211 protein-coding genes, 4 pseudogenes and 3 riboswitches (1 of these 218 cut by a window edge) are annotated in these 230686 nt (G+C 59.5%); of the genes and pseudogenes, 156 read left to right on the top strand and 59 right to left on the bottom strand.

From position 1 onward, the window contains the following. From CVV65_RS12950 to CVV65_RS12930, 5 genes are all read left to right on the top strand, one after another. Positions 1-973 carry the 3' portion of a histidine kinase N-terminal domain-containing protein gene (locus CVV65_RS12950; protein ID WP_100668479.1) on the top strand. Its footprint begins 2 nt before the window's first position, so 973 of the gene's 975 nt are visible here — the last part of the coding sequence; only part of the start codon is in view: it crosses the left edge, with 1 base visible at position 1; its stop codon occupies positions 971-973. Positions 974-1128: 155 nt separating this feature from the next. Then, complete coding sequence (locus CVV65_RS12945) at positions 1129-1839, top strand: MFS transporter (protein ID WP_100668478.1); 711 nt, start codon at positions 1129-1131, stop codon at positions 1837-1839. A 214-nt stretch (positions 1840-2053) separates the two neighbouring features. Beyond that, positions 2054-3253 carry an RNA-guided endonuclease InsQ/TnpB family protein gene (locus tag CVV65_RS12940; RefSeq protein ID WP_100668477.1) on the top strand — a complete coding sequence of 400 codons (1200 nt, stop codon included), beginning with the start codon at positions 2054-2056 and terminating at the stop codon, positions 3251-3253. Positions 3254-3451: 198 nt separating this feature from the next. Beyond that, a complete protein-coding gene (locus tag CVV65_RS12935) occupies positions 3452-4027 on the top strand; it encodes a manganese efflux pump MntP (RefSeq protein WP_157935517.1) in 576 nt (191 codons plus the stop codon). A 192-nt stretch (positions 4028-4219) separates the two neighbouring features. Beyond that, on the top strand, positions 4220-5419 hold the full coding sequence (locus CVV65_RS12930; RefSeq protein ID WP_100668475.1) for an MFS transporter: 1200 nt from the start codon (positions 4220-4222) through the stop codon (positions 5417-5419). Positions 5420-5452: 33 nt separating this feature from the next. On the opposite strand, the gene CVV65_RS12925 is transcribed toward CVV65_RS12930, so the two are convergent. Further along, the gene (locus tag CVV65_RS12925; protein WP_100668474.1) at positions 5453-6454 is read right to left on the bottom strand and encodes a hypothetical protein; all 1002 of its coding nucleotides are present in this window, start codon (positions 6452-6454) and stop codon (positions 5453-5455) included. A 294-nt stretch (positions 6455-6748) separates the two neighbouring features. Next, a complete protein-coding gene (locus tag CVV65_RS12920) occupies positions 6749-7324 on the bottom strand; it encodes an RsfA family transcriptional regulator (RefSeq protein ID WP_100668473.1) in 576 nt (191 codons plus the stop codon). 242 nt (positions 7325-7566) lie between these two features. Here CVV65_RS12920 and bioA point away from each other — a divergent pair, with 242 nt between their 5' ends. The 7 genes from bioA to CVV65_RS12885 all read left to right on the top strand — a co-directional run bounded on the left by bioA (position 7567) and on the right by CVV65_RS12885 (position 14945). Then, positions 7567-8919 carry an adenosylmethionine--8-amino-7-oxononanoate transaminase gene (gene bioA / locus CVV65_RS12915; RefSeq protein ID WP_100668472.1) on the top strand — a complete coding sequence of 451 codons (1353 nt, stop codon included), beginning with the start codon at positions 7567-7569 and terminating at the stop codon, positions 8917-8919. Further along, the gene (gene bioF / locus CVV65_RS12910) at positions 8919-10076 is read left to right on the top strand and encodes an 8-amino-7-oxononanoate synthase (RefSeq protein ID WP_041306022.1); all 1158 of its coding nucleotides are present in this window, start codon (positions 8919-8921) and stop codon (positions 10074-10076) included. Before bioA ends, bioF begins: the two co-directional genes overlap by 1 nt. 3 nt (positions 10077-10079) lie before the next feature. Beyond that, entirely contained in the window at positions 10080-10790 is a 711-nt protein-coding gene (gene bioD, locus CVV65_RS12905) for a dethiobiotin synthase (protein WP_100668471.1), read from the top strand. Then, the gene (gene bioB, locus CVV65_RS12900; protein ID WP_100668470.1) at positions 10787-11815 is read left to right on the top strand and encodes a biotin synthase BioB; all 1029 of its coding nucleotides are present in this window, start codon (positions 10787-10789) and stop codon (positions 11813-11815) included. The genes bioD and bioB overlap by 4 nt, the downstream gene beginning before the upstream one ends. A gap of 355 nt (positions 11816-12170) precedes the next feature. Then, positions 12171-14345, top strand: coding sequence for a heavy metal translocating P-type ATPase (locus CVV65_RS12895; RefSeq protein ID WP_100668469.1), 2175 nt, complete (start codon positions 12171-12173; stop codon positions 14343-14345). Positions 14346-14479: 134 nt separating this feature from the next. Then, positions 14480-14704: a hypothetical protein gene (locus CVV65_RS12890; protein ID WP_100669514.1), complete on the top strand. Its 225-nt coding sequence runs from the start codon at positions 14480-14482 to the stop codon at positions 14702-14704. Next, a complete protein-coding gene (locus CVV65_RS12885; protein ID WP_198592027.1) occupies positions 14688-14945 on the top strand; it encodes a type II toxin-antitoxin system RelE family toxin in 258 nt (85 codons plus the stop codon). The genes CVV65_RS12890 and CVV65_RS12885 overlap by 17 nt, the downstream gene beginning before the upstream one ends. 24 nt (positions 14946-14969) lie before the next feature. Here the strand turns inward: CVV65_RS12885 and CVV65_RS12880 are convergent, their stop codons facing one another. Together CVV65_RS12880 and CVV65_RS12875 are read right to left on the bottom strand one after the other, a co-directional pair. After that, positions 14970-16028 carry a peptidase MA family metallohydrolase gene (locus tag CVV65_RS12880; protein WP_133121301.1) on the bottom strand — a complete coding sequence of 353 codons (1059 nt, stop codon included), beginning with the start codon at positions 16026-16028 and terminating at the stop codon, positions 14970-14972. Positions 16029-16181: 153 nt separating this feature from the next. Then, positions 16182-16685 carry a low molecular weight protein-tyrosine-phosphatase gene (locus CVV65_RS12875; protein WP_100668467.1) on the bottom strand — a complete coding sequence of 168 codons (504 nt, stop codon included), beginning with the start codon at positions 16683-16685 and terminating at the stop codon, positions 16182-16184. 170 nt (positions 16686-16855) lie between these two features. On the opposite strand from CVV65_RS12875, the gene CVV65_RS12870 reads away from it, so the two are divergent. The 3 genes from CVV65_RS12870 (at position 16856) to CVV65_RS12860 (ending at position 19187) form a co-directional block, all read left to right on the top strand. Further along, complete coding sequence (locus CVV65_RS12870) at positions 16856-17848, top strand: D-2-hydroxyacid dehydrogenase (RefSeq protein WP_100668466.1); 993 nt, start codon at positions 16856-16858, stop codon at positions 17846-17848. A 65-nt stretch (positions 17849-17913) separates the two neighbouring features. Next, positions 17914-18585 carry a DUF1054 domain-containing protein gene (locus tag CVV65_RS12865; RefSeq protein ID WP_157935516.1) on the top strand — a complete coding sequence of 224 codons (672 nt, stop codon included), beginning with the start codon at positions 17914-17916 and terminating at the stop codon, positions 18583-18585. Between the two features lie 14 nt (positions 18586-18599). Continuing rightward, positions 18600-19187, top strand: a complete 588-nt coding sequence (locus CVV65_RS12860) for an HD domain-containing protein (RefSeq protein WP_100668464.1) — start codon at positions 18600-18602, stop codon at positions 19185-19187. 131 nt (positions 19188-19318) lie between these two features. Here the strand turns inward: CVV65_RS12860 and CVV65_RS12855 are convergent, their stop codons facing one another. The 5 genes from CVV65_RS12855 to CVV65_RS12835 all read right to left on the bottom strand — a co-directional run bounded on the left by CVV65_RS12855 (position 19319) and on the right by CVV65_RS12835 (position 23587). Beyond that, positions 19319-20023: an SCO family protein gene (locus tag CVV65_RS12855; protein ID WP_157935515.1), complete on the bottom strand. Its 705-nt coding sequence runs from the start codon at positions 20021-20023 to the stop codon at positions 19319-19321. A 97-nt stretch (positions 20024-20120) separates the two neighbouring features. Next, a complete protein-coding gene (locus tag CVV65_RS12850; protein WP_269148847.1) occupies positions 20121-20801 on the bottom strand; it encodes a response regulator transcription factor in 681 nt (226 codons plus the stop codon). 231 nt (positions 20802-21032) lie between these two features. After that, complete coding sequence (locus CVV65_RS12845) at positions 21033-22529, bottom strand: transposase (RefSeq protein WP_232796616.1); 1497 nt, start codon at positions 22527-22529, stop codon at positions 21033-21035. Next, a complete protein-coding gene (locus tag CVV65_RS12840) occupies positions 22462-23148 on the bottom strand; it encodes an IS607 family transposase (protein ID WP_100668461.1) in 687 nt (228 codons plus the stop codon). Before CVV65_RS12840 ends, CVV65_RS12845 begins: the two co-directional genes overlap by 68 nt. A gap of 223 nt (positions 23149-23371) precedes the next feature. After that, positions 23372-23587, bottom strand: a complete 216-nt coding sequence (locus CVV65_RS12835) for a hypothetical protein (RefSeq protein ID WP_100668460.1) — start codon at positions 23585-23587, stop codon at positions 23372-23374. A 238-nt stretch (positions 23588-23825) separates the two neighbouring features. Here CVV65_RS12835 and CVV65_RS12830 point away from each other — a divergent pair, with 238 nt between their 5' ends. Both CVV65_RS12830 and CVV65_RS12825 read left to right on the top strand, forming a co-directional pair. Next, the gene (locus CVV65_RS12830) at positions 23826-25310 is read left to right on the top strand and encodes a glycosyltransferase family 2 protein (RefSeq protein WP_100668459.1); all 1485 of its coding nucleotides are present in this window, start codon (positions 23826-23828) and stop codon (positions 25308-25310) included. 140 nt (positions 25311-25450) lie between these two features. Then, entirely contained in the window at positions 25451-25762 is a 312-nt protein-coding gene (locus CVV65_RS12825) for a cupin domain-containing protein (RefSeq protein ID WP_100668458.1), read from the top strand. Between the two features lie 27 nt (positions 25763-25789). Here CVV65_RS12825 and CVV65_RS12820 read toward each other — a convergent pair whose 3' ends face one another. The 4 genes from CVV65_RS12820 to CVV65_RS16570 form a co-directional block, all read right to left on the bottom strand. Then, complete coding sequence (locus tag CVV65_RS12820; RefSeq protein WP_100668457.1) at positions 25790-26002, bottom strand: FeoB-associated Cys-rich membrane protein; 213 nt, start codon at positions 26000-26002, stop codon at positions 25790-25792. A gap of 75 nt (positions 26003-26077) precedes the next feature. Further along, entirely contained in the window at positions 26078-28114 is a 2037-nt protein-coding gene (gene feoB / locus CVV65_RS12815) for a ferrous iron transport protein B (protein ID WP_232796615.1), read from the bottom strand. After that, positions 28111-28347: a FeoA family protein gene (locus tag CVV65_RS12810; protein WP_013076518.1), complete on the bottom strand. Its 237-nt coding sequence runs from the start codon at positions 28345-28347 to the stop codon at positions 28111-28113. The genes feoB and CVV65_RS12810 overlap by 4 nt, the downstream gene beginning before the upstream one ends. Positions 28348-28585: 238 nt before the next feature. Next, positions 28586-28777 carry a hypothetical protein gene (locus CVV65_RS16570; RefSeq protein WP_331250437.1) on the bottom strand — a complete coding sequence of 64 codons (192 nt, stop codon included), beginning with the start codon at positions 28775-28777 and terminating at the stop codon, positions 28586-28588. Between the two features lie 464 nt (positions 28778-29241). Between CVV65_RS16570 and CVV65_RS12805 the strand changes: the two genes are divergently transcribed. The 5 genes from CVV65_RS12805 to CVV65_RS12785 all read left to right on the top strand — a co-directional run bounded on the left by CVV65_RS12805 (position 29242) and on the right by CVV65_RS12785 (position 33662). Next, positions 29242-30411, top strand: coding sequence for a mechanosensitive ion channel family protein (locus tag CVV65_RS12805; RefSeq protein ID WP_232796614.1), 1170 nt, complete (start codon positions 29242-29244; stop codon positions 30409-30411). 221 nt (positions 30412-30632) lie between these two features. Beyond that, the gene (locus CVV65_RS12800) at positions 30633-31487 is read left to right on the top strand and encodes a substrate-binding periplasmic protein (protein WP_232796613.1); all 855 of its coding nucleotides are present in this window, start codon (positions 30633-30635) and stop codon (positions 31485-31487) included. Between the two features lie 63 nt (positions 31488-31550). Beyond that, positions 31551-32210, top strand: coding sequence for an amino acid ABC transporter permease (locus tag CVV65_RS12795; RefSeq protein ID WP_100668454.1), 660 nt, complete (start codon positions 31551-31553; stop codon positions 32208-32210). After that, positions 32188-33012: an amino acid ABC transporter ATP-binding protein gene (locus CVV65_RS12790; protein ID WP_100668453.1), complete on the top strand. Its 825-nt coding sequence runs from the start codon at positions 32188-32190 to the stop codon at positions 33010-33012. The genes CVV65_RS12795 and CVV65_RS12790 overlap by 23 nt, the downstream gene beginning before the upstream one ends. Before the next feature lie 5 nt (positions 33013-33017). After that, positions 33018-33662, top strand: coding sequence for an amino acid ABC transporter permease (locus tag CVV65_RS12785; protein ID WP_157935513.1), 645 nt, complete (start codon positions 33018-33020; stop codon positions 33660-33662). 52 nt (positions 33663-33714) lie between these two features. Here CVV65_RS12785 and CVV65_RS12780 read toward each other — a convergent pair whose 3' ends face one another. Continuing rightward, positions 33715-34422, bottom strand: a complete 708-nt coding sequence (locus CVV65_RS12780; protein WP_133121299.1) for a Crp/Fnr family transcriptional regulator — start codon at positions 34420-34422, stop codon at positions 33715-33717. Positions 34423-35142: 720 nt separating this feature from the next. Here CVV65_RS12780 and ltrA point away from each other — a divergent pair. The 5 genes from ltrA (at position 35143) to CVV65_RS12750 (ending at position 41185) form a co-directional block, all read left to right on the top strand. After that, a complete protein-coding gene (gene ltrA, locus CVV65_RS12770) occupies positions 35143-36555 on the top strand; it encodes a group II intron reverse transcriptase/maturase (RefSeq protein ID WP_198592026.1) in 1413 nt (470 codons plus the stop codon). A 108-nt stretch (positions 36556-36663) separates the two neighbouring features. Continuing rightward, positions 36664-37992 carry a hypothetical protein gene (locus tag CVV65_RS12765; RefSeq protein ID WP_100668449.1) on the top strand — a complete coding sequence of 443 codons (1329 nt, stop codon included), beginning with the start codon at positions 36664-36666 and terminating at the stop codon, positions 37990-37992. Between the two features lie 176 nt (positions 37993-38168). Next, positions 38169-39359: a radical SAM/SPASM domain-containing protein gene (locus CVV65_RS12760; protein WP_100668448.1), complete on the top strand. Its 1191-nt coding sequence runs from the start codon at positions 38169-38171 to the stop codon at positions 39357-39359. Then, entirely contained in the window at positions 39356-40591 is a 1236-nt protein-coding gene (locus tag CVV65_RS12755; RefSeq protein WP_232796612.1) for a TIGR04053 family radical SAM/SPASM domain-containing protein, read from the top strand. The genes CVV65_RS12760 and CVV65_RS12755 overlap by 4 nt, the downstream gene beginning before the upstream one ends. Before the next feature lie 87 nt (positions 40592-40678). Beyond that, entirely contained in the window at positions 40679-41185 is a 507-nt protein-coding gene (locus CVV65_RS12750) for a hemerythrin domain-containing protein (RefSeq protein WP_100668447.1), read from the top strand. Between the two features lie 65 nt (positions 41186-41250). On the opposite strand, the gene CVV65_RS12745 is transcribed toward CVV65_RS12750, so the two are convergent. After that, a complete protein-coding gene (locus tag CVV65_RS12745; protein WP_100668446.1) occupies positions 41251-42558 on the bottom strand; it encodes an acetamidase/formamidase family protein in 1308 nt (435 codons plus the stop codon). A 160-nt stretch (positions 42559-42718) separates the two neighbouring features. On the opposite strand from CVV65_RS12745, the gene CVV65_RS12740 reads away from it, so the two are divergent. From CVV65_RS12740 to CVV65_RS12725, 4 genes and pseudogenes are all read left to right on the top strand, one after another. Continuing rightward, on the top strand, positions 42719-43258 hold the full coding sequence (locus CVV65_RS12740; RefSeq protein WP_100668445.1) for a nitroreductase family protein: 540 nt from the start codon (positions 42719-42721) through the stop codon (positions 43256-43258). 33 nt (positions 43259-43291) lie between these two features. Next, positions 43292-43650 (top strand): annotated as a pseudogene (locus CVV65_RS12735) (DUF488 domain-containing protein). A gap of 135 nt (positions 43651-43785) precedes the next feature. Then, the gene (locus tag CVV65_RS12730; RefSeq protein WP_100668444.1) at positions 43786-44565 is read left to right on the top strand and encodes an SDR family oxidoreductase; all 780 of its coding nucleotides are present in this window, start codon (positions 43786-43788) and stop codon (positions 44563-44565) included. Positions 44566-44700: 135 nt separating this feature from the next. Continuing rightward, positions 44701-45567 (top strand): 3-hydroxyacyl-CoA dehydrogenase family protein, encoded by an 867-nt coding sequence (locus tag CVV65_RS12725; protein WP_100668443.1) that lies wholly within the window; start codon positions 44701-44703, stop codon positions 45565-45567. A 214-nt stretch (positions 45568-45781) separates the two neighbouring features. Here CVV65_RS12725 and CVV65_RS12720 read toward each other — a convergent pair whose 3' ends face one another. Further along, a complete protein-coding gene (locus CVV65_RS12720) occupies positions 45782-46993 on the bottom strand; it encodes a DDE-type integrase/transposase/recombinase (protein ID WP_198592025.1) in 1212 nt (403 codons plus the stop codon). Between the two features lie 118 nt (positions 46994-47111). Then, a riboswitch (Fluoride riboswitch) is annotated at positions 47112-47174 on the top strand. A 71-nt stretch (positions 47175-47245) separates the two neighbouring features. Here CVV65_RS12720 and CVV65_RS12715 point away from each other — a divergent pair. From CVV65_RS12715 to CVV65_RS16805, 9 genes are all read left to right on the top strand, one after another. Beyond that, positions 47246-47629 carry a fluoride efflux transporter FluC gene (locus CVV65_RS12715; protein ID WP_100668442.1) on the top strand — a complete coding sequence of 128 codons (384 nt, stop codon included), beginning with the start codon at positions 47246-47248 and terminating at the stop codon, positions 47627-47629. Beyond that, complete coding sequence (gene crcB / locus CVV65_RS12710) at positions 47626-47997, top strand: fluoride efflux transporter CrcB (RefSeq protein ID WP_100668441.1); 372 nt, start codon at positions 47626-47628, stop codon at positions 47995-47997. Before CVV65_RS12715 ends, crcB begins: the two co-directional genes overlap by 4 nt. Before the next feature lie 110 nt (positions 47998-48107). Next, a complete protein-coding gene (locus tag CVV65_RS12705) occupies positions 48108-48548 on the top strand; it encodes a MarR family winged helix-turn-helix transcriptional regulator (RefSeq protein WP_100669506.1) in 441 nt (146 codons plus the stop codon). 2 nt (positions 48549-48550) lie between these two features. Next, positions 48551-49372 carry an ABC transporter ATP-binding protein gene (locus CVV65_RS12700; RefSeq protein ID WP_100668440.1) on the top strand — a complete coding sequence of 274 codons (822 nt, stop codon included), beginning with the start codon at positions 48551-48553 and terminating at the stop codon, positions 49370-49372. Continuing rightward, positions 49332-50150 (top strand): ABC transporter permease, encoded by an 819-nt coding sequence (locus CVV65_RS12695; protein ID WP_100668439.1) that lies wholly within the window; start codon positions 49332-49334, stop codon positions 50148-50150. Before CVV65_RS12700 ends, CVV65_RS12695 begins: the two co-directional genes overlap by 41 nt. Before the next feature lie 13 nt (positions 50151-50163). Continuing rightward, positions 50164-51666, top strand: coding sequence for an MFS transporter (locus CVV65_RS12690; RefSeq protein WP_232796611.1), 1503 nt, complete (start codon positions 50164-50166; stop codon positions 51664-51666). Further along, on the top strand, positions 51563-52048 hold the full coding sequence (locus CVV65_RS12685; RefSeq protein ID WP_133121298.1) for an NAD-dependent epimerase/dehydratase family protein: 486 nt from the start codon (positions 51563-51565) through the stop codon (positions 52046-52048). The genes CVV65_RS12690 and CVV65_RS12685 overlap by 104 nt, the downstream gene beginning before the upstream one ends. Positions 52049-52075: 27 nt before the next feature. Beyond that, a complete protein-coding gene (gene nth / locus CVV65_RS12680; protein ID WP_232796609.1) occupies positions 52076-52777 on the top strand; it encodes an endonuclease III in 702 nt (233 codons plus the stop codon). A gap of 484 nt (positions 52778-53261) precedes the next feature. Further along, positions 53262-54044, top strand: a complete 783-nt coding sequence (locus CVV65_RS16805) for a hypothetical protein (protein WP_157935512.1) — start codon at positions 53262-53264, stop codon at positions 54042-54044. A gap of 412 nt (positions 54045-54456) precedes the next feature. On the opposite strand, the gene CVV65_RS12665 is transcribed toward CVV65_RS16805, so the two are convergent. The 3 genes from CVV65_RS12665 to CVV65_RS12655 form a co-directional block, all read right to left on the bottom strand. Further along, on the bottom strand, positions 54457-54762 hold the full coding sequence (locus CVV65_RS12665; protein WP_232059724.1) for a YgzB family protein: 306 nt from the start codon (positions 54760-54762) through the stop codon (positions 54457-54459). Between the two features lie 116 nt (positions 54763-54878). Then, positions 54879-55472 (bottom strand): hypothetical protein, encoded by a 594-nt coding sequence (locus CVV65_RS12660; RefSeq protein WP_100668435.1) that lies wholly within the window; start codon positions 55470-55472, stop codon positions 54879-54881. Between the two features lie 121 nt (positions 55473-55593). After that, a complete protein-coding gene (locus CVV65_RS12655; RefSeq protein WP_100668434.1) occupies positions 55594-56850 on the bottom strand; it encodes an aminotransferase class I/II-fold pyridoxal phosphate-dependent enzyme in 1257 nt (418 codons plus the stop codon). A gap of 123 nt (positions 56851-56973) precedes the next feature. Here CVV65_RS12655 and rnhA point away from each other — a divergent pair, with 123 nt between their 5' ends. Both rnhA and CVV65_RS12645 read left to right on the top strand, forming a co-directional pair. Next, positions 56974-57444, top strand: a complete 471-nt coding sequence (rnhA, locus tag CVV65_RS12650; protein ID WP_100668433.1) for a ribonuclease HI — start codon at positions 56974-56976, stop codon at positions 57442-57444. A gap of 71 nt (positions 57445-57515) precedes the next feature. After that, positions 57516-58718: an epoxyqueuosine reductase gene (locus tag CVV65_RS12645; RefSeq protein WP_198592024.1), complete on the top strand. Its 1203-nt coding sequence runs from the start codon at positions 57516-57518 to the stop codon at positions 58716-58718. Here the strand turns inward: CVV65_RS12645 and CVV65_RS12640 are convergent. The 3 genes from CVV65_RS12640 to CVV65_RS12630 all read right to left on the bottom strand — a co-directional run bounded on the left by CVV65_RS12640 (position 58686) and on the right by CVV65_RS12630 (position 62124). Further along, on the bottom strand, positions 58686-60134 hold the full coding sequence (locus CVV65_RS12640; protein WP_100668431.1) for a phosphotransferase: 1449 nt from the start codon (positions 60132-60134) through the stop codon (positions 58686-58688). The two genes, CVV65_RS12645 and CVV65_RS12640, sit on opposite strands and share 33 nt — an antisense overlap. Before the next feature lie 74 nt (positions 60135-60208). Continuing rightward, positions 60209-61324, bottom strand: a complete 1116-nt coding sequence (locus CVV65_RS12635; RefSeq protein ID WP_407635219.1) for an isocitrate/isopropylmalate family dehydrogenase — start codon at positions 61322-61324, stop codon at positions 60209-60211. Positions 61325-61368: 44 nt separating this feature from the next. Then, positions 61369-62124, bottom strand: coding sequence for an IclR family transcriptional regulator (locus CVV65_RS12630; RefSeq protein WP_100668430.1), 756 nt, complete (start codon positions 62122-62124; stop codon positions 61369-61371). 147 nt (positions 62125-62271) lie between these two features. Between CVV65_RS12630 and CVV65_RS12625 the strand changes: the two genes are divergently transcribed. Further along, a complete protein-coding gene (locus tag CVV65_RS12625; protein ID WP_100668429.1) occupies positions 62272-63306 on the top strand; it encodes an amidase domain-containing protein in 1035 nt (344 codons plus the stop codon). 45 nt (positions 63307-63351) lie between these two features. On the opposite strand, the gene CVV65_RS12620 is transcribed toward CVV65_RS12625, so the two are convergent. After that, positions 63352-63975, bottom strand: coding sequence for an NUDIX hydrolase (locus tag CVV65_RS12620; RefSeq protein WP_100668428.1), 624 nt, complete (start codon positions 63973-63975; stop codon positions 63352-63354). A gap of 299 nt (positions 63976-64274) precedes the next feature. On the opposite strand from CVV65_RS12620, the gene acnA reads away from it, so the two are divergent. After that, the gene (gene acnA / locus CVV65_RS12615) at positions 64275-66986 is read left to right on the top strand and encodes an aconitate hydratase AcnA (RefSeq protein WP_100668427.1); all 2712 of its coding nucleotides are present in this window, start codon (positions 64275-64277) and stop codon (positions 66984-66986) included. 369 nt (positions 66987-67355) lie between these two features. Here the strand turns inward: acnA and CVV65_RS12605 are convergent, their stop codons facing one another. Then, on the bottom strand, positions 67356-68363 hold the full coding sequence (locus tag CVV65_RS12605) for a mechanosensitive ion channel family protein (RefSeq protein ID WP_100668425.1): 1008 nt from the start codon (positions 68361-68363) through the stop codon (positions 67356-67358). Between the two features lie 307 nt (positions 68364-68670). Between CVV65_RS12605 and pstS the strand changes: the two genes are divergently transcribed. After that, positions 68671-69771, top strand: coding sequence for a phosphate ABC transporter substrate-binding protein PstS (pstS, locus tag CVV65_RS12600; RefSeq protein WP_100668424.1), 1101 nt, complete (start codon positions 68671-68673; stop codon positions 69769-69771). Between the two features lie 176 nt (positions 69772-69947). Further along, complete coding sequence (locus CVV65_RS12595) at positions 69948-72269, top strand: methyl-accepting chemotaxis protein (RefSeq protein ID WP_198592023.1); 2322 nt, start codon at positions 69948-69950, stop codon at positions 72267-72269. 48 nt (positions 72270-72317) lie between these two features. On the opposite strand, the gene CVV65_RS12590 is transcribed toward CVV65_RS12595, so the two are convergent. Then, entirely contained in the window at positions 72318-73052 is a 735-nt protein-coding gene (locus CVV65_RS12590) for a response regulator transcription factor (RefSeq protein WP_100668422.1), read from the bottom strand. Between the two features lie 211 nt (positions 73053-73263). Here CVV65_RS12590 and pstB point away from each other — a divergent pair, with 211 nt between their 5' ends. The 12 genes and pseudogenes from pstB to CVV65_RS12530 all read left to right on the top strand — a co-directional run bounded on the left by pstB (position 73264) and on the right by CVV65_RS12530 (position 83825). Continuing rightward, the gene (gene pstB / locus CVV65_RS12585) at positions 73264-74040 is read left to right on the top strand and encodes a phosphate ABC transporter ATP-binding protein PstB (RefSeq protein ID WP_100668421.1); all 777 of its coding nucleotides are present in this window, start codon (positions 73264-73266) and stop codon (positions 74038-74040) included. A gap of 14 nt (positions 74041-74054) precedes the next feature. Further along, positions 74055-74714 carry a phosphate signaling complex protein PhoU gene (phoU, locus tag CVV65_RS12580; protein ID WP_100669500.1) on the top strand — a complete coding sequence of 220 codons (660 nt, stop codon included), beginning with the start codon at positions 74055-74057 and terminating at the stop codon, positions 74712-74714. A 29-nt stretch (positions 74715-74743) separates the two neighbouring features. Beyond that, positions 74744-75679: a phosphate ABC transporter permease subunit PstC gene (pstC, locus tag CVV65_RS12575; RefSeq protein ID WP_100668420.1), complete on the top strand. Its 936-nt coding sequence runs from the start codon at positions 74744-74746 to the stop codon at positions 75677-75679. Positions 75680-75681: 2 nt separating this feature from the next. Then, positions 75682-76527 carry a phosphate ABC transporter permease PstA gene (gene pstA, locus CVV65_RS12570; RefSeq protein WP_100668419.1) on the top strand — a complete coding sequence of 282 codons (846 nt, stop codon included), beginning with the start codon at positions 75682-75684 and terminating at the stop codon, positions 76525-76527. 74 nt (positions 76528-76601) lie between these two features. Next, complete coding sequence (locus CVV65_RS12565) at positions 76602-77315, top strand: response regulator transcription factor (RefSeq protein WP_100668418.1); 714 nt, start codon at positions 76602-76604, stop codon at positions 77313-77315. Then, the gene (locus CVV65_RS12560; RefSeq protein WP_100668417.1) at positions 77300-79168 is read left to right on the top strand and encodes a HAMP domain-containing sensor histidine kinase; all 1869 of its coding nucleotides are present in this window, start codon (positions 77300-77302) and stop codon (positions 79166-79168) included. The genes CVV65_RS12565 and CVV65_RS12560 overlap by 16 nt, the downstream gene beginning before the upstream one ends. A 2-nt stretch (positions 79169-79170) precedes the next feature. Then, positions 79171-79458 (top strand): annotated as a pseudogene (locus CVV65_RS12555) (recombinase family protein); the annotation flags it as partial. A gap of 38 nt (positions 79459-79496) precedes the next feature. Continuing rightward, the gene (locus CVV65_RS12550) at positions 79497-80888 is read left to right on the top strand and encodes an RNA-guided endonuclease InsQ/TnpB family protein (RefSeq protein WP_100668416.1); all 1392 of its coding nucleotides are present in this window, start codon (positions 79497-79499) and stop codon (positions 80886-80888) included. Between the two features lie 88 nt (positions 80889-80976). After that, the gene (gene trmL, locus CVV65_RS12545) at positions 80977-81450 is read left to right on the top strand and encodes a tRNA (uridine(34)/cytosine(34)/5-carboxymethylaminomethyluridine(34)-2'-O)-methyltransferase TrmL (RefSeq protein ID WP_100668415.1); all 474 of its coding nucleotides are present in this window, start codon (positions 80977-80979) and stop codon (positions 81448-81450) included. Positions 81451-81486: 36 nt separating this feature from the next. Then, positions 81487-82332 carry an MTAP family purine nucleoside phosphorylase gene (locus tag CVV65_RS12540; protein ID WP_100668414.1) on the top strand — a complete coding sequence of 282 codons (846 nt, stop codon included), beginning with the start codon at positions 81487-81489 and terminating at the stop codon, positions 82330-82332. 3 nt (positions 82333-82335) lie between these two features. Beyond that, positions 82336-83049 carry an HAD family hydrolase gene (locus CVV65_RS12535; RefSeq protein ID WP_100668413.1) on the top strand — a complete coding sequence of 238 codons (714 nt, stop codon included), beginning with the start codon at positions 82336-82338 and terminating at the stop codon, positions 83047-83049. 17 nt (positions 83050-83066) lie between these two features. Beyond that, complete coding sequence (locus CVV65_RS12530; RefSeq protein ID WP_100668412.1) at positions 83067-83825, top strand: L,D-transpeptidase; 759 nt, start codon at positions 83067-83069, stop codon at positions 83823-83825. A 43-nt stretch (positions 83826-83868) separates the two neighbouring features. On the opposite strand, the gene CVV65_RS12525 is transcribed toward CVV65_RS12530, so the two are convergent. Both CVV65_RS12525 and CVV65_RS12520 read right to left on the bottom strand, forming a co-directional pair. Continuing rightward, positions 83869-84156 (bottom strand): hypothetical protein, encoded by a 288-nt coding sequence (locus CVV65_RS12525; RefSeq protein WP_100668411.1) that lies wholly within the window; start codon positions 84154-84156, stop codon positions 83869-83871. Continuing rightward, a complete protein-coding gene (locus CVV65_RS12520; RefSeq protein WP_157935511.1) occupies positions 84143-85291 on the bottom strand; it encodes a transglutaminase domain-containing protein in 1149 nt (382 codons plus the stop codon). The genes CVV65_RS12525 and CVV65_RS12520 overlap by 14 nt, the downstream gene beginning before the upstream one ends. Positions 85292-85488: 197 nt before the next feature. Here CVV65_RS12520 and CVV65_RS12515 point away from each other — a divergent pair, with 197 nt between their 5' ends. The 29 genes from CVV65_RS12515 to CVV65_RS12380 all read left to right on the top strand — a co-directional run bounded on the left by CVV65_RS12515 (position 85489) and on the right by CVV65_RS12380 (position 114257). Further along, on the top strand, positions 85489-87387 hold the full coding sequence (locus CVV65_RS12515; RefSeq protein ID WP_100668409.1) for a PrkA family serine protein kinase: 1899 nt from the start codon (positions 85489-85491) through the stop codon (positions 87385-87387). A 20-nt stretch (positions 87388-87407) separates the two neighbouring features. Beyond that, positions 87408-88565, top strand: coding sequence for a sporulation protein YhbH (yhbH, locus tag CVV65_RS12510; protein WP_100668408.1), 1158 nt, complete (start codon positions 87408-87410; stop codon positions 88563-88565). Positions 88566-88578: 13 nt separating this feature from the next. Beyond that, a complete protein-coding gene (locus CVV65_RS12505) occupies positions 88579-90003 on the top strand; it encodes a SpoVR family protein (protein ID WP_100668407.1) in 1425 nt (474 codons plus the stop codon). Between the two features lie 821 nt (positions 90004-90824). Then, positions 90825-91601: a 4Fe-4S dicluster domain-containing protein gene (locus CVV65_RS12500; RefSeq protein ID WP_232796607.1), complete on the top strand. Its 777-nt coding sequence runs from the start codon at positions 90825-90827 to the stop codon at positions 91599-91601. Between the two features lie 53 nt (positions 91602-91654). Further along, positions 91655-92857: a heterodisulfide reductase-related iron-sulfur binding cluster gene (locus CVV65_RS12495; protein ID WP_100668406.1), complete on the top strand. Its 1203-nt coding sequence runs from the start codon at positions 91655-91657 to the stop codon at positions 92855-92857. A 41-nt stretch (positions 92858-92898) separates the two neighbouring features. Beyond that, entirely contained in the window at positions 92899-93966 is a 1068-nt protein-coding gene (locus CVV65_RS12490; protein ID WP_100668405.1) for a CoB--CoM heterodisulfide reductase iron-sulfur subunit A family protein, read from the top strand. An 8-nt stretch (positions 93967-93974) separates the two neighbouring features. Then, positions 93975-94712, top strand: a complete 738-nt coding sequence (locus CVV65_RS12485) for a hypothetical protein (protein ID WP_100668404.1) — start codon at positions 93975-93977, stop codon at positions 94710-94712. Continuing rightward, complete coding sequence (locus CVV65_RS12480) at positions 94684-95976, top strand: (Fe-S)-binding protein (protein WP_100668403.1); 1293 nt, start codon at positions 94684-94686, stop codon at positions 95974-95976. Before CVV65_RS12485 ends, CVV65_RS12480 begins: the two co-directional genes overlap by 29 nt. 31 nt (positions 95977-96007) lie before the next feature. After that, positions 96008-96775: an electron transfer flavoprotein subunit beta/FixA family protein gene (locus tag CVV65_RS12475; protein ID WP_100668402.1), complete on the top strand. Its 768-nt coding sequence runs from the start codon at positions 96008-96010 to the stop codon at positions 96773-96775. Positions 96776-96806: 31 nt separating this feature from the next. Further along, positions 96807-97751, top strand: a complete 945-nt coding sequence (locus tag CVV65_RS12470; protein ID WP_198592022.1) for an electron transfer flavoprotein subunit alpha/FixB family protein — start codon at positions 96807-96809, stop codon at positions 97749-97751. Positions 97752-97776: 25 nt separating this feature from the next. Then, the gene (locus CVV65_RS12465) at positions 97777-99918 is read left to right on the top strand and encodes a heterodisulfide reductase-related iron-sulfur binding cluster (RefSeq protein ID WP_100668400.1); all 2142 of its coding nucleotides are present in this window, start codon (positions 97777-97779) and stop codon (positions 99916-99918) included. Next, positions 99915-100349, top strand: coding sequence for a glycine cleavage system protein H (locus tag CVV65_RS12460; RefSeq protein ID WP_100668399.1), 435 nt, complete (start codon positions 99915-99917; stop codon positions 100347-100349). The genes CVV65_RS12465 and CVV65_RS12460 overlap by 4 nt, the downstream gene beginning before the upstream one ends. A gap of 21 nt (positions 100350-100370) precedes the next feature. Then, positions 100371-100844, top strand: a complete 474-nt coding sequence (locus tag CVV65_RS12455) for a biotin/lipoyl attachment domain-containing protein (protein ID WP_013076432.1) — start codon at positions 100371-100373, stop codon at positions 100842-100844. A 51-nt stretch (positions 100845-100895) separates the two neighbouring features. After that, entirely contained in the window at positions 100896-101945 is a 1050-nt protein-coding gene (locus tag CVV65_RS12450) for a lipoate--protein ligase family protein (RefSeq protein ID WP_100668398.1), read from the top strand. 31 nt (positions 101946-101976) lie between these two features. After that, positions 101977-102213, top strand: a complete 237-nt coding sequence (locus CVV65_RS12445; protein ID WP_100668397.1) for a sulfurtransferase TusA family protein — start codon at positions 101977-101979, stop codon at positions 102211-102213. A gap of 12 nt (positions 102214-102225) precedes the next feature. Then, the gene (locus CVV65_RS12440; RefSeq protein WP_013076429.1) at positions 102226-102606 is read left to right on the top strand and encodes a DsrE family protein; all 381 of its coding nucleotides are present in this window, start codon (positions 102226-102228) and stop codon (positions 102604-102606) included. Further along, complete coding sequence (locus tag CVV65_RS12435; protein ID WP_100668396.1) at positions 102606-103148, top strand: GAF domain-containing protein; 543 nt, start codon at positions 102606-102608, stop codon at positions 103146-103148. Before CVV65_RS12440 ends, CVV65_RS12435 begins: the two co-directional genes overlap by 1 nt. Continuing rightward, on the top strand, positions 103132-103536 hold the full coding sequence (locus CVV65_RS12430) for a hypothetical protein (protein WP_133121297.1): 405 nt from the start codon (positions 103132-103134) through the stop codon (positions 103534-103536). Before CVV65_RS12435 ends, CVV65_RS12430 begins: the two co-directional genes overlap by 17 nt. 41 nt (positions 103537-103577) lie before the next feature. Next, positions 103578-103967, top strand: coding sequence for a DsrE/DsrF/DrsH-like family protein (locus tag CVV65_RS12425; RefSeq protein ID WP_100668394.1), 390 nt, complete (start codon positions 103578-103580; stop codon positions 103965-103967). A 9-nt stretch (positions 103968-103976) separates the two neighbouring features. Then, the gene (locus CVV65_RS12420; protein ID WP_100668393.1) at positions 103977-104876 is read left to right on the top strand and encodes a lipoate--protein ligase family protein; all 900 of its coding nucleotides are present in this window, start codon (positions 103977-103979) and stop codon (positions 104874-104876) included. Beyond that, on the top strand, positions 104866-105291 hold the full coding sequence (gene gcvH / locus CVV65_RS12415) for a glycine cleavage system protein GcvH (RefSeq protein ID WP_013076424.1): 426 nt from the start codon (positions 104866-104868) through the stop codon (positions 105289-105291). Before CVV65_RS12420 ends, gcvH begins: the two co-directional genes overlap by 11 nt. Continuing rightward, positions 105291-105698 carry a lipoate--protein ligase family protein gene (locus CVV65_RS16970; protein ID WP_198592021.1) on the top strand — a complete coding sequence of 136 codons (408 nt, stop codon included), beginning with the start codon at positions 105291-105293 and terminating at the stop codon, positions 105696-105698. Before gcvH ends, CVV65_RS16970 begins: the two co-directional genes overlap by 1 nt. Then, positions 105664-106359, top strand: coding sequence for a lipoate--protein ligase family protein (locus CVV65_RS12410; RefSeq protein WP_198592020.1), 696 nt, complete (start codon positions 105664-105666; stop codon positions 106357-106359). Before CVV65_RS16970 ends, CVV65_RS12410 begins: the two co-directional genes overlap by 35 nt. A 40-nt stretch (positions 106360-106399) precedes the next feature. Further along, positions 106400-107578, top strand: a complete 1179-nt coding sequence (locus CVV65_RS12405) for a radical SAM protein (protein WP_100668392.1) — start codon at positions 106400-106402, stop codon at positions 107576-107578. Then, positions 107547-108518: a radical SAM protein gene (locus CVV65_RS12400; RefSeq protein ID WP_100668391.1), complete on the top strand. Its 972-nt coding sequence runs from the start codon at positions 107547-107549 to the stop codon at positions 108516-108518. The genes CVV65_RS12405 and CVV65_RS12400 overlap by 32 nt, the downstream gene beginning before the upstream one ends. A gap of 100 nt (positions 108519-108618) precedes the next feature. After that, positions 108619-109581, top strand: coding sequence for a helix-turn-helix transcriptional regulator (locus CVV65_RS12395; RefSeq protein WP_157935510.1), 963 nt, complete (start codon positions 108619-108621; stop codon positions 109579-109581). Positions 109582-109707: 126 nt separating this feature from the next. Further along, positions 109708-111591, top strand: coding sequence for an outer membrane protein assembly factor BamB family protein (locus tag CVV65_RS12390; RefSeq protein WP_100668389.1), 1884 nt, complete (start codon positions 109708-109710; stop codon positions 111589-111591). 36 nt (positions 111592-111627) lie between these two features. Next, the gene (locus CVV65_RS12385; RefSeq protein WP_198592019.1) at positions 111628-113301 is read left to right on the top strand and encodes a bifunctional metallophosphatase/5'-nucleotidase; all 1674 of its coding nucleotides are present in this window, start codon (positions 111628-111630) and stop codon (positions 113299-113301) included. A gap of 173 nt (positions 113302-113474) precedes the next feature. Then, the gene (locus CVV65_RS12380; RefSeq protein WP_100669496.1) at positions 113475-114257 is read left to right on the top strand and encodes a sulfite exporter TauE/SafE family protein; all 783 of its coding nucleotides are present in this window, start codon (positions 113475-113477) and stop codon (positions 114255-114257) included. Positions 114258-114375: 118 nt separating this feature from the next. On the opposite strand, the gene CVV65_RS12375 is transcribed toward CVV65_RS12380, so the two are convergent. Together CVV65_RS12375 and CVV65_RS12370 are read right to left on the bottom strand one after the other, a co-directional pair. After that, entirely contained in the window at positions 114376-117360 is a 2985-nt protein-coding gene (locus CVV65_RS12375) for a molybdopterin-dependent oxidoreductase (RefSeq protein WP_100668387.1), read from the bottom strand. Between the two features lie 16 nt (positions 117361-117376). Then, positions 117377-118936: a 4Fe-4S dicluster domain-containing protein gene (locus CVV65_RS12370; protein WP_100668386.1), complete on the bottom strand. Its 1560-nt coding sequence runs from the start codon at positions 118934-118936 to the stop codon at positions 117377-117379. A gap of 444 nt (positions 118937-119380) precedes the next feature. Here CVV65_RS12370 and CVV65_RS12365 point away from each other — a divergent pair, with 444 nt between their 5' ends. Beyond that, positions 119381-120256 (top strand): SDR family oxidoreductase, encoded by an 876-nt coding sequence (locus tag CVV65_RS12365; RefSeq protein ID WP_232070110.1) that lies wholly within the window; start codon positions 119381-119383, stop codon positions 120254-120256. 243 nt (positions 120257-120499) lie between these two features. Further along, positions 120500-121798, top strand: a complete 1299-nt coding sequence (locus tag CVV65_RS12360; RefSeq protein ID WP_170100094.1) for an Nramp family divalent metal transporter — start codon at positions 120500-120502, stop codon at positions 121796-121798. A gap of 80 nt (positions 121799-121878) precedes the next feature. Here CVV65_RS12360 and CVV65_RS12355 read toward each other — a convergent pair whose 3' ends face one another. Next, positions 121879-124005: a sigma-54-dependent Fis family transcriptional regulator gene (locus CVV65_RS12355; RefSeq protein WP_232796606.1), complete on the bottom strand. Its 2127-nt coding sequence runs from the start codon at positions 124003-124005 to the stop codon at positions 121879-121881. 452 nt (positions 124006-124457) lie between these two features. Between CVV65_RS12355 and CVV65_RS12350 the strand changes: the two genes are divergently transcribed. From CVV65_RS12350 to CVV65_RS12335, 4 genes are all read left to right on the top strand, one after another. After that, complete coding sequence (locus CVV65_RS12350) at positions 124458-126593, top strand: hydantoinase/oxoprolinase family protein (protein ID WP_100668385.1); 2136 nt, start codon at positions 124458-124460, stop codon at positions 126591-126593. 31 nt (positions 126594-126624) lie between these two features. Then, entirely contained in the window at positions 126625-128940 is a 2316-nt protein-coding gene (locus CVV65_RS12345; protein ID WP_198592018.1) for a hydantoinase B/oxoprolinase family protein, read from the top strand. Between the two features lie 33 nt (positions 128941-128973). Then, positions 128974-129474 (top strand): acetone carboxylase subunit gamma, encoded by a 501-nt coding sequence (locus tag CVV65_RS12340; RefSeq protein ID WP_100668383.1) that lies wholly within the window; start codon positions 128974-128976, stop codon positions 129472-129474. 102 nt (positions 129475-129576) lie between these two features. Continuing rightward, positions 129577-131559 (top strand): AMP-binding protein, encoded by a 1983-nt coding sequence (locus tag CVV65_RS12335; RefSeq protein WP_232796605.1) that lies wholly within the window; start codon positions 129577-129579, stop codon positions 131557-131559. Positions 131560-131887: 328 nt separating this feature from the next. Here CVV65_RS12335 and CVV65_RS17295 read toward each other — a convergent pair. Continuing rightward, positions 131888-132061: pseudogene (locus tag CVV65_RS17295) on the bottom strand (transposase); the annotation flags it as partial. A 311-nt stretch (positions 132062-132372) separates the two neighbouring features. On the opposite strand from CVV65_RS17295, the gene CVV65_RS12325 reads away from it, so the two are divergent. Together CVV65_RS12325 and CVV65_RS12320 are read left to right on the top strand one after the other, a co-directional pair. After that, positions 132373-132864: a methylated-DNA--[protein]-cysteine S-methyltransferase gene (locus CVV65_RS12325; RefSeq protein WP_100668381.1), complete on the top strand. Its 492-nt coding sequence runs from the start codon at positions 132373-132375 to the stop codon at positions 132862-132864. Further along, entirely contained in the window at positions 132861-133334 is a 474-nt protein-coding gene (locus tag CVV65_RS12320; protein WP_100668380.1) for a 2-thiouracil desulfurase family protein, read from the top strand. The genes CVV65_RS12325 and CVV65_RS12320 overlap by 4 nt, the downstream gene beginning before the upstream one ends. A gap of 13 nt (positions 133335-133347) precedes the next feature. On the opposite strand, the pseudogene CVV65_RS17455 reads toward CVV65_RS12320, so the two are convergent. Beyond that, a pseudogene (locus CVV65_RS17455) lies at positions 133348-133425 on the bottom strand (Ada metal-binding domain-containing protein); the annotation flags it as partial. Then, a complete protein-coding gene (locus tag CVV65_RS12310) occupies positions 133422-133745 on the bottom strand; it encodes a YfhH family protein (protein ID WP_157935509.1) in 324 nt (107 codons plus the stop codon). The pseudogene CVV65_RS17455 and the gene CVV65_RS12310, both read right to left, overlap by 4 nt. Before the next feature lie 479 nt (positions 133746-134224). Here CVV65_RS12310 and CVV65_RS12300 point away from each other — a divergent pair, with 479 nt between their 5' ends. After that, positions 134225-135007 (top strand): NlpC/P60 family protein, encoded by a 783-nt coding sequence (locus CVV65_RS12300; RefSeq protein WP_198592017.1) that lies wholly within the window; start codon positions 134225-134227, stop codon positions 135005-135007. Here the strand turns inward: CVV65_RS12300 and CVV65_RS12295 are convergent. The 3 genes from CVV65_RS12295 to CVV65_RS12285 form a co-directional block, all read right to left on the bottom strand. Further along, positions 134973-135683 (bottom strand): isoprenylcysteine carboxyl methyltransferase family protein, encoded by a 711-nt coding sequence (locus CVV65_RS12295; RefSeq protein WP_100668376.1) that lies wholly within the window; start codon positions 135681-135683, stop codon positions 134973-134975. The two genes, CVV65_RS12300 and CVV65_RS12295, sit on opposite strands and share 35 nt — an antisense overlap. Continuing rightward, on the bottom strand, positions 135674-136747 hold the full coding sequence (locus CVV65_RS12290; protein WP_232796604.1) for a type III polyketide synthase: 1074 nt from the start codon (positions 136745-136747) through the stop codon (positions 135674-135676). The genes CVV65_RS12295 and CVV65_RS12290 overlap by 10 nt, the downstream gene beginning before the upstream one ends. Before the next feature lie 107 nt (positions 136748-136854). Further along, a complete protein-coding gene (locus CVV65_RS12285; RefSeq protein WP_013076403.1) occupies positions 136855-137277 on the bottom strand; it encodes a hypothetical protein in 423 nt (140 codons plus the stop codon). 112 nt (positions 137278-137389) lie between these two features. Here CVV65_RS12285 and CVV65_RS12280 point away from each other — a divergent pair, with 112 nt between their 5' ends. The 5 genes from CVV65_RS12280 to recD2 all read left to right on the top strand — a co-directional run bounded on the left by CVV65_RS12280 (position 137390) and on the right by recD2 (position 147042). Further along, positions 137390-141154 carry a dynamin family protein gene (locus CVV65_RS12280; protein WP_100668375.1) on the top strand — a complete coding sequence of 1255 codons (3765 nt, stop codon included), beginning with the start codon at positions 137390-137392 and terminating at the stop codon, positions 141152-141154. A 16-nt stretch (positions 141155-141170) separates the two neighbouring features. Further along, positions 141171-142034, top strand: coding sequence for a sulfurtransferase (locus CVV65_RS12275; protein ID WP_100668374.1), 864 nt, complete (start codon positions 141171-141173; stop codon positions 142032-142034). Positions 142035-142122: 88 nt separating this feature from the next. Beyond that, positions 142123-143925 carry an oligoendopeptidase F gene (gene pepF, locus CVV65_RS12270; protein WP_100668373.1) on the top strand — a complete coding sequence of 601 codons (1803 nt, stop codon included), beginning with the start codon at positions 142123-142125 and terminating at the stop codon, positions 143923-143925. A 79-nt stretch (positions 143926-144004) separates the two neighbouring features. Further along, positions 144005-144820, top strand: a complete 816-nt coding sequence (locus CVV65_RS12265) for an alpha-galactosidase (protein WP_100668372.1) — start codon at positions 144005-144007, stop codon at positions 144818-144820. After that, complete coding sequence (gene recD2 / locus CVV65_RS12260) at positions 144817-147042, top strand: SF1B family DNA helicase RecD2 (protein ID WP_157935508.1); 2226 nt, start codon at positions 144817-144819, stop codon at positions 147040-147042. The genes CVV65_RS12265 and recD2 overlap by 4 nt, the downstream gene beginning before the upstream one ends. Positions 147043-147083: 41 nt before the next feature. On the opposite strand, the gene CVV65_RS12255 is transcribed toward recD2, so the two are convergent. Next, complete coding sequence (locus CVV65_RS12255; RefSeq protein ID WP_100668370.1) at positions 147084-148229, bottom strand: acyl-CoA dehydrogenase family protein; 1146 nt, start codon at positions 148227-148229, stop codon at positions 147084-147086. 149 nt (positions 148230-148378) lie between these two features. Continuing rightward, a riboswitch (cobalamin riboswitch) is annotated at positions 148379-148558 on the top strand. Between the two features lie 219 nt (positions 148559-148777). Between CVV65_RS12255 and CVV65_RS12250 the strand changes: the two genes are divergently transcribed. The 4 genes from CVV65_RS12250 (at position 148778) to CVV65_RS12235 (ending at position 151970) form a co-directional block, all read left to right on the top strand. Beyond that, the gene (locus CVV65_RS12250; protein ID WP_198592016.1) at positions 148778-149749 is read left to right on the top strand and encodes an ABC transporter substrate-binding protein; all 972 of its coding nucleotides are present in this window, start codon (positions 148778-148780) and stop codon (positions 149747-149749) included. A gap of 9 nt (positions 149750-149758) precedes the next feature. Next, positions 149759-150787 (top strand): FecCD family ABC transporter permease, encoded by a 1029-nt coding sequence (locus tag CVV65_RS12245; protein ID WP_100668369.1) that lies wholly within the window; start codon positions 149759-149761, stop codon positions 150785-150787. A 50-nt stretch (positions 150788-150837) separates the two neighbouring features. Then, positions 150838-151683 (top strand): ABC transporter ATP-binding protein, encoded by an 846-nt coding sequence (locus CVV65_RS12240; protein ID WP_100668368.1) that lies wholly within the window; start codon positions 150838-150840, stop codon positions 151681-151683. A 65-nt stretch (positions 151684-151748) separates the two neighbouring features. Next, on the top strand, positions 151749-151970 hold the full coding sequence (locus CVV65_RS12235; RefSeq protein WP_100668367.1) for a hypothetical protein: 222 nt from the start codon (positions 151749-151751) through the stop codon (positions 151968-151970). A 287-nt stretch (positions 151971-152257) separates the two neighbouring features. On the opposite strand, the gene pckA is transcribed toward CVV65_RS12235, so the two are convergent. Continuing rightward, the gene (gene pckA / locus CVV65_RS12230; protein WP_100668366.1) at positions 152258-153841 is read right to left on the bottom strand and encodes a phosphoenolpyruvate carboxykinase (ATP); all 1584 of its coding nucleotides are present in this window, start codon (positions 153839-153841) and stop codon (positions 152258-152260) included. Between the two features lie 138 nt (positions 153842-153979). Here pckA and gluQRS point away from each other — a divergent pair, with 138 nt between their 5' ends. Further along, on the top strand, positions 153980-154957 hold the full coding sequence (gene gluQRS / locus CVV65_RS12225; RefSeq protein ID WP_232796603.1) for a tRNA glutamyl-Q(34) synthetase GluQRS: 978 nt from the start codon (positions 153980-153982) through the stop codon (positions 154955-154957). A 28-nt stretch (positions 154958-154985) separates the two neighbouring features. Further along, entirely contained in the window at positions 154986-156710 is a 1725-nt protein-coding gene (locus tag CVV65_RS12220) for a thiamine pyrophosphate-binding protein (RefSeq protein ID WP_100668365.1), read from the top strand. Between the two features lie 76 nt (positions 156711-156786). On the opposite strand, the gene menB is transcribed toward CVV65_RS12220, so the two are convergent. After that, positions 156787-157584: a 1,4-dihydroxy-2-naphthoyl-CoA synthase gene (menB, locus tag CVV65_RS12215; RefSeq protein WP_100668364.1), complete on the bottom strand. Its 798-nt coding sequence runs from the start codon at positions 157582-157584 to the stop codon at positions 156787-156789. Between the two features lie 147 nt (positions 157585-157731). On the opposite strand from menB, the gene CVV65_RS12210 reads away from it, so the two are divergent. The 4 genes from CVV65_RS12210 to CVV65_RS12195 are packed head-to-tail and all read left to right on the top strand — an operon-like array spanning position 157732 to position 162154. After that, complete coding sequence (locus tag CVV65_RS12210; RefSeq protein ID WP_100668363.1) at positions 157732-158586, top strand: IclR family transcriptional regulator; 855 nt, start codon at positions 157732-157734, stop codon at positions 158584-158586. After that, positions 158583-159338, top strand: a complete 756-nt coding sequence (locus CVV65_RS12205; RefSeq protein WP_100668362.1) for an SDR family NAD(P)-dependent oxidoreductase — start codon at positions 158583-158585, stop codon at positions 159336-159338. Before CVV65_RS12210 ends, CVV65_RS12205 begins: the two co-directional genes overlap by 4 nt. Positions 159339-159350: 12 nt before the next feature. Further along, entirely contained in the window at positions 159351-161000 is a 1650-nt protein-coding gene (locus CVV65_RS12200; RefSeq protein WP_100668361.1) for an AMP-binding protein, read from the top strand. After that, complete coding sequence (locus tag CVV65_RS12195; RefSeq protein ID WP_100668360.1) at positions 161000-162154, top strand: acyl-CoA dehydrogenase family protein; 1155 nt, start codon at positions 161000-161002, stop codon at positions 162152-162154. Before CVV65_RS12200 ends, CVV65_RS12195 begins: the two co-directional genes overlap by 1 nt. 70 nt (positions 162155-162224) lie before the next feature. Here the strand turns inward: CVV65_RS12195 and CVV65_RS12190 are convergent, their stop codons facing one another. Continuing rightward, entirely contained in the window at positions 162225-162779 is a 555-nt protein-coding gene (locus tag CVV65_RS12190) for a DUF1003 domain-containing protein (RefSeq protein ID WP_100669480.1), read from the bottom strand. A gap of 99 nt (positions 162780-162878) precedes the next feature. On the opposite strand from CVV65_RS12190, the gene CVV65_RS12185 reads away from it, so the two are divergent. From CVV65_RS12185 to CVV65_RS12175, 3 genes are all read left to right on the top strand, one after another. Continuing rightward, entirely contained in the window at positions 162879-164132 is a 1254-nt protein-coding gene (locus CVV65_RS12185; RefSeq protein ID WP_100668359.1) for a DUF445 domain-containing protein, read from the top strand. A 128-nt stretch (positions 164133-164260) separates the two neighbouring features. Continuing rightward, entirely contained in the window at positions 164261-165802 is a 1542-nt protein-coding gene (locus tag CVV65_RS12180) for an S-layer homology domain-containing protein (RefSeq protein WP_100668358.1), read from the top strand. Between the two features lie 91 nt (positions 165803-165893). Further along, positions 165894-166577 carry a metal-dependent hydrolase gene (locus CVV65_RS12175; protein ID WP_100668357.1) on the top strand — a complete coding sequence of 228 codons (684 nt, stop codon included), beginning with the start codon at positions 165894-165896 and terminating at the stop codon, positions 166575-166577. 91 nt (positions 166578-166668) lie between these two features. Here the strand turns inward: CVV65_RS12175 and CVV65_RS12170 are convergent, their stop codons facing one another. Beyond that, the gene (locus CVV65_RS12170; protein ID WP_100668356.1) at positions 166669-166917 is read right to left on the bottom strand and encodes a DUF3243 domain-containing protein; all 249 of its coding nucleotides are present in this window, start codon (positions 166915-166917) and stop codon (positions 166669-166671) included. Positions 166918-167111: 194 nt separating this feature from the next. Here CVV65_RS12170 and CVV65_RS12165 point away from each other — a divergent pair, with 194 nt between their 5' ends. Beyond that, positions 167112-167417 (top strand): hypothetical protein, encoded by a 306-nt coding sequence (locus CVV65_RS12165; protein ID WP_100668355.1) that lies wholly within the window; start codon positions 167112-167114, stop codon positions 167415-167417. On the opposite strand, the gene CVV65_RS12160 is transcribed toward CVV65_RS12165, so the two are convergent. Next, positions 167356-167805 (bottom strand): acyl-CoA thioesterase, encoded by a 450-nt coding sequence (locus CVV65_RS12160; RefSeq protein WP_232070191.1) that lies wholly within the window; start codon positions 167803-167805, stop codon positions 167356-167358. The two genes, CVV65_RS12165 and CVV65_RS12160, sit on opposite strands and share 62 nt — an antisense overlap. 113 nt (positions 167806-167918) lie before the next feature. Between CVV65_RS12160 and CVV65_RS12155 the strand changes: the two genes are divergently transcribed. The 13 genes from CVV65_RS12155 to polA all read left to right on the top strand — a co-directional run bounded on the left by CVV65_RS12155 (position 167919) and on the right by polA (position 186118). Continuing rightward, entirely contained in the window at positions 167919-169226 is a 1308-nt protein-coding gene (locus CVV65_RS12155) for a DRTGG domain-containing protein (RefSeq protein ID WP_100668353.1), read from the top strand. An 86-nt stretch (positions 169227-169312) separates the two neighbouring features. Beyond that, complete coding sequence (gene dnaE / locus CVV65_RS12150) at positions 169313-172288, top strand: DNA polymerase III subunit alpha (protein ID WP_100669478.1); 2976 nt, start codon at positions 169313-169315, stop codon at positions 172286-172288. An 18-nt stretch (positions 172289-172306) separates the two neighbouring features. Further along, positions 172307-172801, top strand: a complete 495-nt coding sequence (locus CVV65_RS12145; RefSeq protein WP_100668352.1) for a phosphatidylglycerophosphatase A family protein — start codon at positions 172307-172309, stop codon at positions 172799-172801. A 115-nt stretch (positions 172802-172916) separates the two neighbouring features. Next, complete coding sequence (locus tag CVV65_RS12140) at positions 172917-174146, top strand: NAD(P)-dependent malic enzyme (RefSeq protein ID WP_100668351.1); 1230 nt, start codon at positions 172917-172919, stop codon at positions 174144-174146. 107 nt (positions 174147-174253) lie between these two features. Then, positions 174254-174451 (top strand): glutamate decarboxylase, encoded by a 198-nt coding sequence (locus CVV65_RS12135; protein WP_100668350.1) that lies wholly within the window; start codon positions 174254-174256, stop codon positions 174449-174451. 18 nt (positions 174452-174469) lie between these two features. Then, positions 174470-175360, top strand: a complete 891-nt coding sequence (accD, locus tag CVV65_RS12130) for an acetyl-CoA carboxylase, carboxyltransferase subunit beta (RefSeq protein ID WP_100668349.1) — start codon at positions 174470-174472, stop codon at positions 175358-175360. Continuing rightward, on the top strand, positions 175338-176294 hold the full coding sequence (locus CVV65_RS12125; protein WP_100668348.1) for an acetyl-CoA carboxylase carboxyltransferase subunit alpha: 957 nt from the start codon (positions 175338-175340) through the stop codon (positions 176292-176294). Before accD ends, CVV65_RS12125 begins: the two co-directional genes overlap by 23 nt. A gap of 87 nt (positions 176295-176381) precedes the next feature. Beyond that, the gene (pfkA, locus tag CVV65_RS12120; protein WP_100668347.1) at positions 176382-177341 is read left to right on the top strand and encodes a 6-phosphofructokinase; all 960 of its coding nucleotides are present in this window, start codon (positions 176382-176384) and stop codon (positions 177339-177341) included. A gap of 12 nt (positions 177342-177353) precedes the next feature. Continuing rightward, positions 177354-179096, top strand: a complete 1743-nt coding sequence (gene pyk, locus CVV65_RS12115) for a pyruvate kinase (protein ID WP_100668346.1) — start codon at positions 177354-177356, stop codon at positions 179094-179096. A gap of 194 nt (positions 179097-179290) precedes the next feature. Beyond that, entirely contained in the window at positions 179291-180589 is a 1299-nt protein-coding gene (gene icd / locus CVV65_RS12110) for an NADP-dependent isocitrate dehydrogenase (RefSeq protein ID WP_100668345.1), read from the top strand. Positions 180590-180605: 16 nt separating this feature from the next. Then, entirely contained in the window at positions 180606-181553 is a 948-nt protein-coding gene (gene mdh, locus CVV65_RS12105) for a malate dehydrogenase (RefSeq protein WP_100668344.1), read from the top strand. 134 nt (positions 181554-181687) lie between these two features. Continuing rightward, a complete protein-coding gene (locus tag CVV65_RS12100; RefSeq protein WP_157935507.1) occupies positions 181688-183361 on the top strand; it encodes a peptide ABC transporter substrate-binding protein in 1674 nt (557 codons plus the stop codon). 84 nt (positions 183362-183445) lie between these two features. Beyond that, positions 183446-186118 (top strand): DNA polymerase I, encoded by a 2673-nt coding sequence (gene polA / locus CVV65_RS12095; RefSeq protein WP_100668342.1) that lies wholly within the window; start codon positions 183446-183448, stop codon positions 186116-186118. Between the two features lie 72 nt (positions 186119-186190). On the opposite strand, the gene CVV65_RS12090 is transcribed toward polA, so the two are convergent. After that, positions 186191-186736: a Rieske (2Fe-2S) protein gene (locus CVV65_RS12090; RefSeq protein WP_232059715.1), complete on the bottom strand. Its 546-nt coding sequence runs from the start codon at positions 186734-186736 to the stop codon at positions 186191-186193. 144 nt (positions 186737-186880) lie between these two features. On the opposite strand from CVV65_RS12090, the gene mutM reads away from it, so the two are divergent. Genes mutM through CVV65_RS12065 form a run of 5 tightly spaced genes read left to right on the top strand, consistent with a single transcriptional unit; the run spans position 186881 to position 191770 of the window. Beyond that, positions 186881-187753, top strand: coding sequence for a bifunctional DNA-formamidopyrimidine glycosylase/DNA-(apurinic or apyrimidinic site) lyase (gene mutM / locus CVV65_RS12085; RefSeq protein ID WP_100668341.1), 873 nt, complete (start codon positions 186881-186883; stop codon positions 187751-187753). A 27-nt stretch (positions 187754-187780) separates the two neighbouring features. Continuing rightward, complete coding sequence (gene coaE / locus CVV65_RS12080; RefSeq protein WP_100668340.1) at positions 187781-188389, top strand: dephospho-CoA kinase; 609 nt, start codon at positions 187781-187783, stop codon at positions 188387-188389. Continuing rightward, on the top strand, positions 188353-188952 hold the full coding sequence (locus CVV65_RS12075; protein ID WP_232070106.1) for a lytic transglycosylase domain-containing protein: 600 nt from the start codon (positions 188353-188355) through the stop codon (positions 188950-188952). The genes coaE and CVV65_RS12075 overlap by 37 nt, the downstream gene beginning before the upstream one ends. A 47-nt stretch (positions 188953-188999) precedes the next feature. Continuing rightward, positions 189000-190760, top strand: coding sequence for a UbiD family decarboxylase (locus CVV65_RS12070; protein ID WP_100668339.1), 1761 nt, complete (start codon positions 189000-189002; stop codon positions 190758-190760). A gap of 59 nt (positions 190761-190819) precedes the next feature. Further along, complete coding sequence (locus CVV65_RS12065; protein ID WP_100668338.1) at positions 190820-191770, top strand: ROK family protein; 951 nt, start codon at positions 190820-190822, stop codon at positions 191768-191770. Positions 191771-191774: 4 nt separating this feature from the next. On the opposite strand, the gene CVV65_RS12060 is transcribed toward CVV65_RS12065, so the two are convergent. From CVV65_RS12060 to CVV65_RS12040, 5 genes are all read right to left on the bottom strand, one after another. After that, positions 191775-193181, bottom strand: a complete 1407-nt coding sequence (locus tag CVV65_RS12060; protein ID WP_100668337.1) for a methyl-accepting chemotaxis protein — start codon at positions 193179-193181, stop codon at positions 191775-191777. A 261-nt stretch (positions 193182-193442) separates the two neighbouring features. Next, on the bottom strand, positions 193443-194435 hold the full coding sequence (locus CVV65_RS12055) for a hypothetical protein (RefSeq protein ID WP_100668336.1): 993 nt from the start codon (positions 194433-194435) through the stop codon (positions 193443-193445). Beyond that, the gene (locus CVV65_RS12050) at positions 194422-195006 is read right to left on the bottom strand and encodes an RNA polymerase sigma factor (protein ID WP_100668335.1); all 585 of its coding nucleotides are present in this window, start codon (positions 195004-195006) and stop codon (positions 194422-194424) included. Before CVV65_RS12050 ends, CVV65_RS12055 begins: the two co-directional genes overlap by 14 nt. Before the next feature lie 139 nt (positions 195007-195145). Beyond that, positions 195146-196663 (bottom strand): MDR family MFS transporter, encoded by a 1518-nt coding sequence (locus tag CVV65_RS12045; protein ID WP_100668334.1) that lies wholly within the window; start codon positions 196661-196663, stop codon positions 195146-195148. Between the two features lie 67 nt (positions 196664-196730). Further along, positions 196731-198281, bottom strand: coding sequence for a spermidine synthase (locus CVV65_RS12040; protein WP_100668333.1), 1551 nt, complete (start codon positions 198279-198281; stop codon positions 196731-196733). Positions 198282-198489: 208 nt separating this feature from the next. On the opposite strand from CVV65_RS12040, the gene CVV65_RS12035 reads away from it, so the two are divergent. Further along, complete coding sequence (locus CVV65_RS12035) at positions 198490-199104, top strand: superoxide dismutase (protein ID WP_100668332.1); 615 nt, start codon at positions 198490-198492, stop codon at positions 199102-199104. Between the two features lie 356 nt (positions 199105-199460). Here the strand turns inward: CVV65_RS12035 and CVV65_RS12030 are convergent, their stop codons facing one another. Together CVV65_RS12030 and CVV65_RS12025 are read right to left on the bottom strand one after the other, a co-directional pair. Continuing rightward, the gene (locus tag CVV65_RS12030; protein WP_100668331.1) at positions 199461-200279 is read right to left on the bottom strand and encodes a hypothetical protein; all 819 of its coding nucleotides are present in this window, start codon (positions 200277-200279) and stop codon (positions 199461-199463) included. A gap of 54 nt (positions 200280-200333) precedes the next feature. Beyond that, positions 200334-200756 carry a Fur family transcriptional regulator gene (locus tag CVV65_RS12025; protein ID WP_100668330.1) on the bottom strand — a complete coding sequence of 141 codons (423 nt, stop codon included), beginning with the start codon at positions 200754-200756 and terminating at the stop codon, positions 200334-200336. Positions 200757-200966: 210 nt separating this feature from the next. Between CVV65_RS12025 and CVV65_RS12020 the strand changes: the two genes are divergently transcribed. The 6 genes from CVV65_RS12020 (at position 200967) to CVV65_RS11995 (ending at position 206493) form a co-directional block, all read left to right on the top strand. After that, on the top strand, positions 200967-201905 hold the full coding sequence (locus CVV65_RS12020) for a metal ABC transporter substrate-binding protein (RefSeq protein ID WP_100668329.1): 939 nt from the start codon (positions 200967-200969) through the stop codon (positions 201903-201905). A gap of 14 nt (positions 201906-201919) precedes the next feature. Next, entirely contained in the window at positions 201920-202705 is a 786-nt protein-coding gene (locus CVV65_RS12015; protein ID WP_100668328.1) for a metal ABC transporter ATP-binding protein, read from the top strand. Then, positions 202677-203522 carry a metal ABC transporter permease gene (locus CVV65_RS12010; RefSeq protein ID WP_100668327.1) on the top strand — a complete coding sequence of 282 codons (846 nt, stop codon included), beginning with the start codon at positions 202677-202679 and terminating at the stop codon, positions 203520-203522. The genes CVV65_RS12015 and CVV65_RS12010 overlap by 29 nt, the downstream gene beginning before the upstream one ends. Before the next feature lie 112 nt (positions 203523-203634). Further along, entirely contained in the window at positions 203635-204360 is a 726-nt protein-coding gene (locus CVV65_RS12005) for a (Fe-S)-binding protein (RefSeq protein ID WP_100668326.1), read from the top strand. Further along, positions 204357-205799 carry a LutB/LldF family L-lactate oxidation iron-sulfur protein gene (locus tag CVV65_RS12000; RefSeq protein ID WP_100668325.1) on the top strand — a complete coding sequence of 481 codons (1443 nt, stop codon included), beginning with the start codon at positions 204357-204359 and terminating at the stop codon, positions 205797-205799. The genes CVV65_RS12005 and CVV65_RS12000 overlap by 4 nt, the downstream gene beginning before the upstream one ends. Then, positions 205792-206493 carry a LutC/YkgG family protein gene (locus CVV65_RS11995; RefSeq protein WP_100668324.1) on the top strand — a complete coding sequence of 234 codons (702 nt, stop codon included), beginning with the start codon at positions 205792-205794 and terminating at the stop codon, positions 206491-206493. The genes CVV65_RS12000 and CVV65_RS11995 overlap by 8 nt, the downstream gene beginning before the upstream one ends. 58 nt (positions 206494-206551) lie before the next feature. Here the strand turns inward: CVV65_RS11995 and CVV65_RS11990 are convergent, their stop codons facing one another. The 4 genes from CVV65_RS11990 to CVV65_RS11975 all read right to left on the bottom strand — a co-directional run bounded on the left by CVV65_RS11990 (position 206552) and on the right by CVV65_RS11975 (position 209008). Next, entirely contained in the window at positions 206552-207313 is a 762-nt protein-coding gene (locus CVV65_RS11990; RefSeq protein ID WP_100668323.1) for a DUF4247 domain-containing protein, read from the bottom strand. Further along, the gene (locus CVV65_RS11985) at positions 207310-207822 is read right to left on the bottom strand and encodes a DUF4178 domain-containing protein (protein WP_100668322.1); all 513 of its coding nucleotides are present in this window, start codon (positions 207820-207822) and stop codon (positions 207310-207312) included. The genes CVV65_RS11990 and CVV65_RS11985 overlap by 4 nt, the downstream gene beginning before the upstream one ends. A gap of 13 nt (positions 207823-207835) precedes the next feature. Further along, on the bottom strand, positions 207836-208246 hold the full coding sequence (locus tag CVV65_RS11980; RefSeq protein WP_100668321.1) for a DUF350 domain-containing protein: 411 nt from the start codon (positions 208244-208246) through the stop codon (positions 207836-207838). Positions 208247-208336: 90 nt separating this feature from the next. Further along, positions 208337-209008, bottom strand: a complete 672-nt coding sequence (locus CVV65_RS11975; RefSeq protein WP_100668320.1) for a PspA/IM30 family protein — start codon at positions 209006-209008, stop codon at positions 208337-208339. Positions 209009-209289: 281 nt separating this feature from the next. Between CVV65_RS11975 and CVV65_RS11970 the strand changes: the two genes are divergently transcribed. Then, a complete protein-coding gene (locus CVV65_RS11970) occupies positions 209290-210393 on the top strand; it encodes a citrate synthase/methylcitrate synthase (RefSeq protein ID WP_100668319.1) in 1104 nt (367 codons plus the stop codon). 78 nt (positions 210394-210471) lie between these two features. Here the strand turns inward: CVV65_RS11970 and CVV65_RS11965 are convergent, their stop codons facing one another. Next, positions 210472-211224 carry a pseudouridine synthase gene (locus CVV65_RS11965; protein ID WP_100668318.1) on the bottom strand — a complete coding sequence of 251 codons (753 nt, stop codon included), beginning with the start codon at positions 211222-211224 and terminating at the stop codon, positions 210472-210474. Positions 211225-211366: 142 nt separating this feature from the next. Here CVV65_RS11965 and CVV65_RS11960 point away from each other — a divergent pair, with 142 nt between their 5' ends. The 3 genes from CVV65_RS11960 (at position 211367) to CVV65_RS11950 (ending at position 213885) form a co-directional block, all read left to right on the top strand. Continuing rightward, entirely contained in the window at positions 211367-211795 is a 429-nt protein-coding gene (locus CVV65_RS11960) for a hypothetical protein (RefSeq protein ID WP_100668317.1), read from the top strand. Positions 211796-211899: 104 nt separating this feature from the next. Then, entirely contained in the window at positions 211900-213465 is a 1566-nt protein-coding gene (locus CVV65_RS11955) for a long-chain-fatty-acid--CoA ligase (protein ID WP_100668316.1), read from the top strand. Between the two features lie 141 nt (positions 213466-213606). Next, positions 213607-213885 (top strand): HU family DNA-binding protein, encoded by a 279-nt coding sequence (locus CVV65_RS11950; protein ID WP_013076343.1) that lies wholly within the window; start codon positions 213607-213609, stop codon positions 213883-213885. 102 nt (positions 213886-213987) lie between these two features. Here the strand turns inward: CVV65_RS11950 and CVV65_RS11945 are convergent, their stop codons facing one another. Continuing rightward, entirely contained in the window at positions 213988-215310 is a 1323-nt protein-coding gene (locus CVV65_RS11945) for an ATP-binding protein (RefSeq protein WP_100668315.1), read from the bottom strand. Between the two features lie 223 nt (positions 215311-215533). Between CVV65_RS11945 and bcp the strand changes: the two genes are divergently transcribed. Beyond that, positions 215534-216004: a thioredoxin-dependent thiol peroxidase gene (gene bcp / locus CVV65_RS11940; protein WP_100669472.1), complete on the top strand. Its 471-nt coding sequence runs from the start codon at positions 215534-215536 to the stop codon at positions 216002-216004. Between the two features lie 33 nt (positions 216005-216037). On the opposite strand, the gene CVV65_RS11935 is transcribed toward bcp, so the two are convergent. Continuing rightward, on the bottom strand, positions 216038-216217 hold the full coding sequence (locus tag CVV65_RS11935) for a hypothetical protein (RefSeq protein WP_013076340.1): 180 nt from the start codon (positions 216215-216217) through the stop codon (positions 216038-216040). A 76-nt stretch (positions 216218-216293) separates the two neighbouring features. Beyond that, positions 216294-216460, top strand: a riboswitch (cyclic di-AMP (ydaO/yuaA leader). Between the two features lie 203 nt (positions 216461-216663). On the opposite strand from CVV65_RS11935, the gene CVV65_RS11930 reads away from it, so the two are divergent. The 10 genes from CVV65_RS11930 (at position 216664) to CVV65_RS11885 (ending at position 226680) form a co-directional block, all read left to right on the top strand. Next, the gene (locus tag CVV65_RS11930) at positions 216664-216957 is read left to right on the top strand and encodes a DUF3055 domain-containing protein (RefSeq protein ID WP_013076338.1); all 294 of its coding nucleotides are present in this window, start codon (positions 216664-216666) and stop codon (positions 216955-216957) included. A gap of 112 nt (positions 216958-217069) precedes the next feature. Then, positions 217070-218833, top strand: a complete 1764-nt coding sequence (locus CVV65_RS11925; protein ID WP_198592015.1) for a sigma-54-dependent Fis family transcriptional regulator — start codon at positions 217070-217072, stop codon at positions 218831-218833. A 167-nt stretch (positions 218834-219000) separates the two neighbouring features. Continuing rightward, positions 219001-220002, top strand: a complete 1002-nt coding sequence (locus tag CVV65_RS11920; RefSeq protein WP_100669470.1) for a thiamine pyrophosphate-dependent dehydrogenase E1 component subunit alpha — start codon at positions 219001-219003, stop codon at positions 220000-220002. An 86-nt stretch (positions 220003-220088) separates the two neighbouring features. After that, positions 220089-221111 (top strand): alpha-ketoacid dehydrogenase subunit beta, encoded by a 1023-nt coding sequence (locus CVV65_RS11915; RefSeq protein WP_100668313.1) that lies wholly within the window; start codon positions 220089-220091, stop codon positions 221109-221111. A 31-nt stretch (positions 221112-221142) separates the two neighbouring features. Beyond that, positions 221143-222381 (top strand): dihydrolipoamide acetyltransferase family protein, encoded by a 1239-nt coding sequence (locus CVV65_RS11910; protein ID WP_100668312.1) that lies wholly within the window; start codon positions 221143-221145, stop codon positions 222379-222381. 243 nt (positions 222382-222624) lie between these two features. Next, the gene (locus CVV65_RS11905) at positions 222625-223218 is read left to right on the top strand and encodes a flagellar brake protein (RefSeq protein ID WP_198592014.1); all 594 of its coding nucleotides are present in this window, start codon (positions 222625-222627) and stop codon (positions 223216-223218) included. A gap of 65 nt (positions 223219-223283) precedes the next feature. Then, a complete protein-coding gene (locus tag CVV65_RS11900; protein ID WP_100668310.1) occupies positions 223284-224033 on the top strand; it encodes a site-2 protease family protein in 750 nt (249 codons plus the stop codon). A 24-nt stretch (positions 224034-224057) separates the two neighbouring features. Next, positions 224058-224804 (top strand): PucR family transcriptional regulator, encoded by a 747-nt coding sequence (locus tag CVV65_RS11895; RefSeq protein WP_100668309.1) that lies wholly within the window; start codon positions 224058-224060, stop codon positions 224802-224804. Positions 224805-224903: 99 nt separating this feature from the next. Further along, the gene (locus CVV65_RS11890) at positions 224904-225995 is read left to right on the top strand and encodes an ABC transporter ATP-binding protein (RefSeq protein WP_100669468.1); all 1092 of its coding nucleotides are present in this window, start codon (positions 224904-224906) and stop codon (positions 225993-225995) included. Positions 225996-226104: 109 nt separating this feature from the next. Beyond that, positions 226105-226680, top strand: coding sequence for a spore coat protein (locus CVV65_RS11885; RefSeq protein ID WP_100668308.1), 576 nt, complete (start codon positions 226105-226107; stop codon positions 226678-226680). Between the two features lie 74 nt (positions 226681-226754). On the opposite strand, the gene leuD is transcribed toward CVV65_RS11885, so the two are convergent. Both leuD and leuC read right to left on the bottom strand, forming a co-directional pair. Continuing rightward, entirely contained in the window at positions 226755-227369 is a 615-nt protein-coding gene (gene leuD / locus CVV65_RS11880; protein WP_100668307.1) for a 3-isopropylmalate dehydratase small subunit, read from the bottom strand. Between the two features lie 35 nt (positions 227370-227404). Further along, the gene (gene leuC / locus CVV65_RS11875) at positions 227405-228805 is read right to left on the bottom strand and encodes a 3-isopropylmalate dehydratase large subunit (protein WP_100668306.1); all 1401 of its coding nucleotides are present in this window, start codon (positions 228803-228805) and stop codon (positions 227405-227407) included. A 179-nt stretch (positions 228806-228984) separates the two neighbouring features. Between leuC and CVV65_RS11870 the strand changes: the two genes are divergently transcribed. Further along, on the top strand, positions 228985-230595 hold the full coding sequence (locus CVV65_RS11870; protein WP_232796602.1) for a PASTA domain-containing protein: 1611 nt from the start codon (positions 228985-228987) through the stop codon (positions 230593-230595). Positions 230596-230686: the final 91 nt, after the last annotated feature.

Raw genomic sequence — 230686 nt, 5'->3', positions numbered from 1 at the left:
GCGGGAGGAAACGCAGCGTCCCAGGCTCTTACAATCGCTGCCGGGGTCAACAGAGATATCCGAAGAAGACCGGAGGCGCCTGGAAGCGCTGGTTGATTGGTTACCTCTTATTGCGGACGCTGTACAGGCAGACATCTTTATCGATATGCCGTTGGATGCGGAAACGGCACTGGTGGTCGCCCACGGTCGTCCAAGTGTGACTCGGTCCTTGTATCGGGAGTCTCCCGTGGGTCAGACGGCCCGGATGGAACAGGAGCCGGCGGTCATTGAGGTCCACCGGACCGGGCGGCCGGCCTACGGCATTGAGGCGGTCAGTCAAGAAGGCACCCGCGTTCGCCAGGATGTTGTGCCGCTCACGGGGGGAGACGGGCGAACCATCGGTAGCCTCATCGTCGAGCGGGACATGGAAAAGGTCCTCCGTGAAGCTGAAGCCCGGCGGGCTGCGGAGGAAAGCCGGGCGCACCTGCAGAGGGTATTGGTCCAGGTTCAGTCGATCGGCGGCCGGGTTGCCGAAGTCAGTGCGGCTCTCGCTTCAGCCACGGCGGATCTCAGCCGTGCCCACGACGCCTTCATCGGCCGGTATAAACAGCTTGAAGCGTCGTCTGAAGATGTGCAACACCGCCTTCGGGGAGTTCAGGAACTCACCCAATTCGTACAAAAGGTGGCGAATCAGACGAAAATCCTGGGCCTTAACGCGGGTCTGGAAGCTGCCCGGGCCGGATCGTCCGGTCTGGGATTCCGGGTCATTGCCGACGAAATCCGCCGTTTATCCGAACAGGTGCACGAATCCGCCGGCCACATTCGGGATGAGTTGCACTCCCTTGTCGGTGCGGTCTCCCAAAGTATCGGGGACATGAGCGTTGTTCTCGAGGCCGCCGCCGGTCAGGACCGGCGAATTCGCGAGGTGGCCGGCATGACGGACGCGCTGGTTCAATCCATGGAATCTCTCCGGGAAAGTCTTCGGATGGAGTGACAAGAACACCCATGAAATCAGCGACAAAATAGTTGCGAGTTTGCTCCGTTCTCGGTATACTTTTAATAAAAGTGAATCGATGATTTCCCTGAGAACAGAGAGGGAGTTGGAGCCTTCAGGAAGCGGGCCTCAACTCTCTTTTTGTTTACAGGAAAATGTATCCATGGCGCGGAGGGATTTCTTTTGGAAGATGTATCGTTTACTGTCTGGGCACACAGAGGGGATTCAGCCCACTGTCCGGAGAATACCCTGACGTCGGTGCGCCGAGCGCAATTTTGTTGAGACGAGAACTGTGTTTTATCTACTTCATGTGGATTACAGGATTCTGGGGTTTTGGGTTTTGGATGCCAACGGTGCTCAAATCGGTGTCCGGTTGGTCCAACGCCAGCATCGGTTGGCTCATCGTCATCCCCATGGCCGTGGCGCTGATCGGCTTCATCGTCACCGGCAATTCTTCGGCCCGAACCGGTGAGAAACGGTGGCACGTGGCGATTCCCATGTTTATCGGCACCGTGGGGATGGGACTCGGGCCCTTTGTTGCAAACCCGTTGCTCAGCTTTATTTTGGTCTGCGTCAGCGCCGTCGGTGTGTATGTGGGAATGGGAGTCTGGTGGACGTATCCCACGTCTTTCTTGTCAGGGGCCGCCGCTGCTGGCGCCGTGGGCCTGATCAATTCCGTGGGAAATCTGGGGGGATGGGTCGGTCCTTATCTCGTGGGATTCGTCAAAGACCGGACGGGTTCCTTTACGGGAGCGTATCTATATCTCGCATTTTCTCTTCTTGTGGCGGGCCTTTTGATTCTCACCCTGCGAAAAAAGTTGCCGGTGGATCACCCAGCCTCCGTTCAGCAGTCCGAGTTGAACTGAGGGGGGCTGCCCGCCGTCCGCTTACTGCAGGGCTTAAGGTGTCCTGTGGTGCGAGTATTTTTTCATTCCCGTCCTTAGCTTGATCTGAAAAAACGCGCCTTATCCTCTTCCTTCAGGAAGAGGATAAGGCGCGTCATTGAGCGGACAGAGGAAGAGCGGCTCTTTTGGCGAATATGCGTTTGCGAGACTCGAACATTCGGGGTATCCTAGAACCATGAAAATTCTCAAGTCCTTTCGATTCCGTTTGGAACCCACAACCGAACAATCCCAGTGCCTCACCCGTTACCGGGGATGTGCGCGGTTGGTCTGGAACAAGGCGCTGGCCTTGCAAAAGGGGCGGCTGGAGGCCGGGTACCCTTTACTCTCGTATGAGGAGCTTGCCCGGCTCCTGACACTCTGGAGACACAGCGAGGAATACGGTTTTTTGGCCAACGCCCCTGTGCACCCTTTGCAATGGACGCTCAAGTTCCTGGATCGGGCAATCCGGGCGGCGTTTGACAAGTCCAACCCGGCGCGCTTCCCGACCTTCAAGAAAAAGAACGGGGACGAGGCGGGCCTGCGCTTTCCGGACCCGAAACAGATCAAGCTCAACCTGTCGACTAAGGATGCAGACGGGCGGTGTGTCTTGCCAAAGGTTTTCCTGCCCAAGATCGGGTGGGTGAAGTTCCGCAAGTCCCGGACCATCGATGGGACGATTCGGAATGCCACGGTAACATGGCAAGCCGGGCACTGGTTCATCTCTTTCCAGACGGAGATCGACGTGCCGGAGCCGGTTCACCCGTCGGAGTCGGCTGTGGGGATCGACCGGGGAATTGTGCATTTTGCGGCGTTGTCGGACGGCACGTTTGTCGATGCGCCGGGATGGTTCCGTCGGCACGAAACGAAACTGGCTTGGGAAATGCGGAAGTTGTCGCGGAAGAAACGGTTCTCGCGAAACTGGCAAAAGCAAAAAGCAAGGATTCAGCGTCTTCATGCGCATATCGCGAATGCCCGGCGGGATTTTCTGCACAAGACCTCCACGGCCATCAGCAAAACCCACGCGATGGTGTTTGTGGAGGATTTGCGGATCCAGAACATGAGCAAGTCGGCCAAGGGGACGAGGGAGAATCCGGGAAAGAACGTGCGGGCGAAGAGCGGGCTGAACAAAGCGATCCTGGACCAAGGGTGGTTCATGTTTCAAACGTTCTTGGGCTACAAGCTCCACTGGTTGGGAGGCTGGCTGGGGGCCGTACCGGCCCCGTACACGAGCCAGACTTGTCCGGTTCCGGAATGTGGGCACAAAAGCCCGGCGAATCGGCCGACGCAATCGACATTCCGATGCGAGAGGTGCGGGTATGAGGGCAATGCCGACACAGTGGGAGCGATGAACATATTAAGGGCTGGACTGGCCCGGATCGCCTGTTCTCCGGTGTAGAGCCGGGGAGTCGGTCGTTCGACCGATCCAAGGGGTGCAACAAGGCCTCTGGTGGCAGGAAGGAATCCCCCGCCAAAAGGGGTGAGGAGGTCAACGAAAAACAGGTACATGTCTTGATCCTCCTGTCCCATACACGAGCCGGCCCAGCCTCATATCGTGGCAAGGGCTATCAGAAGTGTCATGGGAGGGGTCGGGAAAATGAGCTGGTGGAATGCGTTCATTACGGCAAATCTCATTGGCATCGGAGCGAATTTTGACAACTGTGGTGTGGGAATCGCGTACGGAAGTCAAAAAATCAAATTTCCTCACCGGGTTAATGCGGTCGTCAATGGCGTTGGTTTTTGCACCGCATTTCTCGGTGCGTACGCCGGTAAGCTGATCTCTCATTACTTCACTGCCGAACAAGCTGGGTGGGCATCCTGTATCGCACTCGCTTGTATAGGGTTGTTTTTCTGGTATTCCGGATACGTTCATCCGCGTATCTCCCGACACACTGGAAAAGTCAAGATTCAAACACGACCAAACTGGAAGCAGGGAGCACTGCTCGGTCTTGCATTGTCTTTCACAAATGTTGTCAGTGCTTTTGGTGGGACGGTTTCAAACGCCACGACCATTTGGACGACAACCGCGGTCATTTCGATGTGGGGATATATCATGATCTGGTTTGGGAACCTGATTGGCGTGGGGGTCTTCGCACGACTGCTCGGTAAATATTCCTCTCTGGTCGCCGGATTCTTGCTCATTCTCGTCGGCGTTCATCAAGTCCTCGGTTGAAACGGACGATAATCACGATGGAAAACCCATTCTGCAGAAATCGACACCGATCCTGTTTCGATGTGGCACTGGAGTATGGTATCCTCGTCATAGTCGGCGCCTTTGGCAGCGTTTTCTTATAACTACCTTTGGCGGGTTTCATGACAATGATGTTTGGCCGCGGGTGAACTTGTTGGAAGGAGGAATTGAGATATGAGCCATCGGAGGCCTCAAAAAGAGGGGCTTTCCAGTGCCGCCGCACTCAGGTTTGTAGTTCTGATCGGTGTCTTGAGCTTGTTTGCGGATCTGACTTATGAGGGTGCCCGCGGAATCAATGGTCCCTTTCTCGCCGTGCTGGGGGCTTCCGGTGCTGCGGTGGGGTTCATTTCGGGGCTTGGAGAGCTTCTCGGCTACGGGATCAGGTTTTTGTCCGGGTATGTGAGCAGCCGCACAGGCCGATACTGGCTCATGACGGGAATCGGATATGTGGTGAACCTTTTGGCCGTGCCTCTTCTGGCTCTTGCCGGAAGTTGGCAGCTGGCGGCGGTCCTCATCATTATGGAGAGAATAGGCAAGGGGTTGCGTAACCCTCCGCGCGACGCGATGCTTTCCCATGCTGGGACGGTGATCGGTCAGGGTTGGGCTTTTGCGCTGCGGGAGGCACTGGACCAGATTGGGGCGATGGCGGGGCCTCTGGCGGTCGCTGGAATTCTCTATGTGAAGGGCAGCTATCATACTGCTTTCGCCTTTCTGGCGTTGCCTGCGTTGATTTCGCTAATTGTGCTGATGACGGCCAGACTCCAATACCCCAATCCCCACGAGTTGGAACGGGTTGCGGAGACAACCCCTCCACAGCCCCAGCGATTGCCGCGTTCCTTCTGGGTCTATCTGAGTGCCATGTCCCTTGTTGCTATCGGATATGCGGACTTCAACATCATCTCCTATCATCTGACTCACGTGATTCCACCGAGCGCCATTCCCATTTTTTACGCGGTGGCTATGGCGACGGCCGGTGGTTCAGCGCTCATCTTCGGGAGGTGGTATGATCGGAGTGGGATGCCCGTTCTCACATTAGCGATCGCACTTTCCGCCTTTTTTGCTCCACTCTCGTTTTTAGGTGGATGGGTTGCGGCCGCAGCGGGTGTTATACTCTGGGGGATCGGCATGGGCATTCAAGATTCGCTCATGAGTGCCCCAGTGGCAACGATGATCTCGCCAGAACGCCGGGCGTATGCTTACGGGGTGTTTAACGCCGTCTATGGGGTCGCATGGTTTGGGGGTAGTTGGTTACTGGGTGTACTCTATGATACGTCGATTGTGGCTCTCGTGGCTTTTTCGGTGGTCGTACAGCTTGTGGCCATTCCCGTGTTGCTCCTCACGAAAAAGAGAGGGGGGAACGGCTCGTCATCGTGAGCCGAGGAAAGCATGGCCGGCCCCCGGCTATGATCACCACCCGCAGATCCTCTGTTGCAAAATGCTCGGGTACAACCCCGGAGGCACCTGTCCGAAATACGGGCCGTTCTGATAGGCCCGCATCTCGGCGTGGAGACTGCCCATGACAACCAATGTGGCTGCGAGAAGGATCCCAAGGGTCCCCACCACACCGCGGGCGCGATTCAATCGGCTGAGCAGCCAGGAAGCAGCGGCGATCCCGACGAGGAAAAGAGCGGCGGCGGCGAACAGGCCGGTTTGGACGATGTTCCCGCCGGTCAGCGCCGCCTGGGCGTTCGGAGATAACGAAGCGACGGTGACGGCCCCGGACAATACCAAAAGGGCTGCGGAAACCATGGTACCCCGTAATCCGGATTCCATGGCCCAGCGATAAAATCGGCGAACTGGCGAATCGGCAGCCATCCGGCGCAAACGGCGGTAAGCGATACTGACCACCAGGAATCCACCGATCAGCCCGGTGGTGATCGTCAGGTCCAGCGCCCGCCAAAGCACCGACGGCTGCAACATGGCCAGTATCAAAGTGATGAACCCGCCGAACAGATCCGGCTGGGCGGCGAATTCCCCGGTGACCATGAACACCGCCGGAACTGGAAGGAGAAGAACCACCGCGGCGATGCCGAAGGGAATGAAAAGCTTCGGAGACCGCGGATATTTATACAAGAGAATTTTAAACACCTGAAGTGCTCCCCAACCCGTAAAAAGGAGGAAAACGGTCGTCAGCCAACCTTGGGTCAACATGTATGCCGTGGCATCGGCCAATCGGACGAAAACCCCGATGATGATCGGGGGAACGACTCCGAGGAGAAAAACCAGCCATTCCCGGACCGCTGTTTTTCGCACCACCAGACGGGCCAAACGGAGGCCGCGCGCGTCGTGCTTGCGGGCTCCGTATCCGGCTGCGGCCAATGAAGCCAGTGCACCGCCGGCGAGGTAAAACACGAAGAGAAGAAAAAGGGTACCTAGTACGGCGTGAATCCATGCGGATGCAGTCGCCACGCACCCCGCCCTCCTTTACGTCCAAATCCGGAATCGCTCATTTTTATTGTATCCCGTTTCGATTCTTTGGGCGGGCAGATCCCGGCGAAATTATGACGATCCAGTGGAGATTGTGGGTAGGAATGGAGAACGCCAAGGCCGCCGCCTTCTTGCGCCACTGTCGAGGAAAGGCGGCGGTTGGCATGATCAGGCGACCCGGAGGCCGCCCGCACGGGTGCCGTGGGGAATTCAATTCCAGTGCCTCGAGGTGGCGGTGAGGTTGCGCGGAGTCGACCACCGATCCACCGGGAGGTCTTACTCTTGGGCTTTCACCCCTAATGGCGGCTGTTTTTCGCCGATTTCCTGGAAAAGCTTCCGAGCCCGATCCACCAGGGCCAGGAATTCCCGGGAGTCGTGTCGTAATTGTTCAGCTTGCGACAGAGCTCCTCCCTCGCGAAGTTGGCGGTTCTCCTGTTCCAGAGAACGGACTTTATCCTCCAAATGGGTGACGGTACGCCGGAGCTCCGCGTTCTCCTGCTCCATTTTTTGGAATACCTCTTCCCAGGCTCGGAGGGACTGGATCACCGCATCAATGTTCCACTGGTGCCCTACCTGACGCCGGCGCCCCCTGCGGCCCCGGGTTTGGGCCAGGCGCTCCTTTTTCATCCGCTTCGCCTCTTGAATTGCTTCCTCATAATTTTTCCGAATGATCCCATTCCAGCGATAGCCGCAGGCGGCGGGGGTCCTGCCCAATTCGCTGGCCGCTTCGACAAAGGCGCTCAGCTGGGTGCTGCCCTCGCGAATGTGGCGCAATACAATGTCCGCCAATTTTTTGTCATCTTCGGGCGCCCAAGCGTCAGAGCGCGTAGTCCACCGTTCTACCGTTTCCATGGTTTCGCCTCCATATCTTTCCTTTTCGTTACTATTGGTATAGCCATTCCCGGTCGATCGCATACGGAACCTATCGCCGATGTTCCGATTTCTTTGAGAAAATGCCCCACTTCTTTCTCTATATCTATGAAACAGCCAATGAAAATGTCACCCCGGATTGCGCGTGAACTCGACAATCTGGTATCATAAGCCTGGGATGTTAACCAGTATGGTTATTTGAGTTAACAATAGGGGGCGATGGGGTGGAACGATATCTCGGCTTATTAGAGAAAAGTAGGCGGTACGTGTGGAATCCTTTCACCCAGATGAAAGATTTTTTTGATCAGGAGCCGGTGATCGTGGAGCGCGGGGAGGGGGTGTGGCTGGAAGATGTGAGGGGAAGGAGGTATTACGACGGCGTGTCCTCCCTGTGGCTCAACGTCCACGGCCACCGGGTGCCGGAACTCGATCGGGCGATCGCCGATCAGCTCGGGAAAATCGCCCATTGCACGATGCTTGGGCAGCTCAACGTGCCGGCGGTGGAATTGGCGGAAAGGTTGATCGAGATCTCTCCTCCGGGCTTGAATAAAGTATTTTACTCGGACAGCGGGGCCGAGGCGGTGGAGATCGCCATCAAGATGGCATACCAGTTCTGGCAACACATGGGCCATCCCGAAAAGCGAAAATTTATCACCATGACCGGGGCGTATCACGGGGACACCCTGGGCGCGGTGAGTGTGGGCGCCATTGATTTATATCACCGGGCGTACGGTGCACTTTTATTTGAAACGGTTCGCGTTCCTTACCCTTACTGTTACCGATGTCCCCTGAACCAAGAGCCAAAAACGTGCGGCTTTGCCTGCCTTCACCTGCTTCACCAGGCCCTGGAGGCGCACGGCGGGGAAACCGCCGCCCTGATCGTGGAGCCCGAAATGCAGGGGGCAGGTGGGATGATTGCCATGCCCGACGGTTTTCTGCGGGAGGTTCGGGACTTGTGCACCCGGTGGGACGTGCTCATGATCGCCGACGAGGTGGCGGTGGGGTTCGGGCGGACCGGGAAGATGTTCGCCTGCGAGCACACCGGGGTATCCCCAGATTTTCTCACCTGCGGCAAAGGGCTGACGGGGGGTTATCTCCCCGTGGCGGCCACCCTGACCACCGACCGGGTCTACGAAGCTTTTCTCGGTGAACCCTGGGAGGAAAAAACTTTTTATCACGGTCATTCTTATACCGGCAACCCGCTGGGATGTGCCGCAGCCCTGGCCAATCTCGATTTATTTGACGAAACGCAGTTGGTGGACCGGGCCCAGAAGAATGAAGCGTATCTCCGGAAGCGCCTTCAGAAACTGATCGACCATCCCCACGTCGGGGACATTCGGATAAAGGGCATGATGGTCGGGATCGAGCTCGTAGCGGACCGGGCCACCAAGGAGCCCTTTCCCGCCCGCAGGCTCATGGGGGCTGCCGTATGCCGGAAGGCCAGGGACGAGGGGATGATCATCCGTCCCCTCGGGGACGTGGTGGTGTTTATGCCGCCTCTCGCCACCCCGGAAGGGGACCTGGAGGCGATGACGGATATCCTGATCCGGGCGGTGGAAGAAGGGGCTGTGTCGTGATGGACTCTACCGGCCTTGAGGCAGAACTTCAAAACCTGGAGGATGCGGGACTTCGCAGGCGGTTGCGGAGGGTCGAGTCAGCTCCAGGGCCCGAGGTGACGGTGGAAGGGCGCCGGATGTTGATGTGTGCCTCGAACAATTACCTGGGTCTGGCCCAGGATCCGCGCCTGATCGAGGCGGCTCACCGGGCCATGATCCGGTACGGCGCGGGAAGCACCGGATCTCGCTTGATCAGCGGCGACACGGAACTGCACGAAGCCCTGGAGAAGCGGATCGCCCGGTGGAAGGGCACCGAGGCGGCGCTGGTTTTCGCCACGGGCTACATGGCTAACGTCGCCTTGGCCACCACCCTCGCCGGTGAAGAAGATGTGATTTTTAGTGATGAGTGGAACCACGCGAGTATCATCGACGGTTGCCGGTTGAGCCGGGCCAGGGTCTCGGTGTACCGCCACGCGGATCCCGGGGACTTAGAGTCGAAAATCATCGCGGCCGGCCCCGCCCGCCGGCGTCTGATCTATACCGACGGGGTGTTCAGCATGGACGGGGATGTGGCCCCGCTGCCCCGGCTCTTGGAGGTGGCGGGAAAATACGACGCTTTTGTGGTGGTGGATGATGCCCATGCCGGAGGAGTGCTGGGAAAGCGCGGGCGGGGGACGATGGAATATTACGGATTGTCCCCAGCACCTCGAATCATTCAAATGGGGACGCTCAGCAAGGCGGCGGGGGTAGAGGGGGCATATGTGGCAGGGGCGAAAGCGGTCATCGACTACCTGATCAATCGCGCCAGGCCTTTTATTTTTTCCACGGCCCCTTCTCCGGCAGCGGTGGGCGCCGCCCTCGTGGCGGTGGAAATCATGGAGCAGGAGCAGTGGCGCAGGGACCATTTGCGCGCCTTGGTATCCCGACTGCGCACGGGTCTTCGGGAACGAGGCTGGCGGGTCCCCGAGGGTTCGACCCCTATCATTCCGGTCATCATCGGGGAAGTGGGAGAGACCCTGCGTCTGGCCGCCCGGCTGGACGACGCCGGAATCTTTGCTCCGGCCATTCGCCCGCCCACGGTCCCACCCGAATCTTGCCGGATTCGTTTGACGGTGACCGCCGCCCACCGGATGGAAGATGTGGATCGGATCCTGGCAGTGTTTACAACGGAGGGATGATCGGTGAGCGGAGCTGTGGTGATCGGGACGGATACGGAGGTTGGAAAAACATGGATTACCGGGGCGTTGGTGGGCCTCTATCGAGAGGTCGGGCTCCGAGCGACGGCCTGGAAACCGGTGCAAAGCGGCTGCAGACCGGGAGATCCGGGCTCCGATTCCGCCCGGTTGAAATGGCTCGGCGGTCTGGAGGAAGAGGAATCGTCCATCTGTCCGTACACCCTGGCGGAGCCCCTGGCCCCTGCCCTGGCGGCCCGGCGGGCAGGGGTGGCGCTGGATCCCCAGAAGTGGCGGGAGATCTTGAATGTGAGGCTTCAGCGCCACGACCTGGTCCTCGTGGAAGGAGCGGGGGGAATCACGGTCCCCCTGGCGGATGGTTTTACCGCCGTCGAGCTGGCGAAGGGTGCGGACCTGCCGGTGTTGGTCGTGGCCCGGGCCGGGCTCGGAACGGTCAACCATATTCTGCTCACCGTGGCCTACGCCAGGCAGGCGGGACTCCGGGTGGCGGGAGTGATTCTAAACGGCGGGGGCCGGGATGGAGGCACGGTCGCTGAGCAAACAAACCCAGAACTGATCCGGGAATATTCCGATGTCCCGATCCTCGGCCGGGTACCCTGGTTGCCCGGGCGCCCGGGGAGGGAGGAAATATTGGGCACTGTCAAGGCGCACGTGGATCTGGAAGCGATACTTCAATCGATACGTGGAGGGGATCGATGATGACTCGGGGAGAGGCGAATGTTGCGGTGACACCTTTGAAAGGAATGCGGGACTGGGCGGGCCTGGCCCGGGAGGTGCTGAGCGGACGAGCCGTGACCAGGGAGGAGGCCCTGGCTATTCTACTCGCGCCCGATGAAGACGTGCCCGCCCTGTTAGACGGGGCGTTTCGGCTTAGGCAACGGTATTTTGGAAAAAAAGTAAAGTTGAACATGATCCTCAATGCGAAAAGCGGCCTGTGTCCCGAAGATTGCGGGTACTGCTCCCAGTCCGCCATTTCCACGGCGGACGTGGCCAAATACCCCCTCCTTTCAAAAGAGACGATCCTGGAAGGGGCCCGGGAGGCGGTGCGGCGCAAAGCCGGCACCTACTGCATCGTGACCAGTGGCAGACGGCCGGCCCCCTCAGAGGTGGAGCGAATCGTTGAAGCGGTTCGAGAGATTCGGGCCACCACCGATCTAAAAATCTGCTGTTGCCTCGGATTTCTCACCCCGGAACAAGCCCAGCAACTCGCCGACGCCGGGGTGCACCGCTACAATCACAATCTGAACACCAGTGCGAACCAGTACCAGGCGATTTGTTCAACGCACACCTACGGCGACCGGGTGGAAACGGTGGAGACGGCAAAAGCCGCCGGTATCTCGGCGTGCTCGGGCTGTATCGTCGGCATGGGAGAATCCCCAGAGGACGTGGTGGATGTGGCCTTCTCCCTCAAAGATTTGGACGTGGACTCCATTCCGATTAATTTTCTCAACCCCATTCCGGGAACGCCCCTGGAAGGCCGAAAGGAACTGAATCCCCGGTACTGCCTGAAGGTACTGGCCATGTTCCGTTACGTCCACCCGGCAAAAGAGATCCGCATCGCCGGCGGCCGGGAAGTGAACCTGGGGACGCTGCAGCCTCTGGGACTCTATGCCGCCAATTCGATTTTTGTCGGCGACTACCTGACAACGGAAGGGCAGTTGCCCGAGGCGGATTGGAAGATGATCGAAGATCTCGGTTTTGAGATTGAGACCTGTGCCCTGTAATTCCCGGCGCCCGGGGTGATGTTCCGCACATGGGAAGCGACATCGCCCCCCGCCTTTGAAGCACGAGGGCGGCCACCTTTGCGGCCAAGCCCAGAAGAACCAGCAGTCCAAAAGCGCCGAGTACCGAGGCAGTCGCAGATATGCCCATACCATGCCCGCCTCCTCATGCTCTCTTCAATTCCCGTCCGCTCGATGTTCAGATTTCGCCAGTCACTGAACTGTGTGAGCTGGAAGAACTCGGACATCACTGCCCAGACGGGCTTTTTTTGTGCTGTCCTTGAAATTCGGACGGAGTGGTCTAGCTTGGTCCATCTGGCGAATACACATAGACTGGCTTTTCGAGGGAGGCGGCGGGATGGAAAAGGAGAAAGCGACCCTGCGGATCACGGGCATGCACTGTGCCGCCTGCGCCACCCGGATTGAGCGGGTGGTGAAACGGCAGGAAGGGGTTCTCGATGTGAACGTCAATCTCGCCTTGGAGCGGGCCACGGTGACGTACATCCCCGGGGCTGTGGATCTGGAAGAGCTCATCGATCGTGTAGAAAAATTGGGATACGGCGCCCACCCTGATCAACAGACGAAAGACTCGGCCGGGGATCGGCGCCGTCAATGGGAAATGTTTGTTTTTTCCCTGATTTTGTCTCTGCCGTTTTTGTGGGTGATGGCCCATATGGCCGGTTTTCCGTATATCCCGAGGGCGTTTCTCAATCCCCGGGTGCAATGGGTTTTGGCCACCGAGATTCAATTCGTCGCCGGTTGGGCCTTTTACGTGGGAGCGTGGAAATCCCTTCGCAGCGGTTCGGCCAACATGGACGTCCTGGTGGCCTTGGGCACTTCGGCAGCTTATGGTTACAGCGTGTGGATGATCCTCCGGGGGTCGGGACATTTGTATTTTGAAACTGGAGCTTTGATTATCACACTGGTCCGACTCGGCAAAATTCTCGAATCTCACGCAAAAAACCGCACCGCCGACGCCCTGGCCGAGCTCGTTTCCCTCCAGGTCAAATTTGCCCACCTGTGGACCCCCCAGGGAGAGCGGGACGTTCCGGTCCAGCAACTCCAGGTGGGGGACGTGGTGGTGGTCAGACCCGGGGAGCAAATCCCGGCGGACGGTCGGGTGGTGGCCGGAGAATCGGATGTGGATGAATCGATGATGACGGGGGAAATGCTCCCCGTCGTCAAGAGGGCGGGGGATCTGGTGTACGGGGCGACGCTCAATCAACAGGGGACCCTCCGGATCCAGTTGAAGCGGGTCGGCGCAGACTCTGCCTTGGGGCGGATCATCGGGCTCATTGAAGAGGCCCAGGCGTCGAAGGCCCCGGTCCAGCGGTTGGCGGATGCGATTTGTAATGTGTTTGTTCCGGCGGTGATCGCCATCTCCGCCGGGACGTTTGGCGTGTGGTTTTTTGCGGGCGGCGGCACGACTAGCGCACTCCCCACCGCCCTCATGAACGCCGTGGCCGTTCTTCTGATCGCTTGCCCGTGCCCTTTCGGCTTGGCGACCCCCACCGCGGTGATGGTGGGAACCGGGCGGGCGGCGAAGATGGGAATTTTTTTTAAGGGCGGGGAGGCGCTGGAGCAGTTGCACCGGGTTCAGGTGATGCTGCTGGACAAAACCGGGACTCTTACCCGGGGGCGACCTGCGGTGACAGATGTGCGGGTGATTCGACCGGGCCCCCTTCGCTCGCGGAATGACCTCATTCGCCTCGCTGCTTCGGCCGAAGGGCCTTCGGAACATCCCCTTGGGCGAATCCTGGCAGAAGGGGCTACTGGATTGGGGCCGCTCCCGGAGCCTGAGGGTTTTGTGTCCTCGGGAGGCGGGGGAGTGCGGGCCGTCGTGGAAGGGCGGCCGGTGGTAATCGGGAACGGGCGGTTCCTGGAGGAATGCGGTGTGGAAGGAGTTGTCCCCCCTGAGAAAGATCTCTGGGAGTCAGAAGGCAAGACTGTGATCCAGGTGGGGGTGGATGGCCGATTGGCCGGTTTAATCGCCGTTTCCGATGTTCTATTGGAGGAGTCCCGTCGGGCGGTGAAAGCGCTGCAAGAAATGGGGATCGAGTTGGTCATGGTCACCGGGGACAACCGGCATACCGCCGAGGTCGTCGCCCGGCAGGTCGGGATTCGCCACGTTCTGGCCGAACTCTCTCCCGAGGATAAGGTCCGGGTGATCCGGAAGTATCAAAAAAGAGGTCGGAAAGTGGCCATGGTGGGGGATGGCATCAACGACGCGCCGGCCCTGGCGGCGGCCGATGTGGGCATCGCCGTGGGGACGGGAGCGGACGTGGCCCTGGACGCCGCCGACGTAGCCCTCATTGGAACCGGTTTGGAGGGGGTGGTTCGCGCCGTCCTCCTCTCCCGGGCGACCTTGCGCAACATTCGCCAAAGCCTGTTCTGGGCCCTGGGGTACAACATCATCGGCATCCCCGCTGCGGCTGCGGGTTGGTTGAGCCCCCTCATCGCCGGAGCCTCCATGGCTTTCAGTTCCGTGATGGTGGTGCTGGGTGCCCTGCGCCTCAAACGGGTGCGAATTTGAATCGGGGCGGCATGAGGTGACATGCCCCAGCTCGAGGTAACAGTGATGGTCACCGGGCCGTCGGACACTTTAGGGCGATTTTGCTATAATGGATCTGTGGTAAGACCGTGAATTTCACCGGGGAGGTCAGCATCATGAGTGCTCTTGAGCAAGAGCTGGAACAATTGATCAAGCATTTGAACGATAAAAATAAATTGGTTGCAAAAAGTTTTTTGTCTTGGCTATTGGAAAATCAGCTTGACGAAGAAGACGATCTGTTGACGCCAGAGGATATTCGAGCCATTGAACAAGGCAGGCAAGAATTGATGAAACGTGAAGCCGTACCGTTGGAGGACCTGAAGCGTGACCTCGGGTTATGAATTGCTGTTCGCGAAAGAGGCCAGCAAGGTTATTAGAAAGTTGGATAAAGTCACGGCAAAACGAATCCTACAAGCGATCGAATCATTAAGCGTGAACCCCTGTCATCATCCCAAGACCAAGCCGATGAAGGGATATGAAGGACAATTTTATCGTTTGAAGGTTGGGAATTGGGTACATGGGCCATTTCGTAAGATTGGCGAACTGCCAAATGTTGACTCGGTGGCGCGAGGGGACGGGTGACGCCCGCCCCCTCTGACCGACGAACTATCCCTGCAAAGCGGCCACCAGGGCGGACTCCACTTGGTTCTCGTACTGTCCGAGATCCATCTGGTAATGATCTCGGAAGCTCTGGTCCACACCTTTAGTGGCAACGTCCTGCAGGAACGACCGGAACTTCTCCATTCCTCCGTCTTTAAGCAGCTGGCGCACCGCCAGATAGTCTTGCCACTCCACATTATAGGGAGCCTGGATGATCTGCCCTTCCCCGGCCGAGAGGGGCAACAGTGCCCCCCGGCGAGCCACAGTCCGGAGTTGCTGGATCATTGCCTCATCCTGAGCGGTCACCTTTTGCGGATCCAGTTGGGCCTGGGCCTGGGTCCCATCATACCAAGCGATGCCCTCATTGATCCACACCGGCAGTTGATCGCCAATTCCCATCTCGTTGAGGGTGACGTGGGTCAACTCGTGGGTGAGGACGTTGGCGAGATCCGATTCCGCCTGAACGGGGTACAGGGGCAGCCAGATGTCGTTTCCCACGGTGACACCTCCGGTATGGGCCACCATCTGGGGAATCATGTTCGGGTCGACTCCGGCCCGGGCCAAGGCACTACCATAAGTGCGAGGGGTGGAAAACAGTACGACCTGCGCCCTCTGGGGTTGTTGGCCCAATTCGTTTTTCAAGATCGGCAGAGAGACGTTTTTCACGAGATCTGCCGCAGCTTGCAACGCTCCCCGGGAGACCCTGGCATCCCCGGGAATGATATTGATTCCCGATACAGATTGCGGGGATCCTGCCCGCTCGGGCGGCAATCGGTGGATCCCGATCTGTCTGGCCAGTGACTGGTCGACTAATGCCTGGTGCAGCTGGTTGAGTTCCTGGGAGAGTTGGTCGAGCTGTTGATTGATCTGATCGGGAGTGGCCTGGCCGCTTTCCAGCATATTAGAGATGGTAATCCATGTCTCATCGACTTGCTGTGCAAGATCTTCAATGTGCTGAATGACCTGGGCTACCGCCGGAGGAACCTCGACATTCTGCAGGTTCGCCCCCACCTGTTGAAATGGACTCAATAACAGGATGATTCCCCCTAGCCACAGTCCTTTCAACGGGCCCACCTCCTAACCGAACACCTTTGCCCTACGTGAAACTTGTTCTTGGCTCTATTCTACCAGGTGACGACCACTTGTGAGAAGAAAGTGTCCTAGGGGAAAAGGATAAAATTCTTATGGTGAATTTGTGGTGATGGTGTCTTGCCAGGTTCATTCCGGGGTGAGATCTCCGGGTCCAGGATCGCAGCGGTGCACCGTTCGGATGTGTTCCAATAATCCCCGGCATCCGGCCTCCACCAACCGGTAGACGTATTCGAACGTCCCGGTAAAAAAGGGATCCGGGACTTCGCGCACCTCTGTTTCCGGTGCCCAGTCGAGCAGCAGTGACGCCTTGTGGAGATACTCGCCCGCGGGATCCAGCCGTCTCAATCCTGCGAGGTTATCCTCATCCATGGCGACGATATAGTCGAACCGGCCCAGATCGGACCGGGACACCTTCCGCGCCCGGTGGCCTTCCCAAGAGATGCCCCGGGCATCCAGGACCCGGCGGGTACCGGGGTGGGGCGGATCCCCGACGTTCCAAGTGCCCAGCCCGGCAGAATCTACGGAGATGCACCCGGACAGACCTTCTTCCTCGACCTGCCGGCGGAAAACGGCTTCGGCCATCGGCGAGCGACAGATGTTCCCAAGACACACGAATAAAACCCGGATCAAGCCTCCACCTCTTCTCGCCCCTCGGCGGTGTTTTTGCTATTCTTATTTCATGGTAACAAGTTCAAGACCCGTAGGGAAGAGCTTCTTCGCGTCGGTCCCCCGGGAGCGGGGTGGCGTCGGGTCGGGACGGGCAACACTGTGGTGGGGAGACCGGAAAGGAGGCGGAGGCGATGGGGCAAAGCGGAACGGAATCGAGCACTCACAGGCGACTGAACGTGGTGAGCACTGTGCCGTTAAAAACCAAGCATGGCGAGCGGGTGAAACAGGTTTTTCCCGGGGTGGAAATCCGGACAGTGCAGGGCTTGGAAGAGATGGGGAATGATCTGGCCGAGATAGAAGTCCTGATTACGTACGGGATGGATTTGGATGATCGTCGGGTGGAGCAGATGAAGAGCCTGCGGTGGATCCAGGTGTTTTCCGCCGGAGTGGACCGGATGCCCTTGGCGGCACTGGATCGTCGGGGGGTCGTGGTGACCAATGCCCGGGGGGTTCACGGCCCTCAAATGGCCGAGCACGCCCTGGGCATCATGCTCATGCACAGCCGCCGGCTCCTGGAGTTCGCCCGCCTCCAGAGGGAGCGGGTCTGGGATCGCAAGCTTCGCGTGGACGAGCTGGGAGGCAAGGTACTCGGGGTGCTGGGGACCGGAGCGATTGCCCAAGATTTGGCGACGCGATCCCGGGCCTTCGGGTTGACGGTATGGGGCCATAACCGGAGCGGGCGGGCCGTGGATGGTTTCGATCGTGTATTTTCCGGAAAAGATGGATTGGATGAACTTTTGGGCGGGGCGGATTATCTCGTGGTGCTCGTCCCTTTCACAGCCCAGACCCGGGGCATGATCGGGGAGGCGGAATTGAGGCGAATGAAATCGACGGCGTTTTTGATCAACATGGCCCGGGGCGGCGTCGTGGATGAACCGGCTCTTCTGCGGGCATTGACCGAAGGGTGGATTGCCGGGGCAGCCCTGGATGTGTTTGAACAGGAACCGCTTCCTTCGGACCATCCCTTTTGGGGACTGGAGAATTGCCTGCTCACCCCTCATATCTCGGGTCTCTCGCCTTATTACAACGACCGGGCACTGGAAATTTTCCTAAAGAATCTCCTGGTGTACTTGTCCGGGGCCGGGGAATGGGTCAACCGGGTGGATTCCCGCAAAGGGTATTGACCCGTCACCACGAGGCCAGGCGTGGTCGCCGGATGGAGCCTGGACACGGAAAAGGAGGGTTGACGGTGGCGTTCAACGGCTTTGAAGCGGAAGATTTTGCCGTCTTTTCGATCGCGGAGTTCGAGGAGCGGATGGAGGCGATTCGTTCCCGGGTGCGGCCGAAGTTGACGGCGCTGGCTGACGAGTTGGCCCCTCGGCTTTCCCGGGAGACCGGGGTGCCTTTTTACCCCCATGTTGCAGCTCATGCCCGGCGCAAGGTTAACCCTCCCGACGAGACGTGGATGGCACTCTCCCGTTCGCCCCGGGGGTATAAACGATATGCACATTTTGAAGTGGGAATTGGGGCTGAAGAGGTGTTTGTGCGGCTGGTGATCAAACCCGAAGCGGAGGACAAGCCGGGGGCCGCCCGGTGGTTGCGGGAGCACGGGGAGGAGGCTGCCGCGCTCGTGCCTTCTTCTTACTTGTGGGCCCTGCACCGGGACGGGGCGGCGGACCGGCCCTGGCCTCGGCTCGACGGAGGTGGCCTCCAAGAGCTCGGCGTGGCCTTGGAGAAAAAAGCAGCCGGTTTGGCAGTGGGCCGTCGGTTCGACCGACAGGAGCCGGCTCTAGTGAAAGGCGAGTCGTTTCTCAGCCTCGCCCAAACTGTGCTGTTGGAACTATTCCCACTTTATGAAGCCGTGATTCCGGGCGCCCATTCCGCCGGGGAACCATCATCCCGGACGGGGTCGGCCCGATAAAGGAGGCACATACGATGTCACTTGATCGCGAGGCAGCGTGGGAACTGTTGAACGAGTACACGAAAAACCCGAATCTCATCAAACACGCCTTGGCCGTAGAGGCGGCCATGAGAGCCTATGCCCGCAAGTATGGGGAAGATGAGGAAAAATGGGGGATTGTGGGTCTATTGCACGACTTTGATTACGACCGCTGGCCATCTCCCGAGGACCATCCCACCCGGGGCGCCGAGATCCTGAGGCAGAGAGGCTACCCGGAGGATGTCATCCATGCGATTCTCAGCCACGCGGATTATCTCGGCGTGCCCCGGGACCACTTGATGGACAAGTGTCTGTACGCCTGTGATGAGCTGTCCGGGTTTATCACCGCCGTGGCTTTGGTCCGACCGACGAAAAGTATTTACGATGTGGATGTTCGGGCCGTGAAAAAGAAATTGAAGGACAAGGCCTTCGCCAAAGGGGTCAACCGAGAGGATGTGCGCCGGGGCGCCGAGGAGTTGGGGGTGGATCTCGATGAACACATCGGGTTTGTCATCGAGGCTCTCAAGGGCGCGGCACGCGAACTGGGACTGGAGGGCACCCAGGCTTCCGGAACGGGGAGTTGACACGGCGGCGGCCGGGGTGGGTCCCGGCCGCACTCGTTTCGGGTTGCGAACGACTTCGCATCACGAGGAACTGCGCAGCCTTGATGTCCGGAATATACTGGGAATGGATCGCGGGCGAAAAAGCGCCCATGTCATTCAAGGGCTTTGACGTCCTGGACGATCTGGTCGATGGGGGGCTTCATGCCGTCGTACATCTTGACGATTTGGCCGTTGCGATTGATCAGGAAAAATTGAGTCGTGTGGTTGTACATGGTGATGCCTCCGGATACCTCCGGGGGATTTTTTGTCAAAGATGTATGGAAGCTTTTGAACACGAAATCCTTGGTGATATCAAATCCTGGACTCGTCACAAAATGCCACATCTTTAAATCGGCGTTGTAGCGTTCGGCGTATTTTTTCAAGACCTCGGGTTTGTCCGTATCGGGGTCGCAGCTGAAGGATACAATTTCCGCCGAGGCTCCCGCCGCTTTTAATTTTTTCTGCACCTGGGCCATGTTCGGCGTCATCACCGGACACATGGTGGGGCAGTTGGTGTAAATGACGTCCGCTAACCAGATCTTTCCTTTCATCTGATCGGTGTTAAACGGTTTTCCGTCCTGATCGGTCGCTTGGTACGGTTGAATGTGCCAGTTGGCTTGGCGCAGGTCCTGGGCCTGGGGAGTGTTTTGAATGACTCCAGCCTGGCCCCCGGCTCCACCCTGCCCCTGGGCCGCCGTGCCGCTGTCGGGGCCCGCGGTGGCGCCACACCCCGCAAGGACGGTGGCAGCCACAGAACCAGCCGCCCACCACAGGGCCGCACGACGAACCCTGGGACGTTTTGAAATCGATCTTTTCACGGTCACCGACCCTTTCCGTCATCAAATTCAGGATCCGGCTACATCTTCCAAGTCCGATGGTATCAAGTCTCACCTGGGCCGGCGTGGCTCAAACGGGCTATTTTTGTTTCAATTTCGTGGCAGGGTTCTCGCACCCCGTGCCATTGTCTTCCCGTGGAGAAAATCGATATCCAAATCCTCGCACGGTCCGGATGTAGATGGGGCGGCTGGGATCCGGTTCGATTTTTTTCCGCAGGTTGCTGATGTGGACCGGCACCGTCCGCTCGTCGCTTGGCGCATCCCATCCCCAAACGTGGTGATGGAGCTGGGTCGGACTAAACACTTGGTCTGGATGCCGGGCCAAGAAAAACAGTAGCTGCCGTTCTTTTGTGAATAACTCCACAGGTCGGCCGTCGACCCGGACGGTGTAGGAGCGGAAGTCGATTTCCACATTTCCGAAGCATAAGGTATGAGGCCGTGGGGTTTCTTCCCGTTCAACCTTCGCCCTCCGCAGCCGGGCTTTGACCCGGGCCACCAAGACCATCGGGTCGAAGGGTTTGGTCACGTAGTCATCCCCGCCTTTGTCGAGGCCGGCAATGATGTCGTCTGGAGTGCCTTTCCAACTGAGGAATAGTACAGGTACGTCCGAATACCGGCGGATGGCCCGGCACAACTCCACGCCGTTGACATCCGGGAGCACGACGTCGAGGATGAGGAGGTCGGGACTTTCCCACTTCAAGAAGTCCACAGCATGGCGGCCCGCTTCCGCCGTACTCGTGGTATCAACAGTTGCCGGAATATCTATCCAAACCTATCCGACGACCGCTGTCGGCCTGACCTTTGTCTCCTTCCATCCGGAAGGGAGCCGCCCCTGGGGCGGGCGCGCTTCTCGGCGTGTGCTTCCTCCCGCGTCCGGCAAACCGGTCCCCAAGGAAAGAAGCTCAGAGCCATCCCGTACCACACGGGCAATCACGAAAGGCATCTCGTCCAGGCGGTTAGCCTCCCGCGAGACCAGAGGGATATTTTGCCCTCAGGCAACCTCTGGCTTTGGGTCATCCCCTTTGCGGGGATACACGAATGTCTTCGTCCATTTCCTGTACAGGTTCATCATCCCCACAAAATCCGCGTCCGCGCTGTACCGGTGGTTCGGGTTCTTGCATGTGAACCGTGAGCCGTTGCGTTCCCCGAGCACCTTGCAGTGCGGACAGACCTGGGAGGTATAGGCCGGGTTGCGCTCCACCGTCAGAATCCCCTCACGAAACGCCAGGTCCCGGACCCATTCCATGATCTGTCCGCGCAACCAGTACGCCCGTTTGTGGTTCTTCCGACCGCTCCGGCTCATCTTCTCTTTCGGCGGCCGGTACCGGCGCAGGTGCTCGAACACGATCACCCTTGCGCCGTGCTCCCTCGCGAACCGGACAATGGTTACGGCCGTCTGCTTGGCCGCATTCTCGTCCAGGTTCCGGATCTTGTCCCACAGCGCGGCGTTGTCCTGGACGCCCGGCTGGAGCCGTCCGCTTTGTTTCCGCTTGCGGTGAATGACGGTCAACAGCCGGTGCCGGCGATGGTTGAGGGCCTGGCCGTCCACGAACCTCGTGGCCGCCAGCCGCCCTTCCACGAACGCTCCCATCACCGCCAGCCTGCCCACGCCCAGGTCCACCGTGACCACCGGCATCTGTGGGTTTGCCTGGCGCTGTTCCTCTGCCTTCCGGGGTTTGTCGACGGATTTCTCCATCGGGACGTGCAGCGCATACCGCACCCCGCCCGGGTACCGTTTGTCCCGCTTCCCGTACACCGTCAGGGATTTCGCCACCCATGTCCGGTCCCCTTTTTCTTCGCCGGAACCGGTCTGGGCCGTCTTTGAACGTTTCCTTCCACGAGCGATGCGCTCTTTCTCCAGGGCGGACCCGGCGAGAAGCGATTCGGCCTGGGCGTGAACCACAACCGGCAGCGACACCTTTTCCCACTTCTGCCCCGTGTGCAGTTTCAGGCTGATGAACGTGTGCCGCTTTTTCTTCTGCGGGTTTAGGTCATACGCGGGGTGCTCGACCATCCCCGCATAAAACGTCACCGGTTCGTTCGGTGCGCCGGGTCGTGGTTCCCGCCCGCGCTGGTCCGGTGCCGTTTCCTCCCAAGTTTTCAGGTGACTCCACCAGGACCGCACCTTGCCAATAGCCCGGTTGATCGCCGCCCGCCGCAACTCCGTCGGCATCCCCTCCGCCGCCGGAACGTGTTCGTCGAGCGGCCACCCCGGGTTCGGGTGGGCTTTGGTCGCCAGGGTGTGAAACTCCGCGAAGGTCAACAGTTCTTGGTTGGTGCGCGTTCGTTCTTTGATAGACCCGTCCTTCTTCCGAACCTGGACCGGCTCGTCCAACACGTTCAGATGTGCGGCGAAAAAGTCCATGTAAAACGCAATCACCTGGTTATAGATGTCCTTGGTTCTCTCCAACGCCTCCGTCTTACACCGATGGACCTCCCTGTGAATCCCGATCCGGATCGTCTTGATGACCGCGGCCAGTGCCCTCACCTCCCATCTCGTTCATGACTTTTTGGACCTTGTCACGGAATTCCTGGGACCGCTTGCCGTACATCCGGGCTGAAAACACGGTGATGATCGTCAACAGATCCTCCACCAGCTCCTGCTGGGATGTCTTCGGCTCGGTCTTGTGGGTGGACTCGACCGTCACCCCGTGACTCTCGAAAAACCGCTCCAGATACCGATAGCCGAACCGGGCCAGCCTGTCCGGGTATTCGATCAGCACCCGGTCGATCTCCCCGTCTTCGGCGAGTTTGAGCAGGGCCGCCAGTTGTTTCCGGTTGTCGCTCACTCCTGACGCCTGTTCGGAAAATACCCGGACCACATCGTACCCGCGTTCTTCCGCGTACCGCTCCAGCCGTTCCCGTTGCCGCTGGAGATTGCCGTCCGCCTTTTGCTTGGCCGAAGATACCCGGGCGTAGATCGCCGTCCGGTCCCCGGCCGCTTTTCCCAAAAGCCGCTTCACCTCCTCGATGTCGAACAGCCTGTGGTTCCCCGGCGAACGAATGGAATGAATCTTCCCGGCCTTTTCCCAGCGACGGATCGTCTGCACGCTCAGTCCCAGCATCTTTGCCACTTTCCCAATAGGAAGATACTGTGTGTCTTTCATGACTATATATTACCATGAAACAAGGTTAATGTATATCTATTTTTAACCTCCGGTAACCGTGGCGGTTGAGGTACAACTCCACCAGTGCCCTGACTTCCGGGTCGTCATCGACGACCAGTACCGAAGGACTCGACTTCATCCTGGGATCCCTCCCTTCGCCCTTTGCCCCTGCCAGGTCCGGGGTACTTGTATGTAGGCGGGTACAAGGGAAAGATGGCCCGGTTCAAAATCCGCCGGGGTCAGCAATTGCTTCCAGTAAAACTCCCATTCCCCATTCAGAGGAACGGAACCTCGTTGGAGCCAGGTTCGGCCCGTATAGATCGAGGATGCCTTGAAAGGCTGTGGCTTGATCCGTTTTATATAATGAAATCAGTCCACCGGCCGCTACCATCACGGCCGCGACGACCACAAGCAGGGCCAGAATAGGCTGAATCTTCACAACTCAGATCACCTTTATGGCACGACATGAGGAGAGTCACCCATCCGTAATTGTACGTTATCGTATTCAAAAATGAGGTGTCAATGAAAAGTTCGACGCCACTTGGCGTGGATCAGCGCCGCGGGTGAACGAGGGGTCGGCTTGACGACCGCGGTCAAGTGGCGTTTCATAAAAAGGAAGGTGAAATTGACCGGGATCTTCGCCTAAAGCCGGTGAAACCCGGGATGGAGGGACGTGCATGCGGGGGCCGATGGTTCCGCCTCATGAGGAAATGCGCCGGGCGCTGGAGGAGAAAGACTGGATCAAAGTCGAGCGACTCGGATTCAAGGCACTCCGGGCTGACCCGGCGGATACGACGGCATGGGAGATCCTGGGGGAAGCCCTGTTGCGCCAAGGATACGGCACCTCCGCACGAAAGGCGTTTCGCAGGGCTTACTTGTTTCATCCGCAAAAACAACTGGCCCGCTGGAATGCTCCGGCTGAAGAAGGAGACCCGATCTTGGATAACGGTCGCAGTCACCCTCTCGTGGAGCAACTTTTGGCCTGGCCGCGGGTTCCGACGGTTGCGGCGGTGATTGTGGCGAAGAATGAGTCCCGGAGCATCGGCCGTTGCCTGGAAAGTTTGAAGGGGGCGGTGGACGAAATCCTGGTGGTGGATACGGGTTCCACCGATGATACGGCCGCTGTTGCCGAGACTTTTCCGGGCGTGCGGGTCCTGTTTTATGCGTGGAACGATGATTTTGCCGCAGCGCGGAATTTTGGCCTTGACAACATTGCTGCCGATTGGGTGCTTTGGATCGATGCCGACGAATGGGTGCACCCCGATGATAAACCGTTGATCCGGGAAGCTGCTGCCATGCTGGATGCCGTCACCCCAACCCCGGTTCTTCATCCGATGATTATCAACCGCCTGGGCTCCACGACTTCCATCGCCATGAACGTTCCCCGCCTGTTCCCCCGGCGAGGGGATCTGCGCTTTCACGGTCGGATTCACGAACAGATTGCTCCTGTGAAAGGCAACCGCTACACAGACTTGAGAACCCGGGACTACCTGGTGACGATTCGAATCCTGCACGACGGCTACGATCCGGCAAATACAGATATTCGCGCCAAGCTGCAGAGGAATATTCGCCTCTTGAACCAAATGGTGCAAGAAGAACCCGCAGACCCGACCTGGTTGATGTACCTGGGGCGGGAAGTCCTTTCCGCCGGCGACGTTAAAAAAGGGACGAGCCTTCTCCTGGCTGCGGAGGAACGGGCCAAGACCACGCCGGGATTCGGGGCGCTTCTGGAGATCCAGAGGTTGTTGGTTCAGGCGTATCTGTTTCAGTCCGCCTACGACGAAGCGGAGAGGGTGGCCGAGCGGATGCAGGAAACAGACCCCCAGTTTCCGGATTCGCACTACTACTTGGCCCATGTTCGGGTGGAAAAGGCGAAGCAGCTTCTCCAGGCTGCCGAAGAGGATCTGCGCCGCCTTCGGGCCCAAGGGGACAACTACGCCGGGTTGGTCAACTTAGATGCGGATATTCACGCCTGGAAAGCCGATCTCCTCCAGGCGAACATATGCGGGCTGACCGGGCGGATCGCCGAGGCGAAGGCCCGGTACACAGATTTGTACGGCCAGTGCCCGGGTTACGATGAAGCCATTGCCCAGCAGATCGCCCTCATTCACCAGCAGGCCCGACAGATCCTGCAGCCCGATAATCCTCCCCAGAATCGGTGAAAGCAGGTTGCTTGAAACCGCGGATTTCCATGCGCCAGGGCCAGCGATAAGGAACGCTGGTCCTCCTGTGAGCCGCGTTACCACGACCTTAATGGGCGTCCGTTATCCTGATGGTGACGTGAAACCGAGGGGGGAGTGGCATGGAACACCATCGTTTTCAAATGGCCGAGGAGCTCACCAGGCGAGTCGCCCAAGGCGGACCGGCCCGGGTGATACAACTCAGCTTGCCCGCCGGACGAGTTTTAGACAAACACCGGGTGGATGCTCACTTGCTCGCCTTTGTTCTGCGGGGCCGAGTGGTTTTTGAGGCTTTTGAACCGGGGGGAGGGCCGCTGACACTGGGGCCGGCCGAAATGATCGCCGTCGGACCCGGAGTGCCGCACCGCGTGGAGTCCTTGGAAGACGCAGTACTCGCTCTGGTTCTCGTACCTCCCCGGGTCGGAGAAAAGTGACGGTTTTGGTTTCCTGGGCGGGGCCCGTTACTCCCGTTTGCCCGGGTCAAGGGGGATTTCATCGAGCTGAATAAAAGATTTCCGAGCGCTGTTTTGAAATTGGCCCGCACTTTGGCCAAGGGCGCAGCCGTTGCACTGGTCACATCCTGCGGCGCATCCACCGGAGCGGGTCCGGTGAAAGAGGCGGACCAACTGCCAGGCCGCATATCCAAGGACGGCGGCGATCACGATATAGACCATTGACTCTCCACCTTTCTGTGATTCTACCTACACATGGAACCGCCTTTCAGACTGTGCGGCCGGCCTTTTTGTGTCTCATATCCACCACCTGGCGATATGGTAGACCCCCAGCGAAACTACCCAAGCCAGACTTACACTGTACACCACCGAGGCGGCCGTCCATTTCCAGGACCCTGTTTCCCGGCGTATCACCGCCACGGTGGAGAGACACGGCGTGTACAACAGGACGAAAAATAAAAACGCCAGCGCCGATGCCGGGGTGAACGCTCCTTGCAACAGCGCCGTGAGTCCCCCCGCCGCCTCTCCCGCGCCGTAGGCCACTCCCATCGTGGCCACCACCAATTCTTTCGCTAAAAATCCCGTGATCAAGGCCACGCCGGCCTGCCAGGTGGCAAAATCCATCGGCGCGAACAAGGGGGCGATCCATCCCCCGAGCCCGGCGAGAAAACTGTGCTCCACGGGCACGGTTCCCTGAAACGAAAACCTCCCGAGAAACCACAACAACACCGACACGGAAAAAATAATCGTTCCCGCCTTGCGCAAGAACCCCTTCACCTTGTCCCACGTATGCAAAGTGAGGTTTCGGGCGGTGGGGGCGTGGTAAGGCGGCAGCTCCATGACAAAGAGCGAGTCGCCGGTTCCAACCAGCCTCCCCAACAGCCACGCTGTCCCCAGGGCTGCCGCCACGCCGACCAAGTACAACAAGAACACGACCTCCGCCTGGTGCCGGGCAAAGAAGGCCGGGACAAGGAGGGCGTAGACGGACAACCGGGCCGAGCAGGACATGAACGGAATGGCCAGGACCGTCACCAGCCGCGCCCGGGGGTCCTCCAAGGTGCGGGTGGCCATGATGGCGGGGACGTTACACCCGAAACCGAGTACCATGGGAATGAAGGACCGCCCTCCCAACCCCACGGCTTGCATGACCCGGTCGGTAATCACCGCCGCCCGGGCCATGTAACCGGAATCCTCCAAAAAGGACAGACCGAGAAACAGTACGGCGATCTGGGGAATGAACACCAACACCGCTCCCACGCCCCCCAGGATGCCTTGGATCATGAGATCCGTAAACCACCCGGGGCTTCCCATGGCTTCCAAAGCGGCTTGAAGTCCCGCCGCTATAGGGCCGCTGATTGCACTGTCCATGGCATCCGACAGGGGGGTTCCCACCCAGCTAAAAGTCACTTGGAACAAAAGAAAGAGAACTGCCAGGAACAACGGGACCCCGAGAATCGGGTGCAAGAGCCAGCGATCGAGCCGATCACTCCACGTCCGCTCTCCTTGCAATTGTCCCCCGCTTGCCACGACTTCCCGGGCCGTCTGGGCCGCCCATTCGTGCCGGGCCTGGCGGATTCGCTCTCCGCTCTCTGTAAACTCCTTGCGAAGGTTCGCCAGGGTTGCCACCGCGGTCGGGGGCAGCGCCTGTTCCAAAGCCGCTATTACGGCTGGGTTTCCTTCCAGGGCCATGACGGCCAGGGCCCGGCGGCGTCCGGCCAAAGGTTCTGGCAGGGCCGCCAGGGCGGCTTCCGCCCGGGCCACCACCGCTGCCACAGACCGCGGGTAGGGCAGGACGAAGGCAGCAGGCGTGACTTCGCTCTGTAGGCGACGAATCAACTGCTCTTTTCCAATCCCCCGCCGGGCGGTCATTGGCACCACAGGGGCCCCCAGGCGCTGTTCCAGCAGAGAAACGTCGATGTTGAAACCCCGGGCGGCCGCCGTGTCCATCATGTTGAGGACGACCACCACGGGCAACCCCATCTCCAACAGCTGGGCAGTAAAATACAAATGTCGTTCTAAACTTGAGGCGTCCACCACGTTGACGACCGCCGAAGGACCTTGGTACAACAGGTATTCCACCGCCACCCGCTCCTCCGGGGACCGGGCTGCGAGGCTGTACGTTCCCGGCAGGTCCACCACCCAACATCCCGGCAAATCTTTGCACAGGCCCTCTTTTTTCTCCACCGTCACCCCGGGCCAGTTCCCGACGTACTGGCGGGTTCCTGTCAAAAGGTTGAACAGTGAGGTTTTCCCGGTGTTGGGATTCCCCGCCAGGGCAATGGTGGAGAGAGCCACCGGGCCGCGAACCTCCGCAGGCTGCTGCGCGGATTTCACGGCCGTCGCTCCGTCTCCACTTGTATGAACCGGGCATCTTTTCGGCGGATCCCCAGCTGAACGCCGCGGACGTGAATCACCAGCGGATCGCCGAACGGGGCCCGGCGCACCACCCTCAGGTCGGTGCCGGGTACGAGGCCGAGTTCCATGAGGCGGTGGCGGTGTCCGTCCTTAGGAGCGAGGACATCGATCACTGTACAAAGTGTTCCGGGTGGGCAGTCGTTCAATGTCATTGGGAACCACCTCAATTGAGAAACGTTATCATTAACCCTATCATGAGTATACAGGATTGGGCGGCGGCGAATTGTGAAAAATAAGTGAACGTTGTAGAGCCTATTATAACACGGAAGTGACTGAGTTGTATGTGAGGAGTTTCATCCATTGGCACGATCCAGACAAAAAACCCGGCTCGGGTGGCCGGGCAGGCATCAAAGCACTCGGGAGTTCATGGCCTCCTGCGCGATCGGCAGATCATTGGGCGTGAACGAGTACCTCCATAGAGGCTTTGCCTTCCGGGACTTCGCACTGGTACAAAAGCCGTTTATTCGCCCCGGACCGGGAGCGGATGTCCCCGGCGGAGTAGGCGCTCCATATAAGATGGCTCGGGCTGATCCACTGAATCATCTTTGGATCAAAATTCGTAGCGCTCACTCCTTGAGCCACTGTGGGGACCACCCGGGTCCACAAAATCGCTCCGGTACTTGTGGGATCTCCCGAAGCCACGGATTGAGGAAACCCGAATCCCGGGGTGAATTGGGGACGAACCCGAGATCTGCCCCTTGGGTCGCTTCAGCGGCTTAAGCAAGCCTTGAAATACCTAAAATTTCCGTTAATATGTACGCGGAACCGGCCAAAGGAGCCTTTAGAAATCCGCGCCTTGTGGGATCCATGCGCACAATCCATCCCTCGAAAATCTCTTCGATTTCACGATAAAGAGACTTCGCAAAAAAGGCTTAAAGGCGGGTTCGCGCTTGTCCAAATCCTTTCCAAAGTTTCCGTGTGCTTGAATGGGTAAGAGAAAGGCGGTGGAATGCACCCGGCTATTGGACAATCAGGTCTGTAGATGGGATGATAGAGTTAATCGCAAAAACAGGTTCGAGATGCGAACTGTCGTGGGGGATATGAACATGAAAGCCTTCTATGCGCAGATCCTTCAATTGGACCCTATCCTGTGGCGAGCCGTTTTCAGCCTACTCGTTGTAGGTGCAGCTTTAGTTTTTCAGAAGGTGTTCGGCAAACTCGTTGTCCGCACGCTGATGAGATTCGCCCGAAAGACCAGCAACACGTATGATGATGGTCTGCTTGCGGCTTTGGAAAAGCCTCTCCGATGGTTTTTGGTGGGGGTGGGGCTCTACCTGGCCGTTCTGATTTTTTATGAACCGCAACCTCGCTGGCTCGGTCAAGCCCTTCATACGTTCATCATCATTGTCGTGGCCCACGCATTGTTTCAGGTGACACCGTTGTTCTTGCATCTGGGCGGACACCTTCGCGTCCAGTTCGACCGAATTGTCGCACCTTTTTTAACCCGGGTGATTCGTTTTTTCATTGTGGCCCTGGCGGTCATGATGGTCGCCCAAGAGTGGGGATTTCAGGTAAGCAGCTTTCTGGCGGGGCTGGGATTGGGAGGGCTCGCTCTGGCGTTGGCAGCCAAAGACTCCCTGGCCAACCTTTTTGCCGGGTTTGTGATCATTACAGAGCGGCCCTTCAGCATCGGGGATTGGATTAAGACGCCTTCCGTAGAAGGAACGGTGGAGGACATCACCTTTCGGAGCACGAAGGTCCGCACTTTTGCCCAGGCGCTGGTCACTGTACCCAACTCCTTGTTAGCCGGTGAGCCCATTACCAACTGGGCTCGGATGGGGAAGCGCCAGGTGAGCTTTCATCTCGGCCTATCCTATCGAACCCCCAGAAAGAAACTGGAACAATGTGTGAAGGAGATTCGCGCCTTATTGCACGAGCATCCCGAAACCCACAATGAAACGATCTTGGTGAACTTTGACCAGTTCGGGGCGAGCAGTTTGGATATCTTTGTGTACTATTTCACCACAACCACCGTTTGGTCCGAGTATTTGCAGGTAAAAGAGGAAATCAATTTGAAGATCATGGAAATTCTCGAACGCCACGGAGTGGAGATCGCCTTCCCATCGCAATCGGTGTATTTTGAGACGCCACTCCAGATGAAACTGCCGGACCCCGAGGAATCTTCCTCCACTCCCTCCCCCGATGTCTCCTCTACATCGGTAGATCCCTCCGAGGCAGAGAGCACAGAAGAAAGGCGTACTCCCCTGCGGGGATAGTTCAGTGGACTCCCGATTACGCGGGAGAAACGATGTCTATCCTTGTCTATTCAACAACTTTATGTTAATATGAAGTTGTCGCCACGCCATGGACTATATGGAAGTTGCCTGGCGAAAAGGGCTTGTTGAAGGCTGTGCGGCATCGACATGAGGCATAAAGGGGTGTGAAGATGTTATCACGGGGTCTGAAACGGATAATGGGTCAACGGTTATTGCGGAGGATGGCTGCGGGCATGTTCAGCATAGCGGCTCTCCTCTCGCTGACTGCCTGTGGTGCCTCCAGTTCGCCGCAGGGCTCGGGGACAGGGGATCTGCTCGATAAGGTGAAGTCGTCCAAGGTTTTGAGCGTGGCAGTGGCCAGCTTTCCACCCTTGGAGTATCAGGATCCGGCAACTCAGCAGTGGTCCGGCGTGGATATTGACATCCTCAGCAAATTCGCTTCGACACTGGGGGCAAAACTGGAGGTTCATTCCATGGCTTTTCCTGCCACCATCCAGTCGGTGGCCTCGAAGCGAGATGACATCACTGCGAACATCTTTAAAACGCCGGAGCGCGAAGATGTGCTGACTTTCTCGAATCCTGTGATTAAATATGTAGAAGGAATTATTGTAAATTCCGACTTTCCGCGAATTCCGGCGGCCACGGTGGAAGGGCTACAGGGGAAAAAGATCGCCACCGCCACCGGCACGGCTGAACAGGCCTTCGTCCCGAGGATTCCCGGAGCGGTGAATCAGTCCTACAACAGTGTCAACGAAGCGTTTCTTGCCCTGTCTTCCGGGCGGGTGGACGCGACGTTTCAACCGGTGATGTACGCCGAGTGGGCGGTGAAAAAGAATCCTTCTTTGCACATTAAGGTTCTGGGACCCGTTCCGGAATCGATTACAGGAAAGGGGAACCAGGCACCGGCCGGGTACTATGGCGTGGCGAAGGGAGATTATTCGAAGCGATTTTTGGATGAACTCAACAAGTTTCTGGTTCAAGAACAATCGAATGGAGGCTTGAAACAAATTCTTGAAAAATACGGCTTGACGGATCCTTCGTATCTCGCAGGACTAGGAAATCAGTCAGGAAGTTGATCGCGCCATCCGCGAAGGCCGCCCAAGCCGTCCTGATGGAAAAGGCGTTTTCGGGAGGGAGTCATGCAATCGCTTTTCGGGCTTTGGCAGCGTTACGGGGAATCTTTTTTGCACGGCATGCTGGTCACCTTGGAGTTAACGGTGGCCTCCCTGGTCGTCGGGCTGGTGGTGGGCGGGGTCCTGGCCTTCATGAGGATGAGCAAGATCGCTCCCCTCCGGGCGATCGGGGCCGTGTATGTAGAAATCGTCCGGTCGACGCCGGTGATTGTGGAGTTGTTCTTTGTCTATTACAGCTTGGCACAGATCGGGATTATCATTCCGGGCGTTGAAGCGGCGGTGATCGTACTGGGGGGATTTTATGGGGCGCTGTATTCCGAGATCTTTCGCAGCGGCCTCATGAGCGTGGATTTCGGTCAGCGCGAAGCCGCCGAGGCTTTGGGACTCCGCCGGAGAACCACGCTGTTGCGGGTGATCGTCCCCCAGTCCCTCCTCGCGATCTTGCCGCCGGGCACCAGTGCGGCGATCGATTTGGTGAAAGACACGGCCTTGGTGATCACCATCGGGGTGGGGGAACTCATGTATCAAGCGTACCAGGCGGGCAGCGAAACCTTTCAGTATACGAACGTCTTTTTGATCGCTGGGGTGCTGTATTTTATCGTCTGCTATGGATTGTCCCTGACAGTAAGGAGGTGGGAGCGCCGTGTCAAGGCAGCGGGTGCTTGAGATTCGAGGTCTGACAAAGCGATTTGGGGATCACACGATCCTCAAGGATATCGACCTTGATGTCGAGGTGGGCGAAGTGGTGGCGATCATCGGCCCCAGCGGGGCCGGAAAGAGCACGCTCCTCCGTTGTGTGAACTATTTACAGCCCTTTGAATCCGGCACCATCCGGGTGCTCGGCCATATGCTCAAGGGCTCGGACAGCGGTTGGAGCCCCAGTCACCGGGAGTTGACGGAGATCCGGAAGAAAGTGGGCATGGTGTTTCAACGGTTTAATCTGTTTCCTCACCTGACCGTTCTAGAGAATATCATCCTCGCGCCCATGGACGTGAACAAAGTGTCCAAGCAGGAAGCCATCCAGGAAGCCCGGCGCCTCTTAGACTTGGTGGGTCTCGGCGATAAAGAAAATGCCTATCCGCGCAACCTGTCCGGCGGACAGCAACAGCGGGTGGCGATTTGTCGGGCTCTGGCCATGCACCCGCAAATGATGCTCTTCGACGAGCCCACGTCCGCTTTGGATCCGGAGTTGGTGGGCGATGTCCTGTCGGTCATTCGGCAATTGGCCGCCGACGGTATGACGATGTTGTTGGTGACCCATGAAATGGCTTTCGCCCGGGATGTAGCGGACACCATCGTGGTGATGGCCGACCAGCAGATCATTGAGTCCGGCCCGGCGCGGAAATTGTTATCCAACCCTGAACACGAACGGACGCGCACCTTCCTGCGGCGGGTATTGGATCACAGCCCAGCTGACGACGCCGAGCCGGCCCTCGTGAACTCCTACCAACTCAGTCCCCAGAGGTGATGCCGGTGGAAGTGGTTCTTCAATACCTTGGCCCCATTGGGCAGGGAATGCTCGTCACCGTGGCGCTTACCGTCTTAGGGACGGTGTTGGCGCTGATCATCGGCCTCTTCGGGGCGCTGGCGCGCCTGTACGGTCCTTGGCCCCTGCGGGCGGTGGTGGGCGCTTACGTGGAAGTGATCCGTGGTACGCCACAGATCTTACAGTTGTTTGCGGTCTTTTTCGGACTGACCCAATACGGGATCCAATTGGACGCTTTCACTGCCGCGGCGATTTGGTTATCGGCCTACGGAGGTGCTTATGCAGTGGAGCTGTTTCGGGCGGGGCTTCACAGTATCCCCCACGAGCAGCGGGAGGCTTCAGCGGCCCTGGGGATCAGCCGCTGGACAACCTTGCGAAAGGTCATTCTGCCCCAGGCTTTGGCGACGATCCTGCCGGCGATGGTGAGCTTTCTCGTCCTGCAAGTGAAAAACTCATCCCTCGCCTTTACCATCGGCGTGATGGATATCATGCGCCGGGCAGAGCTCGGGGTGAATGCCACCAGCCAGGCCACGTTGCTCTATCTGATGGCCGTTACGGCGTACTTTATCTTGAATTTTCCTTTGTCCCGGCTGGGGATCGCTCTGGAGCGGCGGGTGGCCCAGTACCGGTGACGGCGGCGGAGCTCTTCGGGGCTCGGACCGCCATTTTTTCGCCCGGATTCGTTTACTTCCCGGGCCGTCCTTTGCCCGCCTCTTTGAGTCCGCCCGCCAAAGATTCCAACACGTCTGGTTGCAGGATGCGGAGCTGCTCCCCCTGCACCTGGATCACCCCCTGTTTTCTGAGCAAACTCATGGCCCGGTTTGCCGATTCCCGGGTGGTGCCCACCCATTTGGCCAGTTCATAGTGGGTGAGGGGAAAGGACATCACATATCCTTCTGGGTCGACCCGCCCCCATTCCAAGACCTGTTGCCATAAAGTCCACGCCACCCGCTCCAGAACGGAATGCTGAGTCAAATTCTGAAGTCTCGCCTGAAGCTCGCGGATCTTGCGGCCCTGAACCCGGATGAGGGCCATGGCGGCATCGGGGGAATCGAGCACCAAACGTTCCAACTTTTGGCGGGTCAGGGCCACCAAATCGGTATCCCGAATGGCCTGGGCGTGGGCCGGGTAGGTCGTCTCGTCAAAAAAACCCGTATGGGGGAACATTTCGCCGGCCCCGAGGACCGCCATGATCTGCTCCCGCCCGTCCACGTCATAGATATAAATTTTCACAAGCCCCCGGGACAAGAAAAACACGCGCTCCAATGGGTCGCCCTGGTGAAAAATCATGCCCCGGGAGGGAATGCTCAAAGGTGTGCAGAAATTCTCCACTGTCTGAAGTTGGTTTTCAGGCAGGTGTGCAAACAGTGGGATTCGCTGAGTGATGCTCATGGTGATCACCGCCTTTGCCCTCACGATACCGAAAATCAGTCGCAGGCACAACGGCCGGAAGGCCCATCGTCTCTGGAGCTGTGACGCGGGTCACGGAACGCCGGTGCTCCCTCCGTTATCTTCGAGGCAGACAATGGGGAGGGGTGGGGGCGATCCACAAAGTCTTGGGTCGGACGGTGTCCGCCCGGGAAGTAAAATGTAACGTCAACGGCGATGACCGGTGCGAGTATGCGCTTCACATTCATCGGAACCCGTGAGCGGCGGACGGAGTGTGGCGGCCTGCGGCGCGGCGCCGGCCGCGCTCCATGTGTTGCGTGTGCCCGGCATGGGCGTTGACTTGGTGGTGAAAGTCCACTGCAGGCGAGGCAGCACGAGTCTGCTAGCCAAAGGCAAGGGTGTCCGCTGCGAGGCGGAATCCGAAGGAAGCCGGAGGCAAACCCACGGTCCGATGAACAAGAACCTCATACGAGGCTGCGCCGTTCGGATGAGCTGGCGCAACACAGCGAAATCCAAGGCTGCCAAGGAGCGGTGGAGTATATGAGGCGGGCGCGGGGGGAAGGTCAGCGTTCTTACCCGGGGAGGCCTGCCGGACACGCCAGAGAAACTGGCAACCCGAACCGAGAGGTTCGGCTGAACCGGCAGGAGTCAGCAGAGGGCATAGTACTCCGGGGATCATGAACCTGAGAGGAAGGCCCGAACATCAAGTCAGAGGTGAGACCGGTGCGTTCGCGAGAAGGACGAAGACAGCCGAAAACCCTGAACAGGGACTGCCCACGGGAGGAAGTGGTGAAGCCACGGGGGATCGTGGGAGAGCCGAGCCCTTCTCCGGCACAAAGCGGAACCTCACCTCGCGGGGATCAAGGTGACAGCCTGATGGAGAAGGTGGTGGCCAGGGATAACATGCTGGCCGCCCTGAAGCGGGTGGAGCAGAACAAGGGTGCCCCCGGCGTGGACGGCATTCCCACGGAAAACCTCCGGGAACAGATCCGAGCCGAGTGGCCGCGCATCCGGGAAGAACTGCTCGCGGGGACCTACCGACCGCAGCCCGTGCGCCGGGTCGAAATCCCGAAACCCGGGGGAGGCAAGCGGATGCTGGGGATCCCCACCGTGATGGACCGCCTGATCCAACAGGCCCTCCTGCAAGTGCTGACGCCGATCTTTGATCCGCAATTTTCGGAGGCCAGCTACGGTTTCCGCCCCGGAAGAAGGGCCCACGACGCGGTCAAGAAAGCGAGGCAGTATGTGGAAGAAGGATACGAATGGGGCGTGGACATGGACCTGGAAAAGTTCTTTGACCGGGTGAATCATGACATCCTTATGGCCCGGGTAGCCCGGAAGGTCACGGACAAACGAGTGCTCAAGGTTATTCGCCGGTACCTCCAGGCAGGGATCATGGTGAACGGGGTGGTCATGGAAAGGGAGGAAGGGACGCCCCAGGGTGGGCCGTTGAGTCCACTGTTGGCGAATATCCTTCTGGATGACCTGGATAAAGAACTGGAAAAGAGGGGCCACAAGTTCGTCCGGTATGCAGATGATGCCAACATCTACGTTCGAAGCAGACGGGCGGGGGAGAGAGTCTTGGCCGGTGTCCGGAAATTCCTGCAGGAGAGGTTAAAACTCAAGCTCAACGAGCAGAAGAGCACGGTGGACCGACCGTGGAAACTCAAGTTTCTGGGGTTCAGCATGTATAAACCCAAAGCCGGGGAAATCCGAATCCGCCTAGCGAGGCAGTCGATCGACCGGGTCAAGACCAAGATCCGAACCCTCACGGCGAGGAACACACCGATCGCCATGGAGGAACGAATCCGACGGCTGAACACGTATCTGGGTGGATGGATCGGGTATTTTGCCCTGGCGGAAACGCCGAGCATCTTCGAAGAAATCGATGGATGGATACGGCGGAGGCTGCGGATGTGTCTCTGGAAACAGTGGAAACGGGTGCGGACGCGATACCGTGAACTGCGCGCACTGGGGTTGCCGGAGTGGGTGGTACACCCATTCGCCAACGCCCGCAAAGGGCCGTGGCGAATGGCCCATGGGCCGATGAACAGAGCCCTGGGCAACGCCTACTGGCAGGCTCAAGGTCTGATGAGTTTAACCGAACGTTACCGAAGGCTTCGTCAAGCTTGGTGAACCGCCGGATGCGGATCCGCATGTCCGGTGGTGTGAGAGGACGGGGGCTAGCCGCCCCCTCCTACTCGATGGGCGTGAGCGTCGGGTGGGCTTTGGGAGGCGAGAGAAATGGAATCCAAGCTGCCGATGCCGGGGGGCGGGGCCGCCGGAGGGTTGGGCCCGCGGTTTCGCATCACCCGGGTGTACATGGTCACGGGGCTTGCCTTTCTCGGGCCGGCTTGGTGGTGCTTGATCCGGGCGGCGCCGGCCATCGCACGGGGGGCGTGGGCCGATCCGCTCCTTCTGGCCGCCGTTCACCTTTTTGTGGTGGGGTATGCATTGACCACCGTTCACGGAGCGCTGCTGCAGATCACTCCGGTGGCGTTTCAGGGACATTTGTACTCCGTCCGCCTGGGTTATGTTCAGTATGTCCTCATGGTGCTCGGGGCCGCCGCTTTTCCCGTCGGCTTTTTGTCCGGCCGGTGGGCGGTGGCGGCGACAGGGGGGATTCTGGTTTTTGCAGCCTACGGGCTTTTGCTTTGGAACTTGGGCCGCACGGCCTTGACGCTGAAAAAGCGCGGAGAGGCACTCCGGTCGGCGCCGGTGTTTGTCTTTTTGTTCGCCGCCCTGCTTTTTGGAATCGGAATGGCCCTGGGGGTGCCTCTCTTGGGTCGGGCGAGCCTTCTCCTCCACATGGTGGCGGGAGTGACCGGCTGGTTCACCACCCTGATTCTCGTTTTGAGTCCCCGCCTGATTCGCGTTTTCGTTTCCTCCCGCCACCCGGGGTTCGAGCGAAGGGGACCGGAGCTTGTGCTGATGGCCGGGGCCGTGTTGATCGCTGCAGGGGTATCTCTTGTGCCCGCCCCCGGGCAAGGGGTGTCCACAGGTCTGTGGGGCCCGGGGAGCCTCCTGGTCGGGGTCGGATGGGTCCTGTACCTGGTGGCTTACGGATTGTTACTATTTCACTTATTTCAGCACCTTCGGTACAGGCGGCGTCGAGATCTCGAATGGGTGATCCCTTGGATAGCGGCGGGGCTCGCGGCTGGCTGGCCCGTTACGTTAGCCTGGGGGGCTGTGGCTTTGGGGGCGGAGGCGTCGGGGCGCACGGTGGGGCCGGCGTTTATGGGCATGATGCTGCTTGTGGTTTTCGGCTTTCTCGGGTGGGTGATTGCTGCATATATGGCCAAAATCCTGCCATTCCTGCGGTGGATGAGCAAGTACGGCCACGGGCTCACTCCGGTAACTCGCCGGGCACCCGGGCAGCGCCTGGTGGGCGTCCGGGACATGATGCCGCAGGTTCCCACCGGAGTGGCCTTGTTGGGTTTTGCCGGCGGTGCCGTTTTACTTGCCGTGGGCGCCTGGAGTGGCCGGGAGGAGTTGGCCTGGATCGGGGCGGGGGCCGGGGTATCGGCGTGGCTGGTCTACGCCGGGGCGATGTGGGTGATGTACCGGCGATGATCGCAAGGCCACGGCGATGCTGCCCACGGAAGCTTATGTGCCATAAAATCGTCCGGTTCTGTTCAAGATTTTCTCGCCATCCCGGCGGTGATCCCTCTGTATGAAAAAGACCTGGGCGATAGACTGGAGAAAGAAGGACATGACGCGCGGTGCAGACCGCGTCGGGAGGGATACGGATGCTGGGGTTGACGAGTTTGTTGACGGAAGAGCCGGCGTTTGGGGATGGACTGCGCTATGTGGAGGGCGCCCGGCGGTCGCGCACCGGGGTACGCCCCGGGGCAGGGCCCGTGGTGGTGTGGGAGATCACCCGGACGTGTAACTTGCAATGCCAGCACTGCTATGCCAATGCCGGGCCAGGGCGGTTTGAAGGAGAGATGACCCACGAGGAGGGCCGGGCGTTTATCGATGATTTGGCGGCGTTCAAGGTCCCGGTCTTGTTAGTTTCCGGGGGCGAGCCTCTTTCCCGGCCGGATGCCCTGGAGCTGATGGAATACGCGACCTCCAAGGGGATTCGGGTGACCCTGTCCACCAATGGCACGCTCATCACTCCGGAAGTGGCCCTGGAGTTAAAGCGCATTGGAGTGGGATATGTCGGTATCAGCATCGATGGGACACCGGATGTGCACGATCGGGTTCGGCGCCGGGCCGGGGCTTTTGCCCGGGCCATGCGCGGGGTGCGGAACTGCGCCGAGGCGGGGATTCGGGTGGGCATCCGTTTTACGATTCACAAGGATAATGTCCACACCCTGCCCTTTGTGCTGCAGCTTTTGGAGGATGAGCCTTTTGACCGGGCTTGCTTTTACCACTTGGTGTACAGCGGCCGGGGGGCGGCGGAGCAAGACATTTCGCCGGAGGTCACCCGGAAGGTGGTCGGGCAATTGATCGACCAGGTGGAGGATTGGCACCAGAGGGGAATTGACAAAGAAATCCTCACCGTGGACAACCACGCCGACGGGGCGTATCTCTATTTGCACATGCGGGAGAAAGATCCGGCCCGGGCTGAGGCCATCCGCCGGAGGTTGCGCATGAACGGGGGCAACCGATCGGGGATCGCCATCTGTCACGTGGATTATCAAGGGAACGTCCACCCGGATCAGTTCACCCAGCATTATACGTTTGGAAACGTTCGGGAGCGTTCCTTCGGAGAAATTTGGTCAGACGAGAGCCACGATCTGCTCAAGGGACTCAGGGATCGGGGAGAACGGCTTCACGGGCGGTGTAAAGATTGCGTGTTTTACGACGTGTGCGGGGGCAATTTTCGCACCCGGGCCGAGGCGGTTTACGGGGACTTTTGGGCTTCGGATCCGGCGTGTTATTTGACTGATGAAGAGATTCACGACCAGGCGCTGCGGGGGGAGAGTGCATGAGGGGAAGCCGGGGAGAGGAAGGGGAGAGTTGGAAGGTGCGGGATGGCGTGGGGTTTGGGACCGAGGAATCCAGGATTCCCGGTCCCGCCCCGCGGCCCTTTTCGCTGGATTATGCCACAACGCCCTTTCTGGTGATCTGGGAGGTGACCCGGGCGTGCAGTCTGCATTGCCTGCATTGCCGGGCGGATGCGCAGTTTCGTCGGGACCCCCGGGAGTTGACCACGGAAGAGGGGTTTCGGCTTCTGGACGAGTTGGCCGAGTGGAAGGTCCCGTTGGTGGTGCTGACCGGGGGAGACCCGTTTGAGCGGCCGGATGTGTTCGACCTTGTGCGGTACGGGGCTGAGCGGGGGCTGCGCATGTCGGTGACCCCGAGCGCCACGCCCCGGGTGACCCGGGAGGCTTTGGAGCGGTTGAAGGAGGCCGGGGTGATGCGGCTGGCCGTGAGCCTGGACGGGGCACGGGCGGAAACCCACGACCGGTTCCGGGGCACGTCCGGTTCCTTCGCCCAGACGATGCGGATTCTAAAAATCGCGGCGGAGCTAGGGATCGAGCGGCAGGTCAACACCACGGTGTCCCGGTATAATGTCGGGGAGATGGAAAAGCTGGCCGGGCTGGTGGCGGAGAGCGGAGCGGTTCTGTGGAGTGTCTTTTTCCTCGTGCCCACCGGGCGGGGGCGCAAGGAGGACGCTGTAGATTACGCCACCCAGGAAGGTCTCTACCGTTGGCTGGCGGAGCTCGCGGACCGGGCTCCCTTCGACATCAAGACCACCGAGGCCCAGCCCTATCGGCGGGTTTTGGTGCAAAGGCGCCAGATGATGCGAGGAATGGAAGGCGGGTTTGGGACCGGTGGGGGGAAACCGGGTGGAACCGAGGCGCGGCGGGGTGTGTTCGGCGGATCCGGGAGGGCGCCCCGTGGCGTCAATGACGGGAATGGTTTTGTGTTTGTGTCACACATAGGCGAGGTGTATCCCAGCGGGTTTCTGCCGATCCGGGTTGGCGATGTCCACCAGACTTCGCTGCGCGAGATTTACCGGGATTCATCGGTGCTTCGGGCATTAAGGGACCCCGACGGTTACGAGGGTAAGTGCGGGGTGTGTGAGTTTCGCCGGGTGTGTGGAGGATCCCGGGCCCGGGCGTACGCGTTGACCGGGGATTATTTGGAGAGTGATCCCAGCTGCCCCTGGGTGCCCGCTGTCCTGAGGGACGCGGCGGAAGCCGGTGGCGGGGTATGACGGCCGAAGGTGGAGGGCGGCTGGCTCTGATACGCGGGGTTGGTCGTGGCGGCAAGGCAGCATTATCGTTGGGAAAGGAGTAGGGCAATGGACCGGGAGGAATGGGAGGCGGTGATGGAGTTGACCGCCCCGGAGTTCCATACGTTTTTATTGGAACATCGGGTACTGGCTGAGCGGATGGAGGTGGTGCGCCGGGATCGGTCCCCGGAGTTGTACCGCTTGGCCCTCGGGGAACTCGGGCGGGAAATCGATCATCATTTTGTCTATGAGGAAACATTAGTTTTGCCCAAGGTGGAACGGTATTTTCCCTCGGCGGTGGCCGGGCCGGCGGTGAGGCTGCGGGAGGAGCACGATTTAATCCGCAGGCGGCACCGGGAAGTGCTGGCGGGGATGCACTCCCGGGCGGGGACCGGGGATGTGGCCGGGCCCTGGGGGGAAGCTGTGCGTTTACTAGCATATTTGGTTCTGCGGCATATTGAGAAGGAGGATCATTATTTTTTCCCGATGATCAGCCGAATCCTGACGCCGGAGGAGCGGGCGGAGGTGGCGGAGGCGCTCGCCCGGGCGAACCGCAAGATGGAAAAGGCGCCCTGAGGGGAACCCAGGGCGCCTTCGGTCGGGGGACTGTAAAGGCTCCTCGACTGCCTTACCCTCTCGACCTAAAGACGATATTGTTCTTGTATTAGCGGCAAGAGGCCTACTTTGGCCAGTCGATCGACTGGCACCAAGAATGTGGCCGTCACGACACCAGGGTGCCGGCCGATCTCGATCGAACCGGTGATGGTGGCGCGGTTCTTGACCTCGGGAACAGACATGCCGAACAAGCGGGCCGCTCGTTCGAGCGCGTTGTCCGTAGCGGCGTTCAACGTTGCACCGCTGCCGACAACGGAGACCGGGGCCGTTTCCTCAATCGCGTCGAATCCCCACTTGGTCGCCTGGGCTTTCGCCAGCGCCTTTTCCGATTCAGTTAACGGTCGGGCGAGATAAGGCAGGTCTTCTTCGTTAGGGATCAGGATCGGCCCCTCAAGATTTGCGCCTTTGATCACGTGAACTTGTAGGGTGACCACCCCCGACACATCACACGTATGACCTGCGATTTCACCGTCGCCTTGTAAGGCGTGCATATCACCCAGATAGACTCCGCCACCGGGGACTTTAACCGGGCAAACCAGGATGGCACCTTCCCGAACCCTGGCGATGTCCATGTGTCCATCGGTTCGGGCCTCATCCAGTTCTTCTTGTGTCAGGGCATATTGGTGAGGGGCGCCGAGCAAAAATGATCCAAAATCCCCGGCATTGTGAGAGTCGGGCATCGGCCGGGACGGCGTGGTCCCCAACTGCCCGAGAAACGGTCTGACTCGGGCCACCGCCCCAACAATGTCGTGGGGTGCAAAGGTTACGATAGGATTTTGAATCGAATGTTCCGGGGTGGCCATGAATTGCCGTCCATCTGCTGCGATCCGTTCAGCCGCACCACGGGGTAGGGTGACGCCAAGTTCGTAGTTTTCGTCGAAGGCGATCGTATATCCGTTGGTGAATTGAAATGGTGAGGCGTCAGCCCCACAGTTCGTACAGCGGATCGAATGAGGGCCGATACCTTCGATGCGTGTTTCCGGATACATCGTGCCACACACCGGACATTTGGCTGCGCAGAACGGGTCCCCGAGGAAACTGCCTTCCACCGTACGGTCGTTTCCGGACGCGGTTGCTATGGAGGTGACTCGGATGGACTGGATACGGATTGCGATAGCGTCTCCGACCTCGGCTCCAGCAACAAAAACTGGCTGGGTCACCTCATGGCCACCTCGGATGGCCGGCGTGATCATGGGTCCCCAACATCCCGGGGTTGTGTTGGCCACAATGTGTCCGCCGTCCCGTACAGGCCCCAACATCGGCTGGTTTGGGTCGAGCACTCCATTCGTAAATGTGTTCACGAACACGGTCGGACTACCCTTTGAGTCGTTCATCGGCGTGTCCCCTCTCGTGGAACCAATTTATGATACTTCCTGTCTTGTACTTTATCACAAAAATATAAGACGTAGGGGCCTTTGGATTCCGATCTCCAAAGGGCAATATGGTAGAGTAAACTCACCGGAATTTATGATATGCACCGAGGAGGCGACGGATGTGGAGGTGCTGGAGGCGATTCGGCAGCGCCGCGAAGTAACGCAGTTTCTGGATGCGCGGGTGGAACCGGCGGTGCTCCGGGCGGTGGTGGAGGCGGGATATCGGGCTCCCACGGGGAATCACCTGATTTCCAGAGAACTGATTGTAATCCAAGATCGCGGAATTTTGACTCGGTTGACCCAAACCACGCCGTATATGCCCTGGTTGGCCGGCGCTGCGGCGGGAATTGTGGTGACCGGACGGCCGGATGTGAGCAAATATTGGGTGCAGGATGGCTCCATCGCCTGTGCCTTTATGTGGCTCGTGGCGGTGGAGCAGGGGCTGGGGATGGCTTTTGGTGCCGTGTACCACGCCCAGGACGCCGAGGAATCGGCCCGCCGGGAGGGCTATGCCCGGGAAGTTCTCCACCTGCCGGATGATCGGCGGGTTTTGGCGATCCTCGGGGTGGGCCGGCCGGCGGCATGGCCGGAGGGGAAACCGCCTCATGCCAAAGAGCAGGTGATTTTCCTTGATCGCTTCGGGCAGCCCTGGCAAGAGTAGAGAACTGCGGTAAAAGGGCAATGGGTGTAAAAGATGGGAACGATCCGTTTGAAACGCGCATACGAACCGGCGGATCTGGGAGACGAATTCTGGTGGATCGCCTGTGGCCCCGGGGCCTGTCCAAAGCCGAGGCGAGGATCGATCAGTGGATGCGGGAGGTGGCCCCAAACCCTGAGCTCCGCAAGTGGTTTGGCCATAGGCCCGATCGATTCCCTGAGTTCCGCCGTCGGTACGAGGAGGAGTTACGGAGCGATCCCGCACATCGCAGGTGTGTCGAGGAGATTCTGCAGGCGGCGGAGCGGGAGACGGTCACCCTGGTTTATGCGGCCAAGGACGAGGTCCATAACCACGCGGTGGTCTTGCTGAATTGTTTGCACCATTGGCGAGAATAAAAAGGATTCGCGGCTTCGGTGTCGAACTAATTAAAGAGGCCAAAGGCAGTGGGAAGGCCGGGGTTCTGGCTGAGGCAACGGTGAAAACCAGCCGGAATAAAACGACCATTTGGTTGAGGTTGGGGGGAGGTTTGGGTGGTACACGCCCGGGATTTGTTTGATTTAACGGGGAAAGTGGCGATCATCACCGGTGGGGGTCGGGGATTGGGCCGGGAGATCGCACTGGGGTACGCGGAGATGGGGGCCGATGTGGTGCTGTGTTCCCGAAGGGTGGAGAATTGTGAGCAGGTGGCCGAAGAGGTGCGGGCTTTGGGACGAAAGGCCCTGCCCTTGGCGTGTAACGTGGCGGAACCTGAGAATGTGCGCCGGGTGGTGGATGAGTCCCTGAGGACCTTCGGCCACATCGATATTCTTGTGAATAATAGTGGCGCATCCTGGGGAGCGCCAGCGGTGGATATGCCCCTGGATGCCTGGCACAAAGTCATGGAAACCAACGTCACCGGCACGTTTTTGATGTCCCAGGCGGTGGGGAGGCACATGATTGAGCGGGGGCAAGGCGGGCGGATCGTCAACATTGCCTCGGTGGCGGGCCTTGTCGGGTCTCCTCCGGAGGTGCTCGATGCCGTGGGATACAGTGCCAGTAAAGGGGCGATCATCAGTTTAACCCGGGATTTGGCTGTAAAATGGGCCCGGTACAACATTCTGGTGAACGCCATTGCCCCGGGATTTTTCCCGACCAAGATGAGCCGGGTGATCCTCGAACGAAACGGAGACACCATTCTGCGGGGGACGCCTCTGGGGCGATTTGGCGAGGAAGGTGAATTAAAGGGTGTGGCCATCTTCTTGGCCTCATCGGCATCGAGCTATGTGACCGGCCATGTCCTGACAGTGGACGGGGGCTCCACTGTGATGTGACCTGTCGAACCGGGTGGCCGTGTCTGGAGGCGGCAACAAACAAGGGCGAGCTTGGGATCGAACCGATCTGCTCACGGGCTTTACCCAATCACCAAAGTCATGTCAATGAATAGGATACGAAGGGGAGACGCAAAGGTGTCCATCGATGCGGTGAACCGAATCAGCGTGGTGGGTTCCGGAGCGATGGGAACCCAGATTGCGGCAGTGTGCGCTTTGGCCGGGTACCCGGTCAAGGTGCAGGACATCGCGACCGAGAGCCTCGAACGGGCCCGGCAGGTGCTGACCGAGCAGTTGGAGAAACGGGTACAGAAGGGAAAATTATCCCGGGAACAGGTGGACGGAGCCTGGAGCCGGTTGTCATGGACGACGGATCTCGCCGAAGCGGTGGGGGATGCGGACTACGTGATTGAGGCGATCGTGGAGAAGCTCGATGCAAAACGGGAGCTGTTCGCTCGGTTGGATGAGCTGGCACCGGCCCACGCCATCCTCGCCACCAACAGTTCCACCATTGTCAGTTCAAAAATCGCCGATGCCACCCGGCGGCCGGAGAACGTATGCAATATGCATTTTTTCAATCCGGTCCTGGTCATGGAACTCGTCGAAGTGGTGATGAACCCCCAAACTTCTGAGGATACGGCGGATACGGCCGTGGAGCTGTGCCGGCGCATCGGCAAAACCCCGATCCTCCTAAAAAAAGAGATCTCGGGATTTGTTGCGAATCGGCTGCTCATGGCTTTGTTCAAGGAAGCGATGTATCTCTATGAACAGGGGATCGCTGAGTTTAAAGACATCGACTTGGCGGCGACCAAGGCCCTGAACCACCCCATGGGTCCCTTTACGCTCATGGATTTTACGGGGCTTGATGTCAATTATCATGTCATGCAGCAACAATACGCCGAAACCGGGGACCCGGCCATGAAGCCGCCCGAAATCCTGCGAGAGAAGTTCGAGCGGGGAGAATTCGGGAGAAAATCCGGCAAAGGGTTTTATACGTACGAGTAGGCGGGCGTGTCAACTCACGTAAAAATCTTACCGAAGGGATATAGCTCACTCACATAAATATCTAACCCAATCCCTATCCCTTTGGAGGAGGAGCGGGAGGGGTGAATGGCCGTAAGGCCAGAGGGGAGGAGCGAAGCGGCCTCCCCTGAATAGGGCCTGTGGAGCTTGTGGACAACCCGCTTTTGGTTGTCCATCAAATCCACAGGCCGGGTCTTCATGATCCCACTGTGGCAAAGGCTTTGTGGCGAACAGACATGGGGCCGGGTGTGGGAGGTACAGCTAGGTTCACCACGTCTGGCCCCTGTTCCAGCAGGGTCGTGAGCTGTCGATGGAGTTGCAGCGGGTTGAGGGAATCGGCCCATCGTTCCCAGTGTTCCCGGTCTTCTGCACAGATGATGCCCGCGTCAAGCGCCCGTTGCAGGGGGGTCCTGGCGACGTCGTACTTCTTGCGTACGTGGCTACCCTCCCACTTCTTGCTGACCACCTTGCGCAGCGGCAGGCAGGCGTTGGCGTAGACGTCGAGCCATGCGTATACCGTGTTCAGCCATGCCACCTGTTCGGGTGTGTCGTACCGGCCGTAGCCGACGATGTCCCGCACCAAAAACCGATTCTTCTGTTCCACGTGCGCGTTGTCATTTTTCTTGTACGGACGACTTCTGGTAAATGACAGGCCATGTGCCTTGGTGAAGCGAATGAGGTGTGCGCTGATAAACTCGCTCCCGTTGTCACTGTGGATTCCCCAGACGGGGTAGGGCCACTCCGTCAGAATGCGCTCCAGCGCCTTGGCTATACCTGCCTGTCCGCGACCGAGCACGGCCAGGCGTCGACTGTATCCCGTGACGATGTCGACGACTGAGAGGGTGTACGCGTAATGGCCGGACGAAGAACCTCCGTTATGCTCCACCAAGTCGATTTCCAGTGCGCCGGGCCTGGATTCATCCCAATTGTAGCGTTCCACCGGGATCTCGGACTGTAAGCGTGCGACGGGTCTTTTGTCGGCCGGTACGTGCTTGGCCCTAGGCCGATCCCACTTCGCCATGCGGCGGGCCAGGGTTGCACGGCTGATCTGCCGCAGCTCATCGGACACCTCCGGCGTGAGACAAATCTCCCCGTGCCGGGCCAGCTGCTCGGCTGTGCGCACCAGTACAGGGTGCAGCCGCTCTGCGCAAGGATAATCAAGGGCTTCCCACACCACTTGAATGACCGGCATCGCCGCTTGATAACGCAGTGGGCGGGTCCGGCGCTGGCGCCGCCGGGTCTCTTTGGGTGGGACATTCAGGGTGGCGATGGCGTATTTCCGGGCATATCCCAGTGTCTTTTGCAACTCGTCCAGGATCTGTGATTTTTCCGATCGGCTACGTGCTTGCCGATAGCGCGTCCTCATGGTGTTCAAGTATTCTCGCCGACTCTGCATGGACATCCGCACCGCGATCCCTTCGGTAAGATTTCTTCATGAGTGAGCCAACCCCCTTTCGGTAAGATTTTAACTGAGTGATTGCGGCGGGTTGCAGGGACAAGCCTTTCTGCGTACACTGGGGATGAGAGAACTCCAGGGTGATGGAGCTCACCGATGGCTGCGCTACGCAGATGATGGCTCCTACTGACAGTGGTCAGTAGGAGTTTCTTTTTGAAAGAGCCCGGGCGTTTGCCGGGTCTAGGAGCGGGAGGCGGTAGAAAAATGTTGTGGTGGGCTCTGGCGGCAGGCGGCATCCTGGGAAGTCTGGCGCGCTACGGGTTATCGTTGCTACAGCCCTTCATGGGCTGGCCCTGGGCGACATTTGGAATCAATCTTTCCGGGGCGTACGTACTAGCCCTTTTCCTCACCCTGGCTCTAGAACGGTGGTCACTGCCCGCGGCGGTGCGCCTGGGAGTCGGGACGGGATTCGTGGGCTCGTATACCACCTTTTCCACCCTCGTGCTTGAAACCTTGCATTTGGTGGTAAGGGGGCATCCTTGGGAAGCCCTGCTCTATCTTCACGCCAGTGTAGCGGGGGGCTTGTTGTTAGCCTATGCCGGCCATCAGACGGCGATGGGCTGGATACATCGGAGGGGTCAAATATGATGTCGTTGTGGGTGGCGATCGGCGGGGTTCTCGGCACCTGGGCCCGGTTTGCCCTCGGGAATTGGGTGGCTCGGAAGTGGATGCCGCTGTTCCCGTATGGCACGTGGATCATTAACCTGACCGGGGCGTTTTTCCTCGGCTGGCTGGCCGGGCGGGAAGCCGCGGGCACCCTGTCCGCGACCTGGTATGCGCTACTCGGAACGGGGTTTTGCGGGGCATATACGACGTTTTCGACGTTTTGTTATGAGGCGTTTTTTCTCTGGTGGGAAGGAAATCGAAAAAAGGCCGTGGTATATGTGGCCACATCGCTGTATCTCGGGCTTTTGGCGGGTGGCCTCGGGCTGTGGATCGGGGTCGGGAGGATCTGACCGGGGGTGAGGGAGAGGGCGGGGCCGACCGGGAAATGGGCCTGTCTCTCGATCGAATATTTTAGTTCGTGATATAATGGATCTGAAAGGAAGGGGCTCAGGTGAAGCAGATGGGACCCGATCCAGCGGGGTTAGAGCGCTTTTTTGAACATTTGCAGGCGGTGAATCGATACGTTCGGGCGGGATGGTTCGGCGAGCCCCGCCGGCAACCCACCCGGGTGCAGTGGATGATTCTCAGGAAGCTCCAGCGGACTGGCGGGTGTTCGGTGGGGGAGTTGGCCCAGAGAGTGGATGTCGGCCCCAGCGCCATGTCCCAGATGTTGGACCGTCTGGAACGGGTGGGATGGCTCAGCCGGGAGCCGGATCCCCGGGATGCCCGGGGCCGGACCGTCCGCCTGACGCGCCAAGGGGAAGACGTGGTTCGGGCGGTGGAGCAGGAGTGGATTCGGCGGCTCGCAAGGCCCTTTGCCCGACTGGAGCCCGACGAGCAAAAACAACTTTTGGCGTTGATGGATAAATTGGCCCAGTTCGTCAGGGAAGAGGGGCGATGAGGATGACCTCGGATTTTGGGGGGGCGGGGTGGACGGTGGAGGTGCGCGGTTTGCGCAAGCGATTTGGCGAGGTGTGCGCTGTGGACGGGGTGGATTTTGCCGTGGCGGAAGGGGAGTGTTTTGGCCTTCTCGGCCCCAATGGTGCGGGAAAATCCACGACGATCAAGATGTTGATCACCCTCTTGCGCCCGGATGAAGGGGAGGCCTTTGTAGCGGGATACTCCGTGCGTCGGGCGGCGGGCCGGGTGCGGGGGGCCATCGGGTACGTGCCCCAGATGCTGAGCGTGGACGCCACCCTCACCGGTTATGAGAATCTGTTGCTATTTTCTCGCTTTTTTGGTCTCCCCCGCCGGGTGCGCCGGGAGCGGGTGGAGGAAACGCTGGAATCGATGGGGCTGGCCGAAGCGGCCCATCGGCCGGTGAGGACGTATTCCGGGGGGATGATCCGACGGCTGGAGATCGGTCAAGCGGTGATGCACCGCCCCAAGGTGCTGTTTCTCGATGAACCCACGGTGGGGCTGGACCCCGTCGCCCGGCAGGGGGTCTGGGATCACATCCGCCGGCTTCAGCAGGAGGAAGGGATGACCGTGGTGATGACCACTCATTATATGGAGGAAGCCGAATCTCTCTGCCATCGCGTGGCGATGATGAGCCGGGGGCGCATCGCCGCCCAGGGCACGCTGGAGGAGCTGCGGGTGGCCGCCGGCAAGCCGGAGGGTACATTAGAGGACGTGTTTGTCCATTATGCCGGCGCCTTTGAGGAGCAGGGGGGAGGGATGCGGGATGTTCTCCGAAGCCGACGTACGGCCCGGCGCCTCGGTTAAACGATCCGGGGCTCCGGGGTTGTACCCGCTTCACGTCTGGACGCTGATCGAACTGGAGATCCGCAAGCTGCGCAAAGATCCCACCGAGCTGTTCATGCGGGCGGTGCAGCCGGCGTTATGGCTGCTGGTGTTCGGGCAGGCTTTTAGCCGCATCGGGATGATTCCTACAGGCAAGACCACATACCTCGCTTTTCTCACCCCGGGGATCCTCGCCCAATCTGTCACTTTTATAGCGATTTTTTACGGGATTTCGATCATCTGGGAGCGAGAGACCGGACAATTGCAAAAATTTCTCACGACGCCGATGCGGCGTTCGGCGATGTTTTTGGGCAAAATGCTCGGTGCCTCGGTCCGCTCCATCGCCCAGGCGGTGATGGTGCTCATCCTCGCTTTGTTGCTCGGGGTGCACATCTTGTGGGGCCCTTGGCGGATTCTGGGCGCTCTGGCCACGGTGGTCCTCGGCGCGGCCTTTTTCTCCGGGATGTCGATGGTGCTGGCGGCGCTGCTCCGCACCCGGGAGCGGATGATGGGCATCGGCCAGGTCATCACCATGCCGCTCTTTTTCTCATCCAATGCCCTTTACCCCACGACCATCATGCCGGATTGGCTCCGGGTGATTGCGACGATCAATCCGATGAGTTATCTGGTGGACGGCCTGCGGGGACTGCTCCTTGGGACTCCGGCGCACCTCGGGGTGGATTGGGCGGTTCTGGCCGGGGCGGGTGCGGTGATGCTCATTCTTAGTACAGTTCTCTTTCCCCGGCGGATGGCGGCGTAAGGGGGTGCCTGGGGTGGAACAAGTCTGTGAGGGTTCGATGATCCGGGAAGGTTCCGGCGGTCGGGCGCCGGTTCCCCGGGTACATAAATGGTGGGTTTTGGCCAACGTTGCCGTGGGAACATTCATGGCCACGCTGGATGGGAGCATTGTGAACGTTGGGCTGCCGACGATCTCGAATACGTTTCACGTACGGTTGGCGTCGGTTCAGTGGGTGATCACGGCCTATCTGTTAACGATTTGTGCCCTTTTGCCCTCCATGGGCAAATTGTCCGATCAGCTTGGGCGTGGGCGGCTGTACAACCTTGGTTTTGCCCTTTTCGCGGCCGGATCGGCCTTGTGCGCCGTGTCCGGATCGGTGGAGATGCTGATTGGGATGCGGGTGGTGCAGGCGGTTGGAGCCTCGCTTTTGATGGCCAACAGTCAGGGGCTGGTGGCGACCACCTTCGGATCGCGGGAGAGGGGGCGAGCGCTGGGAATTATCGGTACGACAGTTTCTCTTGGGACGCTCAGCGGTCCGGCGATCGGCGGGCTGTTGATCGAGCATTTCGGCTGGCCGGCGATTTTCTGGGTGAACGTACCCATCGGTGTGGCGGCGTTTTTCGCGGGTTGGCGGATTCTTCCCAAGGAGCGGAGTCGTGTCACGGAGCCCTTCGATGTACCCGGTGCCGCGATGTTTGCGGTAGGCATCACTGGGCTGTTGTATGCGGTTTTCGGGGCTGAAAGCCGTGGCTGGACTTCTTTTCCGACGGTGGGGGGTATTGTGGCTGCCCTGGTGATCTTGTTGTTTTTTTACTTGCGTGAGGTGCGTATCCCCCATCCGATGCTGGATTTCAGCTTGTACCGAATTCGCATGTTTTCCACTGGAAGCGCCGCGGCGTTTTTGTCGTTTGTTTCATTGTTCTGCGTCAATGTGATGATGCCCTTCTTTATCCAGACAGTGATGCACCAGTCGCCGGCTGTGACTGGGTATGTCATGGCGGCGAACCCGGTGGTGATGGCGGTGACGGCGCCTCTCGCCGGGTGGCTGTCCGATCGTATTGGGCCCTACGTCCTGACCACCGGTGGACTGGCGTTGAATGCTTTGGGGTTTGTCGCCCTCAACCAACTGACGGCGGAGGTAAGCCCCTGGGTGGTCGCGGTACATCTCGCTGTGTTCGGGTTTGGGCAAGGGCTCTTTCAGTCACCGAACAATTCGAGTATCATGGGCTCGGTTCCCCGGGCGAAGGTGGGGCTGGCCGGGGGGTTGAACGCGCTGACGCGTAATCTGGGGATGGTCTTCGGGATCTCCCTGTCGGTGTCGTTATTCACCTACCGGCTGCGGGTTTTATCGGGTGCAACGGGCGCAGGTCCCGGGGCTGTCGGCCCCGTGGGGGCGGGCGGAGTTGCGCAGCCGTCTCCGGAGGTGTTTATGGGTGCGATGCACACGGTGTTCTGGGCCGCGGCGATGGCTTGTGCTCTGGGGGCAGCCGTATCGTCGTTGCGCAACAGGCCACGGGGGGAGCAAGGTTCGGCCTGAACGATATCCTTACCCGGTGCGGCCCAGTTCATTTTACGGGCGGGCCAAAATGTTGGCCGAACAGGTCCTTTTGATGCACGCGGGACAGATGAAAGTCGTCATTCTAAGGCCGACCTTTATCTGGGGAGAGGATTCCTTGCAACTTCACGACCTCATCGATCGAGCCCGAAAAGGAAATCTTCCCTGGTTTGATGACGGGGAAGCCCTGTTCGAGCACGTTTATGTCGACAAGGTAGAATTGAGGTATAAGCCGTCGGTGATGTTCCAGCAAGGGCTGAGTCTTTTGGCGGTGGACGGTGCGGCCGGAAGGTCGGGGCTCTGTGTCGACCGGGATCGGGGTTTCATGGGCTTTTCCCAAACTCGGGAAAACCCGCTATCATAGGGAGAGAGGAGAATGGGAGGGGTTTCGGTGCGGGTGCCTGTGAAGCGAATCTTGGAAGTGTTGGAACAAACGTATCCCGGTGCCAAGTGTGCCCTCGACCACCGGAATCCCTTTGAGCTGTTGGTGGCCACGATCTTGTCCGCCCAGTGCACCGACGAGCGGGTGAACCTCGTCACCGGGCCGCTCTTTGCCAAGTTCCCCACGGCTGAGGATTTTGCCCGGCTTTCCCCCGAGGAGCTCGAGCCCTACATCCAGTCGTGCGGACTATATAAGACCAAATCGAAAAATATCGTCTCGGCTTGCCGGATTCTGGTGGAGGAATACGGCGGCCAAGTGCCGGAAAGCCGTGAAGCGCTCCAGGCGCTGCCAGGAGTGGGGAGAAAGACGGCCAGCGTGGTCCTCAGCAACGCCTTTGGGGTGCCCGCCATCGCTGTGGACACGCACGTGTTTCGGGTGGCCAACCGCTTGGGGCTCGCCGATGCCACAACCCCCGAAGAAACGGAACGCCAACTGATGAAGCGCATCCCAAAGGCGAAATGGTCCGCGGCTCACCACTGGTTGATCCACCACGGGCGCCAGATCTGCTCGGCCCGTTCGCCAGGCTGTGATCGCTGCCCCCTCGCCCCTTACTGCCGCTTTGCGCGGGAAAGGAGTCGGGGAGAGGGGCTGACCCAAGGACGGCGGCCTCAAAGGTCGAGAGCGGGGGCCGGGGGGACAACAGAAGGCTGATGGAGGTGGCGTTCCCCCATGTGACCGGGGAGCCATGACCGGGACTGGGGCGAGGCGGGGCCCGGCCGGACCGGCAGGAGCCAGGCCGCCAAAGCGAACCGAGTGTCGTCTCAACGGGCGCGGGGCCAGAAGTTCGGTTTTCGCCGGGAGGCGCGTCCTGAAGCCTGAATCACCCCCGGATGAGCACGCCTCCTGCCTGACTGCGGTTTTCGCCGCGGAGGTGTACCTGCCCTGGGTCCGCTCGGCCTGGCCCGAGATCGCTTTCTACGCCGGGGATCACTAGGCGGCGTCTGATGCTCCCGGGCCGCGGGCAGACACCAGAAAAAAGTAGACGACAAACAGGATCATAAAGATGACGCCCCACCGCAAGAAGGCCGGCAATGTCACGGGAGTCACCTCCTTAGGTGTGAAATGGCCGGGTCGGACGTGGACGGCAGTCCCGGGAGGCCCTTCCCGTAAATCTGTCACGGCAGAAGGTTGGGCGGTGGCCAGGGTAAGTCATAAATGGACGTTCGCGCCGAGGCAATGCTGGGCTTGGCGCCAGACTTGGGCGTCTGCCCGCGGCCCCCTTTCCCGGCGTCGCCCTGGACGGGTCCTGTCGATGGGCGCCGTTCCCTTTGTGGGGGTGTGGGCATCGGAGGGTAACCGTATCCCGCCCATCCAGGCCCGGGCCAGGCTTCGGCCCCAGGCTGCGGTCCGATGGGCGTGCCGGAGGGACCGAACCCTGGATCGGCTGGGCCAAGGGGCACCGGTGTCCCGGAGGGGCCCGCCCCGTTACCTGGTGATGGGGCGGACGGCCGGCTTTGACCGGAGCCCGGCCCGGGTCCCGACGGTGTCCTCCCGGAGGAAGGCCGGCCGTTCCGGCCGGCCGAGGGGGCCGCGGACGACTGCGGAAGGCCCTGTAGCCCGTCCCCGAATCCGGGCGGAGAAAACCGGGGATAAGCGGAGGGGGTGCCGGGCCCAGGCGGGACCCCGGGCCCAGGTGGCCAGTAGCCGGGCCCAGACGGGTTGCCGAGCCCAGACGGGTTGCCGAGCCCAGGCGGGACGCCGGGCCCCGGCGGCCAATAGCCCGGCCCGGGCGCTCCCGAGGGCATCTGCCCGGGGACAGGCCCCCCCGCGCCGGGGCCGCCGGGCCCAAGGCCATTCGGCGTGCGAGCGTTTGGCCGGGATTTTTTCGCACCGATTCCGCGCAGCCATTCAATCAGCTGTTCGGGAGTTAGGTCTTTCGAACGCCAATCCGGCAGATACTCCTTCACGGCGTCCTTGATCACCGCATGGGCCGTAGATTTCACCATGTCGAGCAGGAGGGGGGTCCCCAAAACTTTTCGCAGGACCTCTGAATTTTCCAGACCTTCCGGGATCAAGGATTGGCGGATCATTTCAGATCCGTGCACAATCAAGGCCATATATTCCCACACATCGAGGTTCAATGCCGCCGCTTCCCGGCGCATGCGGCGCATCAGATCCCCGGGGACGCGAAACTGGTTTCGTGGCGCTTTCGTTTGGCCCTTTCTGGTTGCGCCCGGTTTCGGCCTCATGGCGGACGACTCCCCTTCCTCATCGGGCGTTGCGACTCTCCTTTCTAGAAAATGCACTCGCCCGCCTGGGGGTGACAGAAACGCAAAAAATCGAGGAACCGAGCAGAGTCGATTCCCCGTTCGTAGCCCTTTTCCGCCGGTTTAACGCTGCTCTTGTTGCTCTTCCGGCAGGTGTACCGGTGTCCCGCAGTACATGCACCCATCTTCCCGGCCGATCATCTTGGTTACCCGGTGGCAGTTCGGGCATTCCACTTGGGGGAGCCGCATGGAAACAGCTCCCACGCGAAAATAAATCCCGATGGCCCACATCAGGATTAGAAATCCTGCAGCCAAGGTAAAAGGCAATACGGTGTGAGGCCAGAACACCCCCAGGTACATCACGGCAAAGGAGACGAAGATGAGCAGGAGAGCAATGTTGCGCAGGCGATTCAGTTTCACCGGGTCCATCTCCCTCGTACAAGCGCTTCCTCTCCATTATGAACGCATGGGGCGGGAAAATCCATCCCGCCCCCGAGGGACTCTCGAGAAGGTTGTGAACTTGAACCGCCATCGTCCGGGTTGGCTCAGCCTCCAGTTTTCCAAATGCGGGAGACAGACTGCTGAAAGCGGCCGACAAACCGGGCCGGATTGCCGCCATCCTCAATATAAGCTGCATAACCTTGCAATTCCGCCACCGAGGAGGTGACGGTGGTGATCCGCACCACTTTGACCTCGGGCAGGGCTTGGCGTACGATTTTCTCCACCCGGGCTGCGGTGGGGTGGTCCAATTTTCCCGTGTCCGCCCCTCGGGGCGGGATGACCGGCCGGGTTGGATCGAGCCCCTCCCGGGCGATTCGTTTGGCTTCCGGACTGTCGTCCGGCCCGATCTGGTGAAATCCCACGTAGGCGTTGCGACCCTGAAGCAACACCACGGCTCCCCGAATGCCCGGCAGGCGGTTGAGCTGGTCTGCCACAGCCCGGGCAGACAGGAGGCCGGATCGGGGATCACCGTAGACGCCGCGGTTGTCGTGGGGTACCCGGCTGAGGTTTGGGCTGTCGTTCAAGATCCGGGGCTGACTGGGAATTGCCTGTTCCCGCAACTCCTTGGCCCGCTCGGCACAACCGGTTAACAGGGCTGCGGCCAACGGGGGGATCAGGAGGGTGAGGAACCATTTCATCGGGCAGTCCTCCCTTATCGACGAGTTCAGCAGGATAGGTTTAGTGAAGACAGTCAATGCCGATGGCTGCTCCGGTGGGCGAGCCCGAAAGGCCGGTCGCTCTTTGGCTTCCGAAAAAGGCTCAACCTGCGGGTGAAGTCTGATGGATGCGGTCGATCCCGGCTTTTTGCGCCGGCTCGGCTGACTTTGGCGCTCCTTGGGGCTGCCATCGGCGCAGGGCGGTACAGATGCGGTCCACACCCTTGTGCACATTTTCGTCCGCCGTGGTGAGGGACAGGCGCACATGCCCTTCTCCACTCGGGCCGAAAGCGGTGCCCGGCGCCACCACCACGTGATATTCGTCCAGGAGCTTGTCGGCAAAAGTTTCGGACGTCATGTCGTCGGGGACCGGAACCCACAGGTACACGGTGCCCGGCGGTTTGTCCACCGGCCATCCAATGGCCGCGAACCGAGCCAGGGCGTCGTCCCGCCTCTTTTGGTACATCAGCCGTTGTCGCTCGGGAAAATCCCCCGGCCACACGGTTTCCAGGGCTGTGGCGCCGGCGAACTGGATGGGGGCGAACACGCCGGAATCCACGTGGCTCTGCACCACCAGGAGACTCTCGATCGCTTCCCGGTGCCCCACCGCTGCCCCCAGCCGCCACCCGGCCATGTTGTAGGTTTTCGAAAAGCTGGTGAACTCCACCCCCACCTCCCGGCCGCCGGGATACTGAAGAAGACTTTTGGCCCGGTGTCCATCAAAGGTGATTTCACTGTAGGCGTTGTCATAACAGAGGAGAATTTCCCGCTCCCGGCACCACCGAATCACCTCGGCCATAAAATCGTCCGGTGCCAGCGCCCCGGTGGGATTATGGGGATAATTTAAAAACAGGACTCGGGCCTTGGACGCCTCGAACTCGGGAATGGCCGAGAGATCCGGGGTAAACCCCCGTTTTCGCAAAAGAGGCATTCGCACCACCCGGCCGCCGGCGAACCAGATCCCGTCGTTGTAGGCCGGAAACGCTGGGTCGGGGATGAGCCCCACGTCGCCGGGGCTCACGTAGGCCAATGAAACGTGAAAGAGGCCTTCTTTGGATCCTAACAACACCATCACTTCAGTTTCGGGGTCGACGTTTACCCCGAACCGCCTCTTATACCACTCTGCGATGCGCCGCCGCAAGAACAGCGAACCGCGGAAGGCCGGGTAATGATGATTCTCCGGGTCGGCCGCCGTTTCCTGAAGTCGTCGAACCACGGGGTCCGGGCTCGGATGATCGGGGTCCGCTTTCCCGAGGTCAACGATATCCGCGACCCCTTGCTCCCGCAGGCGGTACACGCGCTCTTCCAGTTGTGCAAAAATATACGGAGATAGGCCGGCCAGTTTCCGGGCACGCGGCATCTCGATTCCCCCTTCTCATCCTTCAGATTTCCCAGCCGGTTGGCCGCCTATGTAAATTTGGCCGTCGCACGGGTAAAGCGGACGGCGGCAGCGGTTTGTTATAATCGGGGATGAGGTGAGGTCGTGAAAGAAGTGACGATTTACACAGATGGCGCCTGTTCGGGAAATCCGGGCCCCGGGGGTTGGGCTGCGGTCCTGTTATACGGGGATCACGTGCGGGAAATGGCCGGCGGGGAAGAGCATACCACCAATCAGCGGATGGAGCTCCTGGCGGCGATCTATGCCCTTCGGGCTCTCAAAGAACCCTGTCGCGTGCGGCTATTCAGCGATTCGGCGTATCTGGTGAATTGTTTCCGCCAAGGGTGGCATCGGCGATGGCGCGCCAATGGGTGGCGCAACAGCCGACAGGAGCCCGTTCAGAATCGGGAGCTGTGGGAAGAACTCCTGCGGCTGACCGACGTGCACCGGGTGGATTTTGAAAAGGTACAAGGCCATGCTGGCGACGCGTGGAACGAGCGGTGTGACGCCTTGGCCCGGGCCGCCACGCCCTCACCGGGAGGAAGCGCCGGCCGCGGTCCTTCACCCCAGCGATGAAGAAAGACCAAGCCCGGGCCCAGCAGGCCTGTCGAGGAGAATGGGAGATTTCTCGCCAGCAGTTGGCAGGGATGGCAACGGACCTGGGTTTGAAGGCGGCGGCCATGCCGGCGCGCCCCCTCAGATCCCTGGGCCGTATTCTCGAAAAACGCCGGCAGGCCGGGTGGATGTGCGAGTTTGAGGCGGAGAATACGGCGGATCGCATCGACCCCTTGAGGAGCCTGCCCGGCGCGCAATCGGTGGTCGCGGTGGCTATGCCCTACCGCAACCGGCGGTGGGATACCCCTCGCCCCCCGGGTCTCAGGGGCGCGCTTTCCAAGTACGCCTGGGGAGAGGACTACCACCGGGTGTTGCGCAGGCGGCTGGGGGCCTTGGCGGACCGGTTGGCAACGACGGCTGGCCGGGAGATCACCGTGCGGGCGGCGGTGGACACCGGCCCTTTGGTGGAGCGGGCCTTCGCGGAAGCGGCGGGTCTCGGGCGGGTTGGCAAGAACGGATGTCTGTACGTGGAACCTTACGGTTCCTGGGTGTTTCTGGGCCTCTTGCTGACGGATTTGCGGATTGAACCTGAACGGACCGATCCACCTGGGGAAGTGGGGCGTTGGGGGAATGAAGGTCCCCGTGTGGACGGTCAGGCTGACCCGGACGTTTTCACTTTGTGCGGGACCTGCGATCGCTGCCTGCGGGCGTGCCCCACCCAGGCCTTTGAGGCGCCGGGGGTTCTGAATCCCAATCGCTGTCTATCGTATGTGACCCAGATGAAAGGCCTTCTCCCGGAGGAATTTCAGGCCCCCATGGGCACGCGAATCTGGGGGTGCGACATTTGCCAGGCGGTCTGCCCAATCAATCGCCGGGCGGCCTGCGCGCCGGAGGTCCTGGAAGAGATCGGTGAACCCGGGCCTGAGTCCGACCGGGAATTCCTCGATCGCGCTTATCCCGACCTGATAGAGCTTCTCACCATGTCCCGGCGATCTTTCGAGCGGAGGTTCGGGGTTACGGCGGTGGCGTGGCGGGGGGTGCACACCCTTCGCCGAAACGCCGCCTCGGCGCTCGGAACCTGGCGGGATCCCCGGGCGGTCCCCCCATTGATCGATCGGTTGGGCGATGGGCGGCCCGAGGTGCGCAGCGCCGCCGCCTGGGCCCTCGCCCGGATCTGCACCCCCGAAGGGTGGGCCGCCCTGGCGGAGGCCGCCGAACGGGAGACGGACTCCCGGGTGCGGGCCCGGATGGAGGCTTTGCTTTCACAACAGGGCTTGTCGGCGAAACCACTCTAAGAATTTTTTCCGGGCCGGCTCCTCCCGGACGCAGCGGCGAAATTCTCTGAGAACCTGGTCGTCGTGCCGGTCCCCCTGCTGCCAGCGGTGGGTTGTGCGCCAGAAGCGGTGGGGAAACGCCAAGAAGGCCTGCAGAAGGCGGTACTCGACCCGGGTCAAGGTGACGGCGGTATTGTATTGCAGGATGCCGGTCAACCCCAGTTCTGGCGCCCAATTGGCTTTTTGTAGGCCCCGTCGCAACAGGTGGGCCAGATCCAGAGTGCGGGGGGCGTAGGCGAGGTAGTCAAAATCCACCAAGTATGCCACCTGACCTTTGCGGATCAGGTTTGATGGAGTCAGATCCATGTGGCACACCGCCGGGCTCTCCCGTTCCTGCTCGAGGCGGCGCTGGCACTCCGGGGCGAGGAGCCGGTCGAGGGCTTCATGGGCCTGGCGGAGGAACACCGGGGCGTGCTCCAGGTAGAAGAGGTCATCGTCCTGCTCTTCATTGACGATTTCGGCGCGTTTTAGCGCCTTTTCCATTTCTTCGGTTCGCCGGGCGAGTCGGCTGACAATGTCGAAAGCCGAGGGGAGGTTACGGCGCTCTTCCCCGGTGCTTTCATCGTTGACCCAGCGATGGGTCAGTTGGTGGAACTTGGAGAGACTTTGCGAGGCTTTTGCCATGTCCGCCGCTGAAGCCAAATCCACCTCCCGGCCGTCGATCCACTCCATGGCGTAGTACAATCCGTCATCCCCCCGGACAAAGGGCGTGTCAGAAGCCCGGGTCGAGCCGGTGTGCCGAGGGGTGATCCAGCGGGGCACCGGGCCGCCCCGGCGAGAGGCGTAATCCAGCGCGCGGTGCATCGCCTCCACATGGAGGGGACTGTGGGGGGAACGCTTTAAGATGAGGGTGGTCCGGGCGCTCTGCAATCGGAGGGCGCTGCCGTGTCTGGACACCCGGGTAAAGACATAGGGATAGGCGGCCAATACGCTGGAGTCGAAGCCCCACCGCTCCAACTCTGTCCGCACCCCCAGGGAGGTAACGGCGATGGATTCCGAAGATTTGGCCGTTGGACGGGGCGTGGGGCGAGGGGGAGAAGAATCCCCGGCGTCGCCGGCCGCCGGGGAGGCGGATTTTTTTGGCTTTCCCGTGGGGGACGGAGGCTTCGAGGGCTTCGGCCGCACGTGGACCTCGGGCAGGTCCCCCTCCCCCTCTTCCTCGTCCCAGGGGCTTTCCGGCTCTGAGGCGGGAGTGGAAGGAGCGGGTTTTGCCCAAGATGGCTTCTTCTTGTCCCCCGTTCCATTCTTGACGGCCTTTGCCTGGTCTTTCGCCGGTTTGCCCTTTTCAGGGGCTTCACTGGCCTTCGCCAGGAAGGCGGGGGGAGTTGTGAATTCTTTCCATAAATGTTTTAGCCAAGGTGGGATGGATTCGGCCATCGAAAGTCACCTCCGAGCATCGGCATCATCGTAGCCTATGAAGCCCGGAGGGCGGCGGTATAGACGGTCGCCCCTCACCGGGCGCCAGCTTCGCCCAAAGTTTCCCAGACCTCCAGTTTGGTGCGCACCCGGCGGATGACCTCGTCGGTGAATTCCGTTGTGCTGGTGCTGCCCCCCAAATCTGCCGTTCGCACTCCGTCCGCCACCGCCTCCAGGGCAGCTTCGTAGATCGCCCGGCTGGCTGCCGTGGCATTCTCCGTGTCGAAGTAGCTCAAAAGGGCTGCCCCAGCCAAGATCATGGCCATGGGGTTGGCGACATTCTTTCCGTACAGAGCGGGCGCTGTGCCATGGGGCGCCTCCGCCATCACCACTTTGGGCCGCAAATGATCATCCACGGATAACAGGAGGGACTCCGACCCCGCGATGGAACCGAACATCTGGAGAACGAGGTCGCTCATGCAATCCCCGTCCCGGTTGAGGGTAGGGATCACCAAGGGTTCTCCACTGGTGGTTAACAGGAGGGCGTAGGTGGCGTCGATCAATTGCGGTTCATAGCGGACCTCCGGGTGCCGCTTTGCCGCCTCATCCAGTTCCTCCTTGAGCATTCCTTCGTACACAGGGCTCACGGTGTATTTGGGCCCACCAAAAACTTTTGCCTTCATCCGTTTGGCCTGCTGGAAGGCGAATTCGGCCACTTGTCGGCAGACCCTTCGGGAGATGTGTTCGGTTCGGTACGCCACCTCATCGAGCCCGTTTCCCTCCCGCCATTCCTTCGCTCCGTAGGCGTCGTCCACCGCCATCCGCACCACGGAGATCGGTGCGTAGACCCCGGTTAAAGGGGCCCGCCCGGGGATCCGGCGACCCGTACGCACGATGACCGTTCCGTCGATCTCTTCCCGTAGAATCGCGTTTGGACTCCCCACGTCTCCTTTCGCTTCCGGGGTGATGGTGGCCGCCTTGATTCCCAGGCCGGTTTCCCGCATCGCCGCTGCAGCCTCGTGGACCACGTGGTTCCGCGTATCCCGGCGGTGTTGAAGACTCAGGTCGAAGCGGCGAAATTCGATCTCAAACCCGATGACCGAGGCATCGAGCACTCGAAGCGCCTCTTCTAACAGCTCTTGCCCGGTCTGGTCTCCTTCCATGACGATCACCGTTTTCTCAGCCACTGTATTACCCCCTGAAATCTGCATAATTTCCAGCCGGTTTTAGCTTGCCCCGGTTTCTGCCGTTCGGGTTAGCCGGCGGTGAGGAGTTGGTGAATCACCCGGGCGGAGGTCATGACGGCGGGAGCAAAACGGTCCATAGCTTCCGGAGTGAACCGATCCGCTGGCCCGGAAACGGACAAGGCGGCAACGAGGGCACCGCCCCGATCGAAAACGGGCGCCGCCACCGCCGCTGCTCCCGCCTCCCGCTCCTCGATACTGACGGCGTACCCATTCTCCCGAACCTGTCGCAATTGGCGAAGGAACTCTTCTCGATCGAAACGGTCCGGGACTCTCGGATCGTTGAGCGTTTCATCCACCACTTCGGGAGGCGACCAGGCCAGAAGGACTTTCCCGGATGCGCCGACGTACAAAGGAAGGCGCTGGCCGATATTGGCCACCCGGCGGACTGGTTGATGGCTTTCCACCGCCTGAATGCGAATCCGTTCCGTGCCAGAGCGAATGTAGAGGCTCACCGTTTCATCCAACAAGTCACGCAGCCGGGTCATCTCCGGCAAAACTAACGTGGACAGATCCCCGGATTGGTGAATATTGCTAACCAGTTCGAGAATGCTCCAACCCAGGCGGTACTTATCTGTACGGGGGTCCCGGCGGATGAACCCCCGGCTTTCCAAGGAGGCCAAAAGCCGGTGAACCGTGCTTTTGTGTAGACCGACCCGCTTTGAAATTTCGCTCAAACCCAGTTCCATCTCGGTACTGGAGAAACAGAGAAGTATGTCTAGCGCTCGCTCCACTGCTCGGACCGTGCCACGTTGTCCCTCCGCCACATCCGCATCCTCCCCGACCCTGTTTCACCGTACAAAACTTCGTTTCATCCAGTAGTTTATCACAGCCTTTTATCAGCTGAAAAGGGATGAACCGTTCCGTTTGCCGCATATGAAAAAAGGAGAGGCGGTCGCGAGGAGGCGGGGGCGGTGAACCACCCGGGGTGGGCCGACGCAATTCGCACGTATTATGAACAGAAAAATCAAATCTGGTTCCAGGGCGGAGCGGGGCTCAGCCGGATGGTGGCGTCTTTTCGCGTCCACGGTTGTCAGGAAGCCCTGCTGTGGTACCAACGATTGGCCCGTCGGCGCCGAACGGTCCTGCAATCCGTTACCCGGGTCGACACTCGCCGGGTTCGCCGACAACTGACAAACGGGCCTGGTGATCCCAAAAGTCAAAAACCGGCGTCTGCGCGCTTATCCACTGAAAAACTGTGGGTGGACGTCTTGGAACACGTGCAACTGTTGTACCGGACCGGGGAAGACGTTGGAGAAGAACGGCGAATCTATCCTTGGCGTCTCGCCCTCCTTCCGGCAGGTGGTACATGGAGAATTGTGGAAGAGCGGCCGCTGAATGATGCGGATCGGGCGGTTTGGGGAACTTCCCCCCAGGAGCAAGAGGGGAAAAGTGCGGACCGGGCTCCGGGATGGTGGCGGGAGCGCTGGCGCAAGTTGTTTTCTTTCCGCCGTTTTGACCGCCTCCAAGTATTCAAATACGCCGAACTGTGGTGGGACGGGTACAATCCGCGTTTTCGCGCCTTTCGGGTCGATTGCACCAACTTTGTTTCCCAATGCCTGTGGCACGGGGGTTTTCCCATGGATCCTGCCGAGCGGCCAGAGCAAGGGTGGTGGTACGCCTGGAAGGAAGGCGGTGAGGACCGCTGGAGTCTGAGTTGGGCTGTCTCCCACAGTCTGTATTGGTATATGGTGCAGAAGGCCAGGGAAGGGAAAGTGCGGTTTGTGGACCTTCCCCAACGCTTATACGTGGGGGACATCATCCTCTACGACTGGAACGGGGATGGAACGTGGCAGCACGCCGCTGTCGTTGTTGATTTTGATCCCGAGGGACAGCCCTTGGTGAACGCCCACACCACCGCGAGTTACCATCGACTTTGGGACTATGGCGACAGCCCGGCTTGGACCCGGGAAACCCGATATGCCTTTATCCACATTGAGGACGGGTAACCCGGAAGAGGGACCGTCCGGTCTCGGGCCCCGGATGCCCCCCATCTACCGGCTTTTACCTGTTGTCGTAAGATCGAGAAAATGTTTCAGGATCCGGGCGGTGAGTCCCCAGATCACTTTCCCTTTGTACTCGTAAAAATACTCCGGTGTCTGTCCCCGGGTCCAGGGGTAGTTGCGTCCGCCGGGAATACGGTGGAAGGGGAAAGTTTCCTCGGGGTGCACGTCCAGGTGGACGTGGTGCACCTCCGGGGGATGACGGAGAAAGTAATCCACGGGGACACAAAATACTTCTTCGACTTCATCGGGGTTTGGACGCAGGGGTTCGGGGGCAATCCGGCACACGTAGGGGTAGACGATGGTCCGCCACGGGTTTACAAGAATGTCGAGCGGCCCCAACACCTTGATGCGATTTTCTGGCAGCCCCAGCTCTTCCCCCATTTCCCGAATGGCCGTCATCGCCGGATCTTCTCCCGGTTCCACTTGTCCGCCGGGGAAACAGATTTCGCCGGGTTGGCGGCGAAGCCGGTGGGAGCGCACTTCAAAGACCAGCTGCCATCCTCCGTCTCCCTCCAGGAGAGGCAGCGCCACGGCCGCTTGCACCATACCTTCGCTGCCCAGAATCCTCGGTTTTCTCTCCTTTAGGAAGTTCTCCAACGCGTCTGTTTCCATGCCATCGTTCCCCATCTTTCGCGAATGCTCGGGATTCTACTCCCAAAATCCATTATAGCTGTGAAGAAGGACCGAGTTGTAAAGATCTCCAAGGTCTGGTCAAAAAGTTTATGACGGAAGGCCCCAAAGGCGCGCTTTTGGGATGATCCGAAGGGCGAATCGACACACTGGGAATAGGCACAGCAGGTCGGGTTCGACGAAACAGCTTGGTAAAACGTTCACGAAAAAGAGGAAATGCGCTACACTATAGCTGTTTGCAACAGGGACACCGATCATGGTAAAAGGCGAGGTGCAAAATGATGGCAAGTCAGGACGTATTTCAAACCCGGCGGACGCTTGAGGCGGGAGGGAAGTCTTACGTTTATTACAGCCTGCCCGCCCTGGACAAACAGGGCGTGGGCCCGATTTCTCGACTCCCCTACTCCATTCGGGTGTTGTTGGAGGCGGCACTGCGGCAGGTGGACGGCAAAGGGGTCACCGAGGAACATGTCAAAAAATTGGCCAATTGGCAGGAGAGTCACCGTCACCCTGTGGAGATCCCCTTTAAGCCGGCCCGCATCGTTCTTCAGGATTTCACCGGCGTGCCTGCGGTGGTGGACCTGACGGCGATGCGGCGGACAGTCAAAGAGATGGGCGGCGATCCGAGCAAAATCAACCCCTTGGTCCCGGTGGACCTGGTGATCGATCATTCCGTTCAAGTCGATTTGTACGGCACCCCCGAGGCCCTGGAGCGCAATATGGAGCTGGAGTTTCAGCGCAATGAAGAGCGCTATCGGTTTTTGCGCTGGGCTCAGGGCGCCTTTGAGAACTTCCGGGTGGTGCCACCGTCGACGGGCATCGTCCACCAGGTGAACCTGGAGTACTTGGCTTCTGTGGTGGGACGGCGGGAAGACGGGGACGAGACGGTCCTTTTTCCCGACTCCTTGGTCGGCACCGACTCCCACACCACCATGATCAATGGCTTGGGCGTTCTCGGTTGGGGCGTTGGCGGCATCGAGGCGGAAGCCGGGATGCTGGGCCAGCCGCTGTATTTTCTCATCCCGGAAGTGATCGGGTTCCGGCTGACCGGCCGCCTGCCCGAGGGGTCGACGGCCACAGATCTGGCGCTCACGGTGACGAACCTTCTGCGCAAAAAGGGTGTGGTGGGGAAATTCGTCGAGTTTTTCGGCCCCGGATTATCCTCTATCACCGTGGCCGACCGGGCGACGGTCGCCAACATGGCGCCGGAATACGGCGCGACGATGGGATATTTTCCTGTCGATGAAAGAACGTTGGATTACCTGCGGTTGACCGGGAGAAAGGCTGAAGATGTCGCTTTGGCGGAGGCGTATCTGAAAGCCCAGGGGCTGCTTCATACCGAAGAGGCGCCCGAGCCGGTATTCAGCGACATCGTGGAACTGGATCTCTCCACCGTAAAACCGACCTTGGCGGGTCCGAAGCGGCCCCAGGACAAGGTGCCGTTGCCGGATTTAAAGGCGTCCTTTGAAAAAGCGGTGGAATCGCCGGTGGATCAGGGCGGCTTTGGATTCGGCAAAGAGGGCCTGGCTCGTACTTCGGATGTAAAATACCCGGACGGCAGCCGGGAGACTCTGCGCACCGGGGCGGTGGTCATCGCCGCCATCACCAGCTGTACTAACACCTCAAATCCCTCGGTGATGATCGGTGCGGGCCTGTTGGCGAAAAAGGCCGTGGAAAAAGGGCTGACAAAGCCGCGCTATGTGAAAAGTTCCCTGGCTCCCGGCTCCCGGGTGGTCACGGCCTATTTGAAGCGGGCAGGACTGTTGCCAGCCCTGGAGCAGCTCGGTTTTGCGGTGGTGGGATACGGGTGCACCACCTGTATCGGGAACAGTGGTCCCCTGGATCCCGAGGTGGCCGAGGCGATCCAGGAGCAGGATATGACCGTGGCGGCGGTACTCAGCGGCAACCGGAACTTTGAGGGCCGGATTCATCCCCTCGTCCGGGCGAACTATCTGGCGTCTCCGCCTTTGGTGGTGGCCTACGCCCTGGCCGGAACGGTGGATATCGACCTGTCAAAAGAACCCCTGGGGACGGATCGCGATGGCAACCCCGTATATCTCAAAGACATTTGGCCGTCTTCCGAAGAGGTCCAAGCCGCGATTCAACAGGCGGTGACGGCGGAATTGTTCTCCGAGGAGTACGCCCATGTGCTCACGGCGAACCAGAGGTGGAACGCCCTGCCCACTCCCGAAGGGGAGTTGTATCATTTTGACGCTGACTCGACCTACATCCAAGAACCGCCCTTCTTTGTCAATCTGAGCCGGGAAGCGGGTCATATCGCGGATATTCGCGGTGCACGGGTTCTGGCTCTGTTGGGGGATTCGGTGACCACCGACCACATTTCCCCGGCGGGGAGTATCGCGCCGAATTCCCCCGCGGCCAAATACCTCATGGAGCACGGCGTGGAACGCCGGGATTTCAACTCCTACGGCTCCCGACGGGGCAACCACGAGGTCATGATGCGGGGAACCTTTGCGAATATCCGGATTCGAAACCTGTTGGCCCCGGGCACCGAGGGCGGAGTGACGGTGTATTTGCCCACCGGCGAGACCATGCCGATTTATGATGCGGCGATGAAATACCAGGCGGACGGCACGCCCCTCGTGGTTTTGGCGGGCAAAGAGTACGGCACCGGAAGTTCCCGGGACTGGGCGGCGAAGGGCACGATGCTCCTCGGTGTCAAAGCGGTCCTGGCCGAGAGCTTTGAGCGGATCCACCGTTCGAATCTGGTGGGGATGGGGGTATTGCCGCTCCAGTTCACCAAGGGAGAGAGCTGGAAGAGCTTGGGGTTGACTGGAAAAGAGCGGTTTGACATTCAAGGTCTCTCCGATGACATCAAGCCCCTGTCCACCGTCCGGGTGACCGCGGTGGGTGAAGACGGCGGGCGCCGGGAGTTCGAAGCTTTGGTGCGCCTGGACTCGGTGGTGGAGATTGAATACTACCGGAATGGCGGGATTCTGCAAACGGTGTTGCGGCAACTGCTGAACGGTTGAACGGCTTGCTCTCGCCCGGGCGGGCGATGCAAGGAATTCAGTGCCATTGAACCTACAAAAAAAGGGCGCTTTCGGGCGCCTTTTTTTCGTAGATGTTTTCCCGTTGTTCCTATTTTCGGCCCCTGCGGGTTCGGGCACCTGTCTTCCTCCTGCGGACGGGAGTTTTTTTTCGTTTTTTGCGGCGCCGGTGTTTTGTGGACGACCTTTCGAGGGCAAACCATATGAAGGAACTCGCCACGCCAAGCAAAACGGCTATGAGCAAGGTTCGAACCGGCGTATCGAAGACATCCCGGCTCCCGGTGGCCGGGGCGAGGATCAGGACCCAAACGGCCGCCAAAAGGGCCGTCCGCAGGAAAAATTGTCGGAAAGTCATGACTCGCCGAGCCCTCGGTTCCGAGAGGACTCAGGACTCGGCGGGCGGGCCGGGTCGCGTGCTTGTATCCCGTCACCATCGGGGGATAGATCCTTTGACAGACTTTTTTCGCGCTCTCCGGTACCGCTGGATTGGACGCCAAGCTGCAGGTCTTCACGTTCCGCAGACCCTGCATCTCGCGAAAAAGTTTCGGCCCATACCATAAGACGCCGCAACGCGTCGGGGTCGCCGGCGGGGATGCGGGCACGGCACTGGACCGCTTTCTCACCGAAGGAGTCTACCCAAAGGTCCGTTCCCGGCCCGGCCAAGGTCCGGAGTTTTTCCCGGGCGGCGGACAGGGGACAATGGTATGGGAGCCCGAGGGTGAAGGTGCTGTAGGCTGTGTCTTCGGAATGAATGGTGACGGCGGCCACCACGGCGGTGGAGTTCGGGAGAACCCGGGTGATCTCCCCATCCCGCAGCACCGTATAAAACAGGTTCAATTCCTCGACGACACCGGTGTACTCTGCGCCGGAGAACATCCAGGAACGGCAGGTAATGCGCTGGCCGAGCGTATAAGGTCTCAAGGTCATGATCACGAGGCCCGCCAGAATATTGGCCAAGGTGGACTGGGCTGCGATTCCGACGATGACGCCGGTCACCGCGCCGCTGACCAACAGACTGCTGACCGAGGTGTTGGCCATGCGGAGGCTGAACACCGCCACGAATAAGTACGCAAATCCCGTCAGGACGTTGACCCCGAGGTTCCACATGCTGGCGTGTCGGGGCGTGTGATAGACGATGCTCATGAGGATGCGCCGCATGCGGTTCACCAGGAGAAAACCGATGACAACCCATAACACCGCCGTCCCTGTGGAAAAGACGGTGCGGTATTCCTTGGCGAGTCGGCTGGTGACGAGATCTGACCCGATTTCCAGCAGGATGGCCAATACAATGAGGAGAAAAAAGGCGACAAAGGTCTGTTTCCAAGGAAATCTAGATTTTTCCTGAGAATCGAGGGTCATCGATCAGGGACCTCCTCTCTCACCCGCAGGGCACCGCACGGCGTTTGAACGGTGGATGCCCGGTACGGCACGGGTCTATTCTAGCAAATCGTCCCGGGGGTTCTCAAAAACCAAAGGGGATTCTACTTGGTGGAAGGGGGGTCAGGGCTTTGATTCTCGTACGAAGGTGGTGCGGTCCTATCGAAGATACACCGTTTTTTGCGAGATTCGGCGAGATCTTTACATAAGTTTTAAAGTGGGTTCATGTTGCGTTTAGATCGGATCGCTATACTTGGGGTCGAAATGATAAGAAGGAGGAGCGCACAGGATGCAAATTGTGAAACGGGTTTGGAAGCCCTTTGGGGTCCTGGCTCTTACGGCCACCCTGTTAGCTGGGTGCGGAAGCAGTGCCACCCCGGGCAACACCAATCAAACCGGTGGCGGTCAGGCCAGGGTTCAGCTGACCGGTGCTGGATCGACCTTCGACTATCCGTATTTTTCTAAGGCCTTCGCGGAATACAAGAACGCCCATCCCAATGTCGAAGTCAACTATCAGTCCATCGGGAGCGGGGGCGGAATCGAGCAGTTCACCAAGAAGTTAGTGGACTTTGGTGCCACTGACGTGCCGCTCAACAAAGATGAATACGCGAAAGCCAAAGCGTCGGGTGGCGATGTGGTGGAGATCCCGGTGGCTCTGGGTGGTGTGGCCCTGGCGTACAATTTGCCGGACGTCACCCAACAACTGAAGATGACCCCGGATGTTGTGGCGAAGATTTTCCTCGGCAAGATCAAAAACTGGAATGATCCTGCGATCCAATCGTTGAATCCCGATGTCCAGTTGCCGAACCTACCGATCACCACGGTTCACCGATCGGACGGCAGTGGGACGAACTATATCGTGACCGACTACCTGAGCACGGTGAGTCCGGAGTGGAAGTCCTCGATTGGCAAAGGTAAATCGGTTCAGTGGCCCGGCGGCCTCGGCGCCAAGGGGAACGAAGGCGTAGCCGGCCAGATCAAGCAGACCACCGGTGCCTTCGGATACGTGGAGCTGGCTTACGCGCTGGAGACCAAGATGAGTTATGTAGCCCTGCAGAACAAGGCGGGCAAATACGTGGCTCCGACCTTGGAATCGGTGACGGCGGCGGCCTCCCAGTTCCCGAATGTCAGCGCGGATAACTTTTCCATCGTGAACGCGCCGGGAGACGGCAGTTATCCCATCGCCGGGTACTCCTGGGTACTGCTCTGGAAAGACCAGCAAGACGCCAACAAAGCCAAGACTTTACTCGACGTGATGAAGTATGTCGTGACGGATGGGCAGAAGCTGGCGACCACCATTCAGTATGCTCCCCTGCCGCAAAATGTGCAGGAGATGGCGGTGGGGCTGTTGAAGCAGATCCAGGCAGGCGGCCAGCCGGTGATGCAATAACGATCGGACGCCTGGGGAGGGTGTCGGCAGCCGTGACCGGTGCCCATGCGGGGCGTGCGGCGGACGGGCGGGAGGACGTTCCCGTTCGTCCGCCGTTTTTTTGGCTGCGAACACCGCTTGGCCTGAAAGTTTTTTCGCTTTGACGTTGACGTCATCTTTGGCGCGGGGTGGTCAGGGTGAAATGGGGTAAGGGGTTTTCGTCGCTACGCTGGCGGTTGTCAGCAGTGACTGGTCTTTTGCTGCTGGTTGCACTGGGATGCTTGGGCGTTCTCTCGGTCATCTTGGTCAAACACGAGGCCCAGCAAAGAGCGGCGGAGGAGACCACACAGATTGTCGGTCTGTTGGTGCAGTCGGGGAGAGAACTTCAAGGTGTGGCGGTACAAAGGGCGAATCAAGGCTATCAGCAAGCCAGCTTTTTGATCTCGCGCCTGCGGGCCGATCAGGGAGCCCCGGCGGCCCGGGATGACGGCCTTTACTTCGGCAAAGAAAAAGTAAGCGGCAATGAACAGTTCTTGGCCCAGCTCACCCAGTTTACGGGTACCGATGTGAGCATCGCCGTGCGACGGGGGGATTCTTTCGTCCGGACGCTTACCTCGTTAAAAGACGGCCAGGGACGGGTGTTGGGAGAGGCGCCCCTGTCTCCCCAGGAACTGCAGTCTCTGAGCAAAGGGGCCTACTACTCCGGAGTCGTCATGATTCAAGGGCGGCTGTATCAAGTGTACGACATGCCCCTGGCGGATGATCGAGGGAATGTGGTGGGCGCCATCGGTATTGAGGTCGCCCTGCAACCGTATATGGACCGGCTGGTCGATCATATCCGGAGTGTACATATCGGTTCCCGGGGATACGCTTTTGCGGTGAAGGCGGGCGATGGGGCCACAGGCGGTCAGGCCCCGACTTTTGCGGTCCCACCCAGCGGCACGCCCACGTCCGGCGGCGATGGTTCATGGTTGCAAAAGATGGTGCAGACCGGTCGCGGAACGATGGAATACCAGTGGGCTGCGCCGGGGGGAGGGGTTGAACCGCATTTTGCGGCCTATGATACGGTTCCCGACTGGGGTTGGGTCATTGCTGCTGGCGGGCCGGTCTCGGACCTGACCCAGGGGGCCGCGGTGTTGGAGAGGACGTTGATCGTTTCCACCGCCATGCTCTTGGTGATTTCGATGGTGCTCAGTGCCTTGACCGCCGGAGGGTTGGCCCGGCCGATTCAGCTGGCCGCCCGGGGGATTCGCCGGGTGGCCCGGGGGGAACTGCGGCTCTCTGATATGGAGAGAACGAGAATGAAGAGGACAGCTCTGCGGAAGGATGAGGTGGGGGACCTTGCTAGGGGGTATCTGGTCATGGTGGAAAAGATGACTCAGGTATCCGGTCGCCTCCGGGAGGCGGCCCACACTCTGGGTACAGGAATCGGTCGGGCGAAGGGCAGTACCTCCACGGCCGAGGAGGTGGCGGTTAGCCTTTCCCTGTCCACGGAACAGATCGCCGCGGGTGCAGCTCATCAGGCGGAGCAGGCGGCCCGGGCCCGGGAGGAACTGGAGGTGCTGGCCCAGCTTTTGGCTGGCTGGGAGGCGCAGTTCCGCGGAGTGGTGAAACAGTCCGTCGAAGCCCGGGGCGTGGCCCAGGACGCCCGAGCGGTCATGGAGGCCTGGGAGCGGAGTTGGGAGAATCTCGTGGCAAAAATGGAAGAAGCGGGAGCTCGGGTGGGCCGTCTGGCCGACCACAGTCTGGTCATCTCCGAGGCGGTGGACCTGGTGAGCAGATTGGCTCGCCGGACGGAACTACTCGCGCTGAATGCCGGGATCGAGGCCGCCCGGGCCGGGGCTGAGGGTCGGGGATTCGCGGTGGTGGCGGAGGAAATTAGAAGTCTCGCCGAACAGAGTCGGGACAACGCTGCCCAGATTCAGCGGCGGGCGGCGGAGGTCGGGGCGGATGCCGCCGAAGCCCGCCAGGCGATGGAGGAGAGCCGTCGGGGTTTGGTTCAAGGGGTGGAGACGGCAGGACGGGCCAAGGGGGCGTTCGATGAGGTGGTGTCAGCCCTCGGCGGGATAGCGACTCGCATCGAAGAGATGGCCGGCGCCCAGGCGCAGATGGCGGTCGCCCGGGAGTCCATGGTGGAAAACATGCGAGGGGTGCTGGAGGTCGCCCGGGAGACGTCGGCGGCCACCCAAGAGCTATCGTCGGGGTTCGGGGAGCAGCACCACTTGTTTCGCTTATTGAAACAGGAGATGAAAAATCTGGAAGGGCTTGGAGAGTCCTTACTCGATGTGATCTCGTTTTGGGGATTGCAGAACACGTCCTTATCGACGCCGTCCGCGTCTCCCCCGGATTCCGAGAACGAGCAACAAACGGGGTCTGAGCCGGACTCCGGGGCGGAGGAGAATGCGGCGGCTTCTCGGGAAGTCCCCTCCGGAGAGATCGAGGTGCCCAAGCCGGGATCAGGAGGGTCCGCCGGGCCCGCCCCGGTTGAGGAGCCGGGAGCGCTCGTGGCTAGAACCTAGCCGGCGAGTGCCGAGGGCCCGGAAAGTGTGGAGGGGCCCCCTTGTCACCTACTCATCCTCCTCCGGGTCATCCCCCGGCATCGCCCTCCCGGTGATCAATTTGTAACCGACCCCGCGGACCGTCTTGATCAATTGGGGGGAAGCGGGGTTCGGCTCGATCTTGTTTCTCAAGTGGCTGATGTGCACATCCACCACCCGGGTGTCGCCCGTGTATTTAAATCCCCAGATATGATCGAGGAGGGTGTCCCGGGTGACCACTTTGTCGGCATGTTCAGCAAGATGGTGCAGCAGTTGAAACTCTTTCAAGGTCAGGGAAACTTCCTGCCCGAATACGGTCACGGTATGTTTGGCCAAATCGATGATAACGGGTCCGGCGTGGAGCACGTCCGCAGTGCGCCGCTCCCCGTTGCCGGACAGTTGGTACCTTCGGAGGACGGCCCGAATCCGGGCCGCCAATTCCCGGGGCCGAAAGGGTTTGGTGATGTAGTCGTCGGCGCCCATCTCCAAGCACAGGACCCGCTCCACTTCGTCGTCCAATGCGGTCAGAAAAATAATCGGGATCGTGATTCCTTCTTGCCGGAGAATTTTACAGATGTCCAATCCACTCATGTCTGGAAGCATATGATCCAGAATAATGAGGTCCACCGGCTCCCCCTCCCGAAGGCGCTGAAACACCTCCTCGGGGTGGGTTGCGGTTTCGGCCACATATCCGGCTTTTTCAAGATGAAACTGCAGGACCGCGAGGATCGCTTCTTCGTCATCGACCACCAGGATTCGCTCCACCTCGGCCAGCCTCCCAGAACGAAACGTGCTTGTGTCTTCTTATTGTAATGGTCTTATGTTGTCTCGTTGTGAGATTTGTATAGATGGTCTGTAAAATTGTATTTACCCAAGGTTCACATTCGGTTCATGATCTATTTACGTTTGTTCGATAGACTAAAAGCAGTGTGCCGCCGGCTGTGCACGGTAGGTGGCGGCGCGGGGAGGAATGGTCATGGACGCCTTGCCGGCTGCGGGTGAGGTCAAAATCGATGTGGAACAATTGAATCTGTTCTATGGATCGGCGCAAGCGTTGTTCAATGTATCGATGGGCGTCCACCGGAGGGCGATCACGGCCCTGATCGGCCCGTCCGGGTGCGGAAAATCGACGTTTCTCCGCACGCTGAACCGAATGAACGACCTGATTGCCGGGGTGCGTATCACCGGAACGGTGCGAATCGACGGGATGGATATCTACGGGCCGCGCATTGATGTGGTGGATTTGCGAAAGCGGGTGGGGATGGTGTTTCAGCGTCCAAACCCGTTTCCGATGTCGGTATACGACAATGTGGCCTACGGGCCGCGCATCCACGGTACCCGGAGCAAGAAAAAGCTGGACGAGATTGTGGAGCGTTCCCTGCGCCGGGCGGCCCTTTGGGACGAGATCAAAGATCGACTCCACGAGCCGGCCCTGGGTCTTTCCGGGGGTCAGCAGCAACGACTGTGCATTGCGCGACTTTTGGCGGTGGAACCGGAGGTGGTGCTCATGGACGAGCCGACGTCCGCCCTGGACCCCATTTCTACTCTTCGAATTGAAGAATTGATTACAGAACTAAAAGAGAGTTATACTATTATGATCGTAACCCATAATATGCAGCAGGCGGCCCGGGTGTCGGACTACACGGCGTTTTTCCTGAATGGTGAACTGGTGGAGGTGAATCGCACGGACGAATTGTTCACGAAACCCCAGGATAAACGTACGGAGGACTACATCACCGGCCGCTTCGGCTAAAGGAGGCGACCGTGGTGGATACGCGCAGCGGGTTTCACGAAGAGTTGGAGTCCCTGGAGCAGAGTCTTTTGGCGATGGGCGGGCTGGTCAGCCAGGCTGTGCGCGATAGTGTAACCGCCTTAAAAGAACTGAACCAGTCTTTGGCGGAGCAGGTGATCGAACGGGATGACCAGCTGGATGACATGCAGGTGGAGATCGAAAACCGCTGTTTGCGCCTCATCGCCCTGCAGCAACCGATGGCCGGTGACCTTCGCACCATCGGGACGGTGCTGAAAATGGTCACCGATCTGGAGCGGATGGGGGACCACGCGGTCGACATTGCCCGGACGGCGCTGAAATTGTCCGGAGAAACGCTGATCAAGCCCCTGATCGACATTCCGCGCCTGGGGGAGATCGCCCAGGAGATGCTGGGCATCGGCCTCCGGGCGTTTGTGGACCGGGATGCCGATCTGGCCCAGACGTTGGCGGACCGGGATGACGATGTGGATCACCTGTATAGCCAGATTTTTCGAGAACTCCTGGTTTTGATGATCGAAGATCCCTCCACGATTCGCCAGGCAACCCAACTCCTGTTTGTGGCCCAGAGCTTGGAGCGGGTGGCTGACCACATCACGAACATCGGGGAATGGACCATCTACATGGTGACGGGGGAGCGTCGAGACCTCAACCTGTGATGGGACGCTAAAGGAAAGGATGTCGAGCGGTGGGACGACTGCGGTTCTTGTCGCGCCAGGCCGACACGTGGTTTCGGATCGGCGTGTCGGCCATGGCGATCCTTTTGCTCTTGACGGCAGCAGCTCTCGTGGTGTTGCTGGCCATCCAGTCGATGCCTTCGTTCCGCGAGTTTGGACTGGGCTTTTTTATCGGGCGGCAGTGGGATCCGGTAAATAATGAATTCGGGGCTCTGCCCTTTGTTTACGGCACCGTGGTTACATCATTGATCGCCCTGGTTTTGGTGATTTTCGTGGGTATCGGATCGGCGATTTTTCTGACCCAGTACCTCAAGGGATGGCTGTCATCGGTGGTGGGCTTTATCATTGAGCTTTTGGCGGCAATCCCGAGCGTGGTATACGGGTTATGGGGGATTTTTGCCATTGCGCCGTGGATGCGCACCAGCGTGGAGCCGTGGCTCGGGGCGCACCTGGGATTCTTGCCCTTGTTTCAGGGGACGCCCTACGGGGTGGGGCTGCTCACGGCCGGGTTTATCCTCGCGATCATGATCCTGCCGACGGTAACCTCCCTATCCCGGGATATCATGGCTGTGGTTCCCTCGGCGATCAAAGAAGGGGCGCTGGCCCTGGGCGCCACCCATTGGGAGATGATTCGTTCCACGGTGTTGCCGTACTCATGGCCGGGGATCATCGGCGCCTTAATGTTGGGGCTCGGAAGGGCTCTCGGGGAGACGATGGCGGTGACGATGGTGATCGGCAACCGCCCGGAGGTATCCGCCTCCCTGTTTGCACCGGGTCACAGTATGGCGAGCGTCATCGCCAACGAGTTCACCGAGGCCACATCCCACCTCTATCTGTCGGCTCTCTCGGAGATCGGGTTTACGCTTTTTATCGTGACGGCCCTGTTTAGCCTGTTGTCCCGTTGGCTGGTGGTCCGGTTGATGGCCCGGGCCGGAAGGGAGGTTTGAATGTGGGGAGGCGCTTGCGACGAAAGGTGGCCAATGTCCTGGCTGCACTCATCAGCGCCCTGATGGTCATTCTGGCGGTCATACCTCTGTTTCACGTGTTGTTTTACGTGCTCGGGAAGGGGTTGCCGGGGTTGTCGTGGACATTTTTCACCAATATCCCCGCACCCACGGGGGTGCCCGGGGGAGGTATGGGCAACGCCATTCTCGGCTCGCTCATTCTGGTGGCCATCGCGTCATTGGTCAGCGTGCCCCTGGGAATTGGGGCGGGCATTTTTCTGTCGGAGTGGGGGAGGGGGCGCCTGGGGGATTTGGTGCGCTGGGTGGCGGACATGCTGTCCGGGGCTCCTTCCATCGTGGTGGGGCTATTCATCTATAGTATTGTCGTGGTCCCCATGCAGGGGTTTTCGGCCCTGTCCGGAGGACTTGCTCTGGCGGTGCTCATGATGCCCACCGTGGCGCGAAGCACGGAGCAGATGCTGCGCATGGTGCCGGTGGCGCTGCGGGAGGGGTCGCTGGCCCTCGGGGCGAACTGGGCACAGACGGTGTGGCGGGTGGTCATGCCCGCGGCCAGGAGGGGAATTTTGACCGGCGTGATGCTGGCGGTGGCCCGGGTGATGGGGGAGACGGCGCCGCTGATCGTCACCGCCTTCGGCAGCGGATTCTGGCCGTCGAGTATTTTCAAACCCATTGCCGCCGTGCCACTTCAAGTGTTCGTGTACGCGATTTCGCCCTATCCGGACTGGCAGCAGCAGGCCTGGACCGGGGCTTTGACCTTGGTGCTGATCGTGCTGGTGATCAACATTGTGGCAAGGGTGGCGCTCAGAGACCGGATGGGTGTCGGACGGTAAAGCGGGGGACAAGCCGCGGCGGCACGTGATACACTAGGATTGAGGAGAGTACCGTGCGGCGAGGAGCGGTGAGCATGGGCACTGTATTGATCGTCGATGACGAGCCGGCCATTGTCGAGCTCGTGTCCTGGCACCTCAAGAAGGCGGGGTATGCGGTGGACACAGCGGAGAGTGGTGAGGAGGCGGATCGAAAGGTCCGGGAGGGAAATGTGGACCTGGTGGTCCTCGATGTAATGCTCCCCGGGATGGACGGCTTGAGTTTGTGCCGCAGTTGGCGAGACGACGGGATTGGAATTCCGGTGATTTTTCTTACAGCCCGAGATGACGAGGTGGACCGGGTGTTGGGGCTGGATCTGGGCGGGGACGATTATGTCACAAAGCCGTTTTTGCCCCGCGAGCTGGTGTCCCGGGTGAAAGCGGTTTTGCGCCGGGCAGCTGCCGGTTCCCATCGCCAAGGGGGGGCGAGCCACGAGATTCGTGTCGGAGATATGGTGATTTGGCCCCAGGAGTACCGGGTGGAGGTGGCGGGGAAGCCGGTGCAGCTCACCGCCCGGGAGTTCACACTGTTGACGGTGATGGCGTCGAAACCGGGGAGGGTGTGGACCCGGGACGAGTTGCTCGATCAGGTGTGGGGCTACACCTATGCCGGCGATACCCGGATTGTCGACGTCATAGTGAGCCACCTTCGGGACAAAATCGAAGAGAATCCCAGAAAGCCACGGTATATCACTACGGTTCGGGGTGTGGGTTACGGGTTCGGAGGGAGCCTGGAATGGGGCGATCGTTAAGTCGCCGGCTGGTGGTGATGGGATTCGTCCTGTCGGCTGTGGCCGGGCTGTGGACGGGCCTTTGGGTGGTGCGCAGTGAGGTGCGGGGCTCGATGATCGAGGTGCAGGGCATCGCCGCCCGGGAGGCGGCACTGGCGGCTCAGGACGCGAGTACGCGCTGGTCCGAGCCGGTGAGGCTGATCGGATGGGCCGAGCAGACTGCTGGGTTGCTCGATGCGATATGCCGGGTGTATGGCCCCGATGGGCGGGTAATCGCGTCTTCCGGGGGAACCGGGGGTTCGGCCGATTCGAACGCAGCCGCCCAGCTCGGGCCTGGGGTGGAACTGAACCGGGCTTTGGCCGGCGAGACGGCCACCGATGTCCAGCAGAATCCCGTGGGCCGGTTGGTGGTGCGGGCGGCGTCGCCAGTCCGGGCGGGGGATCGCATCCTGGGGGTCGTGTGGCTGGAGACACCCTTGGCCGAGGTGGTGGCCCCCTTTGGCGCGTGGTGGGCTTGGCTGCTGGGTTTGGGCGTCAGCGTCGGTTTGGGAGTGGCGTGGTCGGCGGTGGTAGCGAGGGATATCCGGACCGGGTTGCTCCAACTCAGGCGGGCAGCGGTGGATTGGGCCCAGGGGCGATACCACGGGCTGCCCTTTCGACGTAAGGATGAACTTGGCCAAGTGGCCGAGGAGTTGGCCGAGATGGCCTCTGCCTTCCAGCGCTCGACGGAGGATCTGGCCATGAGTGTGGAGAAACTTCACCTGGAAAAGGACCGGCTGGAAATCACGATGCAACATCTGGTCAGCGGGGTCATGGCCCTAGACGGCCGAGGTCGGGTGGAGTGGATTAATCCGGTCATGGCCGAGTTGATCGGGGAGCAGCGGGTGATCGGTCGGCGGTTCTGGGGCATTCAAGCGTTCCAGCCGATCTATGCGATGATTGATCAGGCGGTTCGCAACGGCGAGGGGGGCCGATACGACGGGGTGTTCGGCCCGGCCCGCCGGGAGGTGGAGGTGCACGTGGTGCCGATCCCCCGGATCCCAGGCCAGGGGCAAGAGGCCGGATCGACGAAGGATGTGGGTCGATCTGAAGGGAGGCACTTATCCGGCGGAAGCAGTTTGTCTGGCGGGGCCGTGGTGATCATTCACGATGTGACCGAACGTCGAAGGCTGGAACAGGTGCGCAAAGAATTTGTGACCAATGTTTCCCATGAACTCAAAACCCCGGTGACCGCCATTTGCGGACTGGCAGAGACCGTGGTGGAAGAGGATTTGGCCCCTGAGGAGCGAAAACATTTTCTGGAGTTGATCAATCGGGAGGCCCGGCGACTGGAACAGCTGGTCCGGGATCTGTTGGATCTTTCCCGGCTGGAGTCCCACCTGACCACGCTGCACCGGAGACCGGTGGATCTGGCGGAGATGGCCCGGGATGTGGTGCAGGATTACGGGTATGCGGCGGAGCAAGCCGGGTCCCATCTTTATTTGGACAAAGAGGGCGATTGCCGGGCCGAAGTGGATCCCGACCGGGTGCGGCAGGTATTGAGCAATTTGATTGACAATGCGCTAAAATACACTCCAGCCGGAGGCCGGGTGGATGTCCGGGTCGTGGGCACGGATCCCCGGGAGGTCAAGGTGGAGGTCGCCGACACGGGGGTTGGAATCCCCCCCGAAGACCGGGACCGGGTGTTTGAACGCTTCTACCGGGTGGATAAGGCCCGGTCCCGGGCCACGGGCGGCACAGGGCTGGGGCTCGCCATCGTTAAACATGTGGTACAGCTTCACGGAGGCCGGGTGGGAGTTGAAAGTGAAGTGGGGAAAGGGAGTCGTTTTTTTGTTCAACTCCCCCGCCGGTGGCCTCCGGACAGCTTACCCTGACAATGGCCGAGGAACGGAGTGGGGCCGGGGGTTCGCAACTGCTAAATAAGACTTGTGAACTGATCCGCCGGATCTGTTCCGGCGAAGTGGGCCGGTTGGTGATCACCCACAAGGACCGCCTGCTCCGGTTCGGGTCGGAGTTGGTGTTCTCCTTGTGCGAGCATTTTGGGACGGAGGTGGTGATCATGAACGCCTCGGAAGAGGCGACCTTTGAGGAAGAGCTGGTGCAAGACGTGCTGGAGATCATCACGGTGTTTTCGGCCCGGCTGTACGGGAGCCGGAGCCGGGAAGAACCGGGACATCATGAAAACGTTGAAGGAGGCGGCCGATGCCATCCGTCCTGAAAATGCTTCTGGAAGTGGATGAACACACGGCGGCGATTCTGGACGGGCAGTCGCGAATCGCCAACTGGCTGTACAATCACCTTCTCGAAGAGGCGAACACCCTGCGGGAGAAGTTCCGGAGCACCCAGGACCCGGAAGCGGCCAGGGTGCTGTACACGGAGCGCGGCCTGCGGGACCGGGTTCCGGCGCTCAAACAGGAGTATCCATTCCTGCGGACGGTGTATTCGTCCGTGCTGAAGAACGCGGCCCTGCGGCTGAGCGGAGCGATCCGGAAATACCAGAAGGCCCGTCGCGAAAAGGGGGCGAAGAAGGTCGGCTGGCCGAAGTTCCGGTCGTGGAGGCGGGAATGGTTCTCCCTGCAATATGACGAGCCGTGGAAGGGTTACCGGTTGGAGGGCCGGAAGCTGGAGGTGTCCCTGGGGAAGGTGCTGGACGAAAAGGCGGGCAAGGAGAAGCAAGCCCAGGTGACGGCCCGGCTGGCGGAACCCTTGCCCGATTGGTTCGAGCCGGGAATGGTTCGCCAGCTTCGGATCGTCAAGGAAGGGAAGCTGTTTTACGCGGTCTTCACGGTCAGGCGGCCTGTGCCGGCCCGGCGATCTGTGGGGCGGGTCATTGCGATTGACCCGAACCACAAGAACCTGGGCTACGGAGTGGGGACCGACGGGGTGGCGACGGAAATCCAAAACCCGTGGTTTCTCAAGATCCTGGACCGGCGAATCGACGAGGTGAAATCCCTGCGGGACCGGTGCAAGAGGAAGTCGGTTCGGGTGGTACGGGAAGACAGATCGGAGGTGTGGTTGCCGTCGCGAAGGTGGAAGAAGCTGAACGAGCGGCTGGACGAGCTGTGGCGGGTGCGCCGAGAACAGACGAAGGCGTACCTGCGGACGGTGGCCAACCGGCTGTACCGGGAGTACGACGGGGTGTACGTGGGGGACTATACGCCGCACGGCGGGGGGATCAGCACAGGAATGCGCCGGGCGATGAACAACCAGTCGCTCATTGGGCGGTTCAAGGAAACCCTGGCGTGGGTGGCGACCCGATCCGGGAAAGTGTACGGCGAGTGGGACGAAGACGGGTCGACCCGCACCTGCCACGTGTGCGACTACGAAGTGCCAGGCGGGATTCCGCCGGAGGTTCGGGAGTGGACCTGTCCGGAGTGCGGGACGTACCACATCCGGGACGAGAATTCGTCGATCAACGGACTGGAACAAGTGCTGAAAAACTTGGAGGTGCCTGGCTCGGGCCGTCTGGGAGACAAGATTGTCGTGAGGACCAGGCGGGCTTGGCGGTTCGACGGTATAGGTATCACTGAGATGCCGGGGATTGTCGGCGGGCGGGTGGGGGATCACGCCGCCGGCCGCCAAGAAATCCAATGAGGGACATGACAGTCCCGAACCCAAATTCTGCGCAAAGTGAGATTTGTGTAGGTTTGGGAGAGCGGCGCAGTATAATGGGGGTACAGGGATGGAGAGACGACCTTTTCACGTGGTGCTGGTGGAGCCGGAGATTCCTCCCAACACCGGGAATGTTGCACGCACGTGTGCGGCCACGGGAACGGTCCTTCATCTGGTCCGTCCTTTGGGATTTGAGGTGGATGATCGCCACCTGCGTCGGGCGGGGTTGGATTATTGGCATTTGGTTCACGTTGAGTACCACGATCGGTTTGAAGAACTGCTGGAACGACACCCGGAGGGGCGCTTTTTTTATTTTAGTACCAAGGGGAAGCGTCACTATGCCGAGGTGAGGTATCAGCCCGGGGATTTTCTGGTGTTTGGAAAAGAAACCCGGGGGTTGCCCGATGCTTTGTTGGAGCGATTTCCCGAGCAAACGGTGAGGATCCCCATGCGTCCGGACATTCGCTCATTAAATCTGTCGAACTCTGTGGCTTTGGCGTTGTTTGAGGCGCTTCGGCAGAACGGTTTTCCGGGTCTCGTGTGAATCCGGGTTCACGAAGTGGCAAAAGGGGGGGCGCCTGTGTCTGAAATCGATTTGGCGGAGTTTGCGGTGATCGGGGGCTCCAGCACCTTTTCGTTGCATTTTCCAGAGGATGTCGAGGCGGAAGACGTACAGGTGCTGAAAAGCGGAGTGCGTTTCGACACCCCGTACGGTCCCGGGCCGGAGATGAAATTGTTTACGCTCGGGGACAAGCGAGTTTGGACGGTGAAGATGCACGGCTGGCGCCCCGAGGAGGGGTTACCTAGGGGCCAGGCCTCTCAACGACTGTTTTGGATTCTCGGCCAGGCCGGAGTGCGCAAGGTGTACGCCGAGGGTGGAGTTGGAGCGTGCAATCATTTGCTGGATCTGAGGGATGTGGTCATTCCCGACGACTACATCGACCAGTCCATGCGCAAAGATGTGGGGTTGGGGGGCCCGTATCTATTGGTGATGCGTCAGCCCACTTGTCCCCACGGCCGACGGCGATTGGCCCGAGCTGCCCGGGATGCCGGCCTTGGCCGGGTGTTCGAACGCGGGGTGTACGCCAACACCGATGGGCGTCATTTTGAAAGCGTAGCCGAAGTACGGGCTCTGCAGATGATGGGGGCAGACGTGATCGGGCAGAGCATGTGCCCGGAGGTGTACCTGGCCCGGGAGATCGGTGCCTGCTACGCCCGGGTCGACCTGGTGGTGAATTATGCCGAAGGGGTGGTCCGGGATTGGCGGCACGAGGAATTGCGGGACTTGTTTTTTCAAGAAGCCCGGGCGGTGGGCCGGATTCTGCTCGACGCGCTGCGCGAAACGCCTCTTGATGAAGATTGCGGATGCCGGGACCTGCGAAAGGATACCCTGCTGACGAAGGAAAACATCGGAAAGGGGCGATAGGGGTTGACCCGGAGGGCCCTGTTGTTCGATCTCGATGGGACGCTTTTGCCGCTGGATCTGGAGACCTTTTTGCACGGCTGTTTTTCGGGCATGGCCCGCCGGGTGGGCCGTTGGCTGGCGCCAGACGAACTGGTGAACTTAATTTGGGCGGCGGTCAAAGACACGGTGGAGAACGACGATTCCCATCGCACGAACGACGAAGTATTCCGAGAGGCCTTCATGGCCAGGGCCGGCGCCGGGAAGGACGAAGTCTGGGCCGAGATGGAGGCCTTCTATGAGGAAGAGTTTGCCCAGCTTCGCCATTTGACCCGACCGACGGACTTGGCCCAGGAAATTTGTCGCACAGCTCTGGAGCAAGGTTATGAGTTGGTGGTGGCCACCAATCCGATTTTCCCCGAGAAGGCAATTCATGAGCGACTGCGCTGGGCGGGCCTTGAGGCCATTCCCTTTCGCCTGGTGACGACCATGGAGAATTCCCATTATTGTAAGCCCCGGGTTCATTATTACCGCGAGATTTTGACGAAGATCGGCCGATGTCCAGAGGAGTGCACGATGATCGGCAACGATGTTGTGGAGGACGGGGCAGCGGCCGAGGCGGGAATCGCAGTTGGTCTCGTCACCGACTGTCTCGTGGGATCCGTGCCGGTGGACCGCCCCCCGGCATGGACCGGGACGTTGATGGACGTGCTGGAGTGGGTCAAACACAGGGAAATTTAACGCGAGGAGGCGGGGGAATGCGACGGAGGCGCGTGGCGGTGACGATGGCCTTGTCCCTAACGCTGGCGGGATGTGGGATGGGGGTTGCACAGCCGTCTCCCGGGGCCCAGTCGGGCCCGCAAGCAAGCGGGGCATCGGGAGCCCCTTCGGCGGATCAAGGGCAGCCGGGCGGAGGATTGGCTTCCCCGACGAAACCGGCGGGGGCGGTTCAGGGTCAAGGGGGAAACGCCGGGACTCCCGGACCTGCGCCGGGAGCGGGGCCGGGGGCCGGCCAGGGGCATGGACCCGGGGCCATGCAGCAGACGATGGGGGCCGGTGGAGGCATGCGGGCGGATTCAGAGGATTTTGTGCCCGCGAGCCAACTGACCATGGAAGCCCTGAAACAGCGCAAGAATCTGTGGATCGATTGCAACCTTTCCCAGCAGCGGGTGTATATCAAAGATGGCAATCAGGTGCTGAAGGTTATGGCGACCTCGTCGGGACTGGACACGAATCCGGACAATTCGACTCCTCGGGGAACTTTCCAGATTGGTCAGCGGGATACCTGGTTTTATAACGCCCAAGAAAAAGAAGGCGCGATGTATTGGGTCTCTTTCAAAGGGCTCGAGTTTCTCTTTCATAGTGTTCCCATGGACCAGAATCAGCAGATCATTCAAAGTGAGGCGGACAAGCTGGGGCAAAAAGCGTCTCACGGGTGTCTGCGTCTCTCGGTGCCGGATGCCAAATGGTTTTATGACAATATTCCACCTGGGACGAAGGTAGTTATTCACGATTGAATCCAGGGCGGCCGCCGATCCTGGCCGGGCCGCCTAGGATATCTCAGTGCATGACCGGAAGGCTGACATTCAGGTGATAAAGAAACTCCTCTCCTTCGCCGTACACAGGTTGGACAACAAAGCCCGCGGCTTCCAAGGCGCGAGCCACCTGTTTGCGGGTTTCCACATTATCCGTTTTCACCGTTGCTCCGTAGGACAGCACTTGGACGGAGACCGGCTTTCCCCCGGCGGCTTGTTCGACGATTCGGCGAATATCTTCCACCTCGATCCCTCCGCCTTCAGTATGCCCCAAACCACCGATCCACTTTTCACCCGCTTCATTGAGCTGCATCGACTCCCCTCTGATGATCCGGGCGGTGAGTTGCATAAAAGTCCGGGTTGTCAAAGTAATTCCCCGCCTGTTCCCACGTCGGGTCGCAGGGGATCCATTTTTTCTCGTCCGCCAAATAGACAACATTCCAGGCGTGGGGTCCGCCGCTTCCATCGGGTAACACCGCTGTACCGAATTCTTGTTTGACCTTAAGGCCAACGGCCCTGCCCATGGCGACCATGAGCGCAGAGTAATCGGTGCACACGCCCTTGCCGGTGTTAAACGTCGGTATCGCCCCGAAGGATAGCGATTGAATCTGCCCCTGTTCAATGGCGGCCGCTTTTTGATTATCGTACTGCACGTGTTCCCCGATCCATCGATACAGTCGGTAAGCCTTTTCCCGGTCTGTCCGCGCTCCCTGAACCACCTGTCCGGCCGTGGCATCGATCTGGCTATTCGATTGGAAGCGGGTTTGCCAGGTCAAGAACCCCCGGGCTTCGGGCGGGGCGTTGTTGGCCGCCTCCTGGGTTAACTCGGTCAGCCAGCGATTGGCTTGATCCCCGAGAACAGGAACTTTTTGCGCGATCGGGCTCGACAGAAACGGCGACACCACCCGGGTATCCGCCCACCGGTACAAAGAACTTTCCTTCGCCATCGCCTCTACAGTGGGGGCGTGAATGTAGGGCAGGATGAGATGAATGGCTGCCACAAACACCAACATGTGAAGGGCGCCCCGGGGAACCTGGAGAAGACCACCCAGGGCATGGTTCAACGTTCTGGGCAGCCGAGAGGCCAACCCCTGCAATCGGTGAAGGACGCCCACGGCCAGGCCGATCACCGGTTGGGCCAACAAATCCAAAATCCACGAAAACAAGAACGCGGTCACCGGAACCGCCACGGCCCACGCGATCAAACTTCCGTGAAGCTGACGGCTGATCCACTGCAACTGAGGGATGCCCCAGGCGTTTTGGGCAACCACCGTCCGCAAAAGCCACAGGGCGGCCAGGGACGCCAGAATCCACTGCACAGATCCGAGTGCCGAGCGAATACTGTACTTCATCAATTCCAATTCACCCGGCAACCCGCGCCACAAGCCGATGACAATGGGAGATAGCAGTAAAAAGCCCGCAATGAGAGTGATCCAATTATGGTCCAATGGGCAGCCACCTCCGGTTCGCCGGCAACAGGACTCATCGCGCCGCATATATATGGAATACGTAGGACGTTGTCAACTTTGTGACCCAGGACGACGGGACCGGTGCTACCAGACTAACGGACATGAATATATTTTACAGAATCACAACCCTTCCGGAAAGGATCGGGGCAAGAGCCCGATGAAAAGGGGGAGACATCATGGACATCTTAGACCGCCTGTCGGAATACCGGGCTCGTGAAGAGCAACTCCGTTGGGAGGGCACATTCCGAGACTATCTCGACATCGTCCGAGCCAAACCGCACGTTGCGCAGTCTGCGCACTCCCGTATATATCAGATGATCGCCTCTGCCGGTGTGCAGACCGACGAGCAGGGAAGGAAACACTATAAATTCTTTGAACGAGAAATTTTCGGCTTGGATTCCGCGATCGAACGGTTGGTGGAGGAATATTTTCATTCGGCCGCCCGGCGTCTGGACGTCAGAAAGCGGATCCTGCTTTTGATGGGTCCGGTCAGCGGGGGCAAATCCACCATCGTGACCATGCTCAAGCGCGGCCTGGAGCAATTCTCCCGCACCGAGGAAGGAGAGTTGTATGGAATCAAGGGGTGCCCCATGCATGAGGAACCCCTGCACTTGATCCCTCCGGAACTCCGGTCGGACTTTGAACAGGAGTTCGGGATCAAGATCGAAGGGACCTTGTGCCCCGCGTGCCGCTTGCGGGTCCAGGATGAGTACAACAACCGAGTGGAGGAAGTGCCCGTGGAGCGGGTGCTCCTTTCCGAAGACGATCGGGTGGGAATCGGCACTTTCAGCCCTTCGGACCCAAAGTCCCAGGACATCGCCGATCTCACCGGCAGCATCGACTTTTCCACCATTTCCGAGTACGGGTCCGAGTCCGACCCCCGGGCTTATCGATTCGACGGGGAACTCAACAAAGCCAATCGCGGCCTGATGGAGTTCCAGGAGATGTTGAAATGCGATGAAAAGTTTCTCTGGCATCTGCTTTCTCTCACCCAAGAAGGAAATTTTAAAGCCGGGCGGTTTGCGCTCATTTCCGCGGACGAAATGATCATCGCCCATACCAACGAGGCGGAGTACCGGGCGTTTATCGCGAACAAGAAAAATGAAGCCCTGCAATCCAGGATAATCGTCATGCCGATTCCGTATAACCTGCGCATCTCTGAAGAAGTGCGGATCTACGAAAAACTAGTGCGCCAGAGTGATCTGAGGGATGTGCACATCGCCCCCCACGCCCTGCGGACGGCAGCGATTTTCTCGGTGCTCACGCGGCTCCGGGACTCCAAGAAACAAGGTATGGATCTGGTGAAAAAAATGCGCCTGTACGACGGGGAGACGGTGGAGGGGTTTAAGGAAAAGGATATTGAAGAGCTGCGCCAGGAAGCTCCGGATGAAGGCATGTCCGGCATCGATCCCCGGTATGTCATCAACCGGATCTCCAGTGCGCTGATTCGGCGGGATACTCCATGCATCAATGCTCTGGACGTCCTGCGCGCGCTGAAGGACGGGCTTGACCAGCACCCCTCCATCACCAAGGAAGACCGGGAGCGGCTGCTCAACTTCATCGCCGTGGCCCGCAAAGAGTATGACGACATGGCGAAAAAAGAAGTGCAAAAAGCTTTCGTTTATTCCTATGAAGAATCGGCCAGGACTCTATTTGAAAATTACCTTGACAACGTCGAAGCTTATTGCAATTGGCATAAATTGAAAGATCCTATCACTGGAGAAGAAATCGATCCGGATGAAAAACTGATGCGTTCCATCGAAGAACAAATCGGCATCTCGGAAAACGCCAAAAAAGCGTTCCGGGAGGAAATTCTGATCCGCATGTCCACCTACGCCCGCCGGGGACGGAAGTTCGAGTACCATTCCCACGAGCGCCTGCGGGAAGCCATCGAAAAAAAGCTGTTCGCTGACCTGAAAGATGTGGTGAAGATCACCACTTCCACCAAGACGCCCGATGTCCAGCAACTCAAGAAAATCAACGAAGTCACCAAACAGTTGATCGAGGAACACGGGTATTGTCCGATCTGCGCGAACGAATTGTTGCGGTACACCGGCAGCTTGCTCAATCGATAGCGAAAGGGAGGGGGAGGAACGTGGCACCGGTTCGATTCACCGTTTCCAAGGAAGATTGGTCCCTTCACCGCAAAGGCTATCAGGATCAGCAGCGCCACCGGGACAAAGTACGAGAGGCCATCCGGAAGAATCTCCCGGACCTCATCACGGAGGAGAGCATCATCATGACCGACGGGCGGCAGATCGTCAAGGTGCCGATTCGTTCCCTGGACGAGTACCGTTTCCGATTCAATTACGAAAAACAGGCACATGGCGGCACCGGGGACGGGAACGCCAAACCCGGCGATGTGCTCGGAAGAGACGGCGAACCCGCCCAAGGCCCGGGAACCGGTCCGGGTGCCGGCGATCAGCCGGGAATCGACTATTACGAGGCCGACGTGTCGGTGGAAGATATCGAGGAAGTTCTTTTTAAAGATCTGGAGCTGCCGGAACTCAAGCCCAAGGACGAGTTCGAGACAGAAGTGACCGATATTCGATTTAATGATGTGCGCAAAAAAGGACTGTCCTCGAACATCGATAAGAAACGGACGATCCTCGAAACCCTGAAGCGCAACGCCATGCACGGGAAGCCGGGTATGCACCACATCTCGCCGGACGATCTGCGATATAAGACCTGGGAAGAGATCGAAGAACCGCGCTCCAACGCCGTGGTGCTTGCGATGATGGATACCTCCGGATCCATGGGCGTCTTTGAAAAATACGTGGCCCGGACATTTTTTTTCTGGACGGTGCGGTTTCTCCGCACCAAGTACCAAAAGGTGGACATTGTGTTTATCGCCCACCATACTGAGGCCAAAATCGTGAGTGAGACGGAATTTTTCACCAAAGGCGAGAGCGGAGGGACGATTTGCTCGTCCGCGTACCAACTTGCTTTGGATCTCGTGGATCATGAGTATCCCGTAAAGCGGTGGAACATCTACCCGATCCATTTTTCGGACGGGGATAACCTCTCTTCGGACAATGAGCGGTGTGTCCAGCTGGTCAATGAATTAATGGACAAATGTAACATCTTCGGCTACGGAGAAGTGAACCAGTATCAGCGGACCTCCACGCTGATGAGTGCTTATCGCCACATTCACAATCCGAAGTTCCGGGCGGTTTTGATCCGGGAGAAAGGGGATGTCTACAAGGCTTTAACCACATTTTTCTCGCCGGCGGCGGATCAGCAGGCGTCCTAGGGAGGGGAGAGGGATGAACCGGGAAGAGATACGCCGGCTGGAACAGGCCATCGAACAGATGATGGATCTCGCCCGAGGATTCGGGCTCGATTTTTATGAGATGCGCTTTGAAATTTGCCCGGCGGACATCGTTTACACCTTCGGGGCGTATGGGATGCCGACCCGGTTTTCCCACTGGAGTTTCGGCAAGGCATTTCACCGCATGAAAACGCAGTACGACTTTGGCCTCAGCCGGATCTACGAACTGGTGATCAACTCAGATCCCTGTTACGCGTTTTTACTCGACGGCAACTCGCTGTTGCAAAATAAACTCGTGGCGGCCCACGTTCTCGCCCATTGTGATTTCTTTAAGAATAACGCCCATTTTGCGCATACCTCGCGGTTCATGGTCGAGAGTATGGCATCCAGTGCCGAGCGGATTCGGAGCTACGAACTGCAATATGGCAAAGATGTGGTGGAACAGTTTCTCGATGCCGCCCTCGCCATCCAGGAACACGTCGACCCTTCAGTGACTTTTCGTCGCCGCCCCAGGGACTGGGAGGAGCGCCGGGAGAAAGGGCAGCAAACGGAGAAGCCAGGAAGTCCCTACGACGATCTGTGGGCGCTCGATCAGCCCCCGTCGGCGGCGAAACAGACGGAAATGGCTATACCGCGGAAAGTTCCACCGGAACCGGAGAAGGATCTCGTCCTGTTTCTGATTGAGCACAGCCGGGTATTGGAAGATTGGCAAAGGGATATTCTCTCGGTGCTGCGGGACGAGATGTTGTATTTCTGGCCGCAGATCGAGACGAAGATTATGAACGAAGGCTGGGCGACCTACTGGCATTTGCGCATCATGAGAGAAATGGATCTCACTTCCGACGAAGCGGTGGATTTTTCTCATATGCATTCCGGAGTGGTGCTTCCGTCCAAGACGTCCATCAACCCGTACTATGTGGGGCTCGCCATCTGGGAGGATATCGAGAAACGGTGGAATGATCCGCCTGAGGAGGCCCGCCGGCGCTTTGGAGCGAGGCCCGGCCAAGGGCGGGCGAAGATGTTTGAGGTGCGGGAGACCGAGACAGACACCTCCTTTTTGCGCAACTATTTGACCAAAGAGCTGGTGGAAGAACTGAATCTCTATCTTTACCAGAAGATGGGCAATGAGTGGCGGGTGGTGGAGACGGATTGGGAGAAAGTGCGGGACACTCTGTGCGCCGCCCGGGTCAACGGCGGATTTCCCGTGATTCTCGTGCAGGACGGGGATTACTTGCAAAACGGTGAGCTGTATCTCACGCACCGGTATGAAGGGGTGGAGTTGGACGTCAAGTATGTGGAAAAAACGCTCCCTTATGTGTATCGGTTGTGGGGGCGTCCGGTTCATCTGGAAACAGTGTTGGATAGCCGGGCGATCCTTTTTAGCTATGACGGGAAAAAGAACCATCGAAAATTTCTTTGATCCTGGAACGATCGTCCACTCTGTCCAGTTTCCGGGTGCATAAGATGTAGCAGGGGGAAGGTGGTGATGATAGGTGCGGAAACCGAAGAAGATTTTCATCTGTCTGCATCCAGGTCAGATCTTGGTCGTCAAGTGCAAGAGGCACCATCATCGACATTGCCGTTAACTTGCACATTACACCCCGGGCCCGCTTGTGCGGGCCTTTTTTTGGCTTGCAGCAAACAGTTTCGCCGAACCGAGGGGATGGAAATGTTCTCGATCCGGCGAAAATTGACCTCTCGAAAACGTACACCAATGAGTTTGTGTCTAAAGTGAAGCCATAATGGATCGGGATCGTGTCGGGCCGGCATCCCGCCTCCATGACTTGTGTCGAGATTGAGGGCGTAATCCGTCTATCTTGTGGCTTGCCGGTGAGCTGCAGCCGCTTTGTTTCCGGCGAAAGGGATGTGCAGATAAAACAGATAAGTGAAAAAACAATAAAAAGGGTTGTCGTGACCATAAATGTGCTTTATAATCAAAACCGTGAATAAACAGTGAACCCTACCGGGTATCGTACTCGTACCAAGCGGTACCCACACAGCACCTGGATGTTGCACCTCGATAGAAGCACTTCAATGAAGCACCTCGATGAAACATTTCCCTTCCTGCAAAGGTCGCACCCTTTGACTCACCCTGGACGATGAAACGGTCGCGCTAGAATTTGTTGCCATCAAGAGATGTTGAGCTGTTCAATGGCATCGGTGGAGTCGGAAAAGGAGGTAGAGTTTGAATCAAACCAAAGTCAACCTTATTCATGTACAGATTTCACAGAGGAGGTCGATGTGTGGGATTATACAGTTTCATCACAGAATATCGATGTCCATTTGCACCACCGGCGAACCATTTCGGTTGAGGGGGGACTGCGATTGCCGTCGGCGACCTTGAGCTATACCGAAATTCCACTGGAAGAAAAAGAGAGGCTTTTTGCGGAAGTAAAGGCCGACCCCCGCTTCCATGATTATCTATATGGCTGTTATGAGTGCGGGATTTGTGTGGCGGCCTGCCCATCGGCGCGATTTTACGATTTTTCCCCGCGTAAGATCGCGCAAACCCTGGCCCGAGAGGACGTTGAAACGTTCTACGTCCAGTTGAACGAAGACGTCTGGAACTGCTCCCAATGTTTCTCTTGTACGCGTTGTCCGCGCAAGAATAACCCCGGTGGTTTGATCACGATTATGCGGGAAGTGGCGGTGAAAAACGGCCTGCGGTCGACACAAGAGGCATTGGCGGGATACACCCGGGTCATTTATAAGATTATGACCACCGGCACCCAGGTTTCCCCGGATATGTTGCAGGAAGACGCGTTTCCGGATTGGGGGCCCCAGGTGCGGGAGGTATCCCGGAACCTCGACACGTGGCGCAAGGCGCTCCCGCCGGATACGATGCACACCACGGCGACTTCCTGGGCGGTAGACGAGCGCACCACCCGGGAGTTGTTTGCGATCTGGAAAATGACCGGAGCGCTCGATATGATTGCATCCCTGGATGAGGGGTTGCACGCCATTATCGAAGAGCTGATGGAAGACGAACTGGAGGAGATGGGTCTCGCCTTCGACTGAAGGGAATCGCCAATCACTCTGTCAGGTTACGAGGAGAAAGGAGAAGAGGATCGATGCCTGACCGGGATGCGAAAAGTGGAGGAGTCTTGCAAGTTGACACTCAGCGCGTGTTTGAACCCGATCCCAACGAGGCGCCGGATGAGGACATCCGGGAAGCGGTGTGGGAATTGGGGAGGGCAGGGGAATGGATTGTACAGCCGGTTCCCGAACCTTATGTGGAAGTGCGCACGAAGTTCGGATGGAAGAAGAAGATCCCGCTCCAAAAAACGTGGCACCATAAGAGTTGCGGCCAGTGCGGGCATATCCCGGGCTATTCCACATCTATCTTTTGGCTTAATCGTTTGCTAGGGTACGACTATTTTGATCCCCGGGATCAAACGTCGTGTACGGGGTGGAATTACTACGCTTCTGCCACCTCCAACCAGGCCGCTCAAGCCGCGGTGGCGATGCGGAATTTTGCCGCCGCCTATGAGACAGGATATTATCCCCTCATTCATTGCGGAACCAGCTTTGGCCATTACAAAGAGGTTCGTCACGAGTTGGTCCACGACGCGAATCTGCGCCGGCAGGTTCGGGATATCCTGCACAAGCTCGGGCGGCCCTTCGTGATGCCCGAGGAGATTGTACATTACAGCGAATGGATGTATGCGGTGCGGGATCAATTGGCCGCCCGGCGGGTGCGGGACGTGTCCAATATTACAGTAGCGGTTCATCCAGCCTGTCACTATTACAAACTGCAGCGGGCGGATGCGATCTATGACGCGGAAATTTACAACGGACAGAGGACGGCGGTGGTCACGGCGGTGGTGACGGCCTTGGGCGGGAACGTCGCCGATTATTCAACGTGGTATGACTGCTGTGGATTTGGTTTCCGACACATCCTCGTGGAACGCGATTTCACCCGGAGTTTTGCGACCTTGCGCAAGATTGAAGTGATGAAAGAAGAAGCAAATCCCGATGTGGTGTTGACCCACGACACTGGATGCGTGACGTCGCTCGACAAGAGCCAGTTCGCGGCCCGGGCCCACGACCGGAATGTCGGGGTGCCGGTGATGTCCGAATCCCAGTTCGCCGCCCTGGCTTTGGGTGCTCATCCTTATCGGGTGGCTCAACTGCATTGGCATTCCACCGATACCGCCGCCCTTCTCAACAAGATGGGCATCGACCACGAAGCGGCGTGGGCGGAATTCGAGACAGACCTTGAAAAAATCCGCAGCGGCGCGGTGGAGACGCTAACTTGGGAAGCAGTCATGTAATCCAACTGAGTTCCGATTCCGATGCAGAAAGGGGAACCGGTATGCCGAACGATAGCGTGTTGATTGTGGGGGGCGGGCCCGCGGGCCTGGAGGCGGCGAGGGGCGTCGCCGATCTTGGAAAAAAAGCGATTCTGGTGGAACCGCGGGATGAATTGGGCGGAACTCCCTATGCTTCGAGTTACGCCACCTTGACCCCCGACCTGCGGGATACCGAGGAAGAGATGGCCGGATTACTGGGAGATGTTCGCAAACATCCCTTGGTGGACGTTCGGCTCGGGACCCGGGTTGTCAAAAGCGAAGGGCGAGCCGGGGAGTTTAGAGTGACTCTGGCGGGGGGTGATGGTGCCCAGGTGGAAGAAGAAGTGGGTGCGGTCATCATCGCCACGGGATTTCAACATTTCGATCCCGGCCGGGAGACCCAGATGTACGGCTACTACGAGTACGACGATGTCATTACCCTGGTAGACGCCGAAAAAATGATGAAAAAAGGCAAGATTGTGCGTCCTTCGACGGGTGAACCGCCGGAGCGGGTGGCTTTTATTCAATGTGTGGGCTCCCGGGACCGGCAGATTGGGAACAAATATTGTTCAAAGGTGTGCTGTGGGATCGCCTCCAAACAATCGATCGAGATCAAGCGGATGTTGCCCAACGCAAAAGTCTTTATTTTCTACATCGACATGCGGATGTATGGGTTTTGGGAAGATCAGATTTATTGGAAAGCTCAGGAAGAGTACAAAGTGAACTACGTGCGCGGGATTGTGACCGAGATCATCCGGAAAGGCGATAAGCTGCTGGTCAAAGGGGAAGACACCACGATGGGCCGGCCGGTGGAAGTCCTTATGGACATGGTTATTCTTTCGGTGGGGATGGAACCGTCCCGGGGGACGATCGAGATGAGCCGTATTTTCAACATTCCTCGGGAGGATCATGGCTTTCTGGCGACCCAAGGGGGGCCCTTGGACACCGTTTCCACACCCGTGCCGGGAATTTTTGTCGCCGGGGCGGCCGCTGGGCCAAAGGACCTGGAGGATTCGATTTCAATGGGCGGGGCTGCGGCGATGAAAGCGGTGGCGCTGCTGAACCGGCTGCAACGCGTGTCTGTCGGGTGAACGGCGTGATGATCGATGCGGAGGCGCTCAAGGAGTTTCTGGATAAAGCCGAGCCTTTCATTCCAGAAGATGCCTTTGGGTCGTGGGCCGAACAGCTGGATCAGCGCCTCCGGTCCGCAGATCGACAGTTTGGCCTCGTTCAACAAAGTGGAGGAGACCCTGAGAAGCTGCCGTGGCATCTGATTCCCGCCACCCGACGCCTGCCGGCGGCAGAACGGGAGCGGGGTGCAGAGCGGGCTTATGCCTTGGCTCGGCTGGCGGAAAGCGGGAATGGACAGCAGTTTTGGGAGTTGGTCGATAGCTGGGAGGAGCGGCCAAAGTGGGCCCTGGAATGGGCGACGTATTGGTTTTATCTTGCAAATCCTGAGCGCGCTCCCTGGTGGGCGCGGTGGCTGTATAACCCCGGCAACCAGACCGGCGCCTTCGTTCTCCTGCTGGATGATCCTCGGGTGATGGAACCAAGGGTTCCCCCCAGCCAGCAGTATGGGCAGATTGCACAGGGCATGGGGCTCCTGGGGGCGGTGCTGGAGTCGATTCACCGGCTGCCGCGGGTTCCGGACAGTCACCGTCCGTTGATCTGTTTGTCCATGGTGTATGCGGTTTATATGTTTACCGTGACATCCTGGCGCATGACTACTGAGTTTACCCAGGTGCTGCCGCCGTTCGCGAGAGTCGTGGAAGGCCTACTGGGCATCCGGCACGGGGAGGGAGTGCAACTTGAGCAACGCGAAAGCCAAAAGCTTTGAATTCTTCGAAGTGGTTGTCGACGGCATGCGGCTCACCGGTTCGTTCAACCGGATGTTTGAACCGCGACCTATCACAGAGTACGACCTATCCGCCTTGGAGACGGTCACCTCCATCGAAGGGGCGGAGTCCCTTGGATATTGTTACCAGTGCGGCAAATGCACGGGGGTCTGCCCCATCGACACGGTGGGCGATTTCTCGCCTCGCAAGGTGTTTCGCCGTACCCAACTCGGCGCCTCCTTGTTAGACAGCCCGGACCTCTGGCTCTGTACGACCTGCCGGAACTGCCTGCGGGTATGTCCGAAAGAAGTCAACATGATCAAAATCATGCCGGCGGTGCGGGAGAAAGCCGTGCTGGAGGGGAAAGCCCCGAAAGAGTTGCTCGATGCCTTTGAAGCCACAGCCCGTTACGGCAACCCCCTGGGCGAGTCCCCCCGGAAAAGGGCGGACTGGACGAAACAAGCGGGGGTACCGGTACCCATCATGAGCAAACACAACGCTCCGGTGGATGTCCTGTGGTTTGTGGAGTGCTACCCCTCTTACCACCCCCGGGGCAAGGACGCGTCCATCGCTCTGGCGCGGATCTTCAATGCCCTGGGAGTTGATTTTGGCATTCTCGGCCACGAGGAGAAGTGTGCCGGGGACTCCCAGCGGATGGCCGGAGAGCGCGGCCTATTCGAAATGCTCGCCGAGCATAACATCAAGATGCTCTCGAAGTACCAGTTCAACCAGATTGTGGTGACAGATCCCCACGCGTACAACGCGTTTTTACACGAATACCCGGCCCTGGGTGGAAACTTTCAAACGGTGCACTACACTCAGTATCTCGCTTCTAAAATTCACGAGTTGGATTTAAAAATCCCGATTCCAAAGCGGGTCACGTTCCACGACCCCTGCTATCTGGTCCGGCACAACGGGGAGTACGACGCACCCCGCAAGCTATTGCATGCGATCCCGGGTCTTGAATTGGTGGAAATGGGGCACTGCCGGGAGACCGCGTATTGCTGCGGAGGTGGCGGAGGAGGGATGTGGCTGGATGGATTTAACCGCGACCACCTGAGCATGCGCCTGTCTGAACGGCGGGTGCTGGAGGCCATCGAGTACGGGGCGGACATCCTCGCCGTGGCTTGTCCCTTTGAGGTCTCGCGTTTTGAGGACGCGGTAAAATCGACCGGCAACGCAGGAAAATTGGAAGTGATGGATATCGCTGAATTGCTCGCCCAGTCCGCCGGATTGCTGGAAAGTCCGGTCGAGGTCGGCCAGTAAAAGCTGTACCGAATGGTGGGAGGGGACGTTTATGAAAATGTTGGTACCGATGAAATTGGTTCCAGACGTGGTCGAAGAACTCGTCGTGTCAGACAGCGGGGACAGCCTCGATCGAGAAGCTGTGGCGTTGAAATTGAACGAGTGGGATGAACAGGCATTAGAGCAGGCTCTTCTCATCAAAGAGGCGGCGGGTGGCGAGGTGATCGCCGTCGCGGCCGAAACCGGGGATGTGGACGACGCCCTGTACACGGCGTTGGCAAAAGGGGCGGACCGGGCCATCAAGCTGGTGGGGGACGGCCTCGAACAGGGCTTGAGCAATCGCCAGTACGCCGAGATTCTCAGGAACGTCGTCTCGGCGACCACGCCGGATCTCATCTTAACCGGAGTTCAGGCCAATGATGACCTGGACGGCCAGTTGGCCACGTGGTTGGCGGGATTGCTCGAATATCCTTTTGTCACCGTTGTGGCCGAGGTCGAGGCCAAGGACACCCAGGTTCTCGTCAAAAAAGAGTTCTCCGGAGGCATTACAGCGTCGCTGACCGTTCGCCCTCCGGCTGTGCTCGGCATCCAAGTGTCTCCAACACCTCCCCGTTACGCCCCCATCTCCCGGGTTCGGCAAATGATGAAAACGGCCACCCTGGAAGAGATGGAGGTTGAGGTGCCGGAGGTTCCGGGAATCCGGGTGACGAAGATGGCCGTTCCGGTATCGGAGGGGCATGCCGAAATGATCGAAGGCGATCTGGACGAGAAAGCCGCCCGGATCCTGGCCTTGCTAAAAGAACGCGGAGTGATCGCTTGAATCTAGCTGTCTAATGTGGGGAGGCGGGAGAATGTCAACAGCATTGGTTTTCGTAGAGACCTTGGACGGGAAGATTGCCGATATCACATACGAGTTGCTCGATCTCGCGCGCCGGGTGACAGGGGATGGCGGCACGGTGACAGCCCTCGCCGTCATGCCCGCCGGTCTCACCTCGGAACTGGGGGCGGCGGACCGGGTGCTGTTGGCCGACAATCCGGATAATCGTTACCTGCCGGAATCCCTGGGCAAAACCTTGGCCCAAGCGATAGATCAAGTATCCCCGGACCTGGTACTTGTGGGAAATACCGCCGTGGGGATGGACGTGGCTACTTATGCGGCCAGCCGGGCAGGGTGCTCGACCATCGCCTCGGTCCAGAAGGTGGAACCGGCGGGACAGGGGTGGCAGGTGGAATCGGTGATTCTCGGTGGCAAAATGGTCGCCACGGCAGAAGTGACCGAGCTCACCATCCTACAAGTCCTGGCTGGTGCCGGCGATGCCGAGCGGGGGCACGTTCAAGGAAACCCCACGGTGGAAACCATTACCGCAGCGGAGGCGGCAGCCACGGTGTATGAGGGGCTCTCCATGCCCGACAGCACCGATGTCGATATCACCAAACAAGATATTCTCGTCAGCATCGGCCGGGGGATTGGTGACAAGGACAACATCGAGGTGGTGGAAGAATTGGCCGAAGCCCTTGGCGCGGTGGTGTCGGCCTCAAGGCCGGTCATCGATGCTGGATGGCTCCCGAAATCTCGGCAAGTGGGGAAATCGGGCAAAAAAGTCAAGCCCAAAGTCTACTTGGCCCTCGGGATCAGCGGGGCCCCCGAACACCTGGAAGGTATGCGGGACGCGGATTGCATCATCGCCGTAAACACCGACCCCAAGGCGCCAATCTTCGACGTTGCCCATTATGGAATCGTTGAAGACATTCTCGAACTGGTGCCCGCCCTCACCGAGAAGGTCAAAGGCGCTTGATCAGGGAAAGGAGAGTTGAACTCACGTGAATCCCGTTGCTGAACGGCCCGTATTCGAAGGATTCGAGCACACGTGGCTGGTGCCAGCCTTTTACTTCCTGGCATTCATCGCCATCGGTGTGTTCCTTTACGGCGTCATTCGCCGGATCCAACGTTATCGGGCGGGTCGCCGGCAGCCGTGGTACCCGGATTGGCCCAAGCGGCTGATCCGGGCCACCGCGGAGGTGCTGACCAGTCGCAAAATCGGGCGCAGGGACCTTTATACCGGCATTGCCCACGGATTTGTGTTCTGGTCGTTCGGTTTTCTGTTTCTAGGAACCACGATCATCTTCATTGACAATGACATACTGAGACTCATAGCACCGAAACTCCAGTTTTGGAAAGGGGATTTTTTCCTCGCTTTCTCGGTCGTCATGGACATTTCCATGGTCCTGTTTATCATCGGCCTGGGGATGTTGGCGGTGCGCCGGGCATTTTTTGCCGTAGCCCGGCTGAACTACGCCCGGGTGGACAACAAGCCGGTGGATCGCTCGAACTACAAGAAAGAGGACTGGTGGTTTCTCGGTCAGCTTCTGTTGATCGGCGTGACAGGCCTCTTGATCGAGGCGTTCCGGCTTGTGGCAGATCGGCCGTGGTTTGAGGCTTATTCCCCGGTGGGATCCCTGGTTGCCCAAGGGTTCCGGGCAGCCGGAATGACTCCCCAGACGGCGATGGATTGGCATTTTATCACCTGGTGGGTTCACGCCTTCCTGGCACTGGGGTTTATTGCCTATCTACCCTATGCCAAATCTGTTCACATGCTGGCGTCCTGGGCGAGTTTGACCGTACGCAATCCGAAAGCCGGGATCGCCCTGCCACCGCCGCCTTCAGAGACCGAGCCGGGGCTGCCGCTGGCTCCCGCCGCTGAAAATCTCAGTTGGAAAGAACTCTTGCACTTCGATGCCTGTACAAAATGCGGCCGCTGTCACGATGTATGTCCTGCCCGCAACTCCGGAGCGCCACTATCCCCTCGGGACCTCATCCTGGATTTGCGGGAGGCGATCAGTGGTTTTCATGGCATGAAGAGGCCGGGGGCCAAAGTTGGCCACTCGGCGGCGGAGTCGGACCTGTCTTCGCAAGAGGTTTCCGCCGCCCTCGAACCTGGAGAGCTGATTGCTCCCGACGTTTTGTGGTCCTGTACCACCTGTCGGGCCTGCGTGGAAACCTGCCCGGTGGGGATTGAGCACGTTCCTATCATCGTGCAGATGCGCCGCTCGCTCATCGACCAAGGCACGATGGACGGCAACCTGTCGGCCACACTGATGAATTTTGCCCGCAAAGGGAATTCCTTTGGCCAGTCGGAACGCAATCGCGCGAAATGGGTCAAGGAGGCGGGGGTCCCCGTCCCGGACGCCCGAAAACAAGAGGTGGAATACCTCTGGTTTGTCGGGGACTACGCGAGCTACGATCCTCGGGCGCAAAAAGTGGCTCAGGCTCTGGCCCGGGTTCTCACTCATGCGGGAGTAAGTTTTGGCATCTTGTATGAAGCGGAGCGGAACGCCGGGAACGATGTGCGGCGAGTGGGTGAGGAAGGGCTGTTCGAAACCCTCGTGGAGAAAAACATCAAGGCCATCCAGTCGGCAAAGTTCAAAAAGGTCCTGACCACCGATCCGCACACGTACAATACCCTCAAAAACGAGTACCCGGCTCACGGATTGGAGGTGGAGATCGAGCACTATACGGAGCTTCTCGATCGCCTGGCCCGGGAAAACCGGCTGCCGGTGAAATATCCCCAGAACGTCAAAGTGACCTACCACGACCCTTGCTATCTCGGAAGGTACAATCGAGTCTTCGATCCTCCGCGCAACCTCATCGCTCACGTCGGGGCGACTTTGGTGGAAATGCCCCGCAACCGGGAAAACAGCTTCTGTTGCGGAGCGGGGGGAGGAAGAATCTGGATGGGAGATACCCTCTATCCCACAAAGCCGGCGGAAAGTCGCATTAAAGAAGCGAAACAACTCGATGGAGTTACTCATTTCATCGTCGCTTGCCCCAAAGATCTGGTGATGTATACCGATGCCGTGAAGACGGCGGGGTATGAAGGACAGTTGGAAGTGGGAGATCTCGTGTTCCTGCTTGAAAAGGCCCTGGGGCTCGCGAACGAAGTAGTGGAGGAGACAGTGACATGAGCGATGGCTGCATTCTTCCGGAAGACCTCTATTACTGGATCGACAAGCACGTGTGGGCAAAACCGGAGCCGGACGGCACGGTGTTGGTGGGCATGACCGATGTGGCCCAGAGCTTGGCCGGCAAGATCATTGTGGTGAATTTGCGCTCCCTGGGGAAAAACTTGGCCCGGGGCAAGAGCGCCGGAACTCTTGAAAGCGGAAAATGGGTCGGGACGATCCCGACTCCAGTGGCGGGCAAAGTGATTGCGATCAATGAACAGATCAAAGGGCAGCCCGACCTGGTGAACACCGATCCCTATGGCGCGGGCTGGTTGATTCGCGTTGAGCCCGCGGACTGGAGCGCCGACTCCCAGAATCTGGCGACCGGGGCGGACGGGGTTGCTGAGTATCGAAAAAAGCTGGAAGCTGAGGGAATCAAGTGCAGCCATTAGAGGGAGAGGCGAGATGAGCCCATGGCCAGGGTGATGATGTGCGAGTTTCCCGATGACCTGTGGTACGATGTTGAACTCGATGTCTGGGTAAAACGACTCGAAGACAACACCGTGTTGCTCGGGATGACCGATCCAGCCCAGACCCGGGCGGGCAAGATCTTGCAGATCCGAGCTCGCGTCGGGAAGGTCGTCGGGGCCGGTAAGAGTGTGGCTACAGTGGAATCGGGGAAGTGGGTTGGCCCCATCACCAGTCCGCTGCAGGGTAAAGTGCTGCGGCTCAACCCCGCAGTGGCGGAGGATCCCAATGTGATCAACCGCAGTCCCTATGAAGAGGGCTGGATCGTTCAGATGGAACCCTCCAGCCAGGAGTGGCCCCAAGGAAACCTGCTGCCCGCAGACCAAGCGGTACCACTCTTTGAGCAAAAACTTCGCGAGGAAGGGCTCACCTGCCTTCGGTGTATCCCTTCAGATGAATCAAACCCTGGAGCGGTCTAGGATAACGTTTTCGTTCAAGGCTATGGGCAGGTCAGGGCAAGGGGTGAGGACATGCGCTATCTGAATCTGGGAATCGTCTCGGCGGAGAGGTCCCAGGCGGTGTATCATGCCGTCGCCCGGGAGGCTCGCCCGGGCGACGAGGCGACCCTCATCGTCGTCAGCCCCCGCACACCGTACGTATGCGCCGGTTTTCATCAGGTGACCAGTCGAGAAATCGATGTCGAATACTGTCGGGAGCAGGGCATGCCCATTGGCCGGCGCATGACGGGGGGCGGGGCTGTGTATCTGGATCAGGATCAGATTTTTTGGCACCTCATTCTCCCGGAATCCCAGGTTCCGGTACAACGCCTCTATGAGACCTGGCTGCAAGCGCCGGTCCGTGCGTATCACCGCATCGGAATTGCCGCCGAACACCGGCCGGTCAACGACATCGTGGTGGGTCCCCGCAAGATCGGGGGTACCGGCGCAGCGACGATTGGCACGTCCATCGTGCTGGTCGGCAGCATCATGATGGATTTTGACGTCGACGCCATGGCGAAGGTCCTACGGGTTCCATCGGAAAAATTTCGCGATAAACTGGTTTCGGGCTTATCGGAATATATGACCTCCATTCGCCGGGAACTGGCAGGTCAGCCGCTGCCGGATCGCGAGCAGGTGACAGCGATTTTAGTGGAGGAATTCGCGTCGATTCTCCAGGAACCCGCCCGGGCCGGTCGGCTTTCGCAACGGGAGCAACAAGCGCTCAGGGAGTTCGAAGAACTCCTCTTCTCCGAACCTTTTGTTTTCCGATCCGAAGGGATTCTTCGCAGCGGAGTGAAGATCTCGGAGGCTGTGCGCCTGTACGAAGGGGTCCACAAAGCCCCCGGCGGGCTCATCCGGTTGATCTACCGCACCCGGGATGGTCTTTTTGACGATGTGCTGTTGGCGGGGGATTTCTTCGCATATCCCGAAGATGCCCTGGAGCGTTTTTCCGAGCGGCTTATCGGTCGCAAGGTCTGTGAAGAGGAGTGGGTTTTGGCGGCTGAGTGGCTGATGGAAGAGGCGTCGATCCCGGGGGTGGGCGTGGAGGATTTGATGCAGGCTTTTCGGGTCACCCATTGATTTTGAATCTCTTATAAAGGAGTGGATGTTCATGGCGGAGGATGTCGCATTGAAAATTGACGCGAAAGGGCTGAAATGCCCACTGCCCGTGGTGCGGGTCAAAAAGGCCATTCTGGGTATCGAGGTCGGACAGGTGATCGAAGTAGAAGCCACGGATCCCGGCTCCATGGCGGACTTTGAAGCTTGGACCCGGGCCACCGGCCACGATCTTTTGCAGGCTTCAGAAAATCAAGGGATCTACGTGTATCGAATCAAACGTACAAAATAGGAGGGATTGTCCGTGTCCGAGGAAACGAAGAAATGTGTATACATTCATACGTCGGGGGTTGAAGCTCCCTACCGGGCGGCCTCGCCATTTTTTCTCGCTACGACCGCCGCTTTGATGGACTACGACGTCTCGATGGTTTTTACCATCAAGGCCACGGGCCTTTTGAAAAAGGGCGTCGCAGAGACCCTTCAGGTAAAGGAAGGGGGAGAAGGGGCGAATCTCCAGTTTTTTATCGATCAAGCCCGGGACGCTGGCGTCAAATTTTACGTCTGCGCCCCAAGTCTCGACCTCAACGATGTCACAGTGGAAGATTTGATTGAGATCGATGGGGTGGTGGGGGGCACCGCGGTGAACGAAATGTTGTTGGAGGCCGATTTGGTGGTGAGTTTCTGATGGCAGAAGATCCGGTGTCCGGCGGCGAAGTTTCCATCCCCGCCATCATCGCCGAGGTGGATCGGCTGTTGGACGAGAGCGGTGCCTTTCTGCCTGGACTCTGCAACGTCACGAGCTATTTGTTCCATGAACTTCCAGACCTGAGTTGGCTCGGCTGGTATGTCACAGAAAGTGTGGGCGGGAACCTGACGTTAGGGCCGTTTCAAGGTCCGCCCACCGTGCCTCGAATTGGCTGGGGAAAGGGGGTGGTAGGTTCCGCCGCGTTTGAGAGAGCGGTACAGATTGTGGCTGACGTGCGGCGGTTTCCCGGGAATCTCCGGGACCGACTCGGGACCCGGTCGGAAGTGGCCCTGCCCGTGATCCGATCCGGAATCGTCCAGGGGGTGCTCTCGGTAAAATCGCAGCAAGTCGATCGATTCAGCGTGATTGAGGTGGAACTCTTCAGTGCCGCCACAAAGCGCGTCGGAGACCGGTGGCCAAAACAGGGACTGTGCTCACAGGCAGCTCCCAAGGATGGTTCTAACGATGAAAGGAAGGTTTGAGAACATGACCCGGAGGATCGAGGTGCCTTTGCCCGATCTCGCCCCCTGGTTCGAGGACCGGCTGGAGTTTCTGAACACTCTTCACGAAGTCCTGCGCAATATCAATTTTGGCCGCAATGATCATCTGCCCTATTACGAGCCCATCGAAGGATACACGATCTACATGATGTCGGAACTCGGCCCCCGGGGTTCAGGTCGCCCGCCTTCGGTGGGCCGGTGGCAGCTGGTCATTGAACCTCGGGACAAACCTTACCAGTTGGCGCTGCAGGGAAGGCTCAAAGATAAGCGGCCGGTGGGTGAACTCATCCTCCGCTGCGAAACTCCGGAGTGGGTCGCTCGGTTTGATCAGTTGGTCGAAGAGTATGGCCGTTCGCAAAATCAATCTTGAACAGGGGATTTCCCCGTTTCATGAAGGAGGAGAAGAGGATTATGGCACGTCGCGTGGCGATTATTGCGTCTCAAGGCACGCTGGACACCGCATACAAAGTGTTGAACATCGCGGTGGCAGCCGCATCGATGGACGCGGAAGTGAAGATTTTCTTCACCTTTGAGGGTTTGAACATCCTCACGGCACCGGAATCCCTGCAGATGCCGCCCGGTAAAGAGCACTTACAAGCCGCTCTCGGGCAGGCGGGGCTGCCCTCCGTTAAAGAAATGCTGGACATGGCCCGGGAATCTGGGGTGGAACTGTTGGGGTGCCAAATGACGATGGATGTTATGGGGATCACCCAGGAACAACTGCCCGATCGGTGTCCCGTTGGAGGCGCGGCGGCCTTCCTCGAATACGCCTTTGATGCCGATGTCACGGTGACGTTCTAGGGACCGGTTATGTTGCCATTGTACTCCGTGGGCGAGGTGGATTGGCTCACGACCCAGACGCTGTACCACGGTTTGGCGGAATTCGGCGAGGAGGCCGTGATATTGTGCCGACCTTCGACGCCCTACGTCTGCCTCGGATGTCATCAGAGTTGGAGCGACTACGACGAATCCTCGGGATTACCCGTGGTGCGGCGGAAAGTGGGCGGTTCCCTCGTGTACTTAGATCAAAACCAAGTATTTTTCCAAATCATCCTGAACCCCCGCGCAACTCCAGGAAAGCGCACTCCGGATCAGTGGTATCGCCATGCCTTGGATCCTGTGGTGGCCTATCTGCGGGAGCAGGGTTTTTCGGCCGAGTTGCGCCTCCCGGCGGACATCGTCGTCGGCGGGCGCAAGATTTCGGGGAACGCCGGGGGCCAGTTGGGGGATCGGGTCGTCGTGGTTGGCAATATCCTGCTGGATTTTCCCACGGAGGCCATGGCCCGGGCTCGTCGGGCTCCAAGTCCACTCTGGCGCCGGGCGTACGAAGAAAGTATGCGGGCCCATCTGACGACGCTGCGGGAGCTGGCCCCGGACCGCCGCTGGTCCGCAGATCAGGTGGCGAAAGATCTGGCTCAGGTGTTCATCGATCGCCTGGGGGCGGTCCCTGCCCCTTTCCCCTGGGAGCGTTGGCGGGGCCGCCTGGAGAGGATCGGCCGGGAGCTGCTTCGCGACGACTGGCTGCGGCAGCCGGGGCCCGCCCGGGCGTCGAACAGCCGAGAGGTCAAGGTCCGGGAGGGCGTGTACATCGGGACGGTGGACGATCCGCGCTATCGGGATGCCGTCGTCGAAATCGATCGCGAACACAACCGCATCCTGCGGGTGTGGCGGGAATCTTTTCTTAAGGAGGGGGAAGGAGATGGCCGTTGAGCAGCCGCAGCAATGGAGAGTTCCCGAGGACCGGCGGTATGATGATCGCCACCAGTGGTACCTTTTGATCGGTTCCACGGTGACTGTGGGCATCACCGACTATACCCAGGATACAGCCGGAGACATTCTGTACCTGTCTGTGCCTCGGGTTGGGGCACGGATTCAAGCAGGGGAGCCAATGGGCTCCGTGGAGTCGGGCAAATGGGTCGGGCAAATCTACGCGCCCTTTGACGGGGTCGTGGTGGATGCGAACCCCCGGGTAGAGGAGGACCCCCAGTTGTTGAATCGGGACCCCTATGGGGCCGGGTGGATCTGCAAAATACGCCCGAACCGCTCCGAGGATGTCCACCGCCTGCTCAGCCCCCGGGAGTATCAGGCGTTGCTACTTTCTCTGGCCGCCGGGAGTGCCCATTGATGGAAAAGTGGCGATTATTGGATCCCGGGCCCATGCCGGCCTGGCGCCAAATGGCTCTCGATGCGGTGGTGATTCGGGCCCGGGCGGAAGGGCGGGCGCCAAACACCTTTCGGTTTATGGAGTTTAATCCTGATGCAGTACTCGTGGGGTACCATCAGGCGATCGATCTCGAACTGCGCCGGGACGAGTGCGAAGCCCTGGGGATCGAGTATAATCGCCGCATCACCGGCGGGGGGGCCATTTATCTCGACTCCCGGCAGTTGGGTTGGGAAATCTGTTTGCGCAAAGATGATCCCGGGCTTCCCGCCGATCCGGAAACGGTGTACCGCCGGCTTTCCACCGTCGTCATCGAAACTTTGGCGCGGTGGGGCATTGAGGCCAAGTTTCGCCCGGTTAACCCCGGTTAACGATGTGGAGGTCGATGGGCGCAAGATTTCTGGCACCGGAGGAACCGAGTGGGGAGACGCCTTGATCTATCAGGGCACGCTCTTGGTAGATTTTGACGTGGACACGATGATTCGGGTATTAAGGCTTCCCATCGAAAAGTTGAGTGACAAAGAAGTGGATTCTTTTCGCCGCCGCACAGTGACCATGAGGGAACTGTTGGGCGAAGCGCCTGAGATGACGGCGGTGAAAGGGGCGATGGTGGAGGCGGCGGCCCGGGTACTCGGGATCGATTGGGGGCCTCCGGGCTTGACGCCTGAGGAGCAAGAAGAATGGGAAACGATTCAGGATACTTATCGCTATCCCGAGTGGATCGATCGGCGGAAGCCGCCTGCTGTTGAACCAGAATTGCGCACCGTCAGTACAAAAGCGCCCGGGGGGCTGATTAAAGCATCGGTGATCGTCGATCCTGGGGCGAAGCGGATTCGCCGGGCGTTTATCACCGGGGACTTTTTCGTTTATCCCGAACGAGCCGTTATGGACTTAGAAGCGATGCTAAAAGAGGCGCCCGCCGACATCCAGAAAATCGAAGAGTTGCTGCGCCGTCACTATGACCAGGGCAATCGATACATTGGAGTGGCGGTGGAGGACTGGCTGCGCCTGTTCGAACAGGCCCTAGCCTAAGGCGGGGTGGATCAGAGGTCGAGAAGGGAGGAGAGGCGTTATGACACCGACGCATCGAGAGGCACAGGTTCTCGAACCCCAGACTCGGGACATCAAGGCGTTTTCCGAGGACCAGGTGGAGGAACGGCCGCATCAAGAGGGGGTGCCCGAAAGCCCGGACGCCGTTATGGTCTCTCTGGCGGGGGCGATGGCCCTGGGAATCGAGAAAGGCAAGTTCGCCCGGGAGGAGATCGTCCTCCGGGGCCTCAACGTACTGATGACGTATAAAGAGAACTGCTCGGCGAATTGTTCCTACTGCGGCATGTCCCGGGAGAGGCGAATACCCAGAGAACAAACCACCTTCATTCGGGTGAAATGGCCGGTGGTGGACCTGGATGAGGTGATTGATCGCACGAACCAGGTTCCTCATCACATGCGCCGGGTGTGCGTGGGGATGTTGGCGAATCACCGGTCCTTTAACGACTCTCTTCAAGTGATCCGGGAATTCCGGGAGCGAACCGACCTGCTCATCTCCGGACTAATCACCGCCTCTCTCATCCGGTCCCGGGAACAGCTCCAAATGATCAAGGACGCCGGGGCGGACCGGGTGGATATCGCGATTGATGCGGCCACCGAGGAACTGTTTGAAAAGCATCGAGGGCGGCCGGTCAAAGGGCCACATCGTTGGGACCATTTTTGGTGGGTGACGGAGGAGGCCACCAAGGTGTTCGAACCTGGGACGGTGGGGATCCACTTGGTGGTCGGACTCGGAGAGACAGAAAAGGAACTTCTGGAAGCCTGTCACAGGGCTCAGGAGATGGGCGTGGTGACCCACCTGTTCTCTTTCAATCCGGAACCCAGCACCCTGCTGGGGGACTGGCCGCAGCCTCCCTTGGGACAGTACCGGCGCTGCCAGTTGGGCCGGTATCTCATCAACGAAATGGGCCGAGATTTTCACCGGTTTCGGTTTAATCGGGCCGGCCAGGTCGTCGATTTCGGTGTAGCCCCGGAGGAGCTCGACGCAGTGATCGATAGCGGGCTGCCCTTTATGACCTCGGGTTGTCCGGATGAACACGGGGCCACGGCCTGCAATCGCCCGTACGGAAACGGTCGCCCGAGCGAGCCGATGCGCAACTTCCCCTTCATCCCGACGCCGAAAGACATTGAAGAGATTCGCATGCAACTGTGGAGCGATTGGGAGGGGGAGGATGATGCTCACGACCAAAGCGCCTTGGGCTGACCTAGATCTCCCGTCTCTGGTCGACCAGGCCCGGGAGCTGACCGATCAGTTTTTTCCCCGGGAGATCCTCTTTGCCGCCCCCAGTCAAAAGTACTACGACACAGGAGGATACCGCAATGAACGCCGGGCTTTTCGCACCATTAGTGTCACCGGCCAGGCGTGCGCACTGCGCTGTGAACACTGTGGGACGAAGGTCCTGGATGGAATGATGCCGGCGAGGGTCCCGGGAGCGCTGGCCGAGATCGGGGCTGCGTTGGTTGACGAGGGGGCAAGGGGAGTTCTGATCAGCGGTGGCTGTCTCGACGACGGGTCCGTTCCCTTGGATCGCTTTCTCGAAGACATCGGTCGGCTGAAAGAGAAAGGGCTCAAAGTCCTCGTCCACACCGGTCTGGTTCGCCGGGAGATCGCCCGGGGACTCAAGGCGGCGGGGGTCGACCAAATTCTGTTGGACATCATTGGGGACGATCGGACGATTCGCGAGGTGTACCATCTGGACCGTACCACCGAAGCTTATCGGGAATCACTGCGCATCCTTCGCGAAGAAGGACTCTCCGCTATTCCCCATGTGGTGGTGGGGCTTCATTTTGGGGAAATTCTCGGGGAGTGGGAAGCCCTGCGCATGATCCGGGAGGAGGGGGCCTCGCAACTGGTCATTGTCGCCCTGCAACCCTTGCCTGGCACGGGCATGGCCGGGGTGAGGAGCGTTTCCGGAGACGAGGTGGGCAAAGTCCTGGCGGCCGCCCGGATTATGATGCCAGATATGCCGATCTCCTTAGGTTGCGCGCGCCCGGCCGGCCCGGAAAAGCGATCGATGGAGCGGTGGGCCCTTCGGGTAGGGGTTCAAAGTATCGCGTATCCGTTGCCGGAAACGGTGGCCTACGCAGAGCAACTTGGGATCCGGATCCGTTATCACGAACAATGCTGTTCTGTGTTGAACTGAGATCACAAGGCCGGGCCGCCCCGGAGTTCCGGCCGGGGCGCGGCCCGGATTGATGGAATCTCGACCTGAACGGTCAATCTGTCTATTGGGAGCCGTGGAGATGGTGAGAGTAACCAAGTTTTCTCCCGTCTTGTGGATTCGCTCCGTCATTCCCCTCGCTTGTCTAGGTGTCATCGGGTCGACGGAAGATTTTGGACTGCCTCTCATGGGCCTGTTCTTGGCCAGTGCCGTGGATGTCGCCATCGACATCGGGTCTCAATTGCGCGCCTCGACCGTCTCCGGGGCGGACCGATGGACTGCCCTTCGGGACATCGTCTATGCGCTGATTTTTTACGCACTCTTCCTGGGAAATCCCGGGGTTCCCGCCCTGCTCCTCGCCCCACCCGTGTTGGCTGAGGTGTTTCTCGCTTTCGGTGCCCGCGGCTTTATTTGGGCGATCGGTGCTGAAGCATTGCTCTTGGCTCTTCGCATGGCGACGATCAACCGTGGGCCCGAAGGCTGGATTCATCCTGGCTGGGCGGTGGGTATTGCCTCCGCGACGCTTCTCATGGGCCTTCTCGGCTATACCATCGCTCGGCTGAACGAGCTCCAGGAGGGGATAAACCGCCAGCGCCACGCCTTGAAAGAAGCGCTGTCCGAGTTGCTCGCGACGATGATGTCGCCGATGGGAATCGAAAAGAGTGTGCTCAAGCAAGAACAGATACGGGTTTTACTGGAAGAACTGTGTCAGACAGCAAGTCGATCGAAAGGTGAGGAGGCGGGGCGAACGCTGGCTCGGATCATCGCCCGTCGACAGGAGGCTTTTCAACTTTTTACTCCCAGAGAGTTTGAAGTTCTCTGTCTATTATCAGAAAATAAGTCATATCGCCAAATCGCACAACATTTACAAATCAGTGAAGGTACGGTCCGGGCCCATGTTGCCGGGATGATGCGCAAGACTCAAGTACATAGCCGAGAGGAACTCACCGTTTGGGCCCGGAAACATTGTCTCGTTTTTCGTGGCCAGGGGGACGCGGGACCGGAGAGCGCTGGCGGTTCCGACGCCGCAAGTCAAGATTCTTAGAAAAGTCGCGTTTTAACCGCCTGTTTAGAAAAAATAAGAAGATCGAGGAATAGAATTTCAGCCGCCGCCCCATGTATGGTGGAGCCAGGTGAATCAGAATACTTAGAAGTTCCTGGAGGTGAAACCATGAAAGTCGGACGAAAATGGTCCGCGGTGGCGGCGGCGGGAGTTCTGCTTGGGGCGGGCATGGCGTCGGCGGCAGGTGAGGTCCCGACGACGGCGACGTCGGCGGCGCAAATGGCGGTCCGAATGTTTCCCAGCGGTTCGTCGGCGGTGATTCTTTGTTCCGGAGATCCAAAAAGTGAACGGTCGGACCTGGTAGCTGGCCAGGCACTTGCCGCGTATTTATCCGCCCCTCTGTTACTCACCCAAAGTGCGGTGGAACTGGGCCCGAACACGCTTCAATCTCTGTCGCAACTGTCCGTACCTGATGCAAACCCGATTGGTGATGTGCAGCCCTACCAACCAGCTCCGGGCAAGCCAAAAGTGTATTTGGTCGGTACAAAGGATTCCCTGTCGGGATCATTGGTCAACCAGTTAGAGAGCTTAGGATACGCTGTCCAGGATTTGCGCACGGATTCGGCGTCTGCATTATTGAGTGAAGTTCAGAATATCGTGGCCCCACCTTTTCCCTCTCCATCGGACGCTCCGGGATTTCCCGGGAAATGGACCACTTACGCCGGGGATCAGGCCCACAATCCCTTTTATCCCGTCCCCGATTCTGCCCCAAGCTGGGAAAAAGAAGGGGTGATGTGGAACTTTCCAGAAAAAGCGGCCGTGCCGTTGTCTCAAGAATTTCCTGATCTGCGCCAGTTGGGCATGCGGGGGGCGCCAGTGAAAATGACCCAGAGCCTTGGCAATGCGTGCGGCGTTACGGCGGTGGACGGAGTGATCTACGCGGAGTCGGATGATGCGCACCTCTACGCTCTGGATGCAAAAACGGGTCAATTGTTGTGGCAGGCGGGTCCCACTGTGAACGCCCTCATGGGCAATCCCATCGTGGGGGATGGGCTGGTGTATGTCACCGCTGGCGACACAGGCTTTTCCTTTTCCCAAGTGCTCAAATTCATGCTGTCCCAGGGCAAAATGCAGTTGGTCAGGGGTCTGACCTACTCAGCCATCTATGCTTACGACCAGAAATCCGGGCGGCTGGTGTGGAGACAGGATTTTCAGGGCAACGCGATGCCCAGCCCGGCCCTGGTGGACCATGCCGTTTACGAAGCGACTGGAGACGGGCATCTCTACGCCTTCGATTCGAAAACCGGGAAATCTTTGTGGACGACAGATCTCGGCGGCTTCGACAGTATGTCGTCGACCAACTACTGGCGGGATCCCGAGACCGGGCGGGTGGAAATCATCGTCGGGGTCTCCGATGCGAACAACGTGGTGGCGGTGGATGCCCAAACCGGAAAGGTGTTGTGGAAACAACCCACGACCCTGAACATCTTTAACACCGGTATGGGCGACAATACACCTACGGTGGACCAGGAGAATGGCTTGGTGTTTCAGGATTCGGTGGTGGACAACGACCCGAAGACCAACACGGTGGACTTGGCCATCTATGCCATGGACGCGAGAACCGGGAAAATGGTCTGGAGCACGAAGCTCGGCCGGGGGAGCAGTCCTCCTGCTTACAAAGCCGGGGTGGCCATGGTGCACGACGGCGTGGTCTATGTCGGCAGTCCGGCGACCTCCCGTTACTATGCCTTGGATGAGAAAACCGGCCACGTTTTGTGGACCTTTCATTTTCAAAACTCCGGGCCGGCCGGGGCCGGGCGGGGCAGTGCCGTGTACGCCTACGACAGGCTGTGGGTAGCGGCGGGACCAAAAGTCTACGCCCTGGATCCCAAAACGGGCAAGGAACTCGGGTCTTATGAACCGGGGGGCCGGTTTGGGATCGTCAACCCCGTTATTGTGGGCAAAACGATGTATCTGGGGAATTCCTACGACTGGATCCAGGCCATTCCCCTAAGCAAAATTGATCCAACGGTGCAATCTTCGGGAGCGTGATCAGGCATGTGTCAAAAGTGCGGCGACGACACTCATGTGGAAAAGAAAATTTCCCGCAGAGACATGTTAAAGTACATGGGAGCCTTCGGGCTGGGGCTGGGGATGTTTCCCCTGGTTACAGGACTGGCTTCCGGCCTCAACCGGGACCGGGAGATTGCGGCCACCTCGAGCCGCGTCAAACGTTTGACCTTTCTTCAAACCACCGACATTCATGGCCAGGTGCTCACACATCCCGAATTCTTTTGGGAGAATAACACGATCGTCTTTCGCCGGACAGGGGGCATGAGCCGGATTGCCACCTTGTTCCAACGAGTCCGAGCCGAGAACCCCGGTAACGTGTTTATCATCGACACCGGGGACTGTTATCAGGGTTCAGCCCTGGCGGCCCTCAGCAAGGGCCGGGCAATGGTGCGGATCATGAACCGCATGGGGTACGACCTGGCGATTCCTGGAAATTGGGAAGTGGTCTACGGGTCCAAAGCTTTGGTGGACTTATCGCGAAGCTACAATTTCCCCGTGATTTGTTCCAATATGGTGTGGAACGGGCAAGGCCCCCAGCCGAATCGGGATCTGTTTCCGGAATATTATATCAAAGAACTTGGAGGGGTGCGAATTGGTTTCATCGGTTATAACGACCCGTTAACCAAAGTTCGGCAGTCGCCGGCCTGGTCGAAGGAAATCCAGTTCGGCCTCCCGACCGATTCGATACCCCGGCTGGTCGACATCTTGCGCAACAATTACAAATGTCAGCTTGTGATGATGCTTTGCCACCTGGGCCTGACTCAACAGGTATACCTCGCGAAACAGCCCCAATGTCAAGGGGTGGACTTCCTGTTCGGCGGGGATACCCACGAGCGGACTTACGAACCCATCTTAGGCGGCCATTGCCCGGTGGTGGAGCCGGGGTCTTTTGGGTCTTTCGTCGGTCGGCTGGATGTGGTGGTGGAGGACGGCAGAATCAAGGACTACACTTACAAGCTCTTGGTTGTGGAGGAGAACCAGTACCCCGAAGATCCGGCGATCAAAAGTGTAGTGGAAGCGGAGCGGAAACCCTACCTTCCTGTCATGGAACGCAAAATTGGCGAAACCAAAGGCTACTTGTACCGTTACAATGTGCTGGAAACGCCTATGGATAATTTGATCACCGATGCCATCCGGGACGCCACAGGCGCCGATATTGGTTTTTCCAATGGATTCCGCTTCAGTCCGCCGATCCCGCCAGGTGATCTCACTGTGGAGCATCTGTACAGCATTCTGCCCACGAATTCGCAACTGGAAATCGGGAGAGTGACGGGAAAGCAGATCTGGGACTGGATGGAAAAAGAATTGGAAAACGTGTTTTCTCCCGATCCGGCGAAGCGGGTGGGGGGATGGGTGGTTCGTTTTTCCGGAATGCAAGTGACGATGACGATCGCGAACCCGTATGGCAAGCGCGTACAATCGATTACCATCGGGGGAGAACCGCTGCAGCCGAATAAGACCTACACCATCGCAGCTTGTGTCCGGGAAGGGGAGGACCCCACCGTTTTGTGTCGGTTTAAAAATGTGCGTGACCCCCATATCCTTGACCTTGACGTGTTTCAAGCGATTGAAAATTTCTTGAAAAAGAAAGGGCCGGTTCAGTACGAGATCGAGGGCCGGGTCAAGGCCACGGATGCCCATGGATTTGTATTGTCACAATTGCCGGGGACAACATACACTTTTCACTAAATTTTCGAAATCAGCAATTTCCCAGCATCCTTGACATCAAAGGCGATATTTCCGCTATAATGAGAATAGGGAACCCCGGAGGGTATGTAAAGAAAGTGTTCTTGCGAATCGTTTGAAACAACTATCTCTTTCTGATCCGGGTAGACCGCATTCTGAAAAGGGGGATGCGCGATGTGACCATTGAGCTCGCTACTACATTAATTGTCATTGGCGTGATCGGGGCTTTGTTATCCGGTATGCTCGGGATTGGCGGAGCGATTGTGAATTACCCGATGATCCTGTACATTCCGCCTATGCTTGGGCTCCCGGGGTACAACCCCCATGAAGTGGCCGGGATCGTGGCGCTTCAGGTGCTGTTTTCCACGTTGTCCGCCGTGATCGCCCAACGCGGGGATGAAGTGATCCACAGGCAACTGGTGCTGATCATGGGGATCTCGGTGTTGGTGGGCAGTTTTCTCGGAGGGTACGGAGCGAAGTTTTTGTCGGGGAATATTGTCAACATCATCTACGCCATTCTGGCGACTGCCGCTGCAATCCTCATGTCCCTTCCCAAACGGGGTTCAGAAGACCTCGCCCTCCACGAGATTGAGTTTAATAAAACGGTGGCCGTCGTTTCGTCTCTGACGGTGGGTTTGGCGGCGGGGATTGTCGGGGCCGGAGGGGCCTTTCTGCTCGTTCCGGTCATGCTGCAGATTCTGAAGATCCCCACCCGAGTCACCATCGCTTCCTCTCTGGCGATTACGTTCCTGTCGTCCATTGGGTCCTCCGTAGGGAAGGTATTGGCCGGAGGCATTCCTTGGACGGCGGCGGCCATCGTGGTGGTGGCGAGCGTCGTCGTGGCCCCTTTAGGAGTGAAGGTCGGCCGGATGATGGACGTTCGGGTGCTCCGGGCCGTCCTCGGGGTGGTCATCATCGCCGTGACCGTGAAGATTTGGACCGGCATCCTACTCCCATAAGCCAACAAGTGCATACCCACAGGGGAAAAGATTCGGACGCGACCGTCATGCAGATGCAAACTGAAAGAGCCCAGGGGTCGGCCGGGCGGCCAGCCCCGGGGCTCGATTTTTGCGTGTGTCACGATTTGACAGGTTCCGTCTGCGCTTCGGGCATCACGTAAGCGTCCGGATGTGGTTTGAGCACCCGAAGCATCCACAGCGGCCGGTACAGCCCTCCCGGGCCCGGCGCTGGGCGGGTGAGTTGCAGCCACCGCTCGAACACCTCGTATGCTTTCTTCGTGTCCACGGCGATGTCGGCATATCGGTCACTCGGCCCCGCTTTCTCCACCCGCACCCGCTGGTGCCAACAGTGCATGCCGCTGATGGGATCGGGCTGGATCGGGAACACGATATTCTGGTGCACCCCCCCGTCTGACCACCAGATCCGCCCGGAGTCAGGATCGGTGCTCTCAAAGGGCCGGGGCCCGTGTTTTTGCCGCATGCTCCATTTTCCCGGTTCCACTTCCTTGATGGAAACCAGGGACGAACTCCAGCGGTCGCTGCCGTGGTCCTCTTGTAGCCGCCAGCGGCCAAGGTGATGGGAACAGGCCACCACGCCCGGGCGAATGCCCTCGGTGACCCAGACCTTGTCGACAAAATAACCGGTCTCGGTCGAGACTTTGACCAGATCCCCGGTGTCCACCCCGAGGCGCTGGGCGTCGATGGGATTCATCCACACGGGATTGACGTGGGCGATCTCATGCAGCCACTTCGCCCCGTTCGTCCGGCTGTGGATGAGCATCGGCAGCCGGAAGGTGGGCAAGAGCACGAATTCGTTTTGGCTCCGGTCGAGGGTTTTCGGGTGCACCTGGCTGACGATGTGGACCATCTGCCGACGCTCCGCCTCGTTGCGCGGATATATGGGAATGGCGTATTCCGGCCATCCCCAATCCCTCAGGGTCGTGGAGAAAAACTCCAGTTTTCCCGAGGGCGTCGGCCAACCCTGAACCGCGCGGCCCTTCACCATAATCCCGGCCCGGAACTGCCCCCGGCGGTTTTTGAACGGCCCCGGGTAGGCCCGGTGGTTTGCCCCGTGCACGGGATGATCCACCCAGATCCCCGGCTCTTCGCCGTCGTCCACCCGGTCCTCGGCCTCTTCGGGCACAATGACCGCATCCCGAAGGACCTCTTCCGGGACCGGGGTGAGGTCCTGGCGATACACGTCTTTGGTGACCTCGAACACCCCGTATTTTTGCATGTACTCCAGGGGCGCAATCCCCTCCCGGGCGGCGGCTTCCGGCAGTCCGGGGACGGCATTTTCAAAAATCCAACGGTAGTACTCGCTGACTGTGATTTTCTCTCCCGGGCGGTACGGGGATTCAAAATGTTTGCGAATACCCAGGGACCCGTCCGGATCGATCCGCCAAGACAGCTCAATCCAGAACTCATTTTCTTCCCAGACCTCCCCGGGGTTGACGTCCCGGGTGTCCTGCACCGGGATGCCCGCCCGCTCCCGGGCGGCGCGCTTGACCGGCTGGCGAAACCCGATCCACTGGGAGGCGTGGGTTTCGTAGCTGTGCAGATCGTGCCGCTCAGGCGCCAGGCCCACCGGCAAGACATAATCGGCGTACTGGGCGGTTTCCGACCAGGTGGGGGAGAGGACGACGTGGCAGCCGAGTCGCTCGGGATCCTTCAGGAACTCGATCCACGTGAATCCATCCGGGAAGGTCCACACCGGGTTGACCACCCGGGCAAAATACACTTCAAGCCGCTTGTTCCGCCGCTTCAGGATGTGGGGAAGGGCATAGCTGAGTTCAAAGTATGTCAGCGGATACTCCCTCGGCCAATGGTTTTCATTCCACATCTGAATGGGATCCGGCATGGTGTTGCGCCGGGGGACAAACTTGACCCAGGCGTTGGGGATCATGCTTCCCGGCTCGCCCACGGCGCCCATCAACACGTTGAGGAACATGAGCGCCCGGGTGATCATCCACCCCCCGCGGTTGCCGGCGGCGGCATTGCGCCAGATATTAGACGAGAATGCCGTACCGGCCCGGGCGATTTCGTCGGCCACCACCTTGACCCAGCGCGCCGCGATTCCCGTCTCCGCTTCGGCAAACTCCGGTGTGTAGTCCTTATAGAGATCTTTCAGCACGGAAACAAAATCCTCGAAGCTCCGGCCTTCTGGCACCCGTTCCAAAAAACCCCGTCGCTGGAGATCCTCCAGGTAGTCCCGGTCTTCCATGAATTGTCTCCAGTTCACCCACTCTTCGACGAAAGTCCGGTTGAAGCGTTCCGTTTGAATCAGTTGATTCGCCACCGCCAGCAAGAACGCCGTTTCCGTCCCAGGCCACGGGGAGAGCCAATAATCCGCCTTCGAAGCGGTGTTGGACAGCCGGGTGTCGATGACGCACACCTTCGCCCCGCTCTGCTGGGCTTTGATGATGCGCTGGGCGTTGGGATTGAAATAATGGCCGCTCTCCAGGTGGGAACTCATCATCAGGATAAACCGGGCATTCTCATAATCCGGAGCCGGGCGGTCGATGCCCATCCAGAAAGCGTACCCCGTCCGGGCCCCCGAAGAGCAGACATTGGTATGGGAGGAGTGGCCGTCCACCCCCCAAGCTTTCAGAACGCGCTCGGTGTACTCATCTTCCCCCGGGCGGCCGACGTGATAGACGATTTCATCCTTTCGCCCATCAAGAATGGCTTTGCGAATCCGCCCGGAGATGTCGTTCAGGGCCTCGTCCCAGCTGACCCGTTCCCATTTGCCCTCCCCCCGGCCCGCAGCGCGTTTGAGCGGATACAGAATCCGGTCCGGGTTGGTCACCTGGACCAGGGTGGCCGGGCCTTTGGCGCAGTTGCGACCCCGGCTTGCCGGGTGCAGGGGGTTGCCTTCTAGTTTCCGGATCTCCCCCGTTTCCTTATCGATGTAGGCCACCAGCCCACAGGCCGCTTCACAATTGAAACACACCGTAGGGACCAATTGGTAATGTTTGTACTGTTTTCGCGGCCAAGACCGGGAGTCCAGTTCCCGCCAATCATCCCACTGGTCGGGATCCGGATGGCTCTTGAGACCGCCGTATCCCTGAATGGCTGAAAGTTTTTCTTCGCGAACGCTCATGCCCCGTCCCCCTTTGTTAACTTAATGGCACCGATTGCCCCGCTTGCACATAGGCGTGTTCATAAGCCAACAGGCCGATGAGGCCGAGTACTCCCGCGAGAACCGGCAGTGCGGGAATCCCGGTAAACCACGAGAGAATGAACGGGATCACCGCCCCGAGGATCACCCCGGTCCAGTAATAACCTTTGTACCGCCCGTGGAACATGTGCTCGGCGGCGATTCTGGCCCCTTCGGACGTGTGGGGGATCACCCATTCGCTGAGCACCAGGGCCAGGTGCAAGCCCAAAGAGATGATCAGGGTGATCTGAACCAGGGGCACGGCCCCTTCGGGCAGCGGCAGAAACAGGTTCAACAGCAGGTAAACCGCCGCGCCGCTCAGCCCGGCCTGGGACAACAGGTGCACCGGCAGGCTCGGATTCTGCCAGAGATCCCGCCCTTTGGCCTGGGCGAACAAGAAAGCGGTGTACATAGCGGTAAAGGCCCCAAGTACCAGGCCGAAAACGGACAATACGGTGTTGGCGGCGGTCACGCCCGCCAGGCTGAGCACAAATTGAATCAAAAGCACAATGCTGTAGCCGGAAATGATCATCGACCCCCGGACCAGCCATGATCTCCACTGGGGCCGGGTAAACAGGCGAAGGAACCGTCCGGGGTGCTCCAGGTCTGCGATCAACAGCAAACCGGTCAGGCCCAGAAAAGCACCCCCGACCACTGCGTTGGCGATCCCCCAGGCCGGGGGCAGGGTTTGTCCGGCAAAGGTGAGAATCGCAAATAGAATGAACACTCCCGCCGCAATGGACTTTGTCCAGGTGTACAAGGAGACCTCCCAGTGCCACGGGGAGTGATGGTTGACATCGTAGGCCAGCCGAGCTGCGGCCACCGACCGGGAGCCGCCTTCCTCCTTCTGGGGCTTTCGGCCGACCGGATAGCCTTCTTTTTGTTCGGCGTACACGTGCATCGACTCGTAACTGCTCTTGGTCGGATTGAGAGTATAATCGCTGGCTCCGACGTAAAAAACTTTTGGATTGGTGCCTTTCTCGGGCTTGCGGACGTCGACTTTATTCCGGGCGATGAGCTGGGAAACCTCACTCTCGGGGTCGTTGAGGTCGCCGACCACGATCGCCTCTACCGGACAGACGGCCACACAGGCCGGCTCCAGCCCCTGATCGATCCGGTGTGCGCAAAAATTGCATTTTTCCGCACTGTGGATATCCGGATGAATGTAAATGGCATCATAAGGACAGGCCGCCATGCACGCTTTGCAGCCGATGCAGACCTCGCGGTCAAAATCCACGATGCCGTCGGGCCGCTGAAACATTGCGGACACCGGACAGATGGCGACACAGGGAGGATCCTCGCACTGATTGCACCGGGTGATTTGAAACTGCCGGCTCACCTCGGGGTAGATGCCCACTTCCACCTGTTTGACATAGGTCCGGTTCACGCCGAGGGGCACCAGGTGTTCCGACTTACACGCGGTGCTGCAGGCGTGGCAGCCGATACAGGCGTCCTGGTTGAACACTTTGCCCCATTTCACCGGGGGGCGTTCTCTGGGCGCTGTTTCGAGCTCGATCATCAATCACATCCCTCCTGACGATAAAATGATGATGGGCGCGAGGACGTTGCGCCGAAACCGGGCTCCGGTCCGGGGAAACAGGGGACGACCCATACGTGGTGAGGATGACAGCGTATTTTGACGACTTTGAAATGGCCCGAAACCGGCATGAATCCAAGAACGGGCGATCGTTCCCCTTTTCGGACATTACCCGGTGAGAGGTTGGCTTTCGTGTGACCCGAACGAGAGTGCCGGGAATGCCTCTACCTCTAGGGGTATTCTAGCACAAGATACCCGGGATCACATAATACTTTTTACCTTTTACATTTGCCGAACAATAGAGAAGGATTCGCACCGTCGGCAGCGGGGTTGCGGCACCTCGCCCAGGCCCTTCACATAGGATGCAAAGGCAGAGGTGTTGACACATAGGACTCATCTCCATGGGAAAAAGGAGGGTGTGACCCCGTGGAACTTCCGGTGGACGCCTTTTATCCCCGTCGGGTGCCGCCCCAGACCCAGCCCCGGCAGCCGGGGATCGAATCGATCATGCGGCCCCGCCCGATATTTGACAACCCCCACTACAGGCCGAGCGGAAAGCTCCAAGGAAAAGTGTGCCTGATTACCGGGGGCGACAGCGGGATTGGCCGGGCCGTCGCCGTCGCCTTCGCGAAAGAAGGGGCGGACGTGGCCATCGCATACCTGGATGAGCATGGCGACGCGGAGGAGACACGAGGCTATATTCAGGCCCTGGGCCGAAGGTGCCTTCTCCTCCCCGGTGATATTGGATCGGAGGAACACTGTTTTCATGTAGTCCAATCCGTGGTTACGGCTTTTGGGCGCTTGGATGTGCTCGTTAACAACGCGGGTGAACAGCATGTGCAGCCCACGCTCCTTCAGGTTACTGACGCTCAGATGCAGCGCACCTTTCGGACGAATATTTTTGCCATGTTTTACCTCACCAAAGCGGCGCTCCCCTACATGAAAAGGGGTAGTGCCATCGTGAACACCACCTCCATCACCGCTTATGAGGGTTTTTCCACAATGATCGACTATGCGGCGACCAAGGCCGCGGTGGTGGGGTTTACCCGATCCCTCGCCTTGTCCCTGGTCCCTTACGGTATCCGGGTCAACGCCGTGGCCCCCGGTGAAGTCTGGACGCCGCTCATTCCTTCATCGTTTACACCGGAGATGGTCGCTTCTTTCGGAAGCCACAGTCCCATGGATCGGCCGGGGCAGCCGGCAGATCTGGCTCCGGCCTACGTGTACCTGGCATCCGGCGACTCGGCTTTTGTCACTGGTCAGGTGATCCATGTCAACGGCGGCGTGATCACGGGCAGTTAAATCCCTGTGGGGTACACTCCGGCTGAGCCAGGCGGTCTCGGGATAGGTGGTTTCGGGGCCGCCGGGTACCGGGTGTTGTCGGCCCTCCAAGGGGGATTTGCGCGCCAGGAATAGGGTGGGACTTTCAAAACTGGAGCGCGTGTCGTATAATAATAACGACAAGTTTCCCTAAGCCAACATATTGTCCGCTTTGACAATTTGTTTCAGCTGTAAAGAAAAGGGGAGGTGACGGAGGTGGCCGAGATGTCGGTTGGGGTTCGCGATCACAAGGCGGTGGCCGCGGCCAGGATGGCAATGAGCGGGAAAACAAAAGGCCTTCGGGCACTCCTGCCCTTTGTCGGGCCGGCCTTCGTCGCGTCGGTGGCCTACATGGATCCCGGAAACTACGCCACCAACATTGAAAGTGGATCTCAGTTCGGGTACCAGATGCTCTGGGTGGTGGTGATGGCGAACTTAATGGCCATGCTGATCCAGAGCATGTCCGCGAAGTTGGGCATCGCAACGGGGAAAAACCTGCCGGAATTGTGCAGGGAACATGTTCCAAAAGGCGTTTCCGTCACCTTATGGATCGTGTCGGAGTTGGCCGCCATGGCCACGGATTTGGCAGAATTCCTCGGGGCGACTCTGGCTTTGCATTTGCTTTTTCACATTCCGATGCTGGCGGCGGTCCTGATCACCGGGGTGGCGACCTACCTCCTTCTCACTCTGGAACGATTCGGATTTCGACCTTTGGAAAAGGTCATCGCCGGATTGGTGGCTGTGATTGGACTGAGTTATCTGGTGGAGACGATCTTTTCCAGGCCAGAGTGGGGCCAGGTCGTTTACCACAGTGTCGTGCCATGGCTCGGACCCCAAGAAAGTGTCATGTTGGCGGTGGGGGTGATCGGGGCCACGGTGATGCCCCATGTGGTGTACCTGCATTCCGGGTTGACCCAGCGCCGGATCATTCCCCGGGACGACCGCGAAAAGCGGATGATCAATCGGTTCAGTGTCAAAGAAGTGGTGATCGCCATGGGGATTGCCGGGCTGATCAATCTCTCGATGATGTACATGGCGGCTTCGGTGTTTTACGCCAGCGGTCATACCGCGGTGGCCGACATCACTACGGCCTACCAGACATTGACCCCTCTTTTGGGACCGGCGGCGGCGACGGTGTTTTTGATCTCCCTCCTGGCCTCGGGATTATCCAGTTCGACAGTGGGGACGATGGCCGGACAGGTGATCATGCAGGGATTCGTGGGGTTTACGATTCCGGTGTGGCTGCGGCGGGTGGTGACGATGATCCCCGCCGTCATCGTGGTGGCTTTGGGGGTCGATCCCACCCGGACGCTCGTGATCAGTCAGGTGGTGCTGAGTTTGGTCCTGCCGGTTCCGGTTATCACCTTGATCTATTTTGCCCGCAGAAAAGACATCATGGGAATCCTGGTGAACCGGCCGCTGACGACCTGGGTGGCCAGCGCAGTGGCCACGGTGGTGACGCTGCTGAATGTGCTGCTGATCTATCAAGCCTTGGGCGGCCCGATGCCCTCCATCGGCAGTTGATGGGCGGTTTGCGTTCTGGAAACGATTCTAAACGATTTTATGAGGTCGAAAAATGCCAGCCCGGCGCTCTACACGCCGGGCTATTCGATCTTGAGGCGTTTGCGGATACCGTATCGGTCAAGTCGGCGGTACAGGGTGGTGCGGGCGATGCGTAGCCTTCTGGCGGCCTCGGAAAGGTTGCCCCCCACTTCCTCCAGTAGCTGCAACAGTTGCTCACGGTCGGCTCCGGTGCCCCCGGGCTCGGCATTGGCGACGTCGGGGTCCGGTTCCAATCTTGAGACCGGCGTGGATTTGACCGGTCCGGGCAAGGACTGCCTTGGTGAAGCCAGGGTGGATCTCCCCACAGCGAGACGGTGATCGCCGGATGTGACCGGCGGATCGGCATTCTTTGGTGCGAGGGGTCGATCCGAATCGCCGAGCCCGGCTTTGCGCAGGGTTTCGGGCAAATCCCGCCAGGTGATGACCCGGTTGCAGAAAAGGACGGCATACTCCAAGGCGTGCTTGAGTTCCCGCACGTTTCCTGGCCAAGGGTAGCGATGGGCGAAGAAGTCGAACACATCAGGCTCCAATCCCGGTCTGGGAATGTGGTAGCGTTTGGATAACTGATCCAAGATGTGGTCGATGAGCAAGGGAATGTCCCCGCGGCGGTCGCGAAGCGGTGGAATCGTCAAGCTGACCACGTGGAGACGGAAATACAAATCTTCCCGGAATTCCCCTCTTCTTATCATCTCCTCCAGATTTCGGTGGGTTGCGGCGATGATCCGGGCGTTGACGGGAATCGGTTGAGAGGATCCCAGCCGAACCACTTCACGCTCTTGGAGCACCCGAAGAAGATGAACCTGAAATTCAGGTGGCATTTCGCCGATCTCATCCAAAAACAACGTGCCGTTTTGGGCCTCTTCGAACTTCCCGGGCTTCCCCGTTTTCGAGGCGCCGGTAAAGGCCCCGGGGGCGTAACCGAACAGTTCACTGGCCAAAAGATCCTTTTGCAGAGCCCCGCAGTTAACGGCAATGAAAGGGCCGTTCCGGCGGGGGCCGGCTTGGTGGATCCCCCGGGCAAACAATTCCTTTCCGGTTCCGCTTTCCCCGAGCAGCAAGACCGGCACGTCGGTGTGGGCCACCACGTCGCAGCGGGAGATGACCGAGAGAATCTCCGGACTTCGCCCGATCACACCTCCCCAGGCCACCGTTGGGCCCGCCGCTTTTTGGGAACCCATGGGCCGAAGGATCAGGAGGTAGCCAACCCGCCGGCCGGACCACTGGACCTCCTCAACGACCACGCGAATCCCACATTCCTCTAAGGTAACCTCGTACATCCCCTCGTCTCCGGAGGGGCTGCGAGCTGCGAACAGTGCGGCGTGGATTCGTTCATTGTCCCACCACTGCTCCACTTCCCGACCGGAATGCCGCCGCAAAATCTGCCTGGCCTCTTCATTGACGGCCACTGGATGGAAGGCGGCGTCCAGAGCCATCACGCCGTTTCCCGGGTATCGCCGGTGCGCCCGTTGATACCGTTCAGAAAGTTCGAACCGTGCTCCTGCAATCTGTTGGTTCATCCGAGATTGAATGGTCCCGCAAGCCATAGTGACCATGCTCAAGGTGTGGGGCTGAATGTCCCGCCACAAACCGGTGACATCCACCACCCCGATGATCTCTCGGGAGATGGGATCCCGAATCGGCGCCGAAGAACAGGTCCAATCCTGCACCCCCACACAAAAGTGTTCGGCAGCGAAAATCTGAACCGGCTGGCCCACTTCCAAACAGGTGCCGATGGCGTTGGTCCCGATGGATTGCTCGCTCCAGTCGGCTCCCACCACGAAGTTCATCCGTTCCGCTTTCTTGAGTACTTGGTGGTCCCCGTCCAGGAACAGGATGTGCCCCTTTGGATCGCAGAGGGTGACCAGATAGCCCGTCTCCTTCACCTGCAAAGATAAATCCTGCAAAACCGGGAAAGACAGTTCATATAACTGAGAATATTGAAGAATATCTTTGATTTGGTCTTCTTTCAGGGAAATATCCGTCGCTTTGCGGCGCGGATCAACCCCGGACTGCACACATCGGCTCCAGGACTCCAAAACGACGGAACGAATGGAAGAGCTTCCGGCTGCCCGGGGATCGCGTAAAAAGTGGTCCCAACTTTCCTCCAATCGTCGGCGCTGCTTTCTGAGTTCCTCGGGGGACAACACCGTGCGATGTGCGTGATACAACGGTTACACCCCACTTTTTTGGAGTCACGTCAGAGCTGTCTAGGGTTTTGCACTATTATACTAAATTTCGGCTAAGCGGGAATGGGGGTAACTCTTTTTTTTACGCCGAATGGTTCCGCTCGGCATCCTGGCCATTGTGATTATCACCATCTGTACTAGAGGCATTTGAATATAGTCTATTATCATTGACGAGTGCTCGCAGCCCTCGTCTTGCTGGCGGCAGCAAAGAAATCAAGGTACTACTGTACCGTCGCCAACACCTACTAGGGCACTACATTTACATCGCTACACTTGCACCGCTACACCTGTATACATCCTGGTGGAGGCGCAACAGGGGGCTACAACTTTTCTGCTTCATAGACCAAGATTTCGGGTTATTTCCTGGATCTCAGAGATGGCACAATCTTTGCGAGATAGGGAGGGGGACAACAAGATACAAGGGAGGTTCACAGATGGCGAGCCATATTCAGGTGCTGGGTATCGATGCCGGCGGAACGATGACGGATACCTTTTTCGTGGATGCTGAAGGAAACTTCGTTGTCGGCAAGGCGCAAAGCACACCGTATGACGAGTCGGTCGGCTTGATCAACTCATCGACCGACGCGCTTGCGCAGTGGAATCTCACTGTCGAAGAAGTCTTTCCGCAGTTGGTGACGGCCGTGTATTCCGGGACGGCCATGCTCAACCGCATCGTACAGCGGAAAGGCTTACGCGTCGGATTGATCGTCAATCGCGGGATGGAAGATTTCCATCGCATGGGGCGGTCGATTCAATCGTACCTGGGCTATTCTTACGAAGATCGCTTGCACCTTAATACCCATCGCTATGATCCGCCCTTGGTCCCGAGGGAGCTGACCTTTGGTATCACCGAACGGATCGACATGTTCGGCAACATCGTCATCCCGCTGCGGGAAAATGAAGCGTATGAGGCGGCGCGAAAGCTTGTGGATCTAAACGTGGAAGGCATTGTCATCAGTTTCCTTCATTCTTACAAGAACCCCGTTCATGAACGGCGGGTGCGAGACATCGTTCTCGAGGTGGTGCGTGAAGCCGGGAAGAATATTCCGGTCTTTGCCTCTTCAGACTATTATCCCGTGCGCAAAGAGTCACACCGCACCAATACCACTATCCTCGAAGCGTATGCCGCAGAACCGTCGCGTAAGACGTTGGTCCGAATTAACGAGCGGTTTAAAGAACTCGGTGCCCGGTTTGACTTGCGGGTGATGGCCAGCCACGGCGGGACAATCGGCTGGAAGGCAAAAGAGCTGGCTCGGACAGTCGTATCCGGACCGATCGGCGGTGTGATCGGAGCGCGCTCGCTCGGCGAACGTCTGGGCTACCGCAATATCGCTGCCACCGATATCGGCGGTACGAGTTTTGACATGGCGCTAATCGTTCAAGGTCAGTTCACCATCCAACACGATCCGGATATGGCCCGGCTGGTTTTATCTTTGCCGCTCGTGCAAATGGACAGCGTGGGGTCTGGTGCCGGCAGCTACGTGCGCATCGATCCGTATACGCATGCGATTCGGATTGGCCCGGATAGCGTGGGATATCGCGTCGGCGTCTGCTGGCCGGAAAGCGGAGTAGAAACCGTCACCATATCCGACTGTCACGTCGTGCTCGGATACATCAATCCGGATAATTTCCTCGGTGGGCAAGTTAAGCTGGATCCCGAACGGGCCCGAAAAGCAATTGAGGAGCAAGTCGCCCGTCCGTTGGGGCTCACGGTGGAGGAAGCTGCCGCGGGTGTGATTGAGCTGCTCGATACGCGCCTCCGCGATCATTTGCGGGCGATGATCAGCGGGAAAGGTTATCATCCCTCCGAATTCGTCTGCTTCTCTTACGGCGGCGCCGGCCCGGTGCACACGTACGGTTATACCGAAGGGCTCGACTTCGAGGACATCATAGTTCCCGCTTGGGCGGCCGGTTTTTCCGCATTCGGTTGTGCCGCGGCGGAATTTGAGTACCGCTATGACAAGAGCCTCGACATCAACGTGGCGCCGGACGCCGGGGCGGCCGAAAAGCTCGAAGCCGTACAAGTGCTTCAGAGCGCCTGGAGCGAACTGGCCGAAAAGGTGATCGAAGAGTTCCGCCTCAACGGCTATTCGCCGGAAAGCGTCATGCTGTTTCCGGGTTACCGCATGATGTACCGCGGTCAGCTCAACGATCTCGAGATCAATTCTCCGCTCAACCGTGTCGAAAAGGCCGGGGACTGGGATCAGTTGACGGAGGCTTTTGAAGAGACGTATGCCCGCGTTTACGCAAAAGCCGCCCGCAGTCCCGAATTGGGCTTTACCATTACGGGTGCAATCATGCGCGGCATTGTGCCCAGCGTCAAGCCGCGTATTCCGGAAGAACCGCTCAACGGTGCAACACCGCCTAAAGAAGCGCTTCGCGGACAGAGACCTTTCTACTTTCGCGGAAAGTGGGTTAACGCCGACATCTGGGATATGGACACCCTGCGGGCGGGCAATCAAATTGAGGGTCCCGCGATTATCGAGGCCCCGGCGACGACGCTTGTCGTTCCACCGGGTTGGAGCACGACGTTGGATGCACACCGTCTGTTCCATCTCAAGCACCGCTAAGAAATCACGATCATGAAGGAGGATGGTCCGAATGGCAAAAACCCGACTGGGCGTAAATTTTAGCCCGCTGAAGCTCCAGGGACAGACGCTCAAAGAACACCGCGATGAGGTGTTGCGGCTCACGCGGGAGACGGGGCATTATGCCGGTTTGACGAACTTCGAGCTCAAAGAGAGCGACCCGATCTTATACAACAAAATGTTCTCGCGGCTTCGTGCCGGCGTTGTGCATGCCCGCGAGACGGCGAAGCGGATCGCCGCTTCTCCGATCGTCGAGCAAGAGGGTGAGCTCTGCTTTACGCTTTACAACCCCGCAGGCGATTCTCTGATGACCTCTACGGGCATTATCATCCACGTAGGGACCATGGGCGCGGGCATCAAATACATGATCGAAAACGGATGGGAAGAAAACCCCGGGATTCGGCCGGGCGACATTTTTACCAACAACGACTGCATGTTGGGGAATGTTCACCCGTGTGATGTGCATACGATCATCCCCATCTTCTGGGAAGACCGGCTGGTCGGTTGGGTCGGTGGCGTGACGCACGTTATCGATACGGGCGCCCTCGGACCCGGATCGATGACCATGGGGCCAGTACAACGGTTCGGTGACGGTTACCAGATCACCTGCCGGAAAACCGGAGAAAATGACCGGCCGCTCCGCGACTGGCTCCATGAAAGCCAGAGGTCGATCCGCACGACGCGTTACTGGCTGCTCGATGAGCGCACCCGCATTGCAGGCTGCCATATGATCCGCGATCTGGTGCTCGATCTCATTCGTGAAGTCGGAGTCGAAAACTATATGAAGTTTGCCTATGAGATCGTGGAGGACGGGCACCGCAGCCTGATCCGGAGGATTAAGTCGATGACGGTGCCGGGTAAGTACCGGGCGGTGGCGTTTGTCGACGTCGGTTATGACCATCCGGACGTTAACGTCCCGCCCTATGCGAAGGTCGACACGATCATGCATGCGCCGCATGAAATCACGATCAAGACGGACGGCACATGGAAGCTCGATTTTGACGGTTCGAGCCGTTGGGGTTGGCATTCGTTTAATGCTCAACCGGTTTCGTTTACCAGCGGTATCTGGGTCATGATGACGCAAACCTTGATCCCGACGGAACTCATCAATGACGGCGCCTATTATGCGACGCAATTTCGCCTGCCGCGGGGCACGTGGCAGAATCCGGACGACCGGCGAACGGCCCACTCTTACTCCTGGCACTTCCTGGTCTCCGCGTGGAGCGCCATCTGGAGGAGCCTTAGCACGGCCTACTTTGCGCGCGGTTATCTCGAAGAGGTCAACGCCGGAAACGCCAATACGTCCAACTGGCTCCAAGGCGGCGGTTTCAACCAGTACGACGAGATTCACGCCGTCAACAGCTTTGAGGCGGCTTCCGAAGGTACGGGGGCTACTGCTGTGAAAGACGGTCTGGATCATGCGGCGGCGATCTGGAACCCCGAAGGCGACATGGGCGACATGGAGATTTGGGAGTTGGCGGAGCCGCTGATCTACTTGGGGCGCAATGTAAAGGCCAACACCGGCGGTTATGGAAAGTATCGCGGCGGGTGCGGCTACGAGACTCTCCGCATGGTTTACAATGCCAAGGACTGGACCATGTTCTTCATGGGGAACGGGTATATGGTCAGCGATTGGGGTTTGATGGGCGGCTATCCCGCGGCCACCGGTTATCGATTTGAAGCCCACGGTACCGATCTGAAAGAAAGGATCGAGCAAGGACTACCGCTTCCGCTTGGGCCCGACGCCGATCCCGATCACCCCGATTACGAGAAGGTCATGAAGGCCCGCACCATCAAGCGGGATAAGCAAACCATGACCACAGAGACGATCTTTGAGAACTACGATTTCTACCAGAACTACTTGCGCGGCGGTCCTGGCTTCGGTGACCCAATTGAGCGCGATCCCGCGAAGATCGAAGCGGACCTCAACGGCGGCTACTTGCTCCCCCGCTATGCGGAAAAGGTGTATGGAGCGGTCGTCTATCAAGATGAGCAGGGCCACTGGCATGTGGATCGGGAGGCGACCCAAAAGCGCCGGGAGGAGATCCGCAAGGAGCGCATCGCACGGGCCAAGCCGACGCAAGAGTGGATGAAGGAAGAGCGGGAGCGCATCCTGCGCAAGGAAGCTTCGGTGCAGGTCCGTCACATGTTCGCGACGAGCTTCCAGCTTAGCCCCAATTTTTTGGCGGAATTCAAGCGATTCTGGGATCTTCCTGAGAATTGGAACTTGACCGAAGAGGAGCTTGAGACTCCCACCTTCGGCTCAAAACATCGCATGAGCGTAGAACAGCTTCCCGACGTGAAGCGCCTTGTGCTTGTCGAAGAGTAAGGAAGTACAGATTAGGTGAGGAGGTCGGCGCAGATGGGGTACGATCGAAAGAAAATTGAAGAATTGATCGACGGGACCATCGATTGGGAGACGCAGCATCGCATGCTTTCGGAGCCCAAAGATCCTGAACGCTTTCAGGTCTATCTTGAGATCTTGCAGGAACGGGTGCCGTGGGAGGACCGCATCCTCCTCCCCTATCAATATCATCTTTACGTCGTCGAGAAAAAAGACACCGGCGCGTGGGTCATCAAGTGCGATTGTGGCCATGAATTTTGCGACTATCGAGAGAACTGGAAGCTTCATGCGCTCATCTACGTCCGGGACACGGAGGAAGCGATGAGCGAAATCTATCCAAAGCTGATGGCGCCGGACCCGAATTGGCAGGTGTTCCGGGAGTTTTACTGCCCCAGCTGCGGCACGCTTCTGGAAGTGGAAGCGCCCACGCCTTGGTATCCGGTGATCCATAACTGGGAGCCGGACATCGAAGCGTTCTATCGCGAGTGGTTGAAGCTACCGCTGCCGACAGAAAAGTGAGCAAAGGTGTGCAGCGCAATGGCCTCGTTCCATTGCGCTGCACCAACTTTTTTGTGGCGGATGGCTCATGGGCCAAATCGCATCGCGATGGGGGGATGGAAAGTGTCGGATGGACGCGGAACAGGCCGCCAAGACCCGGCTATTTGGAAGCCGGAAGAAGCGGAGCGAAAAAGAACTCGGCTTTGGTTCTTTATGCGGCGGGTCGGGGTGTCGTCCCTCAATGAATTGAGGGAAGGGGCGGCACGGAATCCAGCTTGGTTTTGGAAGGAGGTGGCCGACGATCTTCGATGGCCGTGGTTTGAACCGTATGGGCAAGTGCTCGACGTGTCCCGGGGGGTCGCTTGGGCCAAATGGTTTGTTGGCGGGAAAACCAACGCGGCGGCTGCCTGTGTGGACCGGCACGTGGGGACGGAAAAGGATCGGGAAAAAGCCCTGATTTGGGAAGGGGAAGACGGTTCTTCGCTTCAATGGACGTACGAGGAACTGGCCGATCGCGTAGGGCGTTGGGCGGCGGTGTTCCATCGCCTGGGGGTCGGCAAGGGGGATGTGGTGGGCGTCTATCTTCCCATGCTGCCGGATACGGCGGCGGTTCTTCTTGCCTGTGCCAAAGTTGGCGCGATTTTCACCCCCGTTTTCAGCGGGTACGGGGCGGAGGCGGTGCGGTCGAGGCTGGCCGACAGCGGGGCCAAGATTCTGATCACGGCGGACGGCTTTTACCGGCGGGGCAAGGTGGTGGCCATGTTGTCCGAGGCCACCCGGGCTGTGGAGGGATTGGATCACCTTCGCCACGTGGTGGTGGTGTCCCGGGTTGGAGCGGGACCGGAAGCGGACGGGGGAAGAGGGGAGGAGCCCGGCCGCGCGCGTCTTTTGGCGGCGGACCGGTTGTTGAGAGAGGTCTCGGCGGAGGTCGCCACGGAGGTGCTGGACAGTGAAACTCCCCTGATGATCATCTACACCTCTGGGACGACCGGCAAGCCGAAGGGAGCGGTGCACACGCATGTCGGCTTCTGCTTGAAAGCGGCGCAAGATTTGGCCCATTGCTTTGATTTGCGGGATACGGACACCCTGTTTTGGTTCACTGACATGGGGTGGATGATGGGGCCGTGGGCTGTTTTCGGAGGGTTTGCACTGGGGGCGACCGTTCTGCTGTACGATGGGGCCCCCGACTATCCTTCGCCGGACCGGCTGTGGCGATTGGTGGAACGGCACCGGGTAACCCATTTGGGTCTAGCTCCCACCGTGATCCGTTCCCTCATGACCCAAGGAGACCATTGGGTCGAACGGGTAGACCTTTCGTCGCTCCGGGTGCTGGGATCGACGGGCGAACCGTGGAACCCAGATCCCTATATGTGGTTTTTTGATAAAGTCGGGGAAAAGCGCTGTCCGATCATCAATTATTCGGGGGGAACGGAAATCTCCGGCGGCATCCTCGGCTGTTTTGTAGGTGAACCCATTGCTCCGTGTTCCTTTGCGGGGCCGATTCCCGGAATGCATGCCGCCGTTCTCGATGAAGAGGGGAGGCCGGTGGAGCGGGGACAGGTGGGAGAACTGTGCATCCTGGGGCCGTGGGTCGGGATGACGCGGGGGTTCTGGAACGATCCGGAGCGGTACGAACAGACTTACTGGTCCCGGGTCCCGGGGATCTGGTTCCACGGAGACTGGGTGCGAATCGATGAACATGGGTACTGGTACATCGAAGGGCGTTCCGACGACACCCTGAAAGTGGCCGGCAAACGCATCGGACCGGCCGAAATCGAATCGGTTCTGGTCGCTCATCCGGCGGTGGCGGAAGCGGCTGCGATCGGCGTCCCTCATGCGGTGAAGGGGGAAGGGATTGTCGGTTTGGTCCGGTTGGCGCCCGGCGCCGCTCCTTCGGAAGAGTTGCGTACAGAATTGAGGGACTGGGTCGCCGGGTTCCTCGGGAAGGCGCTGAGGCCGGAAGAGATTCGGTTTGTCCGGGACTTGCCGAAGACTCGGAGTGGAAAAATCGTCCGCCGCGTGATCAAAGCGAAACTTCTCGGTCTGAATCCCGGGGATCTCAGCAGCCTGGAGAACCCAGAAGCACTGGAGGCCCTGACGGAGTGAGTGTGCCGCTCTTCCTGTCAGGTCTCCCCACCGAGCGTGTAAACTTAAAGTAGTAGACCCCCATGCCGCCGGTGCGACACCAGCAGAAGGATGAAAATGGGTCGGTGTTGAACAGGTACTCAGGTGGCTGGTGAAGCGGATTAACCCCCGCAGATTGGACACATGCTCCCGATATTGAGCTGTTGCGCAGTCTTGCTACGGCCTTTGCCTTCATCTAGAAATTGCCATCGGTCGTCAGGCTGTCAAGGGCCGCTGTCGCTGGGCCTTCGGTCCTCCCTTGCAGCTCCTCCTCCCTCTGGCAAGGGGCAATTAAGGGCAAATGCCCATGCTACGTACTGGCGTACGTCAGACCTTCACAGGGCACCTTTGCAAACAGGCTGGACAGGTTATCCACAGCCGTCTTCTTCCACCGGTGCAGCATGGTTGGATGAACCCCGTACTCCGAGGCCAGTTGTGCAATGGTCTTCTCTTCCGTAAGAAGTTCCAGAACGACCTGCGCTTTGAATGAAGCCGGGAGGGAGCCGGTTGTGACATGGGATTTGTGTGTTTATAATAGCTTCATGCGAGCGCGAATTCTTTGTCACCGACTGGGCTCATTGGCGGGCGCCTTATTTGCGAGTGGAATCGGGCAGTTCAGTGTGGTCCTGGGAAGTGAGTGTCGACGCGGAATCACTTCGCGTCTTCAAATCCTGGGCAGACTACCACCGCCCCTTTGGCGGGAGGCGGGCCGTTCTGCAGGTATCACCCGGGACGAAGGCATTCCCACCGGGCGATCGTGAAGCGATAAAATCTGTGATCGGGGAGGGATGGACTGTGGCCGTGTATGATGAACTGGAAACGCCTCTTGGGACCCTTCGTGTGGTCATGGATTTGGTCGGCGTGAGCCGGGTGGCGCTGACCGAGGAGGATTGGGGAGAGATCCAGCAGGAGTTTCACGACCTCGTCCGGGATCCGGAGTCCTGTCGCGATGCCGTCCGCCAGCTCGAAGAGTATTTTTCCGGGCGCCGTCGCGCCTTTGACGTGGCCTTGTCGCTCCCCGAGGACAGTCCGTTTCGCCGGCGGGTATGGGCCGCTCTTCGTGAGATCCCCTATGGTCAGGTGCGAAGTTACGGGGAGATCGCCGCGGCCATCGGGAACCCCCGGGCGGTGCGGGCCGTGGGCCAAGCCAATCGGGCCAACCCCTTGCCGATTTTTATCCCGTGTCACCGAGTGGTGGGGAAAAAAGGGGACTTGGTGGGATATGCCGGGTCCCGGACCGATCTGAAAGCCCATTTACTGCGATTGGAAGGGGCGCTGGCGGAATGATTCTGGTCTCGGCGTGTCTGGCGGGTTGTCATTGTCGATACGACGGCTCCAGCCGGGGGTTGTCGTGGATTGAGGAGTGGGTGGCCCAAGGCCGGGCCATCCCCGTCTGCCCGGAGCAGCTCGGCGGTCTTCCCACCCCGAGGCCGCCGGCCCAGATTGTCGGTGGCGAAGGCGGGGATGTGTTGGATGGGCGGGCCAAAGTACTGACTCAAGAGGGCGAGGACGTATCCGAGTCCTTTGTGCGGGGCGCCGAAGAAGCTCTTCACTTCGCCCGTTTGGTCGGTGCATCGGCCGCCGTGTTGAAGCAGAGGAGCCCGTCTTGCGGGTGCGGCGCGATCTATGACGGCACCTTTACCGGAAATATGCGCCCCGGGCGCGGGGTGACGGCTGCTCTCTTGGAGCGCCACGGCATCCCGGTCTACTCGGAAGAAGACGAGCCCGGAGGCGTATTCGGGACGGAGGATTCGTGACCGGGCCGGCTCGTCTGCAGGGGCGGAATCCGGCCCGAAGGGCATCTTGCAGGCTCGAAAAGATCCGGACATGTTCCCGGCGGAAGGTCATTTTTCATCGGGGTCGTCCCCCGGCGGATGCAGCAGGGCCACCAGAAAAGCTTGTTCTTCTTGTGTCGGGTCGTTGCCCGGCGGCGTGAAATACCCAAAGGCCATGATCCCCCGCACCCGGGTGACGGTGAATAGCCCCTCGTGATCCTCCACGCGGTATTGGCCCCCCACTCGTACCGTTCCCGCCTCCACCAGGTGGGAGCGGGCGACGTCGTATCTGCGCTTCAGGACTTCCCATTCGTTCCAGCGCCCTTCCTCACGGCACCGTTCCGCCTCTTTCTGCAACCGCTCCATCTCCGCCAACAGTTCTTCTTGGCTCATTTGCCACATCAGTTTATAAATGGCGACTCCCTCCGCACAGTGGTTTTGTATTCATGATACCACGACCCAGTGGCCGTTGGATCAGAGCGAGGGGGTACTATGTGCGACCGGACACAGCCTCCAATTTGACCATGGAATCTCCGTCGCGCGTCGCTCTCGCTGCTTCTATCACAAACTTGACCGGGCGGGAAGGCATGTTGTTGCGTCCAATGATTCCCCTGGGCATTTTGGTTCTCATCATCACAACCATGTGCGGCGCAATCTATTTGCGTTTTTTCCGTATGGGGGCCTGGTGATTTGTCAGATGCAGGAATGCGATCCACCAACCTCCGGGTGCCCAAATGGTTGTTGCCTATGGTACCGTGAATGTGGGCGGGCGACGACCAGGAAAGGGGCGAGAGGAGATGCATCGTAATCATGTTAAACTGGCCCTTGTTGCGTTTCTTTTTGGGACAAGCCTAGTTGCAGGAGTGCCAGGGGTGCTGGCCCAGGATACGGCTCCGGTCAGCGGACACGTGGCGCATCCGTCCCACTATGCGGATCCGCTGGTGCAAAAGGTGATCGACACGGCGGAGACGCAGATCGGCACTCCATATAAATGGGGAACCAACAAACTTCGCGGCGATTCTACCTTTGACTGCTCGAATTTTACCCAGTACGTGTATCAAACGGCTGTGGGGTACCGATTTTCCTCGGGTTCAAAAAATCAAGGGGATTTAAATCAGTATCGGGACTGGGGGGTTTATTACAACATTCGGGATATTAAAGCCGGGGACCTGCTCTTTTTCTCTACCTCGAACTCCGGGGGGAAGGTGGGTCACGTGGGAATTGCCCTGGAAGATGGGACATTGAAAATTATCCACACATACTCACCAAAGGTGCCCCTGGGTGAGTATGATTACACGAATAATAAATGGTGGACGTCACATTTTCTGTACGCGCGTCGACCTTTGAACCACGTGCGGGCAGCCTCCACCCCGTCCACGCCGGTGCAAAGCCCGCCGGCAGCTCCGGTGACCGATTCCCCGGGTTCGGCGGTGGCTTCAGCTCCTTCCGGTGCTACGGATCGGGTGACCCCCGTCAAGGGGTGGGTCTCGGTGCGCAGCGCTCCCTCGACTTTGGCGCCGCGGGTCGCCGTGCTTCATCTCGGGGAGTCGGCGGAACGACTGGCCACGGTTAACGATTGGTGGTACAAGGTACGGCTGTCAGACGGCACTGTGGGGTATCTCACGTCGTCTCCCCGCTATGTTCAGACGCAGTAGCGACAGGGGGCGAGCTCGTAGCAGACAAGGATTGGGCCACGGAAGTTGCGGGAGCGGCCGGGGATTCGTCTCCGGTCCGCTCATTTTCTTCGGCCGGGCTCGTCGAGGGTTTTAAACTCGATGGGCCGCCCCGCATCTCTCCACGCACTTCCAGCCGGGTTCGAGCCGGGTGACGTAAAGCTCCCTCCTCCACCCGAATGCGCAAAGCGAGCAGCGGGGCATTGGCCATCGACACCAGAAGGGCCGTCCAATGGGCGTGAAAGGCTAAAGGCAGGCTTACGAGCTCCACCATGACGGCGAGGTAATTGGGGTGTCTCAACCACCGGTAGGGGCCGCGTCGTACCGGAGGGTGGCCCGGGACCACGAAGATCCGGGTGTTCCAATAATGGCCGAGGCTGCGCAAAGACCAGTAGCGGAGTCCCTGGCTGGCGGCAAAAAGGGCGAGGGCGGGCCACCACACGGGAAGGCCCGCCAATCCGCGAATCCGGACTTCCGCCACCATACCGGCAAAAAAGGACACGTGCAAAAGAACAATCCAGGGATAGTGTTCCCGCCCGATTTCAAAACCACCCCGGGCCCGGATCCAGCGGGCGTTATGACGGGCGAGGCCCAACTCCGCCAGGCGCTGGGCGATCACCCCACCGATCAGCCAGGGGAAAAGCTGTCCTACCTCCATTGGAGCATCACCCGTTCACTGGAGAATCCCGGACCCAGGGCCAGGAGAGCCGTCCGGTCCCCGGACCGGAGAGAACGCCGCTCAGCCAGGTCCTTTAAGACGAACAAAACGGTGGGGGCCGACATGTTGCCATACTGTCTCAACGTCTCATGGGCAGACTCCAGGCTCTCCTGGTTCAAGCCAAGCACCTCTTCATAGGCGGCCAAAACCTTCGCCCCGCCCGGGTGTACCACCCAGTGGTCGATTTTTTCTTCAGCCGGGGCAAAGTGTTCACGTTTTTGCCGACGAAGGAATTCCGGGATGTCCCGGGAGAACACGACCCGCCACCCGTCGTCTCCCACGTCCCAACCCATCATATCTTCGGTATCCGGCCAGTGGATGCTGTGGGAGCCCTTCCATTCCCATGCTCCGGACGACCCCGCACGCTCTTGGACCCTTTTGCTCCACCGCTCATAGGCCCGATCCCCCAGGATCAATGCCGCGCCCGCTCCGTCGGCAAACAACACCGTGGCGATGAGATTGCTTTTTCGCTGGTCTCTCGCCAAAAAGGTCAGGCTGCACAGTTCCACGATCACGACCAAGACGTGGGCATCGGGATCAGCGGCGGCGCTGGCCAGGCCCCGGCTCAGTCCCACGGCGCCCCCGGCGCATCCCAGCCCCCAGATCGGCGTGCGCCTGATTTTCCCGGACAAGCCAAGGCGCTGGGCGATCCGCATATCCGGACTCGGCGTGGCCAGGCCCGTAGAGGAGACCCACCACAGGTCGGTGATCGCCCGGGGGTCGACGCCGGTTTGGGTCAAGCATGTCCGGGCCGCCTCCGTCCCCAAGGCGACAGCTTCCTCCTGATACACGGCGTTGCGGGCGGAAAAGGGGCGGCCCTGGATATACCATTCCGCCGGCCGGCAAAAATGCCGCCACTCGATACCCGCGGTGTCGAAGGTGCGGAGCAGGCGGTCGATGTCCCGGAAGCTCGTCCGAAACAATTCCCTGGACATCGTCCGGACTTCCTCTTGGCTGTACCGGTGAGGGGGTGTTGTGGTGGCGATGTGGACGAGAAAGGGCACGGGCACCTCTCCTCTCTGTCTGGCGAAAACGAAACCCGTCTCCGTGAGGATCCCCCTCCGGGTATCGTTTCATGCACCGACCGCAGGGAGCTCGGTATGGCCCGGGATCAAAAGGGCTTGGTCACCATCAAGTAGGCGATGATTCCCAAAAGTCCCACCACCGACACAATGGTGCAGACATTTTCAAAACGGAGCTTGCTGACTTCCTCATAAGCGTGCAACTTCTTGGTGGCGGCTACCTTTTTCATCCCGCCCACCACCACGACTTTGATGAGGATAAAAATGATCATGTAGATCAGCATGGAGACGAGCAGCCAGAGCTGGAGCAGATAGCGCCAGGATGTGACGAGGAAAAATCCCGCCCCGGTCAGCCAGAGTACCCAGTCGGTGATCCAGTCCAGTCGGCGATAGGTGGATAGAAACGCCCGAACCTGGCCCACCTCTTTGAGGCGGGGGACATAGAGCAACACTCCCAATTTCACCGCTACCGCAGCCAGATGAAAGGCGAGAATGATATAAAAAGCCGTCATGGGCAACCCTCCGGATACTTATTCTTCCATTGTATCGGATTCTCACACCTATCGTCCCGTGGTAGAATGAAAAAGATCGCAGTTGTGCGGGATTTGTCATGGAGGGACCGATGTGGCACAAGTCGTGACATCATTTGAACGAGATTTGGCGCTCGTGGAGTCCTTGGCGCGACTGATGGAGGAGTGGGGGGATGGGGTCCGGGCGGCCCGGGTTCGGGAAGTGGCTGAAAAATACGCGCGGCGAGAGGTGATCGTCGCGTTTTGCGGACATTTTTCCGCCGGTAAATCCACGTTGATCAACAAGTGGCTCGGGGAGGACGTCCTGCCCAGCCGGCCCGTGCCCACAACGGCGGCGGGGGTTTTGATCCGCCGGGGCGCGCCGGGCCTGCGGATTTGCGATCGACACGGGGTGGTCCGGCAGCTGGAAGCGAACAATGCGTCTGAAGAACTCTCTCGGTGGTGCACATCCGAAGAGGACGTTCGTCTGGTGGAGGTGGGGAATCCGTCAATCCCCCTTCCCGAAGGAGCGGCTTTCCTGGATACGCCGGGGGTGGATTCGACGGATCCCGCCCATCGGGAGATGACCGAGGCGGTCCTTCACCTGGCGGACGCCGTGGTTTATACGATGGATTACAACCATGTGCAGGCCGAGGCCAATCTGACTTTTTTGCGCCGGCTGACCGATGGTGGCGTTCCCGTTTTCTTGGTGATTAATCAGATCGATAAACACGCCGAGGACGAACTGCCTTTTTTGCAATTTCAATATGAAACCGCACAGATTTTCAAAGCCTTCGGAATACCCGATAAGCGGATCTACTACGTGTCCCTGCGCGATCCGCAACATCCGTATCATCAGTTTCAGGAGTTGCGGGAAGATGTGTCGGAGTTTATGGCCGAAGCACCCCGCTGGTATCGCGGGTCCGTCGGACGGGCCCTTCGGGGCATTGTCGAGGATCACCTGAAAGCTTGGCGGGCCGGGCACCGGGAGGAGATCGAAGCAGCTCGGGCGCTGCTTGGAGAGGAACACGCCCGGGAGCGGGTGGAGCGCTTTGATCAACTGTCTGAGGAGGAGCGGCGTTGGCAAGATCCCGAGGGGCATCTGGAGGCGGTACACTGGCCGGAGTTGGTGCGCATGGTGGAGAATGCCCGGATCACCCCTTATGAGATCGGGGAGATGGCCAGGGCTTATCTCGACAGTCTGCGCCCGGGTTTCCGGCCCGGAGGGTGGTTTGGAGGTCGGGGACGGACGGAGAAAGAGCGGGAGGCCCGGGCGGCGGCGCTGTCGGAGGCTTTTGGACGGCGGCTTGAGACGGAACTCGATCGCCATGTGCGAAGCTGGGCCCGGGATTTGGCGGCAGCCTGGGGTGTGGCGAATGGGGATCTGTTGGACCGCATAGACGGGGCGCCCATCTTGCTGTCGACGTCAGAGGTGGCGGCGTTGGTCAAGCCCGGCGCGGTGGTCGAAGCTGGATATGTGCAGACCTATCTCCGGGATCTCGAGACGGCGGGCAAAGAACGATATCGGAAACTGGGCCGCCGTTTGCTGGAGATGATCGAACAGGCTATCCGGGAGAGGCGGGAGGCGGCCCTGGCGGCGATATCCGAGGAGAGGGGGCGTCTGGCCCCGTATGCCAATGCGAGGGATCAGTTGGAGATCCTGCGGGGGGAGGAAGAACGCCGGCGGACGGCCCTGTGGGAGCGGATCCCGTTTCTTGAGGGGGATGGTGAATCGCCGAGTTCCGCCGAGGAGGCCGCGACAGCCCTGGACGTTGCAAAGGAGATGCCCCGGACCAATGCCGGCCATGCTGGGGATGTCCCGCCGGCTGAGGAGGTTGTAGATGTTGCAGAGATTGCATCAGAAAAAGTTGCAACAGATGATGCGAATGTCGCGGGTGTTTCGTGTTCGGTAGATGTGCCCTCGGGATGGTTGGCCGATGCCGAGGTGGAGGTGGAGGTCGCCGTGGAAGGGGAAAATGGGGTTCCGAGTGTGGGACCGGGCCCAAGGCGAACCGGTGATCCCCGGCTCCTCGCTGCGGCGGAGCAGTTGCGCCAGGCTGCCGAAATTCTGGCGATTCTGCCGGGAACCGCGAAGATGACCTCGGCCCTCCTGGAGAGGGCCGCCCGGCTTGAAGAGCGGGAGTTCACCGTGGCGCTCTTCGGGGCCTTTAGTGCGGGAAAGTCTTCCCTCGCCAACGCCATGTTGGGATCCGCGGTTCTCCCCTCATCTCCCAATCCGACCACCGCCGCTGTACAACGGGTTCGGGCTCCGGAGGGTGGGCACCCGCATGGCACCGCCGTCCTTCATATCCGCGCCCGTTCGGAGATGGAGAAGGTGCTGGAGGAGTTGGAGTGCCGGGGCGAGGAAGAAGCGTGCACCGCCATTCGGCAGCATTGGAAGGAAATCGAACCCTATTTCGGCCAGGCCTTGCGGGCGCATTGGTCCCGGGTTCGCCAGGTAACCGCGGAAGAACGGTGGGCGGCCTATTTCTCGCACTTGGATATTTTTTGGGATTGTCCGTTCACGGCAGGAGGATGGGTACTGGTGGACACCCCCGGGGTGGATTCGGTCCACGGGCGCCATACCGACACGGCCTTTGAGTCCATCCGTCACAGCGACGCGGTGGTGTTCGTGACCTACTACAATCATGCTTTTTCCCGGGCTGACGAGGCATTCTTGACGCAGCTCGGGAAGATGCAGGAGACCTTTGATTTCGAAAAGATATTTTTCGTCGTCAATGCCGGTGACCTGGCTGCCAATGAGCAGGAACTTCAGGGCGTCGTGCAACATGTTCGGCGCAATTTGACGAACCTCGGCATAGTGCGCCCCCGGATCTACCCCTTGTCGAGCCGGGGGGCCTTGTTGGCGCGCAAGGCGGAGACCAGTTCGTTATCCCCGGGGGAAGAGGCTTGGCTTCGCACTTGTCTCAAGGTTTCCGCGGGGCCTCTACCCTCCCTCTCCGAAGCACTGGAGGTGACTGGATTCGCGGGATTCTACCGGGATTTCTCTTCCTTACTTCGGCGGGACTGGGCGGAGATGGCTCTGGGGCGGGCCTGGGGGGACCTGAGGCGGGCCGAGGAGCGGCTGCGGCGGTGGGTGATGGAGGCCCGGGCGGAGGGGGTGAAGCGGGAGGAACGCCGCCAGGTGTGGTCCGCCGGGGCGGCGCGGGTGGAAGCTTCGCTGTCCCAGGTGGAGGACGAGCCGCTTTTGCGGGGACTGGAAGGCGAGATTGCGGAGTTGTGCGATCACATTGAGCGCCGCCTGTGGATCCGTTACCAGGATCGTTTTCGGGAGTCCTTCTCTGTGGCGGCTCTTGAGGACGGCCGCCGGGAGGCGGTGGCCGCTTGCGCCGCGGATTTGGCCGAGTGGTTGGAAGACGAATTGAGCCAGGAGTGGAAAGCTGCGGCTCTGCGCGCCGAGCGCTGGTTCCGGGACCGCCGGACGGAGATTTGGACGGAGAGGGTTTCGGCGGCGTCCGGAGATTTGGCCGGGTGGTCCTGGGAGCCCGAGGCTGTGGAACCGTGGGAGATTCCAGCCCAACTCATTGGAAATGGGGTAGGGGAGACCATTCGGAGTCTCGGGCCAAAGTTATTCCCGGGGATGAAACGATGGCTTGGGCCGGGGATGGATGAGATGCGGGAGGCGTTGTGGGAGGCGGTCCTACCCCAGGTTCGCGGGTTCGTGGATGGGTTGCGAAAGACCATGGGGGATTGGGCCCGGCAGTGCGGCCGGCCGGTATTGGAATCGGACCGGCGGGCGGCCAAGGAATCTGCCCGGGAGTACGCCGCCGGGATGATGGCCGCCCTGGATCACACCTTGCCGCCCGAACGCTTGGAGGAAGCTTTACGCCGCTTACCTCGGCCTTGGTCCACTGTATGAGAGAGGGGGACGTGAGATGAGTACAGGGTCTTTGAACGGTGGGCCTCTGGTGAGCGTCCAGTGGCTAAAAGAGCGGATCGGAAGCCCGGATGTGGCCGTGATAGACTGCCGGTTTACGTTGAACGAGCCGGACGCCGGGGAGGCGCGGTATCGCGAGGGGCACATTCCTGGTGCGGTGTACCTTCACCTGGAGCGCGATCTGTGCGGACCGAAAGGACAGGGTGGGCGCCACCCATTGGCGGACCCGGACCGGCTGGCCCGGGTGTTCAGCGAGGCGGGGATCGGCTCCGGGACTGTAGTTGTGGCCTACGACGACCAAACCGGTGAATTCGCGGCCCGGTTGTGGTGGACGCTTCGCTACCTTGGTCATGAGCAGGTTCGGGTGTTGGATGGCGGCTATGCGGAGTGGCAAAGGGCGGGGTATCCGGTTACCCTGGAGATTCCGACGCCATCCCCGGCGAGTTTCGTCCCCCGGATGCGGCCAGAGTTGACGGTGGACGCGGAGTACGTGTCCCGGGTGGTATCTGGGCAAGCCCCTGGGGCCCTCTTGATCGACTCCCGGGCTCCCGAGCGGTACACTGGGGAACAGGAGACCATTGATCCGGTGGGCGGTCATATCCCCGGGGCTGTCAACATCTACTGGAAAGACGGCGTCGACGAGGACGGGCGGTGGAAAAGTCCCGAAGAGCAGCGCCGCCGGTTCTCCGGCGTCACTGGAGAGCGGGAACTTATCGTCTATTGCGGTTCTGGGGTAACCGCCTGTGCCAACCTGTTGGCTCTGGAAATCGCCGGGATCTCCGGTGCCCGGGTGTATGTGGGCAGTTGGAGCGAGTGGTGCGCGGACCCCGGCCGCCCGGTGGCTCGGGGCCCCAAGCCTTGACAGCTTCCGCATTCATCCCCGCTCCAGCGTTACACTAGAGGTGTCGGCCGAAAAGAAAGGTTTGGCAAAATCGACGGGAGGGATCCGAATGACGACAGTGCGGTCACGGGCGGAAATTCCGGTGGAGGATACGTGGAAACTGGAAGATCTGTATCCCGATGATCAGGCCTGGGAGCGGGAGTTTCAGGATGTGCAGAGCCGCTTAGGGGAAGTGGAGGCTTTTCGCGGGCGGGTCTTGGAATCGGCGGAGACCCTCCTCGCCGTTCTTCGCCTGGAAGACGATCTGTCCCTCAAGTTGGAAAGGCTTTATGCCTATTCCCATATGCGCAAAGACGAGGATACCACCAACAGTACATATCTCGCCCTGGCTGACCGAGCCCAGGGGCTCGCCGCCCGCCTGGCCGGGGCCTTCTCCTTTGTCGTGCCCGAGATTCTCGCCGGGGATGCCGGGGTGGTGCAGGGCTACATCGACAGTCACTCGGATTTGGCCTTGTATCGACACAAACTGGACGATATTCTCCGGCGAAAGCCCCATGTACTCTCAGCGGCAGAAGAGGCCATCCTCGCTCAGGTCAGCGAAATCGCCCAGGGCCCGACGACGATTTTCAGTATGGTGGACGATGCGGACCTGCGTCTGCCGACGATCCGGGACGAGCAGGGCCAGGAGGTGGAATTGACCAAGGGCCGCTACAGTCAGTTCCTGGAGAGCCAGGACCGCCGGGTCCGGCAAGACGCCTTTACCGCTTTTTATGCGGCGTACAAAGAGCGTCTGAACACCCTGTCAGCGACGTATCACGCCAGTGTCAAAAAAGATGTCTTTTACGCCCGGGTGAGGAAATACGGTTCTTCCCTGGAAGCGGCTCTGGACGATGACCGGGTCCCGGTGGAGGTGTACGACAGCTTGATCGCCGCCGTGCACGAGTTTTTGCCGGCCCTTCACCGATACCTGCGCTTGCGCAAAAAAGTGCTGGGCCTAAATGATCTACACATGTACGATCTGTATGTGCCCCTTGTGCCCGAGATCCACCGGGAGGTCTCCTTCGATGAGGCGAAAAAGACGGTGTTGGAAGGGCTTGCGCCCATGGGGGAGGAGTACCTCGGCGTGATGCGGGATGCTTTCGCCTCTCGCTGGGTCGATGTTCACGAGAACCGGGGCAAGCGAGGGGGCGCCTATTCATGGGGGGCGTACGGCACCCATCCTTACGTGCTGTTGAATTGGCAGCCGAACATCGACAACGTGTTCACCCTCGCCCACGAAATGGGCCACGCGATGCACAGCCATTATACGTATGCGCATCAACCGTACGTGTACGGCGGGTACTCCATCTTTGTCGCCGAAGTTGCATCGACCTGCAACGAATCGTTGCTGCTGCATCATCTCTTAAAAAATACCCCGGATGAGGCGATGCGGAGGTATTTGTTGAACCACCACCTCGAGCAATTCCGCACCACGGTGTTTCGCCAGGTGATGTTTGCGGAGTTCGAAAAGCTCACCCACGAGGCGGTGGAAGCGGGCCACGCCCTGACTTCAGACTGGATGTGCGACACGTATCGTCGGCTGAATGAAACCTACTACGGGGCCGAAGTGGTGATCGATGATCAGATTGCCTGGGAATGGGCCCGGATTCCGCACTTTTACACAGCATTCTACGTGTACAAATACGCCACGGGCTTCTCGGCGGCCACGGCCCTGTCAAGGCGGATTCTGGAGGAAGGGGAGCCGGCCGTCCGGCGTTATCTCGATTTCCTGTCCGCCGGGAGTTCCGACTATCCCCTGGAGGTCTTGGCGAAGGCCGGGGTAGATATGAGATCCCCGGAACCGGTGCGCCAGGCGCTGCAGGTGTTTGAGGAAACGGTGGCCGAGTTGGAAAAAAGTTTTGCCGGGTCCTGAGGCAGGGAAACCGCACAGATCGCCAGGGCGGGAGAAGGGGAAGATCCCGCCCGGTGCGGGACGGCGCGGAGGTGCGAGAATGGGGAATCAAAAGGTGTTCGGGGTGGTCACCCGGTATGCGGATCACGTCGGCCAGTTCCGGCCGGCTTTCTGGGAAGTCAAAGACGTCGGCGGGGCTCACCGGGAGCCGGTGGCGGGATCGATTCCTATGGTGAGTTGTTTTGCCGACAATCGGGTGGCAAAAGCGCATCCCGAGTGGGTCCAGGTGGGTCCGGGAGGACAGCGGGCGACGAGAGACCAGCCATATTTTGACTGGGACTGCCTTTGTCCGAGCCGGCCCGAAGTGGAGGCCCTGGCCCTGGAGTGGGTGAGGGACGCGGCGGCGCAGTCGGGTCCAGAGGGCTTTCGGCTGGACGATGTGACCTTTGCCCGGGAGGGTTACTGTCAGTGCGCGGCCTGCGAGGCCGGACGCCGGAAAGCCGGCCTGGACCTGGAGACCTATCGGATGGCTAGGTTAGCGGATTTTGTCGCCCGGGCGCGGTCGTCGGTGGCCGGGAAGCTGTATTTTACGCTGTTTCCCGATCCTTATCCCGGGCATCTGGAGAGGCGATTCGGCATCGACGTGGACCGGATGAAGCAGTGGGTGGACGTGTTTGTGGTGCCCATCTATGATCTGGCCTACACGACGACGTACTGGCTGGAAGTCCTGGCCCAAGGATTCCAAGATCGGCTCGGGGGGCACCCCTGGTATCTGGAGGTCTATGGTCTCGGCGTTGAAGAGGCGAAACTGGTGAAGGCCGCCCGGGTGGGGGCGGCCTATGCGGACGGGGTCCTCATTGCCTATGAGAACGATTTGGACAAATTGCGGCGCATTCAGGAGGCGCTGGTCGGTTGAACGGAGAGGATCGATTGGCCCGCCCGGAAGCCGAGGAGGTGACCGCTTCCGGTACGGTGGAGCGGGTGGTCTTCCGAAATGAAGAGACGGGATTTGCCGTGTTCCGCCTGAAAACCTCCGGGGGCGTGATCAGTTGCACAGGGTATGTATATTTTTCCCAAGGCGAAGGAGAGGCCCTGGAGGTGACGGGGCACTGGACGGAGCATCCGCGCTACGGCCGGCAACTTCAGGTTACGGGATGGAGTAAACCGGTGCCCACCGACCGGGAGGTGGCCATCCAGTTGTTCCGGCGCCTGGAGGGGGTGGGCAGGCGAGTGGCCCGAAGGATCGTCGCCGCCCTCGGCCCCGGGGCGGTGGATGCCATCCTCGATCACGGAGAGGCAGCCTTGGCGGGGATTCAAGGGTTGTCGCCGGAGAAGGCGCAGTCGATCGTCCAGCAGGTCCGGGCCCATCACGGGGTCCAAAAGGTGCTCGGGCAATTGATGGCCCTGGGCATTAGCCCGGGTGCCGCCATGCGGGTATACCGAGTGTTGGGGGAAGGGTGTCTCGAGGATATCCGGCGCAATCCGTACCTCTTGGCGGGGGTGGCCGGCATCGGGTTTGGCCAGGCGGACGGGGTCGCCCGGAGGTTGGGCATCCCGGCCGACAGTCCATTTCGCCTTCAAAGTGCGCTGTTGCATACCCTGGCGGGCTCAACCACCGAAGGCCACTGTTGGTTAGACCGGGCCTTTTGGCTGGCGAAGACGGCGGAGATGCTGGCCGGCATAGACGGGGATCCGTGGGAGGCCGATCAGTTCGAGGAAGCCGCCGGGACCTTGGCGCGGGAGGGGCAGATCCGGCAAGAAGAGGATCGGGTCTATCTGGCATCTTTGTGGGAAGCCGAGGAGCAGGTGGCCCGGTGGGCGGCGGATCGGCTCCGGGTGGCCGCTCTGCATTCAGCCGGGCTGGATGATTTGATCCAGTCTTATGAGCGGGAGTCCGGGGTGACCCTGTCGTTCACCCAGCGGGAAGCGGTTCGAACCGCCATGGCCAGTCCGCTGTTGATTTTGACCGGAGGGCCGGGAACCGGGAAGACCACGACGGTTCGGGCGATCCTGTGGTGCCGGCAACAATTGAATCCCCAGACCAAGGTGGGCATGGCGGCGCCCACGGGACGGGCCGCCCGAAGGCTGGAAGAAGTCTCGGGATTTTCGGCTGCTACTGTGCACCGTCTCCTGGGCATGCGGGTGGAGGGAATCGCTCAGTTTGACGAGGAGAATCCCCTCCCCTATGACCTGATTATCGTCGATGAGACGTCCATGATGGATATCCTGTTGGCGGACAAATTGGTCCGGGCCGCCGGGGACGCCGGGGTGATTCTGGTCGGGGATGTGGACCAATTGCCGTCGGTGGGTCCGGGGCATGTGTTGCACGACCTGATTCAGGCCGGAGTGCCGAGCGTCCGGCTCGATGTGATTTTCCGACAGGCCAGGGAGAGCAACATCGTGGTCAATGCCCACCGGGTGCTCCAAGGGGAGTTGCCTCGCCAGGGCGGGGACTTTTGGTTTGTCGAGGTATCCGGGGCCACGACGGCTGAAACGAATGCGGCCATCGCCGTTCGTCTGGAGCAGGCGGTGCAAAATCTCCTGGCGGAGGGCTACTCGCCTGCCGACATCCAGGTGCTGAGTCCCACCAAAAAGGGGGAGCTTGGCACCGAGGCGTTGAACATTCGACTGCAGCAGCTGATGAACCCCCGGCAGATGGGCAAAAAGGAAATCCCCTTCGGTCGCAAAGGCGAGCGGGCTTGGCGGGTGGGCGACAAAGTGATACAGATGCGCAACGATTATGAGAAAGAGGTGTTTAACGGCGAAATCGGCGTGATCGAAGACGTGGATCCCGAGGAAGGCGTGTTGCTGATTCGATTCGGCGACGCCCTGCACGAATACGAACGGGATGAGTGGGATCAGTTGCGCCACGCCTATGCGATTACGATTCACAAAAGCCAGGGCGGCGAATATCCCGTGGTGCTGATCCCCATGACCACGAGCCACTACATCCTCTTGTACCGAAATCTCCTCTATACGGGGATCACCCGGGCGAAGAAGCTCTGTGGGTTGATCGGCATGCCCCGGGCCCTGGGCCTGGCGGTGCGCAACACTCGGCCGGTGTTGCGCAACACCCGGCTGACCGAGAAGATTCAAGTATACAGCAGGGGGCGAGGGGCAGATCCGGGGGATCCGTGACTACCGTTGAGGGTCTGGTCACATCCCCCTCTCCGCTGCTTTTAGGGGAGAAGCCCCATCCGCTTGGCGATAATCTCTTTCATGATTTCGCTCGTTCCGCCGTAGATCCGGGTTACGCGCATGTCCCGCCAAGCCCGCTGGATCGGATATTCGCCCATGTACCCATATCCGCCGTGAATCTGCAGCGCTTCATCCGCCACTTTGCAGGCCGTTTCCGTGGCGGTGAGCTTGGCCATGGAGGTTTCAGCCACTGCATCCACCCCTTGGGCGAACAGGTCCAGGGCGTGATAGGTCAACTGGCGCGCCTTTTCCACCTCCACCGCCATGTCGACCAACCGGTGGCGAATGACCTGGAACTGGGTGAGGGGGCCGCCGAACTGCTGACGGGTTTTCGCGTACTCCACAGCCATATCTAAGGCCGCCTGGGCGGTCCCCAGGGTTTGCAGGGCGATCATCAGCCTTTCCCATTGAAAATTGTGCATCACCAGATAAAATCCTTTATTTTCCTCCCCGAGCTTGCGGTGTGCAGGAATTCGGCACTCATCGAAAAAGAGTTCTGCCGTATCCGAAGCGTGGTTTCCTACTTTTTCTAACTTGCGCTGCACGTGAAATCCTGCGTCATCCCGCTCGACGATAAATAAGGTCACACCCCGATGCCCTGCCTGGGGATCGGTTTTTGCCGCCACCACGTAAAAATCCGCATAGACCCCGTTGGTGATAAAAATTTTGTTTCCGGAAAGGACGTAACTGTCGCCTTCCCGCACCGCCCGGGTGCTGATGGCCGCCACGTCCGATCCCGCCCCGGGTTCGGTGATGGCCAAGGCCCCGATTTTTTCTCCTTGAACCCCGGGGACCACATAGGCTTGTTTTTGTTCTTCGGTGCCGAAGCGATAGACCGGGCGCATGGCGATGCCGATGTGGACGCCCACGGTATTGGCGAATCCCGAAGCGTTGAGCCGGCCGAGTTCTTCATGCAGCACCGCTTCCGCCAAGGGATTTTCCCCACTTCCTCCATACTCTTCCGCAATATTCAAGCCAAAATAGCCGAGTTCGCCCATCTTGCGCAGCACGGTCCGGGGCACCTGCTCCGCCCGCTCCCACTCGTCGACATGGGGGGCGATCTCTTTCTGCAGGAATTGCCGAATGGCACTGCGCAGTTCATCGTGCTCGCGGGTGAATGGATGCATGGTGCCGTGTCTCCTTTCGTGTGAATGGGATTGCTCTCCGAGGCTTCGGGGACAGGTTGAGTATATCATCCAAACGGTCGTTTGAGAAGGAGGCCAGCTTGCCGGGCAAGGCGGGAGTCGTTATACTGGGGATGCGGATTCATGTATTGTGCAACGGAGACAGGCCGGGTGCCCTTCGGGGCGTAACGGGGAACCGGGTGAGAATCCCGGGCGGTCCCGCCACTGTAACCGGAGAGTGCGTTTTCAAGATGCCACTCGCCCATCGCGGGGAAGGCGAAAGCGCGCGAAGACCCGGAAGCCAGGAGACCTACCCGGTCGAACTCCCGAGGGGCCTTCGCGGAAAGGCCGGGGGGAGGCGGCGAGGGGAAGGACGTAAAGACCCTGCCGCCCGAACAGTATCGCCCCGGCGAAAGCCGGGTTTTCTTTTTGGGCTTCGGGAATCAGTCAAGAGCCCGGCCGGGCATATCCCGGCCCTGCTTCGGAGACAGCCTTTCCCCGGCCCCTCCCCCGGAGGAGAAGGCACATTCGGAGATGAGGGAGGCTCGGACATGGTCCGAATGGATGGGAAGCGAAAGTTCTGGACGGTCCTCGTTCTTTTCGCGGTGATCTTGATTCTTTCTTCCTGCGGAACTGGGGCGGCTCCTTCCGCGTCGCCCCAAGGAGGGGCGAGTCCGCCGGCAGTCACCCACTATCCGCTCACGATCAAAGATGACAGCGGGACATCGGTGACCATTGCCCGGGAACCCCGGCGGATCGTCTCTTTGATCCCCAGTCATACGGAGATCCTGTTTGCCCTGGGTCTGGATCGGAGGGTGGTGGGCGTCACGACGTGGGACAACTATCCTCCGGGGGTTCAAAAAAAGGTGGAAGCGGTCCTGGACGGATTGAACCCGCCCATCGAGCGGCTGGTGGCCCTTCACCCCGACCTGGTGGTGCTCGGTTCTCACAATGAGAGCATTGTTCAGACGGTGAGAAACGCTGGGCTAACTGCCGTGGTGTACGACCCTCAAAGTCTGGAGGCGGTTTATCAGACTATCCAGGCACTGGGCGAGATCACGAACCGTACATCCCAGGCCGCGGCCTTGGTCAATCAAATGAAGACCAAAGCTTCGGCCATTGCGGCCAAAGTGTCGCAAATCCCACCGGACAAACGGGTGAGGGTCTACGTGGAGGCCGATCCGAACCAATTATATACGGCGGGGAGCCACACGTTTATGGACGAGCTGATCCGTCTGGCCGGAGGCATCAACGTGGCGTCGGATCTAAACGGGTGGCAGCCGATGAACGCCGAAATGTTGATCCAAAAGAATCCCCAGGTGATCGTGGTGACCTACGGATATTACGTGCCGGATGCCGTGGACAAGCCGAAACAGCGGCCCGGGTGGCAAGTCGTGGATGCCGTGCGCAATAACCGGGTGTATTCCGTTGACTCGGACTTGGTGAGTCGCCCGGGCCCCCGGATCGTCGACGGAGCGGAAACCCTGGCCAAGCTCTTCTATCCGCAGTTGTTCCAACCCTGAGCCGCAGCCATGAGAAAAGATCGTCGTCGGTCATGGATGTGGGTCGGGGTCTGGTTGGCCGCCGTCGCCTTGTCCCTGGCCGCCAGTGTGGCCATCGGTCCGACCGCCACGGATCTGGACAGCCTCTGGCGGGCGATACTGGCGGGACCGGGTGCCAAAGCCCCGGAGGCTGCCGGGGGCTGGGTTCAGGCGGTGGTATGGGAGATCCGCTTCCCCCGGGCGGTTCTGGCCCTTTTGGTCGGGGCGGCTCTCGGGGCCGCGGGCGCGGCTTATCAAGGGGTGTTACGCAACCCCCTGGCGGACCCTTTTATCCTCGGCGTGTCTTCCGGGGCGGCCCTGGGGGCGGTGGCGGGTATTCTGTTCGGGGGACAGGTGGGCCTGTACGGCTTGTTTGCCGTCCCGGGGCTGGCTTTTGTCGGCGGCCTTGTCGGGTTGGCGGCGGTGTTTTGGCTGGGCTCGATCCGGGGGCCGGGTTCCCGGAACAATACGCTGATTCTCGCCGGGGTAGTGGTCCAATCGTTTTTTGGAGCCATCCTCACCGTATTGATGGTGGCCGCATCAAACCGACTGCCCAATGTGATGCTATGGCTGTTGGGAAGCCTGGCCAATCGGGATCCTCGGCTGATCTGGAGTTTGGTTCCCGCCACTGTCCTGGGGTTGACGATGGTTTGGTGGGAAGCGCGGAACCTGAATGTCCTGACCCTGGGTGAAGAGGAAGCGGCACATCTCGGGGTGGACGTGGGGGCTGCCCGGCTGGTGATTTTGGGGGCGTCCTCCCTCATGACGGCGGCAGCGGTGTCCGTAGCCGGGATCATCGGGTTTGTCGGCTTGGTGGTCCCTCATGTGCTTCGCATCCTGGCTGGACCGGACCACCGTACTTTGCTGCCGCTGTCTGCCCTGGGGGGCGGCGTATTTTTACTCTGGGCGGATAACGCCGCCCGCACCTTGATTCCCGGGCAAGAGATCCCCATCGGGGCGATCACCGCTTTTTGCGGGGCGCCATTTTTTGCGTATCTGCTTCACCGGCAGGGGCGGTAGCGAGGGGGCGGCAGGGTCGACGAATTGGGGTGCGGAGAAGGGGGCGCGAGATGGACGGGGCGAGATTAGAAGCGATCGGGCTTTGTAAATCATACGGAGACCGGGAGGTTCTCCGGGATGTTTCGTTTTCCGTGACCCCGGGGACGGTCCTGGCGATAATCGGGCCAAATGGGGCGGGCAAGAGCACCTTGGTCCGCCTGGTGACGGGGATAGAGCCCCCGGATCGCGGCCGGGTGAGTCTGGACGGAGTGCCGGTATCGTCGTATTCCAGAAGGCAGTTGGCCCGGCGGATGGCGGTATTGCCCCAGACCCCCCTGGTGGCCGGCGGGTTTTCGGTGTACGATACGGTCATGATGGGGCGCCATCCGCACCTGAGGCCGTGGCGCGGCGAAACAAACCACGACCGGCAGGTGGTTGAACGAATTTTGTGGGAAACCGGGCTGAATGATCTCGCCGGGGTGACCGTGAACCATCTGAGTGGCGGCCAACGGCAGATCGTGGCTCTGGCGATGGTGTTGGCCCAGGAGCCCGACGTGCTCATCCTGGACGAGCCCACCACTTTCCTCGACATTGGCCACCAAATGCAGATTCTGAACCTTCTATGCGGGGGCACGGCGGGGCGGGGAAGGGAAGGCAGGAGGCCGGCGGTGATTCTCGTGCTTCACGATCTCAATCTCGCTGCACTCTACGCACACCGGACTTTGTTGTTGAGGGCCGGGAGCACCGAGGCCTATGGATCGCCGGCGGAGGTGCTGACCGAAGATCACATCGAGTCGGTGTACGGCATTCGACCCCGGGTCTTGCGCCATCCGGATGCGGGGGTGCCTCAGATCCTGCTGCCGGCCCCGCCCTGGAGTGCTTTGGATGTCCAGGGGTGGAGCAGTGCAGGCGGATGAGGTGGCGCACAATGGGCGACAACACCGGACCCGATGCCCGGCGGCAATAGAAAGGAACGAATGTCATGCAATTCTTGATTCTTCTATCTGTTTTTCTCGGCCTGACGATCCTTTTTGTCGGGGGGTATATTTGGACCAACCACATTCGCGGCAAGGTGGTGTATTTGCCTGCCGATCAGTGGTCTGAGGAAGCGATTCGACAAACTATCGCCGACTGGGAAGCCCAAGGGTGGGTGTGGGAACGGACCAACGAAAAAGCGAGGAGCATCCGGTTTAAGCGGGGGTGAGGTGCACCCGCCGCCATGCCTTCAGATCGGTGTCAAACGGATGCGCCCCGGGAGTCAGGGTAACCGGGCGCCTCATTTGGGTACTGGGTGATGGGGCGCCCAGCCATTCAGGTCAAAAATGGGGCGATGTAGATCCCGGAATCCCCGGGTATCGGAGGGATCTCCGGAAAGATGAGTGGGCGATCATTCTAATGGAAAAAATGCGCCGCGGCCTTCATCAAGAGGGTGCGGCGCGTTTTTGTACGACGATGCACAAGCACGTACAAAATGCCCCGGGGAAAACCCGCCTATTTTATAGGAGGTGCGGCGGCCAGTACGGCGGCCGGTACCCCATCCATCTTGCGGATGTTCTCCCGGAAATGCCGTGCCAACTCCCGGGCTTTCGCGTCATAGGCCTCGGGATCTGCCCACGTGTTTTTGGGCAACAGAACCTCCGAGGGCACATCCGGACAAGTCTTGGGCACCGACAGGCCGAAATAGGGTTCTTGGACGTATTCCACCCGGTCCAAGGCGCCCGAAAGCGCCGCGCGCACCATTGCCCGGGTGTAGGCTAGCTTCATCCGGGATCCCACCCCGTAAGGACCGCCGGTCCAACCGGTGTTGACTAAGAACACCCGCACCCCGTGCCGGTCGATTTTCTGCCCCAACATCTCTGCGTACACCGAGGGGCGCAGGGGCAGGAAGGGGGCGCCGAAACAGGTGGAGAAGGTGGCTTCCGGTTCGGTGACCCCGCGTTCGGTCCCGGCCAATTTGCTCGTGTAGCCGGATAAGAAATGAAACATCGCCTGTTCCCGGTTCAACCGGGAGATGGGGGGCAGAACCCCGTAGGCGTCGGCGGTGAGGAAGATCACCGTTTGCGGGTGACCTGCGGTACCCGGGATCCGGGCGTTGGCGATATGGTGCACCGGATAAGCGGCCCGGGTGTTCTCGGTGAGATCCCGCCGGTCGTACAACTCCTCCCGGGTGGCGGGATCGAGGACCACGTTCTCCAACACTGCACCGTACCGGATCGCTCCCCAGATCTGGGGCTCCAACTCCCTGGACAAGTCGATGCATTTGGCGTAACAACCGCCCTCGATGTTGAACACGCCGTCCTCGGACCAGCCGTGTTCGTCGTCTCCGATCAACTCTCTCTCCGGATCGGCGGACAGGGTGGTTTTCCCCGTGCCCGAAAGGCCAAAAAAGAGCGCCGTGTCCCCTTCTTGACCGACATTGGCCGAGCAGTGCATGGACAGGACGCCCCGTTGGGGCAAGAGATAATTCATCACGCTAAAAATCGACTTTTTGATCTCGCCGGCGTACTCGGTGCCACAGATGAGGACCAGACGGTGTTCAAAACTGATGATGATTGCCGCCTCGGAGCGAGTGCCGTCCCGCTCGGGTACCGCTTGAAAGCCCGGAGCGGAAATTACGGTGAACTCCGGTTGATGTCCACTGAGTTCCTCGCTGGAAGGGCGAATAAACAGTTGGTGGGCGAACAGGTTGTGCCACGCCCGCTCGGTGATTACCCGAATGGGCAGCCGGTAGCGCGGGTCCGCGCCCGCGAATCCGTCGAACACATACCGGTTTTTGTCAGTCAAATAATCGGTCACCCGATCGACCAGCTCCTCAAAACGGTCGCGATCGAAGGGCTGGTTGACAGTGCCCCAGTGGATATGGGTTTCACTGCCGGGCTCTCTTACGATAAACTTGTCTTTGGGGGAACGCCCGGTATATTTCCCGGTGGTCGCCGCCAAGGCGCCGGAAGCGGTGAGGACGGCCTCCCCATTGCGCAGGGCTGCCTCGATCAGTTGGGGCACGGCAAGCTGGTGTTGTGCCCCCGGACCTTGGACCAGGCGAAGGAGATTCTTTTCCAGCGTATCCGTTTTCATAGCGCATCCTTTCCCGGAACCAAATGTTGTTCTTATTGTACCGAGGTGGGGATTGGGGCGCAATACTTTTCCCGGATCTTGATATAAGTGACATACGAATTCGACAAAATGTAACATCCTATTTGTCCGTTGGTGGAGATGAGCGCGGTGATGGCGGAGGGGATCCGGGGCCGGTTTGCCCCGAGCCCGACAGGTTTTCTGCACCTGGGCCACGCCTGGGTGGCCCTGCTCAGTTGGCTGCAGGTTCGCGGGTCCGGCGGGAGTTGGGTTCTGCGGGTGGAGGATTTGGATCCCGATCGCAGCCGGGATGTGTACGCGGAGGCGTTGAGGGAGGATCTCACGTGGCTGGGACTTGATCCGGATGAGGGTTTCGGAGTTGGGGGGCTTCATGCTCCTTATCGGCAGAGCGAGCGGGTGGATCGGTATGAAGCGGCGTTTCGGGCGCTGCGGGAACGAGGAGAGGTGTACCCCTGTTTTTGCACCCGCAGTCGCGTCCGGGAAGCGGAGCGGGGGGCAGCCCTGGCGCCCCACGGCCCCCTTAAAGGATGTCCGGGCCGGTGTGCGGAGCGCCCGGAGAGAGAGCGACGGCGCCTCGTGGCGGAGGGGGAGCGTCCCCATTGGCGGTACCGGGTCCGGCGGAGCCGGGACGAGTGGGAGGATGGCTGTCGCGGACATCAGAGCTGGGAGAGGGGCGAGGGAAATTGGGATCCCATCCTTCGCCGGCGGGATGGAACGTTTGGGTATATGCTGGCGGTGGTGGTGGATGACGGGGAAATGCAGATCACCGACGTGCTGCGGGGTGATGACCTGTTGACCGCCACCCCGATCCAGCGGGATCTGTTCGGGACCCTGGGCCTTCCAGTGCCCCGGTACGCCCATGTCCCCCTGCTGGTGGACTCGGCGGGCCGGCGTCTTTCCAAGCGGCACGGGGCGCTGGCCTTGCGGGAGTTGCGCCGTAGCGGGGTGAAGCCGGAGGCGGTGATCGGGCGCCTGGCAGCCTGGGCGGGATGTGTCGAACGGCCGGAGCCCTGTCGACCGGGGGAACTGATCGGCTTGCTGGATTTGGCCAAGGTGGGCCGGCGGTGGCCGGGGAGGATTGTGGTGCAGGAGCGATAGATGAATAGATAGAAGAGAGGGATGGCCGATGCGGGTTGCGGATCTATGGGTCGAACAATGGGCTGCGGCGGGAATCGAGATCGCCTTCGGGATTCCCGGTGTCCACAACATGGCGCTCTTCGATGCATTGAAAAGGGATGGGAGGATCCGCACGGTAATCGCCCGGCACGAACTGGGCGCGGCGTACATGGCAGACGGGTACTATCGGACCACTGGTAAATACGCCCTGGTGCTCCTGATCACGGGCCCCGGGCTGACCAATGCCTTGACCGGCATTGCCGAAGCCGAGGGGGGCTCTTCGGGGATGATCGTCGTGTCCACTTTGCCGCGCTCCCGAGACGTGGGGCAAGGCCGGGGAGCTCTTCACGAGTTGCCCGACCAGAGTGCTCTGGTCGAAGGGTTAGTGAAGTTCTCCCTCACGGTGCCCCGTCCCGAGGAGGCCGCCCGAATGATGCAAGAGGTCCTCGACACGCGATTTGTCGGGCGTGCTGCGCCGCTGTATATCGATATTCCTTATGACTTGCTCGATGCGGAGGTCTCCGAAATCTCCCCGCCAGCCGGGGAGGCCGGGGAGACCGGTGTACCTCGGGCCGGTGTCTCGCCTGAGCCCGATGTTCCGTCTGAAACGGGGAGTGCCGGACCGGACGATCTGCTGTTCCGTGACAATCGCTCAGGAGAGCCTTCCTTTCCCTGGCCCGTCTACTTCGCGGGCGACGGGAACCCGTCCCCTTGGCTGGGACTTCTGGAAGGGAAAGTCCGCTCTTGGAAGCGCCCGGCGGTGGTGGTGGGTCCCGAGGCCGCAGCCGTTGCCCCGCTTTGTCGGGAATTGGTCAGCCGGTGGGGGGTACCGGCTTTGACCACCGTTGCGGCAAAGGGGGTCATCTCCGGAAGTGATCCGTGGTTCGCGGGTACCACTTGGACGCCAGGAGTTGAGAAACTTCTTGCCGGCTGCGATGGGCTCCTGGCCATCGGCACCCGATGGTCCCTGCGGGACTGGCACCGGGAGCAAAGGCCCGGAGCGGAAACGGTGCTGATTACCCCCGATCCCCGGGCAGTGCGACCGGATGCCGCGCTGTCCGCGGTGGTGGCGGGTCCACTCGATGCCGTGCTCCGGAGCCTGCTCGAAGACTTGCCCTGGGAGGAAGCGGCGGCCAGGGACGGCACCCAAGCTCACCGCGCCCATCTGGCCCGGACCGCGGCCGCTGCAGAGGCGGAGCGAGTGGTCCCGGAGTTTGATCTGTGGCTTCGGGCCGTGCGCCACGCCCTCCCTATCGACGCCCTGCTGGCCGTAGACAGTTGTCTGGTGGGTATCGCCATGGCCCGGTATCTGCCTGTGTTAAACCCGGGCGGGTTTTTGTACCCGATGCAGTATTGCTCCCTGGGTTTCGCCGTACCCGTGGCAATAGGGGCGGCGCTGGGCGGCGCGGGGCAGGCGGTAGCCCTCACCGGGGACGGGAGTTTGATGTTCACGCTCCCGGAGTTGGCCACCGCCGTTCAGGAAGACGTTCCCCTACTGGTGGTGGTTTTCAACAACCGGGCTTACGGCTCCGTCAGGGATAATCAGCGCAAGGCCTACGGGCGCACGGCCTATGTGGAACTGCCCGGCCCAAACATGGAACAACTGGCCGGTGCTTTTGGTTTTGCGTATCAAAAAATGGCATGGCAAGATCTCCCGGCAAATCTCTGGCGGGCTTTTCCCCTGAGGGATCGCCGGTTGTGGGAGGTGGACGACAGCCCGGTGGATACGTATTGAAGAAGCGGCAAGTGCGCTATTTTCCACTCCGGTCCCCGGCGCCGCCCCCCAGGGCGGCATCGCGGTCCCGGGCCCATCAACGGTAAAATTTTCGAAAATCCGGTTTGCGTTTTTCGAGGAAAGCGTTGCGCCCTTCCATGGATTCTTCCGTATCGTAATAAAGTGCCAGGGCACCCATGGCCAATTCGTCGATGCCCTTGATATGGGCGGTGTCGGCATTAAAGGAGGCTTTGAGGATGCGGAGGGCGTAGGGGCTGCGCTCCAGAAGTTCCTGGGCCCAGCGGTCGACCTCTGTCATCAGTTCTTCCTTAGGGACCACTTTGTTGACGAGCCCCATCTGGTGGGCTTCTTGGGCGGAGTAGCGGCGGCACAGGTACCAGATCTCCCGGGCCCGCTTTTCCCCGACCACCCGGGCGAGATAGGCCGAGCCGTAGCCCGCGTCAAAGCTTCCCACTTTGGGGCCGACCTGGCCGAAAACTGCGTGTTCCGCGGCGATGGTCAGATCGCAGAGCACGTGGAGGACATGGCCGCCCCCGATGGCATACCCGTTCACCGCGGCGATCACCGGTTTGGGAATATTCCTCATGATCTCGTGCAATCCCATCACATCCAGGCCGATCCCCATGTCCCGGCCCCGGGTGCCGCCGTACCCGCCCTTCTCCCGCACCTTTTGATCTCCTCCCACGCAGAAGGCCCGATCCCCGGCCCCGGTGAGGACCACAACCCCCACCTCTTGATCATCCCAAGCATCTTCAAAAGCGGCGATCATTTCCCTCACGGTCACATCGCGAAAGGCGTTGAGTACTTCGGGCCGATTGATCGTAATCTTGGCAACACCTTGGTGTTTTTCGTAGAGAATGTCTTGGAATTCCACGGGATGCCCCACCTTTCTAGAAATGTGAGAAAAGGCTTGTCAAACCGGACAGTTCCATTATAATATGAACTTGTAGATTTCACAATAGAACCACTGTTTCACCCGCGAAACGATTGTCAACAAAAATGCTGGAAGGGATTGTGAGGAGTGGATTATCGGGTACCGTCGGTGGACGCGGGGATGAAGATTCTGCATCTGTTGAGTCGGTACAAGCACCGCAACAGCACCCTTGCGCACATCACCCAGGAGCTGGGCATTAGTAAAGCCACGGTGTTTCGCATCCTCAAAACGTTTCAGTCGTGGCAGGTGGTGCGCTACGACGACAAGACCAAAACCTATTCACTCGGCATTCAAATGGTGTTGCTCGGGGAGCGGGCCAAGGAGTTTCTCGACTATTTGACCGTCGCCCGGACATTTCTCCGCCGGGCGGCAGAAGATACGGGGTTTACCTGCGTCCTGGTTCAACGCGTGAAGCCGGATACTCTGGCCTACGTGGCAAAAGAGGAAGCGCCGGGAAATTTTCGCGTCACCGTGTCCCTGGGAAGGCGGTTTCCCATCACCAGTGCGGCTTTCGGAAAGTGTTTTCTCAGCCACATTCCGTGGGAGGACGTGGAGGATCTCGTCCATCGGTACGGCATCGAGCGGTTTACCGAACGCACGGTCACCGACCTCGCCTCGTTGCGGGGGCAGTTGGAGCAATTCCGCGCCCAAGGGTACGCAGTCAGTTATGGCGAGCACACCCCTGGTTTCCACAGCGTGGCCGCTCCGGTATTCGTTGGCAAAGGCACCATCGCCTTTGTGCTGGCCGTGATCGGGAATTCGGTGGCGCTGCCCGATGACGTGATGAAGGAGGTGGGGAGGCGGCTCCGGGCCATTTCCGCGGACCTCAGCGAGGCGTTAGACAAACTTGGGGTACCGGTGTCCTTGTTTGCAGTTTCGGAAGATGAGGAAGCGGGATCGCAACCCCGCAGGTCGGAACAAAGTGTGGAGGTGCGGGAATGAAAAGGCTAGAAGAAAAGGTGGCCATCGTGACCGGCTCCGCCCGGGGAATCGGCCGGGGAATCGTAGAAAAATTCGTATCTGAAGGAGCCCGGGTGGTGGTGGCGGACATCCTGGAGGACGCAGCCCGGGAGACGGCGGAAGCCCTCAAGGCACGGGGAGCCGAGGCCATCGCGATTCCTGTGGACGTCACATCCAAAGAGTCGGTGGACGAGATGGTGGAGCGGACGGTGAGGTATTTTAGTCGGGTGGACATTCTCGTGAACAACGCGGGATGGGACAAGGTGGAGCCGTTTATCGACAATGACGTCGCCGTATGGGACCGCATCATCCGGATCAACCTGTACGGGACGCTTTTTGGCTGCAAAGCGGTCCTGCCGCACATGATTGAACAGGGGTATGGAAAGATCGTCAACATCGGTTCGGACGCCGGCCGGGTGGGCTCCACCGGGGAAGCGGTGTATTCCGCCACCAAAGGCGGAGTGATCGCCTTTACGAAGACGTTGGCCCGGGAGATGGCCCGACACCGCATCAATGTGAACTGCGTGAGTCCGGGTCCGGCGGATACACCGCTTTTTGCCGAAGTGGGGTCGTACAATCCAAAAATCCGGGACGCCTTGATCCGGGCGATTCCTTTCCGTCGACTGGCTCTTCCCGAGGATCTGGCCAATGCCGTGGCGTTTCTGGCATCGGACGAAGCGGCCTATATCACCGGTCAGACCCTCAGCGTCAGTGGTGGACTGACCATGTGTTAGGGGGCGATGGGGATGGGGTTCGAAACGCTGTTGACCCGGGAACAGATTGAACGGTACACCCGGGAAGGGTACTGGGGAAGCAAAGTGATCACCGATTTCCTGGATGAGGCGGCGGAGAAGACGCCGGACAAGCTTGCGGCGGTGGATGGGCGGTCCCGGTACACGTACCGGGAGCTGCGCCAACTGGTCGACCGGTGCGCCCTGGGGTTCTTGGAACTCGGGGTGCGCCCGGGAGACGTGGTGTCATTTCAATTGCCCAATTGGAACGAATGGGTCATCGCGCATTTTGCGGCGACCCGGATCGGCGCGATTAGCAACCCCCTCGTGCCGATCTACCGGGACCGGGAAATCCGCTTTATGTTGGGGTTGGCTGAACCGAAAATCATGGTGATCCCCGATAGATTTCGAAATTTTTCATATCCGGAAATGATGGAGCGCCTCCGGCCGTCCATGCCGTTCCTTCGGCACATCTTGGTGGTCGGGGACGAGGTGCCGCTGGGCCAAGAGTCGTGGAAAACCTTTATGGAGACGAAATGGGAGAAAATCCGAGATCCCGGGGAGTTGGCAGCCTTGCGCCCGGACGCCAACGAGGTGACGGAACTGATCTTTACGTCCGGAACAACAGGGGAGCCCAAAGGGGTGTTGCACACCCATAATACGGTCATTTCCACAGACGTTCTCACGGCCAGATTGCTGAATTTTGACGCAGACACCGTGATCCACATGGCCTCGACCTTCGCCCACCAGACCGGTTTTCTGTATGGTCCCCGACTGGTGACCTACCTGGGGAGCACGGGGATCTACCAAGATATTTGGAATGTGGATAGATTTGTAGAAATGGTCGAGGAGTTTGGGATTCACATGACCATGGGGGCAACGCCCTTTCTTCATGATCTGGTCAGGGCCCCCAATCTCGATCAACATGACCTGAGTTCCTTGCGGGTTTTCATCTGCGCGGGTGCACCGATCCCCCGGCCCCTCTTGCGCGAGGCGCGCAAGCGATTGCCTGGAGTGGCGGTGCTCGGCGGTTGGGGGCAGACGGAAGACGCCTTGGTGACGTTGAGCCGGATGGGCGACTCCGAGGAAAAGATTACTTCCACCGACGGCCTCCCCGTTCCGGGGATGGAGGTGCGGGTGGTGGACGGGTCCGGACGCCTTCTGCCGCCTGGGCAACCGGGGCGGCTCCAATGCAAAGGACCCTTTCTGTTCGTGGGTTATGCGAAACGCCTGGAATTGACCCGGGCCAGTTTTGATGGGGAATGGTTTGACACCGGGGATTTTGCGGTCATCGATGAGGAGGGTTATGTGAGCATCGAGGGGCGGGCCAAAGATATTATCATCCGGGGCGGGGAGAATATCCCGGTAACTTATGTGGAAAATGTGCTTCACGAGCACCCGGATATTGAGCAGGTGGCCATTGTGGCGATGCCCGATCCCCACCTCCAGGAGCGGGCTTGTGCCTTTGTGATTCTTAAGTCCGGGGCGACCTTGACCTTGGCAGATCTGCAGCAGTTTTTGCAGGAGAAAGGGGTGGCCAAGCCCTATTGGCCCGAACGGGTGGAGGTGGTAGATGAATTCCCCAGGACAGCCAGCGGGAAGATCCAAAAATTCAAGCTCCGAGAGGAAATCGCCCGACAATTACAACGTGAAGGAGAACAATGATGCTCGACTTTTCCTTTTCGACTGAACAGGAGACGATGCGGCGGTTGTTTCGGGATTTTGCCGAATCGGTGTTGTTGCCCCGGTACCGGGAATGGGATGCCAAAGAGGAGTTCCCCTGGGAGCAGTGGAATCGAATGGCCGAGATTGGTTTAACGGGGATGACGATCTCTGAACAATACGGCGGGGCCGGGATGGGGTACGTGGAAGCCGGCATTGCGGCGGAGGAGGTGGGGCGGGGGGATTTTAACTGTGCCTACGCGGTGATCCTGAACGGGCTTGTGGGGGAGATCCTCGAGCGCCACGGAGGGGACCGGGTAAAGAAGGAATTTCTCCTGCCCATGGCCAAGGGGGAAAAACTCATCGCCCTTGCCCTTACAGAACCCGGAACGGGCTCGGATGCCGCCGCCATCAAGACCACGGCGGTACGGGAAGGAGATCATTATATCATCGCCGGGGAAAAGTCCGGGATCAGTTTGGCGACGGTGGCCCACGCGGCCGTAGTCTTTGCCAAGACCGATCCGGAACAGCGCTCCAGGGGTGTGACCGCCTTCCTGGTCCCCTTGGACGCGCCGGGCGTGGCCCGTTCGGCTTACCAGGACATGGGTAACCGACCCATCGGCCGGGGATCGCTTTTTTTCGATCGGGTCGAAATCCCGCTGGAGTACCGGGTGGGGGATGAAGGCCAGGGGTTTTATGGGGCGATGAACGGATTCGACTTCAGTCGAGTGCTCATTGCTCTGCAGTGTATCGGAGCGGCGGAGAAGACCCTGGAAGAAACGGTGGAGTACGTCAGACAACGACAAGCTTTCGGAAAGCCGTTGGCCGCCTTTGAGGGTGTATCATTCCCCATCGCCGAGCACCACGCCAAGCTGGAGATGGCCCGCTGGTACGGTTATAGGGCCCTGTGGCTTCGGGACGAGAACCTGCCGCACACCACCGAGGCGGCGGCATGCAAGTGGCTCGGCCCCAAGCTTGCGGCGGAGGCCATCCACGATTGTCTGTTGCTTCACGGACATTACGGTTACACCCGGGATCTGCCTATTGAGCAGCGCCTCCGGGATGTGATCGGTTTGGAGATCGGCGATGGCACCGCTCACACCCAGAAGATCGTGATCGGCCGGGAGGTGATCGGCCGGGAGTTCCGGCCGTACTGATGAACGGTACCACCAGGCGGTTTCGCCGCGGTCCTGGCCGGAGAGACCGCCTGGTTTACATTCCTCGTGTTTATCTCGGTGCCCCGGACGATCCGTCGAGCCGACTTTTCAGGGCTGCGATGTCCCGTTCGATGCGGTGCAGGTGCCCCTGGATGTCGTCAATCTCCCGTTGTGCTTTGTAGTTGATGGCGAAATCGATAATCGATTCGTGGCGGTCCCTGGCCGCTTGGCGGTTCTGGCTCATCATGATGATCGGGGCCTGGAAAGCTGCCAAACACGATAACACGAGGTTCAACAAGATAAATGGATACGGGTCAAAATGGGGGGTAGGCCGCAGTATGTTCCAGATCATCCACAACACCAAAAAGAGACTAAAAATACCAATGAATCTCCAACTGCCTCCAAAGGCCGTAATCCGATCAGCCGCCCGGTCGCCAGCGGTAGTGGACTGATTGTACTCTTCTTCAATTCGACTGAGAATCCGGCTGTGGTACTCTTCCACTAAATCATTAATTCTCTCCGCATCCTCCGCCCCCACTTGAACGGTGAAGCCGGCGACCTGTCCATGAGCTCTCCTCCGCAGGAGGGCGAGTCGGTTTGGAAGTGCGATTCGTCGGCGCTCCATGTTCATCCATCCTCCTTGTAAACCCAGCGATTCTGATGTTCTCTTACATCCGACATGGGTGGTTAGACCAAGGGTAGACAGAAAAAGCGTCGGAGATCAATGAACCTGCCGGGTCGCAATGCCACGGTTCGCCGTCTCACCTTCGTCGTTAAGCCTTCCATCGTGTACAATCAAATCGATGGTCAACTCAGGAATGCGGAGTGGAGCCCATTGCACCTTTTCCAAGTGGTCTTGTCGGTGGTCACCGGGGCGTTTATCGGTCTGGTGACCAATGGTTTGGCGATTGCGATGTTGTTTCGTCCGTGGCACCCGTGGCGAATCGGAAGATGGCGGGTGCCGCTGACTCCCGGACTGATTCCCCGGCGTCGGGAGGAGATCGCCCATCGGTTGGGCGAGATTGTCCAAGAACATCTTCTTCCGGCGGACAGCGTGCAAAAGGCCTTGCGGACGATGGATATGGAAGGTGCGTTTCGTGAGGCGTTGGATCACCTGGCCGCATGGGTAGAGGCGGAGGGGGTGGTCCGACTGGCGAATGAGGTCGCGGATTGGGCGGAGGGGTGCCGATCCGTCGGCCGTCGGGACGCACCGGAGGAATCGGAAACGGAACAAGCCGTGTTCCCGGGTGTGGAACGGGGCGGGGTTTCCCGGGACTTATTCGCCCGTTTTGTCCCCGGCCTTGTCCGGCGGTTGGCGGACAGTGTAGAAGGGGCGGCGCTGATCCGGGAACTCATCGGCCGGGGTCTCGAGTTCGCCGCGGCTGCCACCCAGGACCTCAAAGTGCGCCGGGGGCTTGCGGAGGAAATCCAGCGCTGGTTGCAGCACCAAGGGTGGCTCGGCCGTTTGGCCGGCGCCCTGAGTGCCGAGGATCGGGTGGCCGAAGAGTTGCTCCGGGCGTTGCGGGATTGGCTGACCGCCCCGGGTACCGCCGGGGCTGTGGAAGGCTGGGTCGTGAAGGAGTTGTTGCCGGGTGTGGCAGGTCTTTTGGAACAGCGACCGAGTGGCGCGGCCCCCCGTTTGATCCGGGAAGTCGTCTGTGAGCAGTTGGCCGACCGAGAGTGGGTGGAAGCCCAGCTGGGCGAGGCGTGGCGGTGGGTTGACAAGAGGCGCGATCGGTGGGAACCCCGGTTGCGCACCTGGATTTTGACACGCGTGGATATCCTCCTCCCCCACCTGTGGCGCCGTGTCCCCCTGGCGCGAATGGTTGAAGAGCAGGTGAATCGATTCCCCCTCCCCGAACTCGAGCGGCTCATCCTGGATGTGGCCCGGAAGGAACTCGCGATGATCACATGGATGGGGGCGGTGCTGGGCGGCCTCGTTGGCCTTGCTCAGGCAGCGGTGGCTACCCTTGGATGATCGAAACGACCGGACACCGCATGGAATATTGAGGATTCCCATAAAAAATATGGGCGGTCGCCCACTCAGTTCCTGAAGCTAGCATTCTCTCACCCTGGTAGGATGAAAGAGTCAGGGGGTGAGAGAATGTGAGGGAGAAGGTGAGGCGCATCGCCCTGGAGCTGGCGGCGGTGGTGCTGGCCATTGCGGCGATTTTCACAGGCGGTGCTGTGGCTCCGGCTTCGGCGGGCCCCGGCAGCCCGGTGTCTCTCGTGTATCTGTCGGGCTTCAGTCGAGAGGCGCGACTGGGGCTTCTGGACCGGATCGCCGGGAACGCGGATGTGGTGTCTCCAGATTTCTTCCAAATTCAACCGGACGGAAGTTTGGCGAATTACGTGGACGATGGGCTGGTGCAAGCGGCCCATGATCGCGGACTTGAAGTGGTGCCTTTTATCGGAAACGATTGGAACCGGGAGGCCGGGCGAAGAGCTTTGGCGAACGGGCCCGCCCTGGCGGCCCAAATCGCGGGGATTGTGAGCGGGCGGAACTTAGATGGGGTCATCGTCGATCTGGAGAATCTGACGGTTGCAGACCGGGGTGCCTTGACAGCCTTTGTTCAGGCCCTTCGCAACGATCTCCCCCCGTCAAAACAATTGGCGGCAACGGTGCCGGCTATTCAGGGGCCGGTCCAGTCCGGATGGGTCGCAGCCTATGACAACCAGGCGCTTGCAGCTTTATGTGACTACATCACCGTCATGACCTACGACGAGAGGGTTCAGGGCGATCCCCCGGGTCCCGTGGCCGGTGATCCCTGGGTGGAACAGTCGATCCAATACATGTTGACCCAGATTCCCAGGGACAAATTCCTGCTCGGAGTTCCCCTGTACGGCAGGCGGTGGGTGAATGGCTGGGGCGGCGATTCGATTTCTTATCCTGCCATCTCCCGGTTGGTCTCCCAGATCGGGGGCGAACCCAATTACGATCCGGTGCAGAAAACCATGCATTACGGGTATTCTGCCGGTGCAGGGTGGGTGGACATTTATTACGACAATCGAACGACCATCGCCGCCAAATTGTCTTTGGTGGCGAAATACGGCCTCAGAGGCGGATTTGCCTGGAGCTTGGGCCAAGAAGACCCTTCGGTATGGGGGATTTTCAGGCGCGCCATGAGCGGAGGGCCATTTCCCGATATTTTCAATATTGGCGCTGAACCTGCGATTCTAAAATTGTGGGAGAAAAGTTGGGTTCATGGTGATTCGGACGGCTTGTTCCATCCGAACCGTGCGGTGAGCCGAGCGGAAGCCACAGCCATGTTGGTCAACGCCCTGCGCCCGGCCCCGGCGTGGTTCGCGGGGTTTTCGGATGTTTCCCGGGGCCACTGGGCCTATGAGGTGATCGGCAGAGCTCAGGCGGCGGGTTGGGTACACGGCGTTGGGGGCGGGAGGTTTGAACCGGATCGAGCGGTGACCCGGGCGGAGGGCGCGGCCATGATCGCCAAGACCCTGGGGCTATCCGCGTCCGGTGAAAGCGGGTTTCCCGACCTGAAGGGATCCTGGGCCGAGGGCTCCGTGGCGGCACTCCGAACGAAAGGCATTATCGCCGGTTTTCCGGACGGTCTGTTTCATCCAGATCAACCCTTAACCCGGGGTGACATGGCGGTGATGGTGGCGCGGGCGATGGGACTTCTTTAAAAAATCGCGTTATAATGAAGAAGGGTCTCGATTCCCGCTTACATACATCCGCCGGCAGGGCGAAGTCCGGCGGGCCAAGAGGGGTGATCCGATGAAACTGGTCTATCACGGGCATGCGTGTTTTGAGGTGGAGGCCGACGGAAAGCGGGTGATCATCGACCCATTCCTTTCCGGCAGCCCGGTCAGCAAGATCAAGCCTGAAGATGTACAGGTCGATGCGGTGCTGTTGACCCACGGACACGGGGATCATCTCGGGGACGCCATCGCCATCGCGAAACGATTGAATGTCCCGATCATCGCTCCCTTTGAACTGGCGGCGTATTGTGCAAAAAAAGGCGCCCAAGTTCACGGGATGCATTTGGGCGGATCCCACCAGTTCGACTTTGGAAAAGTGAAGCTAACCCTGGCATTTCACGGGGCTGGCATCGAAGACGAGGATGGCGTGCACGAAGGCGGCAACCCTTGCGGTTATTTGGTGACGATGGGCGGGAGAACGTTTTATCACGCCGGGGATACGGCGCTGTTCGGAGATATGAAGCTGATCGGGGATCGCCACACCATCGACGCGGCGGCTTTGCCCATTGGCGACAATTTTACAATGGGCCCCGAAGACGCATTATACGCTGTGGAACTGCTCCGCCCCCGGACGGTGATCCCCATGCATTACAATACTTTCCCCCTCATCGCCCAGGATGTGCAGGCTTTTGCCTCGGCGGTGCGAGGGAAAGGGTTTACCTGCCAGGTGCTCGAGGTGGAAGGCAGCCTCGAAATCTGACGGCAGGTACAAACAGCGGTCAGGCCCGAGATCTGGCGGAAGGCCCTTCACCCCGCGGTGAAGGGCCTTTCAACCTCTCGGTCATGCATCGTCAGCTTTTGTTGACCAAGTTGACCATGATCCGGGCAAGCGCCTGTTGGTCCTGCTCGGAACTCACTTTCCACATCTCCTGCAGAAGGCGCTCCTGTTTGTTTTGGGGATCCACCTGCCGAGCCAGGAAGTCCCCCATTCGATAAGCGATCTGCTGGATCTGCTCGGTGCTCATCCCGGCCGCCTGCGCTTGATCAACCCGGTCGCCGAGGAAGTTCTTCCACTGCTCAAAGTTCTCGAGAACGTGCACGTGTCTGCGCCCCCTTCGGCGTAAGGTTGGGTGTTTGCCCAGCGTTATTGTGGCCGCGGTGGGGCCCCTCTATGCGGCCCCCATTTTACCCTGCCCATCGGTTGCGCCCGCCAGTGGTGCTCCGGGCGGACCGGTGGCTTTTCGCATATCGGATTGGACGGGTGCATAGCCTTGTACCAAAAGGAGGGGTCAACGTGCGGCCGAAAACCTTCTTTTGGACCTTTGTGGGTATGGTCTGTGCAGGGGTACTTTTGATCTACGGTCTGCCCCGGTTGCCCCAGCCGGATTCTCCCCAGGCGGCCACCTTTGCCGCCGCGTGGATGGCCCTTGCCCTCGTGGCCTTGGGCAGTTTTTTGTACCGATTGATGGAGGTGGACCGGGAGCGAAGGGCGCCGGACCAAGTGCCCTTGGCCGTTCGCCGGGCGGCGTCCCGGCAGATCACTCAGCTTTCCCGGCGGGATCCTGCGGACCCCCGGAAGATTCATCGGGATTATATGTAGGAAAGTACCGGGCGAGTTCGTCGGGAAGCGGGCGGGATCGCCGGGTGGCGACGTCCATGCAAACGCTGGTGACTTCGGCATCGGCTGCCACTTCTCCCCGTTCATTGAGGATCTCCTGCTTCAGGACGAAGCTCGTTCGTCCCCGTCGCAATGGTTTGGTCCAAATCGTCAGGTGGTCACCTTGACGACATTCCCGGCGATAGTTAATATTGATGTTCACCGTTACCGTTTGGATACCCATGGCCAAAAATCGGTCGTAGGGAAGATCAGCTCGTTCGTACCATTCCTCCCGCCCCCACTCCATATACTCGAGATATTTGGCATTGTTGACATGCCCATTGACATCGATCTCCGTCGAGCGGACGATGATTTCTAGAGAAACTTGCACCTTTGTCGTCTCCTTTCCCTGTTGGAGGTTGTCGTGTTCATGATCCATACTGGTCAGCAACGCCCGTTTCACAGTATAATACGCTTAGAAATGGCCGGTCACGGAGGCGGGTTATGGCGACCAAACACGAACTCATTTTACAACATATTGAGGATTTGGCCGTGGGAAGTAAGATCTCCGTCCGGCAGATTGCCAAGATGATGGACGTCAGTGAAGGAACGGCGTATCGGGCGATCAAAGAGGCGGAGATGCGGGGGATCGTCAGCACCATCGAGCGCGTGGGCACGGTCCGGATCGAAAAGCAGCAAAAGAAGAATATCGAGCGCTTGACCTTTGCGGAAGTGGTCAATATCGTGGATGGTACGGTCCTCGCGGGCCGCGGTGGGCTGCACAAAACGCTGACGAAGTTTGTCATTGGCGCCATGGAGATCGACGCGATGCTGCGCTATATCGACAAGGATTGCCTGCTCATCGTCGGCAACCGGGAAGAAGCGCACCGGGCTTCCCTGGAGCACGGGGCGGCGGTGTTGATTACCGGGGGATTCGATACCAACGACGAGGTGAAGGAGCTGGCGGATCGGCGGGAATTGCCGCTGATCTCTTCGGCCTACGATACCTTCACCATTGCGACGTTGATCAATCGCGCCATTTATGACCGGCTGATCAAGAAAGAGATCGTTCTGGTTGAAGATCTGATCGGGGATACCAAGCCGGTCAGCATCTCCCTGTCCGCCCGGGCCGGGGACTATCGGGCTTTGGTGAACCTGACGGGGCACAGCCGATTTCCGGTGGTGGATCCGCAGTTCCGGGTCGTGGGGATGCTCACGTCCAAAGACGTTACCGGGGAGCCAGACGAAGCCCCGGTGGAACGGCTGATGTCGAAGAATCCCATCACGGTGACGCCCAAGACGTCGGTGGCCTCGGCGGCTCATATCATGGTGTGGGAAGGTATCGAGCTGTTGCCCGTGGTTGAAAATCGCCGGCTGATGGGAGTGATCAGCCGTCAAGATGTTATCAAGGCGCTGCAGTACATGCAAAAGCAGCCCCAGGTCGGCCAGACCATCGAGGATATCATCCTCAGCCAATTTAAAGAAGAAAAAGGCCCTGATCGCACCGTATGGTTGGTCGGGGATATTACCCCCCAGATGAGCAATCGGCTCGGCGGTGTGTCCACAGGGGTGTTGATGACCCTCATCGCCGAAGCCGGGTCCAGTGCCATCCGCCGTAGTCGGCACTCGGACATGGTGGTCGAGAATGTCTCCATCTATTTCCTCAAACCGATCCAGATTGACAGCACCTTGTCGGTGAAGGCCGCGGCGATTGACATGGGCCGGAAATTTGGCAAAGCCGACGTAGAGCTCTATCATAATGGGGAATTGGTCGGAAAGGCCTTGTTTACCGCCCAGGTGCTGGAACGGTAACGCGGGGTGCGCCGCCGGTGGCTGAGGCGGCCTTTTTTGTCCCCGAGGCTTGGAGGTGTAGGGATACGGGTCAAGAAGGCACCTTTGTGCATCTTCATGTTCATAGCGCGTATTCTTTGCTTCGGGGTGTTTGCCGCCTGGAAGCCTTGATCCAACGGGTCGTGGCGGAAGGGATGCCTGGGGTCGCCATCACCGATTGGGCGAATTTGTACGCGGCGATTCGGTTCGTTCGATTGGCCAAGGAGGCGGGGATCCGGCCGATCCTGGGAGCCCAGATTCCCCTGGTCGAAGAAAGCCCTCAGAGGCCGTCGAGAGGGGATCCGCCGGCCGTGGTTCTTTTGGCCGAGTCGGAAGAGGGTTTTCGAGGGCTGATTCGCCTGGTGAGCCTGGCTCATGACGGACCGGAGGTGGGGGTGTCCTGGGAGGCGGTGAAAGCGCACGCCCCCGGCCTGTTTTTGCTTTCCGGCGGCGCAGAGGGCCCGGTGGATGCGGCTTTGGCCCGGGGCGATACGGAAAGGGCCCGGGACTGGCTGCGGCGGTTTGTCGAAGTGTTCGGGCCAAACCGGGCGTGGCTGGAAGTGCAGGACGACGGAAGTGAAAGGGGGCGTTTGAGCCACTACCGGTTGGTTTCTCTCGGGGAAGAGTATGGACTCCTGCCGGTCGCCACGGCGGACGTGCATTACATCGACCCCGAGGACGCGCCCCTGGCCCGGGTGGTGCAAGCCCTCCGGCAAGGGGATGACGGGGCCCCGCCACCCTCCCCTTCCCCTCAGTGGTTTGCCTCTTCCGCCGAGATGCGGGCACGGTTTGCACACCTCCCCCAGGCCGTGAACGCCGCTTTGGAGATTGCAGAGCGGTGCCGGGTGGAGTTGCCTCTGGGCCGGGTGTTGCTGCCTTCTTTTGACGTGCCCGGAGGGGAGAGCCCGGATGGATACCTCCGGCGGTTATGTCAGGAGGGCCTCCGACAGCGGGTGGGCGATCCCATACCCACTTCGTACCGGGACCGATTGGAGCACGAGCTCAGCGTCATCGCCCGGATGGGATTTGCGAGCTATTTTCTGATCGTGTGGGATTTTATTCGGTACAGTCGGGAACGCGGCATTGCCACCGGCCCCGGGCGGGGATCGGCAGCGGGAAGTTTGGTGGCGTACGCCCTGGGGATTACCGGGGTGGATCCCGTGCGCCACCACCTGTTGTTCGAGCGCTTCTTGAACCCGGAGCGGGTGAGCATGCCCGATATCGACATCGATTTTGAAGATGAACGCCGTTTTGAAGTCATTGATTACGTGGCCCAAAAATACGGCCAGGATCGGGTCGCCCAGATTATTACCTTCGGAACCATGGCGGCCCGGGCGGCCATTCGGGACGCCGGTCGGGTGACCGGTCTCCCACCGGCTTTGGTGGACCGGGTGGCGAAACTCGTGCCGGCTTCCTTGGGAATCACGTTGGACCAAGCTTTGGTGGAGGAACCCCGACTTCGGGCGTTGAAGGATGAGAATGAGCAGGTCCGGACGTTGCTGACGGTGGCTAAGGGACTGGAAGGGTTGCCCCGTCACACGTCGACCCACGCCGCCGGGGTTGTGATTGCCCCTTCGGCCTTGACCGATATCGTCCCGGTGCAGCGCACCCCGGAGGGAGGGTTGATTACCCAGTACGACATGGCTTCCCTTGAAGCCGTGGGGTTATTGAAAATGGATTTCCTGGGGTTGCGCACCCTTTCGATCATTGAGCACACCCGGGAGTTGGCGGGGGAGCGCCTGGGGCATGCTGTGGAAATCGACGAGGAGTACACCGATCCGAAAACCTATGAACTTCTGGGCCGGGGCGATACGGACGGGTGTTTTCAGCTCGAGTCTTCCGGGGTAAAACATGTTTTGCGGGACTTGCAGCCGAACTGTTTTGAAGACATCGTGGCGGTGATCTCCTTGTACCGCCCGGGGCCGATGGAGAATATCAGCCGATACATCGACGCCAAGCACGGTCGGGTGCCGATCCACTATCCCCACCCGGATTTGGAACCGATTCTCCGAGATACCTACGGAATTGTGGTGTATCAGGAGCAGATCATGCAGATCGCCTCGCGGATGGCGGGATTCACGCTCGGCCAGGCCGATGTTCTCCGCCGGGCGGTGGGCAAGAAGAAAAGAGAGGTTTTAGAACAACAGCGCGCGGCCTTTGTGGCCGGATGCCTTAGGCAGGGACATCCCAGGGATTTGGCCGAGGAACTGTACGACCTCATCGTGCGCTTTGCCGATTATGGGTTCAACCGCTCCCACGCGGTTGCATACGCTGTGTTATCCTGGCGTACCGCGTATCTCAAGGCGCACTACCCCGCGGAGTTTTTCGCTTCCCTGCTGTCCGCTGCCATGGCTTCGGCCGATAAGGTGGCCCAATACGTGGAAGAGGCTTTTCAGCGGGGCATCGAGGTATTGCCCCCTTCGGTGCAAACCAGCGGGGCGGGGTTTACGGTGAGGGAAGATGGCAAGATCCGTTTCGCCTTGGGAGCGATTAAACATGTGGGCCAAGCTGCGGTCCAGGCGGTGCTTGGCGCCCGGAGGGCGGGGCCGTTTCACTCTTTCGAGGATTTTCTGTCCCGGGTGGATCACCGGGCGTGCCATCGACGGACGGTGGAGGCGCTGATTCGAGCCGGTGCTTTCGATGAACTGGGTGAGAACCGGGATGAATTGCTCGGCCGCTTAGAGCGGGAGAGTCACTGGGGCGGGGGCGGTGCCCAGTTGACGTTTTTTGGCGAGGAGAGCCCCGGACGCCGGGCGAGTTCGGAGAATGAACAGGAGAAAATTCGGCATGAAAAAGAGTTGATGGGGCTGACGTTCACCGGAGCCCGGGTCTACATCCGAGTGAAGCGGGGTGGGCCGGAGACGCTGAAGCAACTGGGGCAGGTGTTGGCCCGGCATCCCGGGAGCTGGCGGGTTCGCCTGGTTCGTTCCAGCCGGGACGTCCGGGAACTCGGAGACAGGTGGCGGGTGCAACCCGGTCCCGGACTGACATCGGATGTGGAAGCGTTGCTGGGAGAGAGTTCCATCGTGTATCATTTGACCTAGTTGGGAGGAGGGGCGTTTATGGCGCCTTCAATGGTGGAATTGTTGGCTCGGCGGGGGGTACAAATCCAAGATATCGCCGAGATCGTGCTCATGCTTCAAAAACCGTTTCACCCGAAGTTGACTTTGGAAGAGTGCGTGGAAAGTGTGCTCACGGTGTTGGAGAAGCGGGAGGTGCAGCACGCCCTTTACACGGGAATTGCTTTGGACGAATTGGCGGAGAAGAAGCTGCTGCCAGAGCCTTTGCAGTCGATTATGGAAAGAGATGAGCCCCTGTACGGCGTGGATGAGATTATGGCATTAGCCATTACCAACGTTTACGGGTCGATCGGATTGACCAGCTTCGGGTACCTTGATAAAGAGAAAACGGGCATTCTGGCGAAATTAAACGAAAAGGGCCCGGCGATTCATACGTTTCTCGATGATCTGGTGGCCGGCCTGGCGGCGGCGGCCTCGGCGCGAATCGCCCACGATAAGGCTCCGGCGGATTATTGGGAATCCGGGTCGGTCCAATAAACGGCATTGCTTCACCCGATCTTCACAAAAAATGCATGACCGGATGATTTCAATTTGGTATAATGCGAACAATAAGCTATTTTTCCGATAGCGGCTAAGAAAGGGAGGACTACGGATGGCGCTGCGAGAGGACGCGCTAAAACTGCACCGGGATCATCATGGGAAGCTGGCGGTGGTTTCGAAGGTGGCGTTAAAGACGACCCGGGATCTGAGTCTGGCGTATTCTCCGGGCGTCGCGGAACCGTGCAAGGAGATCCAGGTGCGGCCCGAGGCTGTATACGAGTACACCAACCGGGGAAACCTGGTGGCGGTAGTGAGCAACGGGACAGCTGTGCTGGGCCTCGGGGACATCGGTCCCCTTGCGGCGTTGCCGGTGATGGAGGGAAAGGCGGTATTGTTCAAGACCTTCGCCGGGGTGGACGCCGTGCCGATCTGTCTGGATACATCGGACGTGGACGAGGTCGTGGAGACGGTGAAACGGCTGACGCCCTCTTTCGGCGGGGTAAACCTGGAAGACATCGCGGCGCCGGAGTGTTTCGCCATCGAAGAACGATTGCGGCAAGAGGTTAATATTCCGATTTTTCATGACGACCAACACGGGACCGCGATTGTGACCTTGGCGGCGGTGCTCAATGCCCTTCGAGTGGTGGGGAAAGACATTCACCAGATCCGGGTGGTGGTCAACGGCGCAGGAGCGGCTGGGGTGGCGATCGTCAAGCTGTTGCGGTCCAGGGGCGTCCAAGAAGTGGTCCTGTGTGACCGCATTGGCGCCATTTATCCTGGGCGCCGGGAGCGGATGAATGCGGCCAAAGAAGAGATTGCGAAGATCACCAACCCTTCCGGGATTCGGGGAGATTTGGCTGAAGCGGTACGAGGGGCGGATGTGTTTATCGGCGTATCCACCGAGGGGGCGCTGACTCCGGAGATGGTGCGGACGATGGCGAAAGATCCCATTATTTTGGCCATGGCGAACCCGAATCCGGAAATCTGGCCGGAGGATGCCTACGCGGCTGGGGCGGCGGTGGTGGGGACCGGGCGGTCGGATTTTCCGAACCAGGTCAACAATGTCCTGGCGTTTCCCGGCGTGTTCCGCGGTGCCCTGGATGTCCGGGCGAGGGAGATCAACGAGGCGATGAAACAAGCGGCGGCCGATGCCATCGCCGAATTGGTGAGCGACGATGAACTCGGGCCCCGTTCTGTGATCCCCCGGCCCTTTGACCCGCGGGTAGCACCAGCGGTGGCCAAAGCGGTGGCTAAAGCGGCCATTGAGACCGGGGTAGCGGGTCTGTCCCGGGATCCAGAAGAGATCGCCGAGCGAACCCGGCGAATGGCCGGAATTCCTTGATAGGTCCTGGGCTCCTGGGGGCTGACAGCGGTTGCAGGCCCGGGGGGCCTGTGGTATCATGACCTCAAACTTGGATTGTATTCCCGATGGCGGGAAGGGGTATCGTCATGTGGACGGTCATCTATATCGCACCGAGCGAGAGGGTGGCGGAATCGATCCGATCGAGGCTGGAGACCGAAGGGTTTTTGGCTAAGGTGCGGCCCACCAGCGTCTCCAAACAACAGTACGAGATTCTGGTGCCGGAGAGTGAACTTGACGAGGTGCGGGATGTGCTGAGCGACATCCTCCACTCTTCTCACCCATAGGGGGCCAGGGGTGACATTGTGCTAAAGGACTGGTTTCAGAAAAAAACGCGGTACGCGACCCTCACCCCTCCGGTCACGGCTCCGGAGGAGCGCCGGGAGGCGATTCCCGAGGGGCTGATGAACAAGTGCAAGGGTTGTGGCGATATATTGTTGGCCAAGGAATTGGAAAAGCATGTCAAGACATGCCCCCGGTGCGGTTATCATTTTCCGCTCTCGGCTGCCGAGCGGATTGAGATCACCCTCGACGAGGGCCGTTTTTTTGAGTATGACGCCGATCTGGCCACGGTGGATCCCCTCGGATTTCCCGGCTATCCCGAGAAGATCGCAAAAGCCCGGGAGGCCACCGGATTGCGGGAGGCGGTGGTGACGGGGGAGGGAACGATCGACGGGATGCCGGTGGCACTGGTGGTGATGGACTCTCGGTTCATGATGGGGAGCATGGGTTCGGTGGTGGGGGAGAAGATCACCCGGGCCGCCGAACGGGCCAGGGAGGCTCGCCGGCCGGTGGTTTTGTTTGCGGCATCGGGGGGCGCCCGGATGCAAGAGGGGATTTTGTCGCTCATGCAGATGGCCAAAACTTCCGCCGCCTTTGCCCGGCTTCGGGAGGCCGGGGTCTTGTACATATCGGTGATGACCCATCCCACCACGGGCGGGGTGACGGCGAGTTTTGCCAGTCAGGGAGACATCATTCTCGCTGAACCCGGAGCGCTGATCGGTTTCGCGGGGCGGCGTATTATTGAACAGACGATTCACCAGAAACTTCCAGATGATTTTCAGACGGCGGAATTTCTTTTGAAGCATGGCATGATCGACCGCATTGTCCATCGGAAAGATCTACGTGCGGAGCTCTCGTTGATCCTTCGCATTCACGGGGAGGGGGCGCGCCATGGCGGGCGAGTTGCCCTTTGAGAAGCCCCTGTTGGAGTTGGAGCGAAAGATCGAAGAGCTCAAGCGTTTCACCGAAACTCAGCAGATCGATTTGGGCGAGGAAGTCACCCGGCTTGAGGAACGGGCGAAGCAACTGGCCGAGGAGATCTACGGTCATCTGACACCGTATCAGAAGGTCCAGATCGCCCGCCACCCGGATCGACCGACAACCCTGGATTATATCCACGGTTGTCTTGACGCGTTTTTGGAATTACATGGCGATCGGCTGTTCGGGGATGATCAGGCGATAGTGGGCGGAATCGGGTTATTGCAAGGGCGGCCGGTGACGGTGGTGGGGCACCAGCGGGGGCGGGACACCAAGGAGAATCTCGCGAGAAATTTCGGCATGCCCCATCCCGAAGGCTTTCGGAAGGCTCTGCGCCTGATGAAAGAAGCCGAGCGGTTTCATCGGCCCGTCCTGTGTTTTATTGACACCAGCGGGGCTTATCCCGGGATCACCTCTGAGGAGCGGGGGATCGGGATGGCCATCGCGGATAACTTGATTGAGATGGCAACCCTTTCTACTCCGCTTTTGTGCGTGGTCACCGGGGAAGGAGGGAGCGGCGGCGCCTTGGCTCTGGGCATGGGGGACCGGGTGTACATGTTGGAACACGCCGTCTACTCGGTGATCTCTGTGGAAGGGGCGGCGGCTCTGTTGTGGAAAGATGCCGGTCAGGCGCCGAGGGCCGCCGAGTCCATGCGCATTACAGCCCAGGATTTACTGCGGCTCGGCGTGATCGACGACGTGATTGAAGAGCCCTTGGGGGGAGCGCACAAAGATCCTCCTATGATGGTGGAACGGGTCAAGGCCGCCATCATCCGGGGCTTGAACGAGTTGACCGACGTGCCCGGGGACGAGTTGGTCCGTCGGCGATATGACCGGTTCCGGGCGATGGGGAGATTCGAGGAAGGATGAGGGACATCCCTCCTCTTCTTCCGGGTCTGGTTGGGACGAAAAATGTCCATGTGGGACACCTAAAGTCTATATCGGGAGGGAACCGAGGTGCAGACCATCGGAGTACTGACCAGTGGTGGGGATGCTCCTGGGATGAACGCGGCCATCCGGGCGGTGGTTCGGATGGGGATTTACCGGGGACTGAAGGTGGTGGGAATCCGGAAAGGGTACAGTGGGCTGTTGGCGGGGGATTTTGTGGACATGGACTTGGGGTCGGTGGCGGACATCATTCACCGGGGGGGAACAATTCTACAGACGGCCCGGTGTGATGCGTTCAAAACTGAGGAAGGCCAACGTCAGGCTGTAGAGAGACTTGCCACCCGGGGAATTGAAGGAGTGGTGGTGATTGGGGGTGATGGGTCTTTTAGGGGAGCCGTGGAACTGGCGAAAAGGGGAATCGCCACGGTGGGCGTTCCGGGAACCATCGACAACGACATCGCAGGAACGGACACGACCATCGGTTTTGACACGGCGGTGAACACGGTGATCGAAGCGGTGGACAAAATCCGCGATACCGCCACGTCACACGAGAGAACCTTTCTCGTGGAAGTCATGGGCCGTCGGGCCGGCGATATCGCACTCAGCGCCGGGCTCGCCTGCGGGGCGGAGACGATTCTCATTCCCGAAGAAGAGTATTCGATCGATGAAATCGTGGAGCGCCTCAAGCGCAGTTTTAATCGAGGAAAGCGGCACAGTATCCTGGTGGTGGCGGAAGGCGTGGGGAGCGCTATGGATATCGCCGATAAAATCCGGGAGCGAATCGGTTGGGAGATGCGGGTGACCGTCCTTGGACACATTCAACGGGGCGGGTCCCCCACAGCGGCGGACCGGGTGTTGGCCAGCCGGATGGGAGCCATGGCGGTGGAACTTCTCTTGCAAGGCCACAGCGCCAAAATGGTGGGCATCCAAAACCGCCGCCTGGTGGCGATAGATATGGAAGAAGCGGTGGCGCGTCCTCATCGGCCGGACCTCGGCCTCTTCGACCTCGCCCGCATACTCGCGATCTAAGGAGGGTTTTCTGTGCGCCGCACAAAGATCGTTTGCACTGTCGGCCCAGCCAGTGAGTCGCCCGAAGTGCTCGAGGCTTTGATCCAGGCGGGCCTCGATGTGGCCCGGCTGAATTTTTCTCATGGCACCCACGAAGAACACGCCTTGAGGATTGCCCGCATCCGGGAGGCATCGGCCAAAGTCGGTAAACGCGTTGCCCTGATGTTGGACATCAAAGGCCCCAAAATCCGCACCGGTCGCGTACGGGGGGGACAAGTGGAGCTCAAGGACGGGGCCGAGCTGATCCTCACCACCGAACCGGTGGAGGGGACGGCCGAGCGGATTTCTGTCAGCTATACCGGCCTCCCCGAGGACGTTTTCCCGGGGTCGATCATTCGCATCGACGATGGGCTGATCGGGTTGAAAGTGATCGAAGTGCATGGCGGAGAGATACGCTGCCGGGTGACCAACGGCGGGATTCTCCGAGATCATAAAGGGATTAACGCCCCAGGGGTGAAACTTCGGCTGCCAGGGGTGACCGAGAAAGATGTGGCAGATATCCGTTTCGGTATCGCCCAGGGGGTGGACATGATCGCGGCCTCTTTCGTGCGAAAAGCCGGGGATGTATTGGAGATCCGCCGTCTGCTGGAAGAAGCCGGGGTTCACATGGACATCATTGCAAAAATCGAGGCCCAGGAAGCCCTCGACGCCCTGGAAGAGATCCTGGGGGTCTCGGACGGCCTTATGGTGGCCCGGGGGGACTTGGGGGTGGAAATCGCCACGGAAGAGGTGCCCTTGTGGCAAAAGCGGATGATTGAATTGTGTAACCGGGCGGGCAAGCCTGTGATCACGGCCACTCAGATGCTGGATTCGATGCAGCGCAATCCCCGGCCCACCCGGGCTGAAGCCAGCGACGTCGCCAACGCCATTTTTGACGGCACCGATGCGATTATGCTCTCCGGCGAGACCGCCGCGGGCAAATATCCAGTGGAATCGGTGAAGACCATGGCCCGAATCGCCGAGCGGGCCGAAGAGGCGTTGTGGGCGTTTCGAAGGACCGAAGTCCACAAACCCCAGGGAACGGTTACCGATGCCATTAGTTATGCCGTTGCCGCGTTGGCGGACGACCTCAAGGCGGCGGCAGTCCTGACATCCACCCAGTCGGGACTCACGGCCCGCCGGGTATCGAAATACCGTCCCCGGTGTCCGATCGTAGCGGTGACTCCCCGGGAGGACGTCGCCCGGCGCCTGGCACTGTGCTGGGGCGTATACCCTACGGTGGCCCGGACGACGAAAAGTACCGACGAAATGTTGGAAGTAGCCATTGATGCCGCCCTGGAAACGGGAATTGTGAAACACGGGGATCTCGTGGTGATCACCGCTGGCGTCCCCGTGGGTCAGCCAGGAACCACCAATCTGCTAAAAGTACATACCATCGGTGACGTGGCAGCCCGTGGGCAGGGGATTGGCCGAGGAGCGGTCACCGGACGGGCGGTGGTGGTGCGGCGGGTGGAGGATGCCGCCCGGGTGAGGGCCGGAGATGTGGTGGTGACGGTGGCCACCGATGCGGACCTCATGAGCGCCTTGGAGAGGGCGGCGGCCGTCATTGCGGAGGAAGGGGGTCTGACTTCTCACGCCGCAGTGGTGGGGTTGTCCTTGGGTATCCCGGTGGTGGTGGGGGTGGAGCGAGCGACCGAAACGTTCCGGGATGGCGAAGTGGTGACGGTGGATGCCGAACTCGGTTTGATCTATCGCGGCCGGGCGAGAGTTTTGTAAGTCCGAAGTTTTGTTTCGTTCTATGAAACCGAGGTTCAATAGATGAGAAGAAAAGTTGTTGCAGCGATTCTCCCTGTGCTATCATGAGAATGGTTTTGTGCTTCCGCGCTGTCGTCCGGCCTTGCGCCGGCTTTTTTGCCGTCAACACGGCTGGAGGACGCAGGGGAGTCAGTTGTCGAGGGAGGGATTGCTGCATGGCAAAGTTTGAAAAGCTGACACCGCCCGGCGAAGGTGAGCGGATCGTCGTGCGGGAGGGGTCATTGTCTGTTCCCGACCGCCCGATCATCCCCTTTATTGAGGGCGATGGGACAGGGCCGGACATTTGGAGGGCCTCCCAGCGCGTGTTCGACGCGGCGGTGGACAAGGCCTACGGAGGCAAGCGGAAGATCGTTTGGTTTGAAGTGTACGCCGGTGAAAAGGCCTATCACACTTTCGGGGAGTGGCTCCCCCCGGACACCTTGACCGCCTTTCGCGAATACATCGTGGGGATCAAAGGGCCTCTGACAACACCCGTGGGCGGTGGGATTCGCTCATTGAATGTCGCCCTCCGGCAGGAGTTGGACTTATATGTGTGCCAGCGGCCGGTTCGGTATTTTGATGGCGTCCCCTCTCCGGTGAAGCGCCCAGAGTTGGTGGACATGGTCATTTTCCGGGAAAATTCCGAGGATATTTACGCGGGGATCGAATGGGAGGAAGGGACTCCGGAGGTCCGCACGGTCATCGAGTTTCTGCAGAATCAGATGGGCGTGAAAAAGATTCGATTCCCCGAGACCTCGGGCATCGGCATCAAGCCGGTATCCAGGCAGGGAACTGAGCGGCTGGTGCGGGCAGCCATCGACTACGCCCTGAAAAATGGCCGTCGGAGCGTGACGTTAGTCCACAAGGGAAATATTATGAAATTCACCGAAGGCGCTTTTAAGAATTGGGGCTACGAGTTGGCCGAGCGGGAGTACGGGGATCGGGTGTTTACCTGGGCGCAGTATGACCGGATCAAGGCCCAGAGCGGCGTGGAAGAGGCGAGCCGGGTTCAGGCCGAAGCGGAAGCGGCCGGCAAGTTGGTGGTTAAGGACGTGATTGCCGACGCTTTCCTGCAGCAGATTCTGACTCGGCCTGCGGAGTACGACGTGATCGCCACCTTGAATCTCAACGGGGATTACATTTCTGACGCTTTGGCGGCCCAGGTCGGGGGCATCGGCATCGCCCCGGGGGCCAACATTAACTACGAAACCGGACACGCTGTATTTGAGGCGACCCATGGCACGGCGCCGAAATATGCCGGTCTGGACAAGGTCAACCCCGGATCGGTGATCCTCTCCGGCGTCATGATGTTGGAGTATATGGGCTGGAAGGAAGCGGCCGCCCTTATCGTCAAGGCCATGGAGAAGACCATTCGGGAACGGGTGGTCACCTATGATTTCGCCCGGTTGATGACCGGGGCGAAAGAGGTCAAAACCTCGGAGTTCGCCACCGCCCTGATTGGCAATATGGAATAACAGCAGGAGGGATCCATTGATGATTCGCCGGAAAAAGATCACCATTGTTGGCGCCGGTTTCACCGGAGCCACCACCGCATTGTTGGCTGCAACCAAAGAGCTGGGCGATATCGTCCTGGTGGATATTCCGAAGCTTGAGAACCCGACCAAGGGCAAGGCCCTGGACATGATGGAGGCCAGCCCGGTCGAAGGCTTTGACGCCAACATCGTCGGGACCAGCAATTACGAGGATACGAAGGACTCCGATCTGGTGATCATCACCGCCGGCGTCGCCCGGAAGCCGGGAATGAGCCGGGACGACCTGGTTACCACCAATGCCGGGATTGTAAAATCTGTCACCGAGCAGGTCGTCAAGTACTCCCCGAACTGCGTCATCATCGTCCTGTCGAACCCGGTGGATGCCATGACCTATGTGGCGTACAAGACTTCCGGGTTTCCGAAAGAGCGGGTGATCGGCCAGTCGGGTGTGCTCGATACCGCCCGTTTCCGGACCTTTGTGGCGATGGAGTTAGGGGTGTCCGTGGAAGATGTCACCGGGTTCGTACTGGGCGGACACGGCGATGACATGGTGCCCTTGGTCCGTTACTCTTACGCCGGCGGCATTCCCATCGAGACGCTGATTCCCAAGGATAGGATCGAGGCCATCGTCGAGCGGACCCGCAAAGGAGGCGGGGAGATCGTGAACCTTCTCGGTAACGGAAGTGCTTATTACGCTCCCGCTGCTTCTTTGGTCCAAATGGCCGAGGCGGTATTGAAAGACAAGAAGCGGATTCTGCCGGCCATCGCTTACTTGGAAGGAGAGTACGGATATCGGGATCTGTATTTAGGCGTGCCGGTGCTCCTCGGGGGCAAGGGAATCGAGAAGGTCTTCGAGATTGACCTGACCCCCGAGGAAAAGGCCGCCCTTGATAAATCTGCCGCTTCCGTTCAAAAAGTCATGGGGGTTCTGGGCAGCCTCGTCTGAACGGCTTTCTGATGTCACGTTGTTTGCACGATTGTGTCGCCGCCGGGATTCCGGCGGTTTTTTTATGGCTCATGGCTCGTCTCCCCCCGTCATACATATGGGACAAGGAATCTTGTCCACGGGGGGTGGCAGTTATGAGAAACCTTTGGCCGAATCTGTGGCGATGGTGGTCGATAGGGGTTCACAGGTGGCGAAAAAGATGGCTCGTCACCTTGGCGGGTCTGGCCGCAATTGGGGGGGCCGGAGCCGGGCTATGGAGCTGGCACTTGGGAACACCACCCGATCCGGATCAGAAGCTCGTGATGTGGCTGGGGGACGAGCCGGCGCCCCTGGATCCCGGGTCCACCGGCGACCAGTGGGCGATGGATTTGTTGGGGGCAGTGGAAGAAGGACTCATGCGTCAGGGGAAAGGGGCCACTCTCGACCCCGGGCTGGCGGAGCGGGTGGAGGTTTCGCCGGATCACACGCGGTTTGTGTTTCACCTGCGGCTCGCTGCGTGGAGCGACGGTGTGCCCCTTCGGGCCGAAGATTTTCGCTACGCTTGGTTGCGGGTTTTGGACCCGGCGACCCATTCGCCCTGGGCCAGACTGTTGTATCCTGTCCAAGGGGCCAAAGCCTACGCCGAGGGAAAGGGCCCGGCCGGGCAGGTGGCGGTAAAAGCCTTGGGTGACCGTATCCTGGAGGTGAAAACCACCCGGCCGACACCCTATTTTCCTTCCTTGACGGCAGAACCCGCCCTCTATCCCGTGCGGAAAGACGTTGTAGAAAAATACGGAAAGGAGTTCGGGACAGGCCCCGGGAAGATGGTGTTCATCGGACCGTTCCGGATCTCTTCCTGGGAGCGCGACCGCCAGGTCACACTGGCCAACAATCCGACGTACTGGGATGCCCGGCATGTCCACTTGACCTCAGTGACCTTTAAGATCGTGAAAGAACTCGGACAGCGAATCTCTCTGTACGAAACCGGGGGACTCGATCAAACCGGAGTGGCGGGATCGTGGCTCGACCAGTGGAAAGGGAAGCCGGACCCGGTGGCGGTACCCGAGGACAGTGTATTTTTCCTGGTTTTCAATCCGGAGCGATACCCGTCTTTTGCCAACAAAAACATCCGGTTGGCGTTGTCCTACGCCCTGGACCGCAGGGATTACGTGCGTCGCTTGTGGAGCGGAGCGGCAGAGCCGGCCTACGGCCTGGTTCCCCCGTCGATTCCCGGACGTACAAAATCTTTCCGGCAGGAAAACGGCGACCTTTTTGTGGACAATCGTCCGGATGCGGCCCGGGCGTTGCTTCGCAACGGTCTTCAGGAGTTGCATCTGAACGCTCTGCCCCCGCTTACCTTTCTCTCCGACAACTCTGCGCCCTCGGTGGCGGCGGCCAAGTGGTTGCAGGACCAGTGGAAGACAAAGCTGGGGATTGATGTTCGGATTGATGAAGTGCCTGCGGCCGAGCGGTTGCATCGACAGAGAACCGGGGACTATCAAGTCGCCGTGGCCGGTTGGGGGGCGGATTATAACGACGCTTCGGCATTTCTCAAACTTTGGGTAAGTGATTTCCCGGATAATCTCGTTCATTATCACAACCCGGATTATGACCGTCTTATCGCCGCGGCTGAGGCCTCGACAGATCCCGCAGGCCGGGCCGGGGAGCTGGAACAGGCCGAGCGGATTCTGTTCCAGGACATGCCCGTAGCCCCGCTCTTTTTTCGCGAACGGGTGTGGTTGCAAAAACCTTTTGTGAAACATATCGTGTATCCCTCGGTGGGGCTGGACTGGGATCTGAAAGGAGCCTATGTGGAAAAGCGTCCATAACCCGGCGAGGAGCCCAGGACCCGGGGCGAACGCCGTTTCGATGTGGTAGAATAGGTTCGTCAAGATCGGAATGAGGTGACCCCGTTGCCGGAATCTGGTGTGAAACTTTTACTGATCGACGGGAACAGCGTTTTGTACCGAGCTTTTTTTGCCCTCCCTCTCCTTTCCAACGCCGAAGGGAAACATACCAACGCCGTGTACGGTTTTGTGATGATGTTACTCCGGCTGTTGCAGGAAGAGCGGCCCACCCACGTGGCGGTGGCTTTCGACGTCGGCAAGGAGACATTCCGGCACGAGTTCTACGCGGATTACAAAGGCACCCGGGAGAAGACCCCGGATGAGTTGTCCGAGCAGTTTCCCATGGCCCGGGAGATGCTCGGGGCCATGGGTATTCCCGTACTTGAGGCGGAAGGGTACGAAGCGGACGACCTGATCGGAACGATGAGCCGGGAGGCGGAGGCGGACGGGGTCCAGGTGGTGGTCCTCACCGGGGACAAAGATCTGCTGCAACTGGTCTCTTCCCACGTCACTGCCGTTTTAACCCGTCGAGGGATCCGAGAGGTGGAGCGTTACCACCCCGCCGATGTGGAGAAGCGGTTCGGACTTCGCCCGGAGCAGATCGTCGACCTGAAGGGTCTGATGGGGGATACTTCGGACAATATCCCGGGGGTGCCAGGCGTCGGTGAGCGGACGGCGGCGAAACTGTTACAGGCCTACGGGAATGTGGAGGGTGTCTACCAACACCTGAACGAGGTTTCCGGGAAGTTACAGGGGCGTTTGGCCGAACATCGGGATCAAGCGTTTTTGTCCAAGCGCTTGGCCCGGATTCATCGGGAGGTGCCCCTGGAGCGCCGGTGGGAGGATCTGCGCTGGGTACCCGCCCCGGCCCGGGAGGTGCGGACGGCCTTTCAAAAGCTGGGGTTTCGATCTCTTCTGGAGCGAATCGGCGAAGTGTTCCCAGAGGACGCGGACGGGACAGAAGGGACGCCAGACCACGCCTCCGGAACCGGGGTGGGTGTGGGCGGAACCTTGGACCCCGGGCGGGTTCAGATTGAAGAGTGGGGGGACTCTCCCATAACTGGGCAGGTGGGTGTCCGGGGGCTGTTTCTTGATCTGGAAGGCGGGTACCAATTCGGCACCCCCCGGGGGATCGGAGTGGCGGAGGGGGAGCGGGTTCGATACCTGCTTTGTGGAGAGGACAGTGGCTGGGCCGAGGGATTGACCCAGATGCTCAGGGAGCCGGGGCTGACCGTCCTTTACGATATCAAGTCGTGGAAAGTGCTGGCTGACCGGCTGGGCTTCACTTTGCCCGGGGACGCCTTCGATGTGCTTTTGGCGGCTTACCTCATCAACCCCCAAGACGGTCACCCGGACTTAACCGAAGTGTTCGGACGATATCTCGGCGTGTCGGTTCCCCTCCTGGACGGCCGGGGAGCTCCCCAAGGAGAAGAGCGACAAAGATGGTGCGCCCTTTACGCGGCCGCTTTGGCCGGGGTCTACCCAGCGTTGAAACGGGACCTAGAGATCCGGGGATTGTGGCCGCTATATCACGATCTGGAAATGCCGCTCAGTTTTGTTCTCGCCAAGATGGAGCGAACCGGCGTACGGGTGGACGCGGATCGGCTGCGGAGTCTGGGTGAGACCTTTTCCGCCGAGATCGCCCGGTTAGAAGAGGAGATTTACAAACTGGCCGGGACGTCCTTCAACTTGAACAGCCCGAAACAACTGGCGGAGATCCTTTTTGATAAACTCGGCCTCCCTCCACAAAAAAAGACGAAAACGGGGTATTCCACCGGGGCGGATGTCCTCGAAAAGCTCGCCCCGTATCACGAAATTGTCCAGAGGATCTTGGATTGGCGCCAGTTGATCAAGCTGCAGTCCACTTATATCGAAGGCCTGCTCAAAGTCATCCGACCGGAGACCGGCAAGATCCACACCTGCTTTCAACAGGCGGTAACCGCCACCGGGCGGCTGTCCAGCACCGATCCAAACCTTCAGAACATCCCCGTTCGCGTCGAGGAGGGAAGGCGTTTACGCCAGGCCTTCATACCCTCCGAGCCGGGATGGAAAATTTTATCTGCTGATTACTCTCAGATCGAGTTGAGGGTGTTGGCTCACTTTTCGAAGGATCCGGCCCTCGTCCAGGCTTTCCGGGATGATTTGGACATCCACGCCCGGACGGCCGCCGAGGTCTTCGAAGTGCCTCAGGAACAGGTCACCCCCGGGATGCGCCGCCAGGCGAAGGCGGTGAATTTTGGAATCGTGTATGGGATCAGTGACTACGGGTTGTCCCAGAATTTAGGCATCCCTCGAAAAGAAGCGGCGGAATTCATCGCCCGGTATTTTGCCAAGTTTCCCCGGGTGAAATCCTACATGGAAGAAACGGTGGCCGCCGCCCGGAGGAACGGTTTTGTGACGACCTTGCTGGGGCGCCGCAGGTACCTGCCGGATATCCACTCCTCGAACTATAACCTGCGAAGCTTTGCCGAACGAACGGCGATGAACACCCCGATCCAGGGCAGTGCCGCGGACATCATCAAGCGGGCGATGGTGGAGGTGGATCGGCGGCTGACCGAAGGGGATTTTCGCGCGAAGATGTTGTTGCAAGTCCATGATGAGCTCGTGTTTGAAGTGCCTCCGGAGGAGGTTGAGGCCCTCCAGGATATGGTGAAACGAGCGATGGAATCGGCCGTGTCGCTGGATGTCCCCCTCAAGGTGGACATTCACGCGGGAGACAACTGGTATGAGGCAAAGTGACCGCGGCGAAGAACGCCTGGACAGATATCGGACAGGCCCAAAAAAAACCCGGGACCTTGCGGCCCCGGGATCTTAACCTCGTTTAATCATCTGGCCGGACACGAACAGTTCGCCGTTGCGGACGTCATACGTGTAGAGGTCCAGGGGCCGGGTCGCCGGAGAGTCCGGGCTCTGGACGCCGTACTTGTCGAACAAGCTGTTGTGGCACGGGCAGTGAAAATACCACTTGCCGCCCTGGCTCCATTGGGGAGTCGCCTTGCTGACCAGACAGCCCAGATGGGTACAAATCGGAGACATCACCAGCAGCTTGTCGCCTTGTTGAATCACGTACGCTTGCTTTTGGACGTCCTTGGAGTTCCACCCGTCGTTGACGTGGAGCTTAAAAGAGATAAGTTTGGGGTCTTGGCCGTTAAATTCGTTGACCTTGTGCCCGGTGCCTACCATGTTGGAAGAACCGGAGGTCTTGAGGGGCGCCAGACCGAAAGTCAACAACGGCGCACCGATGGCGGCGGCCATAAACGCCCCGGTGCCGCCGAGGGCGTAACTCAAGAATTGGCGGCGGGTAAGTTCGTTTTTCCCTTCGGGCGTCGCCATGTGTTTCTGATCGTTTTTCTCCAAAACGTCTCACTCCTTGCCGAAGGATACGGCGATATCGGACTGCCGTTTAAAGTCCCTCTTTTGATGGTACAACGGATCCGCAAAGTACGGAGGAATGGGACATGACGGTTTTGGTACAGTTTTGTGAACAGGAGGGCAAACTGGATGCCGGAATGGCCCGAGGTGGAGCAGATTCGGCGGGAACTGGCTGTTTTGGAAGGGCGTCGAATCGCCGGCGTGACGGTGTTGTGCGAACGCACGATCCGAACACCGGCGGATCCGGAGGAATTTGCCGCCCGCCTCGCCGGAGAGACCTGGCAGGAAATCGGCCGGCGGGGAAAGTATTTATTGTTTCATGGGCTGAGATGGACGCTGATTTCGCACCTTCGGATGGAGGGGCGGTATCGACTGGTGGAGGCGAAAACGCCGGTGGATGAGTACACCCGGGTCATTTTTCATCTGGAGGACGGCAGGGATCTTCGCTACCGGGATGTTCGCAAATTCGGGACGATGGACGCGGTGGAGCACCGGCAGTGGGAAGTGTTTCCACCCATTGCTTCCCTGGGTCCCGAACCCTTCGATCCGCAGCTGACTCCGGAGGTTTTGCGCCGGCGCTTGTCCGGAAAGGGGCGCATCAAGGGGCTTTTGCTCAACCAGAGAGTGATCGCGGGGCTCGGCAATATCTATGTGGACGAAGTGTTGTTTCGGACGGGTATTCACCCGGAACGCCCGGGACGGTCTTTGACCCCGGACGAGGCCGAAAGATTGCTCGCCCAGATGCGCGCTTTGCTTCAGGAGGCCCTGGCGGCGGGCGGGGCAACGGTGCGCTCCTATGTGCGCAGCGACGGCAGGCCGGGGTTGATGCAGGAGCACCTGTTCGTGTACGGGCGGACCGGGCAGCCCTGCCGGGTATGCGGCCATTCCATTGAGCGGAGGGTGGTGGCCGGGCGGGGCACGCATATTTGCCCCGTCTGCCAGCCTGAGGGCGGGATTGAAGCGGATGGGACGGGACGGGAGGTAGGAGGCCCGGGGTGGTGATAAACCGGCACCAAGGGGGATGGGCGCGTGATTGCGGGCTTGACGGGCGGGATCGCCAGTGGCAAAAGTACAGTGTCGAGAATGTTTGTGGCGCTGGGAGCGCGCCTGGTGGATGCGGATCAGGTGGCCCGGGAGGTGGTGGAACCGGGAACCGAAGGTCTGGAAGAGTTGACGGCTGTCTTTGGAAAGGATATTCTCCAGGCTGATGGCCAATTGGATCGGAAGAAGCTCGGAGCCCGGGTGTTTGGGCGGCCGGATCAATTGGCGAAGCTGAATGCCATCGTCCATCCCCGGGTGCGGGCCCGGATGGCGGAATTGACTCGGGAAATCTTGGAGGGCGACCCCAGGGCGGTGGTGTTATGGGACGTGCCACTGCTTATTGAGGGCGGGTTGGTTGAACGGGTGGATGTGTGCATCTTGGTATGGGTTCCCGAAAAGGTCCAGTTACGCCGTCTCATGTCTCGGAATGGGCTTTCCGCGGAAGAAGCGATGGCACGGATTCGCTCTCAGATGCCTTTGGACGAGAAACGACGGTATGCCGATTACGTGATCGACAATAGCGGTGACTTGGATTGGACGAGGCAGCAGGTAGAAAGGGTGTGGCAGGCGTTGTGCGATCGGCGGACGGGCGCATGAAGGGAGCTTTTTCCGGGCGTCGCCGATGGTGGATGGTGCTTTTGCTGGTGCTGCTCATAGCTGTTTTTGCGATCATGCAAACCAAGTGGGTGGCCCGGTGGATGTACCCTTTGTATTACTATGACGACATCCGTGCCGAGGCCGGCCAATATGATCTCGACCCGCTGTTGGTGGCTGCCGTGGTCCGGGTCGAAAGTTCTTTTGCTGAAGATCGGGTGTCGAAGGTTGGCGCGGTCGGGCTGATGCAACTGATGCCCGACACGGCCAGATGGATCGTCCAACAGCCAGGGGCTCCCCGGGTTTCCCCGGATGATCTGAAAAACCCGAAAGTGAGTCTGGCTATGGGGACGTGGTATTTAAACTACCTGATCCACCGCTTTCAAGGGAATGAAGTTGCGGCGGTGGCGGCTTACAATGCGGGACCAAACCGGGTTCAGGAATGGCTTCAGGCGGGTAAATGGGACGGTACCTTGGACGGGGCGGATCGGATCCCGGTGGGAGAAACGAGACATTTTGTGCAGCGCGTGTTTTTCATGTTTGACCGGTATAAAGAGATTTACTGACGTCACCGGTCGCTGTGGCCGAGTCGAAAGTTGGAGGGGGTTCCGGGGTGCACCGGAATGTGCGGGAGTTTCTAGAAGTTCTTCGCCGGGAGGGCGAACTGCTTGAGATTGAGGAGCCGGTGGATCCCTACCTGGAAGCGGCGGAGATCCACCGCCAAGTGATCGCCCAGGGAGGGCGAGCATTGTATTTTCATCGCGTCAAAGGCAGTCCCTTTCCTCTGGTAACGAACCTTTTCGGGACAGCCCGGAGGGTGGAACTTGCCTTTGGTAGCCGGCCGGAGCGGCTCGTTCGCGAGATGGCCTCGGCGGCGGAAGAACTGCTCCCCCCGCGGTGGAGCGCATTGTGGGGGCGCCGGGGGCTTCTGAAGGAGGTGGCCCGGGCAGGAGTCAGGCGATCCCGGGACCTTCCCGTGGCCCAAGTGGTGGAGTCCCCGCCCGGGCTCACGAAGTTACCGGCCCTGACCTGTTGGCCCGAGGACGGTGGCCCCTTTCTCACTCAACCGTTGGTGTATACGGAGCACCCGGATACCGGGCGGCACAATCTGGGGATGTACCGGGTTCAGATTTTCGATGATGACACGGCAGGTATGCACTGGCAGATTCACAAAGGTGGGGGCTTTCATTACCATGTCGCCGAGTCCCGGGGTGAGGCTTTGCCTGTGACGGTATTCCTGGGAGGCCCTCCGGCCCTGACGGCTGCTGCGGTGGCCCCTCTACCCGAGGTTGTGCCCGAATTGTTGCTGGCCTCGTTGATTCTCGGGGACAAGATCCCCCTGGGGCGATGGGCGGGGTGGGGCCACCCGTTGATCGCCGAGGCGGAGTTTGCCATGATTGGCCGGGTACCTACCGGGGTTCGGCGGTTGGAGGGGCCTTTTGGCGATCATTATGGATATTATTCCTTGGCTCATCCTTTCCCGGTGTTTCAGGTCGAGGCGGTTTTGCACCGCCGGGACGCCTTGTTTCCGGGGACAGTGGTGGGAAAACCTAAACAAGAAGATTATTTTCTCGGCGAGTTTTTGCAGCGGCTGTTGGCTCCTTTGTTTCCGCTGGCGATGCCAGGTGTAAAGGATCTCTGGACTTTCGCGGAGACGGGATTTCACCCCTTGTGTGCCGCTGTTGTGCGGGATAGTTACGAGGGAGAAGCATTGGTCCACGGTTTCCGGATTCTCGGCGAGGGACAACTCTCGTTGACAAAATGCTTGTTTTTGACCGATCAGGCGGTGGATGTCCGGGATTATCGCCAAGTATTTCAGGCGGTGCTGGAGAGGATGGATCCGGCCAAAGATCTTTACGTAATTCCAGATACGCCGATGGATACCTTGGATTATACCGGGGGGCGCCTGAATCACGGCAGTAAATCTCTCTGGATTGGCACGGGAAAACCTCGCAGAGTTCTGCCCGGTTCCCTCCGTGGCACTCTGCCTTCATATCTCGGAGATGTAAAGGTCTTTCTACCTGGTGTAATATTCATTGAAGTGGAATCCTTCGAACAAAGTCCGACTCTCGGGAGCAAGGTGGCACTGGAGAAAGAGCTGGCCGATTGGCCGGTGGTGGTTCTGGTGGACGACGTCAAAGAAATACGGGATGGGACGACGGGGTTATGGACGTGGTTCACCCGGTTTGACCCGGCCCGGGACTTGTATGCCCGAACGCGACCGGGAAGACACCGGCCGGCGTACCAGTTTCCCCTGGTCATCGATGCCCGAATGAAGCCGGGCTACCCGGGCCAGGTGGAACCGGATCCCGGGGTGGCCCAAAAGGTCGACCGAGAATGGGGACGGGTAGTGGCGGCGGCGGTTCGGCGGTAGGGCAGTCAGTTGAGATCAAGCCGGGGGCATTGTGAACGAAAGAGGGGAGGGAGCCGGCGGTGGAAGGGCTCGTTGCGGGGATCGATGTGGGCGGGACCCGAATCAAGGCGGGGCTCGTGTTCTGGGATGGGACGGTTGTGGCTCGTGGGCAGTGGCCAACGGAGGCCAGGCGGGGGCCTGAGTGGGTGATGCGGAGGTTGGGAAGAGAAGTGAGGGCCCTGGCGGTGCAGGCGGGGGTGGAATGGAGGGATGTGGTCGGCGTTGGCGCAGCTTGGCCGGCTTTTCTCGATTTAGAGAGCGGATGGATGGAAGAAGCGGTGAATTTGCACTGGAAAAACGTTCCGATTCGGGATTTGATGGAACGGGAACTGGGCAAACCGGTCGTCCTGGACAATGACGGCAACGCCGCGGCCTTGGGAGAGACGTGGATCGGGGCTGGGAAAGGGGCTGCCTCGGTCCTGTGCGTGACGGTTGGCACAGGGATCGGGGGCGGTATCGTGTGGGAGGGGAGGGTTTACCGAGGGGCCCTGGCCATGGCCGGTGAAATTGGCCATCTGCCTATGAAACCGGACGGCGAGCCGTGTACCTGCGGAAGTCGGGGATGCTTGGAGACCCTGGCTTCGGCCACTGCACTGGTTCGCGAAAGCCGGCGTCGGGGTTTGATCGGCCCGTCGGGCTCCCTGACGGTGGAGGATATCTTTGTCCTGGTTCGACAAGGGGATGAGCGGGCCTCGGAGGTGATCCGAGAAGCCACCTTCTGGTTGGGGAGAGGGCTGGCTGCTGCCGCCGATTTGTTGAGCCCCGATGTGATTGTGGTGGGAGGAGGGGTGGCCAAGGCTGGAGATCTGTGGTTTGTACCTCTTGATGAAGCCTTTCGGAGTTGGGTGCTGCCTCGGGTGGCGAGATATTGCCGATTATCTCCAGCTTTTTTGGGGGAGGATGCCGGCATCCTGGGAGCGGCGAAGCTCGCTTGGCAATCTTTCACAGAAGCCCGCGAGGCGCCGAGCTGAGGGGTTATTGTCGAGTGGCCGGTTTTCCCCTCAGATCCAGGTCAGCCCCCAAGCATCCGACGATGTTCCCCAATTCCCCGTAGATGGGGACGGCGATGGTAATGGTAGGCCGATGGCTAATGGCGGATACATATGGTTCTGATATATAGACGTTGCCGCCCATGGCCTGGATCCACCACTGCCTCTCCTTGGCGTTGACGAGGCCGGCCGGAGGTTCGGAGAACACAAACGATCCATCCGGGCTGTTCGACCAAATCGCCTCAAAATCAGGTTGTTGCCGGAGAAAGGTTTGTAAGCGGCGCCGGTGAGACTCCGGTCTCATTCCTTTGATTTCCGGTTCCTGGCTCAGGTTGATCAACAATTCTCGGCAGGCATTGAGCCGGTGCGTATCAATGGTTAAGGGATCGTTTTGCATCCACCCGGCAATGGCGTCAAAAGCCCGGATCAAGTTTTCAGAGGTCTCCTGCAGGTGATTGCCCAGGGTGCGCAGTGCCTCAATGTGTCGCCCCTGTTGGTTCATATCTTTAAGAACGGAGCCCACGTCTGCAATTACCGCTTCGATGGCCGAGGCCGCCTGGGCGGTTTTATGGTCAGTTTGGGTTGTCAGTGCGGACTGGCGGCGGCTCGCTTCGGAGGTGGCGACGGCCCAGTGGTTCACCTGGGAGAAAGGATCCGCCAGGGCGCCGATGCGTTTGATGACTGCGGTGACTTGATCGACCCCGTTGTTGACCGCGGTTTCCCCGGAGTTCGCAGCCTGGAGCATGGCCTGCATGTCCTTTCTCAATTGATCGAGAATGTCTGACGAGCGGGCGACGGCTGTCCGGCCTTGCTCAGCGAGTTTCCTGATTTCAGCGGCCACCACAGCAAATCCTTTTCCCTGGTCAGCTGCCCGGGCAGCCTCGATGCCGGCGTTCAATGCTAAAAGCGTCGTTTGGGAGACAGTTTTCTGAATGATATGGTGGATTTCTTGTATCTGTTCGGACTGGCGGACAAAGTCTTGGACATGGGCGCGAATCTCTCGCACTTTTGCTTTGACATCTTCCATCGCTCGTTCGGTCAGGGACAAAGAAGAGACCACTTCCTGTAGGAGCTGGTGGGCGGTGTCACTCTGCTGGCGAATATGGTCGACAGAGGTGGTGATGGAATCTGCAGCTGCGGATACCTCCCGGGTCGATGCCGCCGTTTCCTGAAGTTCCGCCAAAGCGTGTTGGCCTTGAGAATACATAGCAGCCTGTAGGCGCAAAGTGTTTTCGGCGATTCGATGCAAATCGTCCGTGCAGGCGTCTACTTGTCTAACTACGGCGGCCAGGCGGTCAGCTGCCACCCGGGACGCGTACACGAAGCTCTGAAGCTTTTCCGAACGGTCCGGGTCGAGGTTTTCTTTTTGTGCCCGACGGCTTTTTTTCCACATAGTCACTCCCCCTCACCCTGCGTCTACGCTGTATCATATTTCACATTCTATGCGGGACAGCCATCTGGGACAAGGGGTTATGTTATGGAAACTAACACAAAAAAGTAAAAAAACCGCACGTTACTCCGCACGGTTCTTGATCGTCACATTCGTCATGGCTTTCTGTGGTGCGTTTATTGGCGCCAATCCTGTTGTCACTTGAAGCAAGTCCAGTGTCAAATGGGGTCCCGTTTTGCACCTAGTTGAGATGCAGTGGAGCGTCTATGGCGCTAATCCTGTCGCAACTTGAAGCAATGTTTGCTTGTCGGTGTTGGTCGCAATGTCAAACCGGATCCCGTTCTCCACCCAGATGAGATGTAGCAGGTTATCGCTCCCCCGCTGGAAGACCGCTGCTTGTCCATGTACCGTCGTCTGCTCCTGGGGATACGGCGAGACCGGCAACGGCGAAGCGGCGTTCGGCTCTAGAGGCTGTTGCGCGATGATTAGAATGGCATCGTCCGGCCCCTGATAAGTCCACCGCACGCCCACCGGAGGTTTCCCTCCATTCGGAGCGGCCGTAGCTGATGCAAATTCCACGACCGGTACATACCCCGCCGGGATGAACGACGGTTGATAGGGCGTCCACCGGATGGCCCGGGCGCTCGGAAGGACAATCTGGCTTTTGTCTTGCTGATTGAGTCCGACCACCGAACCCGAACTAGTCTCTGAGGGCTTTCCTTGTGCAGAAGGGGCCTGTGCCTCATTCGTGGCAGATGGCTGGCCTCCTTTTGACGGAGACCCCGAAGCGCCTGGATTGTCAGTTGATAAAGACCCCCGGGCACCTCCCATGGCTAAAGCTCCCTTGCTAGCCGAACCACTGTCCCCCACACGGTGTTCCGGGGACCCACCGGGGGCATCTCCCGCTCCTTGTTGAGAAACCCCCGCCTTTTCCGGGGATTGCGTTCCAAGGCCCGGAGTTGCCTGTGTACTCCCCGGTTTTGTTGGGTTCGGTGTGACCGGCGCGCGTGTATTCCCCGGCGGTGCATTGAAGGCCACCGAAGGGTTCCGAAATGTCCCGTCCAAGTGGGGCACTGACACCATCGCGATGAGGCCGGCCGCCGCGGCAGCGGAGATGCCGGTGACGATGTACCGTTTTGTCCTTCGTTGTTGTTGCTTGCGCTCGATTCGCCCAACGATGGGCTCGGCGGGGGGAACCTCAATCTCGTTGAACATGCGATCGAAGGCGCGGCGGATCTCCTTTTCAAAGTCGTTCATCAGTCACACTCACCTCCCGCACCGACAACGACGACCGGTCATGTTCCAAAATCTGCTTTAAGGCGTTCTTGGCCCGATGCAACCGGGATTTCACAACGCCGACGGGAACTTGGAGCATATCCGCCATTTCATCGTACTTGTAATCGTAATAAAAGCGCAGCACCAGTACGACGCGATGATCGTCCGAGAGCTGGTTCAGCGCCCGAATTAACTCATCAGCGTCCGCTCTCTGGAAGAAAACTTCCTCAGGTCCATCTGTTCTCGTACTCTCTTCTGTTCCCTCTACTTCATAGACGTTTTCCGATGAGATTTCGTTCCATCGTTGTCGGCGGCGCACCAGGTCGATTGCCGTGTGATGAACAATTTTTGTGGCCCACGCGCCTAAACGGTCCGGTTCCCGAAGGGTTTTGATCTGACGCCAGATCTTAATCCACGCTTCTTGAACCACGTCTTGGGCGAGATGAGTGTCCCGAACGACCATGTATGCGTGGCGGTACATCTTGTCCCACAGTTCCTCGAAAACTTGCCGCTCGTCATCGTGGGATCCAAACAACCGGTTCCATACGTGCACGGGCCATCGACCCCACTTTACCGCAACGAATGTCCTGCGAGTCTCAATACCTTCCTCATGATAGCATAATAAATTGCGTTTCGCACGTAGAGAATGGGAATGTTAGGAAACAGGCCTGATGGCCGCCGCTTCATCCTGATTATCGGCCGGTCTCCGGCTGTTCCCTGGACTTCTCGGACTGAGGCACCCCGCCCGGCATGCCGAAGGCGACGAGAGTCCCCAGAATCCCCGCGACGAGGAGCACCCAAAAGGTCGAGTGGATGCTGTGGGCCAGGGCGTCGCTCAGAACCCGCAAATCACCGGGGGGTAACCCTGCCCGGCGCACGGGGTCGAGCAAAAGATTGGTTACCGAAATCGGGTCCGCCGTTTCGTATTTCCGGGCGATGGGCGTGGCCGACAACGCTCGGCTCAGACCGGCGTTCACCACGGTTCCCATCACCGCGACCCCCAAGGTGCTGCCGAGAATTCGCGCGAACATGTTGGCCCCCGTGGCAATCCCCCGTTGCTGCCAGGGCACACTGGTCTGAATGGCCACAATTTGGGTCGTGGAAGCGAGGCCTAACCCGACCCCGAGAACGAGGCTAAAGGCGGCCATGTGCCACGGGGGAGTCGATGGCGAGATGGTCAGATACAAAATTGCCCCTAAGGTGCAGAACAACAGGCCCGCCACTTCCAAGGCCCGGTATCCCCAGCGCCAGATCAGTTTTCCGGACAGCGTCGAGGCCAACGGCCAGCCAATGGACACCGTCACGATTGTTCCCCCGGCGATGATGGCCGAGGTGCCAAGTACCCCTTGGGCGAAGGTCGGCAAAAAGGACGAAGCGCCCAGGGTGATGCCACCGGTGATCACCGCGGCGATGTTGCCTGCGGCGATGACCGGGCGGCGCAACAAAGACAGCGGCAGCATCGGTTCTTGGGCTTTGGTCTCAATCCAAATGAACAAAGCCAGACACAGGGCGGAGACGGCGAACAATCCCAGGACCTTGCCAGAAGTCCAAGGCCAGGCTACACCCCCTTGGAGCAGCGCCGTCAGCAGGGCGCTGACGCCGATCAGCAGGGTCATTGCCCCAAGATAATCGATCTGATGGCCCCGGCGCTCGACCTTCTCGTGCAGAAACAGAGCGATCCCGATGATCGTCAGAATCCCGAGGGGGACGTTGAGTTCAAAAATCCACGGCCATCCGACAGTCTGGACCAACAGACCTCCCAGCGCCGGGCCCACAATAGCTGCGATGGCCCACATGCTGCTCAAAAGCCCCTGAACCTTCGCCCGTTCCGGCCCAGGGTACAGATCTCCGATAATCGTCGTTGCTATGGGCTGTACGGCACCTGCCCCCAATCCCTGCAGAGCTCGAAAGGCGATAAGTGTCGGCATGGAGTCCGCCAAACCGCACAGCGCCGAGCCAATGACGAATAACCCCGTCCCGACGGCAAATACCGGTTTTCTCCCGTAAAGGTCGGCGAGCTTTCCGTAAATCGGAATCGATGCGGCCTGGGTGAGTAAGAAAATCGAGAAAACCCAAGTGAATTGAGAAAACCCGCCCAGCTTTCCAACGATGGTGGGCATAGCCGTGGCCACGATGGTGGCCTCCATCGCGGACAGAAACATCGCGGCCATCAGGCATACGGTGACCCATTTCCGATTGGTCTGCTTCATTTCCGATCATCTCCCCGAACAAGCTGCCTTCCACTTATCGATCCACCATTACATCATCGAGGGTTTATTACGGACTGATCCCCCGGCCAGCCACATCCCAAATCATCGAGTCGGTCAAATATTCCACTGGTGCCCGGTCGTCTGTCAGTACCATTCCCCGCTTCAGTTGTTCCGGAGTGGGTCTCCACAGGTGCGCCAAGGCTTCCCGGGCGATGGACGACACCGGAGACCGCCCCATCCCGAGGGCCCGAAGGGCCTCGGTGGGGAGAGGGCTGCGCCCCGCTATCACAAGGTAATTGTAACTGTCCGGCACCCGAATCACCACAAAATGGGGAAAGACCTCTTGAACGGTCTTCAGCAGAGACAGAAGAAGGGGAGAATCTGGGCTGACTGCGTTTACATTAAAGGCCATCACGCCCCGGGTGGTTAGGTGATCGGCCAGGGTGGAAAAAAACTCCTTGGTTGCCAGGTGAAACGGAATGTAGATCTGCTGGCTGTACGCGTCCACCACGGCAAAGTCCCAAGTGTGCTGAGAAGCCGTGACAAAAGCCCGGCCATCCGCCACCCGGATGGGCGTTCGCGCGGGGTTCAGGCCAAAATACCGCGGCCCGAGCTTCGCCACCACCGGGTCGATCTCCACCCCTTCCAGACGGAGCCCTGGGAACGATCCCTGGTCGTAGTGGTCGATGAGATGCAGAATGGTCCCGCCCGCTGCACCGATGACCACCCCCTCCATGCGGTCGGAAGAAGGATTTCCGGACAAGTACGGAAGGAGGGTCATATAACTGTAGTAATCCCGGGGCACAAGGGCATCTCCCGGACGCCGCAAGGACTGGACCCCTCCGCCCTCGTTATAAATGAGCGCCGTCGATCCGTCTGGGAGAGCCGCCACTTGGACGTACTGATACTCCGTCTCTGTTTCGAATAAAAGTCCCTGAACCGGTTTGACCGCCCGGGGACCTCCCAAGGCGGTCACCAAGGGAACGAGTAACAATAACCACGACCACCACCAGCGGCGGGGGGACACGGCGGTGAGCCCCATCGCGGCGGAGACGATCAGGGCGCCAGAGGTGAGCACAATGGTCATGTGAGTACCGAGGCGGGGGATCAACACGAAAGCGGTGACAAAAGTTCCGGCGATACTCCCCACCGTGGACCATGCGTAAAGAGCCCCGGCCACCTTGCCCAGGTCGCTCACATCTCTGCCCGAAAGTCGCAGCACAAAGGGACTGACCGTAGCCAGGAGAAACACCGGGGGTGCAAACATGATCAAGATGCCGAAAAACGAAAAAACAATAATGTGAATGGGCGTTCCTGTAATCCCAGCCTGGAGTTGATGGAATACCCACGGGCCCGTCCAGGGGATGGCACAGGCCAGGAGTCCCGCCATTCCTACGGCGGCAAATAACAAGTGCCACCGAGGATAGCGGTCTGCCAGCCGGCCACCCAACCAATACCCCAGGGACAGTGCGATCATAATCAAACCGATAATGTTCGCCCATACAATTTGGGATGTGCCAAAAAATGGCGCGGCAAAACGGGAAGCGGCCATCTCCAAAGTCATGACCGCGGCTCCGGTGACGAACACGAAGGCATACAACCAGGGATGTGGCTTCATCGATTTTCGTGGATCCTCCACTTCAAATATGTCTTATTTAATATTGATTGTATCATTGAACAGGGCGTCCGGGAATCGGACCGGGCGCTGTGGGGAGCCGATCGGCTCTCTAGGCTTTTTGTCGGCAGCAGAGAGGTTTGGCATTGTTTCGGCAAATCGTGTAGGATAAAGATGTACCACTCATTCTGCTTACATAGGAGGGATTCCAATGGCACATCAATTACCGCCTCTGCCATATGCTTTCAACGCCCTGGAGCCGTACATCGATGCCCTCACCATGGAGATCCACCACGATCGCCACCATGGCACCTACGTGAATAACCTCAACGCAGCGTTGGAAGGTCACGCAGACCTGGAAGCCAAGAGCATCGAGGACCTGCTTCGCGGGATCAACAGTGTTCCCGAAAACATTCGTACCGCTGTCCGGAACAACGGAGGCGGACATGCGAATCATAGCATGTTTTGGGAGATCATGAAACCAGGCGGTGGCGGCCAGCCGACCGGAGCCCTGGCGGACGCGATCAACAGCACCTTTGGAAGTTTCGATTCCTTCAAGGATCAGTTTTCTAAAGCGGCGGCAGGCCGTTTTGGCAGCGGTTGGGCTTGGCTCGTCATGAAACCGGGCGGGAAGCTGGAGATCACTAGCACCCCGAACCAGGACAGCCCGTACATGGACGGAGATTATCCGATCTTGGGACTGGACGTATGGGAGCACGCCTACTATCTCAAGTATCAGAACAAACGGCCCGAATACATCGCCGCTTGGTGGAATGTGGTGAATTGGGACGCTGTGGCAAAGCGGTTCGCGGAGGCCAAAGCCTGACCCCGATCACCGGATCTCATTGCCGGGCAACGGTTCTGCACAGGGCCGAGCCCGGCTTTTTCTTGCCAGTCAAGCACAACCGCGGTATAATACGCATAAGAATAATTCAAGCTCGTTCGTTTCGAAGGCCACACGAACGCACAGAGCAGGAGGTGATCCCGTGCAGTACATTTGCTTGGAATGCGGCCAATTTTATGAAGGAGACGAAGTAGAAAGGGAGTTCAACATCTGCCCTGACTGTCATCGCCGATTGGATGACGATGAGGGGCGCAGTCAGGATCGAAGTTAACCTCCTCGCCGGGCCGGGCGGGGAGGTTGTTTGTTGGACGGAGCGTTCATGGGCAAACCCGTTTTTCTCACCCTTTCCTTAACCCCGTCAAGTCCGCCGTATAGGCATCTAAAGGATCGCCTTCCGGCGTCACGAACTCGAACAACACGGTCGATGTTCCCGAGTCCCCCCCTGAAGTTCCCGTCTTTCCCAGGACGTCCACGGTATTCAGCCGCACTTCCTGAAAGCCTGCCTCGGTGGGTTTTACCTTGACCACCACCTGCTTGTCCAACCGCGTCACGCTTTGAACCTGTCCGTAGAGAATCAGAAGGCTGATGTGGTCTCCCCGGGTATCTTGAAGGGGAAGGTTTTTCCCCCGGGTTGCGTCGCTTTCAGGAGTCGTGACGATTCCCAGCCCGTAGAGCAACTGTTGGGAGGCCGCCAACCCACCGGTGTACACAAAAGCGCGATGGGCCGCCAGTTCCACCAGCTTCTCCACTCCGCTGTATTTTCCACCGAAATAGGTGCTGTGCCAAACTCCGGAATACCCCGGTCGCCGCCACTGCGTGTTTGTCACCACCGCGTCAAAGGGCAACCGTGCTCCTCGGCGCAGGACTTGATCGACGGGGGTGATGGGGTGGGTGGCGGTGAAAATCTCGACTTCACGATCGATGTCTGAAAGAGGCCGTGTAACGGGCGTATCGGGTTCAAGGGCCGAAAGCCTTTTTTGCAGTTCGGCCACTTGTTGTTTCAGGCGGGCGTTTTCCGCCTGGATGGGATCGGCGGCCGGTACGGGGGGATCGACCGTCGACGATGTGGGGCCGCATCCCGCTAGTCCTGCCATAAAAGCTACGGCCATCGCAACCAGGATGCCTCGTTGCCGTTGGCTGCGCCACAATAGCCGCATGCGCTTCCCGCCTCTTCACAGAAGATTTTTCTAAACAATAGACGGAGCAACCCTTTATTTCGTTACATCTCGGCATTGGCCACACACACCAAAAACTTCGAATCGGTGACTTTGTACGAGAAAGCCTTCCGGAGCGGGCACAGTCAACTCCATGGGACAGGCTTCGATGGGAATCGTGGCTCCGCATCGGGTGCAGATAAAATGGTGATGATGGGGATCGGCGCACCGGATTCGAAACCTGGCACTTCCGTCTTCAAACATCGATTCTTCAATAATGTGCTCGTCCCGGAGCATTCTCAGGTTGCGATAAATGGTGTCGTAGCTGATATGGGGATACTGTTCCTGCACTTGGTCGATCAGTTCTTTCGCCGACATGTACCGGTTTTCGGTCAAAAGGATATGCAGGATCATCTTGCGTTGACCGGTCAACTTCAATCCCTGTTTTCGCAGTTGGTCCAAATAACTTTGGCTTTGCACGGCCGATCCCGTCCTTTCCCTCTGTTGTCCACGCTGCCGGCCGTTGAGAGACGTCCGATGCCGTATGCGGTCAAAAAATGATTGTATGCAGCCTCAAGATCGGAATGATTACGAAAAACGACTCTCCGGGTTTTTGACCGTCTTTCCCCATCCATATTATACTCGGTGTACGGCGATAATCGAAATGATTACGGAATAGGAGGGCGCACTATGGGCGGACGCATTCGACGAATTTCGGTTTTCGCTATCGTTTTTTTGTCTCTTTTCCTCGCGGCATGCGGACAAGGGCCATCCCCATCCGGACAGACCGGGGGTGCGGGCGAGCCTGCTTCGTCTGGGGCGTTGGAGGTGGTCACGAGCATTACGCCCATCGCGGACATGATCCGGCAGGTAGGCGGCGACCGGGTTCACGCGACGGCATTGGTGCCGCCGGGAGCCGATCCCCACGATTACTCCCCGACCCCTGCTGACGTGCGGACGGTATCCCAGGCGAAGTTGTTTGTGGCAAACGGCCTCGGAGCGGAGACTTACATTCAGAAGCTGATTCAAAGCAGTGGGCGGTCGGATTTGAAAATCATCACATTGTCCAACGGATTGCCGGTTTTGGGCCAGGGAGAAGGAGGGACCGGGAATCCGCATATGTGGCTCGATCCGAACTATGCCGTCAAATATACCGAGAAGATCCGGGACGCGCTGATTGAGGTGGATCCGGCGGGGGCTGCGGAATACCGGAGCCGGGCCCAAACTTACATCGGTCAACTTCAGGATCTCGACAAGTGGATCCGCTCCGAGATCGCGCAGATCCCGGCAGACAGGCGAACGATGGTCGTGTTCCACGATGCGTGGCCGTATTTCTGTAAAGAATACGGGTTGGAACAGGTGTACCTGGCTGGTTCATCCGGGGCGGAACCTTCTCCACGGGATTATGCGAAGATTGTTCAAACGGTCAGGGACCGCCACGTGCCGGCGGTGTTCGGGGAAGCTGGCTTTAATCCCAAACTGATCTCCCGGCTTGCGGAGGATACGGGCGTACGGTTTGTGGATAATTTGTTGGATGATACGGTGGGCGGCCCGGGATCGGCCACGTATATCGATATGATGAAATTTGATGTCCAGACGATCGTCAGCGCTTTGAAAGGGACTTCGTGAAAGGGGGCGGCGGGATGAGTGCCATCGTCCGGCTGGAGAATGTACATGCCGCGTACGGCCAGGAACCCATCTTGACGGACGTTGCGGCGGAGGCGGCGGCCGGGGAACGCGTTGCTGTAGTGGGGCCGAATGGCGCCGGAAAGAGTACGCTGTTGAAGGTTTTGTTGGGTTTGGTTCCCCATGTGATCGGCCATGTGGAAGTCGCCGGCCAGTCGGTGACACCCGGACATCCACCGAGCGGTGCCGCCTATGTCCCGCAGTCCCAGGTCATGGGGTTGGATATGCCCGTCACCGTCTGGGATGTGGCGGCAATGGGGCTCCTGCGCCGGGGATTTTGGCCCAAAAAACCCGGCCCGAAAGAGAGAGCGGAGGTGGCACGGGCCCTTGTGGCTGTAGACATGCTGGAATGGCGAGAAGAGTTGTTCGGGAATCTGTCCGGTGGGCAACGCCAGAGGGTGCTCATCGCCCGGGCCCTCATTCGGAATGCGCCGGTGTGGCTGCTGGATGAGCCCGTGACCGGTTTGGATGCTCCGACCCAAGAGGTCATCGAGCACCTGATCGACGGCCTTCGCACGGACGGGGTTGCCATCATTCAAGTGACTCATGATCTGGAACCCGCCCGACTCAGGCAGTTTGACCAGGTGTGGTGCATCAACCGGCGGTTGGTCGGCAGAGGCAGTTTTGATGAGGTGCAAAAGCGGGGGATCTTGGCGGATACCTTCGGCGTTCCCGTCGGGAAACGGCCCGAGGGCAAGGAAGGGGGCGGCGCCGATGTTCCTTCTGGCGCCCTTTCAGTTTGATTTTATGTGGCGGGCCTTAATCGGGTCTGTGGCCGTGGGCGTGTTAGCCGCCTTGCTCGGGGTGTTCGTGGTGCTCCGGGGAATGTCTTTTATCGGGGAAGGTCTTGCTCATGGATCCCTGGGCGGCCTCGCCCTGGCCTACGCCTTGGGGTGGAATCTGTATGCGTTTGGCAGTGTGTACACCGTCGGCTTGGCCCTGTTGATCGCTTGGATCGGCCGGCGTCGGCGCACGCGGATGGATACGGCGGTAGGCATCGTTTTTTCCGGGTCGCTCGCCTTGGGGGTACTGTTGATCAGCACGATCAAATGGTATACGACAGATCTTTCCGCCTATCTGTTCGGCGATGTCCTCGCCCTCCGCACCCAAGATTTAGTGGCCGTCGTGGTGGTTTTGTTCCTGGTGGCGGGGTTTATGTTGCTGTTTTACCGGCGGATGGTGTTTTTATCCTTCGACCCCGAGGGGGCCCAGGCGACAGGACTGCCGACCACCTGGCTGAACAACGCATTCTTAGCTCTGATCGGCATTGGAGTGGTGGCTGCCATGCAGACGGTGGGGGTGATCCTAGTCACGGCCCTTCTGGTCATCCCGGCGGCCACGGCCTGGCAGGTGGCCCGCAGTATGGTGCAGATGACCGCCATTGCCGTGGCGGTGGCGTTGGTCAGCGCCCTGGTCGGGCTCTATGCCTCCTACTATCTGAATGTCGCTTCCGGGGCGTCCATCGTTCTCGCGGCGGCTTTCATCTACGGTCTGGTGTCTCTGGTGTCCGGACGAAGGGTGGGGTGGCGGCGGTCTCTGGGGATGGGGGCCCAGGGATAGGAAATCCTTCTTATGGCTGCGGTGATGGAGGGTTTCCCGGGTTGGCCGACTCCCACCGTCTGACTGGGCCACTGTGGTACAATACCCTTGTCAATGACAGGGGGTGGGGGATGTGCGGGTGTCATTATTTGTCACCTGCTTAGTAGACAGTTTGTTTCCGGAGGTCGGTGTGAGCACCGTCCGGCTGTTGCGCCGGCTCGGGGCGGAGGTGGATTTTCCGGAGAATCAAATCTGTTGCGGGCAGCCCGCTTTTAACGCCGGTTACCATCCCGAGGCCCGGGCCGTGGCCGAAGGCTGGTTAGACGCGTTTTCATCCAGCGATCATATTGTGAGTCCCTCCGGCTCCTGCGGGGGCATGGTGGTTCACGGATACGAAGAGTTATTTGCCGATGATCCAACCCGGCTCGCCCAGGCCCGGGAGGTCCGCGGAAAAGTCTATGAACTGAGCCAGTTCATCGTCGAGGTCCTGGGGCTGGAGGACGTGGGTGCCCGGTATCCGGCCAGGGTCACGTACCATCCCTCTTGTCACGCCACCCGACTCATGGGGGTTGGCGACGCCCCGGTGCGCCTGTTGCGCCGCGTTAAAGACCTCGAATTTGTGGAGCTCCCTTTTGCCGAAGAGTGCTGCGGCTTTGGGGGGACTTTTTCGGTCAAGATGGGGGATGTTTCCACGGCCATCGTTTCGGACAAGATCCGGCATATTCAAGAAACCGGAGCTGATCTCGTAGTGGGTACAGATATGGGCTGTCTCATGAACATCGAGGGCCGCCTCCGCCGAATCGGGTCCCCGGTGCGGGTCATGCATTTGGCACAACTGTTAGAGGAGGGAGTGCAATGACGGTGCATCCGGCGACCATGAAGGAGCGGGCGGCGGAAGCTCTGCATAATGATTTTCTCCGTGAAGCGGTCAAAATCACCACGGATAAGTTTTTTGCCGGGAAAGCTTTGGCTCAGCGATCACTCGGAGATTGGGAGGCCTGGAGGGAGCGGGGCCGGGCCATCCGCGCTCATGTGCTGGCTCATCTCGACTATTATCTCGGCCAATTGATCGACCAGGTGAAAAGCCGGGGAGGCAAAGTTCACCTGTGCGAAACGGCCGAGGACGCGGTTCAGGTCATTGTCGATATCGCCCGGGCCCGGAATGCCCGGTCGGTGATTAAGTCGAAGTCGATGGTGACCGAAGAAATCCAGCTCAACAAGGCCTTGGAAGCAATCGGGGTACGGGCGGTGGAGACAGATCTGGGGGAGTACATCATTCAACTGGCCCACGAAACGCCATCTCACATTATTGCACCGGCCATACATAAGACCAAGAAAGATGTCGCGGAACTGTTCAGCCAGGTGGCCGGGAAGCCGATCAAGGATGATACCGATACGCTGACCAATTTTGCCCGTCAAAAGTTGAGGGAGGAGTTTTTGACCGGGGATATCGGCATAACGGGATGTAATTTTGCCGTGGCGGAGACCGGCTCTGTCGCCTTGTTTACGAACGAGGGCAACGGACGGATGGTGACCACCCTGCCGCCGGTTCACGTGGTGGTGATGGGGATGGAACGGGTGGTGCCGACTTTTGAAGACCTCGAAGTGATGATGAATTTGCTGCCTCGCAGCGGCACCGGGCAAAAGTTGACCAGTTACGTGACGGTGATCACTGGTCCCCGGCGGGAGGGAGAGGTGGACGGACCAGAGGAGTTCCACCTGGTCATCGTCGACAACGGGCGCAGCCGCATCCTCCGGGATCCGGAGTTTCGCGAAGCACTTCAATGTATTCGATGCGGCGCCTGTTTGAACGTCTGCCCGGTGTACCGGCAAATCGGCGGGCACGCCTACGGGTGGGTGTATCCGGGGCCCATCGGGGCCGTGATTACGCCGCTTTTGACCGATGATCTGGATCGGTGGGGGGACTTGCCTTATGCATCCTCTTTGTGTGCGGCCTGTGCCGAGGCTTGTCCGGTCAAGATTCCGCTTCACGATATGTTGGTGCGCCACCGGGTTCGTTATGTGGCCGCTGGGAAGACCCCGCCGGCGGAACGAATGGCCTTCCGCCTATATAAACGGGCCTTCACAAGTCCCCGGCGCTATCGTCTGGCATTTAAAACGGCGGTTACCTTCCAGCGGCCACTTGTGAAAGACCGGCATCTTTCCGCCCGGCTTCCGGGGCTGGCGGGATGGACGGCGGGTCGGGATTTTCCCGCCGCGGCCCCGAAGCGGTTTCGGGATCTGTGGCCGGGACTGGCGGCTGAGGCCCGGCAGATGGGAGGGGCCGACCATGAGTGAGGAGAGATCCTTCGGCCGGACCGAAGAAGAACTGCGGTTTTTAGCCCGGGTTGCGAATGCCCTGGGGCGGGAGGTGGAGACCTCTCCGCCGGAACAACCTGTGCGAGGGGTGAGGGGGCTTCCCACACCAGAGGCAGCCGGGAATTCTCTGGAGCAGTTTCTCGCCAATTGGCGGGCTGTCGGTGGCGAGGCCGATGTGGTGAGGGCCCGGGAGGCGGCGGGACGGGTGGCGGAGATCGCCCGGGAGTGGGGAGTGGGCCGGGTTGTGCGGTGGAACGACCCCTTGCTTGATGAATTGGGACTGGATCCCGCGTTGCAGGCGGCGGGAATTTCCGTTTATGTGTGGAGGGCGGGGGCGAACCGGGATGAAGCGATCCGGGAGGTGGACCGGGCGGATCTCGGAGTGACCACGGTTTACTGGGTGGCGGCGGAACCGGGGAGCTTGGCGCTGCTCTCAGGTGGGGATACGCCCAGGGCCGTGAGCCTTCTGCCCCCCGCCCATCTCGCCTTGGTCCCGGCATCCCGAGTGGTTCCGGGTTTGACAGCCATTATGCGGGAGACGGCTTTGCGCGGATTGTCGGCGTCTTTGAATTTTATCACGGGTCCCAGTCGAACGGCGGACATCGAGATGGAGTTGACCGTGGGTGTTCATGGCCCGGGCCGGGTTTACGCTTTACTAGTCGAGGACCGCTGATCTCGGCCCATGAACAAAGGGCCGGCGCCAAAGGGATTCACCCCGGCGCCGGCCAAATCTATCTTCTTCGTGTAAAGGATCCACCCCCCAACCGAACCTTGGGCGGAGAAGAAAACCCGTTCGATGGCTTGGATCCAGATGAGATCACGCCCGAGCCGGATCCGCTCCAAGATTTACCCGAGGATCCCGACGACGGTCGGGTCCTGGGATTGACTGAAGGACTGGGAGTCGGCGGCTGATCTGACCGCCGGGTGAATACTCCCACCCCGCCCACCGTTTTCGGAATTTCCAAAGAGGACTTCTTTGCGGCCGGGGGCCCCGTCGGCGGGTTTGGCGTATAATTCGGGGTGCGCTGATACCCCCGGTAGTGGCCGAAATGCCCGCCTCCGAACTGCCAGCCGCCGCCGAAAATCCGATCCAAGGTCGACGCAAGCAAAAATCCTTGTAAAAACGAGGGATCATAATTGTCTTTGACAAATTGCTTGTCATCGATTTCGATGATCGTGTCTTGAGGCTTGGCCGGGTCCTGCTGGAGATGAACCAGGTGATCCGGATAGACCAAAAACATCTCTTTCGTGGATTCCGGGGAGACGTCCTGGGGCTTTTCTTGTGCCTCCAGTTCCTTGGCTACCTCGGGAACCGATTTGTTCGCCGCGCGATAGACTTTTTGTAATGCCTGTCCTTGGTCCGCCGCCGACTGAAACTGATAGTTTTTCGAAACGTACGAGTCGAGGCCGCAACCGGCCAGAAGAACGGAAAAAGCCAGGGCCAAAAGGGCGAGCAGACGAAGAGATCGACGCTTTACCGTTCGTCCGTTCATGTGCCGGCAATGATCCTGGCGTCAAATTCTTCGGTAAACCGCCCCAGCCCAAACCAATATTTTCCGTTCTGCCATTCCACCCGGAACAGGCGACGATCGTCGCTTTGATGATTCCAAATATATACGGTGTCCCCGTGCACCAGATGCATGGGGCCATCCACCCAGGCCGGGGATTCCTGCTGGGATTCGAGATGGTAATCCACTCCGTCCAAATGTACCGTCTCGGGGATCTCTCCGATGTCGTCCAGCCTGCCATCCAAGGTTTCATACAGGCGGAAAACCAGTCCTTCCCCGCGGTCGATCACCAAATGGCGGTACGTGCGCCCGTCCCGGAGTACATAATGCATGCTCTGGATGGCGTTGAAGGCGGCGGCGGCTTCGACGATGTACTCGGTCAGTTCCACCTGAACAACGTCCCCGGGCCTTAAAGTGAACCACGTTTTTTGCACCACCGGAGGATGAGGGTCCCGGGCGCGAATCAGATCGGTCACCCTTTTCCACACGGACATAGGCGTTCCTCCTTTACATGGATCCCATCAGGATCACGGCGCCAACGACGTGCAGGGATCCGGACAGTAAGGCGCTGGGCATGTGGTTCTCCGCAATGTTTTTGCTCATGTCGATCCCGGCGGCCCGTTTCATCACCAGATCAAATAGCCACTGGACGATCAAGAGCAGCACGAAAGCGTAGGCGGAGATCACCACCGCATCCCATACGACCTGGCTGATCATCATGGACCGGGAAATGATCAGCGCGTGGGCGAGAAGTTTTAACACGAAGCGCAAAGCGACGGCGGTATGCCCCCGCCGGATCAATTCAAAATCGTTGTATTGCGTCAGGGCCACATCGACCGCCATAAGGATAACGAGGAGAAGAATGAAAAGCGCAAACCAGAATCCCATCGTCAACAACTGGTGGATAGTCAGCGTCAACGGGACAATTCCCTCCTTAAGAAAACGGGGAGATGACCATCTCCCCGTTTTTCTGACACTGGTCCGGGTAGCCTTACGCCCCGCGGACGGTCACTCCGCTTTGTTTAACTTCGCTTTCAGAGCTGCCAACTCGTCCTCGACATCGGCATTACGGCGCAACTCATTGAACTCATCGTCCAGGGAGCGCTCTTTTTTATACACTTCCCCGGAGGCTTCCGCCTCGGCCTCCAGTTGCAGAACCTTGTCCTCCATCCTCTGGAAACCGCGCATCGCACTGTCACTGCCGATGCCGGACATCGCCTGGCTGATCTCTTTCTGAGCTTTTGCGGCTTGGGCCCGGGCCACCAGGGTGTCCCGTTTGTTCCGCATCTTGCCAATCTCTTCTTTCATCTCGGCGAGTTTTTCCCTGAGGGCGTCTGCGTTTGCTTTCGCCGTCTGATACTGGTTCTGAAAGTCCCTTGCCTTTGCTTCTTGTTCCCGTTTATCCGCCAGGGCCCGCCGGGCCAAATCGTCGTTTCCAGCCAGTACCGCCTCTTCCGCCTGTTTCGCCCGCTTTTCTGCGAGGCTCTGGGCTTCTTCGAATTGGGCCTTCAGTTTCTTTTCCACCGCGATGGCCTTGGCCACCGCTTCTTCAGCATCCTGCAGATCTTCTTCCATATCTCGCAGGTACTGATCCAGCAATTTCACCGGGTCTTCCACTCGATCGAGCATCGCGTTAATGTTGGCGAGACTGATATCCCGCAATCGTTTGAACAGGCCCATAAACGGCTGTTCTCCTCCTCTGTGGAGATTGTCGGAAACTGGCGAAAACCGCCGCCCCGTACTTCTATTATTATACCTGGCAATGCTGACACGAGACAAGGACATCTCCCCTGGTAGAAATTTTTCATGTCGCACCAAGTGTCTTATATCTTCGGCCCGAGCTGTAACATGAGGTCAGCGCGCTTGTCCTTACTGTATTGGAGCCAGACGTAAAACCTGTTATACTTGTGTTATACATCAATGAACATCTTGTGTTTTTTTGAAAAAGGAGAGTGATCATCATGACCCAGGGGTTGACGATCCACAAAGGGCTTGAGGGAGTGACGGTGACCGACACCGAACTGGCCCTGGTCGACGGAGAACGGGGACATCTGGTGTACCGGGGCTATTGGGCCAAGGATCTGGCTCTTCAATACACCTATGAACATGTTGCGTACTTGCTTTGGTTTGGAAAATTGCCGACGGAAGCGGAGCTGGCGGATTTTCACGCGAAAATGGCGCAATATCGGATTTTGCCCGATTATCTGAAGACGATCATCGACGCCATCCCCGCCGGAGTGGACATGATGAGCGTGCTTCGCACGGCCGTTTCCGCGGTGGGAAATGAGTCCTACGGATGGCCGCCGACAGTCGAGCAGGCGATGGAATTGACAGCCAAAGTCCCCACGATCATCACCTACCGCTATAGCCGTCTAAACGGTCGGCAGCCTGCAGAGCCCCGGAAGGATCTCAGCCACACGGCCAATTACCTGTACATGCTCTTCGGCAAGGAGCCCCACCCGGCACACGTTGCAGCCCTCGACGCCTACCTTGTGCTGACGGCGGAGCATGGCATGAATGCCTCGACCTTTTCGGCCCGGGTGACCACTTCAACCCGTTCGGACATGGCTTCAGCCGTGACCACGGCAATCGGGACCATGAAGGGTCCACTTCACGGAGGTGCGCCATCGGAAGTGGACGAGACATTGGCGGCCATCGGCACCAAGGAAAACGCTGAGCCGTACTTGCGCAGCCTTTTGGAGCGCGGGGAGCGTTTGATGGGATTCGGACATCGGGTGTATAAAACCCGGGATCCCCGGGCCGAGGCTCTCTCCATCGTCGCTAAACGGGTGGCCGGGGATGACCCGTGGTTGGATCTGGCCGTTCACGTGGAAAATGTGGCCATTCGGCTGTTGGAAGAGTACAAACCCGGCCGCCGGCTGTACACGAACGTGGAATTCTACGCGGCCGCCGTGCTCCGGGCGGTGGGGCTCCCCAAGGAACTCTACACCCCGACCTTTACTCTCTCCCGGATGGCGGGCTGGACGGCCCACGTTCTGGAGCAGGCGGCAGACAATCGGTTGATCCGTCCCCAGTCGGTTTATACCGGTCCCATGCCGCGCTGAACTCGGAGGTTGGGGTCCGCTGGGATGAGCTCCCAGGAGCCTCAGAGCTTCGGTGAAAGATGGGCGCAGGGCCAGGGTCTATGATTCAGCGGGGCGCGGGGGAAGTCGCGGATCCGTCTCCCGGAGACGGGCGACTTCGTCATCGGCGAGGGCGCGGTAGCCTCCCGGAGGTAGAGAGGGGTCCAATTGCACGCCTCCGATGGCGACGCGTTTGAGATACAGGACGGGCTTTCCGAGGGCGGCGAACATGCGCTTGATCTGATGGAATTTGCCTTCTCGAAGGACGATCTCGACCTCGGATCGCTCTCCCGCGTTGAGGATTTGAAGATGGGCGGGAAAGGCGCGGTAGCCGTCGCGGAGGATCAGGCCCTGGGCGAAAGCGGCGATGTCTGCGTCGCTGACCCGGCCTTGCACTGTAGCGCGGTACGTTTTTGAAACATGGCGTTTGGGCGAGAGGATGGCGTGGGCCAGCTGCCCGTCATCGGTGATCAGCACAAACCCCTCGGTGTCGATGTCCAGACGGCCGGCGGGAAAAAGATGCGGAGTGCGGTCTGATTCATCGAGCAGGTCGATTACGGTGCGGTGCCTGGAGTCTATGACCGCGGAGACGACCCCGGGGGGCTTGTTCATCATCCAATAGTGAAGGCGCTGATAGTGAATGGGCTGCCCCGCGACACAGAGTACCTGTTGTCCGGGGTCAATGTGTAAGGAAGGATCCCGGACGACTCGCCCGTCCACCTCGATCAACCCAGACCTTGCCATTTTTTTGATGTCTCGGCGGGATCCCACGCCCATTTCCGCCAGAATGCGGTCTAATCGTTGTTTAGCCACCTTGATCTCCTTTCGGACATCGCTCTTTCAGATTGATTCGGCAGGTTCAGATTGATATGTAGTATACTGAAAAGGGATCTTACGGCGCAACGGGGTCCGGCAGAATGTTCGGCAGGAAAGTGAAGGTCAGACGGCGAATGAGATGATCAGGATCAAAGCGGCGGGGAGGATGAAAAGCGTGCCCGTACGCCACGCATTGGTGGAGATGAAAAAGGAAGATGTTCAGCAGGTCCGCGAATTGTTGGAAGGCGGTCGGATTCCCGAGGCGGTCAATGCCTTCATCCAGGCATTTCAGGCCGCCGAGGTGGGTTTCTCCATTCCCTGCGGACCCGGTTCGGTACGGGGGATCCTTCCGGTGCACCGGGGGACCGGTGCGGAAGATCTGTGCGGGACGGAGTACTTGGTGGTCGACCCGGGAGTCCCCGGAAACCAAGTGGAAGGGCGGCTGGAGTTTCACCCCGGGCTCGTGGTGGGTGCCGAGTTTCGCCCGGAATTTCGCCTTTTGATTCTCACCTTGCAAGGGGGCGGAGAGTTGCGGTTCCGGGGAAGGGAATTGGTGCGGGTGTCGTGACGGAACTCCCCGGCCCGGCGCGCCGAGGTCCGAATGACCGGTTGGTAGGGATCCCCAAGGGGATGTGCCGACTGGATTCCTGATCAAGGGATTGAGGTGACACAATGGGCGGAACGTTTTCATTTCCTCAGATCTCGTTACCGGAAATGCTCCGCGATAGTGCGGAGCGTTTCTCCGGGCGGCCGGCGATTTCTTTTTACCATGTCACCCTGACCTATGAGCAAGTGTGGTGGATGGTCCAGCGGGCCGCGGTGGGTCTCGCTGCGGCTGGGGTTCGTAAAGGGGATCGCGTGGCGATCATGTTGCCCAACTGCCCTCATTATGTGATTGCGTACTACGCCGTTTTAGCTGCCGGAGGTATTGTGGTCCAGGTCAACCCGATGTACACCGGGGCTGAGTTGGAACACCTGCTGGCGGACGCCGACCCAAAGGTGATCGTGGCTTATGAACCGCTGTGGGGGAAGGTCGAAGCGGTTTGGGAGAAAACCCACCTCGAGCGGGCGTACCTCGTTCAGTTTCCCGGCCCGGTGCAAACCCCGGCGACCGAACGGGTTCAACCCGTGGAGGCCCTTCTCGGGGCCCAAGGCGACCCGCCGTCGGTGGCCATTTCTCCCGAGGACACGGCCGTTTTGCAGTACACCGGGGGAACAACAGGCTATTCCAAGGGGGCGATGTTGACCCATCGCAACCTGGTCGCCAACGTTTACCAATCATTGGCGGATTTTCGTGACGGTTTGCGGGACGGGGAAGAAGTGATTCTGCTCGTTCTGCCTCTGTTTCACGTGTACGGCATGACCGTGGGGATGAATTTGGGCATCGCTGTGGGGGCGAATCTGGTGATGTTGCCCCGTTTTCAGCTCGACGAGGTCCTGGACGCGATCAAGACGGCAAAGCCCACAATGTTTCCCGGTGTTCCCACGATGTATGTGGCGGTCAACAGCCATCCCAAGGCCCGGGAATACGGAATCGACTCGATTCGCATCTGCAACAGCGGGTCCGCACCGCTGCCGGTGGAGGTCCTTCGGGCTTTTGAAGAGAAAACCGGGGGGAAGATTCTCGAGGGTTACGGCTTGACTGAGGCGAGTCCGGTGACGCACACCAATCCGTATCATGGTGTGCGGAAAGTCGGGAGTATCGGCCTGCCGGTAGCGGGAACCGAGGCGCGGATAGTGGATATAGCCACCGGTCTACAGGAACTTCCGCCCGGGGAGCCCGGCGAATTGGTGGTGCGCGGTCCCCAGGTCATGAAAGGATATTGGAACCGGCCGGAGGAAACGGCCCAGGTCCTTCGGGACGGCTGGCTCCACACCGGGGATATCGCCACCCGGGATGACGACGGGTACTATTACATTGTCGATCGGAAGAAAGACATGATCATCGCCAGCGGCTTCAACGTCTATCCCCGTGAGGTGGAAGAGGTCCTCTACACCCACCCGGGCATCCAGGAGGCGGCTGTGGTGGGGGTGCCGGATCCGTACCGCGGGGAGACAGTCAAAGCCTACGTCGTGTGCAAGCCCGGGGTGACGTTGACCCGCGATGAGGTCATCGCGTTTTGCCGGGAGCGTATGGCTCACTATAAGGCTCCGACGGAAGTAGAATTTCGGGAAGAGCTACCGAAAAGTTCAGTGGGCAAGATCTTGCGGCGGGCCCTTCGGGACAGCCAACCATGATGGGTCATGGGTCGAATCTTTCCGAAATCCATCCCCCGGGGCTATTCGCGCAGGTTTGACCGGTGAGAAATCCGGCGAAACTAGGGACGAATCGGCCGGAAAAGTCGGTCCCGGCCGGGTTTTCGGGAAGGAGGTGGGCCAGTGACCAAGCAGGATTTGATCGCCAAGGTGGCGGAAAAATCGGGGTTGACCAAAAAAGCGGCGTCGGCGGCGGTGGATGCCGTCTTGGATACGATTCAGGAAGCGCTGCAGGCGGGGGAGAGTGTGGGGCTGACCGGATTTGGCAGTTTCGAGGTTCGGGAGCGTTCAGCCCGCACCGGCCGTAATCCACAAACCGGGGAGACGATCGAGATCGCCGGTGGCAAGACGCCGGTGTTCCGGCCGGGCAAAACCCTGAAAGAGGCCGTCAAGAGTGCCTGAGTCCCGAACGGGCTTGGGTGAAGCGGGAAACCCCGCCAAGCCATAGTGTGTAGAAACTGCTGTGGTATCCGGAGAGGGCGCGGTGTAACGCCGCGCCCCTCGTCACCTCTGGTCCACCTTTTTCTTTTCCAAGGCTAGTTCACCGGCCAGATGGTCCACGAACTGTCGGGCGCTGCGCCCGGAACGGCCGTTGTGCCGACGTTCCCACTGGAGGGCCAAACGTCGGAGGGAATCTTCTTCGATTTCGAGACCTGCCCGTTTGGCCATGTGGCCCACCATCTCCAGGAACAGTTCCTGGTCCGGGGACAGGAAGGACACCGTCAACCCGAAGCGGTCGGCCAAGGATAATTTTTCCTGGACCGTGTCCTCCAGGTGCAGATCGTCCTCTTCGTCCCCCCGGGTTGGCCATCCCCGGTCGCTGAACCGTTCATTCACCAAGTGTCGTCGATTGGACGTGGCGAAGAGCAGTACATTGTTCGGACGCCGTTCCACACCTCCCTCCAGGAGCGTCTTGAGGTCTTTGTAAAAGGTCTCTCCTTCGCCGAAGGATAAGTCGTCAAAAAATAGGATAAATTTTTGTGGCCGGCGGCGCAACAGGCGGACGATGAGCGGGAAATCTCCCAGATCCCGCCGGGCCACTTCCACGAGCCGCAATCCCCGAGCGCCAAATTCATGAACCAGCGCTTTGACCAGGGAAGATTTTCCCGTTCCCCGGTCTCCGTAAAGAAGCACATTGTTCGCCGGAAGTCCCAGGACGAATTGTTCGGTGTTCTGCAGCACCTGTTTGCGTTGCCGCTCATATCCGACCAGATCTGCCAGGGTGATGGGATCGGGCTCGATGACGGGGACCAGCCTCCGGCTTGGCCCTTCCCATTTAAATACCCAGTGCCGAGCGGCCGGACCGCTGCCCATGCTTCGGAATGCCCGGGTGAACAGATCGGCGAGGTCCGCCCAGTCTTCCGTCGTCTCCAGAGACCGGGCCACCTCGGTCAACTGGTCGCTGAGCCACTGATTTAACAAGGTGTCCCCCCGGGCGGTCGAGGCAGCCGAAGTAAAGTCCGGAGACAAGACCTCTGGCCCAAGGCCTAAAGATTCGAGGAGCGGAGCGGGATCCAAATGGTATAAAGGGCGCACTCGCCTCAGATCTGCCGCGAGGCCACCTTGAAGCGCCCGACGCCATTCTTTCCCCTCATCCGGAGACGGGAAGGTCGAAAAGAACAGCCGGTGAAGGAGGTACGATTGCCATAGGGAGACGGTGGCGGGGAGGGGGATAGGATCTTCTTCCGCGGCAAAGCGGAGGAGAGCGCGGAACCAGGGCGCTGCAACCTCGGGGTTTTTGGTTTCTATCCAGTCTTCGGCTGCCGCGACGGCTGGGTCGTCGGACAACCCCTGGAAAAACATCCATGGGACAAGGATTGAAGGCATGATGCACTCTCCTTAATCAATCAGCATCATTGGGTTCGTCCCCATTGTAGGAGACTCGGGGCCGCGGGGCAAGGGAGCGGCGTGTATCGGAATGGGAATTATGGTATTCTGGCAATGAAAAGGTGTGGACACCGAGTTGCGGGTGCGAGTGAGATGTCATCCCCGCCCGGGCCCAGAACGGATGGGCTCAGGAGTGCGGGGAGGGGAGATGGAGGGGATCCAGATGGTGGAGGAAGGTCAGAAGGCACCGGATTTTACACTTCCCACCGGGACGGGCGAGACGATGAGCCTGGCGGATTTTCGCGGAAAACCGGTGGTACTGTACTTTTATCCCCGGGACAATACGCCGGGGTGTACGAAAGAGGCCTGTGGATTTCGCGATCTTCACGAGGCCTTTTCCGAAGTTGGCGCCGTCATCCTCGGGGTGAGCACCGATTCCCCGAGTTCTCACAAAAAGTTTGCGGAGAAATATCAGCTTCCCTTCCCGCTGTTGTCCGACGAGGACGCAGCAGTTTCTACGGCCTACGGCGTGTACAAGGAGAAAACCCGCTACGGGAAGAAATCCATGGGGATCGAACGAACCACCTTCCTCATCGACGGCGACGGGGTGATCCGCAAGATCTATCCTCGGGTGAAGGTGGAGGGACACATGGAGCAGGTATTGGAGGATGTCCGCCATTTGAGCAACGGCTGAGGGCGGGGAGCCGGCCTGGCCGGCTCCTGGCAATCACCGCCGGTTGAGGCTCCGGAAGCGGCGTTCGACTCCGTGGTAGACGGAGCGAAGGACGGCGGCCCCGGCAATGGAACCTGCGCCGATCATAAGGGCAATCCATAAGGGCACTCCGAGGAACCAGCCTGCCCCGAGGGCGACGGCCAGTGAGAGAAGGACTGCGGGTATCGGATGCATGACGCTTCCCCCTTGTGTGAACGTATTGTGAACGAATCGCTCATTGCCAAAATTCCCTTTTTCATGTATGATGGTTAAAACGGAGACGCTGAGTTCCATGTCCAGTGGAAGCGGAGGACCCATGTGTGGGGTGAATCCGGGCGGGCTGTTCTCAGAAGATTTGAGAATGTTTCATCCGCTCGGTAGGGTGAGCTCTCCACCCGAACCCGTCAGCTAACTTCGCAAGCGTTGGAGGGAGCGGTGGCGAAAGCCCCGCCTGGCCAAGGACTTCTCATAGGCGGGGTTTTTGTGTCCCTGCGGCTCCCCACCACCCCGTGGCGTCTCCGTTCGCGAAGCAGTACCGTGTATGAGGCGCGCCGGATTGCCACACGCTATGGCAAAGTCAAAGGCGTGCAAAACGTCGGGTACCTTCCGCGCATCAGACATTGACAAGGGGGGATCGAGGAATGGGTGAGCACGTTTTGTTTTCAGAAACGGAAGATACCCGAACTCATTTTGCCACGTTGGATGTGGCCGGCACGCGATTCGATCTGGCAGTGACGTATTCCCAACATTTTATGGGCAAGAGCATTGTGATGTGCCTACAAACCGGGCGGGCGAGCATCATGGACGCCCACGACGCCGAAGATCCGCAGCGGGTGGCCCAGCATTTTGGAATTGACGACGGCGAAACGGCCACCGAATTGGGCCATTACCTCACGAGCGTTTTGTCCTATCCGCCACGAGGCGAGCAATTCTGATGCAGGCTTGTGCGTGCCCTTTGCTACGGGCGCGATTTCTCTCCCTATGCTTATCCTGTGTGTTGACCACCATTTGCCCACGATGTCAACTTCCGATGGCTCAGCGTCGATCTTGTTGGTTCGGTTTCAGTATCGCCTCATCAATGGCCTCCGGGATGCCGGGTTGGCCCGTCGGACGGCGGACGTGGTCGTCCGGTGCCGGGGCCGCCAAAAGGCATCCGGAGGATTTTTTGTTCTTGGCGGCCGAGCAATTGTGCCGGGGATGAGTCCGGTGGAACGGAACGGGGGGACGGGGAGGATGGAGATGCCCTTGTTGTATCGGACCTGGAAAAGGTTTGTGCGGGAGGGGACGCTGGATGCCCACCGCGTATCCAGGGACGTGTCCGAATCGTGGGTGCGGAGTCGGCGCTACGGGGTGGATCCATACCGGGACCGCGGAGACATTGTGCTGGAGCCGGAGGATTTAGAGTTGCAGCGTCACAAGTACGCTGACGTGATTCGAGAAGTTGAATCCTTGGTACATAAAATTCATGGTTTATTGATGGAGCAGCGGATGGTCGCTTTATTCTGTGATGCGGATGGACGAATCCTGAGCGAGATCGGGCATCCGGACACCCTTCGAAGGGCACGGGAGATCCAGTTTGTTCCGGGGGCTGACTGGTCGGAGGCGGCGGTGGGCACCAATGCGATCGGAACGGCGCTGGAGGTCGGAAACGCTGTCTACGTGGCGGGGTACGAGCATTACGTGGTGGCGACACACCCCTGGTGTTGTGCCGCCGTGCCTCTCCGCGACCCGAAGGGGAACGTTTTTGGTGTGTTGAATTTATCTGGCCCGCTGGAATCGGCCCACCCCTATCTCCTCGGCGTCGTGGCGACCATGGGAGCCCACGTGGAGGACGTCATCGCTCGGATGCCCCAACAGGGGGGCGAAACGGTGGAGACCCAGGAAGGAGGAGTTGATTTTGAGGGGATGATCGGCAAAAGCGCATCCTTCCGTAGGTGTATCGACTTGGCGGAACGGGCGGCCCGGGTGGATTATCCGGTGTGCCTCTTGGGAGAGACGGGGACGGGAAAAGAACTCCTTGCGCGGTGGATCCACCGGAGAAGCGGCCGAAGAGGTGGCCCTTTTGTGGCCCTCAACTGCGGGGCGATGCCTGAACATCTCCTGGAAAGTGAATTGTTTGGCCACGAGGAGGGGGCTTTCACCGGTGCCAAAAAAGGGGGATATCCCGGGGCTTTTCGGCTTGCTGAAGGAGGAACTTTGTTCCTAGACGAGGTTGGGGAGATGCCTCCACAAATGCAGCTCGCCCTGCTTCGAGTCCTTGAAGAAAAGGCGGTTCGACCGATTGGCGGCCGGGAGGAGATCCGGGTGAATGTCCGGCTGGTTTCTGCTACACACCGGGATCTTGGGTTACTCGTTCGCCAGGGGGCGTTTCGGGAAGATTTGTTTCACCGCCTTCATGTCCTTCCGATTCACGTTCCGCCGCTGCGGGAGCGGAAGGAGGACATCCCTGATTTAGCGCAATATTTGCTGGATACGACCGGTACGGGCAAAAAGTTGAATCCCGCAGCATTGCGCCTGCTCCAGGACTACCCGTGGCGAGGAAATATACGTGAACTACGAAATGTTATGGTTTGTGCATCAGTTTTTGATGATTCGCGGATCATCGGCCCCGAGGGGTTGACTTCATTTTTGGACGCTGAAAATATAACCGGGGCCATGCCCGGAAGGAATATCCCCAGTCGCAAAGAGGCAGTGGTAGATGCCCTTCAGAACACCCGCGGAAATGTGTCCGCCGCCGCTCGGCGGCTGGGGGTTTCCCGAAGCACCCTGTACCGGTGGTTGAAACAAGGCGGAACAGGATGGGACAGGTGAGACGTTGCATGGGCCATTCCCGGAAGCGGTCAGACAGAAGGTTTTACGGGCAAAATTCCGGGGGATCTCAGGCGAATTTTGACGATTGGTCAGCCGGTGCATAGGCCGGCATGTTTTTTGCATATGTTGAGGAAGGTGTTGATTCTTTCCACAAGGGGGGAGCCCGGGTGGCCATTCCTGCGGACAAGCTGACGTGGATGTACGAGACGATGGTCAAAATCCGGTATTTTGAGGAAACGATGGTGAAGGTGTACACCGAAGGCAAGATGCCCGTGTTTAACATCGGAGCCGGGACGGTGCCCGGAGAAATGCATCTGGCGGCGGGTCAAGAACCGGCAGCCGTGGGGATCTGTGCGCACCTGCGTAAGGACGACACGGTGACCGCCCCGCATCGGCCTCATCACCACGCCATTGCCAAAGGGGTCGATCTGAAGCGCATGACCGCGGAGATGTTCGGGCGGGAGACCGGGCTTGGGAAAGGAAAGGGCGGGCACATGCATTTGTTCGATCCCACGGTGAAATTTTCCTGCAGCGGGATCGTGGGGGCGGGGATGCCCCAGGCGGTGGGGGCGGCCCTCAGCAACAAAATGAACAACACCGACTGGGTGGCGGTGGCTTTTGCCGGGGAGGGAGCGGCGAATTCTGGGGCTTTTCATGAGTCGTTAAATCTCGCGGCTCTTTGGAAGTTGCCGGTGATTGTGGTGATCGAAGACAATGCCTACGGCATCTCAGTGCCAAAATCGAAATCGACGGCTGTGGCCAATAATGCCGTTCGTGCCGCCGCCTATGGGATACCCGGGGCCCTGGTCAAAGACAATGATCCCTTAGAAATGTACCGGGTCTCGGAAGAAGCGGTGGCCCGGGCGCGGCGCGGGGAGGGCCCTACCCTCATCGAGATCGAAACGTATCGGTATCTCGGTCATTTTCAGGGCGATCCGGAAGTGTACCGGGAAAAGGACGAAGTGAGTCACTTGAGGCAAAAAGACCCCATTGAGCGGTTAAGACGGTACATGGTCGAGCAGGGGGTCGCCGGGGAAGAAGAGTTGGCCGGGTGGGAGGCCCAGGCGAAGCGGGAAGTGGACGAGGCCTACACCTTTGCCCGGGACAGCGCCTGGCCCCGGGGGGAAGAGGCTCTCGAAGACGTATTCGCGAAGACCTCGGAAGGCTAAAAGGTCGAGGATCGGTCTGCCCCCGGAGATGATGGGTACTTGTTGTTTGGCGCGACGGGTTGAGAAAGAATGAGGAGGGATCGAAGTTGACGGCCACGACTGGCAGAAGGTTGACGGGGTCAAAGGCGTTGGCGGAGGCCATCGCTCAGGAAATGGAGCGGGATTCCCGGGTGTTCGTCATGGGGGAAGATGTTGGGAAATACGGGGGGATCTTCGGGTCCACGGAAGGGCTGTTCACCCGCTTTGGCCCGGATCGAGTGAGGGACACGCCCATTTCTGAGACTGGCTTCATCGGGGCGGCTATCGGTGCCGCGGTAGAGGGGATGCGGCCCATCGCCGAGCTGATGTTCGTGGACTTTTTCGGGGTGTGCATGGACCAGATCTATAACCATATGGCCAAGATCCACTACATGTCAGGCGGGAATGTTAAAGTTCCGATGGTGTTGATGACGGCGGTGGGGGGCGGTTATAACGACGCTGCCCAACATTCCCAAACGTTATACGCGACTTTTGCGCACCTTCCGGGCTTGAAAGTAGTGGCCCCGTCGACGCCCTATGATATCAAAGGAATGATGATCTCGGCCATCCGGGACGACAATCCGGTGCTGTTCATGTTTCACAAATCCTTGCAGGGGCTGGGGTGGATGGACCCCATTCCAGAATCGGAAGGCGAAGTGCCCGCCGAACCCTACACAGTGCCTTTGGGGAAGGCGAAGGTGGTGCGGGAGGGCCGAGATCTGACCATCGTGGGTGTTCAAATGATGACCCATTACGCCGTTCGGGCGGCCGGGCGGCTGGCGGCCGACGGAATCGAGGCGGAGGTCGTGGATCTGCGTTCTCTTGCCCCCTTGGACCGGGACACCTTGGTGCAATCGGTCAAGAAAACCCACCGCCTGCTCGTCGTGGACGAAGACTACCTGTCGTATGGGATGACGGCAGAAGTGGCGGCGACGGTGGCTGAGCGGGCATTGTACGAACTGGAGGCCCCCGTTCGGCGATTGGCGATCCCGGATGTCCCCATTCCTTACAGTGACCCCTTAGAGGATTTCGTGCTCCCCGGGGTTGACGCCATTGAGCGGGCGGCCCGGGAATTGATTCGGGAGGCGTAGCCGATTCATCACCTCATTGGGAGGACTAGACATGGAAGTACGAATGCCGAAAACCAGCGAGGAAGGATACGACAGTGTGGTGGTGTTTTGGCACGTTCAAGAAGGAGCCTCTGTCAAAGCCGGGGATGTCCTGGTGGAAGTCCAGACCGAGAAAGCCGTGAGTGAAGTAACCGCCCCGGTGGACGGGGTGGTGACTAAGATTCTTAAACAGCGGGGCGAGACGGTGGCCGTGGGGGAAGTGCTGGCAGTGGTCGACGAGGCGGCATCGGCGGGCGAGACCGGTATGGCCCCTTCGTTTTCGGGGATGGCCGAAGCGCCGGTGCCCCCGGAGAAGGTGCAGGAAAAGCCGGAGCCGCGCTTCGTGCCCGCTTCGCCCCGTGTTCGTCGATTGGCCCGGGAACTGGGGGTGGATTTGGCTGCCATTGCAGGAACTGGGCCCGGTGGCCGCCCCACGGAAGACGATGTCCGCCGGGCCGCTGCGGTGGGGCGTGAAGAGGTGCCGGACGGGGCCCCGGATACCGGCCATCGGGCGCCGACGATGGCCGATGCCGAAGGGGTGCAGGAGCGTCAGGTTGCAATTGGGGAGGCGGCCTCATCTTCGTCCCGGCTGGCTCAGGGCCCGGGGTGGGGGGTGAGGCGGACCATCGCCCGAAGGATGATGGAAAGTCTCCAGGGTTCCGCCCAATTGACGGAGATGGCCTGGGCGGACATCACCCGGCTCATGGAGTGGCGAAAGCGGTGGGCGCCGGAGGCGTCGCTCAACGATTGGGTGCTAAGAGCGGTGGTACTGGCGCTTCGGGATCACCCGGATATCAACGCGCACTGGACAGAAGACGGCCCGACGCGCCAGTCCCGGGTCAATCTCGGGGTTGCTGTGGACACTGACCAGGGACTGCTGGTGCCGGTGATCGTCGACGCCGATCGGCTCACTTTAGAGGAGCTTCACCGGGAAGCCGCCCGTCTGGCAGAAAAGGCCCGGGCCGGGAGATTAACGCACCAAGAGATGACCGGGGGAACCTTTACGGTGTCCAATCTGGGGACTTACGGGGTACAGTTCTTCACACCAATTCTCAACCCGCCAGAGGTGGGTCTGCTTGGTGTGGGGCGGGCGGAGCCGTATCTTGTCTTGAGCGATCAGGGGATTGTACAGAGGCAAAGACTGCCCCTGAGCCTGACCTTCGACCATCGGGCGGTGGATGGCGGTCCAGCGGCACAATTTCTGAGCGCCGTATGTGAGGCTCTCGGGCAACCGGAACGGCTAGTGGCTTGAATTCGCCCGCCGGGCCGGAGGAGGTTTAACTTTGTCGAGTGCCTGTTCGGCCCCGTTCTGGGGGCCGGCAGTGCGAAATCAGACCGAACGGTTGGCAGGAAGCCGGGCGAGGCGCTCGGCTTTTTGCTTTGATGGGGGAATTTTTGGCGAAGCCCGAGAGGAATTCCCGGCTTCGTTGATGAATAGTTCAATCAAAGAATGATGGATCAACGAGCCAGGGGGGCACTGCGGGAGGAATTTTTCTTGATCAAACCAGGGTTTAAAGTTCACGGGGAATACCAGGCAGGCGAAGAGACGGTGCAGTTCGAATCGGTGGTGTACGATATCCAGGACAATAAATTTTGGGTCCTGTGGCCCAATGTGGCTGGATTGAAGAACCAGACGGAGATCCGGGTGCGAATTTTTCCCCGGAAGGGGGACTGTTATGTGGCCACGACCCGGGTCACCGGCCGGGTTCACGGGAAAGCCGAGCTATTGGAGTTGGAGATGCCCCAGCGCTGGGAGCGAGAGCGGCGTCGGCAGTATTTTCGGGTCCCGGTGGATGTGCCCGTAACATGGGACGATCACAAGGGGCGATGTGTGAATCTCAGTGGCAACGGCTGCTTGTTCATTGCCCAGGCGAACCTCAAGCCAGGAGATGAGTTGGAACTGACTCTGGAGTTGCCCGCTTTGCAGCTGCCGGTTCGAGCGAGGGTGGTGCGGGTGGAGCCGCTGCTGGCTTCTAGAAGCCGGATTGCCTGCACGTTTTTGCACGTGGACGAGCGGCATCTTGACATCCTCCTCCGCTTCTTACTCGATCGCCAGCGAAAGTTGATTCAAGAGGGCAGACTGCCGTGACACGAAAGGGGATGGTATACTGGTAGCGTGGGTGGTTCGCGCCCGCGGAAAGGATGAGTCTGTTCATGAAACGGCGAACGGCCGGCATATTTGCGGCCATCGCTCTGATTCTTGGGAAATTCGGGGCGAAATTATGGGCGCTCGTTAAACTGTTGGCTCTGGCCAAGGGGCCGGTTTTAACGATGCTCTTGACCATCGTTGCCTACGCTGTATTTCTGGGGTGGCCTTTTGCGATTGGATTCGTATTGTTGCTGTTTGTGCACGAGATGGGTCACGTGGTGGCGATCCGCATAAAGGGAGGCGAGGCTTCCCTCCCTTATTTCATTCCGTTTTTGGGGGCATTTATCCGCCTGCGTACGCAATTCGCCGATCCCCGGGAGGACGCTTTTGTCGGGATCGCTGGGCCGATCGCGGGCACCGTGGGGGCGGCGATCTGCTGGCTTTGGTATGGGTGGACGGGTTCAATCTTGATGCTCTTTTTGTCCTACGTGGGATTCTTCGTCAACTTGTTCAACCTTTTACCTGTCTATCCCCTGGACGGCGGGAGGGTGGTCCGGGCGGTTCATCGCAAGTTGTGGGGCGCAGGACTGGCGGTGGCGGCGGCGATCGCAGTGACGAGGCCGAATCTGATCTTGTTTCTCATCCTGATCTTTGGCTTTTTGGAGTTTTGGCGCATGCGCAATCAGCCCGACATCTGGATCCCGGTCTCCTCGCGGATCGGTTATGGCGTTCTCTATTTTGGACTCGCGGCGTTTCTGGCCGTGGCCTCCTGGGGGACTCACAGTCTCCTGTTGCAGATGGGGCCTCCGGCATGACATTTCACAAGGGGGGCGCGAGGGTTGCCGATTCGGGGAGCCGGCGATTGGGTGAGAACGCTGCTTCAAGGCGGGGATGATCCCGAAGGCCGGGGTTGGGAAATCGGGCTCATCGAATGCCATGGCGTTCCACCGGAAGGTTGGTCCCAGGTGGTCCTGGCCATGGCGGATGGCCGGCGGGGCGCCTGGGCGGCGGTGGAGGGAGCGAGGGTCTGGGCGGCCCGAAAAACGGAAATCGGCAGCCGCGGGAACGAAGATAAAGACCAGCGCGGGCGGGCCATTCAGCCGTGGTTGGAGTGGGTGGATAACTTAGAAGCCGAACTTTTGGTCCCGTTCTCGGTGGGGGTGGGACGGCTCACCGAGGGATGGCTCGATTGGCCGCTCCGGCGCCGGGAGGCCGAAGAAGCTCTGGGGCTGGGCCGGGTCCTGCACCCGGGTCGGCGCGTCTACCGGTATGAGGACCTGGCCTGGGAGCGGTTTCTGGCTGCTCTTCCCCGGACCGAAGCCTTGCGCTATAGCCGGGGCGTATTGAAGGACGCGTTGCAGCAATACGCCTTTATAGAAGAAACGGTACGGGCCATGGTTGAACACCACTTAAACATCAGTGAGGCTGCCAGAGCCCTGTTCGTCCATCGCAACACCTTGATGTATCGACTGGACCGCATTCAAGAGTGCACGGGACTGGATCCCCGGCGTTTCGACGGGGCTCTGCAATTGTACACGGCGCTGGTTCTCCATCGATTCGGGCAGGTTGCCCAATCGCCTCTTTGATCATGCCGAAGAATTTCGTGAAAGATGGACGATGATGGCTCGCCGGTCGCCCGGTATGCTCATCCTGATGCGAAAATCGATGGGAAGGGGCGAGAAGGCGTGGCGGGTGTGACGTTTAAAAATGTTATCAAATCTTTCGGTCAGCATGTGGTGGTGCATGAGCTGAATTTAGAGATTCCCGATGGGGAGTTCATGGTGCTGGTGGGGCCGTCTGGTTGTGGGAAATCCACTACCCTGCGCATGGTCGCGGGGTTGGAGGAAGTCAGCTCCGGCGAGCTGTATATCGGGGACCGCCTGGTCAATGACGTGCCGCCGAAAGATCGGGATATTGCCATGGTGTTTCAGAATTATGCCCTGTACCCGCACATGACGGTTTTTGACAACATGGCCTTCGGATTGAAATTGAGAAAGGTTCCGAAAGCCGAGATCGATCAACGGGTTCGGGAAGCGGCGAAAACCTTGGGTATCGATCACCTCCTGGACCGGAAACCCAAGGCCCTGTCCGGGGGGCAGCGGCAGCGGGTTGCACTGGGAAGAGCCATTGTCCGCAATCCCCAGGTCTTTTTGATGGACGAGCCGCTTTCCAATCTCGACGCTAAGCTGCGGGTTCACATGCGGGCGGAGATCAGCCGTCTGCACCGCCGTCTCGAGACCACGACGATTTACGTGACCCACGACCAAACGGAAGCGATGACCATGGGGGACCGGATCGCCGTGATGAAAGATGGCGTGGTCCAGCAGGTGGACTCGCCGGAGAAGATTTATCACTCCCCAGCGAATTTGTTTGTGGCCGGCTTTATCGGTTCACCCGCGATGAATATGGTATCCGGTCGATGGGGTGAAGAGGACGGCCACGTTGTTTTTATGGCCGGAGACATCCGGATTGCCCTGCCCGGCCCCTTGGCGGATGCGGTGAAACGGAAGGGGGTTGGCCCCCGGGTGGTTCTGGGGGTTCGGCCGGAACATTTGCATCCCGCCACTTCCGAAGACGATGCGGGATTTGAGGTCAACGTGGAAGTGGTGGAGCCCACCGGTGCGGAAACCTATCTTTACGTGAGCCACGGGGATCAGGCTTTGACGGTGCGGGTGGATCCTTCGTTGAAAGCGGAGCCGGGGCAGCGGCTGAAGGTGGCACCGGACCTGTCAAAGATTCACTTGTTTGACGAAGAGACCGAGGAAGCGGTGCGGTGAGGCAGGCGGTTTCGGGCACCGGGGGGCGAGTCCGACATGGGGTGCATAAAGGCTTCCTTTCCATGCCATGCTACGGGAGGAACAAGATCTCAGCCAAGGAGGAATCCACATGCCCTACGGTGCCCACGAAGCTATGGAGACCCATGAAATCCTCAATGAAACCCGGTCGCAGATTGAACATTTTTCTTTTTATGCCCGTCAGTGCCAGGATCAGAGTCTGAGGCAAATGATCGAGCGCCACATCCAATCGGCGGTGGCGGCCTACAATGAAATGGTCAACTATACGCATACCTATAAGGCGGCAACACCCCATCAGCCGGATATGCGCCTGGCGCAGCCCCAGCAAATCGCCTACGGGCTTCGTCAGCCCTCTCCGGTATCTCCCCAGACCGGGGTGACGTCTTTCAATGATCAGCAGATTGCCGGTGCGGTGCTGTCCGCCCACAAAAACTCCGCCCGCAATCATATGCAGGCCGCCCTGGAGTGCGCCGACCCCAACTTGCGCCAGATGATGGTGAACGGAGCGGTCACCTGTGCCCAACAAGCGTACGAAACCTTCTTGTTCATGAATCAAAAAGGGTGGTACCAAGTGCCCACCCTGCTGGACAAGACCGCCCAAACTTTGTTGCACACCTACCAGCCGATCGGCCAGCAGGCGGGCCCGGTACAACCCGCCTACCAATAAGCTGGGGCACAAACGAGGTGCCGGGGCGCCGAAACCCGGGAGCAATGGCTCCCCGGGCCTTTTTGTGCCGCCAGTCAGGCTTCCCGCGGAATCAAATACCCGGGCATCCCTCGCTCATACCCGGCGATTCGATCCTCTTTCTCCAAAGTCATACCGATGTCGTCCAACCCCTTGAGCAGCGATTCCCGCCGGAAGGGATCGATTTCGAACCTCATCCGCCACCCCCGGTCGTCCCGCACCTCCTGGGATTCCAGATCCACCGTCAACCGATAGCCGCCCGGCATCCGCCCCGCCTCGTCAAACAGGTGGTTCACGGCCTCACCGGGAAGAACCAGCGGCAACAGACCATTTTTGAAGCAATTATTATAAAAAATATCGGCGAAGGAAGGGGCGATAATCACCCGAAACCCGTAATCCTTCAGCGCCCAAGGGGCGTGCTCCCGGGAAGACCCGCAGCCAAAATTGTCCCGGGCCAAAAGGATCGACGCCTCCCGATACTGCGGCTGATTGAGGATGAACTCCGGGTCCGGGGATCCATCCTCCCGGAACCGCCAGTCGTAAAACAGGAATTGACCGAATCCCGTCCTCTGGATGCGTTTCAGAAACTGTTTGGGAATGATCTGGTCGGTGTCCACGTTCACCCGGTCCAAGGGCAGGACCAGGCCCTCATGGCGAACAAACGGCTCCATATTCTCCCGCCTTCCCTTTTGGTTTCAGATTGGAATTATAACCAATTCCGCACATCGACAAAATGGCCGGCCACAGCCGCGGCCGCTGCCATCTCCGGACCGACCAGGTGAGTTCGGCCGCCTCGGCCTTGACGTCCTTCAAAATTCCGGTTGGACGTGGACGCGCACCGTTCTCCGGGCTGTAAAATATCCGGATTCATGCCGAGGCACATGCTGCAACCCGCCTCTCGCCATTCAAAGCCCGCTTCTTTGAAAATGACGTCCAAACCTTCCTTTTCCGCTTGCCGCTTGACGAGGCCTGAGCCCGGGACCACCATGGCTTTCACATGGGGGGCCACTTTGTGCCCCTTCACGATCCGGGCGGCCGCCCGCAAATCCTCAATCCGGCTGTTCGTGCACGAGCCGATAAACACCCGGTCGATTTGGATGGATGTGATGGGGGTTCCCGGTTTCAAATCCATGTACTCCAAGGCCCGCTCCACCGCCCGGCGGCGGCTTTCATCTTCAAAGTCTTCCGGGCTCGGAACGACCCCGGTCACGTCCGTTCCCATTCCGGGATTCGTACCCCACGTGACTTGGGGGGCTAAGGACGAGACATCCAGCTCCACCGATTGATCAAAGGACGCTCCGGGGTCCGTGTACAATTCCCTCCAATCCCGCAGGGCGGCGTCCCACGCCTCACCCCGGGGAGCGAATCGGCGGCCACGGATATAATTGAACGTGGTTTCATCCGGGGCGATCAGTCCTGCCCGGGCGCCGGCTTCGATCGACATGTTGCATATCGTCATTCGCTCTTCCATAGACATGTCTCGGATCGCCTCGCCCCGATACTCGATCACGGTACCGGTGGCAAAATCGGTGCCGTACTTGGCGATGAGGGCGAGGATAACGTCTTTGGCGGATACCCCTCGCTGACGGCGGCCCACCAACCGCACCTCGGTGGTGCGGGGTTTGTTTTGGGGCAGACACCCTGTGGCCAGGACGTGCTCCACTTCGCTGGTCCCGATTCCGAAGGCCAGGGCTCCGAAAGCCCCGTGAGTGGAAGTGTGGCTGTCTCCGCAAACGATCGTCTTCCCGGGCAGCGTCAAGCCGAGTTCAGGTCCGATTACATGGACGATGCCTTGCTCGGCATCGTGCAGATTCCACAGGCGAATGCCAAATTCCTGGCAATTCTTTTCGAGGGTCCGGATCTGCTCGGCGGCGATGGGGTCGGCGATGGGCAGGCTTCGATCGGTGGTCGGCACGTTGTGATCCACCACAGCGAAAGTCAAATCCGGCCGTCGAACCCGCCGCCCGGCGAGACGGAGTCCTTCAAAAGCCTGGGGGGATGTCACCTCGTGGACGAGGTGCAGGTCAATGTACAAGAGAGCCGGTTTCCCCGGTTCCGCGTCCACCACGTGGCGTTCCCAAATTTTGTCGAACAGCGTTTTTGGCAATGGTCGCACCCTCCTTGAGCCCGGTTGGGACTATACTATTATGTGTATCACGATTTTCACCGTTTGTCGAAGAAAAGGAATAGGTGGGTGGGTGACCGGCGGCTGGACGGCCCGAAAATAACCTCGACCTTCGAATACCAGTAGGATAGGGATGGATGATCAGTGGGAGGGGGAACCCCATGGTGAATCTTGTCTGGGGCGAGCGATACGAATCTCAGGAGATGGTCGGATCGACGCAAAAAGGGCAATTGCACCTGGGGTGGGATCGTTCGCTTCACCGCCCGGTGGCTCTGGCGGTGTTTCCCGGAATGCCCGACGAAGACCGGGAGAATCTGCTGCGGGATATTCGCGCGGCCGCAGGCGGGAGTTGGCCTTCCCGGCCGGATATCTATGATGTGGGTCTAGACGCCGGGACGGTGTACGTGGTGTACGGGCGCGTGGCGGGACAACCCTTTTGGCGGGCGTGGAAGTCTGCGTCGGGGAGTACCGAAACGTGGTTGTCGAGATTGGCGCAACTCGGAGAGGCGGCTGTAGAGTGGAATCGGGCCGGCCTTCGGGGCGTGTCCCTGGACCCCCGCTGGATTTGGCTTCGGCCGGAAGGAGGGGTTGTGTTTTACGGACTGGGGGCGGGGAACAACTATCTCCCCCGGGAGCTGGCCCATACGGCTGTGCGGCTGGCGACCGGAAACCCGGATGCCCCTTTGCAGTGGGAAGTGCTTGAGGAAAGCTTAAATGGCCAAATCCCGCCACTGTGGATTCAGGCCTTTGGCCATTGGTGGTTGCGGGCAGTCTCCCAGGACCCGGCCTTGCAGTTTTCCGACCTCGAAACCTGCGTGCGCGGGCTTAAAGATGTTTTTCGCGAAGCACCTTCGGAGCTTCTCGACGGCTCGTCGTCCGCGATGGTTTCGGCCCCTACGTTTTCCCCGAAAAAAGCCGGTGTCGGGGAAGCTTCAAACCGCCCGGCCGGGAAGGGAATTCGCCCTAGCGGCGGCACTCCCAACCCCTGGGCTCAAGTGCGGGCGATGGCGTTTGGGCGGGGCAGACCGTTCTCGACAAAAAGAGGCACAGGCCGGGGCGAAACTCGTATTGCCGGCGCTGCCCGGGCGGTGCCCCGTCCGGGAGTGGCCGGGTGGATGCACCGGTTTCACTGGTCCCGGGCAGCCATGGTGCTGATGGTCGCCATCCTGGCCGTTGTGGGCGGAGCGAGTCTGGCCTACTCGGTGTTTATGCGGGGGCCGGGGGATGCGACGATGCCTTTTGTCGTGGGGAAGTCCTACGATGACGCCTTGGGAGCCCTGGTCCAGGCCGGGCTTGATCCTTCGAAGGTGGTGAAAGAGCCCCAGGCCAGCACCCAGCCTCCCGGGACGGTGATCGGTCAAGACCCGTATGCCGGAAAAGCTGTCAAACCCGACCGGGTGGTTCATCTTCAGGTGGCGGTCCCCCCGAACTCTCCCGGCTCAGCGGCGGCAGGACCGGCCTCCAGTCCGGAGTCCGGCAATTCAACACAAGGGTCGGGCGCGTCCACCTCCGGTTCGACTGGGACGACAACGCCAGGTGGATCGGCGTCTCCCGGGGCCACACCTGGTCCGGGTGCCAAAACGGTGCCGGATCTTACCGGTCTCACGTTGGATCAGGCGCAATCTCAATTGCTTACCCTCGGCATCCACTATCGGTATGAAATCGTATCCTCGGATCGGCCAAAAGGCACGGTCATCGACCAAATGCCTTCTCCAGGAACCCAGGTGGGGGATGGGGACTATGTGGTTTTCCGGGTGAGTCGAGGTTCTTGATCTCCCCGCGGGCAGGATCGGCGGGCTGTCCCTGCGCATGTCAAGCCTCGGCGCACCGGTCTGCTGCGGGGTTTCCGGCTTTAAATAGGCG

It is taken from the genome of Kyrpidia spormannii, from assembly GCF_002804065.1.
GTDB lineage: Bacteria > Bacillota > Bacilli > Kyrpidiales > Kyrpidiaceae > Kyrpidia > Kyrpidia spormannii.
The sequence above is the reverse complement of the archived record's forward strand: the minus strand, read 5'-3'. Positions and strand labels throughout refer to the sequence as shown.

What these genes read in the sequence shown, in the direction of transcription:
- CVV65_RS12895 (WP_100668469.1), top strand. Translation starts at nt 12,171, where the DNA reads ATGGAAAAGGAGAAAGCGACCCTGCGGATCACGGGCATGCACTGTGCC.
- CVV65_RS12755 (WP_232796612.1), top strand. Translation starts at nt 39,356, where the DNA reads ATGAGGGGAAGCCGGGGAGAGGAAGGGGAGAGTTGGAAGGTGCGGGAT.
- CVV65_RS12870 (WP_100668466.1), top strand. Translation starts at nt 16,856, where the DNA reads ATGGGGCAAAGCGGAACGGAATCGAGCACTCACAGGCGACTGAACGTG.
- CVV65_RS12825 (WP_100668458.1), top strand. Translation starts at nt 25,451, where the DNA reads ATGGAACACCATCGTTTTCAAATGGCCGAGGAGCTCACCAGGCGAGTC.
- CVV65_RS12310 (WP_157935509.1), bottom strand. Translation starts at nt 133,745, where the DNA reads ATGAGCCAAGAAGAACTGTTGGCGGAGATGGAGCGGTTGCAGAAAGAG.
- CVV65_RS11985 (WP_100668322.1), bottom strand. Translation starts at nt 207,822, where the DNA reads ATGTCCGTGTGGAAAAGGGTGACCGATCTGATTCGCGCCCGGGACCCT.
- CVV65_RS12550 (WP_100668416.1), top strand. Translation starts at nt 79,497, where the DNA reads ATGCCATCCGTCCTGAAAATGCTTCTGGAAGTGGATGAACACACGGCG.
- CVV65_RS11935 (WP_013076340.1), bottom strand. Translation starts at nt 216,217, where the DNA reads ATGCATCCGATACCCGCAGTCCTTCTCTCACTGGCCGTCGCCCTCGGG.
- CVV65_RS12040 (WP_100668333.1), bottom strand. Translation starts at nt 198,281, where the DNA reads ATGAAGCCACATCCCTGGTTGTATGCCTTCGTGTTCGTCACCGGAGCC.
- CVV65_RS12490 (WP_100668405.1), top strand. Translation starts at nt 92,899, where the DNA reads ATGCCGAACGATAGCGTGTTGATTGTGGGGGGCGGGCCCGCGGGCCTG.
- crcB (WP_100668441.1), top strand. Translation starts at nt 47,626, where the DNA reads ATGATGTCGTTGTGGGTGGCGATCGGCGGGGTTCTCGGCACCTGGGCC.
- CVV65_RS12200 (WP_100668361.1), top strand. Translation starts at nt 159,351, where the DNA reads ATGGGGTTCGAAACGCTGTTGACCCGGGAACAGATTGAACGGTACACC.
- CVV65_RS12435 (WP_100668396.1), top strand. Translation starts at nt 102,606, where the DNA reads ATGGCAGAAGATCCGGTGTCCGGCGGCGAAGTTTCCATCCCCGCCATC.
- pstS (WP_100668424.1), top strand. Translation starts at nt 68,671, where the DNA reads ATGCAAATTGTGAAACGGGTTTGGAAGCCCTTTGGGGTCCTGGCTCTT.
- CVV65_RS12455 (WP_013076432.1), top strand. Translation starts at nt 100,371, where the DNA reads ATGGCCAGGGTGATGATGTGCGAGTTTCCCGATGACCTGTGGTACGAT.
- CVV65_RS12060 (WP_100668337.1), bottom strand. Translation starts at nt 193,181, where the DNA reads ATGTGGAAAAAAAGCCGTCGGGCACAAAAAGAAAACCTCGACCCGGAC.
- acnA (WP_100668427.1), top strand. Translation starts at nt 64,275, where the DNA reads ATGGCAAGTCAGGACGTATTTCAAACCCGGCGGACGCTTGAGGCGGGA.
- CVV65_RS12145 (WP_100668352.1), top strand. Translation starts at nt 172,307, where the DNA reads ATGGCGCCTTCAATGGTGGAATTGTTGGCTCGGCGGGGGGTACAAATC.
- CVV65_RS12265 (WP_100668372.1), top strand. Translation starts at nt 144,005, where the DNA reads ATGGGGAATCAAAAGGTGTTCGGGGTGGTCACCCGGTATGCGGATCAC.
- CVV65_RS12345 (WP_198592018.1), top strand. Translation starts at nt 126,625, where the DNA reads ATGGCAAAAACCCGACTGGGCGTAAATTTTAGCCCGCTGAAGCTCCAG.
- CVV65_RS12140 (WP_100668351.1), top strand. Translation starts at nt 172,917, where the DNA reads ATGGCGCTGCGAGAGGACGCGCTAAAACTGCACCGGGATCATCATGGG.
- CVV65_RS12530 (WP_100668412.1), top strand. Translation starts at nt 83,067, where the DNA reads ATGCGACGGAGGCGCGTGGCGGTGACGATGGCCTTGTCCCTAACGCTG.
- CVV65_RS12390 (WP_100668389.1), top strand. Translation starts at nt 109,708, where the DNA reads ATGAAAGTCGGACGAAAATGGTCCGCGGTGGCGGCGGCGGGAGTTCTG.
- CVV65_RS12015 (WP_100668328.1), top strand. Translation starts at nt 201,920, where the DNA reads ATGAGTGCCATCGTCCGGCTGGAGAATGTACATGCCGCGTACGGCCAG.
- CVV65_RS12695 (WP_100668439.1), top strand. Translation starts at nt 49,332, where the DNA reads ATGTTCTCCGAAGCCGACGTACGGCCCGGCGCCTCGGTTAAACGATCC.
- pckA (WP_100668366.1), bottom strand. Translation starts at nt 153,841, where the DNA reads ATGAAAACGGATACGCTGGAAAAGAATCTCCTTCGCCTGGTCCAAGGT.
- CVV65_RS12340 (WP_100668383.1), top strand. Translation starts at nt 128,974, where the DNA reads ATGGGGTACGATCGAAAGAAAATTGAAGAATTGATCGACGGGACCATC.
- CVV65_RS12665 (WP_232059724.1), bottom strand. Translation starts at nt 54,762, where the DNA reads ATGGACCCGGTGAAACTGAATCGCCTGCGCAACATTGCTCTCCTGCTC.
- CVV65_RS12810 (WP_013076518.1), bottom strand. Translation starts at nt 28,347, where the DNA reads ATGACATTGAACGACTGCCCACCCGGAACACTTTGTACAGTGATCGAT.
- CVV65_RS12700 (WP_100668440.1), top strand. Translation starts at nt 48,551, where the DNA reads ATGACCTCGGATTTTGGGGGGGCGGGGTGGACGGTGGAGGTGCGCGGT.
- CVV65_RS12640 (WP_100668431.1), bottom strand. Translation starts at nt 60,134, where the DNA reads ATGGCCGAATCCATCCCACCTTGGCTAAAACATTTATGGAAAGAATTC.
- leuD (WP_100668307.1), bottom strand. Translation starts at nt 227,369, where the DNA reads ATGGAGCCGTTTGTTCGCCATGAGGGCCTGGTCCTGCCCTTGGACCGG.
- mutM (WP_100668341.1), top strand. Translation starts at nt 186,881, where the DNA reads ATGCCGGAATGGCCCGAGGTGGAGCAGATTCGGCGGGAACTGGCTGTT.
- CVV65_RS12945 (WP_100668478.1), top strand. Translation starts at nt 1,129, where the DNA reads ATGTATCCATGGCGCGGAGGGATTTCTTTTGGAAGATGTATCGTTTAC.
- CVV65_RS12890 (WP_100669514.1), top strand. Translation starts at nt 14,480, where the DNA reads ATGAGTGCTCTTGAGCAAGAGCTGGAACAATTGATCAAGCATTTGAAC.
- CVV65_RS12285 (WP_013076403.1), bottom strand. Translation starts at nt 137,277, where the DNA reads ATGACGGCTTTTTATATCATTCTCGCCTTTCATCTGGCTGCGGTAGCG.
- gcvH (WP_013076424.1), top strand. Translation starts at nt 104,866, where the DNA reads ATGGCCGTTGAGCAGCCGCAGCAATGGAGAGTTCCCGAGGACCGGCGG.
- CVV65_RS12445 (WP_100668397.1), top strand. Translation starts at nt 101,977, where the DNA reads ATGGCGGAGGATGTCGCATTGAAAATTGACGCGAAAGGGCTGAAATGC.
- icd (WP_100668345.1), top strand. Translation starts at nt 179,291, where the DNA reads ATGGCAAAGTTTGAAAAGCTGACACCGCCCGGCGAAGGTGAGCGGATC.
- CVV65_RS12100 (WP_157935507.1), top strand. Translation starts at nt 181,688, where the DNA reads ATGAGAAACCTTTGGCCGAATCTGTGGCGATGGTGGTCGATAGGGGTT.
- CVV65_RS12190 (WP_100669480.1), bottom strand. Translation starts at nt 162,779, where the DNA reads ATGGAGCGCCGACGAATCGCACTTCCAAACCGACTCGCCCTCCTGCGG.
- CVV65_RS12185 (WP_100668359.1), top strand. Translation starts at nt 162,879, where the DNA reads ATGAACCTGCCGGGTCGCAATGCCACGGTTCGCCGTCTCACCTTCGTC.
- pepF (WP_100668373.1), top strand. Translation starts at nt 142,123, where the DNA reads ATGACGACAGTGCGGTCACGGGCGGAAATTCCGGTGGAGGATACGTGG.
- CVV65_RS11970 (WP_100668319.1), top strand. Translation starts at nt 209,290, where the DNA reads ATGACCCAGGGGTTGACGATCCACAAAGGGCTTGAGGGAGTGACGGTG.
- CVV65_RS12240 (WP_100668368.1), top strand. Translation starts at nt 150,838, where the DNA reads ATGGACGGGGCGAGATTAGAAGCGATCGGGCTTTGTAAATCATACGGA.
- CVV65_RS12360 (WP_170100094.1), top strand. Translation starts at nt 120,500, where the DNA reads ATGTCGGTTGGGGTTCGCGATCACAAGGCGGTGGCCGCGGCCAGGATG.
- CVV65_RS12420 (WP_100668393.1), top strand. Translation starts at nt 103,977, where the DNA reads ATGTTGCCATTGTACTCCGTGGGCGAGGTGGATTGGCTCACGACCCAG.
- CVV65_RS12220 (WP_100668365.1), top strand. Translation starts at nt 154,986, where the DNA reads ATGCGGGTTGCGGATCTATGGGTCGAACAATGGGCTGCGGCGGGAATC.
- CVV65_RS12860 (WP_100668464.1), top strand. Translation starts at nt 18,600, where the DNA reads ATGTCACTTGATCGCGAGGCAGCGTGGGAACTGTTGAACGAGTACACG.
- CVV65_RS12245 (WP_100668369.1), top strand. Translation starts at nt 149,759, where the DNA reads ATGAGAAAAGATCGTCGTCGGTCATGGATGTGGGTCGGGGTCTGGTTG.
- CVV65_RS12250 (WP_198592016.1), top strand. Translation starts at nt 148,778, where the DNA reads ATGGTCCGAATGGATGGGAAGCGAAAGTTCTGGACGGTCCTCGTTCTT.
- CVV65_RS12805 (WP_232796614.1), top strand. Translation starts at nt 29,242, where the DNA reads ATGAAAGCCTTCTATGCGCAGATCCTTCAATTGGACCCTATCCTGTGG.
- CVV65_RS11945 (WP_100668315.1), bottom strand. Translation starts at nt 215,310, where the DNA reads ATGCCTTCAATCCTTGTCCCATGGATGTTTTTCCAGGGGTTGTCCGAC.
- CVV65_RS12195 (WP_100668360.1), top strand. Translation starts at nt 161,000, where the DNA reads ATGCTCGACTTTTCCTTTTCGACTGAACAGGAGACGATGCGGCGGTTG.
- CVV65_RS12255 (WP_100668370.1), bottom strand. Translation starts at nt 148,229, where the DNA reads ATGCATCCATTCACCCGCGAGCACGATGAACTGCGCAGTGCCATTCGG.
- CVV65_RS12000 (WP_100668325.1), top strand. Translation starts at nt 204,357, where the DNA reads ATGACGGTGCATCCGGCGACCATGAAGGAGCGGGCGGCGGAAGCTCTG.
- CVV65_RS12450 (WP_100668398.1), top strand. Translation starts at nt 100,896, where the DNA reads ATGCGCTATCTGAATCTGGGAATCGTCTCGGCGGAGAGGTCCCAGGCG.
- CVV65_RS12505 (WP_100668407.1), top strand. Translation starts at nt 88,579, where the DNA reads ATGAACCGGGAAGAGATACGCCGGCTGGAACAGGCCATCGAACAGATG.
- CVV65_RS11870 (WP_232796602.1), top strand. Translation starts at nt 228,985, where the DNA reads ATGGTGAATCTTGTCTGGGGCGAGCGATACGAATCTCAGGAGATGGTC.
- CVV65_RS12635 (WP_407635219.1), bottom strand. Translation starts at nt 61,324, where the DNA reads ATGCAGATTTCAGGGGGTAATACAGTGGCTGAGAAAACGGTGATCGTC.
- CVV65_RS12460 (WP_100668399.1), top strand. Translation starts at nt 99,915, where the DNA reads ATGAGCGATGGCTGCATTCTTCCGGAAGACCTCTATTACTGGATCGAC.
- CVV65_RS12780 (WP_133121299.1), bottom strand. Translation starts at nt 34,422, where the DNA reads ATGAGCATCACTCAGCGAATCCCACTGTTTGCACACCTGCCTGAAAAC.
- CVV65_RS12155 (WP_100668353.1), top strand. Translation starts at nt 167,919, where the DNA reads ATGGCGACCAAACACGAACTCATTTTACAACATATTGAGGATTTGGCC.
- CVV65_RS12485 (WP_100668404.1), top strand. Translation starts at nt 93,975, where the DNA reads ATGATCGATGCGGAGGCGCTCAAGGAGTTTCTGGATAAAGCCGAGCCT.
- CVV65_RS11975 (WP_100668320.1), bottom strand. Translation starts at nt 209,008, where the DNA reads ATGGGCCTGTTCAAACGATTGCGGGATATCAGTCTCGCCAACATTAAC.
- CVV65_RS12035 (WP_100668332.1), top strand. Translation starts at nt 198,490, where the DNA reads ATGGCACATCAATTACCGCCTCTGCCATATGCTTTCAACGCCCTGGAG.
- CVV65_RS12765 (WP_100668449.1), top strand. Translation starts at nt 36,664, where the DNA reads ATGGAATCCAAGCTGCCGATGCCGGGGGGCGGGGCCGCCGGAGGGTTG.
- CVV65_RS12275 (WP_100668374.1), top strand. Translation starts at nt 141,171, where the DNA reads ATGAGTACAGGGTCTTTGAACGGTGGGCCTCTGGTGAGCGTCCAGTGG.
- CVV65_RS12745 (WP_100668446.1), bottom strand. Translation starts at nt 42,558, where the DNA reads ATGAACGACTCAAAGGGTAGTCCGACCGTGTTCGTGAACACATTTACG.
- CVV65_RS12010 (WP_100668327.1), top strand. Translation starts at nt 202,677, where the DNA reads ATGTTCCTTCTGGCGCCCTTTCAGTTTGATTTTATGTGGCGGGCCTTA.
- CVV65_RS12605 (WP_100668425.1), bottom strand. Translation starts at nt 68,363, where the DNA reads ATGACCCTCGATTCTCAGGAAAAATCTAGATTTCCTTGGAAACAGACC.
- pstB (WP_100668421.1), top strand. Translation starts at nt 73,264, where the DNA reads ATGGACGCCTTGCCGGCTGCGGGTGAGGTCAAAATCGATGTGGAACAA.
- CVV65_RS11955 (WP_100668316.1), top strand. Translation starts at nt 211,900, where the DNA reads ATGGGCGGAACGTTTTCATTTCCTCAGATCTCGTTACCGGAAATGCTC.
- CVV65_RS12320 (WP_100668380.1), top strand. Translation starts at nt 132,861, where the DNA reads ATGATTCTGGTCTCGGCGTGTCTGGCGGGTTGTCATTGTCGATACGAC.
- CVV65_RS11995 (WP_100668324.1), top strand. Translation starts at nt 205,792, where the DNA reads ATGAGTGAGGAGAGATCCTTCGGCCGGACCGAAGAAGAACTGCGGTTT.
- trmL (WP_100668415.1), top strand. Translation starts at nt 80,977, where the DNA reads ATGGAGAGACGACCTTTTCACGTGGTGCTGGTGGAGCCGGAGATTCCT.
- CVV65_RS11885 (WP_100668308.1), top strand. Translation starts at nt 226,105, where the DNA reads ATGCCCTACGGTGCCCACGAAGCTATGGAGACCCATGAAATCCTCAAT.
- CVV65_RS12235 (WP_100668367.1), top strand. Translation starts at nt 151,749, where the DNA reads ATGCAATTCTTGATTCTTCTATCTGTTTTTCTCGGCCTGACGATCCTT.
- CVV65_RS16970 (WP_198592021.1), top strand. Translation starts at nt 105,291, where the DNA reads ATGGAAAAGTGGCGATTATTGGATCCCGGGCCCATGCCGGCCTGGCGC.
- CVV65_RS12020 (WP_100668329.1), top strand. Translation starts at nt 200,967, where the DNA reads ATGGGCGGACGCATTCGACGAATTTCGGTTTTCGCTATCGTTTTTTTG.
- CVV65_RS11910 (WP_100668312.1), top strand. Translation starts at nt 221,143, where the DNA reads ATGGAAGTACGAATGCCGAAAACCAGCGAGGAAGGATACGACAGTGTG.
- CVV65_RS12820 (WP_100668457.1), bottom strand. Translation starts at nt 26,002, where the DNA reads ATGGTCTATATCGTGATCGCCGCCGTCCTTGGATATGCGGCCTGGCAG.
- CVV65_RS12645 (WP_198592024.1), top strand. Translation starts at nt 57,516, where the DNA reads ATGGCAACGGACCTGGGTTTGAAGGCGGCGGCCATGCCGGCGCGCCCC.
- CVV65_RS12425 (WP_100668394.1), top strand. Translation starts at nt 103,578, where the DNA reads ATGGCACGTCGCGTGGCGATTATTGCGTCTCAAGGCACGCTGGACACC.
- CVV65_RS12830 (WP_100668459.1), top strand. Translation starts at nt 23,826, where the DNA reads ATGCGGGGGCCGATGGTTCCGCCTCATGAGGAAATGCGCCGGGCGCTG.
- CVV65_RS12125 (WP_100668348.1), top strand. Translation starts at nt 175,338, where the DNA reads ATGGCGGGCGAGTTGCCCTTTGAGAAGCCCCTGTTGGAGTTGGAGCGA.
- gluQRS (WP_232796603.1), top strand. Translation starts at nt 153,980, where the DNA reads ATGAGCGCGGTGATGGCGGAGGGGATCCGGGGCCGGTTTGCCCCGAGC.
- CVV65_RS12930 (WP_100668475.1), top strand. Translation starts at nt 4,220, where the DNA reads ATGAGCCATCGGAGGCCTCAAAAAGAGGGGCTTTCCAGTGCCGCCGCA.
- CVV65_RS12840 (WP_100668461.1), bottom strand. Translation starts at nt 23,148, where the DNA reads ATGAAAGACACACAGTATCTTCCTATTGGGAAAGTGGCAAAGATGCTG.
- CVV65_RS12375 (WP_100668387.1), bottom strand. Translation starts at nt 117,360, where the DNA reads ATGAGCGTTCGCGAAGAAAAACTTTCAGCCATTCAGGGATACGGCGGT.
- CVV65_RS12940 (WP_100668477.1), top strand. Translation starts at nt 2,054, where the DNA reads ATGAAAATTCTCAAGTCCTTTCGATTCCGTTTGGAACCCACAACCGAA.
- CVV65_RS12525 (WP_100668411.1), bottom strand. Translation starts at nt 84,156, where the DNA reads ATGCAGCTCAATGAAGCGGGTGAAAAGTGGATCGGTGGTTTGGGGCAT.
- bioB (WP_100668470.1), top strand. Translation starts at nt 10,787, where the DNA reads ATGATGACTCGGGGAGAGGCGAATGTTGCGGTGACACCTTTGAAAGGA.
- CVV65_RS12470 (WP_198592022.1), top strand. Translation starts at nt 96,807, where the DNA reads ATGTCAACAGCATTGGTTTTCGTAGAGACCTTGGACGGGAAGATTGCC.
- CVV65_RS12475 (WP_100668402.1), top strand. Translation starts at nt 96,008, where the DNA reads ATGAAAATGTTGGTACCGATGAAATTGGTTCCAGACGTGGTCGAAGAA.
- CVV65_RS12205 (WP_100668362.1), top strand. Translation starts at nt 158,583, where the DNA reads ATGAAAAGGCTAGAAGAAAAGGTGGCCATCGTGACCGGCTCCGCCCGG.
- CVV65_RS12370 (WP_100668386.1), bottom strand. Translation starts at nt 118,936, where the DNA reads ATGATCGAGCTCGAAACAGCGCCCAGAGAACGCCCCCCGGTGAAATGG.
- CVV65_RS12750 (WP_100668447.1), top strand. Translation starts at nt 40,679, where the DNA reads ATGGACCGGGAGGAATGGGAGGCGGTGATGGAGTTGACCGCCCCGGAG.
- CVV65_RS12655 (WP_100668434.1), bottom strand. Translation starts at nt 56,850, where the DNA reads ATGCCGCGTGCCCGGAAACTGGCCGGCCTATCTCCGTATATTTTTGCA.
- CVV65_RS12565 (WP_100668418.1), top strand. Translation starts at nt 76,602, where the DNA reads ATGGGCACTGTATTGATCGTCGATGACGAGCCGGCCATTGTCGAGCTC.
- CVV65_RS11900 (WP_100668310.1), top strand. Translation starts at nt 223,284, where the DNA reads ATGAAACGGCGAACGGCCGGCATATTTGCGGCCATCGCTCTGATTCTT.
- CVV65_RS12795 (WP_100668454.1), top strand. Translation starts at nt 31,551, where the DNA reads ATGCAATCGCTTTTCGGGCTTTGGCAGCGTTACGGGGAATCTTTTTTG.
- CVV65_RS12935 (WP_157935517.1), top strand. Translation starts at nt 3,452, where the DNA reads ATGAGCTGGTGGAATGCGTTCATTACGGCAAATCTCATTGGCATCGGA.
- CVV65_RS12560 (WP_100668417.1), top strand. Translation starts at nt 77,300, where the DNA reads ATGGGGCGATCGTTAAGTCGCCGGCTGGTGGTGATGGGATTCGTCCTG.
- CVV65_RS12430 (WP_133121297.1), top strand. Translation starts at nt 103,132, where the DNA reads ATGAAAGGAAGGTTTGAGAACATGACCCGGAGGATCGAGGTGCCTTTG.
- bioF (WP_041306022.1), top strand. Translation starts at nt 8,919, where the DNA reads ATGGACTCTACCGGCCTTGAGGCAGAACTTCAAAACCTGGAGGATGCG.
- CVV65_RS12055 (WP_100668336.1), bottom strand. Translation starts at nt 194,435, where the DNA reads ATGAACGACTTTGAAAAGGAGATCCGCCGCGCCTTCGATCGCATGTTC.
- CVV65_RS12175 (WP_100668357.1), top strand. Translation starts at nt 165,894, where the DNA reads ATGAAACTGGTCTATCACGGGCATGCGTGTTTTGAGGTGGAGGCCGAC.
- CVV65_RS11930 (WP_013076338.1), top strand. Translation starts at nt 216,664, where the DNA reads ATGGGTGAGCACGTTTTGTTTTCAGAAACGGAAGATACCCGAACTCAT.
- CVV65_RS12515 (WP_100668409.1), top strand. Translation starts at nt 85,489, where the DNA reads ATGGACATCTTAGACCGCCTGTCGGAATACCGGGCTCGTGAAGAGCAA.
- CVV65_RS12660 (WP_100668435.1), bottom strand. Translation starts at nt 55,472, where the DNA reads ATGAAATGGTTCCTCACCCTCCTGATCCCCCCGTTGGCCGCAGCCCTG.
- CVV65_RS12295 (WP_100668376.1), bottom strand. Translation starts at nt 135,683, where the DNA reads ATGGAGGTAGGACAGCTTTTCCCCTGGCTGATCGGTGGGGTGATCGCC.
- CVV65_RS12405 (WP_100668392.1), top strand. Translation starts at nt 106,400, where the DNA reads ATGACACCGACGCATCGAGAGGCACAGGTTCTCGAACCCCAGACTCGG.
- CVV65_RS12715 (WP_100668442.1), top strand. Translation starts at nt 47,246, where the DNA reads ATGTTGTGGTGGGCTCTGGCGGCAGGCGGCATCCTGGGAAGTCTGGCG.
- CVV65_RS12350 (WP_100668385.1), top strand. Translation starts at nt 124,458, where the DNA reads ATGGCGAGCCATATTCAGGTGCTGGGTATCGATGCCGGCGGAACGATG.
- CVV65_RS11960 (WP_100668317.1), top strand. Translation starts at nt 211,367, where the DNA reads ATGATCAGGATCAAAGCGGCGGGGAGGATGAAAAGCGTGCCCGTACGC.
- CVV65_RS12920 (WP_100668473.1), bottom strand. Translation starts at nt 7,324, where the DNA reads ATGGAAACGGTAGAACGGTGGACTACGCGCTCTGACGCTTGGGCGCCC.
- CVV65_RS12030 (WP_100668331.1), bottom strand. Translation starts at nt 200,279, where the DNA reads ATGCGGCTATTGTGGCGCAGCCAACGGCAACGAGGCATCCTGGTTGCG.
- CVV65_RS12705 (WP_100669506.1), top strand. Translation starts at nt 48,108, where the DNA reads ATGGGACCCGATCCAGCGGGGTTAGAGCGCTTTTTTGAACATTTGCAG.
- CVV65_RS12495 (WP_100668406.1), top strand. Translation starts at nt 91,655, where the DNA reads ATGCCTGACCGGGATGCGAAAAGTGGAGGAGTCTTGCAAGTTGACACT.
- CVV65_RS12395 (WP_157935510.1), top strand. Translation starts at nt 108,619, where the DNA reads ATGGTGAGAGTAACCAAGTTTTCTCCCGTCTTGTGGATTCGCTCCGTC.
- CVV65_RS12135 (WP_100668350.1), top strand. Translation starts at nt 174,254, where the DNA reads ATGTGGACGGTCATCTATATCGCACCGAGCGAGAGGGTGGCGGAATCG.
- CVV65_RS12800 (WP_232796613.1), top strand. Translation starts at nt 30,633, where the DNA reads ATGGCTGCGGGCATGTTCAGCATAGCGGCTCTCCTCTCGCTGACTGCC.
- CVV65_RS12045 (WP_100668334.1), bottom strand. Translation starts at nt 196,663, where the DNA reads ATGAAGCAGACCAATCGGAAATGGGTCACCGTATGCCTGATGGCCGCG.
- CVV65_RS12760 (WP_100668448.1), top strand. Translation starts at nt 38,169, where the DNA reads ATGCTGGGGTTGACGAGTTTGTTGACGGAAGAGCCGGCGTTTGGGGAT.
- bcp (WP_100669472.1), top strand. Translation starts at nt 215,534, where the DNA reads ATGGTGGAGGAAGGTCAGAAGGCACCGGATTTTACACTTCCCACCGGG.
- CVV65_RS11990 (WP_100668323.1), bottom strand. Translation starts at nt 207,313, where the DNA reads ATGAACGGACGAACGGTAAAGCGTCGATCTCTTCGTCTGCTCGCCCTT.
- CVV65_RS12620 (WP_100668428.1), bottom strand. Translation starts at nt 63,975, where the DNA reads ATGGAAACAGACGCGTTGGAGAACTTCCTAAAGGAGAGAAAACCGAGG.
- CVV65_RS12400 (WP_100668391.1), top strand. Translation starts at nt 107,547, where the DNA reads ATGATGCTCACGACCAAAGCGCCTTGGGCTGACCTAGATCTCCCGTCT.